Source organism: Candidatus Buchananbacteria bacterium, assembly GCA_013359225.1.
GTDB lineage: Bacteria > Patescibacteriota > Patescibacteriia > Buchananbacterales > UBA6539 > JABWCG01.
The window spans coordinates 229,633-460,318 of the sequence record JABWCG010000001.1 but is presented as its reverse complement, the minus strand read 5'-3'; the positions used below and the strand labels follow the sequence as shown (position 1 = coordinate 460,318).

Genomic DNA, 230,686 nt, shown 5'->3' with positions numbered 1-230,686 from the left:
CTTCATTTAAAAGATGAAGAGAGCGGTGAGCATTATACGCTGATTGGTAAAATCGACCGGGTTGATCAGATTAATAATGGTGTTGAGCTAATTGATTATAAGACTGGCGCTAGCAAGAAACAGGATCGCCTAGAGCCAGAAGATAAAAACCAGTTATTAATTTATCAATTAGCTGCAAGTCAGCATCTCGGAGAAACCGTTGAAAAATTGACGTACTATTATTTGGAAGACGGTACCAAGGCGTCTTTTATCGGTTCCCAAAAAGATTTGGATAACTTGTCGCGCAAAATGGTAAAAACTATTAAAGCCATCTTGGAATATCCGTGGCCGGCGAAAAAATCCGATTGTACCTGCCGCTTTAATAATTTAAACAATTTATAAATGGGTTTTACAAAAATCGAAAAATTACTTGATCGATCAGTCAAGAAGGCGGGTATTCAGCAGCAGGTCCAGGAGGCAAAAGTTTTGGAAGATTTTTCCAATGTTATGGAAGTAATGTTCGAACCAAAAGTATTCGCCAAAGTTAAGCCGCTTTATCTGAAAAATGGCGTATTGTCGGTAACGTGTCTTTCTTCAGTTTTAGCTGAGAAATTAAAGGCTCAGGAGCCCTATATTTTGAAAAATCTTAATAGTTTCTACCATAAGAGAGTTGTTTCGAGCTTACGGTTTTTGGCCTAGTTTTTTGATTATTTTTTTGATTGCCTGGCCAATCTTTTTTTGTTATAATAGAATAGTTAAGATATGAACTATCGACTATTTTTAACTTTAATTATTTTGGGGACTATCATCTCATGGGTTACTTGGGTGGCGGTTCTTTTTTATTTTGATCCGACTCAGATTAGTTTTATCGGATTTAGCTTGTTTTACCTTAGTTTTTTTATGGCTTTTGGCGGCACGGTGTTTGTTATCGGCGATTTAGTTAAAGCTAAATTGTTAAAAAAACAAATGCCATATCACCGTCTAAAAACTTCAATTCGCCATGCGATATTATTGACGTTGCTGGTGGTTGGTTGGACGGTTCTTAAAGGATATGGCTTGCTGTATTGGTGGAATTTGATTTTGTACATGATGGCTTTAACGGTTTTGGAATTTTTCTTTATCTCTTCTCAGAAACAGCGTCCGCATAGCAATTTATGAATGAACAACTAGCAAAAATACAACAAGAGTTTGAGCAAGATATCGCCGGGGTCACCAACCTTGATGATTTGGCGCGACTGGATATTAAGTATCTCGGTCGCAAGGCCGGTGTACTGACAGATGTTTTGCGTGGCTTGAAAGATTTGCAGGAAGAAGAAAGAAAGATTGTTGGACATTTGGCTAATCAGTTAAAAAATAAAATTACTGAAGAAATAAGTAAAACCAATCAACGGCTCAAAACTCAGGGTGGCCGGGCGGACAGTTTTGACGTCACAGTGCCTGGGTACCAGTTTCCAGAAGGCAGTTTGCATTTAGTGACTAAAGCGATTGAGGAAATTTCAGAAACATTTGAGCGCTTAGGTTTTATCCGGCGGCGATATCCGGAAGTCGAATGGGACTATTATGCGTTTGAAGCTTTAAATATGCCAACTGATCATCCGGCCCGTGATGAGTGGGAAACCTTTTTTATTGATCCAAAGCCAGTGGGCCCCAAAGGGCAGCGAGTGTTAACACCGCACACCTCATCGGGGCAAGTACGGGAGATGGAAAAGGGAAATCTGCCAATTAGAATGATGAACATATCAAAATGTTATCGGCGACAAATTGACGTTAGTCATGTTCCGATGTTTCATCAGTTTGAGGGGTTGTTAATTGATAAAGATGTTACCATCGCCGATCTGAAAGGAACGCTTGATTATTTTGTTAAGAATTTTTTTGGACCGGAACGCCAAGCGAGGATTAGGCCGTTTCATTTTCAATTCACCGAACCGAGTTTTGAAATTGATGTTTCTTGCGGGCTATGTCTTGGTAAGGGGTGTAAAATGTGTAAGAGCGGCTGGCTAGAGCTTGGCGGTGCTGGAATGGTGCATCCGAATGTCTTGAAAGCTGGCAAAATTGACGCAAAAAAATATTCCGGTTTTGCGTTTGGTTGGGGAGTTGAGCGCACTTATATGATGAAATCCGGCCTGCGTATCCCTGACATTAGGATGATGTACCAAAACGATTTACGGTTTTTAAAACAGTTTTAATTTATCCATGAATTTATCACTTTCTTACAACTGGATAAAAGAGTACCTCAAAACAAATAAATCTGTTGAGGAGTTTGTTAAGGAGTTTTCTTTGCGCAGTCAGACTATTGATCGGTTTCGTCCGATCCGGCCGCCGTTTAGAAATGTAATAACGGCAAAAATTTTAGAAATTAATCCTCATCCTAACGCCGACCGGTTACGTTTAGCGACTGTTGATACTGGCCAGGGTAAACAGACGGTAGTTTGCGGTGCACCTAATATAGCGGTTGGGCAGGTGGTGCCGCTAGCACGGGTCGGAGCGCAGGTAATTGATCAGGATGGTACGACTTTTGAAATCAAAAAAGCAAAAATTAGAGATATCGAGAGCGATGGCATGATTTGTTCTCCCCGGGAATTAGGATTAGGTGAAGACCATTCTGGCATTATGGTACTGCCGTCCGATACAAAAATTGGAAAAAAATTTGAAGAAGTTTTTGATTTTGACGACTATGTCTTGGATATTGAGGTAACTTCCAATCGGACTGACGCAATGTCGGTTGTCGGATTGGCACGGGATGCCGCGGCGGTGCTGGGGGGCACCTTTTTGACCAAACTGGCTGAACCAAAATTAAAATCAGTCCATGATTTGCCGCTTGGAATAAATGTAAAGGAATCAAAACTGTGTCCGAGATATAATGCAGTGGTAATGACGAATATTACTGTTGGTCCGTCACCGCTTTGGATGCAGCTACGCCTGATTGCTGCCGGCATGAGGCCGATTAATAATTTGGTTGATATTACGAATTATATTCTTTTAGAATACGGCCGGCCGATGCATGTTTTTGATTATGATAAAATTAGCGGCCAGGAGATTATTGTTCGCTTGGCTAAAAAAGGTGAAACAGTATTGGCCCTTGACGGACAAACATATCAGCTTCAGCCAAATCATCTGGTGATTGCCGACAGTCAGCGCGCCGTTGCTATTGCCGGTGTTATGGGTGGCGCCGATTCGGCGGCATATGAAAACACTAAGACAATTATTTTTGAATCGGCGACATTTGATCCGCTAGCAACCAGAAAAACGGCCCGGGAGCTGAATTTACATTCAGCATCCTCAGACCTATTTGAAAAAAATCTCCATCCGGAATCAACCTTTGTTGGAATCTTGCGAGCAATTGAATTAACTCAGGCGTTGGCGGGCGGCCAGGTGGCCTCGCCGATTGTTGATATTTATGATCAGCCATATAAACCTAAAAAAATTGAATTAGACCTTACTGATGTCAAACGATATTTAGGGGTGGAATTAAAACCAAGCGAAATAAAAAATATTTTGACCAATTTAGGATTTGAAGTTTCAGGAAGCGCCAGGTTTAAGGTGATAGTTCCTTGGTATCGGGCATATGATGTTACCGCCAGTCACGATTTGATTGAAGAGATTGCCCGTGTATATGGCTATCATAAGCTGCCGGTTTCATTGCCGAGCGGCCAGGTGCCAGTTGAAGTAAAAGACCCAATTTTTTATTGGGAGAAAAAGGTTAAGAATTGTTTATCCGGCTTAGGGTTTAGTGAAGTCTATAATTATTCAATGGTATCGGAAAAATTATTGGCAACAATGGGGTATTCGTCTGCGCCGGCAGTTAAAATTGATAATCCGCTTAACGAAGATATGGTGTATATGAGAAATACCTTGTTGCCTCAAATGCTACAGAATGTTTCAGACAACCTGAATAACTATCAAACACAAAAAATCTTTGAATTAAGCAATATTTATATCCCGGCTAAGACTAACGATTTGCCAAAAGAACTTTTAAAATTAACTGCCGCGGTAGTTGACGAGCAGTCAGCCGTGTTTTCTCTGGCTAAAGGGACAACCGAGTTTCTGCTTAAAAAAATGGGGATTACTAATTACACGTTTAAGTCGACGGATGACAATTGTCCGATCTGGGAAGCGGGCAGATGTCTTGATGTTTATTTGGGCGAAGAATTTTTAGGCCAGTTTGGTATTCCCAAAGCTGAAATCCGAGAACGATTTGGGATTAATCGCGGCGTAGCATTAGTTGATTTTAATTTCCAGCTGTTAACCGCTCATGCCAAAGCGGAAAATATTTTTGAGCCTTTGCCGGAATTTCCAAGTGCCACGCGTGATATGGCAATTATTGTGGATCAAGGGGTTGCCTGGGGCGACGTTTTTGCTAAAGTGTCAGGAATCGATAATTTAATTGTTTCAGTTAACTATCTGAGTACGTTTGTGAATCAAAATATTGGCGATGGCAAAAAGAGTTTAGCGTTTCGGTTGACATTCAGGTCTCCGGAACGAACGTTAAAATCAGAAGAAATTGATCGGGTTTTATTAGCGGTTGAAAAGAAGTTAGTTCAGCTATTTGGCGCGCAAATTAGAAAATAAATTAGGATAAATCTTAAAACAAAAATTATATGATTATTGAATCATCAAAAGACATACTTTTTTTGACCATTGCGTTGTCAATCTTTCTTTTTACCGTTTTTGCTTGCTGGGCGGTTTATTATGTGATTGTCATGCTTAAAAATATTAGCAAGATGACTATCAGCGCCCGCGAAAAGTTGGAGCTAGTTGATAAAATTTTAAAATTGATTAAGGATAAATTAGAGAAAGGCTCGAATCATGCGGCGATGATTTCTGATTCAGTAATCAAACTGGTTGGGTTTTTAATGGAAAAACAGAAAAATTCCGGTCCGGCAAACAAGAAACGCCGAAAGTAGGTTTAATAAAATCAAGTTTGAGGGAAAGCGCTGCTTTCCTTGGGGGTCATTTAATCATTTAAGACTTCCAGAAATATTTAATTATGTCTTTTGTCCATCTCCATACCCATTCTCATTTTTCATTACTCGACGGCTTGTCAAAAATTGATCAGCTGGTTGCAAAAGCCAAGCAATACAACATGCCAGCTTTGGCATTGACTGACCACGGCGTTATGTATGGTTTGGTCGAGTTTTATCAAAAAGCAAAAAAGGCCGGAATTAAGCCGATTCTGGGGGTTGAGGCATACGTTGCTCGAAATGGTCACCTTAATAAGCGGCCGAATATTGATACGAGTCCGTATCATTTGATCTTATTAGCGAAAAATCTCGAAGGCTATCAAAATTTGATTAAATTAACAAGCATTGCCCATCTTGATGGGTTTTATTATAAACCAAGAATTGATTTTGAATTGCTAGAAAAATATCACGAGGGTTTGATCTGTACTTCGGCTTGTTTGGCGGGAGAAGTTTCTAAGCATATTGTGAATGGTGATGATATTGCTGCCGAAGAAACGGCCAAGCGATATCTTAAACTTTTTGGGGAGGGGAATTACTATTTAGAGGTTCAACATCACCCCAATATTAACCACCAGGCACAGGTAAATAAAAAAATTTTTGCGCTGGGAGAAAAATTAGGCATACCGATTGTAGCAACAAACGATATCCACTATCTGAATTCTGACGATGATTATGCTCAGGATGTCTTGTTGTGTATTCAAACCAAAAGAACTTTAGCTGATACGGACCGGATGAGCTATATGGGGGAAGATTTTTCCATGAAAACTCCGGCGGAAATGCAGGCAATTTGGAAAGACCACCCGGAGGTTATCGCTAATACTTTGAAAATTGCTGAGAGCTGCAATGTTGAACTTGAACTTGGCAAAACGTTGCTGCCTCATTTTGAGGTGCCTAGCGGCAAAACAGATATTGAATTTTTAAAGGAGCTTTGTGAACAAGGCTTAAAAATACGATACGGCACAACTGATGTCGCATCAAATATTAGACAACGACTTACGTATGAGCTTGATATTATCAAGAAGACTGGTTTTGCTTCTTACTTTTTGATTGTTTCTGACTTTATTAATTGGGCAAAAAATAACGATATTGTTGTCGGCCCGGGCCGTGGGTCAGCGGCCGGCAGTTTAGTTGCTTATTTAACCAATATTACCAATATTGATCCCTTGCAGTATAATTTGATTTTTGAAAGATTTTTGAACCCCGAAAGAATATCAATGCCTGATATTGACTCTGACTTTGCGGATACGAGACGTGACGAAGTTATTAGTTATGTTTCCCAAAAATACGGCAATGATCATGTGGCACAAATTATCACTTTTGGAACGATGGCTGCCCGGGCGGCGATTAGAGACGTTGGCCGGGTAATGGGGCTGCCGTATGCTTATTGTGATAAAGTGGCAAAAATGATTCCTATGTTTACGTCGCTTGACGATGCCATCAAAACAGTACCTGATTTGCAGGCAGTGATGGTTGAGCCGGACGGCCGACGATTGCTTGAAATTGCTAAAAAGTTAGAGGGATGTGCTCGCCATGCCTCAACCCACGCTTGCGGTGTTGTAGTTACACCGGATTCAATGGATGCTTATATCCCTCGCCAACGCTCAAGCCAGGATGAAAATGAAATTGTAACCCAGTATGAGATGCATGCAATTGAAGAGTTGGGCTTGTTGAAAATTGACTTATTGGGCTTGAAAAATTTAACCATTATTGAAAATACTTTAGAAATTTTAACCAAGGCACTGGGGATTGAGATTAAAATTGACCGTTTACCGCTTGATGACAAGAAGACGTTTGGAGTGTTTCAACGGGCTGAGACTACGGGAGTATTTCAGCTAGAAAGTTCCGGGATGAAACGCTATCTAAAGCAGTTGGCACCAACAGAGTTAGAAGATATTATCGCAATGGTTTCTTTATATCGTCCCGGTCCAATGGAGTTTATTCCTGATTATATTGGCGCCAAACATGGTCGCAGGGAAGTGGAGTATCTAGATGAACGGATGCGGCCAATTTTAGAAAAGACTAACGGTATTATCGTTTATCAGGAACAACTGATGGAGATCGCCCGAGTATTGGCCGGATTTTCTTATAGCGAAGCTGACGTCTTACGTAAAGCGGTCGGCAAAAAAATTGCCGCATTGTTGAATAAACAGGAGGAAAAAATGATCGCAGGTATGGTTAAAAATGGTATTAAACCAAAGATTGCAAAACAGATTTGGGATTATGTTTTACCGTTCGCCCGTTATGGGTTTAATCGTTCTCATGCTGCGTGTTATGCAATGATTGCTTATCAGACAGCTTATCTTAAGGCCCACTACCCTTCAGAATTTATGGCTTCACTATTGACGGCTGATCACGGAAACGTTGACCGTATTGCCATTGAAGTTGAGGAGTGTCGCCAAATGGGAATTGAAGTGTTGCCGCCGGATATCAACGAAAGTTTTTCAACTTTTACCGTGGTGTATGACACTCCTGAGCGTCGGGCTGACAAGAAAAGCAATAAAATTAGGTTTGGCCTGAGTGCTGTAAAAAATTTGGGGGAGAATATTATCAGGGAAGTCATTAAGGAGCGAAAAGGGAATGGACCATTTTTGACGCTAGAAGATTTTTTGAGTCGAGTTAAGACTAAAGATTTGAATAAAAAATCGTTAGAGGCCATGATCAAATCTGGAGTGCTTGATACGCTAGGCGAGCGCAATCGACTGCTTTACAATATTGATAAGCTTCTTATTTTTATAAAAAATATCAATCAGGAAGCGGATAGCATGCAGTCTAGTTTGTTTGGTATGATGGCAACAACCGTGTCATTACCAAAGCTGTATCTTGATCCGATTGATCCTGCTGACGATAAACAACGGCTCAACTGGGAAAAGGAATTTTTAGGCCTGTATGTTTCAGCCCACCCGCTATCAGAGTTTCATGATCATATCCGGCACGAAGTCACGCCGGTTAAAGACTTGCTGAATGAGGATAATGGTTATGGGGAGCAAGCCTTAAAGGTTGCCGGAGTTATTACTAAGGTAAAAAAGATAATTACTAAAAAAGGCGAGCCGATGCTTTTTGTTAGGATAGAAGACATGACTAACGGCATTGAGGTTTTGGTGTTTCCGACAATTTTGCGGTCAAATCCAGAAATTTGGCAGGAGGATAAAGTAATTATTATGAATTGCCGCTTATCTGATAAGGACGGCGATGCTAAACTGATCTGCAATCATGCCAAGGAAATGAGGGCTGAAAATATTTCATCAATCCTTCAGGAGCTTGATTCCGCCGGAAATGGGAGTGATGGCAACCGATTTTACCGAAAAAATTTCGCCAAGCCGGTTGCTAATGACCGGGAAACGGTAATTGGCGGGACAGCTTTTGTCCTTTTACCTTCGACTGCTGACCAGAATTTAACTGACCGCCTAAAGGAAGTCTTTGACCGGCATCCGGGGCATAACAAGGTTTGTTTAGTTATGAGAAATGGACAGGGATTTAATAAAATTGTTACTAATTATTTAGTTGATTCATCAGAAACCCTTGTAGAATCGGTTGAATCATTGGTTGGAAAAAATTGTTTTAAGATTGAAACCACACGCTAACGTTGCCAGCTTAGTATTTTTTCTGTATTATATTAATATGAGGGATGCGTCGTACATATTGCCAAAGTCATACCGAAAAATCGGTCTCGGCTTTTTTATTTTGTCTATTTTGGTCTCGGCTTTAGTTTTTTATTTGGCCTTGGCTAAGGTGGTTATTGTTGTGACACCAAGCGCTCAGACTGTCAACCAGGAGTTTGTTTTTAATGTTAAAGATCGTTCAAACCTAGGATCGCTTACTGACACTAATATTGTACCGGGCCGGATCAAGGTGCTTACCGTTTCGGGTGAGGAAATTTTTCCATCCACCGGTGCTAAATCAGTTGAATCAGATATCTTGGGAGAGGTGACGATTGTTAACAATTATACAAAAGAACAGTCATTAGTCAGAACGACCCGGTTAGCTGCTGCGGAAAATCCGTCGGTAATTTTGCTGCGTCTGGATCGAACGGTTAGTGTTGGGCCTGGCCAAAAAATAAAAGTACCAGTCTACCCCGAGGATCCGGAAAATTTTAAGGAAATAAAACCGACCAAATTGATTATGCCGGGACTTTGGGGGCCGCTTCAGGAGCAAATTTATGCGGAAGTTGAAAATACTCTTCGTCCGGGAGGGTATCAAGTTTCCGTTGTGACTGATCAGGATTTGACGGACGCCGAAAAGAAACTCAGAGATAGCTTATTCCAAAAAGCCTTAAATGATGTTAACGACCAGCTTGAAGCAGAAGAACGGCTTTGGCCAAAACTAGTTTCTTCTAAGGTTGGTCAGACAACCTTTGATTCAAAGGTTGGTGATGAAATTTCAGAGTTCAAAACATCAATGAATCTTGAAACCGTAGTGGTGGTTTTTGATGAAAGCCGGGTAATGAGCTTAGCCCGCGAAAAATTAAAATCGGAATTGCCGTCGGAAAAACAATTACTTGATCTTGACCCGAAAAGTTTTAATTATCAGGTGGAGCAGTATAATGTTGAATCAGGAGAGGCGAGTGTTAAAGTTTCTTTATCAGGCAGTTCAATTATCTCGGAACTTAATGACACAATTGATAAATCGGAACTTGGTGGTATGACTTCGGAAGAAGTCCAGGCCTATTTCTCTCAGTTTTCAGAAATCCAATCAGTGACTGTAGAGTTCCATCCTGCCTGGTTAAAAAAAATTCCCCGGATTAAAGACAAGATTGAAATTATAGTCGGGCAGTAAATTATTGGTTACTTAAAAAATTCAGTCGCCTCCAAGCGACTGAATTTTATTTTGGCCCACGCGCGTTTATTATCGCAGAAATAAATACCTTAGAGAAAGAGGGGAAGCCAATCCTTCCCCAGCTGGTATCACGCTTCGGCTAGCTCAGAGAGTAGTTTCCCGTCCCTGGTTTCTTGTGTCGCCTGTAGAGCTAATTCGACAGCTCTGGTTGCGTTACTAGACTTGCCATAGCAGGGATACCCATCGTCGTAGATCGTACAAATGAACCGTGGAGTCATGCGTTGATAGTTTAGTTCGACGTGATGGAACTCAGTCGTTGCCTGCTTTAATGCTGAAGCCAGTCTTGCGGACTGGTCATCGATTTTGGTACCGGCGCATATTCGGCTGATTACTGTTCCCAGACCAATTCCCAGTGCCACCAATGCAGCTGAAACTAACAAGTTAAACATCTGTGATCCTCCTTTGCTTTTGACTCCTTCTCCAAAATATCTTGTAAAATGAACAAAACATTACTTAACTTTGCTATTTTAGATGAAATTGTTAACTATATAATACTAATTTTGCCAAGTGCCGTCAAAAAGGTGAGGTTGACATTACGTCGTCAATAATCTATAATAAAAATACCTAGAATGATTGATGAAGCTACCAACTTCATGTTTTGTAAACTCCCGTTGTTGGGGACTAAATTTTAGGCCAATTCATAGAAAAGTGCCCGCTTTAAGCTTAAGGCGAGGAACTTGGGTGGAACCACCCGCTTAAGGGTCCCAAGCAGAAAATAAATCTGGCTTGGGTTTTTTGTTTAAAATATGGCAAAAAAATTTATTCTCAAAGGTAAAAAAGTCGTTTTACGTCCGCTGTCATTGGATGATGCGCCGCGTTTTTGCCAATGGTTGAAGGACCGTGAAGTTACTAAATATTTAAGTATTTATGATCAGGCGCCACCCACGCTTAAAGAAGAACGGGAATGGATTAGGGAAACTAATCGTAATAAGCGAAATTTAGTTTTGGCAATTGATACAATTGAAGGGGTCCATGTCGGAGTTGTTAGTTTACGGGTGCCTAAAAATACGGTTGGTATAGCAGAATATGGCATCAGTATTGGTGATAAAAAATATTGGGGTCAGGGTTGTGGTACGGAAGCTGGCAAGCTTATTGTTGATTATGGGTTTAAGAAGTTAAAATTGCATCGAATTCATTTAAATTTTATTGCCTATAATTTTCGCGGACAAAAGTCGTATGAAAAAATTGGTTTTAAGCAAGAAGGAATTTTTCGGCAGCACATTTACCGCGAAGGATATTGGCATGATCAAATTCATATGGGTTTATTGCGGGAAGAATATTTAAATAAAATTAACCATAAAAAATATGGACGAAAAATTACTAAAAATTAGACACACCGCTTCACACGTCATGGCTCAGGCAGTTTTAGAACTTTTTCCTGATGCTAAAATCGCGATTGGTCCGGCAATCGAAGACGGTTTTTATTATGATTTTGATTTTGGTAAAAAAATGCCGACTGATGATGATCTAAAAGAAATCGAAAAGGTGATGAAACATATTATTAAACAAAATCAGAAAATGGAGCAGTACGACGTGGAAACTGATGAGGCAATTAAGTATCTTAAAAAGAAAAAACAGCCGTATAAGGTGGAACTGGCTGAGGATCTAAAAAAGGAGGGCGAAAAGAAGTTGAGTTTTTATGTTATGGTCGCGCAGGACGGTAAGCGTAAATTTAATGATATGTGCGCCGGACCCCATGTTAAATCAACCAAAGAAATTGGTGCTGTCAAGTTAATGAAATTGGCCGGAGCTTATTGGCGCGGAAACGAGAAAAACAAAATGTTGACTCGTATTTACGGAACTGCCTTTGCTTCGGAAAATGATTTGAAACAGTACCTTGATATGTTGGCGGAAGCGGAAAAACGCGATCATCGAAAACTCGGTAAAGAGCTTGGCTTGTTTGTATTTTCCGAATTAATTGGTCCCGGTATGCCGATGTATACACCAAAGGGGGCTTTGATTAGAAAGCTGATTATTAACTATTCGAATGAATTACAGGGTAAAATTGGTTACCAAGAAGTCCATACTCCCAACATCAACAAGGCTGAATTGTTTAAAATTTCAGGGCATTATGACAAGTATAAGGATGATATGCTTGAAGTTAAATCTCATTACACAGATGAACAATATTATCTTAAACCGATGAATTGTCCACAGCATACTCAAATTTATGCATCGCAACTTCGTAGTTACAAGGACTTGCCAATTCGGTTTGCTGATTTTTCCAATTTGTATCGGGATGAGAAACCGGGCGAACTTAATGGTTTGGCACGCTTGCGATGTTTTGCTCAGGATGACGGCCACTGTTTTTGCCGCGAAGATCAAATTCAACAGGAGTTTAATGCTGTGCTGGAAGCGATTAAGGAAGTAATGAAGACTTATAAAATGGATTACTGGATCCGGCTTTCATTACGCGATAAGAATCATAAAGAAAAATATATTGGCGAAGATCAGGTTTGGGATAAGGCCGAAGGTATATTGGAATCAATTTTGAAAGACAATAAAATTGAGTATAAAATTGGTGAAGGTGAGGCCGCGTTTTACGGCCCTAAAATGGATTTAATGGCTAAAGATGCAATTGGCCGCGAGTGGCAACTTTCAACAATTCAAATTGATTTTAGTATGCCGAATCGGTTTGGCTTACGGTATATTGATAAGGACGGTTCGGAAAAGACTCCGGTAATGATCCACCGTGCTTTAATTGGTTCGCCGGAACGATTTTTGGGAATATTAATTGAGCATTATGCCGGAGCGTTTCCTGTCTGGTTGGCACCAATTCAGGTTCAAATCATTCCGGTCGGGGCCGACTTTGTCAGTAATTGTCAGAAGTTAGCTGAGGAATTAAAAAGTAAAGGTATTAGAGTTGAAGTTGACCAAGCTGACGAAACTGTTGGCAATAAGATTCGTAAGGCCGAAAAATCAAAAGTTCCGTATATGTTAGTAATTGGTGAGAAAGAAGCTAAGAGTAAAGATCTTCAGGTAAGAATCAGAGGCAAAAAGGAAGTTGAACTGATTGGTCGAGATGAGTTTTTTGACCGATTAGTTGAAGAAATTCATGGAAGAAAATAATAAAGTTATCATTATCCTTGGCACGACGGCTGCTGGAAAAACAAAGATTGCCGTTCGTCTTGCAAAGCGATTTAACGGTGAAATAATTTCGGCTGATTCACGTCAAGTCTATCGGGGGATGGATGTTGGTAGCGGTAAAGATTTAAAAGAATATGCCGGCGTACGATACCACCTGATTGATTGCGCCTCTCCCAAAAGGGATTTTAGTGTTGCTCGGTGGCAAATGATGGCTAATCAAGAAATAAAAAATATCTTGAAGCGGGGAAAAGTTCCAGTTATTTGCGGCGGCACTGGCCTTTATATTTCGGCAATTACGGAAGGGTATTTACTGCCGCCGGCCGGTAATAATAAAATTATTCGATCTAGGTTATCCAAAAAAACATTAGATGAGTTGCTGCGGGAGCTAAAAAGGGTTGATTTTAAAACGTATGCTCATATTGACCGCCATAATCGTCGTCGGGTTCAGCGTGCTTTGGAAATTTATTATCAGACCGGTAAGCCAAAGTCAGCATTAGTTGGAAAATCAAAACCAAATTTTGATTTTTTGAAGATCGGTGTCGCTTTCCCGCAGGAAGTTTTGGTTAAGCGAATTAGTAAACGGTTGCGAACTAGGCTTGAAAAAGAGGCAATGATTCAAGAGGTTAAAAAACTGCGTCAGTCCGGTGTTAGTTGGAAAAGGTTAGAGGCCTTTGGTTTGGAATATCGCTTTATTGCCCGTTATCTGCAAGGAAAGACGACTTATCAAGAAATGTATGAATCTTTGGAAAAGGCAATTAAAGATTTTTCAAAGCGGCAGATGACTTGGTTTAAACGTGATAAGAGTGTAATTTGGGAAAATGATTATTCAAAAATCGTTATATTGGTGAATAATTTTTTAAAATAAAAAAAGAGCCCCGATAGTTTTATCCGAGGCTGTTTTTTTATTTTAGGCAACTTCTTTACTCATTGTCGTTGAGACGGTCCTGATTTCTTCAGCTAAGCGCTTTAGTTGTTTATTATCAAGTGCAGCTTTGTCTTCTCTATTGAAAGCGCTGATGAAAGTTTCGGCGGCATCAGCATATGGTCTAAACAAATCGCCGGTTGGCAGTTCGTAGACGTTTGGGTTAGGCCCAAGCTGTTCCAAAAGACTAATTGCATCTAAAACTTTATTTGGATTTTCTTCTTCAGCGAAAATTGGTTCACCTTGTCTTTCGAGACGGTCTAATCCTGGCATATTATTTTAGTTTATTTGTTAGTAAATCTTTAGTTTCATTTGGGTCAGCCTGACCCTTGGTTTCTTTCATCACCTGGCCAACAAAAAACTGAATAAGTGTTTCCTTGCCATTTTTATATTGTTCAACCTGTTTTGGGTTATTAATGATTATTTGGTCAATAATCTTTTCTAAAGCTCCACTGTCTTGGGTACTGCCTAAATCATCTTCTTCTATGATAACCGAAGGATCTTTGCCGGTTTGGTGCATTTTTTCAAGAATTTTTTGAGCAACGGTTGAGTTGATTTTATTTTGATAAACAAGCGATATAAATTCAGCAAAATTTTCAGCGGTGATTTCCTGACAGCTTTGCAGATCTTTATTTTCTTTGTAAATCAAAGCCATTAGTTTATTGATTAGCCAGTTGGCGCATAGCTTAGCAAGCTTGGCCTTGTTAGTATCCCAAATTTCTTCTTTGGTACCTTCGGTTTCATCCAGCGAAATTAGCCAGGCGCGAAGCTCAGACATTGCCTGTTCAAAGAAGTTGGCTAAACCTTTATCATCAGTGATGATTTTGGCATTGTCGGGGCTTAATTCAAATTCTTGAATAAAGCGAAGGCGTTTGTTTTGAGGTAACTCTGGCAAACTATTTTTGATTTTTGCTACATCGATTGCATTTGGCGCTCCGGGGGTGAAATTAATTGGTGGCAAATCCGGTTCTGGGAAATATCGATAGTCTGATGCTTCCTCCTTAGTGCGCTGTTCTTCGGTAACGCCTTTGTCTTCATTCCAGCCGCGAGTTGTTTGTGTATCAGGAATTTTTCCTTCCTCCCATAGCTTTGTTTGTCGTTTAATCTCATACTCCAAAGCTTTTTCGACAGCTCGAAATGAGTTAATGTTTTTAACTTCAGTTTTTGGTTTAAGTTTTTTAATGTTGATATTTTCCGGGTCTTGGTCAGTAAGAGAAATATTTGCATCACAACGCAAATGACCTTTCTCCATGTCCGCGTCAGATACTCCGAGATAGCGCATAATCATGCGTAGCTCTTGCATGAAAGTTTTAGCTTCAGCGGGGGTGCGCATGTCAGGTTCGGTAACAATTTCCATCAGCGGTGTGCCGGCGCGGTTGTAATCTACCAGTGTATATTTACCATCGGCTGAGTGGAAATTTTTAGCGGCATCTTCTTCGAGGTGGAGGCGGGTGATGCCAATTCGTCGCTGACCGTCTTTTGTTTCGATATCTAAATAGCCTTTCAGGCCGATAGGCTGATCATATTGTGAAATTTGGTAACCCTTGGGCAGGTCGGGATAAAAATAACTTTTGCGGTCAAATTTGGAAATTTCGGGGATGGTGCAGTTAATGGCCATTGCTGACATGACTGACCATTCAACCGCTTGGCGGTTTGTTACTGGCAGGGTGCCAGGATGGGCCAGATCAATCGGATTAATGGTGGTGTTAGCGGGCTTGTCTTCGCCAGTATTATCGGCCGGGGAAAACATTTTTGATTTAGTCTTTAATTGAACATGGATTTCCAGCCCAATTACCGGGGTTAATTTCATAGGATATTTTGATAAAAATGATTGTTTTACTGTACTAGCTTATCATAAACTGCCTGAAAAATAAAGCCTAAAATCAGGCTTAATTTTAGCTATAAAATTTTATTTTTCTCAAGTATTGGTTGTAGTGCGTGCCAGATGATGTTGGCGATTTCCTCAATTGGTAAGAGCCCGGTAGTATCGCAACACTCAATGGTTTGCCAGTTAAGTTTTGCGGCAAGATATTGACATCGGGTTTCGGCGGTTTGCATATGTTCAAGCGTATCATGTCCGTCGTGGCCTTGGCCGCGCTTGGTAATCAGATCATAGGCCATAGCCGCCGGTAAATGAAGATAGAGTATTAGGTCGGGTCTGGGGATTTGAAAAGTATCAAACTCCATTGCTTCATTCCAGGAAATAAATTTCTCTAACTCATCTTGAGAAAATTTAGTACCCTGGTGGATAAGGTTGCTTGTATAATATCGGTCCAGCAAGACAATCTTTCCTTGATCAAGCCACTGCTTGATTTTATCGCTTGATTCCCAGCGGTCGGCAGCGTAAAGAATTGAAGCCAGATAAGGATTAACTTTTGTTGGATCGCCAAATTCACCATTTAGATAGCGCCTCACCTGCCGGCCGAAAAAATTGTTAGTGTACTGAGGAAAATCAATTGTCTCAACATCCAGGTGCGAAGCTTTAAGTTTTTCAAAAAGAATTCTGGTTTGAGTGGCTTTACCAGAACCATCAATTCCTTCAATGACGATAAGTTTTCCGATGTGGTTTGACATTTATTTGGTAATTAGTTAGAGTAGCATTGTTTGCGGTTTGGCCCCAACCATCTTGGAGGACGCAATATGATCGGTATCGTGCTGTTAGCTGTTTTGGCGGCCTGGCTGGTTTTGGCCGTCGGATTATCAATGTTTGCCGCTCTTCGCAATGGACGAGAGTGTGGTAGAACAGTTCTGCTGATCAGCGGGTGTTTTATGCCCTGCATGTATGCGTTGTATCTGGCGAGCCCGCTTACGCTCGGCGCCCGATTGCTGACGTCGCTTTACCAGATACCAGATGTGTCCTGGTTGACGACAGCAGTGCTGGTTTTGTTCTTTGTTTGTTTTACTTTTGTTTTGCGGAAAGTCGGTCTGGCATTTTGCCAGTCCTGACACGCTTAAGAGGTTTTACCTCTTTTTTATTTTATTATTTTGTAATGAAGCTGAACGGCCTGGTCTCCAATTTCTTTTGCCGCCAGAAGCTGTAAATTAAGGTCGAGGTCTTCACCTTCGGTAAAGTTCATACCCATTCCAAAAATTTTTGGTTCAACCGTAATTAAAATCTCATCTACTAAATTTGCTTTTAAAAAGAAAGAGTTTGTTCTGGCGCCACCACCAAGTACCGCTGACGTAAAGCCTCGTTGCTCCAGGGTTTGTACCACTGTTTCAGCTGGGGCGTTCATAAATTCCAACAAACCTGGTTGAACTTGCTCCTGATATTTTTCCGGCGTTAGCGTTAAAATTAAATTCAGTCGTCCAGGCAAGGGGCGGCCAATGGTGTTAAATGTGGTTTCGCCCATAATGATGACCCCATGTTTTTTAGTTTCGGCGATAAATGCTTTTTTATCGGCTTTGGTGGTCCAGTCAGCAGTATGGTCTTTGTGTTTAGCAATAATGCCATCGGCAGTCATTGCCATCATGAGAATTATTTTCATAGTTAAACAGCGATTTCAAGCTTAATGGTCGGATAGCTTTGGTAATTAATTAATTCGGTGTCGGTATATTGCCACTCAAAGATTGATTGGAAATTTTTAGTTTCAACTGTGGGGAGTTTATATTTATTCGGATCGCGAGAGAGTTGTTCTTTAGCACCTTTAATATGATTTTCATAAATATGAACATCACCTAAAAAACCAACCAGGCGGCCTTCCTGGTAGCCGGTTTCTTTGGCTAACAGGTGAAGTAGCAGGGAATAGCTGGCGATGTTAAATGGCAGGCCTAACATGACGTCAACGGAACGCTGATTCCACATTAAATTTAATTTGTTGCCTGTTATAACTACTTGAAATAAGTAGTGGCATGGAGGCAACGCCATTTCGTTCATTTGTAATGGGTTCCAGGCTGAAACAATCATTCGGCGATCGTTGGGATTAGTTTTAATCGTTTCAACCAGTTTTTTGAGTTGATCAACGCCTTGGCCGGAGTAATTTGAATCAAAATTATCATAAGCGGCATTGAAATGCCGCCACTGAAAGCCATAAATCGCGCCCAAGTCGCGTTCAGCAGCCATTTTGTTTTTGGCCGCTTCGTCGTGGCCGTATGGCGCTTTTTTAGGGTTGGCCCATTCATCCCAAATGTGGTTATTGCGGTCAATTAGCCACTGTTTGTCGGTTAAGCCTTTGATAAAGAATTCAAGTTCGCTAGCGACTAGGCGAAATGGTACTTTTTTAGTGGTGAGCAACGGGTAGCCTTCGGCCATATCATGTTCAAACATCATGCCGGCGATTGAAATGGTATCAATACCGGTACGATTTTCTTTTTTAGTTCCGTCGGTTAGAACTTTTTTAACAATGTCTAGGTATGCTTTCATAATTTACTTTATTTTATAGTCGGTTTGCCAATTAGTTGAGGCGGCTCCGCCATTTTTTTCCTCGGTGAAACTATACACCGGACCAATGGCGAAAAACAACTGCCCCGTAGAATTCGGATAAGCGACGATCAAATAATCAAGCCCTTTATTTTTTTGATCAAGGAGCCGATTATTTTCTAGCGGGAATCTGAGAGTATGAGTATTTTGGATGCTTTCTTTGCGGACGTCACCAATAAAGGTTCGGATATGTTTGTTGAAATTATTAATAAATTCGTAATCAGTCTGTTCAAGCGAAGTATTTTCTAATTCTTTTTTTGAAATGTCGGCTAACTTTTCAAGCGTAATTTTTAAGTTATTAAGCCGTTCGTATGAGCGGCTGACGGGTGAGATTATTTGCAAGGTATTAAAACCCTCAATAATCATTTTTACGTTGCTAAGCAATTCACCATAAAACGCCACCTGCGGTTCGACATAGCCGTATGGAAAGTAAGAACCCAAGCCGCCACTTTCTTTTGTTTCTGACCGCTCAAAGTTTATTTCTTTGTGAAAATCAACCCAGGCTCCGAGACTGGTAGTTAAAGTTTTTTTCCGCCAAGCGTCAGTTGTCATAAAAACCGGGTAACCAGCAGTGTTATCATGATTGATTTTTTGTAATGCCGACAACAGGCTTAAGTATGCATTATCATGCCAGGTATTTTGATCAAATTTTGTCAGCTCCTCTTTAAGCTGGTTAAGGTTGGGCTGGTAATTTTGGTAAAGATTATTTTTATTCTCGCTTAAGATATTAGCAGCTGTTTGATTGCCAAGCAGGTTGAATAAATCAAGGCTGGTCGGCCAGCATCGTAGGAATAATTTTTCAACATTACAACCGGTGAATGGCAAGACAACATTTTTAGTTTCGCCAAGATATTCTCCGGTAGCCTGATAGGTTAATCGGTTAAAGAGTTTATTTTCTAATAGATGGTAGTTTCTAAGCAGGCGCAGGCCAGTATTTGGTTTGGACTGGTTATCGCCACCAAGTGCACTCAAAAATGTGACGGAGCCAAGTGCTTCTTGGATAAGACTGATTCGTTCTTTAACGGTGGCATTGTCAGCGCTAAATAATTGTTCAATATCGTAGTCATCCCCAAAAATATTTTTTAGTGATTGGGCATAGTCAATGTAAGTTAAGTTTGATTCCAAGCCTCTGAAAAAGGAAATTGATTTATAAATATTAGCCCAACTGTTTTTAAGATTTTGATCACTGGCTAGATCGGTGCTGAGCAACAGTGCTGCCACCAAGTTGATCTGATGATCTTGTTCGTCAAGTAGACAATCAGCACAGTCATTATCCTGATGCCAGAGCGGGAAAAATCCTTCGTTGAGCCAGGTGATCGCCAGGTAATAATTTTTGAGTTTTTCTGAAGTACGATATTGTTCAGGAACGTCAAAAACTTGATAATTTTTTGGATAAAGAAAAACCTTTGATTCAGCACCCTTGATTTTTTTGGTAATTAATTCAATTTCGCCAGTCACTTCTTTATCAAGATAATCGGGGATGTTAAAAGCATATTGACCTGCTTCTTGGGGCGTAAAAAATTTATTGTCATCAGTTGAGAGCGGCTCTCTAATTTGAGCCACATCCGGCTGGAGGAGTTTGAGAGCCACGGCTAGGTAGGACAATTCAAGGCGGTTAGCTTCAGTCAGTAAGTCAGTTTGAATACCAAATTGTTTGAGCTTTTGGTCATAGCGTGCTTTATTTTTCTGGTAAAGTTGGTTTAGTAATTTCCAAAGCGACGGATAAAAAATATCTTGTTCAATTTCTTTATAGATAACATGCAAAGTGGTTTGATATACTCCGGCTACAGAATCGGTGCTGATAAATATGGGCAACTCGTTTTCCCTGATTAATTTATAACTTGTTTCCCAGTCAGATGACTGCGATTTGAACGGATCTGCGATGACGACGAAACTATTTGCTGCTAATTTTTCGAGACTAGATTCAACATCAATTTTTCTTGAAAAGTCTCGATAATTAACAATTTGATTTTTGATTTCAGTAATGGGAGTCTGGTAAGTTGGCAGGCTTGGGTTAAAGCTGATTTCGCTCGGACGCCAGAATGATGAAATAAATTGTTTTTCTTTGGCTAAAGAGGCGGCAGCGGCGTTATTGGGGTCATTTGGATCGCCAACTGTTTGGTTATTTGGCAGGGTTCCGGCAGTTTGATTCTGATTGACGTTTGCGACTGCATTGGGATCAGGGGTGGTACTGGTTTTTTGAAAATAAAAAAATAGCAGGATTACCCCGGTTACAATTAAAGCCAGTATAATTACTATGGCAATAATATAAAATACTTTTTTGTCCTCCATATTTTTTTATTTTCCGGTTGATCCGAACCGACCCTCGCCGCGACTAGTTTCGCTTAACTGGTCAACAGTTTCCAGTTCGGCTAAGACAACCGGCATAATTAGTAATTGAGCAATTTTATTTCCTTTTTCAATTAAGTATGGTTTATCACCTAGATTAATTAGGTTGACATTGTATTCTCCCCGATACCCGGCGTCATAGACGCCGCCCATGGTGTGAATTTTGCCGTTCTTTGGCAGACTGCTTTTATCCTTAACAATCGCCGCGTAGCCTTCAGGAAACTCCAGGGCAAAGCCCAAGAAAAAGATCTTGTTTTCCCCAGGTAACAGCTGATAATTTTCCAGTGCATATAGATCAAGCCCGACATCTCCGGGATGGGCATATGAGGGGAGTTGAGCTTCTGGGTTTAATCTTTTGACTTTAATTTTCATTTATTTTTTTAATGGTATCTTCAATTTGCTGATATAGCTGTTCTAGCGAACCGTCGTTGTTTATTTTATAGTTGGCTGATTTGGCGACTTCAGGAATCTGTCGGTCGGCTTCGGCCTGTTCTTTGATTTGAAAATCGGCAAAAGTCATTTTATCGTCGCCAACATTCTCGTTTCGTTTGACATAGCGATCGTGCCGAATTTTTTGATCGGCAGTGATATATACGAGATTAAAACCCGGTACGTCGCTTAAATTTTCTAGATCGGTGTGGCGCCTGACGCCGTCAATTACAATGAAGTTATCATCTCCTTCGCGAACCTTTTTCGCAATGGCTTTAGCCAGAATATTTTCGCCGAAGTTTGTTCGTAGCATCGTTGAGATGTTCTGCATGTTTTCGCGCGAGACATCAAGATCAAAAATATTTAAGGTTTCGCGCAGGGGATCGGAAAAGCGAAAGCTAACAGCCTGATGATTTTCTTTTAAGTAGCGGGTAATAGTGCCTTTGCCAGCGGCCAATTCACCAATGAGGCCGATAATTATTTTAGGCTTCATTTTTTTCCTCCAATTTAACTTCGCCCTCATTAATGCGAGTTGGTGTTTCTTCGGAAAATATTTTGAGGATTTCTTCCTGCCAGGCCGGATTTGATTTGTATTCTTCAACAACAACGCCTGCCTGTTTGAACATTTCGGTAACTTTTTGATTGCGATAAATTTTTTCAAACACAACCCTTTTTATGCCGGCTGAGATAATATATTTAGTGCAGTGAATGCATGGGCTGTATTTCATGTAGATGGTTGAGCCGATGGTACTGGTACCACCCTGGGCGGCCGCTTGTAAAATTGCATTATGTTCGGCATGAATTGTGCGGACACAGTGGCCCTCTTCCATTAAATGGCCAACATCATTACAGTGGGGCAAACCTGGCGGCGAACCATTATAACCGGTTGAGATTATTCTGTTGTCTTTCACCAAAACCGCTGAGGCGTAGAGTCGGTCGCAGGTTCCTCTAGCCGCCACTATTTTGGCAATTGCCATGAAATAGTCATCCCAATTTGGACGATAATGCTTGCGTTCTTCAGCCATAATTTTTGACAAGAATGTTACTAATAACGAGTATATTTTAACAGATTTTAGTTGCTTTTGGCAAATAAAAATTTTTTAGTTTTTTACCATTAAAAGAGCCAGAATTCCCAATCAAAAACTCCGCCAAGCTGAAGGCGGAGTTTTTCAAGATTTCAAGGGATTTTTAGAGTTGAACTTTAATGCCAGGACCCATTGTTGAGCTAATACTGACATTTTGGATGAAAGTTCCTTTTGCTGAAGACGGCTTTGATTTTTTTAAGACGTCAATGAAAGCGGTATAATTTTCTAACAGCTGTTTATCGTCAAATGAAACTTTGCCAATAATCTGGTGAACGTTTGAGGTGTCATCATTTTTGAAGCTAACTTTGCCTTTTTTCAGTTCGCCAATGGTTTTTTTAAGATTTGTCGTAATTGTTTCATTTTTCGGCGACGGCATTAATCCTCGTGGTCCAAGGGTTTTGGCGACAACAGCCATTTTTGGCATGATGTCTGGAGTGGCAACGGCAACGTCAAAGTCGCACTTGCCGGTTTTTTTGATTTCTTCAATCAACTCTTGACCGCCAACAACGTCAGCGCCGGCTTCTTTGGCCTCTTTTTCTTTGTCAGGCATGACGAAAGCGGCGATTCTTTTGGTTTTGCCGGTGCCATGGGGAAGACTGACCGCGCCGCGGACCTGCTGATCACTTTTTTTGGGATCAATCCCGAGCCGGGCGTGGACTTCAACGGAACTATCAAACTTAGTTTTTCCCGTTTCTTTGATCAATTTAATTGCTTCTTCGATTGAATAGACTTTTGTCTTATCAACCTTTTTGATTAATTCCTGATAACGCTTTGAACGTTTCATATGATGTTTCCTTTCGCGGTACAAACCCCTGATTAATTTTCAGGGTCCCGCAAATTAATTAGTAATTTAGTCAACAACTTCCAAGCCCATCTGTCGGGCAGTGCCTTCAATAATCTTCATTGCGCCTTCGATATCTTTGGCGTTTAAATCGGGCATTTTCTTTTGAGCGATATCTTTAATCTGAGCCCGGGTGATTTTGCCGATTTTTTTCTTAAGCGGCTCGCCTGAACCCTTGGGCACGCCGGCCACTTTCTTTAGTAGTTCAGCGGCAGGAGGGGTTTTAGTGATAAAACTATAAGTTCGATCTTCATAGACAGTGATTTCAACCGGTGTCACTTCGCCCTGACGATCGCGGGTTGCCTCATTAAAACGCTGACAGAATTCAGCAATGTTTAAACCATGCTGACCGAGCGCCGGACCAACTGGTGGTGCTGGATTAGCTTGCCCCCCGGTGATTTGCAGTTTAATAACTGTTTTTACTTTCTTAGCCATAAGGTTAGATAATTATAATTTTGCATTAGATTTTTTTAACTTGTAGGAAATCGAGCTCAACTGGCGTTTCGCGGCCAAACATCGAAACCAAGACTTTAATTTTACCGCGATCCTCATCAATTTTATTGACTTTACCTTCATAACCTTTGAACGGGCCGTCGGTGATTCGAACTGGCGCGCCGACAGTGACATCAATTTTGAAGGTTGGTTCTTCAACACCCATTCGTTTCTGTAAGTTTTTAATTTCACTTTCAGAAATGGGGGTTGGGGTAGTGCCAGAACCGATGAAACCGGTAACGTTCGGGGTGTTTCGCACGACGTACCAGGAGTTATCATCAACAACCATTTCAACCAGGACGTAGCCAGGAAAGATTTTCTCAGTTACTACTTTACGTTTGCCGTTTTTAATCTTGATCTTTTTTTCGGTAGGGATCAAAACATTAAAAATTTTATCTTCCATATCCATTGATTCAATACGCTGTTCGAGGTTTCGTTTGACGTTTTCCTCGTAACCGGAGTAGGTATGGATGACGTACCAGCGACGACCTTGTTGTAGTGTTTGTTTTGGCATAGTTTTAAAATTAAAGCAGGATGTCCAATAGCAGCGTTAAGACGTAGTCGGTAACGCCCAAAAATAAAGCCACGCCGACACTAATGCCGATTACCAGCATGGTGTGGGTAATAACTTCCTTTTTGGAAGGCCATACTACTTTTTTAAGCTCCAGTTGTGAAGCTTTTAGATAGTTCACTAAGCGGTTAATAATATTCATATTTGCTAAAATTAGTCAAAATTTGCAAGGATTTTAAAACCCCCTTTTGGGGGTTATTGATTGTAGTACTATTATAGCAATTTTATTTTTGTTTTGTCAAGCATCTTTATTTTTAATTAGTTGACTTATTTTTTCGACCGTATCTACAATAATAATACTTGCACCAATGGAGGGTGGCACTATGAAAACAACGGCGATGATGCGTTGTTCTCATTGCGGCGTTCCGCTGCAAATTGAAATTGTCTCAGGAGTCATGACTATTACCTGTAGTAAGTGCGGCAAGCCATCGCTAGTGATTGTGATGTCTGGCGGCATTTGCGGATCGGTCAGACTTAATCCCGATATTATGATTGGCTCGTCGGCAATTCGCCAGACGGAACACATCCGAGACCAGTTGGTCTGGTTCATGAGAAATCATCCGGAAGTTTTAGGTCTTGAGGATTTGGTTGATACGTTGACCAAAAAAATTACGGAAAGTTTACAGTTTTCCAGCCAGGCCGAACAGGTCCATTTCAAAACCATGCGTCCGATCAACGACGCTGATTACAAAGGGTTTCATCGGGCACTGCTGCCTGATGACTTGACCTTTGGGGAACTTCAGCGGCTTTAGCCGCTAAAAGCAAAAGGGCTTTATTCGCGTAACTTCGAATCAAGCCCTTTTTTATTTTTTTGTTAAATTTTTTTAGATATCCAGGTTTTTGACGTTTTTGGCGTGAGCGTGGATAAACTGTTTGCGTGGCGCGACTTCAGAGCCCATCAAAATATCAAAGACTTCATCAGCCTTGGCAGCATCCATAATAGTCACTTGCTTCATAATTCTGGTCTGTGGATCCATTGTTGTTTCCCAAAGCTGATCAGGATTCATTTCACCCAAACCTTTATAACGCTGAATGTTGAATTTGGCCGGGCTTAGAGATTTAGCCTTGGCGGCAACCTCTTCTTCGGTTTCTGGATTATCTTCTCCTGTTTCAATCGGTGCCGCTAAGTCCTCGTCACTGATTTTGTGTTGTTTGCGGAAATTTTCTAAGTCCTCATCGGAATAAAGCCAGGTAACCTCTTTGCCTTTTCGCACGCTATAAAGCGGCGGCTGGGCAATATAGAGATGGCCTTGTTTTATTAACTCCGGGAAATAGCGGTAGAACAAAGTTAAAAGCAGGGTTCGGATGTGAGAACCATCAACATCAGCATCGGTCATCATGATGATTCGGTCATAGCGAAGTTTAGTGATATCAAATTGCTCGCCGATGTTGGTTCCAAGAGCAATAACTAATGATTTAATTTCGTTGTTAGCAAGCAGTTTATCAAGTCGCGCCTTTTCAACGTTTAGAATTTTTCCGCGCAATGGCAAAATTGCCTGGAACTCTCGGTTGCGGCCTTGTTTGGCCGAACCGCCGGCGGAGTCTCCCTCAACGATATAGAGCTCTGATCTAGAGGCGTCGCGCGAAGAGCAGTCAGCGAGTTTACCGGGCAAGGTTAAGCCTTCTAAAGCGCCTTTACGTAACACAGTTTCGCGCGCGGCCCGGGCGGCAACTCGGGCGCGTTGAGCCAGAATACATTTGCCGACAATGCTTTCGGCGTCGCGGGGATGTTCTTCAAGCCAGGTGTTAAAGGCGTCATACATCACGGCATCAACCACCGGCCTGACTTCGGCGTTGCCGAGTTTAGCCTTGGTTTGGCCTTCAAATTGCGGATTTTTAATTTTAATTGAAATAATCGCCGTCAAGCCTTCGCGTGAGTCTTCACCGCTTAAGTTTTCATCTTTTTCTTTAAGCAGTCCTTGTTTGCGGGCGTAGTTATTAATACTGCGGGTGAGCGCGGTTCGAAATCCCGCCATATGTGAGCCACCTTCCGGGTTGGTGATATTGTTGGCAAAAGCGGAAATATTTTCGTTATATTGATCGCTATACTGCAGGGCAATTTCCACTTTGATTTCATCTTGTTCTTTTTCAATGTAAAAAACATTTTCATGTTTTGGCTCAACATGATGATTGAGGAATTTGATATATGAGGCGATACCACCCTCAAAATAGAATGAATATGAATCCGATTGTTTGGGTTGGCGCTGATCAATTACTGTAATTTTAATCCCTTTGGTGAGATACGCTTGCTGACGGAAATGATCAAGGATAGTGTTTAAGTTAAAATCTAAAACAGTGAATATTTCAGCATCCGGCTTAAAGGTGATTGTCGTACCGGTACTCTTGGTCTTGCCGATTGGTTTAACTTTAGCAACCGGCTTGCCGCGGCGGTACTCCTGCATCCAGACTTTGTCGTCGCGCTGCACTTCCGCTCGAGTATATTCCGACAGGGCGTTAACCACCGAAACACCAACACCATGAAGGCCGCCGGAAACTTTATATCCACCGTCGCCAAATTTACCGCCAGCGTGGAGTTTGGTCAAAACAACCTCCAGGGCGGACACTTTGGCAGTTTTATGGATATCAACCGGAATACCGCGGCCGTTGTCAAAGACCGAGACCATGCGGTCGGGCAGGAGAGTAACAATGATTTCATTGGCAAAACCAGCCATGGCTTCGTCAATGGAGTTGTCAACGACTTCCCAAATAAGGTGATGTAACCCTTCAGAGGCAGTGTTACCGATATACATGCCTGGTCGTTTGCGCACCGGCTCAAGGCCCTCAAGGACAGTAATTTGTTTGGAAGTATATGATCCTTCGCCAGCGGTGAGATTTTTTTTGCTTGATTTTGCGACAGCTTGATTTTTTGGAGACATAAAGTGGAGTAAAAATAAAAAAATTCAATACAATGATGACTAAAAAATGGCTTAAATTTGTTTATTTTTAGTCATTTTTTTCTGTATTAAGTATAGCATAACCGTCGAAATTTTCAAGAGCTGATGAAAAAAAATCAAATGAAAATTAAGGTTACCCACGAAAGATTATTTTGTGTTATAATATAAATAACCTATTTTTATTTTTATGGTTTTAGCGACAGGAAACCCTCATCAAGTTAGTGGCTGGAAAATCAAACTAAGCTATTGGTATGTTAGCCACAAGATTCGACTGCGCCAAGCGCTGATTGTCTTATTAATGTTGCTTAGCGTTTTGCTGTATGGATATAGTTTATATAAGGTGCTTATGATCTTGGTTGTTGAGGACAAGAATTTTAAACAGGATTTGAGCGTTTTGAGCCTTAATCTGATTGACTATTCCTATTTTCGCCAGGCGAATAAGCCGCTTGATATTCAAATTTTAAGTTTTGATGCTTTAGGAGGAAGGGAAGGGCGGTATGATTTTGTGGCGCAAGTCCAAAATCCTAATGAGGACTGGGTTGCGGCTGAAGTTGATTTTCAATTGCTTTCTGGAACAAACGTTGTTGCCGAAAAAAGTTCGTTTATTTATCCTCAGGAAATAAAGTATCTAGCTTTTTTTGGTGAAGAAGTCAGCACCGGGTTTACGCCGGTAATTAAGATTAATCGGATTAAGTGGCGACGCTTTAATAATTTTGCTGCGTATGGCGAGCCACGCCTGCGTTTTACCATAAGCGACATTAATTTTAAGCCAGCAAGTTCTTCCGGCATTCGCGGTGAACTGCCGGTCAGCACGCTGAGTTTTCAAATCAAAAATGACACGGCCTTTAGCTACTGGAATGTAGGTTTATACATGGCACTGGTAAACGGTAACCGGCCAATTGCGGCTAATTTTATTAAACTGGATCAGTTTTATTCCGGTGAGAGCCGCACCGTAGACATTCGCTGGTATGAGTCGCTTGGCTCGGCAGGTAAAGTCGAGGTGAAACCGGAAGTTGATATTTTGAATTCCGATAGCTACATGCCGGTTGAATAGTGCTATTTTCTTATTTAGATAAAAAAATAAGAGGCTTTTGAAGAATACATTCTTTAGCCTCTTTTTGGTTGGACGTTACTCCAATCAAGGATTACGCCGCAATGCCGGCAGTAGATATTTTCGGTAGCGCCACCTTCAGGTAGGCACGTGCCACATCCGCCGCAACGAAAGGTTGTGACCAGCTCCGTGATTCGGTTTTTGACGAATGTGGAGCCACACGTCGGACAATGGTCGGGAATACTGGCTTTACCAGCTTTGATGTCGGCAATAATGCCTGTCAAGTCAGCTTGGCAACAGGTGCACCTACCTTTGGCGATTCTGGCAACCGTCGTGATCGTCGACGGCTTAGCGTTAAGATCGGACGGTTTTTCGCCAGTCGTCTGATTGCTGCTATTCAATTTTACACCCTCCCAAATACAGCGCTATTGCGGGCAAGTTGCGATTTAGTTTCCAAAAAATAAGGTACCACAGAAATGGTAGTATTTTTGCTTAATACTGTCAATAATTTATTAATTAACTTGACTTTTATAGGCATATATGCTATTGTAGAAAGTCCATTATGGATTTCGTTCTAGCCGGTGTAGGTTAGGGCGAACATGTTCGTTTCACCAGTCGCTTCGCGCCATTTGTGGCCGAGGCAAAATCAAGAAGGAAGGTTTGCCATGAGCAACCAAAGCAACCAAGGACAGGACAGGCAGGACAAGAATCGGCAGCAGCGCGGAATTTTCACGCTCGCCGGCATCGGGGTGGCCGTTCATCCCGATGAACTCAGCAACGTCGTCGTGGTGCGGCGCGATGGTCAGGACCCGTTTGTGAAGGGTTTGACAATCGCCAACGGTACCGTGCCGATGCTTGACTACCGCAAGGCGACCGTCAAGGTCGTCGAGCAGATCGTGGCCAAGCGCGCCGAGCTCGCGGGCTTCACCGAGGACCCGCGCCTCAAGACCCTTCGCGAGGCGAAGCAGAAGCTGGATGATCTTAATGCCAGCGGCATCACGGTATCCAGCGCCGATGTGGAAGACCAGATCGCTGCGATCCAGGAAGGCATGGCCGAAGCCGTCCGCAACCTGGAGCAGGCTATCGCCGCGCTGGAGAAGGAACTGGTGGAAGTGTGGTACAATCACGCATCCATCAATGTCGTTCCCGGCGACCGCAACAGCTTCGTCATTCAGTTCGGCGACACGGACTTCAACCGGCCCAACATGGTCCTGAAGTCCGACTGCATCAGCCTGCCGCAGGGAGAAATCCGCTACGACTTGGTTTCCGCGAGCAAGAAGGAGGTCCAGGGCGGCGGCAAGGCGCACGGCTTTGTCCGTGAGCTTATCGACCGCGACGGCAACGTCCAGGTGATCTTCTGCAGCTCGCAGGACATGACCATCGGCCACGCCTTCCAGGCGTCGGCCGGGGAATTCGCCGGTGGCTTCCATGTCACCATCGAGATCACGAACAACAAGCTGGCGTTCTACGCCATTCCTTACGTGATGGATCTCGCGAATGCCTTCGGTACGCTGAAGCGTCAGGGTGCGATGGCCGAGCAGTTCATGGCCGCCGCCAAGCGCCAGGCCGCCAAGGTCGTGGCCGAGGAGACGGAAGTTCCCGTCGAGCCGCCCGCGACGGCAACGACTACCAGTCGCCGCGGCAAGAAGTCCGACGGCAAAAAGGAGGCCGCGAGCTCCTAATCAACTCGCCAATGCACACTGTGTTTAATACGGGGTGCGGAAAGTCACAAAGACTTTTTCCGCACCCCTCTTTATTTTCCTTAAAAAATTTAATTTTGTTTTGAAAAATGGTATAATTATTATATTAAAACATATGACCAAGCCATTAATTGAAGTCAAAAATTTAATTAAGAATTATTACACGGACGAAATTGAAACGAAAGTTTTGAGGGGTGTTGATTTTGTCATTAATGAAGGTGAATTTGTGGCGATTATGGGGCCATCGGGTTCGGGCAAATCAACCTTGATGCACATTTTAGGATTTTTAGATCACTTAACCGAAGGCAGTTATTTTTTTGACGGCGAGGATGTCTCTAAATTTAACGACAACAAGCTGGCTGACTTGCGCAATAAAAAAGCCGGCTTTGTGTTCCAGACGTTTAACCTGTTGCCGCGAACGACCGTGTTGGAGAATGTCGCTTTGCCTTTGGTATATTCCGGTTACTCAGCGCGCCTGATGAGTAAGAAAGCAGCAGAAGCAATTAAAGCGGTTGGGCTGGAGCACCGGGCGAATTATTTTTCTAACCAACTGTCAGGCGGCGAAAAACAGCGTGTAGCAATCGCCCGGGCGCTGATTAATAACCCAAAAATTATTTTCGCGGACGAGCCAACCGGTAATCTCGATTCTAAAAATGGCACCCAAATTATGGGTATTCTGGAAGATTTAAATGAACAAGGCAGGACGATCATTTTGGTTACTCATGAACAGGACACGGCGGAACACGCCAGGCGGATTATTAAATTAAAAGATGGTGAAATTGTTTCTGATCACCAGGTGTCTGAACGCCGTTCGGCTAAGGATGGCGAGCTCCGTAAATAGGCTATGAATTTTGTTCAAGCCACTAAAGGGTCAATTCATAATTTAGCCTCTCGTAAAATGAGGTCTTTTTTGACAATGCTTGGAATGATTATTGGGATTTCTTCGGTGATTGTGATTATGTCGATTGGCGCTTCGGCGCAGGGGTTAATTTTAAATCAGATTAAAGGCATTGGTTCCAACTTGATTGGTATTTTGCCGGGCGCTGCCGATGAGAACGGACCGCCGGCGACAGCCCTTGGTATTACAGTGACAACGTTAAAATATGATGACGCGTTGGCGATTGCTAAGAAGGAAAATGCTCATCATGTCGTTGCGGCAGCTGCCTATGTGAAAGGAGTTGGCACTATTAGCTGGGAAAATCGTAGCGTTGACACTAATATTACCGGAACGACCGCTAATTATGTTGACGTCGAAGATGCAAAAGTTAGTGCTGGCCATTTTTTTACCGAAGAAGAGGAGCGTTCGATTTCGCGGTCGGTAGTGCTGGGCAGCGAGATTGCTGAGAGCCTGTTTGAAGATACTGACCCTGTTGGTCAGAGCGTAAAAATTAAACGGGAACTTTTTAGAGTGGTGGGAGTGATGGAAGAACGCGGTTCAGCATTTTTTCAAAATCAGGATGATCAGGTGTTTATACCGCTTTACACTGCCCAAAAGTTACTGTTGGGCGTAAACCATCTTGGTTTTATCAGAGCTAAAGTTGATGATGAAAAAAATTTAGACCAGTCATTGGAAGACATTAAAGCAACTTTACGCGAACGTCATGAAATAACTGATCCGTCCCAAGATGATTTTTCCGTCCGTAGCGTCGCCCAAGCACTAGAAGTTTTGACTGGGGTAACTAACGCCCTCAAGTTTTTTTTGGCGGCGATTGCTGCTATCGCGCTCGTGGTCGGGGGTATTGGGATTATGAATATTATGTTAGTTTCCGTCAATGAACGAATTAGAGAAATTGGTTTGCGTAAGGCAGTGGGCGCCAAAAACGCCAGTATTTTAATTCAATTTTTGGTTGAAACAATAGTGATTGCTTTCGGCGGTGGGTTAATTGGTATTATCTTTGGTGCTGGAATCGCCGGAGTTGTGGCACTGGTTGCCAACTATTTGGGGTATAAATGGGATTTTATTGTGACGCTTAATTCGATATTTTTAGCCAGCGGTGTTTCGGTTTTAATTGGTTTGACATTTGGTATTTACCCGGCGTACCGCGCGGCCAAGCTGGATCCGATTGTGGCGCTGCGCCATGAGTAGCTTATATGGATATTATTAAAAAAATTAAACTTAATTTTTGGATTATCATGGTAACTCCGTTTCGAGTTGCGTTGAGATCTTTGCGGACTAATAAAGTGCGGACATTGTTGACGGTTTTAGGTATCGTTATCGGCATCACGGCGGTCATTACCGTAATGTCGGCCGGTGAGGGACTGAAGTCGTATGTGGTTGGTCAGGTAGAGACATTCGGTACGGATGCAATTCAGGTTGAAATTAAGGTGCCTAACACCGGCAAAACTTCAAGCGAAAATTCGGCTGGGATTGCCCAGGGTATTCAAATCACCACCCTGACCATTGACGACGCCAAGGCGATAAAAAAGTTGCCTAATGTTTTGAATAATTATACTTCAATCATCGGTCAGGAGATTGTGTCTTATGAGAATGAAAATAAACAGGCATTGCTGTGGGGTGCGTCGGCATCATTCGTTGATATTGATGCTTCCAAGGTTGAAACCGGAAGATTTTTTACTGAAGAGGAAGATACTAGTTTGGCTAATGTAGTGGTGCTAGGGAATTCTATTAAAGAGAAATTATTTGGCGACGCTGATCCGCTGGATAAGTTTATTAAAGTTGGTAAACAAAAATTTCGGGTTATTGGAGTAATGGAGAAACGCGGTGCCATTGCTTTTTTTGATATGGATAGTTTTATCTATGTTCCGGTTCAGACACTGCAAAAAAAGGTAATGGGCATTGATCACGTGATCATGATTTTTAATAAGGTAGCCGATCAAAGTCGGGCCGATGAAACCGCCGAGGAAATCATAGCGCTGTTGCGTGAACGTCACGACATTACTGATCCGGACAAGGATGATTTTTCAGTAACGACTATGGCCGAAGCCTTAAGTATTTATGAAACAATTTTTGGTGCCATTAATTTGCTGCTGGTGGCAATTGCTGGCATTTCGTTGCTGGTTGGTGGTATTGGAATTATGAATATCATGTATGTTTCAGTAACTGAACGTACTTACGAGATTGGTTTACGTAAGGCGGTGGGTGCGACGGCTAGTAATATTTTATGGCAGTTTTTGTGGGAAGCGGTTGTGATTACGTTATTCGGCGCATTAATCGGGGTGATATTGGGCATTGGACTTTCATTTTTAGTTTCATTAATCGCCAGTTCTCAGGGCGTGACATTAAAGTTTATTGTTTCACCGGAATCAATGATTATTGCAGCATCGGTCTCTTTGGCAATTGGTTTAGTATTTGGAGTATTTCCAGCCCGGGCGGCCGCTGGACTTGATCCGGTTGACGCTTTACGAAAATCAAACTAGTCTGAAATCAGTTCTTTGGTGAGTATGGAGGATTTGATTGATGCGAAATCTCGCTTTGGTAATTTTAGGATTTTTGGTTTTTGGTGCCACCGCGCTGGCCCAAGAAGATTTCGACGGGTTTGTTGACACGCGAGACGTTTTTCGGCAAGCGGTCAGCGACGTGATGTTTCCGGCTAAGGCCATGATGCTTGGGCTTTTGATTTTAGCGCTCGTGGTGCTGTTGGCGATGCGCAAACCAATGGTTGAAGATTTGACCCGGAAAAGCTGGGAAACCTTTCGGGAATTGGCCGAGCGCCAAACCCAGCGGCTGTCGCAATTAACTATTGGCGAGCGGCTTGGCCGGCTTGTTGGAGACGGTAAGAAATACCTTGCAGCAATCAGGCGCGTTCGTTCAAATTTGCAAATGCCTAGTTCTGACGATGACTCAAAATAGAATTTTTGGGTCTTTTTATTTATAAAAAAAGCGCATCAGTATACTGGTGCACATCGGCATCGCATAAAGCGATGGTTTAGTAGTTAATTTTTAGGAGTAGTGCGGGTAGTTCCGTTAAGGAATTAACAAGAGGAAACGGTTGCTTTTCATTTTGCCATAATTTATTTTTAGCGGTGTAGATTCCAGCAAAAATACAGCCAACAGTTTGAGCGGCGTCCCAACCGCCAGGCTGATCGTCAATAAAAAGAACCTGCATTGGGTTAACTGATTCGGCAGCAATAATTTTTTGAAGGTTATCAACTTTAGTTCCTGGTCGACCAAATACTTCTTTGAAGAATGATATAAGGTTTAAGATTTTTAAACTTTCGAGCGCGGCATCGCGGGGGGTGGCGGTATTGATGTAAAGCGGATATTGACTGGCGAGTTCGGATAACGTTTTTCGTGTAGCTGGGGTAATTATTACTTCACCGATTCTTTTTTGTACGTATTGATTGAATAAGTCACACTTTTTTATCGCCGACGCCGCAAGAGTGGCTTCTGGATGGTTAAAATGTCGCAAAATTTGTTGGGCGATATCGTTGCGGTCGCCAGCCCCGCCGACCACTATTTTTTTGGCTTGATCTAAGACAGCCTCTAGTTCTTTACGGTCGTATTCAGAAAAAATTTCAAACCAGGCCTGATCTTTAATTTCTTCTGAACCGGTTTTGGTTTTTTCGTCTAAAACGAGGCAGTTGTCAAAATCAAAAACAATTACTTTGATCGAGCTAGGCGGTTTTAATTGATCGTTTATGTTTGACATAAAGTGATGTAGGCCGGTAGTGACTAATATATAACAAAATATTGGATAAAAATCAACTTTAGGCTACTAGGCGGTTTTAAACCTTGACATTTTTAAAATAATTTTTTATACTACAACCACTAATTAATCACACATACTGCATTATCAAAGCTTAGTCCTGCCCCAAAACTATGTTACGGGGTCCTAAAGTTTTAAAGGTGCAGTAGACGTTTTCGCGCTTAGCGCGAATAAAAAGGAAAAAACTTATGCCGAATATCCCGGATTTGATGACGATGCTCAAGTCTGGCGTTCATTTTGGACACCAGTTGGCACGACGTCACCCAAAAATGAAGCCGTATATTTTCACTTCGAAAAGTGGCTTCCATATTATTAACCTTGAACAGACTCAGGAGAAGCTGAAAGAGGCTTTGGAGTTTGTCACGAAAATAGTGGCTAATGGTGGCACTATTTTATTTTTGGCTACTAAAAAACAGGCTCAGCCGATTATAAAAAAGTACGCGACCGAATGCGAGATGCCTTTTATCGCTGAACGATGGCTTGGCGGTACCTTTACCAATTTTGGTGAAATTTCGCGAGTGGCCAAAAAATACACTGAACTAAAGAAGAAACAGGCCACTGGCGAACTGGATAAATATACCAAAAAAGAAAAGTTGGATTTTGAACGAGAAATTGAAAAATTGGAAAAGATTGTCGGCGGTATTGAAGATATGCGCCGAGTACCTGATGCGATTTTTGTTGTTGATGTTAAGAAAGAAAAAACCGCGGTGGCAGAAGCCAATCGCCGAAACATTCCGGTTATCGCGATGTGTGACACAAACGTTAATCCGGAGAAAGTAACCTATGTTATTCCGGCCAATGATGATGCGGTAAAATCGATTGAATTAATAACTTCTTTAGTTGCTGCGGCTGTTAAAGAAGGTCAAGCTCAAAAGAAAACTGCTCCTGTAGTTGCCAAGTCTGGCAAATAAAATAAAAAATAATTTATACTTGTTTATGGCTATTGATACAAAACTAATTTCTCAATTGCGAGAAATGACTGGCGCTGGCGTCGGTGACTGTAAGGCGGCCTTGGAAGAGGCGGCAGGTGATTTGAATAAGGCGATTGAAGTGCTGCGCAAAAAAGGCGCCGTTAAGGCGGCAAAAAAATCGGACCGGGTGACCAACGAGGGTGTAATTGCACAGGTGATTAATGGAGGTAAAATTGCGACGGTCGGTTTGGCTTGTGAAACTGATTTTGTCGCTTTAACTGAAGGCTTTATTAAGACAGTTGAAGACTATGCCAAAAAATTGATGGAAGTTGGAGAAACAGCATTCAAGGCTTGGGCGGAAGATAACATTAAGAATGAATTGATTGCTAAGGTTGGCGAGAATATTCAGTTAACCGTCAGTCAGATTGTTGAAGGCGAAGTAATCGGGACTTATATCCATTCAAATAAAAAAATTGCTGCTGCTGTTGCCTTAAAAGGCGGTACGTCGGCGATTGGAAACGAGCTAGCAATGCAGATTGCGGCGATGTCACCACTATATGTGAAGCCGGAAGACGTGAAGCCGGAAGAAATTGAGCGTGAGAAGGAAATTTATCGTGAACAATTAAAAACTGAAGGCAAGCCGGAAGCAATGTGGGATAAGATTATTCCTGGTAAACTTAATAAATTTTATCAGGAAGTTTGTCTGCTGAATCAGCCTTTTATAAAAGAAGATAAATTGTCAGTCCAGCAGTGGCTTACGCAGCAGGGCAGCGGTATTGAAGTAGTTACTTTCTCTCGCTACTCAATTTAAACTCTTAAAAACATGCTAATGTCTCAACAAAGCAAACTAAAAATTACTGTTTTGCTGTTGCTTATTTTGACTATGGCTTCAACGGGCTGTTGGTTTAAGAAACCAAGTGAATCCAAAGTCGGTCAGGAGGAGTTTGAAACCGGAACAGTGATTGATGTTAGTGACAAATCCGGTCAAGAAGTTACCGTTAAGATTGGTGACGTGATTTACCTTAAACTTGAAGGTGAATCAAAAAGCGGTTTTCAGTGGCAGGTTATCAGCCCAACCTCTGAGAGCAGCCTGATTCTAAAAGACCACAAAGTTGTTGGTATTGACGACCCGAATGTTTTGGGCGGAAAGTTCACTGATGAGTGGTGGCTTAAGGTTCAAGAGGCAGGAGAAACTCAACTGCAATTCAGCTATGTTATGCCAACTAAGCCACTTGAAGCAAAAAAGAGTTTTGAACTCAAAGTCATTAGTCAATAATTTATTGATATATGCTTCATCATAAAAGGATTTTTTTCTTAGGCCTGATTTTGTTTAGTTCGTTTTTTGTTTCCGGTTGTTTTCGCCAATCGAAAACAGACATAAATCAAAATAATGCAGCGGTCACCAATTCAAGCGTGCAGCCGGGTGAAGTTGCGGTTTTAGACAGTAATATTATAGTTAACAAGCCGTTAAGCTTTGATCAGGTTACTAGCCCGTTGATGATTCAAGGCCGGGCAGTAGCCAGTCTGGGGGAGATTCAAGTAAGGCTATTAAATGCGCTTAATAATCCAATGGCCACCACCACTATTACGGTTAATAACAGTGAGGTGTCGTTTGGTTCTTTCTCCGCTGAATTGGCATTTGGCACCCCGACATCTCCTCGGGGTTGGCTGGAAGTTTTTAGTGTTAATAAGGATGACGGATCGGTACAAAATGTGATTAAGCTGCCGATTGTATTTGCCGATTATAAAAATCCGACAGTGAAAGTTTTTTTTACTAATATTAAAGAGGACCCGGAAGTAAAAGATTGTTCAAAGGTATATCCGACTGTTCGGGAAATTCAATTTGACGTTAATCCGATTGCCGGAGCCCTTGACCAGCTTTTAGCCGGTACAACCGAAGAAGAAATGAAAAATGGATTTGTAGACAGCCTGCCCGAAGACGTTAAAGTCCAAAAGATTGAACTAAAAGACGGCGTCCTGAATGTTGATTTTGATCAGGCATTGCAGGCAGGTGTCGGCGGATCGTGCCGGGTGACGGCGATTAGATCGCAGATTACTGAGACTCTAAAGCAGTTTGATACGGTTAAACAGGTGGTGATATCTATTGATGGTGAAACAGAAACGATTTTGCAACCCTAAGCGAATTTAAAAGGCCGCCCGCCTTGGGCGGTTTTTTTGTTTGTGATATACTGTAACTAATTACTACTAATTTTTTTCCATATGCCAACACGAATAGCTATTAATGGTTTTGGCCGAATTGGCCGGGCTGCATTTAAAATCGCATTGACGCGAAAGGACATTGAGGTTGTCGCCATCAATGATCTAATGGACAATAAGACTTTAGCTCATTTATTGAAATATGATACTGTCTACGGCGAGCAGCCGGGAGTAATTCAGGGCACTAAAGAAGGTATTAAGGTTGATGGTAGATTGTACCCGGTGTTTAATCAGAAAGACCCTTCACAGTTACCATGGGCAGCCCATCGGGTTGATGTCGTTTTAGAGTGTACCGGTATATTTAAAACCACTGAAGCTGCATCGGCTCATTTGCGTGCCGGAGCCAAGCGAGTGGTAATTTCTGCGCCAGCTAAAGATGAAACCCAAACAATGGTTTTGGGAACCAAAGATTCAAATGAGCGGGTTAAAACCGGCAAGCACGAAAAAATTGTTTCCATGGCATCTTGCACTACCAACTGTATTTCGCCAGTGATGCAGGTTTTAGAATCAAAGTTTGGTATTGAAAAGGCCATGATGACTACTGTGCATGCATATACTTCAACCCAGAATTTAGTTGATGGCCCCAGTAAAGATTTGCGTCGAGCGCGCGCAGCGGCACAAAACATTATCCCTACTTCAACCGGCGCGGCGATTGCGACCACGAAGGTAGTCAAGAGCTTAAATAATTTGTTTGACGGTATTGCGTTGCGGGTGCCGGTGATTACCGGATCAGTGTCTGATATTACGGCAGTATTAAAGAAAAAGACAGTTACTGTTGAGGAAATTAATGACGAGTTTAAACAAGCTGTCAAAAATCCGGCCTTCAAAAATGTTTTGGCGGTTTCCGACAAACCTTTAGTTTCTTCAGACTTTGTAAAAAGTCCGTATTCTTCAATTGTGGACTTGGAATTTACGAGGGTGGTTGGCGGTAATATGGTAAAAATTTTAGCGTGGTATGATAATGAATGGGGATATAGCACCAGACTTATTGACATCGCCGGACAAATTGGTAAACTAATAAAATAATTAAATAAAAAATAAAAAAGTAAAGTATGGAGTGTCAACATTGCGGTGAGGAAATCACCAATGATATCCGTTGCAGCTGTCAGAGCGACGTTTGCAAAAATTGCTGTGATCACGAACCGGGCTGTACTTGCGACTGTAATTAAAAAATATCATAAAACCCGAAACATGTTTCGGGTTTTATGATTATTAAATAAGGCGCCCGCTTGACAGTTTTTTTGTCTTATGCTACTGTATTAATATATTAATACAGTAATACAGAACTAATCACCACTAATATGAAAGGAACTCACCAGGGGCACCATAGTCAGATTGACGCGCTATATCGTGCTATTTTAAGTCTGAAAACCACTCAAGATTGCCGACGGTTTTTTCGCGATTTATTGACGATTGAAGAAATCACTGAATTTTCAAAACGGTGGCAGGCAGTACGGTTACTTAATCAAAACAAGTCATACCGCGAAGTAGCGCGACAAACCGGTTTAAGCACTACGACAGTAGCGCGCGTGGCCCATTGGCTGTACCGCGGCGAGGGAGGCTATAATCTTGCCCTAAAAAGGATTGATAAATAAATGGTTGCAGTAATAAATCAAAAATTTAATCATCATCAAATAAACTCGCCGGAGTCGAGGTAATTTGATATTTTTTGATAATGTCAGCTTACCCCGCCTTCGGCGGGGCTTTTCTTATGGGTAAGAAAAGTTTTTTTGATCTTTTAACACAAGAAGCGAGGGAACGAACATGGAAAAAGAAGAGCTTGCTCCTGATTTTTCAGCACGACTGGATTTGTCGCTGAATCAGCGCGGCGGTTTGGTACTGGCGATTGTCCAGGACTACCGGACAAAGGAGGTACTGATGCACGGCTTTATTGATCAGGAAGCCTGGTCAAACACTAAAGCGACTGGCGAGGTTTGGCTGTGGTCAACTTCGCGCCATTTGCTTTGGTATAAGGGTGGTGAATCCGGTAACACAATGAAAATCCGGGACGCTTATCTTGACTGCGACAAAGACTGTGTGCTACTTTTGGTTGAAGTGTCAGGCGACGGGTATGCCTGCCATTTTGGTAAACCAAGCTGTTTTTTCACTAAGCTTGATGGTGTAGTGCAGGAAGGAGGATACGTATTTGAACGAGGGTCGTGAGGGATGTCGCTTGGTAGTTCCGGACGGATCACTAAAGGAAGTGATTCACCGGTTACTTGCCGATGCCCATTGTGCGGTTAGTTATCCGGGGGGTGATCGATCGTATCGTGGTATTATCGCCAACAAGCGTTTGTTTGCGCCACCGTTTGATGTTGTTCGCCGAATGCGGCCGTGGGATTCGCCTAAAGTAGTGGCCCGCGGTTTGGCGGAACTGGCGTTTACCGCTCAGGATTTGATTGCGGAGGCCGGCGTTGAAGACCAGGTAGTGGTCTTAGACAGGTATCCGTTGTCGCGTGGCGGGTACGGGTCAACTAAGTTGGTGTTGGCGGTGCCGGAAAATTCGCCGATCCAGTCGGTGACTGATTTGATGCCAGAGCATGAGGTGGCGACCGAATATCCATCATTTGCCAGGCGCTGGCTTGATGGCAAGAGAGTCAGTCCCGATATCATTCATGTTCATGGTTCGCTTGAGGCGTTTCATGGCTTGGCCGACGCGATTTTTGAGAACACCGAAACGGGGCTTTCGCTGAAAGTCGGCGGCTGGCGCATTGTTGAACAGGCGCTGGAATCGCAGACGTGTCTGATTACTTATCCGGCGGCGCTGGAAAATAAGGTTCAGGCAAACATCATCGCCGAATTTCGGCTGCTGTTAAATGCCGTGATTGCTGCGCGAACCAAAGTCCTTGTCAAGTGCAATGTGGCGGCTAGAAACTGCAGTGATGTCTGCCGAATTCTGCCGTCGGCGGACGAGCCGACGAGGTCGGATCTTTCGAAGTCGGGAGGCTTTGCCTTGGAGGCGGTTGTTGAGGAGTCGGCAGTAGAGCGCCTGATCCCCGAATTGAAGGCGGCTGGCGCAACCGCTATCGTGGTTGTGCCAATCAGTCTGTTTGTTCGTTAAGGGTTTTTGACGAGTCTTGTGGTTGCAAGGCTCGTTTTTTCTTGACGCAACGGCATTTTTTGTCTAAGGTGTTTTGAGGCTTGAATAATGTCTCAAACCTTATTTTTGTCCCTTTCACAACCAACCTAACCGGACCGGGAGGACATATGAACGAATTAGAAACGTCTTTTCTGTCATGTATCGGCTGCGGCCGAAAAGCCGACGTGCTCACTGAACGGGCCTTTTCATGCCCGGATTGTGGCAATCTGTACGATATGATCGTGCCGGTACCACTACATCACCGCCCGGCCGATTGGAAGGCGTTATTCGCCAGGAAGTCAGACTTTAACTCCGGGGTGTGGGATTTCAAACCCTGGGTAGCGCCTGATTTATCGGCGGACAACATCGTTTCGATTGGTGAAGGCTTGGTGCCGCTGGTTGAGGCCGGACGGCATCTTAAGGAATATATCGGCATGCCGTTGAAGCTGTGGCTTTCGCTTCGCGGTAAAAATCCGACCGGCAGTTTCAAGGACGATGGCATGACCGTCTTGGTTTCCATCGCCAAAGCCGGCGGTGTCGAATTTATTGCCTGTGTTTCAACGGGTGACACCTCAGCTTCGCTGGCGGCATTTTGCGCCCACGCCGGAATTAAGTGCACAGTCATCTTGCCGGCTGGCAAGATTACGCCCGAGCAACTGATGCAAGTCAGGCTGTTTGGCGCGCAAGTGATCCTGCTGCCCGGAACGTTTGATGATTGTATGCGAGTATTTCGTGAGTTAGTCAAGCGCGGGGTTTACCCTGGCAACAGTCTGAATCCGGCGCGGATTCAAGGACATCAGACAACGGTCTTTCAAGCGATTCGCCAGTTCGGCTGGAAATCTCTTGATGTCGTTTTCGTGCCGATTGGTAATGGCAGTAATGCCAGTTCGGTGGGTAAGGCCTTACGGTTGCTGACCAGCCTTGGGTTTGAACATCAGACCCGGATTATTGGCTGCCAGTCAAATGCTGCAAACCCTCTGGCAATATCATGGCCGAACATTGCCATCAGGCCGGATTTATCGGCCGATGAACAGGCGGCACTGGTCCGGCAGTGGCTTGAAATTTACCAACCGGTTAAGGTTGGCGAAACAATGGCAACGGCGATGAGAATCGGCGACCCGGTGTCTAAGCGCAAGGTGATGCGGGAAATCATCGCCTCTAACGGCGCGATTCTGGACGCTTCTGACCAGGAAGCTTACCCGGCAGTGCTGGCCTGCGCTAAAGACGGCCATTTCGTTTGTCCGCAAAGCGGCGTCGCGTTGGCCGGTCTGAAAAAAGCGGTCAGTCGAGGGTTGGTGCATGAAGGCGAAACCGTTGTGGTCATTTGCACTGCCGACGGACTCAAATTCAGTCAGCCCTTCCTGGAACCAAAGGGTACTCAGCCGGTTTTGGCCGACGATTGCCAGCCGGACACAGTGGCCCGGCTGATGAAGCTTTAGTTCATTAAGGGTTAGATGCGGGAAAATCCGTCAGGTTTTTCCCGCTTTTTATTTTTATGCTATACTTTTATATATGAAACCAAGAATTTACTTTTTTATTACCCTGCTATTTGGAACACTGTTTTTCAGCGCTTGCCATCTGAAAGAAGAATACGCTGTTCAGTACAGTTTTATTAATGAGCTTTCAACGGTAACTAAAGTTGAGCCGACTGGTACTGGACTTAAATTGGAAATTCCATTTGCTGACTTTAGCTGTGACGTGGCAAACGTAAAGGGGGTACTAAAGCGGGAGATGAATACCTTTATCCTGACTTTGCAGGGCAATGAAACCGACCAGCGCTGCAGCCAAAAATTTGCCGCTGAAATTACCGGTATTAAACCCGGTGATTATGAAATTAAGGTGGTTTATTTAAAGGGTGATCAGGAACAGCAGGTAATGTACGAGAAGTTTACCGTCAGTAAGTAAGTCGGGCAGGTTGCGCCCTAGTTAAAAATTGATTACTGTGGTATAATTTTAGATGAAGAGCTAGTTATCTTTATCTAAAATTTTTTAATTAATGAAGCTAAAATCAATTACCAGCGTCAAAGACCTTAGCGGAAAAAAGGTTTTACTGCGAGTGGCCTATGATTTGCCGCTGACAAAAAAAGGTGCGAATTATGTTGTAGCCGATGACCGACGGATCACCGAAACTTTACCAACGATAAAATATTTACTGAAGAACAATTGCAAAATTGTTCTTTTATCTTGGCTTAAAAGACCAGAAGGCAAAGTGGTTGATAAGTATAAAATGGATCCGGTGGCAAAACGTTTGGCAACATTGATAAAGAAACCGGTTAAAAAACTTGATGACTGCGTCGGACCAAAAGTATATGAGGCCGTAAGCCGGATGAAAAATGGCGAACTTATTATGCTGGAAAATGTCCGGTTTTATGCGGAAGAAGAAAAAAATAATAAATTATTTTCCGCACTTTTGGCTCACGGCTTTGATTTAGTTGTATTTGACGCCTTTGCACAGTCGCACCGAGTCCACTCTTCAACGGTAGGGATCACGAAACTATTACCCACCTATGCTGGGCTGTTATTGGAAAAAGAAATTACGCAACTAAGTAAAATTAATAAAAAACCTAAAAAGCCGTTGGTAATTGTTTTGGGTGGCGCCAAAATTTCTGATAAGGTAGACGTTTTGCAGGAGTTAGTAAAAATCGCCGACAAAATTTTAATCGGCGGCGGTTTGGCTAATATTTTTTTGAAAGCTGATGGTACGCCAATCGGAGATTCTTTTGTGGAAGATGTGTTTGTCGACAAAGCCAAACGAAAAAAAGTTAATTTTGTATCTTTGGCCCGGACGATTTACCGTAAGAACAAAGATAAAATTATTTTACCGACAGATTTAATCGCCGGAAATAAAATGGATCAGCAGGCGTTGATTGAGATTGTTGACGTATCACAAAAACAAACTATCAATAAGCGTTGGAAATTTTTGGATATTGGTCCGGCCACTATTGCCCGATATCTAGCAGAAATTAAAAAAGCTAAAACTATTTTTTTCAATGGTCCGATGGGTGTCTTTGAAATTGACAAATTTGCGTTTGGCACTAAGAAAATTGCCGAAGCAATCAGTCGTAATCGTCAGGCGATTACAGTGGTTGGCGGCGGCGATACTGAAATGGTTTTGCAGAAGTATCATCTGGAAGGAAAATTTACCCATGTCTCAACCGGCGGCGGCGCCAGTTTAGTCTTTTTATCCGGCAAGGAGTTGCCAGCATTAAAATCAATTATTAAAAAATAATAATTAAATAAAAAACGTATGGATACAAATATCGAAAAAAAGGTTTTAAAAATCAAACCGCCGGTTTGGGGCTTGGTACTAGCCACAATTATCGTGGTACTGTTGGTAATTTTCCTAGGGGCTTTAACCAGGAATGAATTAAAGAAATATGATTACATCGGCCGCAGTGATGAAAAGACTTATACAATTACTATTGACGGTGAAGGAAAAGTAACAGCGATTCCTGATATTGCTCAAGTGTCTTTAGGAATTCAGACTGACAATGCTAAGGTTGAAATCGCTCAAAAAGAGAATTCTGAAAAAATGAATAACTTGATCAAAGAGGTAAAGGCATTGGGAGTTGAGGATAAAGACATTAAAACGGTTGGTTACAATATTTATCCGCGATATGACTATACTGACGGCCGCAGCATTTTGCGTGGGTATCAGGTGAGCCAGTCGGTAGTAGTAAAAATCAGAGATTTGGAAAAAATTGGTGATATGTTGGATATGGCCGGCCGCGTTGGCGCCAACCAGGTCAGCGGCGTTAATTTTGATATTGATGAACCGGAAGTTCTAAGACAGGAAGCTCGGGAGAAAGCCTTGGCCAATGCTAAAGAAAAGGCTGAGAGTTTGGCTAAAGTTGCGGGGGTTAAACTTGGTAAGCTGGTTTCTTTTAATGAGTCGGCTAATGGGTACCCGGTTTACGCCAGGAGTTATGCGATGCTTGATGAGGCGGCCGGATTGGCCAAAGAAGCGGCGGCTCCAGCGATTGAAGCTGGTAGCCAGGAAATTATTGTTAACGTGACAGTAACATACGAAGTCTTGTAACACTATGAGTAAGCTGATAATTAAATCTGTTCAGGCGCTAGAGATTCTCGATTCACGCGGTAACCCAACGGTGCAGGTCACGGTGCGTTTGAGTGACGGCAGTGTTGGTACAGCATCAGTTCCTTCAGGAGCATCAACCGGCGTTCATGAAGCCTTAGAGTTACGCGACGGTGATATGAGGCGATATGGTGGTAAGGGTGTTATGAAGGCGGTGAATAATGTAAATAAAAAAATTGCCCCAAAATTAATCGGTAAAGATCCGACAACGCAGCGCGAACTTGATCAATTAATGATTAAGCTTGACGGAACGGCGAACAAATCAAACCTTGGCGCTAATGCTATTTTGGGTGTTTCGCTGGCAGTGGCCCGGGCCGCGGCGCTCTCGCAGCGGTTGCCGCTATATCGGTACATCCGAAAAGCTTTTCGGTTACCCTATAAAACCTGGCAGCTACCAATACCGACCATGAATATCCTTAACGGTGGCGCGCACGCTGACTGGGCGCTTGATATTCAGGAATTTATGATCGTACCTTTGCAAAAGACGATGAGCGAACGCTTGCGGTGCGGTGCGGAAGTTTTTCACGCCTTGGGTAAGATTATCAAAGCTCAAGGGTTTGATACTTTGAAGGGGGACGAAGGCGGCTATGCGCCGCGCCTGAAAGGCAATGAAGAAGCGTTTGGTGTTATTATGAAGGCTATTACTCAGGCGGGGTATGTGCCTGGTAAAAATGTTAAGCTGGCGATTGATGCTGCCGCTTCAGAGTTTTTTGATAACCAAACCGGCAATTATAATTTACGAGCTGATAAAAAAATCTTAAGTGCAGCCAAATTAATTGAACTGGAGCAGTCATGGGTAAATAAATATCCAATTATGTCAATTGAAGACGGGCTTAGTGAAGACGATTGGGATAACTGGATTACGCTCACTAACGTTTTGGGTAAAAAGATTAGTTTGGTGGGAGACGATTTGTTTGTGACTAATGTCGACCGACTTAAGAGGGGAATTCAGCTTGGGGTTGGTAATGCAATTTTGGTTAAATTAAATCAAATTGGCAGCTTGTCCGAAACGGTTGATGCGATTGAGTTAGCGCATAAGCATAAATACCAAACTTCAATTTCACACCGATCGGGCGAAACTTCTGACACCACGATTGCTGACTTGGCGGTGGCGGTTAGTTCAGAATTTATTAAGACAGGCTCGCTGTCACGAAGTGAACGGGTAGCAAAGTATAACCGACTCTTGGAAATTGAACAGGAAATCAAAAGCTAGCAATGAATAAGAATCTTTCCAAAACAAAAAAACCGTTAGTGCTGTTGGTTTTAGACGGCTTTGGTATCGCGCCCAAGTCGGACGCAAACGCGATTGAATTAGCAAAGAAACCAAATTATGACGCGTTGCTGAAAAAATATTCTCATACCGAGTTGGTTGCTCACGGCAGGGAGGTCGGTTTACCGGCCGACCAACCTGGAAATTCAGAAGCTGGACACATGAATATCGGCGCTGGCCGGGTTGTTGATCAGGATTCGGTTTATATTTCTAAGGCAATTAGTACTGGTAAATTCTTTAAGAATCCAGCCTTTGAGGCGGCGTATGTTCATACGCAAAAAAATAATTCTGACCTGCATTTGATGGGAATGTTGTCTGACGGCGGCAGCGCTCATAGCGACCCGGATCATTTGTTGGCGCTGTTAAGTTGGACCAGGAAAAAAAAGATTAAAAATGTATATTTGCATATCTTTACCGATGGTCGAGATTCGGTGCCGCACGGTGCGTTAAAAATGGTTGAGGCACTGATGCGGTCACTAAAGAATAAAGAAACTAAAAATGGTGTCAGGACGGGTGAGTGGATTGCAACGATTATGGGGCGATTTTATGCTATGGATCGAAAGAAAGAATGGTCAAGAACTGAAGCCGCGTATGACGCGATGGTGATGGCGAAAGGAATAAAAATAAAAAGTCCGCAGGCGGCAATAACTCAGTCGTATAACCGCGGTGAAACAGATGAATTTATTAGGCCCTATGTGATTTGTCGCCAGGATAAACCAATTGCTAAAATCAAAGATAAGGATGCAATAATCTTTTTTAATTTACGGTCTGATCGGGCAAGGCAACTGGCAAAATCGTTTGTTCAAGACGGGTTTAATGAATTAAATCCTGGTTCGTTCAAAAGAAAAAAAGTTTTGAAAGATATTTTGTTTACCGCTATGACTGATTTTGGTCCTGACCTGGGAGCCATTTTAACTGCTTTTCCTTCTGAAGATATTACTGGAACGTTACCGATGGTATTAAAAGACAGGAAGCAGCTTTATATTGCCGAGAAGGAAAAGTATGCTCACGTAACATACTTCTTTAATGGCGGTTATGCCGACCCGGTTAATGGGGAAGATCGAGTAGTGCTTGACTCGCCGCCGGTTGATTCTTATGATCAGGTTCCGGAAATGTCAACTCGTAAAATCACCAGCAGGGTTTTAAAATCGCTTGATAGTTATGATTTTATTGTCATTAATTTTGCCGCCGCCGATATGATTGCTCATACCGGAAACATTCAGGCTTGCATTAAGGCAGTTGAGGCAATTGATGAATCAATCGGTAAAATCGCTGCGGCAGTGCTTAAACGAAACGGGATATTTATTATTACGGCGGACCACGGTAATGCTGAGAAAATGCTGGACTTAGAGACGCGAGAGATGTATACTGAGCACACGACCAATCCGGTTCCCTTTATATTAATTGAGAAGTCTGACAAGAAAAGAAAATTGAAAAAAGGAAAGTTGGGAGACATCGCCCCAACTATTTTAAAGTTATTGAATGCTAAAAAACCGAAAGAAATGACGGGTAAAAGTTTAATTTAATATGGCCCAAACCAGACCAAAACCAGTAATGCTTTTAATTTTAGACGGTTTTGGCATTGCCGCTCCCGGTAATGGCAATGCTGTAGCTTTAGCAAAAAAACCGGTATTAAACAGTTTTATTAGTGACTATCCAACTTTGACTCTGCAGGCATCGGGCGAAGCCGTTGGTTTGTCGTGGGGTGAAATGGGAAATTCTGAAGTCTGTCACCTTAACTTGGGCTCTGGTCAAATTATCTATCAGACGTTGCCGAAAATTAACAAATCAATTGAAGACGGCACTTTTTTGACTAATGAAAAACTGGTGGCTTCGGTTAAATATGCAAAGAAGAATAAAACTAAGCTACATCTAATGGGGCTAGTCTCCAATGGCGGAGTGCATTCCCACCAAGATCATTTGTATGCTTTGCTTGATTTGTGCAAGAAGCATGATTTTAAAGATGTATATATTCATGCTTTTTTGGACGGCCGGGATACAGCAAAAGACGGGGCGATTGGTTTTATTAAACTACTGCAGAATAAAATTAAAGAAGTGGGCATTGGTAAAATTGCCAGTTTGAGCGGACGATTTTACGCCATGGATCGAGACAACCATTGGGATCGCGAGGAGCGGGCATATCGTGCTATTGCGGAAGGTGCCGCTGAAGTCGCTTTCGATGATCCAATTAAAGCTATTGAGGCGTCATACGCCAAGAATGTTTTTGATGAAGAATTTGTCCCGACGGCAATTATATCCAGCGGTAAACCAGTAGCACCGGTTGATGATAAAGATGCAATGATATTTTTTAATTTTCGAGCGGACCGTGCCCGACAAATGACAGCAATTTTTTCATTGCCGGGTTTTGATAAATTTAAACGCAAGCCAGTTAAAGATTTGCAGTTCACGGCTTTTACGGAATATGAAAAAGATTTACCGGTTGATATTGCATTCCCGGACGAGAACATCCAAACGCCGATTGCTAAAATTATTTCCGACAAGAATTTAAAGCAGATGCATGCGGCTGAAACTGAGAAGTATGCACATGTCACCTTCTTTTTTAACGGCCGGCGCGAAGATCCTTTTCCAGGAGAAAGCCGAATTTTAGTGCCATCACCAGCTGTTCCAAGCTATGACCAAAAGCCGGAAATGAGTGTGGTTGAGCTGACTGAAAAGCTAGTTAAAAGTATTAAGGAAGGTCAGAATGATTTTTATGTCGTTAATTTTGCCAACCCCGACATGGTGGGGCATACTGGTGTAATTCCGGCGGCAGTAAAAGCGGTTGAAACCTGTGACCGTTGCTTAGGGCAGATTGCGGATGCCGTGATGGCCAGCGGAGGTTCAATTATTATTACAGCGGATCATGGTAATTGCGACGAAATGATTAACTTGCAAACGGGCGAGGTCTCTAAAGAACATAGTACTAATCCCGTGCCGTTTATTGTTGTTGGCGACCGCTGGAAGGGAAAAACGTTAGTATCCGGACTAGACAGTGCTAACGGCGATTTAAGTGTGTTGACGCCTGCCGGCATCCTGGCCGATATCTCACCGACCCTGCTTAAGCTGCTGGAAATTGATCAGCCGGAAGATATGACAGGCAGTCCATTGATATAGCCATTAAACCGGTTAAGTGTTGCCGGTTTTTTAATTTGCCAAATCAAGTCTTTTTTGGTTAAATTAGAGTATGACAGATAAAGCTAAATACAGAATTCTGGAGATTATTCCAGGTTTTTTAGTCTGGCTGACTTTCATTTTTACAATCAGCCTTTCTTTATTTAAGCCACTTTGGGCGATTTATTTCATTATCGCTTTTGACGTCTATTGGCTGCTGCGGATTTCGTATATGTTAATTCATTTACTGGCTTCCTGGAAAAGATTTAGACATGACAGCAAGGTTGATTGGTTTGATAAAGTAAAACAACTAGACAAAAATTACTTGGATTATTACCATCTAATTTTTTTACCAACCTATAAAGAACCATATCAGATTGTTGAAAAGCCTTTTAAGGCCTTGATTCAATCTAACTATGATTTAAAAAAGTTTATTGTGGTGTTAGCTGGTGAAGAGCGCGATCAGGAAAATTTTTTATTGATTGCTGAGGAAATCAAAAAACAGTATGCTGATAAATTTTTTAATCTCTTAATAACTGTTCATCCAAAAAATCTCCCTGATGAATTGCCGGGCAAAGGATCAAATACCCATTATGCCGGTCGGCAAGCCCAACAGTATATTGATCAATTGGGAGTTGACTATGACAAAGTCATCGTTTCAAATTTTGACATTGATACCTGTGTTCATACGCAGTATTTTGCTTGCCTGACATACAAATATTTAACTCATCCGAAACCGACTCGGGCAAGCTATCAGCCAGTGGCAATCTACAATAATAATATTTGGGAATCAAACCCGGTGGTGCGAGTGGTTGCTTCTTCAACAACGTTTTGGCTATTCACTGATTTGTCACGATCAGAACGGTTGTTTACTTTCTCTTCCCATTCAATGAGTTTTCGAGCGTTGGTCGATGTTGGTTTTTGGGATAAGACAATTGTGACTGAAGATTCTCGGATTTTTCTTCAGGGGTTAGTTCGGTATAATGGTGATTATGAAACAGTCCCGATGTATATTCCAGTCTATATGAACACGGTTGATATCGGTCAGTTTTGGCGTAGCTTGAAAAATCAGTATAAACAAATGAGGCGCTGGGCTTGGGGAGTGGAGCATTTTCCCTGGATGGTAAAACAGTTTTGGTTTAAGTCTGGCGAAGGCAGAAGCGTGCCGTTTTTAAAAAAGATATATTATTTATGGAACCAGACCGAGGGTGTGTATTCCTGGGCAACAGCGCCAATTATTATTTTGATTGCCGGACATCTTCCGCTGTGGTTGGCCGGAACACAGGATCGAACCACGGCGTTATTTCAGAATGCACCTCATATTCTATCTCTTTTAATGAGAGCGTCGATGGTTGGTTTGATTATCATTGCGGTACTGTATACAATTATGTTGCCCCGCCGGCCGCAGACCCATAGCCGGTATCATCAATTAGTTATGTTATTACAGTGGATTATGGTTCCGGTTACTCTAATTCTTTTTGGTTCGTTGCCTGCTACTGACGCTCAAACCAGACTGATGCTTGGTGGAAAGTTTCGGCTCGGTTTTTGGGTAACAGAAAAAAAATAATCTATGAATAAAATTTCCATTCAAATTGTCACCTGGAATTCAATGAGGTATATCTTTGATTGCCTTGAATCATTGATGCGCCAGAATTTTCGGGATTTTTCAGTAATGGTAATTGATAACGGCTCTGACGACGGCACGGTTGAGTTTGTTCGCTCTAATTATCCGACGGTTTCTATTTTACAAAACTTTAAAAATTTTGGTTTTTCTAAGGCCAATAACCAGGGAATCCAGCTGTCTAAGTCGGAGTATGTGTTAGTGATGAATCCGGATGTGGTTTTAGCCGACAATTTTTTGCAAACAATAATCAACTTCGCCGAGGCGCATCCGGAGGCGGGCAGCTTTGGCGGTAAGATTTTAAAAATGAGCACGGAAGCGTATGACGAAAATGATCAGGAAGGCTTACGGGAAACGGTTAAATCAAACGTTATTGATTCAACCGGACTGCTGGTGTTTAAAAGCCGTAAAGTAATTAATCGCGGCGAAGGCCAGAAAGATCAGGGGCAATTTGACCGGACAGAGGAAGTGTTTGGCTTGACCGGTGCTTGCGTGTTATATCGTCGGACGGCATTAGATGAGGTGATGGTAAAAAATGAATATTTTGATAATGATTTTTTCGCCTATAAAGAAGATATTGATTTAGCCTGGAGGCTTCGACTATATGGTTTTAGTTCTTGGTATGTTCCAAGTGCGATTTGTTATCATCATCGTCGGCTGTCAGTTACGACTGAACATGCAATCAAGAAAGTGATGCAGTCACGTAAGGCGGTTTCAAAAATGTTACGCCAATATTCTTTTAGAAATCATCATTTGATGATCCTAAAAAATGACCAGTGGTTGAATATATTTTTGGCATTGCCGTGGTTTGTCGGACGGGAAATGCGAATTGTTTTTTATGCGCTATTTTTTGAACATTTTCAGTTGAAAAGTTTTGTTGAATTTTTCCGGTTGGCACCAAAAATGTTTCTAAAGCGCCGGATTACAATGTCACACAAGAAAGTTCAACCGCGAGAAATTAGAAGATGGTTCATCTAAACGTATGGATTTATCAATTGTCATTTTAAATTACAAACAAAAGGGGCTGGTTAAACAATGTGTTAAAGGTATTGTGACAGCGCAGCCCCAGTTGTCATATGAAATTATCGTGGTAGATAATAATTCCGGCGACGGTGTTTTAGAGATGGTCCAAAATATGTTTCTAGCGCAAAGTTCTGCCCGAAATCAGCAGCAAACGCTACCGTTGGGAAATAATTTAGTTATTCCGCCAATTAAAACTATTGCCGCTAAGACCAATGGGGGCTTTGCGGTTGGCAATAATTTGGGCATTAAAGCGGCTGCGGGGGAGTATATCATGGTCCTTAATCCCGATATCGCCGTAGTCCCTGGTGCTTTGGAAAAAATGGTTGATTATATGAGGTCACACCCGGCTACCGGTATTATCGGGCCGAAATTGATTAATCCTGATGGTTCAGTCCAATATTCCGCCAGGCGGTTTCCTAATTTTTTGACGCCATTGTATCGCCGGACATTAGTGGGTCGGTTACCGTGGGCCAGACGATCGGTTGACAGCTATTTGATGAAAGACCTGACACACCAGTTAAACCAAGAAGTTGATTGGCTGTTTGGTGCTTGTCTGCTGATTAGCCGGCCAGTACTTGATAAGATTGGTCTGCTTGATGAAAGATTTTTTATGTATTTTGAAGATTTGGATTTGTGCCGGCGATGTTGGACAGCGGGCTATCAAGTCATTTATTTTACTGAAGTGGAAATGGTACATTACCACCAGCGCCTTTCCGCCGAGCGCAGTGGGGTGTTGGGTGTATTCAGCAGAGGGGGGCGGATTCACATTATTTCAGGTATTAAATATTTTGTTAAATATTTGGGAGCCAGGTTGCCGAATCGTTAACTGGCTGGACAAAAAAAGGCTTTTCTACTACTATTAAGGAACAAAATTAACTATTTTTTCAATGTTGATAAAGAAGATCGGAATTGATCTGGGAACTACGAATTCGCTAGTATATGTACCAAAGCGAGGAATCGTTATTAATGAACCGTCCGTGGTGGCAGTTTCTGTTGTTGATAAGAAAATTTTGGCCGTTGGAGCAGAGGCAAAAGAAATGTTGGGACGCACTCCTGACACGATCATTGCCGTGCGGCCGATGAAAGATGGTGTAATTGCTGATTATAAAACAACCGCTGCGATGTTGAGATATTTCGTCAATAAGGCATTGGGTGGTGTACGATTATTTCGTCCTGAAGTGATGGTTGCCGTACCGGCTGGTATCACTTCAACTGAGCGTCGTGCGGTGATTGACGCAACTATTGCTGCTGGTGCGAAGGCGGCGTATATCATTAAGGAGCCGATTGTAGCGGCAATTGGCGCTGATATTCCGATTGGTTCGCCGTCTGGCCATATGATTATTGATATTGGTGGCGGCACTTCAGAAATGGCAGTTATTTCTTTGGGCGGTATCGTGGCCTCAACATCGGTACGAATTGGTGGTAACCGTTTTGACAGTGCAATTGCTGAACATATTCGTCGTCGCTACAATTTGGCGATTGGTGAGCGCAGCGCTGAACGAATCAAAATTGATATCGGTTCAGCGATGTATTTAGAAGAACGTTTGACTGAAGAAGTTCGCGGTCGTGATGTGGTAAGTGGTTTGCCGCGAACGATTACAGTAACTTCCGATGACATTACCGATGCTATTCAGGCTGAGCTTGAAGGCATTATTCAGGCAGTAAAAGATGTATTGCATAAAACCCCGCCAGAGCTTTCGGCAGACGTGATCGATAAGGGAATTATTATGTCTGGTGGTTCAAGTTTGCTTCGTAATATCGACCAACTGATTACCCAAGTAACAGGCGTTCCGGCTTATGTTGCCGATGAAGCTTTGTTTTGTGTGGCAAAAGGTACCGGCATCGCGCTGGAAAATCTTGAGTCGTACAAACGAAGCATCTTGGCAATTAAGTAGTTCCTTTCACCACCCGACAGGAGGTTGGGGTATGTCTGATAATGGCAAGCCGTCATCGGACGGCTATCTTCGTCCAGAGTTGGCGCATGCGTGCCGAAAAGACTTTTTGTATTCTTGGGCGCTTCTGCAGAAAGTGCCATTTCGGATTTTGATGAAGTTGTGGAATGCTTCATCACGAGCTGAGGAGGATTCAATTGTTGCCGAAATTAAAGCCGGCAAGCATACGTGGGATAGCGATATCCTTTGACTGTCGTTTTTTAACGAGAGTCTTTTTATTTAAAAAAAGAGACGAGGAGCAAAACAACCTTGTAGGGTTGAGTTGCGCCTCGTCGGGGACGGATTAAGCAGGATTAACGGGCAAATGCCAGGTGCTGGGCAACAGCGCGGTATGCTTCACTCAGGGTCATACCCTGTTGTGAGGTCATTTCGCGTTGATCGCCAGAAGCATCGTCGGGGACGATGAGGTGACGTTGTACGCCCACACCGGCATGAAAACCGCCATCATTCTGCTTGTCGGAACACTGCTTCAATGTCCTGCCTCCACTTCCTCTTCTTTTAGAGGGTTATGAGACCTGATGGTCTCGCCGAATGAACAATAAAATCCCCCGGAAAAAGGAGAAATTATGTATAACACTATAAATGATTTTAGTTTCTTTGTCAAGGCTGTTTTAAATTGTTATAATTAAAATATGTATAAATCTTATAAAATCGTTAAAAGATTGGTTATTTTTTTGACAGTTGCGGCAATTTTGGCCATTGGCTGGCTTTTTTTATTTAGTCTTGATTTTGGACAGCAGGAAGTGAATTTTGGGGTTACATTCAGCGATAAATATGCTAGTGATTTAGAATTAAACTGGCAAGAAAGCTATTTGGCAATCTTAGACGATTTAGGGGTCGATAAAATTCGATTAATTGCCTATTGGGACGACATTGAGGCAATTCAGGATCAATTTGATTTTTCGAAGCTTGATTGGCAATTAGCCGAGGCCGAGCGGCGCGATGTTGAGGTTATACTGACAGTTGGCCGTCGCGCACCGCGCTGGCCGGAGTGTCATGATCCGGCCTGGATCAATGATTTAGCGAAGCTGGCAGTCCAGCAGCATCAATTGGAATTTGTTAAGGAGACAATTAATCGGTATCGTGATCGTCAGGTAGTTAAAAGCTGGCAGATAGAAAACGAACCTTTATTCTCCTGGTTTGGGAAGTGTCCGAAACCGGATAAGCAGTTTTTGCGGCAGGAAGTTGATGCTGTTCGGGCGCTTGATAGCCGCGACATTATTATTACTGATAGTGGTGAGCTCAACCACTGGCAAACAGCGGCTGGTCTGGCGGACAAACTTGGTATTACGTTGTATCGCATCGTTTGGAATAAATATTTGGGTTTTTGGGATTATTTTTTCGTGCCGCCGGCAGCATATCGCTTTAAGGCAGACATCACCGGATTTTTGAACGGCAATTTAAAAGGAGTTTTGGTCACAGAATTACAAATGGAGCCGTGGACGCTTGACAAAAGGATGATTGAGTTGACTGAGGCACAGCAGGCTCGGTCGTTTGATTTGAATCGTTTTAAAAACAATATTTCATATGTCCGGCAGGCAGGGTTTAATGAAGTGTATCTTTGGGGTGTTGAATACTGGTACTGGGCAAAACAGCAGGGTCGGCCGGAGATTTGGAATGAGGCAAAAAAGCTTTGGCAGGACTAAATATAGGATTAAAAATTTAGGCAAATTTAATCCTTTTTATTTTTGCTATTTTGTGGTCTAATTAATACTTGCCAAAAGCTAATTTTGTGTTAAAATGTAACCATGTCAAAAGAGGCAAGTAATCATCTAAGGTGGCCTATAATCGGCCACTCTAATATTGTTACTTATCTACAAAATAGTTTAGCCAATAAGAATTTAGCCCACGCGTATTTATTTGTGGGACCGGATCATCTTGGTAAGGCAACAGTTGCAAAATTGTTTACTCACGCCTTGGTCTGCCATAATTTTGATCAGCATAAAGGCAGTTTGCCGTGCGGCGAGTGTCCGGGGTGCCGGCAGGCGATTCAGGAAATTCATCCCGACATTTATTGGCTTAAACGAGAAATAAACGAAAAAACCGGCAAGTTAAAAAAGAATATCAGTATTGAACAGATCAGGGAACTACAGTCAAAATTGAATTTGCGATCCTTTTTAAACTCTTATAAAGTTGCCGTTATCAGTGATGCTCAGACATTAAGCCTCGAAGCGGCAAATGCTTTATTGAAAGGCTTGGAAGAGCCTTCGGCAAAAACAGTTTTGATTCTTTTGAGTAATACGTCAAGCCGATTGCCAAAAACGATTGTTTCCCGCTGTCAGGTCATTAAATTTCGTCCAGTTTCCGACAAAGAAATTATTGATTATCTGACTTCTATAAAAGTTGAACGCAAGAAAGCTAAAACATTAACAGCAGTATCTTTTGGTCTGCCGGGCCTTGCTTTGCGGTATTATGAAGACCATGATGGCTACCTTGATTTTCAGGAAACGGTTCGGATGTTTCTCGCCCTTATAAATCAAGACATTTCAAGTCGGTTTAAGTTTATTAGTGAACTGGTCAGCAATGACGTTGATGAAACAAAAGAAGTGTTATTAACCTGGCGCAAAATTTTGCGTGATGTGCTGTTAATAAAAAATAGTGTGCCTAATTTGATCAGTAATGGTTTGGTAGCAAATGATCTGGAGCGTCTAGCCGCTCGCTTTGAAGCCGGTGATATTACTGCAATGATTAATGAAATTGATTTAGCAAAAAGATATTTGGACAGCAATGTTGGCCCCAAATTAACTTTAGAAAATCTAGTTTTAAAATTTTAATTTAAAACTTTATGAAAAAAATTTTATGTTCTCTGTTATTAGTGTCAGTTTTTGTCAGTGGTTGTGTTATTAAATTTGGTAATACGGCACCGCAAGGCGTGGCCGGCGTTTTTAAATCTTTTAACAAGGGTGACGACTGGACAGAGAAAAATTTGTTTCTATATTCCGGGGGTGTCGGTAACATTGCGGGAGTTAATGTCATTGATTTGACATTTGATCCTCAGGACCGAGGCGCAATTTATATGACCACTGAAGCCGACGGTTTGTTTTATACATATGACGGCGGTGAAAGCTGGATGAAAGTTAATCAGATCGGGAATGGCAAAATTGAGTCGGTGGCAATTGATCCTAAAAATAAGTGCGTTATTTACGCTACATATGCCAATACGCTTTTAAAGACCACTGATTGCAGTCGTACTTGGTCAGAAGTTTATATTGATACCAGAACTGATAAGTCGTTGACGGCGTTGGCGGTAGATTGGTTTGATAACTTAGTAGTTTATGCTGGTAATTCGGCAGGTGATATTTTAAAGAGTGTTGATGGTGGTGGTAACTGGCGGGTGATTGGACGATTAAACAGCCCGATTCGTAAAATTCTGATAGATCCTAACGATTCACGGGTTGCATATGCGGCAACTCAGGGTAAGGGAATTTTTAAGACAATTAGTAGTGGTTCTGATTGGTTGGAGATAAACGAAGGGCTAAAACAGTATTCCGGATCATTTGAATACCGAGATTTAATTTTTGATCCGACCAAGGCTAATTCGTTACTATTGGTTGCTAAATATGGTTTGTTAAAGACTGAGGACGGCGGTGGATCCTGGCAGCCTATCACATTAATTACTCCGCCGGCGACAACTGATATTTTTGCTGTCGCCATTGGATCGCAAAATAACCAGGAAATCTATTATGCAACCGCTTCTACATTTTATAAAACTACCGATGGCGGACAGAACTGGATTACGCGGCGCCTACCTTCATCGGCAGTGGCAAGTGAATTAAAAATTGATCCGGTTGATCCAAATGTTATTTATTTAAGTTTTGCTAATCCCAAAAGATAAAATTATGGAACCACTATTAGATATTCATAAAAAAGAACTTGATAAATCATTAGAGAATTTGAATAATGATTTGGCAACCATGCGTGTCGGTCGAGCTAATCCGATGATTGTTGAGAACATATTGATTGAAGCCTATGGCGCCAAAACGCCGCTTAAACAGCTTGCCTCAATTTCAGTGCCAGAGGCCCGGACTATTTTAATTCAGCCCTGGGACAAAACTATTTCAAAAGACATTGAAAAGGGAATTGTGCTGGCGAATATTGGTATTAACCCGGTTAATGAGGGCGCTCAGATTCGTTTAAGCGTTCCGCCGTTGACTGAAGAAAGCCGCAAGGAGTTGGTGAAAGCGGTTGGTGAAAAAATGGAAAAAGCTAAGATCGCTATCCGTCAGATCCGCGATAAGGTTCGTGATGATATTGCCAAGCAGGAAAAGAACAAAGAAATTACCGAGGATGATAAGTATGCCTTACAAAAGAAGCTTGATGATCTAGTTAAGGAGTATAACGAAAAAATAAAATTGGTCGGAGAAAAAAAAGAAAAAGAAATAATGACGATTTAAACTTTTATGCTTATAACACTTATAGCTTTTTTTGCGGTTTTAGGGATTTTGGTTTTAGTCCATGAGCTCGGACATTTTATTACTGCTCGACGAGCCGGAATCAAAGTTGAAGAGTTCGGACTTGGGTTGCCCCCAAGAATGTTTGGGTTTTATAAATCAGCTGAAGGTAACTGGCGCGCCGTTGGTTTGCGAGCCAAAGAAGCCCCGGGGACAATTTGGTCGTTGAACTGGATCCCGCTAGGTGGCTTTGTCAAAATTAAAGGCGAAGATGGTAGCGAAGTAGTTGAGCCGGATAGTTTTGGTAGTAAGAGTATTTGGCAGCGAATTATGGTGCTTTCTGCCGGGGTGACGATGAATGTCATTTTAGCGGCTGTGATCTTGAGTATTAGTTTGGCAATCGGGTCGCCGCAGGTTATTGACGATGGTAAGCTTTCTGGATTTGCCAAAGTAAGTAACGTTGAAATCAAAATTTTTCAGGTGCTTGAAGGTTCCCCAGCGGCTCAGTCGGGGATTGAAGTAGCTGATACAATTTTAGCAGTTGATGACCAGACATTTACCAAAATCGCAGAATTTCAGGAATATTTTGATCAGAAAGTTGGTCAGACAGTCAATTTGAAAATTGAACGCAAGTCCGAAGTTTTGGAAAAGCAAGTGGTTCCTCAAATTTTAGCTGAAACTCAACGTGCTGGGATGGGTGTTGCATTGTTAGAAACCGGTCTGGTTTCGTATCCGTGGTATTTGGCGCCGGTTTTTGGTGTTTGGGAAACCTTAAAAATGATTGGTGGTGTTATCTTTGGTTTTTTCTTGATCATTAAGAGTCTGGTAGTATCGCAAGAGTTGATCGGTGATGTCTATGGTCCGGTCGGTATCGCCGGATTAGTTGGTGACGCTGCACGGCTTGGTTTCTTGTACTTAATGCAGTTTACTGCAGCTTTGTCAGTTATTATTGCAGTAATTAACTTTCTGCCGTTTCCGGCGCTTGATGGCGGTCGAGTTGCTTTTTTGCTACTTGAAGCTGTTCGTAAAAAGCCGGTTAATCCAAAATTGGAGGCATTGATGCACAATATTGGTTTTGCTTTGTTGATGATTTTGGTGGTAATTGTGACTTTTCGTGATATTGCCAGAGTGTCGGCGGGATTTTTGAACTGGTGGAACAGTTTAGGCGGAATGTTCTAGGATATGAAGATATATTTCCCGTTTAACTTTCCGGAGTCGCCCAGAAATTTTATGCGCCGCTCGGGGTATGCGGAGTTTAATGATCCAAACACCGGTATTACCAGTTACACTAAGCGATTCAGCAGAGATTTTTACCCCCGGTTTCACGCTTATCTAAATGAAGATTCTGATTTAAAGACGTATATTAATCTTCACTTGGATCAAAAGAAACCTTCTTATGCGGGGTCGTCGGCTCATAACGGAGAATATGACGGCGAGGTGGTTGAAAAAGAAGCAAATCGGTTAGAGGGATTAATGAAAAATCAACTTGATAATCGGGCGCAGGTTGCGGAAAAACCAAAAAGTTGGCTGACAAAATTATTTGGTAAATAAACTATCATGAGACAATCTAAACTATTTGGAAAAACAAGAAAAGAAACCCCAAAAGACGAAGTGAGTCTTAATGCGACATTGCTTACCCGCGCCGGCTTTATTGATAAGTTAACGGCTGGAGTGTATACTTATTTGCCGCTGGGGTTGCGGGTGCTGGACAAAATTAAAAAAATTGTTCGCGAAGAAATGGATGGTATTGATGGACAAGAAATTTTAATGCCGGCACTTCACCCTAAAGAAGTTTGGGAAAAGACCGGTCGTTGGACGGATCCTGGCACTGAGGTGATGTTTCAATTTGAGGGGCGTGGCAAGAAAGAATTCGGTTTAGGCTGGACTCATGAAGAGGTAGTCACGCCGCTAGTTAAAAAGTTTGTCAATTCGTATAAAGATTTACCATTATATTTGTATCAAATTCAGGATAAATTTCGTAATGAACCGCGGGCAAAATCGGGTCTGATGCGCGGCATTGAGTTTTCAATGAAAGATTTGTATAGTTTTCATAAAGACGAAGCCGATTTGGTTGCCTACTATGAAAAAGCGTTAGCGGCCTATCAGCGGGTGTTTAGCCGCTGCGGGCTAGATGCGCTGGTTACGGAGGCTTCGGGAGGCAGTTTTTCAAAATATTCCCACGAGTTTCAGGTTTTAACTCCATATGGCGAAGATACGGTTTATTATTGCAACCAGTGCCGCTATTGCCAAAATAAAGAAGTTGCTGAAGTAGCTCAAGGAAACGTTTGTCCTAAGTGTGCGACAGGAAAAATTCAAGAAGGAAAAGCGATTGAAGTCGGAAATATTTTTCAACTCAAGACCAAATATTCAGAACCGTTTAAATTAGAGTATGTCGACGAAACCGGTAAAAAGCGTCCGGTTATAATGGGCTGCTATGGTATTGGTCCGAGCCGGGTCATGGGTTCGATCGTTGAAGTATATAATGACGATAAAGGCATTGTGTGGCCGGGAAATGTAGCTCCGTTTAAAGCTCATTTGATCAGATTAGGGGAAGACGCCGAAGTAATGGCCGCCGCCGAAGCGGTATATAAACAGTTATTGGATCGTGGCGTTGAGGTATTGTTTGATGACCGGGCCGAAGTGACTGCCGGGCAAAAGTTTGCCGATTCCGATTTGATCGGAGTGCCATACCGACTAGTGGTTTCTAATAAAACGAAAAATAAAATTGAAGTCAAAAAACGATCAGAAACGCAGAGCCAGATAGTTGATTTGCCAGCCTTGATTAAGATTTTAGAGTAGGGGCAGTAAAAAAACAAAAACCGTAAAAATCCACCGGCACACGTTGCGGTTTGATGAGCCGGTTTTATGTCATCTACACCTAATTATGATTAATAAATTATTTAAAAAATTTTCACGAGATGTCGGTATTGATTTAGGTACGGCCAATACTTTGATTTACGTTAAGGATCGTGGAATTGTGGTGAACGAAGCGTCAATTGTTGCCATCAACAATCGGAATGATCAGATTTTGGCAGTAGGGGAAGAGGCTCAAAAAATGTTGGGCCGAACGCCACCTCATATCACCATTTCCCGACCGTTGGTTGACGGTATTATTTCCGATTTTGAAGTAACGGAAAAAATGTTGAAATATTTTATTGATCGGATTTATCAAGAACGGTTTGGTTTGGCGCCGCGACCGCGAGTTGTTATTGGCGTGCCGCTTGATGTTACTGAAGTTGAAAAAAAAGCAGTTGAAGATGTGGTCTTGTCTGCCGGCGCGCGGGAAGTTTACCTGGTTGAAAATGTCATTGCTACAGCTGTTGGCGCCCGACTACCGATTCAAGATCCTTCCGGCAATATGGTGGTGGACTTGGGCGGCGGCGTAACGGAAATTGCCGTTATTTCATTATCCGGGGTTGTTGCTTGGAAATCTTTACGAACTGCTGGTGCTCGTTTGAATCAGGATATTATCAATTTTGCTCGCCAAGAATTTAATCTATTGATTGGTGAACGAGTGGCTGAAGATGCCAAGAATCGGGCCGGAAAAATTATTGATACTGATGAAACGATTGAGCTTAAAATGAGAGGCCGAGATTTAATCACCGGACTACCTAAAGAGATAACCGTTTCGGCGGATCAAATTAAATTCGCACTACAGCGGTCAGTAGCCTTAATTATTGACGGTATTAAAAGTACCATTGAAATTACTCCGCCGGAATTGGTCGCCGATATTTACCAGCGCGGCATTGTGTTGGCAGGCGGTGGCGCATTACTGGCGGGACTAGAACGGATTATTTCCCAGGCTACTAAAATTCCAGTCAAAGTGATTGAAGACCCTTTGACTTGTGCTGTTCGCGGAATGGGCTTAATTCTTGAAGATGATAATTTGTTGCGGGAAGTGGCGATTCCTTCTTCAACTCGTGAAGAAAAAGCCTCACGGTAATCGTGTATGTTTAGATTTCTTAGAACCAAACCATTATCTTTCATTTTATTAGTAGTTATTGTACTGCTAATTTTTTTGCATTATCTTGGTGTCTTAGGTTTTTTTGAAAATGTATTTTTCAGAGTCTTTTCGCCGATTCAACACCGAATCTATTCTTTCGGTTCCGGTTTTAATAATATTTATTCCGGGTTAACCTCGCGTGATACTTTGGTAAAAGACAATGAGAAATTAAAACAAGAGGTTGCATCGCTCGCAACAGAGAATGCTCAGTTAAAAGTTTTAATCCAAGAAAGCCAGGAACTGGCAGAACAAAGGACTTTTATTGATTATCTTGGTCTTGAATCAGTAACGGCCCGGGTAATCGGGAAAAACCCCGAGGCTAATTTTCAGTCCATTGTCCTCAATAAAGGCGCCAAAGACGGAATTCGCCTCGATGCGCCGCTAATTACCGGTCAGGGTATTTTAGTCGGAAAAATTTTTAGCGTTACTGATAATAGTTCGCAGGCTATTTTGATTAATGATTCCCGTAGTCGAATTGCGGCAGTGATTCAAAATCAAACCGCTTCGCAGGGAGTGGTGGTTGGCGAACATGGTTTGAGCTTACGAATGGAACTTATACCGCAAAATGAGAGTGTGGTGCAAGGAGATTTGGTGGTAACATCCGGTTTAGAGCCGGGCATTACCAGGGGGTTGGTAATTGGTAAAATAAGTCGAATCGAATCAGAACCAAATGGCCTCTTTCAAACGGCGTATATCCAGCCATTCGTCAGGATTGATAATATAACCATCGTTTCAGTGTTAATTAATCGTACCGATGAACCGAATACTGATTAATATATTCGTGGTAATTTTGGTTGGCATGGTACAGGTAAGTTTTTTGACGACTTGGCCGCGACCAATCAGCAGTCTTAACCTAATGTTAAGCTTAATTACTTTTTTGGCAGTAATTGTTTCGTACCGCCAAGCATTGATCTGGGCATTTGTTTCCGGACTTTTCTTTGAATTATATACGGCGCTACCATTCGGGGTAACTAGCTTAAGCCTCATTTTTTCAGTTATTGCAATTAATTTTTTATTTAGTAATTTTTTTACGAACCGTTCTCTTTATTCCCTGATCTTGTTGGGATTTGTGGTATCGGTTATCTATAATTTGTTAATTTTTTTATTCAGTCTTGTCGGCGTTGTGGCTTTCAACGCGGTATATTTGTTTAATTTTGATTTTGTTTCAACATTCTTTTGGCAGCCAATCTTGAACGTCCTTATTTTAGGCATTATCTTTTTTACTTTTAATTTTTCTACTGGGCGGTTGCGCAATGTTTTATTTTTTCAGTCCTAGTGTTTTATCATAATGATATACCATAACCGTAATCCGTTTGTCATTAGTGTAGATAGCGGCTCAAAAGACTATCGAGTGAGCCGCCGGGCCAACGGCAAATGGCTTGAGGTAGACTCGTTTGCCTCAAGAAAATCAAATCCGAACAATACCACTTCACTGGGTTCTTTGGTTAATGTACAAGCGATAAACTTGTGGCTAGTTTTAATCATGTTTGGATTGTTAATTTTGCTTGGGCGGGCCGCTTATTTGCAAATTTCTCAGGGTAATCATTTTAGTACCGTTGCTGAGGGGAATCGAATTCGAATTAGAGACATTAAAGCCAGTCGTGGAGTGATTTACGACCGCCACCGCAATCTACTTGTTGAAAATATTTCAGCCTTTTCTTTGGCGGTTATTCCGGTTGACTTGCCGCACGATGAAGATGAGCGTCGAAGGCTGGCTGAAGAGTTGTCGCCGATTGCCGAGAAATCAGGCGAGGAAATCTACAATTTAATGAAGGAGCAGTCGCCGTATTCGTATCAACCGTTGGTATTACGCGAGAATTTAACCGATGATCAGGCAATTGTTACAGAAATTATCAGCAGCCGTTACCCTGGAGTAACATTATATTCAAATAGTTATCGTCATTATCTGACAACGCCAAACCAGCCTAGTCTGTCTCATATTTTGGGGTATACTGGAAAAATTGAAGAAAGCAAGCTTCAAGAATACTTGGCCAACGGGTATCTTATTGATGATTATATTGGAAAAGCCGGTTTAGAAATGTCGTATGAGAAAAAGTTAAAGGGAGTAAACGGCAAGGAGCAGGTTGAGGTTGACGCCTTGGGTGAAACAAAAGAAATTTTAGCCTATCAAAAAGCTTTGCCCGGAAATAATTTGGTTTTGACGATTGATTCAGAGCTGCAGAAAGTGGCTGAAGAAAGTTTACGTAAGAATTTAAAGGCTAACAATAAAAATCGGGGAGCAGTCATCGGCTTAGATCCAAAATCAGGCGAAGTTTTGATTATGGTGAGTTTACCGGCATATGATAATAATTTATTCACGCGCGGCATTAAACAGGAAGATTTCTCGAATCTGATTAATGATCCTGATAAACCTTTATTCCCGCGGGCGATCAGCGGCGAGTATCCGTCCGGATCAACGTTTAAGCTGGTGGTCGGCGCCGCGGCCTTAGAAGAAGGGGTTGCAAACGTCAATACCGGATTTAACAGCGTCGGCGGCGTGGCGGTGGGCAAGTGGTTTTTTCCCGATTGGAAAGCCGGTGGTCATGGCTGGACCACAATTTATAAAGCAATTGCCGAATCGGTTAATACCTATTTTTATATGGTTGGTGGCGGCTATAACGATTTTGAGGGACTTGGTGTTAATAGGATTAAAAAGTATGCGCAAGCTTTTGGTTTAACCAAGCCGCTTGGCATTGATTTACCAAATGAAGCAGACGGTTTTTTCCCTGACCCGGAATGGAAAGAAAAAACCAAAAATGAAATTTGGTATATTGGTGATACATATAACATATCAATTGGCCAAGGAGATATTCTAGTTACACCTCTGCAGGTAGCGGCCTGGACCTCGGTATTTGCCAATAGTGGCATTTTGTATCAGCCGTATCTTGTTAAAGAGATCCTTGACTCAGAAAATAACTTAATTGAAACGGCAAAGCCAAGAGTGATTAATCAAAACTTCATCAGTCAAAAAAATATTGCAGCCATTAGCGCCGGCTTGCGCCAAGGGGTGACCAGTGGTAGTGCTCGTTATTTATCGGGGTTGCCTATCGCTGCTGCAGCTAAAACCGGTACGGCGCAATGGTCAAGCAACAAAGAGAATCATGCTTGGGCAACGGCATTTGCACCATATGAAAACCCCCAAATTGTTTTAACAGTGTTGGCTGAAGAAAGTGGCGAGGGTAGTCGAGTAGCAATCCCGGTAGTGTATGATATACTAAAATGGTGGTCAGAAAATAGATAATCATATATAATTAGATATAACTATTAAATAAATAATATACGTATGAATCAAAAAATAAAAAAGAAGTTGCCATGGATTGGCGTGATTGTTTTGGTTATTATTTTGTTTGTAGTATTAATTATCAACAATAACCGTCCGGGCGAGCTTGACTCGTTTGCTCGATGCATTAGCGATAGTGGCGCAAAATTTTACGGCGCGTTTTGGTGTAGCGCTTGCAATAGTCAAAAAGACCTGTTTGGCCGCTCAGAACGATTATTGCCGTATGTTGAGTGTTCAAGTTCAAATGGCCAGAGTCAAACCATTGTTTGTCAGCAGGCTAAAATTGAATCATATCCAACCTGGGAATTTAACGGTCAGCGACAGGTTGGGGTGATGTCGTTGCAGGCATTATCAGAAAAGACCGGTTGCCAATTGTAGCATTTAGGTTGACTTGTTTTTGGCCATCTTGTATAGTAAGGAATACCGTCTTTCTTTTTGTATTGTGGATAAGTATTTTTATAACGCTTGACAATGAGAGTTAATCAGAATACAATTCTTCTAAATACCGAGACTAATTAAATAAGAGTTGTCGGTTAAATACAGGAAATTGACTGTATTTTTTATATAAATTCAATTTAAAATTATGGGTCAGAACTATATTACTAAAAACGGTTTGGAGAAGCTAAAAGAAGAGCTAGAGCTTCTTAAAAAAACCAAGATGCCTGAAGTAATTGAGAGGATTGCGCGGGCTAAAGAACTTGGTGATTTATCAGAGAACGCCGAATATCAAGATGCTAAAGATGAACAGGGCTTTATTGCCGGACGGATCGCGGAGCTTGAGCATTTGATTAATAAATCTCATGTGATTGAACAAAAGAATAATCGAGATTACGTTGATATCGGCAGTACTATTAAAGTCACCTGCGATGGCAATAAGTTTACATACACAATCGTCGGTTCGAATGAAGCTGATCCGGCCCAGGGTTTGATTTCGAATGAATCGCCGATTGGCCGTAGTTTTCTTGGCAGAAAGAAAGGCGATAAGGTCAAAGTGCGGGTGCCTCGGGGTGAAATGGAATGTGAAGTTTTAGAAATTGAATAATAGCTAATTTTTAGCTTAAAATGCCGCTTTAAAGCGGCATTTTTGTTTTTGACTAAAATTGGTTTTTTTAGTAAAATTACTCTATAAAATATCATTATATCTATGCCTGAAATGCTAAATGACGAGTATCAGACTCGTCTTCAAAAATTAAAAAAAATTGCCGAACAGGGCATAAACCCCTTTCCGGATAAGTTTGATAAAACCCACTCCATTTCGGATGCCCTGACATCAAGGCTTGGGGCAAAGGTTAAAACAGCGGGGCGTATTTTAACCCTGCGCGATATGGGTAAAATATCTTTTGGGCATATTCAGGACGCCTCGGGAAAAATTCAAATTGTTTTAAAACAGGATGAAATTGGCAAAGAAGAATTTAAAAGTTTTTTGAAGATTTTTGACCCGGGAGATTTTATCGGTGTTGAGGGTGAAATTTTTAAGACCCAAAAAGGTGAAATTTCCATTTTGGTTAAAACTTTTGTGATGTTGGCTAAGGCTTTACGGCCCTTGCCAGAAAAGTGGCACGGTATAAAAGATCAGGAATTAAAATATCGCCAACGCTATTTGGATTTGATTTCAGATAAAACGACGTATGATCGATTTGTTTTTCGTAGTAACTTTATCAGAGCTTTGCGGGAGTTTTATTGGCAGGAAGGTTTTATTGAACTAGAAACGCCAATCTTGACCAATACTGCTTCCGGCGCCCTGGCCAAGCCATTCAAAACTCATCATAACGCTCTTGATATTGACGTTTACCTGCGCATCGCACCCGAAACCTATTTAAAGGAAGCGGTTGTTGGCGGATTTGAAAAGGTGTTTGAGCTCGGCCGTTTGTTTCGAAACGAAGGCATTGATCCGTCGCATCTTCAGGATTACACCTCGGTTGAGCATTATGTTGCCTATTGGAACTATGAAGATAACATGCGTTTCACCGAAAAATTGTTTGGCACTCTGCTTAAAAAATTGTTTGGCACTACCACTGTTACTATTAAAGACCGGACCGGCCAAGCAGTTAAGGTTGATTTTAAACCGCCGTTTAAGACTGTGTCATTTCGTGATCTGATTTTGAAAGATTCGGGTATTGATATTGACGCCTGTAAAACCGTTACGGAATTACGCACCCAAATCAAAAAGAAAAAGATTGCTTTGGAAAACGTTGAGAATCTCGGCCGCGGCAATTTGATTGATGCGCTTTATAAAGAGGTATCGCGGCCAAAGATTATTCAGCCAACGTTCGTTATTAATCATCCGGTGGACGTTTCGCCTCTGGCGCGGCGTAACGATCAAAACCCTGCTATCGTCGACCGCTTCCAGCTGGTGATCAATACCTGGGAAGTGGTTAATGCTTATTCTGAATTGGTTGATCCGGTTGATCAGAAAAACCGCTTTGAAACTCAAGCCAAGGCCAAAGCTCAGGGAGACGACGAGGCTCACGGCAAGGATGATGACTTTGTGCGGGCTTTGGAACACGGCGCACCGCCGATGTCCGGCTGGGGAATGGGCGTCGATCGCCTAATCACGCTTTTAAGTCAACAAGATAATTTACGAGATGTAGTATTATTCCCATTACTACGTCCGGAAAAATAAATATATGATTGAAACAAACGATATTATTATCCGCCTGCTGCTGGCAGCATTTTTGTCGGCTTTGCTGGGTATTGAACGAGAATTTAAGGACAAACCAGCCGGATTGAGAACAAATATTCTTGTTGGAACGGGTTCAGCTTTGGTGATGATAATTTCTCTTATGTTTGATTTTGATTCGGCGCGAATCGCTGCCGGAGTGGTGACGGGTATTGGTTTTATCGGCGGTGGATTGATTATTCATGGTCGCAGTGAAGTTCATGGAATTACTACCGCGGCGATGGTTTGGGTTGTTTCAGCTATTGGCTTAGCTGTAGGTGCTGGATACTATTTACCGGCGGTAGTAACTGTGGCAATCTCATTGATGACATTATATTTCTTCAGCGACGAATTTTTAAGAAAATTTTTCAAATTAGATAAGTAATTTAATCGCTATGAAGCGTGTAATGGTTTTTGGAACTTTTGATATCTTGCACGATGGCCATCTTGATTTTTTTCGGCAAGCCAGAGCCTATGGTGATTATTTAATTGTGGTTGTTGCTCGGGACAGAAATGTTGAAACGATTAAGGGTAAAAAGCCAGACTTTTCAGAAGATGAACGTTTGGTGGCGGTGCAGGAAGCCGGTGTCGCCGATGAGGTGATTTTGGGTGGTGAGGGTGACCCGCATGAAATTATCAGGACAAAACGGCCGCAGGTTATTTGTCTGGGGTATGATCAAGAGGTATTTACTGGAAATTTAGCGGCTAAATTTCCAGAAATCAATATTGTTCGATTGGAAGCATATCAACCAGAGATCTATAAATCTTCGAAACTTAAAGCTAAAAAATAATCACGTATGTTAGACATTAATAAAATTAGGGAGTCGCGAGCGGAAGTAGAAGCAGCTTTGCTGAAGCGCCTGGATAAAAAAGATTTGCAACTTGATGAAATTTTGGCCATTGACGATCAGCGTCGAAAATTATTACAAGAATCCGAAAACCTTAAGGCTGAACGAAATAAATTTTCTAAGACTAAACCAAGTCCGGAAGTCATTGCAAAAATGAAATCGGTCGGCGATCAGATTAAAAAATTAGATGATAAAGTTAGGGAAGTAGAGGCTGAATTTAAAGAGAAACTTTCTGCCCTGCCAAATCTACCGGCTGATGATGTTTTGGCTGGTGGGAAGGAGAATAATAAAGTTTTAAAAAGTTTTGGTAAAAAACCCGACTTTAAATTTACGCCAAAAGATCACTACCAGCTGGCAACCGATTTAGGCATTATTGATTATGAGCGAGCGGTCAAAATGTCTGGTACTGGTTTTTGGGTGTATCGTGGCCAGGGGGCAATTTTAGAATGGGCATTACTTAATTATTTTATTGGATTTCACCAGAAGAATGGCTATATTTTTATGATTCCGCCGTTTTTATTAACTGAAGAATCGGCCTATACTTCTGGCCATTTGCCTAAATTCCGCGATGACTTGTTTTGGACTCAGGACAAAACTTGCCTTAATGCCACTAGTGAAATGATGCTTGGTAATTATCACCGTGATGAAATTTTGGCCATTGACGACTTGCCGATAAAATACGCGGCATATTCAACTTGTTTTCGGCGTGAAGCCGGGGGGTACCGCAAGGAAGAGCGGGGGATGATTCGTGGTCATCAATTTAATAAAATTGAAATGTTTCATTATGCTAAGCCAGAACAATCATGGGAATCTTTTGATGAATTGATTGAGAATGCCTCCAGCTTAGTTGAAGGATTGGGTTTGCATTATCAAACGGTGCAACTGGCAGCTGGTGACGCTTCATCGGCAATGGCTAAAACAATTGATGTTGAAGTTTGGATACCAAGTATGGAGATTTATAAAGAAGTTAGCAGCGTTTCTAACGCCCTTGATTATCAGGCTCGAAGAGGAAACATTCGGTTCAAAAATCCAGAGACCGGTAAGAATGAGTTCGTTCATACTTTAAACGCTTCGGGGTTAGCAACCAGTCGATTGTTCCCGGCAATTTTAGAACAGTTTCAAAATGAAGATGGCAGCGTGAATATTCCTAAACCGCTGCAAAAATATTGTGGGTTTAAGAAAATTGAGAAAAAGTAATTAGTATAGTAAAAAAATGGCTAAAATTAGTAAAAAAATAAAGGTTGGGGTAATTTTTGGCGGTCGTTCCGGCGAACACGAAGTTTCTATTGTTTCAGCCGTTTCCGTAATGAAGGCTTTGGACAAAAAAAAGTACCAAGTTATTCCTATTGGTATCACCAAAGAAGGCCGCTGGATTAGTGGTAACCAAGCAGTTTATTTTTTAAAAGAGGGGATGAGGCAGCTCCCTTTTAAATCAATTTTTGCGCCTGACCCAACCGAAAAAAGTTTGATGAATATTAAAACAAGCAGTTTGAAATCAACTTCAAATTTCAAGCCAACAATGACCGAAATTGATGTTGTTTTTCCGTTGGTTCATGGTACTTACGGCGAAGACGGTAAGTTGCAAGGCTTATTGGAAATGGCAAATATTGCCTACGTTGGTTCAGAGGTTTTGGGGTCGGCTTTGGCAATGGATAAGGTTGTCCAAAAACAATTAACTGATCTAGCGGGATTGCCGAGCGTTAGGTATGATTGGTTTTTTAAAAAGGAATTCAAAAATAATCGATCAAAAATAATTAGTCGTTTGGAAAAAAAGTTGGGGTACCCGATGTTTACAAAACCGGCCAATCTTGGTTCAAGCGTTGGTATCGGTAAATGCCATAATCGAAAAGAGTTGATCAATGGAATTATTGATGCATTAAAATATGACCGAAAAATTATTGTTGAGCAGGGGATAGAAGATATTAGAGAAATTGAAGTTTCGGTTTTGGGCAATGATAAACCAAAAGCGTCGGTGCCTGGTGAGATTATTTCTTCCAACGAATTTTATGATTACGATGCTAAATATGTTGACGGCAAATCTCAAGCAGTAATACCGGCTCGGTTGCCGAAAAAGACCATTAAAGAAATCAGATTAATCGCCGAAATGGCGTTTAGAGCCTTGAACCTTTCCGGACTAGCCAGGGTTGATTTTTTGGTAAAAAAGAAAAATCATAAAGTCTACCTAAATGAAGTCAATACAATTCCAGGTTTCACCTCTATCTCAATGTATCCAAAACTTTGGGAGGCTTCCGGACTTAGCTATTCTAAATTACTTGATCAACTGATTGATTTAGCGCTTGAACGACATCGCGAAAAGAATAGTCTTGCCACTTCTTATCAGCCAAAAGAAGACTGGTATAAATAATTTATGGCTAGAAGAATAGATTATCAGAGAAAAAAACTTAATAACCCTTTTTTTTCTAAAAAAGACGGTCAAACTGCATTAAAAAAGAAAAAGCGCTTGGTGTTCGTGGGAGTTTTATTGGCAGTGGTATTGAGTGCTTATTTTTTTGATACGTTGAAATACTTCAAGATTACGTCCGTTACGGTTAAAGGGGTTGAGTTTATAAATGATCAAGAAATAAAAAATCTGATTGCTGACCAGTTAGATGAACGCCGTTGGTTATTGTTTCATCAATCAAATATTTTTTTCTTTAACAAGAAACAGGCTGAAGAAAGAATCCAACAAACTTATTTATTGAACGATTTTAAAATTAAGAAAAAATATTTTAATCAGATTGAAGTTGATTTGCAAAGAAATAATTCGGGCGTGATTTGGGCTAACGCCAATAATCAATACTACCTTGATTTAGAAGGAAGGGCGACCAAGCTGATTGACCCCCAATCATTGGTAATGAACACAGAAAGCGGTAGCAATGTGATACGTTCTGGCGTTAATGCAAGTCAATACCCTTTAATAAAAGATTTGAGCAATAGAGAAGTGAACGTTGGTGAATCGATATTGTCGCCCGAAACGGTTGCTTTCATTCTTGAGTTGACAAGTCGCCTGAGGACCGAGGCGGATTTTGAAATTGCACATTATGAGATTAATCGACCGGCCGCACAAGATATTACGCTCGTTACCCAAGAAGGCTGGCTGGTAAAATTTAGCCTTCAAAATTCTGTTACATCTCAAATTAATTCATTAGCCATTGTTTTAAAACAGCGCGCTAATGACCGGTCAAAACTTGATTATATTGATTTGCGGTTTGGCGAGAAGGTGTTTTGGAAGTAATATTTTATATATGGCAAAAAAAATTTTAATTAAAAAAGCAAGTGGAGAAAAAGAAATTTTTTCAATTATAAAATTAAAGAAATCAATGATGTCTTCTGGTGTGGCTAGCGGGGTAGCAAAAAGAGTAATCAGCCAGATAAGACCAAAAATAAAGCCAGGCACTACAACGGCCCAGATTCATCGGTTGGCTTTTGATCTTTTAAAATCAGAGGACAAGAGTTATGCGGCTCGTTATAATCTTAAAAAGGCAATTATGCGTCTTGGCCCCGATGGTTTTCCGTTTGAAAAGTATTTTGCGGCTTTATTGGAGGAACAAGGGTATGAAACAAAAACCAATGTTATTGTTAGAGGTAAATGTATTTCTCATGAGGTGGACGTGATTGCTGAAAAGTATGAAAAAAATATTCACGCTATCATTGAGGCTAAATTTCATTCTCATGGCGGTGGTAAAACCGGCAGTAAGGATGCGTTGTACACGTACGCTCGGTTTTTAGATATTAAAGAGGCTTGGAATATTAAAAAAAATAAGGGCGCCAAACCGCGTGAAGCCACGCTACAAAGTTGGCTGGTAACAAACACCAAAGTGACTGGTGAAGTAAAAATTTATTGCGGCTGTGTTGGGATTAAAGCAATTGGCTGGGATTACGCCAGTGAGGGTGATAATCTTCAGGAACTTATTGAAAATAGGGGGTTATACCCAATTACTGTTTTGATTAGCCTGAATCATCAGCAGGTTCGGGATTTACTTCATCATAATATCGTTTTATGTAAACAGTTGATCAACCAAGATACTTTACTGAGTCGCCTTGGTTTTCACGGTCGGCAAATACAGCAGCTATATCAGGAAATCAATAAATTATTTGGTAGTTAGTGTATGCGTCGCACAATATAAATCTTTTTTTAATGGCAAATAGGGAAGAGGGGTTAGAGAAAAATATATCAAATTAAATCATTTAAAAAGAAGGTTAGGCGTCTAGCTTTCTTTTTAAATGATTTAATCTCTCATTAGCATCCGCGCTAATAAATTCATATCTTGATTGATTAAACAAAATTTATCAGTACGTAATATGTAAGTTGCTTGATTTTAAAAGTTTTATTTACCTAAGGGCCTTGTTGTCCATTAATGTCTAAAACTATATTTAAATGCTTATCTTATAGCTTTAGCAGCTATTTGTATTAGTTGTTTGCTTGTGGATAAATATATCCCTATAGTGTCGCATAAGATATATTGTGCGACGCTATATATTTCAAAAAGATTAATAAATAAAGTAATTTTTAACCCCTCCTCTCGTGTGTGGAGGCGGGGTTAAAAGATAGTAAAACTTTATTTAGCGTTAATTTTTATTAATCTTTTTGAATATCCAGTACGAATACCCCATCATGCCGACTACCGATGCTAAAAGGCTTACTATAAAACCCTGCCAGTAGATCTTGTCTGGCAAAAATATCCCAATAATCATAAAGGCACCTAGGGCGATAAAGATTTTTCCGCCAACCCGATGAGTTTTGTTCCAAACTTCTTCATTGGATAATGTCCATGGAGTCCTAATACCAATAAACCAGTTGCTTTTTATTTTAGACATGTAGTTACCCATCACTATGAATAATAATCCAATTGTTGCTGGAACAGCAATGTTGATTGACACAGGATACCCTAAAGCCGCCAAACCGCTGTAGAAATATATCAACCCCATCACAACTATGATCATAGTTTTGAAGACGTGGTATGTCTTTTTGAATTGTTGGTAACGGTCTTTTTTTGGGTCTAGCAATGGGAACAGTAAAAACATTACATACATTACGACGATGATTACCGGAATTCCAAAAGCTCCAAAGGCTTTGCCTGAATATCCATCTACTTCTCCTCGATAATTCCAATGAGTCGGTACTTGATTAGGAAAATTATTATAAAAATAGACGCTGATAACTGCCAGGAGAATTAGAGTGATAACTGGCATAATTTCAGTTTTAATGTTTGGGGTTAATGGATGTTTCATATTATTTATTGTAAGTTTATTTTTTATTAAAAAAGCCGTATAATTGTTTGGCAATTTCTTCAAATACGCTTAGATTTAAAGAATAAATCATTTGTTGTCCCCGGCGCTGTGACGTGACTAATTGAGCGTTTTTTAAGATTGTAAGGTGATGAGATAAGGACGGTAATGATATTGAAAAATTAAGCGCAATATCATTTACCGATAGATCTTTCTTTTTGAGTAATTCTAAAATTTTACGTCTTGTTGGATCAGAAAGGGCGCTAAAGGTTTTGTTTAAGCTCATAATCTAGTATCCCCTTTTTGGCGGTTATTTAAGGCTAAAATATTTAGATATTTAGACAACTATCTAAATAGTAAGATAAAAAAATATCTTTGTCAAATTTTATAATTCGCCCCAGTATATCAACTTTAAGTACGCGAGCACGAGAAAAGCAGTTCCTGCCTGAATGACGGTAGTAACGTTTGGGATTTGATCAAATAAAAAAGGCGTTGCTAAGATTATTACCGGTACTAAATAGGTTAATAAATCGTGTTTTAAAGCCTGTTCAAGGGTGGTGGTTAGAGAAATTTGTGTTGAATCTTTTTTTCTGGCTTGTGTAATGCGATCTTGATCTCGTCGGGAAATAAAAATACCAATGGTAAAAAAGATAATCGACGGTAAGGCTGAAATTACAATTTCCCCAATCGTTTTAAGGTGTGGAAAGAATCGAATATATAAAAAAACCAGCCCGGCAAACAGAGTCCAAATAACAAGCGAGCTGATTTTACTGTTAAGATTATCACTCATTTTTTATGGCAGGTATTCTAACGGGTTTACTGGGATACCATCCAAACGCACTTCGAAATGAAGATGGGCGCCGGTACTTAAATTGCCGGAACCGATACCGCCCGGCATTCCGCCGGACAGAGCAATAACTTGCCCCTTACTGACATATTCATCTTCTTTTACCAGCGGTTTCGAGATATGACCAAAGACTGTTGAAAGACCATCGTTATGAATCAACATCACGTATGCATAACTAGTATCGCCGGCAAATTTTACTCTGGCAACATAGCCAGCCTCAGGGGCCTTAATGGCAGTACCTTGAGAAGCTCGAACATCAATAGCTGGATGTTCAAAGATATAGCGGAAAGGATAATCAGGATCATGAAAATAAGCGCTAATCCCCCGTGATGGATCAACTGGCCAAGCTAATCGGGCCGGCCCAAAATTTTTGAATTTTTCTTCAGCCGCCTGATCTTCAAGTTTTTTTCGGACAGTTTTTTCAAGTCCCAGAATATCGGAGTTGATTTGCTGCTGTTCAAGCTGCAGCTGATATTGTTGGTTTTGGTATTGTCGTTGAGTTAAGTTTGTCTGTACTAATAAAATACCCTTAGCTGCATTGCGTTCTTCTAGCTCTGACTTTTGCTCCTGGAGTTTTTGTTTTAATTCTTCTTCAAGCGTAACTTTTGCCTCAAGATTTAGTTTTTGAGTTTCAAAATCCGTTTTATCGGTTTTTAACTCGTCCAGACTTTCTTTGAGGTCAGTATTAATCTGTTCGGAATATTTGATTTGGTCAAAAAAATCAGAGAATGAATTGTTTACCAGTAAGATTTCAAAATAACTAACCTGATCCGCTTTGTAAATTAATCTTAAATATTCAACAATCTTTTCTTTTTGTTTATCAATTTTAACTTCAAGTTCCTGAATTTGGATATTAGTCGCTTGAATTTCTAAATTAGTTTGTTCAATAAGTTTTTGAGTTGCCTCAACATCCAGGTTAACCTTGGCAATTTGGTTGTCTAAAATAGCAATCTGATTTTGCAGTCCCCTCGCCTCCTGTTTTTTTGCTTTGATTTGCTGGGCGTATTCATCAATTTGTTTTTGAATAGCATCGATTTCTCGGCGCTTGCTTTCAATTGAGCGGTTTAATTCGCCGATATCTTCCTCAGCCTTACCTGGTCCTGGGTTAATAAAAATAAGAGCCAGCACAAAGGTGATAATCAGGCTCTTTGCTAAAATATTTTTTGATGTGGAATTTTTCTTTTTATTTTCTTTCATTATCTATCATTATAGCATAAAATTTTGATAAAATCAAGTTTACGCTAAAATTTTAATGGCCTGGTCAATTCTTTTAAGGCTTTCGGTTTTACCAAGCGCCTGGGCTACTTCAAAATTTCCCGGACTTGATTTGCGTCCAGTTAACGCCACGCGCATTGGCCAGAGCATATCGCCGGTAGCATAATCATTTTCTTTCAAAAATGTCATAATCTCTTCCTCCAGATTTTTTTGGTTCCAATTTTTTTCGTCAATTTGAGCCAGTCTGGCTAAAATAGTTTTGAGGTTGGCAATGGTTTGCTGTCTGGTTGATTTTTTCCAAATCAGTAATTCCGGATCGTACGGTTCTGAGGTAAAGAAAAATTTAGTCGCCTCAACGATTTCATCAAGGTGTTTAATTCTTTCTTGCTCGGTTGCAACAATTTTTTCTAATTGTTTTAATTCAGTTTTAATCCCGGCTTGTTCGAAAAACGGCTGGCAAAGTTTGGCAAATTCAGCGCTGGATTTTTTTCGCAGGTAATAACCATTAAGCCAGTCCAATTTTTGAGTGTTGAACACTGCTCCTGATTTGTTAACTTTTTCAAGCTGAAAATGTTTAATCATCTCATCTAGGTTGAATATCTCTTGATCGGTACCAGGGTTCCAGCCGAGCAGTAAAACAAAGTTGACCAAGGCTTCGGGCAGGTAGCCTTTTTTGAGGTAATCTTCCACGGCGACATCACCTTGTCGTTTTGATAATTTTGATTTGTCCGGATTTAATAAAAGCGGCAAGTGAGCAAATGCCGGTGCCTGCCAGTCAAACGCTTTATAAAGCAGTAAATGTTTTGGTGTTGAGGGCAACCACTCCTCTCCTCTGATAACATGGCTAATCTCCATTTCATGATCGTCAACAACCGATGCTAAATGGTAGGTTGGAAATCCGTCGGATTTCAGGATAATCGGGTCATCTAAAATTTTATTGTCAAAACTGATTTTGCCCCGAATTAAATCATGAAATTCTGTTTGGCCGGTTTTCGGAACTTTAAATCTGATTACAAACGGTTTTTCTTTCAGGCTAGCCGCAATCTCGGCTTGGTCCAAATTGGCGCAGTTTCCGTCATACATTGTCGGCAAGCCTTTTTTGGATTGAATCTGGCGCAGGTTTTCCAGCCGTTCTTTAGAACAAAAACAATAATAAGCGTGTCCTGATTTAACAAGTTGATCCGCTGCCTGTTTATACATTTCCAGCCGTTCAGACTGAACCATAATTTTTTTGTTGTCCCAAAGCAAATCAAAAATTTTTAGCGTTGACAGTAGGTTTTCAACGGCTCCATCGACTTTTCGTTCCTGGTCGGTGTCTTCAATTCGTAAATAAAATTTACCCTTGTTAGCTCGGGTAAATAGATAGTTATATAAAGCGGTGCGCAAACTGCCAACGTGGACAAATCCGGTCGGACTGGGTGCGAATCTGGTTATTATCTTTTTAGTCATAGGGTTATCTTACTAGGTTTATGTTTTTTTTACAAATAGGCCAAATAGCTTAAAACAGGCCTAATTTTAAGGCTTATCGGGAGTTGAGATATCGTTATTTTCTTTTCGAAAAAAGTCTAAAAATTTTTTTTTGATCAGCAAAAAGGTAAAAACTATTGTGGCGTTAAAAATTCTTTTAAAGCGCTGCGGTTGAGTGACCAGACGAAAGAGCCATTCCAGTCCAAGGCGCCTTAAAAATAGCGGCGCTCGTACGACTTCGCCGGAGATATAATCAAAGGCGCCGCCAACGCCAATTGCCACTTTAACATTTTTTAATCTATCTAAATGGTAAAAGATCCATTTTTCTTGTTTGACGTGGCCCAGCGCCACAAATAAAATTTTTGCTTGGCTGGCGTTAATTTTATTAACAATGTCAAAATTAATTTCTTTGGGGTCGTTAATCTCTCCCCCGCTTTCGGCGCCGGCAATGGTTAAATTTTTAAAATTTTCTTGTAGGACAGTTCCGGCGCGACGTGCAACAGTTCCTTTAGCGCCAAGTAAATAAACTGAACAATTAATTTGTTCAGCTAATTCGCACACCGCCCAGACCAAATCAACACCGGTGACCCGCTGAAGTCTTTTGCCTGAAAATTTTGCCGCCTTTACCAAACCGATGCCGTCAGCAACGGCGATGTCGGCATAGTTTAAAATTTCTTTAAAATGTCCATCGGTTTGACTGGCAACAATAAACTCGGGATTTGGTGTGACAACATAGTGCTGTTGATCTGAATCTAAAAAGCGTTTTATTTTTTCTAAAACTTCTTGCAGTGATAAATTATCAATTTTGATTCCCAGAATTTCAATTTTGTCCATGATTAGAAAAACTAAATGATTCAAGCACGGTATACTGCGCACCGTATGACGTTAAGTTACTTTCCATTAAGGTAATGTGAGTAGCTGGAATTTCAATTATTGGCGGAAAAGCATTTTGTGTTTTAAAAACAGTCGGACTGTTAATTCGTGCAAGTGTTAGATGAGGCTGCCAAGCGCGATGGTCGACATCAATACCCGCTTGTTCAAGCGTAAATCCTAATTTTTTTTGTAGGCTGGAGATACTTGATTTAGGCTTTTCCATAATTGACAAATAAACAACTTTTGGTGATTGCAAATTAGGAAATGCATCAATATCGCCAGTGATAATAGTTGATGGTGAATGACTGCTGGCAATGTCGCGCATAACTTTTTTTATAGTTGAAATTTCCTCGGCGCCACGATCACCTAAAAAATGTAAGGTCAGGTGTAGGCTATCTGCCTTCACGTAACGAATTTGTTGCTGAGGGTTTATTTTTTTTAGTTTTTTTAATAACTGACCAAGCTCATCTTTCGTTTCGGTCGGTAGATTGATAGCAATAAAAACTCGTTTTTTCATAGTTATATTTTAGCAAAATTTTGGCTTTCAAGCCAGTTTTTCACTATGAGAATGATCATGATTTATGCTATAATAAAAAGATGAAAAGAGCAGTATTGCTACTCATAATTTTAGAGTTAATTATTTTCCCAATCGCCGCCCAGGCCGAGATTTTTTTTAATCCCAGTTTTGTTATTAGTGATGAGGAAATGACTGACCACTTATCTTTAAATCTCGCTGAAATTCAGCAATTTCTTGAGGAAAAAGGCAGTTCTCTTGCCTGGCGTTCTTTTCCCGATTATTTAGGGGTGAATCGTCCTGCTGCCGAGATCATCTGGCAGGCGGCGATTGAAAGTAAAATTAGCCCTAAGGTTTTGTTGGTGACATTGCAAAAAGAGCAAAGTTTGATTGGCGATTCATCGCCGAGCCAAAATCAACTTGATAAGGCGATGGGATATCGTTGTCCGGATAGCGGTTCGTGCAGTCCAAAAGCTTTAGGTTTTGGCAAGCAGGTTGACGGTGCTGCCTGGCAGTTTAGACAATATATGGATAATCCCGGTGACTGGCATTATCAAGCTGGCAACGACTACGCCATCGACGGTTGGTTGGTGACGCCGCTGACGAAAGCAACCGCGGGATTGTACAACTATACCCCGCACTATTCCGGCAACAATCGGTTTTGGCAATTATGGCAAAATTATTGGGGCCGCGATTTTCCGGATGGCTCACTGGTTAAAACTAATGACAGTCCGGCAGTGTGGCTGATTCAGTACGGTACCAGGCGTTTAATTACTTCCTGGGGAGCCTTGCTTTCGCGGTTTGATCCCAAAAAAATATTAACCATTAGCAAGCTTGATCTTGAAAAGTACGAAATTGGCCCGAGTATTCAATTTCATAACTATTCCCTACTCCAGGATCCGGACGGTAAAGTGTATTTATTAGTTGACGATGAACTTCGGCACATCACCTCGCCGGAAGTTTTTCGGGTAATTGGTTTTAATCCAGAAGAAATTGAAGTGGTAGAATTTTCTGACTTAGCCGGGTATAAATACGGAAAAGATATTACGGTAGAAACAGCCTATCCGACCGGAGCACTGCTTCAGGATAATAAAACAGGGGGCGTTTATTTTGTTGAGGCTGGATTAAAACATCCGATTTACGCTCGTGAAATTATGGAATCACGGTTTCCAAAAAAAGTTTTAACACAGGTGGCGCCAGAAATTCTTGATCAATATCAAACTGGCGACCCGGTTAAATTCCGTGATGGCGAGTTGATTCAGGCCCAGGGAGATTCGAAAGTGTATGTTGTCGCCGGAGGTTATCGGCGGTGGGTTAAAACTGAGGCGGCATTTGCCAAATTTAGCTATAAATGGGATAATATTATTACTACCTCTGCTCAAGCCTTGACTGTTCATCCGTTAGGCGAAGATGTAGAATAAATTTATATATATGCCAATCGTTTTTGCGGCGATTACTCCTCATCCGCCGGTATTAATACCAAAAATCGGCAAGGATAATCTCAAAAAATTAAAGAAAACTGAAGAAGCAATGAAAAGCTTGGAGCAGCAGTTGTATGCGGCAAAACCGGAAAGTATTTTGATTGTTTCTCCGCACGGCCAGGTTTTTGACGAGTCTTTTAATATTAATTTTAGCGCTGAGTATAAGTCTAATTTTAAAGATTTTGGTGATTTTGAGCTGGAGCTTTCCTTTAAAAGCGACTATATGTCAATTCAGGAAATTCGCGCCGCCGATGAAAGTAATCAGGAAGCGCCGGTAGTCATGACTAGCCCCGAGGAGCTTGATTACGGTTTTTCAGTGCCGCTTTATTTTTTAACTCAGCATTTGAAGAACATTCCGATTATCCCTATCACCCACTCCGGGCTTGACTATCAGCAGCATTTTAAATTTGGCAATTTTTTGTATCGCGAACTTTCACGAATTAATAAGCGATTTGCAGTGATTGCTTCTGCCGACCTTGCCCACACGCTGACTAAAGACGCTCCGGGCGGTTATTCGGAAAAAGCCAAGGAGTTTGATCAAAAGGTGGTGACGGCTATTAAGAAAAAAGATTTTGCTGCTCTGCAAAAAATCAGTCCGGCTGAAGCCGCCGAAGTTAAAGAGGATGGTTTACGGTCTTTGATTATTTTGAGCGGAGTTTTGGAGTCTCTCAATATTGAGCCAGAAATTCTGTCGTATGAAGGGCCTTTTGGCGTTGGATATTTGGTGAGCAATTTTAAACTGCTTTAAAAATTATTTATTTTTTGGTGAATTTTTCGGCTCAAAGGCCGTTTTTTTGTTTTGAATAGTACCAATAATTTTGAAGAAGTATTTCCAGTTTTCGCCATCTTTAACTAATTCTTTGGTGTCATTTAAAGCCTTTTCAACCATCGGTCGCGGCAGCTCCTTACAGACTTTAAAAACGGAGTTACGCTTAAAACTGGGAATGCCTAGTTCGTCAATAATGCGTAATGCTAAATCTTGCCAGGGGTGTGCCGGCGGTTTAAGAGCCTGTTTATTTTTTAGAATGTCTTTAAAATTGACTGGTCCGTCGTTAATCATATTGTTATTATTGTATCAAAAAATTGTTAAATAAAAAATCCGCCCACGAGCAATTGCGCGGCGGACAGACAAAGATCATAGTTCGTGGCCGTCCAGGCTGGTTTCAGGTCGGTTGGGAAATTCATCTTCCTCAATTTGAGTGAAGACAAGAAGTAGTTCAAGTAGGATTTCGCCGGTAAACCGGATTAATTTGATTGCCAAGGCAATCAAGAGTAGTCCGCCGACTACCGCGATTAGGATGATTAAAGTCCAATGCATGGTTTGTTCCTAATCCCAGCCTTCGGGGCGGGGTTTTTCCTCGGTTAACTCAGAATAAAAGATCAACGTGATGATAAAAGGCATAAGGTGAACGTTCTTGCAATATGCCCAAATCCCCGATTCACACGGCGGAATGTAGCCAGAGATGACAACTCCGGCGAAAAGATAGAGCAGATAAACTGCCGCTAATCCAACGATCGCTTCGTGATACCATTCCATGGTGGCTTTCCTCCGGGTAAATGTCTGTGTCCAGCTAGATTATAGGGTAGATGATTTATTTTTTTAAGTCAATTTATCCACACCATGGCAGAAAATTAATAAAATTGTTGGTTTGACAGCATTATTACTTAGCTGTATAATATAGTTTTCCTGTTGATACTTTCTCCCAGTTGCTTGGGGGATTTTCATTTCTTGAACAAAAATTAATAAATCAAAATCAAAAAATCATGCAGAAGGATTTCGACTCAGTAGTCGAAGAATTAAAATTTTATTTAACACTGCAACTTGAGGCCTATCATCAAAGCGATATGGACCGCTATAGTTCGCTGGAGAAAAAAATACTTGATTTAGAGAAAAAAATATGATAATGTGCTATACTGTTAGATAGTAGTATGGCGAAAGTTTTACCCATAAAAATTTACCCTTGCCCGGTTTTACGCCAAAAGGCGCGGGAATTGAAAACCGAAGAGCTGCAATCTCAGGAGATTAAGCAGCTTATTTTGAATATGGAAGCAACAATGAAAGCCCGTGACGGCATTGGCTTAGCTGCACCGCAGGTTGGCCAAAGCTTGCGAATAATTGTTATTAGTACTCAGGACGGTACGATCGCTTTAGTTAATCCAAAAATTTTACGCAAAAGCTGGAAAAAAGAAATTTTGGAAGAAGGCTGCCTAAGTTTGCCGAATATCTTTGGAATGGTAAAGCGCCCGCAAACAATAAAATTGATCGCTTTCAATAAGGATGGCAAAAAAGTAAAGTTTGAGGCCGTTGGCTATTTCGCCCGGGTGATCCAGCATGAGATTGACCATCTTGATGGTGTTTTATTTATTGACAAGACTAACGATATTACTCAGGGACAAAAAGAGTTAGATCGTCTGAAATCGTTGCCACTTGGTGACTATGAATACTAAGAAGCCAGATCTTATTTTTTTAGGGACGCCGGAATTTGCTTTGCCGGCTCTTAAGGCATTGGTTGAAAACGATTTTAAGCCGAAGCTGGTTATCACTCAGCCAGATCAGCCTCTCGGCCGCCATCAGAAGTTATCCAGCTCGCCGGTTAAGGTAGTGGCAGAAAAATATGGCATCAGGGTTATCCAGCCAAAGAATAAAAAAGAACTTGCACAGATTTTTGCGAAAGAAAGTTGCCAAGTAGCAGTAGTTGTTGCTTACGGTATGATTATTCCCGATGAAATTTTAAAAAAGCCAGCATATGGTTTTTTGAATATTCATCCTTCTTTATTGCCAAAATATCGTGGATCCTCGCCGATTCAGGCTGCACTGTTGCATGGTGATCTGCAAACAGGAGTGACAATTATTAAACTAACTCAGAGGGTTGACGCCGGACCGATTATTGGCCGTCAGACATTTGACATCGGTTCTAGAAACGCCGCCAAACTTCATGACGCATTGGCACAGCTTGGCGGTGAGCTGCTGGTTTCGGTTTTGCCAAATTATTTGGCCGGGAAAGCCGAGCTGATTGATCAAGACGATTCCCAGGCAACCTATACCAGCTTAATTCGGCGCGAAGATGGGCTGGTTGACTGGAACAAGACTCCCCTTGAAATATTTAACCAATTTCGGGCTTTTACTCCTTGGCCGGGGGTATTTACCTATTTTGATAATAAACGCCTTAAAATCTTAAATTTAAGCGTTTTAGAGGGTGATTTAAGCAAAGATTTGTCTAATGGCACTGTTTTTTTAACGCCTAAAAAGAAACTCGCGGTTAAATGTGACAACGGGGCTATTACTCTAATAACGGTTCAACTGGAGGGGAAAAAAGGCGTTTTGGCTCCGGAGTTTTTGAAAGGGTATCCCGAAATTGTTGGTAAGAGGTTGGGCTAGATTTTTTCTAAAATTTTGATAATTTTTTCATACTGCGGCCGGGCAATTTCCCGGGCTTTTTTAGAAGTGATGCGCTGGTACATCCAATCAATCTTTCCTTTAACTTTTTCTTTGCCCAGTTTATTAATCATCTTTAGGTGAAGCGCCGCGTTATTCTCCAAATAGCTGATGCTATCAGCATCTTTCAGTAGGTCGGCTTCAGGTGTACCACCAATTTCGTGAAGTCTGATCAGTTCGTTAATTTTGGTGATGGCGGTTGGCTCATATTTTCCTTCCAAAAATTTACTGATAATACCCGCTCCTGTTTCGGCATGATGTTTAAGAAACTCAGGGTTGTTAAAAGCAATGTTTTTAAAAGTCTCTTCGCTGTTTTTATTCCGAAAGGCCCTTTCGATATCATGAGCATAGGCAGCAATCTGGCCAGCTTCGTCATAGTTGGGATTTAATTTTTTAAACCAATATTCAGTTCTTTTGAAATGGGTATTTTGTTTTTGGTAATGGCTTTGGGCAAATGATTGATGGACAAACTGTTTGATTTTTTCCAGCATTGAGACCTGATTAAAGATTGCTGATAATAATAATAAGTAGCCAATACCGAGCGGATGGTTAAGATAAGGCGAAAAAATATTAGTGGCAAGCACGGCAACTAAACCCGTTAATAAACCAATATTCGTTGGACTCGGGTTTTTGAGACCAGAAACGATAATGGTATAGACTAAAAAGAAATAGACAAGTAATCCTAAAATTCCTAGTTTTAAGACAGTGTCTAAGTATCCCCACTCAAAGGCATAGGTGGTGTAGATGCCGCCCGGATTTGATGCGACAATCCGCGGGTCAGTACTTTGATAGGTTAATTCCTTACCGAAACCATAACCAACAATGGATTGCTGAGAAATATTGTATAAAAGAGGTTCAAGTTGGTTGAGGCGGCTGTTGCCGGCCGCATCGGTTGACAGGTGCCTAAAACGATCGGAAATCGGATTACTGGAAAAATTGTTGGTCAGGACTTGAATTAATAGTATCTGTGACGCAACAGTGGCGATGATGGCGATAATCAAAATAGTAATTTTTTTAAACGACTTTTCCGACCGCCACCAAAGGTATCCGATTAGAACTATGATTGCTGACGCTGCTCCTATCCAAAAACTGCGCGATTGGCTGATAATTAAAGTTAGTGACATTAGGTAAATATAGATTAGTAAAAGAATGTCTTCTTTTGACCGACTGATTTTCTTTTGCAGCACCAGCGTTAATGCAATGAACAGGCCGATTAAAACGTAGAGCTGTGATTGAAAAAAGACTCTAAATAATGTTCCGGAAATATAGGTAATCTCCCCTACGCCGGTGTCGCGAATCCATTTATAGAACGGGTCGCCAAGTTCCGTTAAGCCGTGTGAAAAAAACACTAGTGTCAGTATCGTTTTTACGGCCAGCAGGCTGGTGGCGGCAAAAATAATTCTGATGGCACCCCTGGTGGTATCGGGCCTGTTGAGAGCGTCGATAAAAATGAAAAGTAACGCAAAAAATATCCAGGCGTTGAAATCAAAAATAACACTGCTGGTTTGGTTATGCAAAAAACCGTTTATGATGCCGTAGCAGATAGTTAGGGCCAGCAGGCTATATGGTATGAGAAATTTTTTGTTAAGGGTAAACCCAATTTTTTTATTTTTTATTTTTATGGCAGTCCAGACTGAAAATAATATCAGGAATAACGCCATGCGAATGGATATGGCGCTGCTGTTCAGGCCGAAACTAAAAAGGTAACCCTTGCCGCCAATACAGAGTTCGGCGAGTATGAGATAAATTCCATATTCCAATTTTTTGAAGCTAACAACGGCCGCGGCGATGATAATGATAAAAAATCCAACCAGGTTGAGTGGTTGGTATAGTTGGCCAAGAAATGACATTATTTCGGTAGCTAACAGTAAACCGACGATAACAATAAAAGTTTTTTCAAAAAGATTTTCGTTCATATTGGCAATTTTATTCTAGCCCAGCAGGCTTAAAAAGACAAATAAAAATGGGCCCTGCGTCAAGTGACACAGGAGCCCGTACAAACTGCAATGTGAACCGATGTTCACCTCCTTTCCTGGGGATTAGATCGGATCACCTCCTTCCCGTACATGCCCAACAAGTTGTCGGACGCATGAGCCTACCCTCCTTGGCTGGTTGACGATCGGCCTGATCGTCGGTTAGGGTAACTCACGGGGTAAAGTTACAGTTTGATTTTATCCTCTTTTTGTTGATATTGTCAAAAAACGCCCCATCTGCGGGGCGTTTTTGGTTGTTAGCGTAGACCGTGTTTGCGGAAGTAATAAATGGCGCTTTGAAAGAATATTTTTTGTTTTTTCCAGGTTCCGACCTGGCGAAAACTTTGTCCGCCGTAATGAATCAGTTCAGCGTCTGGTGTGTACCAGACTTCCCAGCCGGCATCTTTAGAGCGTTTGCAGAGATCAACTTCTTCAAACCAGATAAAAAATCTCTCATCAAGCAAACCGATTTCTTCAATGGTCTGCCGACGAATCATCATGCATGAGCCCGCAACCTGATCAATTGGTTGGGAAATTTTATAATTAAAGTCCTCGGCAAAATAGTAGTAGATTGGAGGAATGTTTGGAAAAATTTTGTACAATTTAGTCAGAATAAAAAATATTGCCCAGAATGCCGGAAAACGCCTGACTGACGGCTGGAGCGTCCAGTCAGGGTTGAGATGCTTGCAACCCAGAATGCCAATCTGTGGTCTGATTTTTATAAAATTAAGCATTTTGTTGAGTGTGTCTTTAATGACTTCAGTATCGGGATTCAGCAATAAGATATAATCTCCTTGGCTACGCAAGATGCCTTGGTTATTGGCGGCGGCAAAACCGAGATTATTACTGTTAGTTATCAGTCGAACATCCGGAAATTCTGTTTTGAGCATTTCAACAGTCCCGTCTTTGGAGGCGTTATCAACAACAATAATTTCAACCGCCAGCTTGTTTCGGTATTTTTCAATTGACTGGAGACATTTCTTGAGCAAATCTTTAACGTTCCAGCTGACAATAATGATTGATAATTCCGGGTTGTTCATAATGGTACTTTTTTAGCCGACATCTTCTTTGTGGATATTTTTACTTTGGCCGATTTTTAAATCCCCCAGCTCCAAATTGCCGATCCTGACTCTTTTTAATTTTATAACAGTATATCCAAGTTTTCCAAGCATCCGTCTGATTTGCCGGTTAATGCCTTCCTGTAGGATAAATTTGGCACTTTTATTACGAATATCGTTAACTTTAACTGAACGTAAGCGTTTGCCGTCAATTACCATTCCCCGCTGGATTTTCTTAACGTCTTCTTCCTTTAGATCTCGGTCGAGGGTGACAAAATATTCTTTTTCACTGCCGTAGCGCGGATGGGTAAGGCGATTTGCAAATTCACCGTCGTTGGTTAGGATGATTAAACCGCTGGAATCTTTATCGAGTCGACCGACCGGAAAAATTCGTTGTTTTGATTTAACTAAGCTAAGTACGGTTTCGCCCTGTTCGTCGCTGGTGCTGCAAATGTAGCCAACCGGCTTATGAAGCGCAATATAAATTTTATCCTGCGGCAGAGTGATTTTTTTGTTTTGAAATTCTACAACATCAAGATTTTCGTCAATACTTGTTCCTAATTTAGTAATAACTTTGCCGTTAATTTTAATTTTACCTTCACTAATTAATTCTTCGGCGGCCCGTCTGGAAGCCACTCCCGCGCTCGCCAAGAATTTTTGTAATCTCATCATATGTTAGTGTTCCAATCAAAATAATTTTTTAGCACATCCCATAGTAATGGGGTAAATAATTGTTCAATGTGATTTGGCTGCAAGTCGGTCCATTGGTAGTCTGAATGTTCATCCGATATTTCTATTTCTCCCGAAAGATATTCTGCCTCAAACAGAACAAAGAATCGGCTTCTGGTTTCTCCTGGCTTAATTTCAATGAAATCGGGTATGATCGCCTGGCCGAGAGAAACGGGGTCTGGCCTTAGTTTGTAAGTGATTAATGGCCCCAACTCTTCTTTGACTTCCCGGTCAACAAGCTGATGAAAAGGAAGGTTGAGTTCGTCTCGATTGATCCGTCCTCCGGGTAAATCAAATTTTTCCATTCCGGCAACCCGATCGGTTTTAGCAACATTTAAAAGTAGGTACTGATTATTTTTTTTAAGTAAAATTTTTAATGATACTTGAAAATTTTCCGGATCTTGGCTCTTTTCTTTTTCAATCATAGGTTATGTTTTTTCTGGATTATTTTTTTCGCGGCTTGATAGGCGTTAACCTTTTTTAAGAATGGAAAACGGTATATGAATTTCGGCAGCCAGGAGCTCATTGTCCCGCCGGAAGCAACCTCAAATAAAACTTGAGGAATAAAGTGTCCGACGTACCCCCGTTTGTACATGGTTAACCATAAATCCCAGTCCTGGAATCGTTTTAGTTTTTCGTCAAAGCCGGGAAAATGTTCGCGACGAATAAGCGACGTGGTGTGGATGTACGGCATTTGTCGTAATTTTTCGCCGTCAAAAGGAAACAGTTTAAAATTTTTGAAGCCAAATTTAAATGAGCTATATGCGTACGAAGCGTTTTGGTTGACCTTGAGCGTTTTAATCATTGTTTCAAGCATTTTTGGATACATAATAATATCGGCGTCGCAAAAAATGATAAATGGTGAACGGCTAATTTTTGCACCTTGGTTTCGGGCGTGAGCCGCACCTTTATTTTGTTGATTAATGATAGTTATTTTGTTCCGATATTGTTCTAATTCAGCCAGACTGCCGTCAGTTGAACCATCGTTAACGGCAATAATCTCAAAATTTTTAAATGTTTGATTTAAAATACTTTTCAGACAATTTGGTAGAGTTTTTTGGGCATTATATACCGGGATAACAATGCTGATTTCAGCCATAGTGTTTAGCTTAATAAATCTTTTATTTTTTTAGTCTGAGTTTGCCAATCAAAATCCCGCAATGCGCGTTCCATACCCTGGAGCCCTAGCCGTTCGGCTAGGGCCGGATCGGTGAGTAATTTTATTACCGAGCGGCTTACTTCTTCTTCACTTGTTGGGTTGACAAGTATGCCGGTTTGACCGTCAACAATTGCTTCGCCAACTCCCCCGCTACGTCCGCCGATGACCGGTTTGCCAAACAGATTGGCTTCAATGAAAACAATGCCAAAGCCTTCAACGTCATAGCCGTTGATCCGGCGCGATGGCATGATAAAGACGTCAGCCAGCTGATAGTAAGCGGGCAAGATGCTGTTTGCCACGCGATCAACAAACTGGACATAGTGGCCCAGTCGAAGCTGATGTACTAAGTTGACCAGTTGAGTTTTTCGTGGACCGTCGCCCACGATAAGATAGGTAATATTTGGGATTTTTTTTATGATTGCCGGCAATGATTTAATAACAACGTCATGCCCTTTTCGTTCGACTAGCCGGCCAACCGTTAAAAGAATTTTTTTGTTTTCCAGTTGGTGTTTTTTGATTAGTGCTGCAATTTCGGAGTCGGCGACATGATGATTTTTAATGTTTGCTCCCGGATAAACGACGGTAACTTGGCCATTGTTAGCTCCTAATTTTAACAGTTCATCTTTGGTGAAGTGACTGTTGGCGACAATACCTGACGATTCTTTAATAATATTTTTTAATATTGTCTTTTTGCGCATGAATTTTTGCGGCAATAAAATATCAAGACCGTGAGCATAAAAGATATAAGGGATTTTTAGTCTTTTTTTGAGCACCAACGCCAAGGTTCCGATCGGTAATACTTGACCGACTTGAATAAGCTTGATTTGGTGGGTTTTCACAATTTCATTAAGATTTTTTATCAGTGAAAGCCAACGGACAGTCGCGGCGATTTTTATTATCCCTCCGAGCCCGGCTGGCATTTTTTGCGGAAATTGGTTTAGCAATTTTTTTCTGATAATGGTGAAATGTTGCTTCTGGTCAAAGTTGTTAGCGTCTGGATGGTCGGGGGCTAAGACAACAATTTTATCGGGGGGCAAATTTTTGCAAACATTATAATAAAAAGTAGCAACGCCGCCGACATTGTTTGGCGGGAAATCCAAAGTTACTAGTAAGCTTTTTTTGATTTCATTAGCCATTGCGAAAACCTTTGTTAAAAATTTCATTTAGTTCTTTGATTTGTATCCCCCTTAGCATCAGTAGTACGCCAAAGTATGTCAGCGCACCCAGCGGAATAATAACCAGCAGATTAAAATATGATTTGATAGCGATAACCAAAATAATCATCAGAGCGGCGGCTAATGATGATTTGAAAATGGTCTTTAGTAATTTTTTTGTTTCCAAAACGATGGTTTGTTTTACCCAAATTAAGTCAAGAAATAGTAAAATAAAGTTGGTAATTAAAAAAGTTACTCCGGCGCCAAAATAACTGAGCTTGGGAATTAAGATGAGATTAAGAGTAACGGCCAAAAAGGTAATAATGCCCCGGTTGATGGTGGTGTTTTTTTGTCGATCGCAGGCGTTTAATAAATAACCAGTGGGAAACGCCAGAAATATAAAAGGAATGGCTAACGTCATAACATAAAAAGTCGGAACCACGGCAGTATATTCCGGCCAAACTGTTTGGGTAACTTCCGGAATGGTTGCCATTAATCCGGCAGTAAGCGGCAAACTAATGATTGTTAGGTAGTTAAAGGCCTTAGTAAAAGTTTTTTCAAGTAATGGTTTAGAGTTTTTGTGATAATAACTAAACGCTGGAAAGATTACGGCTGCAAAGGCAGCCGGGATAATTTGTTGTAAGGCATATACCACCTTGGCCGGGACGGCAAAGAATCCAACCGCTTCATCTGAGTCAAGGTAACTAAGCAAAACTGAATCTGAGGTGTTGTAAATTTTGACAAAAATTCCGGCAATGGCAAAAGCCGGGACAATTTTAAGAAAGTGAATAGCGATAGTCTTGTCAAACCGTGGTCGAATTGAAAATTTAAGTTTGAATTTAAGTAATGCTAGAGAAACTAAAAAGTTAAAAATACTGGCAACCAGTAAGGCAATAATTAAATCTTTGACTTGGCCGGAGGTTTTAAGGGCAATGACGCCAAGAGTAAAGATAATTATTTGTACGGCAACGGTTGTGAGGCTTTCATATTTTAAGACCTGGCGGGCACGAAAGATAACCCAAAAACTCAAAGAGAACGAGTCAAGCGTCATAATGAAACTGGCCAGGTAGACCAAAAGTCGGACGTCGTCTGGTTTGTTTGAAATATTGATGACAAGCCATGCTGCGGCTAGGGTGATGATTGTTAGCGGCAGCTTAATACCTAAGACATTTTGGAGATATTGATTGGCTGACTGCTTATCCTTTGAGGCTTCTCGAGTTAAGATTGGCGATAGGCCAAGGTCAATGAAAATTGAAAACAAGGTGGTAAAAGACAGGGCAAAGACATATTGGCCTAACTGTTCAGCGAATAAAGCATTTGAAATAAGCCAAAAATAAACAAAAGCCAGAATTTTCTGGATAGTTAAGGCAATGGTATAGTACGTAGTGTTCTTGGTTAAACTGGCGTTTGACATGAATATATTATACTGAAAAATTAGCAATAAAAAAAGGCTGCCAGCCCTTGATTTATATTTTTTGCGCTTAGAAGATATTTAAAATTGCAAACAAGAAGACCGTTATAACGCAGGTTCCGATAATATAACTGTCTTGGTATTTTTTTTGATTGACAAAATAAAATTGTAGCAATCCGAGTGGTATGAATAAAAAATTCCAAAAATTTCCTAAATTATAATACGGTAGTAATACATATAATATGGTGTAGAAAAATACGAAGGAGAATCCAATGATTATTTTTGTTAATTTTAATCCTAGGACGGTTGGTAGGGTTTTAATGTTATTCTTTCTATCCCCTTCGTAATCTTTGATATCAATAAAATTAGCTAATATGGTTATACCAATAAGCAATGTCGGAAATAAGATGCCCGGGAAACTCTTGATAGTTTTGGTGATAGTGAAAAAACCTAATAAAACCAGCACTAAGGAATTTAACGCAATTATCAGCTTTGATAAAACTATAACCCGCTTCAGCCTAATTGGTGGCATGGAATAAATAAAATAACTAGAAATAAATAAAATAACTAGAAATAGGGTGTCCGGTCCAACGGCAGTTGAACATATTATTGCCCAGACTAAAAGTAGGGTGGAAATTTTTTTGTAATCTTCAATAGCGATTGTGCGGCGAACTAGCGGTCGATTTTTGTTTGAAATTTTGTCAATATGATAATCAGCGATATTATTAGTGGTTACTGAAAACAACCAGGCGGCGGTTATTGCCATGGCAGTGAATAAAAAGTCAAATAAATTCTGCGCCGTTATGGGAAGTGTTGCCGTTGATTTTGCCACAATTATTCCGCAGAAAAACATTCCTAAATAGTATGAGAGTCGCAAATATCTGGCATCTTTTGCAATAGTGATAAAGTTTTTTTTGTCTATTAAATATAAAATAATTATTCCGCAGAAAAACATCATCAGGAATAAGAAAGATAATATTTCCCATGCATCGACGGAGTAGTCATAGTTGATGCCTAGCAATAGAAAAATTCCTTTTAAGATGAAAGGAATCGCAAAAAAACCAAAAATTATGATATAAACTATGAAGGCGTTGGCGATACTTCTAAAGACGCCATGTTTTTTTGCCAAAAAGTACAAAAAAGTTAACACCAGAATAATAAAGATTTCAGTTTTAATACCTAAGGACACTCCCCGTTCTTCAAAATGTCCAAAAAATGTAAAAAATCGCAATATGATATGATCATGAAATTCTGGTAACAGATAGGTCATGGCGAATCCCCTCCCTCCGGTAGCAATTAAATCTATTATTGGTGGTAGTGGCAGGATCGAAAAACCAATCAAAACTATTTTAATACTTTTAACAATTGATTCTCTTGTTAAAATATAAAAAGTTAAAATTAATAGTGTGGCAAGTGAAATAAATCCTATATAGAAATGAAAAAAAACTACAGCCGTATTAAGCTCTATTTTGGTAGAGAAGAGCTCTAAAAAATTTCTTATAGTGATGATTGATAAAAAGGTAAAAATAAAATACCCTAGATGGATATTGGAGTTCTCAATCAAGTCAACTATTCTTCTAAATTTATTGAATAATTTTTCAATCATAGGGCAGTTATTTCATTATACCAAAAAATTAAATAAAAATAATCCGCGACAATACCGGCGCGGATTATTTGGCAAATTTTTAGCTTAAGGCTTTAAGGTCGTCAATTACCTCTTTGGCATGAAGTGGCGGTTTGACATTTTCATAAATTTTGACGATTGTGCCTTTAGGATCAATAAGAAATGAAGTTCTTTTAATGCCCATAAAGGTTTTTCCCATAAAACTTTTTTTGCCGTAGACGCCATAAGCTGTAATAATTTTTTTCTCTTCATCAGATAGAATGGTAAACGGTAGTTTATATTTAACGGCAAATTTTTTATGGCTGGCGACTGAATCGGCGCTGATGCCAACCACATTTGCTTTTAACTCACCAAATGCCGGAAAATTATCTTTAATGGTGCAGGCTTCTTTAGTACAGCCGGGAGTGTCGTCTTTGGGATAAAAATAGATCAGTAGCCAGCCGCCGGCGTATTGGCTAAGTTTATGAAGTGTGCCATTTTGATCCGGCAATAAGAAAGCTGGAGCCTTTTGGCCAATTTTTAGTTTCATATTTTTTGGCTGTTTTATTATTTAATCCAGACCGATTTTATATTAACAAATTCTTTGATGCCGTGGTGTGATAATTCACGACCAAAACCAGAACGCTTTTCACCGCCAAATGGCAAGCGTGGATCGGATTTTACCAGACCGTTAACAAAGACAGCGCCGGCGTCAATTTGCGGAATAAGCTGTTTGGCACGGCTGATGTTACTTGTCCAGATTGAGGCACCTAAACCAAAATGGGTATCGTTTGCAACCTGAACGGCTTCAGCCTCGTCTTTAACGACAATAACTGATGCAACCGGTCCAAAAAATTCTTCGTGGTAGGCTGGCATGCCCGGTGCGACCTCAGTCAGAATGGTTGGCTGTAAGAAGTAGCCGGTGTTTCCTACCCGCTTTCCGCCAGTTAGAATTTTGGCGCCGGCGGCAACTGATTTTTTGATTTGATTTTCTAGTTCTTCCAGAGCCTGCTTGTTGACAACCGGGCCGATATCGGTTGTTTCAGCCATTGGGTCGCCAATTTTTAACGCTTCGAACTTTTCTTTAAATAATTTTTTGAATTCTTCAGCAACGCTTGAAACCACAATGAACCGTTTAGCGGCGATGCAGCTTTGTCCGTTATTGATATTGCGGGCGGTAACGGCGACTGAACAGGCATTTGCTATGTCCGCATCTTCCAGGACGATAAAGGGATCGCTGCCCCCAAGTTCTAAGACAGACTTTTTAATTTCTGAAGCGGCCAAAGCTGCAACTTTAGCGCCAGCATGTTCACTGCCGGTTAAAGTGACCGCCTTAACCCTTGGATCGCGAATGATTGTTTCAACCTTTCCGGAACTAATGGCAAGATTTTGAAATACCCCAACCGGAATGCCGGCACGCAAAAAAATTTCTTCAATTTTTTTAGCCGCCAGCTGAACATTGGAGGCATGCTTGAGCAGTCCGACATTTCCGGCCATAAGAGCCGGGGCGGCAAAACGAATAACCTGCCAAAACGGGAAATTCCATGGCATAATTGCAAGCACAATACCGATCGGATCGTATCGAACCAGACTTTCGCTGGCATCGGTGGTAATTTTTTCCGGAGTTAAAAATTTAGGTGCTTCTTTAGCATAATATTCGCAAACCCAAGCACACTTTTCGACTTCGGCTATGGCTTGTTTGATAGGTTTGCCCATTTCTTTGGTCATAATTTCGCCAATCGTCTGGGCTTCGGATCTTAAAATTTTAGCTACCTCATTAATTAATTTTGCCCGGTCTTCAAATGTTGTGGTCCTCCATTTGGCAAAAGTATGATCCGCCAAAGTAATTTTTTCTTTAATCTGTTCATTGGTTAATTCTTCGGTTTTGGAAAAAATTTCTTCTGTAGCCGGGTTAATTGATTGTAGAGCCATATAATTATAGATTACAGGTTTTTTTAGCTAATTCTTCGGTTAGAATTTTGTGGTTATACGAGTAATCAACCGGCACTTCAATAACGTGAACGCCTGGAGTATTAAGGCATTGATCAATGGTATTTTTTAATGAGTGGTTGTTTTCAATTCGGTGACCGCTGGCACCGTAGCTTTGAGCATAGGCAACAAAATCGGGATTATGGTAGCTCAAGCCAAAATCTTGAAATTTCATCGCCTGTTGTTTCCATTTTATCATTCCAAACCCGTTGTCGTTAATAATAACAATCGTTATATTAAGTCCCAGCCGGACAGCTGTTTCTAATTCTTGAGAATTCATCATAAAACCACCGTCGCCAACAACGGCTAACACCTTTTTTCTTGGATGTACAATTTTTGCGGCGATTGCCGATGGCAGTCCAGCCCCCATTGTGGCAAGGGCGTTATCAAGCAGTAAGGTATTTGGTTGATATGTTTGGTACTGCCGGGCAAACCACACTTTATACATTCCGTTATCAAGCGCCACGATACCATCGTCGGGCATAGCCTGACGGATTTGTTCGACGATCGATTGAGGACTTAACGGAAAATTCTTCTGTTCTGATGCAATTTTCATTTGTTCGGCGCACAGAGTTTTGACTTTTTGGTAGTAATCAAAATTCCAATTAATCGACGGGAGCTGCTCTTTTATTTGCCAAACGGCGTTGGCAATATCTCCAACCACCTCAAGTTGCGGGAAATAAATTTGATCGATTTCCGCCGGAAAAAAATTGATATGTATGACTTTTTGTTTTTTATCCGGGGCCATAATAAACGGCGGCTTTTCAATGATATCGTGGCCGACGTTGATAATCAGATCGGCCCGATCAAGCGCACAGTGAACATAATCGTTGGCCGATAGTGCGGCTGTGCCCAGATATTTTTCGTGGCGTTCATCGATTACTCCTTTGCCCATTTGGGTGTCAATAAAGTAAATGCCGGTTTTGTCTATGAATTCTTGGAGCATTTTAGCAGTCTGTTTACGGTTGGCAGCGGCGCCAATAACCAACAGTGGTAGTTTTGCTGACTTGATCATTTCAACAGCGAGGCTGATTGCCTTGCTGTCGGCGACGGGCCGTCGGACTTGGGTGACTGCGAAAAGTTTTTCGGTCACCTTTTCAGCGGCAACATCTTCGGGCAATTCCAGGTGGACCGCACCCGGTCGCTCGCTCTCGGCTTTTTTGAATGCTTCGCGAACCAGCGCAGGGATGCTTTCACTATAGACGATCTGTTTGGAAAATTTGGTAACCGGTTTCATAATTTGTACCGTATCAATCATTTGAAATTTTCCCTGCTTACTACGTTTAACCGGTTTTTGTCCAGTCAATAGAAACAACGGCATGCCGCCAAGATTGGCGTACGCTGCCGCAGTAATTAAATTTGTGGCACCCGGTCCAAGCGTTGAAAGTGCAACGCCGGGTACGCCAGTCAGCCGGCCGACGGTGGCGGCCATAAAACCGGCGGCTTGTTCGTGGCGAGTGACAATCAATTTGATTTTTGAATCTCTCAGGGAATCAATCAAATCCAAATTTTCTTCACCTGGAACGCCAAAAATATGGGTTACTCCCTCATTTTCGAGCGCTTGAACGAGTAGGTCAGAAGCTTTCATAGAAGTTATTTATTTCTTGGCGGCGCGATAGTTATTATTGACTTCGTCCCAGTTGATAATATTAAAGAAGGCTTCAATATAATCCGGACGCTTGTTTTGATATTTGAGATAATAGGCATGTTCCCAGATATCAAGTGCCAGAATTGGCATTTTGCCATCTGACAGTGGCGAGTTTTGGTTGGCAGTAGCAGTTATTTCAAGTGCTCCGGCCTGATTAACAACAAGCCAGGCCCAGCCGCTACCGAATTGGTTGAGGGCAGCTTTACTGAATTGTTCTTTAAAAGCATCAAAACTGCCGAATTGGGTAGTGATGGCTTCTTTAATTTCGCCGGTGATAGCAGTATCTTTTTTAAGAATATTCCAAAACAGCGAATGGTTAATGTGTCCCCCGCCATGATTTTGAACAGCGGTTTTGATTTCAGCTGGTAGTGATTCCAAATTACTGATTAACTCTTCGGGAGATTTCATTTTAAGTTCTTCATGTCCGGTTAGCGCCGCGTTGAGCTTGTCAACATACGTTTGGTGATGTTTGTCGTGATGCAGCTGCATTGTTTGCTGGTCGATAAATGGTTCCAACGCATCATAACTGTATGGTAATGCAGGCAGTTTGTATCCGCTATTGTTCATAATGTACTCCTTTCATTGATTATTTTTTATTTGATGTCCAACAACTGGGAGAGTCGTGGCCGGTCAAATCCAATAATAATTTCCTCTTTGCCATCTTTTTCTACGGTAATAACCGGAACGCCGAGCTGGCCGGATTTTTGAACCATGGTCCGGGCTGCCGCCTGATCAGCAGCAACATTGATTTCCTGATAGTTGATGTTATTACTGGTAAAAAACTCCTTTGCCATTTTGCAGTAGACGCAAGTCGGAGTGGTGTAAATTGTTAGGTTGATCATATTTATTCACTAATTTATGAACAGCAGGCACAGTTTTCATGTTGCTGCTTGGTAGTCTCAGCCTGATTTTCGGCTTTGGTAGTTTTTTTGTGGTCATGATTATGGCCGCAAGAGCAATGATCGCACATATGTTTTTCCTTTCTTTAAAATTATTTTTATTCAATAATGAGTTCAAGGTTTTTGTCTGTCAGACAGTAGCAGACTGTCTTTCCCGTTTTTGATCCTTTGACAATGCCGCAATTTTCCAGCAATTTTAACTGATGTGAAACCGCACTGACAGTAACATTAATTATTTTTGCCAAATCGCTAACACAAAGCTCTTCGTGTTTTTTTAGCAATAACAGGATTTTCAGGCGAGTCGGGTCTGACGACAAATAATGCAGATTACATCGGTTTTTAATCTGTCGATCATTTTTGGCTAGAATATTCTTGTTTTTTTGAATCTCCTGATTATTAAGCATTGTAATTGATTTATTATTTGAGCAAGTATTCAAATGATATCACTACCCTAGTAGTCGTGTCAAATCATACCAAAAAGGCCCGAAAAACGGGCTTTTTGGCTGAAAGGAGGTTTTGGAGAACTAAAGTTGTGGAAAGAACAAATGTTACCTTTCACTAATTAATACGCAAGAACTAGTAGAAAAGTTACAGCCCGAAAACAAGTGGGCATTTTCGGGCTGTAAGAGTTTAATTTTTATTTTAGTTCTTGGATTCCGGGATTAGCCGCTGGTTCGTCAGCTTTGATTTGAGCAGGTTCGCCGGCCGGCATAATTCTGATTGGCCCGCCGCCGTTATCCTGGTTGAGCAGCTCGCTAACCAATGGTACGACAACGCTCTGGGCGTAGAAGTATTCGCTGTTGTCCGGACGTTTAGTAACCGGGAAAATGAGGGCCGGAATCAGCAGTTCTTCAGTTTGATTATTCTGGTAGCGGTAATATCTGATAAGTTCTTTGGTTGGGGTGCCAAGAGTGACCTCTACAACCTTGCTGTCTTCTGGAGCCCACCAGCCGGCATTAATGCCGCCGCGTTCGGCGAATGCTAGAATTTTTTCAGCGGAAGTTTCGGACTGATAGGAAGAGCTTTGGTAATTTTGGTTGGTAAGGTTGCTTAGACCGGCAACTTTCTTCTCGCGAACGTCGATACTGACGATCAAGCCGACTTTATCGGTACCATACTGTTCATACGCTTGCTGACCGTTGATCTCAAGAGGATAAATGACATTAACAGTATCTGGGAACCAATATTCTGACTTGTTTTGAGTTTGCTCGTAAGCAAGCCGCCAATTGGTCTGAACCTCTGGACTGCCATAACCTTCAAGACTGATGTTATGTTTGGCAATAAAATCATTAGCCAGTTTGATGAGCACGTCGTCAGCCGGAATATCACTTTCGCGAATCCGCAAGTTTTCACAGTTTGGATCGGTACAGGTAACCTGCGGCCAGGTTAACCAGTTTTTGTTGATGCTGATAAAACCTTCATTAGCCTGGATATTAATCATGTAACCATAACGTCCGCTTTCAGTCACGGTAATGTTATCAATGGTTGACTGGCCAAATGAACCGAGGTTGAGTAAGCCAAGATTAAAACCGGACAGTAAGCTATTCAATGAAGATTGGTTGTTTAAGCCTTTTACCCTTTTAAAGACGTCAACAGTTGATTCGTCTAGTGTCAGTTCATCACCGGCATAGACATATTTATAGGTGACAAACCCTTCTGCTGGCGCAATCATTTTGGCGTCAATACTTACTCCAGTAACGCCCGCACCGCCACCAAATCCCATCGGTACCGGCGCAGCGGGGGTGCCGCCACCAGACTGCGACCGTTCATTAGTCGCCTCGGTGCCGTCGGCCATCGCCTGCGGAGCGGCGGCAAGCTGATCAACGGTCTGGTTAACAAGCGAGCCAAATGCTTCGTTGCCAAGGCGGCTGATTTTTAATGACATGTCCAAAACTTCCGGGGTTGGAGCGTTAAGGTTTAACATTTGCCCGGTTTGAGGGTTTTTTAGTAGCGGAATCATTACTAATGCCGCTAATACCGCCCCACCGAGCGCGTAAGCTAGTTTTTTCATATTAAATAAATCGCGTAATGAATTAGATTGAGAGGTTTTTGTTTCGCTTAGCAGCTGACTACGTAGCTGCGCTGCGAATTTTTTGTCAAATTTAGTGTTTGGCTTTACCTTGATAATCTCACTGACAATTCTAATCAAATCCGGCTCGTACTTTTTAAGTTCCGGATCAAGCTGGTAGAGTTCGGCCAAAATAGTTTTTATCTCGTTAGCCATAGTAATTTTTCGCTTAGAATTATTAAATAAAGGACGATTAAGGCTTTGTCTTCCCGTAGTTTCGACATCACGCGGGAAAAAGTGACTTTGCAGTTTGTTAGGCTTAATCCGGTAATTTCGCTGATTTCTTGATATGTTTTATTTTCCCACAACCGCAAGATAATAATATCTCGTTGCTGTGGTTTTAATTTTTGCAAATATTGTTCAACCTGGGCTAGCTTGGCGGCAGTATCAACATCGCGTTCAATATCGGACTCGTCCGATAATCCCCAGACATCCTCAATTGCCAATTCGGCCTTGCTGGAACGGTAGTGATCAATAACAGTATTTCGGGCAATCTGGTAAATCCAGGCTTGAAAGGTGCCTTTATTCACATTAAAATCTTTAATTTTATTTAAGGCCTTAAAAAAGGTTTGGCTGGTTAAATCTTCTGCCGTTTCTTTGTGCCAGGTTTTATAATAAATAAAATCGTAGATTTTTTTGACGTATCGGTCGTAGAGCAGGCCAAAGGCTTGGGAATCGCCCGCCTGGCAACGACCAATAATCTCAGACTCTTGGTTCTCCATAGTTAATCCTTTCAATTTGTTTAATACCTCTCAGTGAATATAACGTCGTAATGGGATGAAAAGTTACAAAATAGTATTCATATTTTCCCATGTTTAGGCTTTTTGGTCAAAAAAAATACCGCCCGGTTGGGCAGCATGGGGGGGCTTATTTGGTCTTTTTGAATGTTAGAGAAAGCGAGTTGACGCAGTAGCGCTTGCCGGTAGCAGTCGGTCCGTCGTCAAAAACGTGGCCGAGGTGGCTTTCACAACGGCCGCACATAATTTCAAGCCGGTGCATACCGTGACTAGTGTCGGGTGCGGTTTTTAAGTTTTCATTTTTTAAGACATCGGAAAATGAGGGCCAACCGGAACCCGAATCAAATTTAGTATCTGATGAAAACAATTCTGCGCCGCAGGCAGCGCAGGCGTAGATGCCAGTTTCTTTATAGTGGAGCAGTTTCCCGCTAAACGGCGCTTCAGTCCCCTTTTGGCGCAGCACGCGATACTGTTCGGGACTAAGCTCTTGTTCCCATTCAGCTTCCGTTTTTTTGATGGGTGCAGTCATAGAAAAGCTATTTTTGGGTAAAAGAAAAGATTGAGAGTGTTGGGTTGGTTGGGGTTGGAAGTTGTTGGGGGAGTTTGTTGTTTTTTGGTTGGTTGGTTTTTTAGAGAAGAGATTGGGGGTGATGGTTTTGAACCCTTAGCTGTCTAAAGATGCAAAACTATCACCCATAACCTCATGTCTCTATCCCCTTGTAAACTTCTATCTACTCTCAATCTATGTCTTAATTATATCGTGGGTAAAAAGGGCTGTCAAGAGCATTTTTATTAAGCTATTTGGTGGTTTTTGAAAAGTTATCAACACTATTGTTCGGCACAGCTGTTAAACGCAGCTACTTGGGCATTATACTGCTCAACTAATTTTTTGGTTTGGTCTGTTAGGGTGTTATAATTTTTGGCCAGCTCATTATATTGTTTGACCAGGCTGTTATAGTAATCAATTTCTTCTTGATTAGACCGGCCTTTGGGACGGTTTTGTTCCATGGTGACTTGCAATTCAAGAATTTGTTCATCCCAACTGGCCAGTTGTGTTTTATTTTGTTCAATTTTCGTATGCAGAGTCTGATCAACCTGCGGACAACTGGAAAGCGGTTTGGCAAAAACTTGGACGGCAAGCCAGGTTTCTGCGCCCTGATAGATCCCCTTTTTAGCTGCGATGCCGATTTCTTGGAAGCTTTGATTTAAGATGTTTTCTCGGTGTCCCGGGCTGTTCATCCAGGCAGCCACCAGATCTTGATCACCGTCGTAGCTGCCTAAGGCCAGGTTTTCGCCGATACTGATATATTCATAGCCGCTTTGGTCAACCCAGTGATCGGGACCGAGTCCCTCTGGTGAAATGTGCTCAAAATATTGGTTGGCAAACATATCTTCAAGTTTGGCGGTGGCTGCTTGATTTAAAGTGACGTTGAGCTTAAGTGGTAAGACTCCTTGTTCCTGGCGATGAGTATTCGTCCATTTCAGGATGCCGGTAGTGGTGAGGTTTGAACCATCGGTTGAAGGTTGGTTGTTGATCAGTGGCGCAGGAGCATGAATGATTTTATCGGTTTGGGCAACGGCGGTATTGATTGCCGCAGCAACATTGGTTTGAAGTTCAGAAACCGGACCAAAATTCTTTGATAAATCTTCTAAAAATAAAAACGGCACTGCCCCGGCGATGGCAGTGGCAAACAAAATAATTAATAAATGAGTGATACTGGAGCGTTTCATTGTTTTAATTTTCTCAAATTTTTCAGCTTTTGCCAAATAAAAGAGGGAGAAAGAGTTCCTCAAAGTTTGCTGTCGGGGTTTGCAGCTCGCTTTATTGAAAGACTCTTTCTCCCCTTGGGGCCAGGGCGGCTGGCGGGGTGCACAAAGGGCAAAAATGGGGGTGAAAGCGTGGGTGGGTAGTTTGGGAGGATGTGTGTGTTGGTGTCAGGTGCGCGCCGGCCCCACGCTTTCGAAAAAAAGGTTCAAGTTAGTGTAGGTAAATAGTAAAAGCTTTTTTCTAATAAGTCAAACCAAAAATCGAGTTAAGGGAGAAACTCGATTTTTGGTCTTAAGATCCTAAGTTGTTTTATTGTTAGATTCCGCTGCGTCGGGCGCTTAATACTAGTTGCTGCTCCCGGTAGTATTTCCAGGCTAATCCCTTTTTCATGAAAACCAGATAGTCTCCCCGATTCTTTTTTTCCAGGCGGCGGATAACTTGTGATAATTTTTTCATATTTTTTTCTATTATTTTTTATTTAAATGGATTATTTAAGCGAATGTCGGAGTGAATGATTTAAAGACGTCTACGACTCGGCCATTAATGATGAAGTTATCTTCTGGCGTCAGATAAATTGGTTGGTGATGCTTGTCAGTTGATTCAGGAAATAGCCCAATGGTTTGGTTGTCAATTTTTTTGAAGGTTTTAATGGTGGCAACTCCGTCGATGACGACTAAGACTTTGTCGTTATCGTGATAATCGTTGTAATCTGGGTCAACTAGGATATAATCGCCGTTATTAACGTTTTTACCATTGATCCAGGATTTGTTCATAGAGGTTCCCGAAACTTTAATGGCAAAGATGCGATCGTCGCGGATTAAGCGTTTCGAAACTTTTAAAGTTCCTTCAACGTTTTCTTCGGCAAAGAATGTCGGGCTGCCGGCGTTGGCCGTTCCCAGGATTGGGATGTTGATGAAACTTTGTTCGTTTTTATCAACTAGGCTGATTTCTTTGTCGTTATTTCGTTTGATATAGCCTTTGGTGGTGAGTGATTTTAAATAGGTGAAAATGCTGCCGACACTTTTAACATTGAGTCCAGCTTGATTAACCAAGTCTAGGATTTGGCGGACTGACGGCGCAGTGGCGTTATTGGCAATATAGTCTTTAATCGCCTGGAGCACTACCTGTTCTTTTTTAGTTAAGAGGTTAATTTTTGGCATATGGTTTTAAATAAGTGTTCAGCTGTTCAGTTATACTTATACTTTATCTAAACACCATTACCCTGTCAATAGGTTTTCTGTGGATAAGTTTGAATTAGAAGAAGGATTGACTTTTTTTGTTTATTATGGTATTATTTAAGGTTCCGTTTTTTTGGTCCAATAACAGGAGATTTTGCCCATGGGCAGCGAGGAAAAGAAACGGTTTGATAAGTGGTCACCCTTGATTCCGAAAGTCGGCCAAGTAGTCCAGCTTTATTTTGGCGAAGGGTCGTCGTATATTGAAACGACCGTCGTTAGCCGTGAAGCCCGGGCGCTTTCCCACGACCGGACCAACTTCATTATTTGGGTGACCTGGCCGCGCAACGGCGGTGTTTTGGCGCTGGATATCACGCCGGAGGCTTTGGATCGAGGCATGGTAGACCAGACCAATAACCTGAAACCGTGGTGGCGCGTTGTCCCCTGCGGTCCCGACCAGAAACGTGACTATGTGAAGATTTACTTTCTCGACTAAGGGAGGAGGATTCTGGGATGTTAGTTTGCGATTGCGGCTGGCAGGGTGTAAATCTTCGGCCAAGTCCGGATGATGATACGGCTCGTTGTCCCGTCTGTGACGCGGTATTTCAAGGCATTAAGGCCGAGAAAGCCGTCGTGACGTCGGCTGAGGAAGAACAGAGAGTTCTCCGTGACGCTTCTGGTTTGGTTGCATTCGCGGAGGCGATGCATCAAGTCATACGAAAAGATCATTAATCATCAATGCCTTTGACCCGGGCTTAATAACAGGGTCTTTTTTTTAAATTAAAAAAACAGCGCCGAGAAGTTGGCGCTGTTTTTTGTAATAAATTATTTTTTCTTTTTAGTGGGAGCCTTTTTTGTAGTTACCTTAGACTTTTTAGCTGAAGCTTCTTTCTTTGGTTGAGTAGTTGTTTTTTTGACTTTAGCTGGTTTTTCTTCCCCGACTTTTGAGGTAGCTGAAGTTCTGGTTAGCGCGTCTAAGATTTTATCAAGCTTGACGTTTAGAGCTGAGATTTGCTGACTTAACTGATCAGAACCGCCGCCACGGTTACCTCGGTCGCCGCCCCGACCGCGATCAGATCCTCTACCTCGGTCAGAACCGCCACCCATTTGGTCAAAACATTTGCTGCAATATACCGGCTTACCGCTGGTTGGACGGAAAGGGACTTCGCATTTGTCGCCGCAGTTGTCGCAAACGGCAACGTACATGGTTTTTTCACGATTGAAATCACGTGGACCGCGATCATTGCGATCAGATCGGTTGCCCCGGCTTTTGGCAAAACAGTCATCACACAGCACCGGGCGGTCGCCACTTGGTTTAAACGGGACTTCACAATTTTTACCACATTCACTACAAGTTGCCTGAAACATTGCAGACCGCTCAGGTCTTCGTCCGCCGCCGCCAAAATCTCTTCTGCCCCCTGACGACCGGTCACCTCGATTAAATTTTCCCATACGTTTGTTATTTTAAAGACTAAATTGCACCTATATCTTAGCAGAGTTTTTGATTAATAGATAGGGCATTACCTTGACTTTATGTCTATAATATGGTAATTTTTGAAGTCCAAGATGGAAAGGAGGTGTTGACGATGAAGGACGAGCCGATCGTTGAAGCAGTTCTTGCGCCCAAGCGCGAGTGTCCAAGATGCCACGCGCCTGAAGGCAATGATGATTTCAATTGCCCAAAGTGCGGCGCCGCATTTTGCGGCCAGTGTTTTGAGCTGGTCCTTGAGGACCAAAGTGGGAGCACGATGAAGTGCCCGGAGTGCAAGACGCTCCTGACGTTTCCCCAACAAACCTTTGGCCGGACATAGTCCCAAGCCACTGCCCTAGTAGAGTAAATCGAACGGGCTTTTTATTTTTTAACCACCACGCCAAAATCTTTAAGAACAGATAATAAGTCGTTCATGGGCAGCCCAACAATGTTCAAACGGTCGCCTTCAATTTTTTCAATTAAAGCGCTGCCATGACCTTGGACGGCGTAGGCGCCGGCTTTGTCCAGCGGTTCGCCAGTCGCAACATATTCAGCAATTTGTTTAGGCGTAAGCTGTTTAAAATAGACTGTTGAGGTAACGGCTTTGGAAACAATCCGGTTAGTTTTAGTATCAATCACGGTGAAACCAGTGATAACTAAATTTTTCCTGCCGTTAAGCATGCTAAGCATCGCTTTGGCGGTGGTGGCAGTGTGCGGCTTGCCAAGGATTTGGTTTTCGTAAACCACCATGGTGTCGGCGGCAATGATAATGGCGTCAGGGTATAATTTAGCAACGGCCTGGGCCTTGCCGCGTGAAAGTTCAAGTGCTAGGTCTTCTGGTTTGAGCGGTAAGGTTAAGTCTTCTTCATAATTACTTTCGGCAATTTCAAAAACCAAACCAGCTTCGGTGAGAAGCTGTTTACGTCGCGGTGAGGTTGAAGCGAGAATTATTGATCGGTTCATAATTAAAATCTTGCTGTTTTCTATTTGAGGTTTTTAAATTGGTCGGGCATTTTTTTAATCATGAAATTTGCCAAAAATAAAATGCTGATCAGAAGGGTTGGGCCAGAAATCGTGGCGTACCAGGACCAGGGTTTGTCAAACCCCGCCATTAAAACATAAGCAACCGCAAAACCAAAAAAGATAATTGCGCCGAATAAATCATACTTCCAGGCTATAATCACGGCAACTAACACCACTAACGACGGCAATGAATGGATTAAAAACGCAAGCAAAGTTTGCCAGCCTTGATATTCATTAAAAACGTCAAGCGAGAATAAAGACAAAAACAGCACAAAGCCGAGGCTGAGAAGCCTTGGCAGCCAGTGCAGGACCGGATTTATTTTTTTCATATGGTTCTTTTTTAAGAATTATGCTTTTTAGTATTTTGACTTACCCTGAACCTGACAATTTTTTTGATTAGGCTAAGCGGCAGTGGTTTATCCAGCGGAAAACGGACTGTGCCTTTGGCAACCTCGTATTTTGCCAGATCGGCGGCGAACTTCTTAATCGCAAATGAGCCGGGGTAAAAACCGATATGAGTTTTATAGGCGGCAAAATGGACTAAATTGCCGTTGAGTTTAAACGTTGGAATGCCGTAGTTGATCGTTTCTTCGGCTTTTGGCGCGATAAGTTTAATTTCACTTTTGAGTTTTTTTAAAGTTGCTTGAACATTTTTTGGAAAAGTTTTGATATACGCGTCAATCGTTTTGGTTGGTTTGCCTTTCATCATATTTTTATTTTAGTTTTTTACCGACAAATTGAATGAGGGTTTGGGCACCGTTTTGGTAACTTTCGCCTTGGTTATCAAGCAGTACCGTTTCAAACAGGCCGGCAGTCAACCCTTGCATATACTCTAGCGAAAAGTAACGCTTGGTTAAGCCGTCGGGAGCGCGGTAGAAGTTATCTTCCAGTTTGATCCAGCCCGGTTCGTGGTATTCCGGATCATCAACGGTGTTGGTGACGGTAGCAAAAATGCCGCCCGGTTTTAGGACGCGATGAATTTCCGTAAAAATAGCTTTGGTAGTTTCGTGGTCAAAATAATGAAGTGCAAGATAAGAATAGACAACATCAAAACTGGCGTCTTCAAACGGCAGGCCTTCGGCGGTGTCTAGTTGGATGAACTTAACTTTATCGGAAAGCTCTTTGGCGTATTTGATTGCTTGGTCGGAAATGTCTGTTGCCGTAACAGTATAGCCCAGGCCCGCAAAAAAGGCGGCGTCTCTGCCCTGTCCGCAGCCGATTTCAAGTAGTTTGCCGGTTTTTGGGAAATAGTTTTTGGCGCACAATTCGGCAAAGATTGGTTTTTCTTTAGCCCAGTTATGTTCTTTGCGATAGCCTTCGTGTTTACGATTCCAAAATTTTCTAATCATATATCTATTCTACCATATATTTTCAGTCAGTTGGTAAATAAAAAGATCTTGTAAATTTATTACAAGATCAGTCACAGCTGGAGCAACAACCAGCATAAAGAACGACAGAGCAACCACAACTACCACAACAAGAACATTCGTCAACGCAGTTTTTGCAGCAACCACAGCTGCGACGTTCTGGTTCGATAGTCTGACAGTCCCAGCAGACATCTCGGCCCTCTTGTTCAGCCTCTCTTAGTTCGTTTTCTCTTTCTTCTTTCTCTTTTTGTCTCCTTTCATTTTCAAGACGTCTGGCTTCTTGCAGTCTTGCCTGTTTTGCGAGTCTCGCCTGTTCTTGTTCCCGTTTAGGGCCATTGACGATATCGTCTATCATCGCTGCTCCAATAATTACTGGGGCAGCAATAATGGTGCCAAGCACTAAGATGCCATCAATGATGTCAGGTTCTCTTTGAGGCTTGTCGGATTTTGTCAGTTGAGTCCCCTCAATGATTTCGATGCTTGGTGGTTTGTCATTGCCGGCGTGCTGATTGTAAGGGTAGATAACCATCATTCCCTCAGGAGGATCTTGCTTAGGGTTATTGATGCAGTACGGGTCTGAGCAGGCCGAAACTGACGTAGGTGTATTTGGTCTGCATGTGCAGCGACTAATAATACAACTCTCGTCCTTTTCGTCGTCGTCATCATCATCGTCGTCATCATCGTCGTCATCATCGTCGTCGTCATCATCGTCGTCGTCGTCATCATCGTCGTCGTCATCATCGTCGTCGTCATCATCGTCGTGACAAAGCGGGCAATCTTCATCAAACTCATGGGCTCGATGAAAACACCATTCACCATCACAACAATCGCAGTCATCGATTTCGTAGGGATCGAGAAAGTCGTTGAACTCGTAGGAACCGAGATGGCACTCACACAGGCAAATGTCATCTTCGGCAAAAATATCGTCCCATTCTTCATTGATGAGAGCAAAAAATCGTTCAGTGTCACAGTCTGTAATGGTAGCACTTAAAGCGCGACAGCTTTTTGCCTGAGCCTCACTCCAGCCCAAGGCAATAGCAGCTCGATATGCTGTCCGATTAGAATTGCTATAGAAAGCAATGCCAATCAGATCAGAGTATTCGAGCGCTAATGAATACTTGTTTCGGTCTGACATGGCCTTACTCCTTTGGTTGAGTCAAAGATCTAAGTTAACATAAAACGCCCTATCTTGGGCGCTACGTTGTTATGACAATATGCTATTTTTTCAATTTTGTCAATACTTTAAAACATATTTCCAGCCGGGTTGCCAAGTTTTAGTATGACGCCAGTCCTGGTCGATTGCCTGCGGCCAAGTTTTACCGCCGAGTAAAACTTCGAGCGCGAGTTGCGGCGCTTGGTGAGCGACAATCGCAATGTGTTTACCATCGTAATCTTTTTTGAGAAAGTCGAGGAAATTTTTAACACGCGTTTCAACATCGGTGTAACTTTCGCCGTTTGGGAAAGCTTGTTCGATAAATTGTTTTGGGTCTGATTTAAATGAATCCGGTTTGCCGTTGAAGTCACCGTAGTTACATTCGCGCAAACGTTCGTCAGTAATGATTTGATAATCGTCGCCAAAAGTGAGGCGGGCGGAATCAACCGCGCGTTTAAGGTCGGAACAAAAAACCGCATCAAATTGCTGGTTGCCAATTTGTGCGGTTAAATCTTTTGATTGTTGGATTCCAAGCTCGGACAACTCCCCTGCTTCCCAGCCAGTCGCAATGTCGTTTTCGTTATCGGTTGTCGTCCCATGAACGAAGTATGTGATTTTAATCATATTCAAATTATATCAAAATACTTATTAGTTAGATAAATCTTCTTTGGCAGCCCTAATTAGAAATTATTGGAATCAGCTTATTATAGAGGTTAAACAATGGCAATATTTAGCGAAGGCTAGCAAGTACACAACCTAATATCCCTTATTAGAATAGAATATTATAACTTATATCTTTTTATCTGTCGGTACTATTTCACTTTAACAAAATATATATATTCTGTAACCTTATCATCTGGGACTTTATACTTTCTTTTTTCATGGTCTCTTTCTGTTCTGAATCTTTTATAGTCATACTTATATACCTTAACAGCACCTCGACTTCTTAAAACTTTTTTAATAAAATCTTCCGGAATAATACCCTCATTATTGTAGCTCATTAAAATATAGTTAACATCAGAATTCTCAATAAGATCCGCTAAAGCTTCTTCACAGTTATTTTTCTGAGAATATCTTGATTTTTGATGATCATATGGTCTCAACCCTGTCTTACCTCGTAATGATGCTTTATCCCAAACTGCCAAGCTTTCTAAAACATGGAAATTAGGAGCATATTGTCTAGAATTATAAGGCGGATCAATATATAATATGTCACCTTTAATTTTTCTTATTAAAAGATTTGAATCTTCTTGATATACTTTATGATTAAGTTTACTTTCTATTAAATTTGGCACTTTTAATGTGAGCTTCTTAAGGGCCATTGATCTCCAAATCTTTAAGTAAGCTCCATACGTCCCGGACATATTGGCAACAAAATCAGTTGCATCAATTAGAGAAGAAAGCAATATGTAATATTCAGAATCTTGTAATAACTTTTTTTTATGCCAAACATCAATAGTATCACGAATACTGTCAACTCTTTTAGCATTTTCGTCAGAAAAAAAACGTCTGCCGTGTTTACCACCAGGTGCATAGTTTTCAAAAAAATATCCCTCACTACCATCCAAACCATTAAGATAATCAATAACGGCCTCCAAAGATCCATCTTTAGTGGCTAATAATTTTTTCACAGGCTTTATACCTAACTCTTTTAGTAGCTTATTAAAATCTGGGTATGAATTATTTTCTATGTAAGTTTTTTGAAAAGCATAAGAGTAGGTCATAAAATCATTACTTATGATTTTATATCCCTTTTTTTTATAAAACTGAGCCACATTAGTAGTACCTGTAAATATATCAATAAAGGTTCCTTTTTTAGGGACCTTTTCTTTCTGAATAACACTATCGATAAAATTAAGTAATCTATTTTTATTACCTATATACTTCATAAAAATACTCCCCTAAAAATATCAGCTACTTTCTTTGAAAAATCATTTGAAAAAATTAAAGAATAAGTGGTCTTATTATCTTTCCAATAAACTAACATGCAAACTCTACCACCTTCAATAGTTGGCAACTTCTCGATTGATTTTTTTATATAATTTATTTCAGCATCAACAGCATCATCTAAATATTCTCCCTTAAGACCAGTAGTGTCAATACCAATAATATAAGAATACACAGGAACTGATTTTTTAGGTGATAATTTATTAATTCTTGAATATATCGACTTAAGACTTAAATCAATTTTCTCCCGCTCCTGCATTATTAATCTAAAAAATTCTTTTGCTTCAGCAAGATAAAAAACTGATTCATCAGAATCTTTTTGCATTACAAGGTCTGGTCTTTTTTGAATCTTACCCATGTAAAATCTTTTTTCAATGTCATCTTTCAAGATTTTCAACTCTTGCCAAGCACCTCCTGGTGCATTTATGTAATTCAAAAACCAGTCCCCCTTAATTCTATTCATAGTAAAATAAACAGAGATAAGGGCGCACTCTTCGGTAAACTTATTTGGACTTAACTTAGCAATATCTTCAAATTTCATAAACTTTATCATTAATAATCAAACAATCAGCATACCTTCTAAAAGCCTTAAACAACTTAGTTTTGTCGCTAAATTTTTCTGGACCAGGAACATGAACATAAACTAAAATATTCATCTGTTTTTTATCTTCAGAACTATAGGCAAATAATTCGGAAAAAGCGGTCAATTCTCCAGTCCCTGGGTCAACCTTATAGATAAAGCTATTCCCCTTTTTCTGAAACATTAAAGTAGGAATAATCAGGGTTGGTAAATTTGCATTTAGTTTACTTTGAATTTTCTTAGCATCACTTTTATAAAACTTACTTAATAGTTCTATTAATTTTTTAGTATCTTGAGCAATCCCAACTTTAGTCGCAGTAGGCAAATAAGAGAGCATTGGCAAAGAATTATCAGATAAAAACTTTAATAAAGGCGTATTTTTGTATCTATGGCTCCAAGGCAAAAAAGAATCTAATTTCCAATCCACTAGATTATACTTACTATCAAGATTTTTATCACGATTAATATAGTCAACCAAAAATTTAATAAATTCTTGCCCTTTTTCTTTCAAAATTCCATGCATGGGTTCCACTGGGAAGTCCTTATCAATTCTTGATATAGTTTTTGAACGAGACTTAACACTTTCTAAGATATAACTAAGCATGTGTTCATAAATTCTCAACTCTAACTCTTTTCTTTTTACTTTATATGAATCAGATATTTCACATAGCAAGCAAGAAGTAATATAGTGATTAAATAATATTCTGCCCTCATTATCCCTATCAAACCCGATCTTAGAATCATACTCAGAATTTGGAAAATAAATTACAAAGGAAGGGCATCTATACCTTAAAGAATAAACCAAGTGATTAATAACTTGCAAAGAAGACGCCTCTCTAACCTGCCCCAAACCATCTTTAGAATCCAATAAATCCTGACTGACTTTTGATCTATCGGTACCTGAATAGTAAGTTTGATACACCATAGGAATTTTTTTCACTGCTGCTGATATTTTCCTTCCTTCTCGTTGCCATTGCGAATTACCAACGTTAGCAGTTCCTGTTGTCTCACCCACGAAAACTTCTTTATCCGTTTCAGCATTTACTATAATAAAATCTGGCTTATCAATAAAACTAATAACTGATTTTACTTTATCTGGTAAATCCCAATTCTCATATCTCCCTGCGACTTTAATGCAGAAATTAATTTTTTTATCTTTTGAAGAATACAAATAGATCGGCTGATCATTAGGTTCAAAGCTAACCCCAACTAAATCAATCAACTCGTTTTTTGTCGCTAAAGTATCTAAAACATTTGTACTTTCAAGAATATTATCTGAATATATAACAAAACAACTAGGATTGTATTTGCTGATTTCTTTGTTGGATAAAACAGTAAGACTCATATCTAACTTGGTTCTTTACGAAATATTAAAATATTTTGATGAATCATGGACGGTATAAATGCATGCGGATAACCATATACATGTAATGATTTACTATTATCTTGCCAAATTAAATTTGCTTTCAAGATAAAACCTAATTCCGAAATTTTATTTGCTAGTTCAGCTGATAAAATATGGTACTGTTTCTCTCTATATATATCACCTATAAAAACGGCCATATAACCTTTATCTTTTAGGGGCCCTAAACATTTCTCAAATATTAAGCCCATATCCTCTAGCCACTCTTCCTTGGATTGATCTGACTCTTTATTAAACTTTGATAATTTTGAACTTCTTGCATTTTTACTTCTAGTTTTAGCAAGTTTATCCATATTCCAGTATGGCACGTCTGTTAAAATAAAATCTATACTTTCATTTTTGATCTTAGACAGCTCCTTTTTTGCATCGCCTACAATCATTTCTTGAACTGGTAAATTTTCTAACTTACAAACTTTTTCGTATATTTTTTTCCATTTAGAATTTATCTCAATTCCTTTAGCCTTTCTTTGACAAAGAGATGCCCCCAAGAGAGTACCACCTACTCCAGCAAGAGGGTCCAATACAGTCTGACCCTTCTTGGTAAAAGTCTTAATCAAGTCGGCACAAAGCTCAGGTGGTTTTTGTCCACCATGCTGTGATCTTAATTTATGCTGCATGTTTACCGGGAAAGGTTTATTGATGACTGATTTTGTAGCAAAGGTCCACTCAGAACCAGTTAAATCATTAACACTATTTTTAGGGTTATAAATACCCTTTTTCTCTTTACTTTTTTCTACTTTTTTATTACTCTCGCTTACCATAATTAATTTTTTTTAACTTTAACACTAGATAACACAATAATTACTATTTTACCTTTTTTGACAGCAGTTTACAATTTAATTAATTTAATACTAGCAAAACTCAGACCTCAATTAATAACTGAATAAAAGCTAGGTAAAGCTAAAATTTTACCATTAAGAAAAAATAAATCCTATAGTTTATGGAGTATTTTCTGCCAAAAGATCAGCTCTTTTATTATAGATTAAACAAAAACCCCGACAAATCGTCGGGGTTTGGAAGTTTAACGTTTAGCCCATTGTGGAGCACGTCGTGCTCGCTTAAGACCCGGTTTCTTTCGTTCTTTGCGGCGTGGATCTCGCTTTAAGTAACCGTGGGGTTTAATGATTTTTCGTAAATCCGCTTCAAAAACAGTCAGGACCCGGGCAATACCGTGGCGAACGGCAACGGCTTGGCCGACTGGGCCACCACCGGCAACTTTAATGGTGATGTCAAATTCGGTTAGTTTGCCAACAGCCTGTAATGGATCAGTAACAATTTTTTGTAGTTCAGTGGTTGGGAAATAGTTTTTAAAATCGCGTTCGTTGACAGTAATTTTGCCTTCGCCTTTCTTGTAGAGCCGAACGCGGGCAATCGCCTTTTTGCGGCGGCCAGTGGCATACAAATAGGTGTGGCGAACGCGCTTGGTCGCGACTTCCTTTTCAATTTTTTCTTCTTTTTTGGCTTTAGTAGTCATACACTAATTAGAAATTTTCAAACGTTTAATCATTTTCTCGCGGGTGCGGTTTTTTGGCAACATGTGGTAAACAGTATCGCGCAACATTTTGGAAGCGTTGTTGGCCAATAGATCACTCAATTTAGTAGTTTTAATACCGCCCGGGTAGCCAGAATAGCGGTGGTACACTTTAGTCTGGATTTTTTTGCCGGAGGTTTTGATTTTGGAAGCATTGGTAACCACCACAAATTCGCCGCCGTCAATATGTGGCAAGTAGGTGGCTTTGTTTTTACCGCGCAATAAAACGGCAATTCTGGTGGCAAGGCGGCCCAAGATTTGGTCGGTGGCGTCAATTTCGTGAATATTTCTGACAACGCCCGGTTTGACGGCCTTTTTAGTCACTTTTTTCGTTGTGGTAGTCTTTTTAGTTTCCATAAATTTAGACAAATTCAATTTGAACCATTTCAGCACCGTCCCCTTTGCGTGGACCGATTTTAATAATGCGAGTGTAGCCGCCTTTGCGGTCTTTGTAGCGCGGGCCTAAAACTTCCAGAGCCTTACTGACTGCTTTTTTGTGGTACAGTACTTCCAAAAGCTGGCGGCGACTGGCAAGGGTGTTTTTCTTTGAGGTGGTAATCAATTTTTCAACCATTGGTTTTAACACCTTAGCTTTGGCGCTGGTGGTGCGGATTTTTTCATACAAAATCATGCTGGTTGCCAGACTACGCATCATCGCTTCGCGCGGCGCTTTTTTGCGGTCTAAAATTTTACCTTTTTTAGCGTGTCTCATAATTACTTATCTTCTTTTTTCTTGGATTCTTTCTTAGCTTTCTTTTCTTTTTTTTCTTCAACTTCAGCTTCATCATCTTCAGACTTTTCGGCTTTGACTTTTTTGACTTTGACTTCGCCAAGCTTGGTGTTGTCAGCAATAAAATTGAAGTGAGAAAGTAAAACTTGGGTTGACTGAGCAACGGCTTCTTCCGGACTGATTGAGCCGTCAGTTTCAATTTCTAAAATTAAATTTTCGTAGTTAGTCATTTGTCCGACGCGGATGTTTTCTACGCGAATGCCGACATTTCGGATCGGCGTGAAAATTGAATCAATGACGATCATGTCGGTTTCGGTGTTTTCCTTTTCGCGAGTTTCACTTGGCACGTAGCCACGACCCTGGGAAACAACAATTTCCATATCAATTTCAGCGGTCTTGCTGGTTAAGGTGGCAATTAATAAATCAGTGTTAATTACGTCAACATCAGCATTTGGTTCAATGTCTTTGGCAGTGACTTTCTTTTCGCCTTTGGCGTGCAAGTGTAGTCTGACCGGTTCGGTTGAGTTAACTCGCAAGCGCAACTGTTTTAGGTTGAGGGAAATTTCAACAACATCTTCTAAGACATTGTCAATTGCGGAAAACTCATGGCTGACGCCTTTAATTTTAAAAGCGGTCACGGCGCCACCAGGCAATGATGACAATAAAACGCGGCGTAAGGCATTGCCGATCGTGGTGCCAAAGCCCGGGTGACATGGCTGAATACTAACCGTAGCGGTGTTCTTTTCATCACCGGGGGTAATCTCTACTTTTGATGGTAAGGGGATGTTTTCCATAGTGTTTCCCTCCCAAAATGGGATTAATTATCTTGAATAATACTCAATGATTAGTCGTGGGTTAAAGGTATGCTCAATTTCCTGACTGGTTGGAGCGCTAACCACTTTGATTAAACGTTTTTTTAGATCCAAGTGCAGCCAAGCTGGGGTTTGATATTTTTCAAGTTTCTTTTCTAAATCGGTAAATAGTTTTGAATCAGCTTTGCTGTCTTTAATGGTGATTTCATCTTTGGCTTTAACCTGGAATGACGGAATATTTACTTTTTTACCGTTGACAAAGAAAAAGCCGTGATTGACCATCTGCCGGGCCTGACGGCGGGTTTTGGCAAAACCAGAGCGGTAGACCACGTTATCAAGCCGCTGTTCCAGTAGGCGTTGCAAGTTTTCACCGCTGTCGCCTTTGAGACGCATTGCCTCTTTATAATATTTGGCGAACTGGCGTTCCATAATGCCGTAGGTAATACGGGCAATCTGCTTTTCGCGCAGCTGATTGGAATATTCAGAAGGTCGGTTGCGGCGTTTTGGACCGTGGATACCCGGTGCATAGTTACGCTTAACTAAGACTGATTTTTCAGACTGGCTTAAATTGACGCCATAGCGTCGGGAAGCCTTATTAACTTTAAGTTTAGGAATTTTAGCCATATATTAAACGCGTCGTGGTTTCTTTGGCCGACAACCGTTATGAGGAATCGGTGTGACGTCCTTAATACTTAAAACGTTGATACCGTTGGCATTTAAAGCGCGGATCGCTGCTTCGCGGCCGCCGCCAACGCCTTTAACAAAAACGGAAACTTCTTTCAAACCGTAAGCCTGCAATTTTTCGGAAGCCTTTTGGATGATGATACCGGCAGCATAAGGGGTGGATTTTTTTGGTCCACGAAAACCAGCCTGACCGGCGGAATACTGAGTTAAAGCATTGCCGTTGGCATCGGTAAAAGTCACAACGGTGTTGTTGTAGGTCGCCTGAATGTAAACGCGGCCGGAAACAACCTGGGCTTTAGCTTTCTTTTTGCCCTTAACGGCTTTAGCAGCTGATTCTTTGGCCAAACTTTCCGGTTCGGCAACAGTTTCGGCTGATTCAGCTTTTGGAGCAGTAGTTTTTTTGATATCTTCCATCATAAAAATATATTAAGTCTTCTGGGCCGGCGGTTTCTTACCTGATCCCATCGTTCTTCGGACATTACCGCGAACAGTTCGGTTATTAGTCTTAGTCCGCTGACCGCGCGCTGGCAAATGCTTGGAATGGCGTGAACCGCGGTAGCTGTCAATTTCTTTTAATCGTTTAATATTCATTAAGACTTCGCGCTTTAATTCGCCTTCAACTTTAAGCTGTTTTTCAATCAGGTCGCGGAGTTTACCAACTTCGGCGTCGGTTAGATCTTTGACGCGAGTATCTGGGTTGACTTTGGTTTCAGCGAGAATTCTTTTACTGGTGGTTTCGCCAATGCCAAAAATGTAGGTTAGGCCTACTTCAACGCGTTTGTTATTTGGTAATGTAATTCCTGCAATACGAGCTGCCATAAATTTAACCTTGACGCTGTCGGTGTCGTGGATTTTTACAGACAATCTGGACTTTTCGGCTACGTCGAATAACCTTGCAGTCCTTACACATTTTTTTTACCGAAGCTCTTACTTTCATAATAATTATTAATAGCGATAAGTGATACGACCTTTGGTGAGGTCATATGGGGTTAACTGAACTTTAACTTTATCTCCAGGCAGGATGCGGATTTTAAACATGCGCATTTTTCCGGAAAGATGGGCTAAAACTTCGTGGCCGTTATCAAGGACAACCTTGAAACTAGCGGCCGGTAGCAATTCGATTACTTCTCCATCAACTTCGATGAACTCTTTTGATGGAATAGAATTGTCGTTTTTTGGCATAAATTAGAAAAAATAAAATTCTTGGCGGCCTTCAAAGGGTGGACTAGCCTAGAATTTTATCTAAAATATCGTAAATTTTAGCTTTTTTCACCTTTTATATTGTAGCAATTTATCGATATTTGTCAAACAATAGCCTTATATTACACAAAAAAATTGATAATGTCAAGGATTATTTACTGGCTATTTTTTATTTAAATTTAGCAAAAAAATAAAGCTACGAAATGGTTTTTCCGCAGCTTATAAACTTATTGCTTGCTTGGCGTGTTGAGGCTATTCCTTTTCCCGGTTTTCCCGATCAATCCGTTCGTTTTCCTCGCAACGGTTGTAGGCAATGTAAAGGACGGTTCCAATCCCAACCGCTACAATAATCGCAAAGGCTTCACGAGCAATCGGTGCCAATGTTGCTATGAGCATAGCAGTAACCCTCCTTAAGTTTGGATGGTTGGTGTGTATAAGCTTAGCAAAACAAGGCTTGTTAGCCAACAGTGGCTTTGATCCGGCGAACGCCGGAGCTTGAAGCTTCTTCCTTGGTGATTTTGAAAGCAATTAGTTCAGAAACGTTGTTGACGTGGGGACCGCCGCAGATTTCTTTGCTGAAGTCGCCAATGGTGTAGACTTTTACCCGATCGGCATATTTATGTTCAAATACTCCCATTGCTCCCTGATTCTTAGCTTCATCAATGCTGACTTCCTGCCAGGTGACTGGCGTTTGTTTGCGGATTTGCTCGTTGACGAGGTCTTCAACTTGTTTGATTTGTTCAGGAGTCATTTTGTCGGGGTGTGAAAAATCAAGCCGCAGGCGTTCAGCAGTGATGTTTGAACCTTTTTGATAAACGTGATTGCCAAGCACCTGGCGCAAAGCGGCCAGCAGTAAATGGGTGGCGGTATGAAGTTTGGTGGTTTCAGCCGAGTGATCCGCCAGACCACCTTTGAATTTTCCAGCCGAAGCGGTGCGGGACAGTTCTTGATGTTTATCAAATTCTTCGTCAAAACCTTTAGTGTCAACTTTAATCCCCTTTTCTTTGGCTAGTTCCAAAGTCATTTCCAGTGGGAAACCGTAAGAAGCAAATAGAATAAACGCATCGCGCCCGGAAATGTCTTTGCCGGAAAGTTTGGCAAATTCTTTCAAGCCCTTTTCCAGCGTTTGGGTGAAGCGATCTTCTTCGGCTGCCAATTCTTTTTCGATAAAGCTTTTGTTTTCGTCGAGTTCCGGGTAATATTTGGCGTAGTGTTTGATGACGATTTTAGCGATTTCAACAGTGAAGTTGTTGCTAATGCCAATCATTTTGCCATGTCTGATGGCGCGCCGGATTAGGCGGCGCAGCACGTAGCCTTGTTCAATGTTAGACGGCGTAACGCCCTTTTGGTCGCCCAAGATAAAAGTGGCGGTGCGCAAGTGGTCGGCGATAATTCTGATTGATTGGACGTTGTCGGTGTTGGATAATTCTTTAATTTTTTTAATAATCGGGGTAAACAATTCCGTTTCATACACTGACTGCAGGCTGTTTAAGATGGCGGTGGTGCGTTCCAGACCCATACCGGTGTCCACATTTTTTTGCGCCAGTTCAACGTAAGAGCCGTCAGCAGTTTTATTATATTGCATAAAAACGTCATTCCAGATTTCCACCCAGTGCTTGTCGGACGAATCAAATTTTTCCGGCGCGTCTGCCTCGCCCGTCCAATAAAACATTTCAGTGTCCGGACCGCATGGACCGGTCTGTCCGGCCGGGCCCCACCAGTTGTCTTCACGTCCTAAAAAGGCAATACGGGCTTTGGGGATGCCAAGCGCCTGCCAGATCGCGGCTGACTCTTCGTCTTTAGAAATATTATTTTCGGTCTCGCCGGCAAAACAGCTAACCGCGAGTTTATTGACAGGCAGTTTTAATTTTTTTGTTAAAAATTCAAAACTAAATTCAATTGCTTCTTTTTTAAAATAGTCTCCCAGCGACCAGTTGCCCAGCATTTCAAAAAAAGTCAGATGCCAGCCGTCGCCGATTTCATCAATGTCGCCAGTGCGAATACATTTTTGAACATCAGTCAGGCGTGTGCCGGCCGGATGTTTTTGGCCAAGCAGATATGGAACTAATGGGTGCATGCCGGCGGTGGTGAACAAAACAGTCGGGTCATTTTCGGGAATCAAAGAAGCTGAAGGGATAATCGTGTGGCCCTTCGTTTCAAAAAATTGTAGATATGTTTCGCGTAGTTTTTCGGCGGTCATAATACAGGGATTGTAGTATAAATAGTGTTTTTTTTCAAGAAAAAACTCCCCATGGGGAGTATGAGAACAAAAAGGTGCGGCCCGCGTCAGGCGACGTTGCTGTTTGAGGGTTTTACCGTGCCCTCTTCTTCGGGTTCGGTGTCTTCGTTTTCCTGAGCGGAAATGTCTTCTTCGTCGATGTGAATGATATTGTATTTTTCAACCAGCATTTGGAACATGAGCTGGTTGATACGGTAATAGTCCACAATGGTGACAGTCATTTCTTGCTCGGCAGCGTCGAGCTTGACGGTTGCCGCAAAGGCGATGTTCTTGAATCCGGGGGTCTCAGTGCTGTCGCTGAAAATGATCATGGTGTGGACCTTCGGGGAAAATTCCTCGACGTTTTCTTCAGGTGTGATCACCGTCAAAAACATTTCCCCTTCGGGATCGGTTACCAAAAATTCGCATTGTTGGTCATTTTTGAAGATGACCATTCGCTTGATTTGTCGCTCGGTTAAGACCGACGGTTTACCAGTGGTGGCACAGCCTCCACTGCAACCGACTGCTAAAACCAGCAAAGTTGGGACCATCAGCGCCGAAATGACTTTGTTCATTGTCGACACCCTCCTTACCTAGGAGGTATTAAAGCCTAAAATTTAGGAAATGTCAATTTTGGAAATAACTCCGCCGCCCAGCACTTGTTTGTCTTGGTAGAACACTGCGGACTGTCCGGTCATTACGGCACGGGCCGGTTCTTTGAGCGTAACGATATTATTTTCATCAATAGTTGCCGGGATGATTGAAGCCTGGTGGCGAATTTTAATTCCATAGTTTTCGTTTGCGCCCGGGCGCTTGCCGCTGATCCAAGTAGGATCTTTGATGGCGAATTTAGTGGTCATGATCAGCGGATCATTGGCATTGTTGGAAACGTAAAGCGTGTTAGTTTTATGGTCCAGTTTGACAACATAATATGGTCCGCCTGGTCCGCCGATTTTAATACCCTGGCGCTGGCCAAGGGTATACAGCGGCAAGCCATCGTGGCGACCAAGCTCTTTGCCGTCCAGATTTTTAATCGGACCAGGTTTAAGGTTGAGGTGTCGTTGTAAAAATGAGTAGTGAGTTTTTTCAGAAATAAAACAGATTTCCTGACTCTCGGGTTTTTTATGGACTTCCAGGTTGAATTTTTTGGCGATTTCGCGTACTACCGGTTTGGTCAAATGACCGACCGGGAACATTAATTTTTTTAATCGTTCCTGGGTCATGGTGTATAAGAAATATGATTGGTCTTTATTTTTATCGTCGCCGGCAATCAGTTTAATGGTGCCGTCTTTGCCGGTTTCCAGTTTGACGTAATGTCCGGTTGCCAGATAATCGCATCCAAGCTGTTCGGCGCGTTTTAGCATTACGTTAAATCTAATGAGGCGATTGCAATTAATACACGGGTTGGGAGTTTTTCCTTCGCGGTAGCTTTCCAGCCATTGATCAACAACCATCTGCTTGAATGATTCGCGAACGTTGATAGTATAAATCGGAAAGCCGAGTTGATGAGCGATGCGTCGGGCGTCGTTGAAAGAATCAACTGAACAGCATTTATTTTCAATGCCAAGCTTTCTGGTGTTTTCTTCAGCTTCGCTCCAGAGTTTCAAAAAAACACCAACGCATTCATAGCCTTGTTCTTTAAGTAGCGCCGCGGCAACCGAAGAATCAACGCCGCCGGACATTGCAATACAAACTTTTTTGCCGTTTGATTTGTTTAGTTTCATAAATTGATACTGTACTATACCTTATATTTTAGCAAATTTCAATACCTAAAATAATCCCCAATTACTATTGACAATATACCCCTGTTTTGATAGACTTATTTAAGAAGTTGATAACTAATAATTAATGTTTCTGGTTATCTTTTTTTTACGCTCGTATGAGCCAAAGACTCCGGAAACTTTTAAGGAGAAAATCCTAATGATTTTCGACGAACCAATGACCACTCCAGAAGAAGAAATGGATGAAGAAATGGATGGCGATATGGACGAAGACATGGATGGCGACGATGATGAATCTTCAGATGAAGATGCTGAAGAAATGTAATCTCTAAGAAAGAAATTCTTTCTAGTAAAAACCCCCGACGTCGGGGGTTTTTACTTTGAACCAACTGTTTATAGTGGAAACAAATTCAGCACGACACCAATCAGAAATAAGCCGATTAGAAAATACAATGCAGTTTTGGGAACCAGCGCCTGATATTCCGGTTTGCGATCGCCGAGTTTCTGAGCCTTGAGGTAGACCAGTGCAATTAAAACCACATCAATACCCATAGTCACCGCGCCGGTGAATGCGACGATGGTCAAGAAATTTTGTAGTCCCAGTAAGTAGAGTGCCAGCGGTACAAAGATTGCAAGTCCGGAAGAGATGAGGTGCGATAATTTTAGATCATACCACAAGATTTTTTTAATAGTGGTGCCGATAGTTAAATACGAAGTGAAGGTGGCAATAATTCCAGAGATAAACCCGGCGGCAAGGAATTTTTTATCAAAAAATGGTACTAGGCCGCTGAGCGCATCGGTGCTGGTGTTGGCGCCCGTCACACCCAAAACAGTGATAATAAAGATGAGGTACGTTATGATTGGAATCAGGGTGCCTAAAATGATGACGTTTTTTAAACGCTCAAATTTGGTTTTTAAGATTTCTCTGGTTTCCGGAATAACAGACATACCAGACAGTGAAAAAAGAATGACTCCATACGGCAGAATCAGGTTTTTGAAACTTAAGTCGCTTTCTAATAGGTTGTAAATATCAATCTGTGGTAAACTTTTGACCGCCAAGAACAGCAGTACCAAAAAGAATACGGCCATGCTAACGAACTCCGATTTGGCAATGGTACCGCTGCCCGAATAAATAAGCAGCGCTCCCACGGCAAAAAAGATCATGTGATAGGTAAACAATCCCCCGCCAAAAATCGGTATTAACAGATTCGCCAAAAAAGTGCCGCCAACCAGGATGTAGGCCAGGTTTGCTCCGTATAAACCGACTGAGTTGCTGAGAATCGGCAAGAATTTATATTTTTTACCTAGGTAAATTTCCACGTAGCCGGGTAGGCGGTGTTCTTCTCTAGTTCGTAGGCAAATTTCGCCATACATTAGCTGTATTACCATCATAACTAAGCCAATGACGCCAAAGTAAATCAGGACCGGCATGAAGCCGACTTTAGCTGCGACGTATGGCAGACCAAACATCCCGACGCCAATGACGGTGCCACAAAACATTGATACGGCAAGAATGAAATTCTTCATAATAGATGAATTATACCAAAAAAACGGGACAAAGTCCCGTTTTTGTTAGTTATTGGATTTAACGGCCGATGCCAAAGTATTGAAAGCCGGCCGACTGAGCAGTTTTTGGGTCAAAGATATTTCGGCCGTCAAAGATAATCGGAGTGGTCATTAGACTTTTAATTTTTTCTAAGTCAAGCTTTTTAAATTCATCCCATTCAGTACAAATCACCAACGCTTCGCTTTGCGCGGCGACATCATAAGGATTTTGGCAGTATTCAATGTCAGTCAGCACCTTTTTAGTGTTCTCCTGAGCTTCAGGATCGTAAGCTTTGATATGGGCGCCGTCTTGTTTTAGTTTTTGAATAATTTTTAAAGCGGGGGCATTACGAATATCATCAGTGTCTGGTTTAAACGCCAGGCCTAGAACGCCAATGGTTTTTCCGTCTAACACCCAAAGTTGCTTTTCAATTTTATGGATAAAACGCTGCCAGGCGTGATCATTAATTTTTTCGATTGCTTCCACAAAAATCGGATCAATACCCAAAATTTCTAAAGTTTTTTTGTAGGCAGCGATGTCTTTAGGAAAACAGCTGCCCCCAAAACCGATGCCTGGCTTGAGAAATTGCCGACCGATACGTTCATCAAGGCCAATTGCTTCAAGGACTTCCAAGGCGTCAGCGCCGGCTTCTTCGCACGTTTGAGCGATCAGATTGGCAAAAGAGATTTTTGCCGCCAAAAAAGTGTTAGCTCCGTGTTTAATCAATTCCGCACTGCGAACAGAAACAATTTTGACCGGGCAGTTTGTTTTATCGATCAGCGGTTTATAGAGTTCAAGCATTTTAGTTTTTGCCGGTTCGCTGTCAACGCCGATAACCAAGCGATCTGGTTCCAATGTGTCTTTAACGGCAGTACCCTCACGTAAAAATTCAGGATTGGAGACAACATCAAATTTAGCTTTTGAACTGCTGTAGCGATCAATGATTTCTTTGACTTTTTCGGCGGTGCGAACCGGGACAGTGCTTTTATCAACAATAACCTTGTAGTCACCGTTGACGGTTTGCGCAATTTCTCTGGCAACGGCTTCAACATATTTCAGGTCGGCTTGGCCGTCGGCTTTTGGCGGCGTGTTGACGCAAATAAAAATTATTTCTGAATTTAAAATCGCCGGTTTGATGTCGCTAGTAAATGTCAGGCGTCCGGCGGTTTTATTTTTAACGATTAATTCTTCTAGGCCCGGCTCAAAGATTGGCGATTCGCCGCGGTTCAATTTTTCAACTTTTTCCAAATTATTATCAACACAGATAATATCGTGGCCAAAATCCGCCAAACAAACGCCGGTGGTTAATCCGACATAACCGGTACCAATAATTGTTGCTTTCATAAAATAAAAAAGATTAAGCCTTATTCTTAATCAAGAATCATCATCAATTAAGACGAAAATTTAATTGAGATGTTACAGTAGCTCCATCTTAGTAGATGAGCCTAAAAAAGTCAATTTAGTACCAGTCGGACTAACTAAAATTTTATCACTTCACCGGGTTTGATTTGCTGCAGTTCGTTGATTTCCTGATTAGTATTTGGATTGGCATTTTCTTCAATTTTTTTCTTGATCAGCTGGTGAATGGTCATTGGTTTTGCCGGAGTTGCCGCCGGTGGTTGCTCTGAACGTTTTTTTTCGAACGCTTGTGGCGGTTTAGTGAGCGCTTCGGAAAGTGAAATTTCCGGCTGCGGTTCAGGCAGCGCCTCAGCGGCAGTCTCGACGCTTTCCTCGCCCTTCATCAACCGTTCGCGAATTTCTTTAAAACAAGTTGGACAGTAAACCGGGCGCAGACCATCTGGCTTAAAAGTAATTTCGGTTGGTTTACCGCACTCGTAACAGTTAACCGTGTAAGTTTCTTTTTCTTTTGATTTTTTGCCTTTTCGGTCATCGTCACGTTTCTTTTTACCGTCGTTTGGGCGGTGGTTTTTTTCATCTTGCGAGGGGGTGCTAGTAGTTGTTTTTTGGTTGCCGTCAGATTCCTCTTCTCCGCCTCCATCTACGCCGGTCCAGCGGCTGATTTTGTCTTCAACCACTTCGCGAGGTTTGGCATAGCGTTCACGCGAGACGTTGATAACTTTTTCGCGATTATGAGCGTGAAGGTGTGTGTCAAGCGGCGGCAAGGTGGTCGCCGAAAACGGAGTTGAAGCAACACCGTCAATCATCAGTTTTAAGTAGACGTCATACTTGGTGAGATTAACCAGATCTTCTTCAACAAAATATGGCGCAAATTCAGTTGCCAGCGCTTCAGCATCAGCCGCACCGACGCGAAAACACATTAATGTTCCTACGTTGCCAAACACGGCGGCCCGAACCATTTCATCAAGCTGTTCAATGTATTGATGTCCGATGATTAAGTCGAGGCGGTATTTCCGGGCCTCAGATAAAATACTGGCGAATGATTCGGTGGCAAAGTTCTGAAATTCGTCGACGTATAGATAAAAATCTTTTCGTTCGTTTTCTTTAATATCAATTCGGCTCATGGCGGCCAATTGAATTTTGGTAATCATCATGGCTCCGAGTAAGGCTGATGAGTCTTCGCCAATTCGGCCTTTGGACAGGTTCATAATCAGGATTTTTTGATTATCCATGATTTCGCGCAAATCAAAAGAAGATTTCACCTGGCCGACGATATTTCTGATCATTGCCGTGGATAGAAACTGTCCGACTTTGTTTTGAATTGGGGCAACAGCCTCAACCTGGAACTGCTGCGGATATTTTGAAAATTCCTCAACCCAAAAGGCCTTGACTACCGGGTCTTGGATCTTGGTGATTACTTTTTTGCGATAGTTTTTGTCCACCAAAATCCTCATTACTCCAAGCAGCGTGCTACCGGGGTAATCCAAGAGTGCTAAAATGGCGTTACGAAGCAGGTATTCCAAGCGAGGTCCCCAGGAGTCGGCCCACAGTTTTTTGAAGACGCCAACAAGCCCTGAAGCGATCAAGTGCTTGTGTTCTTCAGAGACAGATTCCATGACGTTAAAAGCAACCGGATGCTGGATATCAGCCGGATTAAGGTACACCACGTCGTTAATGCGGTGGCTGGGAATAAAGTCAAGAATTTTTTCGGCGAAGTCACCATGCGGATCAACCAAGGCAACGCCGGAGCCGTTTTGGATATCCTGGATGATCATGTTTTCCATAACGGTTGACTTGCCCATACCGGTTTTTCCGATGATGTACATGTGCCGCCGCCGGTCATCTTTTTTGATGCCAAACCGTACTCGTTGATTGCGAAAGTTCGTTTCGCCGAGCAGCACCATTTCGTCTGATTTTTTTTGATTTTTGTCTTCAGGCATATTGGTTAAGCAGTTGGAAGATTCCTGGGTGGTTCAGATTTAAGACTTGGGTCATCAGGACGCACGTGTGGGATGCGTGTTTCAACCGGCAACCCAATTGGCGCTTCGGATCGCTTGGCTTCGGTTTTCTTAACTAACGGTGCTTTGACGGTTAACAATGGGAAGTGCCATAAGCTGGCTAATTCTTCAGTATTAAGAATTTTACCGTAGTCCCCGGGGCTTAGCCAGTGACCGCGGCTTTTATAGCGATACAAAATACGGTTACGTCGGCTGATTAAGCGACGCTGTTTGAAAAAAACAATACCGCCGGTGTAGGTTTTAGCATCCGGTTTGAGCGAATTTAAGCCAAGATCGTTGAATTGTTTAAATGCTCCATACAGCCCGCTTGAACCGCGAGCTGGCGTGTAAAGCCTTTTTTCGGCGATATAAATAAATCTGATCCGGGCATGAAAACCGATTTTACCGGTTTTGTGTTCAATGGCGCCGATAGTATCTTTTTCTCCCTGGGTTAGATAGATTATCTGGTTTGGCGGAGCCGCCGCGCCGCCGGAATCACTTGCTGGAGCGGGGTTAAGTCCTTCCAAAATAAAATTGGGAATATCAAAAAGATAATCAAGAATGGTTTTTTTGTGTTCAACCTTGGCGCCTTTTAATTTTTCCATTAAGGAATTAGCGCCTTCGCCCCAGTCATTATCGGCTGGCGTAATTACGTACTGCAGCCACATTTCTTCACCAGGTCCGATCCTGGTCATGGCCTCAAGGATTGAAGCCATCGGGTCTTTAATGTCACCGGCGACCGAATCCTCAAACTCTTTGTAAGTAATAATCGGGTAATATTGATTTTTTGCTAAGACAATTTCAGAACCAAGGAGATTATATTTGTCATTAGGGAATTTAATGTTCCAATGTTTGGTGTAATCTTCAATCTCGGTGATTTCAGCGTCGGGGTATTGGGCATAAATTACCGCTTCCACTAAATCGCGGTATTTGTCGACTAAGTGAACGATAAATTGAATATAGCCGCCGATACTGACAATTTCAAAACTAAAGCTGTCTTTGATTTCGCCAGTCCACCAGTTCTGGTACCATTTTAAAGGCTGATGAGCTCCAGACAAGTGGGAAAAAATGTTTTCAACCGCCCGGGGTGTTTGTTCATTATTTTTTGGGATGTCAATTGCCAGCAGAATGTATTTTCGTTGTTTGCGGTAGTTATTGCGAAGCCAATTTTGGTAGGCCAAAATTAAACCATAACAAAACAAAAAAACCGGGTATATCCAACCAACAGCCCTAAAAAACCACCAGGCAAAAGCAATTGGGTTATTAATTGGAACCCCAGTTAAGTCAATTTCCATAAACTTAATTATTTTTTTCTTTTGGTTTTATTTTACCAGAAATTTAGTTGATGGTATAGCGACCATCAGGGAGTTTTTTGATCTTGTCTTTATTGGTTAAAGCAAGATAGATGGTGCTTTTTCGAACCATTCTTTGGTCTAAGACGGCTTTGACGATTTCTTCTTTGGTCATTGGTTTACCGGCTTTGGTCAAAATTTCAATAATCGTATCAATAACGGTGCCCGGTTTGTAGCCCCATTCTTGTAGTGCATAAATACCGCGGCCGACTAGAACATAACGGTCGTCCAGGATTAATTCATTGTGAATAGTGGCTGGGTATGCAATTTTTTTGTCAAATTTTTCCTGGTTAATCAGGTTGGTAATGTCAGTGAAATGGAGCGGTTTACCGTGCTTCTTCAAAACAAGATACACCTTGTCGCTCATGCGCTTTGGTTTGACGGTATTCCAGTTGTTCAATCCCCACTCGCCCAAAATATTTTGGTCAACTCGTTTGGCAATTCTCAAGAACGAGTGAATAATGTTGTCGATATCCTCATTTTCTTCAAGAGTGCCAAGTTTAAGGGCGGTAATTTGGTCTTTGTTTGACAAATAAAAGTTGGAGTTGCGGAAACTGTCTAAAATTTCTTCGCTAGTAAGAAGCTTTTTTTGCTGATCAATCATTTCTACCAGCTCTTTAATGGCGGCCTTAACAACATCCAAAGAAACAACCGGGAGCTTATAGCCCGGCAAAACATCAGCGTCTGGCTTGACACCTTCAATTTTATCCCGCAATAAATGATTTAAGATAAACTGGCTTGAGCGCTGGTGCTGTTCGTCGGCAGCTGACTGGCTGATTTTATCAAGCAGGAATTTTTCTTCCATAACACCGCCATGATTTTCTAATAGATGAGTAACATACTGTGAGGCGCTGTCTACTTCCCCCTTTAGTTCTTTTAGTTCAGCTAATTTTTTAATAGTAGCAGTCTCAATTTGACGAATTCGTTCCCGAGTAATGTTGTAATATTTTCCAATTTGCTCTAAAGTTTCTTTTTCTCGCCCCATTAAGCCAAAACGGCGGCTTAAAATGTCGCTTTCTTTGCTTGATAAGTTCTTAAGTAGGCTGTTTACCAATTCGCTTAAATTAAATGAAGCGGCTTGCTGTTTTTCCTGACTTTCGATGATTTTATCTAGAATTGAGTTTTGACCTGTCATAGGGTTAGTTAGTGAAATCTGTTTTAAATTTTGCTAAATTAAGCTAAAATTATTGGTTTATCAGTTAATGTAATAAATCACTTTTTTTAAATTGTTTTTAGTATATCATAAAACATAAATATCGTCAAGTCTTGACTGATAAATTATTTTTCTATTTTAATTTTAGTTATTTAAAAATCCGGGATTTGCCCGGATTTTTTATAATACTACAAAATTAACAGTTTACTTTTTGGACATCCATTTTTCCCAGACTACCAGTAACGGGCTGGCTAAGAAAATTGAAGAATATGATCCAACGGCTACGCCAATAATCAAGGCTAGGGTGAAATCTCGCAGTGTTGAGCCACCAATTAACAAAATGGCGAATAATACTATCAACACGGTAAAGGAGGCGTTGATTGATCGGACAATGACTTCGTTAAGGCTTTCCTGAACAATTTGGGCAAAATTTTCGCCAATGCGTCTGACTAAGTTTTCTCTGGTTCGGTCAAACACCACAATGGTGTCGTTAACTGAATAACCAAGAATGGTAAGTAAGGCGGCGACAAACGGCGCGTTGACTTCTAGGCCGTAGAATTTTCCCAATAAAGTGAAAACGCCGATGGTAATAATAATATCGTGAAACAAGGCAAGGATGGCGATGAGGCCATATTTCCAGGAAGCAATCGGCTTTGAGACTTTACGGAAAGCCCAGGCAACGTAACTGATGATGGCAATAAGCGCAATAATAATCGCCCAAACGGTTTTTTCTTTAAGTTCTTGTCCGAGACTTGGTCCGATAGAATCAAATCTAGTTTCCTGAACGGCATTTTTAGTATCAACCACAATCCCCGCCTCGGCAGCACCTTCAAGATTTAATTCAGGTTTGAATTTATCTTCTAGGGCCGTCAGCAATTTTTGGTGGGTGGCTTCATCGATTTCTTTAAATCGCATAACCATTTTGGTGTCTTCAACCGGCTGGATGGTGGCATTATCAATACCTACAGATGTCAGGACTTGGTTGACTGCGTCGTTTGATGGGCGGGTAACGGAAAATTCTACTTCAACTAAGCTGCCGCCAGTAAAGTCAATTCCCCACTTTAAGCCGACGATGGCAAAGGCAAGAATGCTGGCAAGTACCGCCGTGCCAGAGAGGAAAAACCAGATTTTTCGATATTTGATAATCATAAAATTATTTCTTGACGCCATACAGCCACAGTGAGCCAAACGGCTTTAGGCGGGCAACTGATTTTAAGATCAGTTTAGTAACTACTGTTGCCGAAAAAAGATTGATGGCAATTCCGATAGCTAAAGTGATGGCAAAACCCTTGACGACGCTGGTGGTAAATGCAATTAGGATAAAACAAGTAATTAGCGTTGATGTGTTACCGTCAAAAATGGACGGCCATGATCGTTTAAAGCCTTCATCAATGGCAATCGGTAAGATTTTTTTATCTTTAAGTTCTTCGCGTAGTCGCTCAAACGTCAAAATGTTTGCGTCCACTGCCATGCCAAGCGAGAGAATAAATCCGGCAATTCCTGACAGCGTTAAAGTGACAGGCACTAATTTGAAAACTGCCAAGATGATTACTGCATAAAACAGTAAGCTTAAAACTGCAGTTATACCCGGCAACCGATAATAAACAATCATGAATAAAGCAACAGCAATCAAACCAATGATTCCGGCGTTAAGGCTTTTTTGGACAGACTGGTTTCCTAAAGAAGCGCCGATGGTTTGCTGAGAAATAAGCTGAATTGGTACCGGTAACGCGCCGGCGTTAAGGCGCTGAGCCAATAATTTTGCCTCGTTGATTTTAAAATTGCCGCTAATAACAGCTCGGCCGTCGGTAATGGCATTTTGAACAGTCGGAACGCTGATTGCTTCACCGTCTAAGAAAATAGCAACCGGCTTGCCGATATTCTTTTTGGTGATTTCGGCAAAAAGGTTTTTACCCTCATCGTTGAATTCAAGCAACACCTGAGGGATCTGGGTATTTGGATCAAATTCAACGCTGGCTCGTTTAAGCTGAGTTCCGGTGAGGCCGGTGTAGAGCCACTCATCGTCACCAGCAGCAAAGTCTTTTTCGGTTCGGGTCGTAATCATAATGTGGCGGCAGTTGGCGGTATAATCTTCACCCGCACCGTTTTCCCCCTCTTTTCTGATGATGTGGTAACCGAAAGGACTTTTTACCAATTCTTTCGATGTTTCGCCAACTTTGAGTTTGTCAAAACAAACTGATTCAAATTCAGGCACGAACAAGCCACGAGGAACAAAGCCCAGGTCTCCACCGTTTGATGCACTGCCCGGATCTTCGCTGTTGGTTTTGGCAATTTCTGCAAAATCAGCTCCCGGTTCAAGGACTTTGGCTAACAACCCCTCAGCCTTGGTTTTTGCTTCCTGATTGAACGTATCAAGCTGCTGTTGCTGTTCGGGTGTTAAGGTAATAGTTGGATTTGGATTTGCTTCTTTAAATTCTAATAATGGGGTTTCGCCAATCATGCTGATAGCCTGGTTAACATCGGTAACTCCGGCCAAGTCTACAATGACTCGCCAAGTATCGCCGGCTTTGGTAGTTTGAATACTTGGTTCGGCAACACCAAAAGCATTGACTCGGCGTTCAATAACGTCGCGTACTCCTTCAACGGCGCTTGCCCGCTCTGATTCCGGTAAATTTGAAACGTCTGCTTGGTAAATCAAGTGAGTGCCACCCTGCAGATCAAGTCCAAGTCGGAATGGAACATCTAAAAAACCAGGCAGTGGAATACCAATCTTTTTAAATGTTCCAGGGAAATCTAAAAAGATGGCTGTGACTGCCATAATGAGAATAGCTAGAGCGATAAGCCGATTTTTATTTTTTTGACTAACCATATAAGTGATAAGTAAGAATAGTTTAGCAAATGGAAATTAAATTGACAAGTGCTTCCCGGCTGGTTTTTGTTGGTTTTATCTAGTACTAAATAATACACAGTTTTTTCACAAAAAAACTTGACAAGGTTTTCGGAAATTACCTCCTAAAAAGTATAGTTAAAAAAACGGTGGATAACTTAGATTGAATAAAAAAATAAGTGAATACAAAATGTATTCGGTTTTACTTAATTGACAAAAAGGGCCGATTTTTATTAAGATAATCCTACTATTTGTTTGTCCTTTTTTGCAACCCTAGGGAGCATGATCATTATGCAAATCGGAAAAACAGTCGTGGTTGGCGGATCAGGAATGGTCGGCCGAGTATTGTTGGAAACCATGGGGCGGCATGAAATTAAGCCGCTTAACCTGGTTGTCGCCGGCCGCAGCTCGGTTGGCGAAACAATCAAGACGCCGGTTGGTGACACAGTTATCACCGGTCTGGAACTTGATTTGTTCCGCGACGCGGAACTGGTGTTTATGGCTGCTGGCGCTGGTGTCAGCCGCGAGTGGATTCCTCAAATCTTGGGAGCCAACAACTGTTCGGTCATAATCGATCTTAGTTCGGCTTTCCGGTATGATGACAACGTGCCGTTGGTTATTCCCTCAATCAACAAGAGGGACATGATCGGCAAGCGTCTTATCGCATGCCCAAACTGTACGACGTCAATTGCCTTGATGCCCTTGGCGCCGATTCACCACGCGTGGTCGATTCAGCGAGTTGACCTCGCGTCATATCAGGCGGCCTCGGGTGCGGGCAAGCAAGCGCTTGACGATCTTGATGCCCAGACCTCTTACTGGGCTCAAAACGGTCTGCCGCCGTCTAGCGGTTCCACCGGTTCCACGCCGTATCCTTTGGCCGGCAATCTCTTGGCACGCATTGACGTTGCTCAAGCTGAATGGGACGGTTTCACCAAAGAGGAAATGAAAACCGCTTGGGAGAGCCGTAAAATCCTGTTCAAGGACACTGTGCCGTTTTACGCAACCTGCATCCGCGTTCCGGTTCGCCGGTGCCACAGCGAAGTGCTGACCGTTCAAGTCGACGCCAGCCCTTCTGTTGGAGAAGTACGCCAACTGCTGAGCGAAAGTTTCGGTGTTGTTGTCTTGGACGATGTGGCTTCGCACATCTACCCCATGCCATTAAACATGGAGGGACGAGAAGAAGTTGGATGCGGCCGGATTCGAGTGACTCCGAATGGCGACATTCTGCTGTGGGTTTGCGGCGACCAGTTGTTGCGTGGTGCGGCGCTAACGGCAGTGGAGATCGCCGAAGTTCTTTATAGCTAGTGTTACCTTAAGCCACACCCTCGTGGCTTTTTTCTTTGAGGAATTCTTTGAGTTTTCTAAAAGCGATACTGCGGTGGCTGACAGAATTTTTTTCTTCATCAGTCATTTCAGAAAAAGTCTTAGTGAATCCATCGGGAATAAAAATCATGCTATAGGGTAGTTTTGGCCGCAGTTTACCTTTTGCTTCAAAAGCAATCTGTCCAGGTAATTTACCCGAGAACAGCCAGTGCTCCCCCGTTGGGCTTACTAGGGCAACTACTGTTTCAAAATATGCTTGGCGCTTACCGGCTGGTACGTCGGCTAGTTTATTTAAAGCAAAATCAATCATCGTTTTTTCGTCAGCACCTTCACCCGCCCAACGAGCGCTATAAACACCGGGTGCGCCATTCAAAGCTTCAATACAAAGGCCAGTATCGTCAGCGGCCGCCCATGTGCCCAGGCGTTTCGCGACGAAATGAGCTTTCTTAAGAGCATTTTCTTCAAGAGTGGTCCCGTCTTCCAGCGCTTCTTCAGTGAGGCCGGCTTCTCGAACAGTTTTAATGGTAATATTCAAGCCTTTTAAAACATTGTTGATTTCTTCAATCTTGCCCGGATTATTAGATGCAATAATTAACTCTTTCATATTTATTTAAGTTTAAGATAAAACCCCGGGCTTGGAGCCCGGGGTTTTTGAAACTGTTAGTGTTAATAGACTTCTTTAAGTAAAACATTTTCAACAAAGATTCCGCGCGGGTATAAAATCCGTTCAAGCTCTTGGCGGGAATCAACTTCGACATCGCCGCGCTTACTGGTGGAAATCTCGTGGAGGTCGTATTTGGCGGCGATCATTCTCATTCGGCTTTGAATAGTCGGACGAATAATTTTTTCAACAAATTTTTCGCCAATCCCCTGCCAAATTTCCGGGATTTGTTCCGGATCAAGCCGCATCAGAATTGTGCCTTCAATTGAAATTTTTTTGCCGTCTTTGCTGGTGGCAGTTATCGGCAGGTCGCCGAGCAGCTCCGGTTTATCAGCATCAAATTTTTTATTGATATCGTACTCAAGCGTCTGGGTATTAAACAGTTTGGCTTTTTGCCAAAACGGGATTTTGAGATGGAGGCCCGGTTTATAGATTTTTTTCAAGACCCCCCGGCCCAAATCGTATACTGCCGCGACATATCCTGGTGGGACGTGAATAAAAAATCCTTTCAGGACGTCTTCGACAACAAATGAGTACATTAGCTTATCCAAACCTTCGTCAGACATATGGTTTTATGAGCTTTGAGGCTTTTTCTTAGCCTGCGTTATCATTATTTTAATAATAGCCGTAAACATTGATATTATAGAGGAAAAAATGAATGATGTCAAAACGAAAATTGATTTAACCGACGGCAGCACCGCCAGAATTAAAAAGATAAATGCCGGGAAAAAAATCAGAAAGATTTGCTCTTTTTTTGACAGCTTACCTTTGCGGTTATAGGCGCCAATCAGGCTTTGAGCAAAAATGTAGCCAGCAACTAGCGCTGAAGCAACTAAGTCCTGCTGAGCGATATCAAACCATAAAAATTTGGTGTTGATAAAATCCGGTCGCGGAATGTCGGGGTATAAAAGATGCAGTTTGGCTTCGGTATTAATACCGCCCAAAAAAACCTGATACAGCAAGAGCAAGACAAGACCTTGCACTCCTAAAACAATGGCTTTGGCCCACGGCCGAATCTTTTTCTTCTTTAACAGATTCCTGATCATCTGCTTTTGTTTAACCGGGTCATTGGCAAAATCTTTTTTGATCTCGGCTACTTCCTTGCCCAAGTTCATGCTGACTAGTTTCCCCTTCTCGGTCAAGATGCTAAATGGCAAAAGGGCAAACCGAAGAAGGATGGTAAGAATAATGACTGAAATACCAAGATTAAACCAAGAATAGGTCAGGTATAGCCAGACTAAGAAGTTGAATAGCGGTATATAGAGATAGAATTCCCAAATATAATTTAGGATTTCCATATAGTATGTAAGTTTAAAAATAAACTTGTTATGTGCCCCGCACCACTGCTCGGGGGCCAGGATTCGAACCTAGATTGACGGGACCAAAACCCGCTGTCCTACCATTAGACGACCCCCGAGCACTAGTGCGGGGTGCGCCTTGCTAAGACTTTACCCCTAAACTGACTTTTGTAGTTTTCCAAAACTGATTTTACAATTCTATACCTTAAGTGAATTTTTTTCCACTGTCAATAGTCAATTAAGTGTCTAAATTAGACTTTTAAATACCTCCTCATGGCGATGCTGCTACTGACAATATTGAGGAAAATAATCACCAAAATTTCCAGTCCAAATATCAGGAAAAAGTTTTCGTTGAAATATCCAGTGATGTTAAACTCTTCAGTTAAAAAGAAATTATTAACATAAGGTTGAATTAACCCAATCGCCGGATACACAACAGCAATACTGATAATACAGGAAATAACGCCATAAAAAATTGCCTCAACTAGAAACGGCGCTTTAATAAACCAATTAGTGGCGCCGACCAGCTTCATGATGGCAATTTCTTGACGATGAGTATAGATTGCAACTCGGATGGTGTTAAAAACAATCAGCAGTGCTATCAGAGCGAAGGTTCCTGAAGTAAACAAGCCGATAGTTTTGATATTGTCGGAAAAGTTTTTGATTTTTTCAATATATACTTTGTGGTCATCGTAGTTTTTATCCAGGATCAAATTGTTATATTTTGAATTATTCAAAACGTCAATAATTTCTGGATAATCTTGAATGTTTTTTGCTTTTACCTGTAAGGTCGCACCGATTGGATTTTCCTCCAGTTCGGCAAGTGATTCAATGATGTTGGTGTCCTGGCGATGCTGTTGGCGGAAATTTTCCAGCGCTTGTTGCTGTGAAACATACCCAATTTCTCGCACCTGGGTTAATGATGATAAATAAGTTTTGACTTCTAAAACTTGCGGTTCAGTTACATCAGGACGAAAGTAAAGGCTGACGTCAACTTTGTTTTTGACAATTTCAATTGCCGAATCAGTAATGATGTTGACCACGATTAAAAAGTTTATTGATACAAATGTCAGGACGATGATGGTAATAGTAACCAGCGAAAGCCAGATGTTGCGCCAAAAGCTTTGCCAGGCAAAAATGATAACTCGGTAGAGTGATGATAGCGTCATAGATTATAATAAATATTTACCAACTTTTTGATCGGAAACAACTTCGCCGTTATCAATAGTGATAACTCTCTTGTTGATTGAATTAACTACTTCTCGGTTATGGGTAACCATAACCACCGTGGTTCCAAACTCATTAATTTTGAGCAGTAAATCAACAATTTCCCGGGTGTTGATTGAATCCAGATTTCCGGTTGGTTCATCGGCAATAAGAATTTTTGGCCGATGAACTAAGGCGCGGGCAATGGCAACGCGCTGCTGTTCGCCGCCGGACAATTGGATCGGATAGCGGTCTTCTTTGCCGTTGAGGCCGACAATTTTTAAGACTTGTGGGATAATTTCGTCGATCTTTCTTCGGTCCGCGCCGGAAACTTGGAGCGCAAAAGCAATATTTTCAAAAACGGTTTTTTTATGTAATAATTTGAAATCTTGAAAAACCACCCCGATTTGACGGCGCAAGACAGGAACTTCAGACGGCCTAATATTAGTAATATCCCAACCGCCGACGATGATATTGCCTTTTGTCGGCTTTTCTTCGGCAGTTAAGATTTTCATCATGGTGGTCTTTCCGGTACCGCTGCGGCCGACGATTGAAACAAACTCTTTTGGCTTGATGTGCAGATTGACATTTTTTAAAGCGGCCACATCGGGCGGATAAATTTTGCTTAGATTTCGGAAAATGATCATTTTGTTTTGGTCTTTTCTTATTTAAAAAAATGAATTATAATCTAAAATACTTTGAAGTGTTACTGCTTAAGCGGGTGTCGTATAACGGCTATTATGTCAGCTTCCCAAGCTGAAGACGGCGGTTCGACTCCGCTCACCCGCTTGGGTGGTGACATTTCAAACTAATAAATCGTATTTTTTTGTTGGCCGACCTAGCTCAATTGGTAGAGCGACGGTATCGTAAACCGTAGGTTGTGGGTTCGATTCCCACGGTCGGCTCCAAAACGATACGATTTTTAGTTACGCTATATTTTAACGAAACGCCAGACTTTTGCCTGATTGCGGAAATTCTCAAAAAACTGATTGAAATCAACGCCCCTGATCAGAATATGTTTTGCCCGGACCTGCACTACGGTTTCGTTTTCGTCCAATAATTGTTCTTCAACTTTAATCAGATGGTAGCCAAACTGGGTTTTTACAATATCGCTAACTTCACCCGGCTTAAGATTGAAGGCGGCATCTTCAAACTCCTTAACCATTTGTCCCCGACTGAAGTAACCTAAATCCCCTCCCTGTAAAGCAGTGACGTCCTCACTGTATATTTCAGCTAACTCTTCAAAAGTTTTTTCGCCGCTGCGAAGCGTTTCCAGAATTTCTTGCATTTTGGCGTGAGCCTCTTTGTTAATTCGGTCGTCTAAAACAATGGCAATAGCTAATTTATTTTTTAGCAGGACTGGTTCAATAATCTCATGCTGAAAGTCGTCCAAACTCCAGTGGTATAAATCTTTAAGTTGGTTTTCCAAAGCCTCTTGGCTGCCAATTTCTTTAATTAATGAATCAACATATTCTTTGACTTCTGCCGCGCTGACGCTCACGCCATAAGAGTCGGCCAACTGGTTCATGAGTGATAGTTCAATCATTCTATCAATAATATGCTTTTGTGTTTCGGAATATGATGGAATAAGAAGCGACGAATCGTTAGCCCCTTCACGTTGGTAAAAATTCCACAGGGTATCAACCTGGTCTTGCCAGGTATAGTAGAATAACGGCTGCCAGTTAACCAGCGCGACCGGATATGGGATGAATTTTGTTACCGCTTTAGTGAATTGGTTTTGCCACTTAAAGTAGTATAGCCCGACACCAAAAATGACCAAGCTAAAGATAAACAAAGCAATTAAAGCCGCTATTATTTTTTTAAGCCGTTTTTTCGGTCGTGGACTTGGCAGGCTGATTTTTTTGTCCGGTTCAGGCAAGGCAATTTTGGGCGGTTGATTTGAGACTGCTGGTTTTACCAAAACCTTTGGTGCCGGCTTTAGTACCGCTGAACTTGGCTTCGGACTGACCGGTTTTTTGACGCTGGGCTTTGGTTGGCTTACAGGAACCTGTTTTTTTGCTTCCACCCATTTTAAGACAGCATCCCGCAAGCGGCTGATTTCGGTTTCGTCCAGATCGGGCGTTTTTTCTTTAATTGGGTTAGCCATAGGTTAGTTGAAAAAATAATCCCACCATTTTTGCGGGTTAGTTAAATTCGAGCGGTTTTTTGTTTGGGTTTCCTGCGATCTGGTGTCGGCCGTTTCATTGCCCTTAGGGATAACGGCTACTTTTTCACCGTCTTTTTTCAGTCCCAAATCAAGTCGGGCGCGCTCTTCAATATAGGCATCAGAATTAAAATATTCAATCAGCTCCTGGAATTCTTTGTTGTTTTTTTCAAGATTTTTGATTTCTTCCTGCAATTGGGAGATTTCGTTGTTTACTTCCTTAGTGCGAGACCAGCTTTGATAAAAATTCAAGCCGCCAATCAATAAAAGCACTACCAAAACAGCAAAAATTAAAAAGTTTCGCCACTTTTTATGAGTTTTCTTAAAATCTTCCACTTTATTTTTCTTTTTTAGATACGATTATATTATAACAGATTTTTACCTTTTAAGTAAACTATTATTCAAAATCTTTTAGAATAGCTTTCGCGAATTGCTGTTCTCCTAAAGTGTTTCGGATGTTTTTAAGCAACATAATCAACTGCTCGGTTGTCAGATTGTCCAGTGACGGCACTAAACCGTGGAATTCCGCCTTGAGGCGAAGAATCAACTGCTGAATAACTCGGGGTTTTGAAACTCCTTGAACTTCAATAGTGGTTTGATCTGCTAGTTTGATTTTGATTGTGCCAATTTTAGCTAGAATTTGAACTAATCCCCGACTTTTGTATACAACATCTTGAACGTTAGTTAAGTCGGTTTCGGAAACAATTTTTTGAAACAATCCCGGACGATCAACATCAATTACTCTTTGGTTGGTAATTACCAAGATTTGCCAGTACCATATCAGGATTAACCGCATCAGGCCGATTATGCCAACAACAATTAAGGCAAAAAATATAACCATCCCCTGGTCGCCCCAGCTAAAAAGCGGATACAAAAGAAAGAATGCGCCAATGATCATGATGATCGGGATAATCAGTTTTTTGCCAAGCAGCAGCATTGACTGCCTAATGGTCGCCACAACCAATTCATCGTCATTTAAAATTAAATTTTGGTAAACAATTTTATCCGTCATAATTTTAGGCTAGACGTGGCTTAACAATAAAGCGATATTTTCCAATTTCAATAAAAATTATCTTAATGGTAGCCAAAGCCAAGACGATCAGCCATTCGTGGCTGCTTAGTGGCACCGTGTTAAGAATTTTTTGCAAGGTTGGCTGGTAGATTGCTAGAATTTGAACCAAAACGCCAATAATAACCGCCAAGTTTAAAAATTTGTTATCAAAAGGATTCTTTAAGAAGACCGAATGGCGCAGATTGCGGCATGAGAATACGTACATCAGGGATGCCAGGGCAATTGAAGAAAAGATAATTGTTCTGATTTGATCAATGTCTAAAGTTGTGAGATTGACTAAAATGAAGAAAAGACCCAGCAAAACCAGATCGGTTGAAATACCAATAATGAATATTAATGATTTCATGTTGGCATCCAGGATTTTGGCGGTCTTTTTGCGCGGTTTATCTTTCATCACCTCTTTTTCGCCATTTTCAAAAGTCAGCGCTAAGTTTGGCAGACTATCCGTAATCAGGTTAATCCAGATAATTTGTGCCGGCAAAATTGGCAGCGGCAAAACCAGTATTAATGATCCGATAATCAACACCATTTCGGCGAAGGTGTTGGCCAAAAGGTAAATTAATATTTTTTTGATGTTTTCATAAACCACCCGGCCGCGTTCAACGGCGGCGACAATTGTTTTAAAATTGTTATCAAGTAAAATTAGGTCGGAAGTTTCTTTAGCAATGTCAGTGCCTGAACCAAGCGCAATACCAATGTCAGCGGCTTTCAATGCCGGTGCGTCGTTAACTCCGTCACCAGTCATGGCAACGGTTTCTCCCCGGTCTTGCCAAGCCTTGATGATGCGAAGTTTATGCCGCGGCTCAACGCGCGCATAAATATCAATGTCTTTAACCATTTTTTCAAGTTGCTCGTCGGTGATGTCGTCAAGCTGTGGTCCTTCAATAATATTTTTTTCCGAAACTTTAAGCCCTAATTCAGAGACAATTGCCTGGGCCGTTAAGCGGTGATCACCGGTAACGATAATCGGCCTGATGCCAGCTTGGATTGCCAGCTGAAAAGTTTCTTTTGTTTCTTTGCGCAAGGGGTCTTTAAGGGCAATAAACCCTAAAAAGACTAGTTGTTTAAGTTCTTTGGTTAAGTCATCTTTTTCCGGCGCGGTTTTTTTATAAGCAAAGGCCAATAGGCGTAATCCTTGCCCGGTAAGTTTTTCGTATTTAGTTTTTAATGATCGCAATTGTTTTTCGGTCAGTTTAACTTTTTTGCCGTCGGTTCTGACCTGAGAGCACATGGCCATCACTTTTTCCGGCGCGCCTTTTACGTAGACGACATTTTTTTTGCTGTCCAGACGATTAAGTGTCGCCATATATTTCCGGTCGGAACTAAACGGTATTTCCGCCAATCGGGGCTGTTCTTTGGTAATTTTTTGGTATGGGATGCCGGCCTGGATTGCGCCCAGCAACAATCCGGTTTCGGTCGGTGCTCCCAGCATTTCCCAATTTTCAAGTTGGTCGCGCGGATTAGTGATAACGGCGTTATTACATAAGACTGAAATTTTCATCATTAAATCATGGTCTTTGAGGTTGGCGGAGCTTTGGTAGCGAAGATCTTGCGTTGTTGAAATTTCATCACTGGCGGTGATGATCATTGAAACTTGCATATTGCCTTCGGTGAGCGTTCCGGTTTTATCGGTGCAAATAATTGAAACACCACCCAGAGTTTCGGCGGCAATCAGTTTGCGAACCAACGCCTTGCGCCGCAAAATCGCCTGCATGCCAATAGCCAATACGGCCGTAACTGAAACTAATAGGCCTTCGGGGATGGCCGCGACGGCAATAGCCGCGGCGGTGGTAAGCATTCCTTCTCTGGCTTCAGCCGCCACGCCAAAAAGTGGCCGTCCCTGAACCAGGCCGATGACAATAATCACTAAGCATAAAAAGATTACTAGATAGGTAAGATTTTGACTGAATTTTGCCAGCTGTAGCTGGAGCGGCGTTTTGTCTTCCTTGGTATCTTTAACCATCTGGCTGATTTTTCCGATTTCCGTATTGATGCCGGTTTCACAAACAATACCCTGACCCCGTCCGGCGGCAATGATGGTACCGCTGTAAACCATATTTTCACGTTCGGCCAAGCCAATTCCTTTGTCTAAAACAGTTAAATTTTTATCTGAGGCAACCGACTCGCCGGTTAGTGCTGATTCAATTACTTGAAGTCCTTCGGTATTAATTAGTCGCGCATCAGCAGGAATCTTGTCTCCGGCTTCAATAAAAATAATGTCTCCAGGAACCAATAACTTACTGTCGATTTCAATCTTTTGTCCGTCGCGTAATACTTTGGCTTTATGATCTACTAATTTTTTTAGGAAAGTAATTGATTTGTTTGCTTTATTTTCCTGATAAAACCCAAGAATTGTATTAATAAAAACAGCCACCATAATAACGGCGGCATCAAGAAAATCTTTTAGTAGTAGAGAAATAACGGCGGCACCGAACAAAACATAAACCAGCGGACTCTTAAACTGGTTAAGAAAAATTTTTAATCCAGAGAGTTTTTTTTCTTCGGCCAGCTTGTTGTATCCGAATTTTTTGAGGCGTTTTTCCGCCTCTGGAGAGTTGATCCCATCCTTGGAACTATTTAGCTCCTCAAATATTTTTTTGATCGCCAAAGTGTGCCAGAGTGTTTTTTCCATTTTTTGTTTATTTTAGTGGCAATTACTTAATTTATTATAACAAAAAAATGTAATTATCGCTAGATAAAAAATAGACTAAAAACAAAAAACCGCCTCTAAGCGGTATCTGGTGGGTCCAGGAGGATTCGAACCTCCGACCATCTCCTTAAAAGGGAGCTGCTCTACCAACTGAGCTATGGACCCAATATATCAATCAACTAAAATATGCTAACAAACTTCTTTGGAAAAATCAAGACCAAGCTTGTTGCCAAAAAATAAATTAAGTAAACCTCCGTGCATATTGGCAAAAATTATGCCTTGCTCTTGCTAAGAGGTGTTGATCTAATTTTTAGAGCTCGCCTCGCAGGCACTTTTCGATTAGTTGATCTTGCTCAATCGGAGTTCCGTTTTCATCAATTAAGCCAAGGTTAAGTGCCAATGAAAAGAGAAGCTGTTTATTCTCATCAGTCTGTTCAAGTCCGTTAGCTGATGCATTATATTGGCTGTACAAACCTTGAATGTCTTGTTTGCATTCATACCGCTTGGCTTCTCGGCGATTGTAATCTCGTTCTTCTGGCAAGAAGAAGAAAAAGTATTGCACCACAGCTACGGTCGCGATAATGATACAGATTGAAATTAAAATTTTAAACCATTCTTTGAAAATAAGTTTCATATTTTAAATTTAATATTTTAGACAGATGTATCATACCAAAAAACAGTTAACTAGGCAATAATTCTGCCCTTAAAGCAGTGGATAATCTGGGGGAAATATCTGCCTTGAACCATGCCGCGGTATCGTGTAAGATTAAGTTGCTCATAAACTCAAAAATCAACTCTATTAATTTATGGCTCAAATAGGAGAAATAATCGGTAAAATTCCGCCGCAAAATACTGAAATGGAACAGTCGCTTTTAGGCTGTTTATTGATTGATAAAGAATCAATCGTGAAAATTGCCGACATTATCAGTCCGGATGATTTTTATAAAGATTCTCACCGAATTATTTTTGAAAATATCAGAGAGCTTTATGATCGTCGGGAGCCAATTGATTTATTAAGCCTTGCCAGCCGGCTTGAGGAAAAAAAGAAGCTTGATTTGATTGGTGGCCAGGGGTATTTGACCAGTCTAGCTAATAGCGTTCCTACTTCCAGTCATGTTGTTCACTACGCTTCAGTTGTCCAAAACAAAGCAACCTTGCGTCGATTAATTCGAGCCGCTTCCGAAATTACTGAATTAGGCTATGTGGAAACTGAAGCGGTTGATAAACTACTGGATCAGGCAGAACAAAAACTTTTTAGTGTTTCGCAAAAATTTATTAAACGCAGTTTTGTTGGAATTGATCAAGTTTTGGTTGAAACGTTTGACCGGATTGACGATCTGCACAAAGAATCTGGAAAATTACGCGGCGTACCGACTCATTTTCCCGACCTCGACAATATTTTGGCTGGGTTGCAAAAATCCGACCTGGTTATTTTAGCCGCGCGGCCGTCAGTCGGAAAAACGACGCTGGCTTTGGACATTGCCCGAAATGTGGCAATTAAATCAAAAGAAACAGTCGGTATCTTTAGCTTGGAAATGTCAAAAGAACAATTGGTTGATAGAATGCTTTGTTCAGAAGCCGGCGTGGACTTGTGGAAAATGAGAACCGGTAAATTGACCGACCAGGGTGAAAATGATGATTTTTCCAAAATTAACAAGGCAATGGCTTTGTTGTCGGAAGCAAAAATTTTCATTGATGACTCTGCTAATTCAAACGTGATGGAAATCAGAACTAAAGCACGGCGTTTGCAATCCGAGCATGGTTTAGGGTTGATTGTTATTGACTATTTACAGTTAATGGAGGGCAGCTCGCGTGGCAAAGAAAACCGCGTTCAGGAAGTTTCAGAAATTTCCCGTAACCTTAAGGCAATCGCTCGCGAATTAAACGTTCCGGTATTGGCACTGTCGCAGCTGTCTCGGTCGGTTGAATCCCGAGATAGCCACGTTCCTCGCTTGGCCGATTTGCGCGAATCAGGATCTATTGAGCAAGACGCTGATGTGGTATTATTTATCTACCGGGAAAAAATGTACCAGCAGGATTTACCGCCTGACAAAGCCAATTTGGCTGAAGTTTTGGTGGCTAAACACCGTAACGGTCCAACCGGAAAACTAAGACTTTTCTTTGACGAAAAACACGTCAGTTTTAAGAGCGTTGCCAGCAAAATTAGCGACAGCGATATTCCATTCTAATTTTATGCCCTTACCACCACTACCGCACGAGCATGCCGACAGGCATGCTCATCCTCACCTACCCCCTCAGCCAATTTCACCGGTCTTGCCATCATTGGCACATAATCGTCCAGTTAATAAAAAGAAATCATTACTAACCGCTGTTTTAATTGGTACGATTATTACTGGACTATGTGCCGGGGCGCTTAGTTTTTTTAATATTTCAATTGAGGTAATTTTACCGGTTTTAGCGCCGATCTGGGTCGGTTCAATCACCTTAATTTATTCAGTTAATAGTAAATCATAAATGACTCCATATCCACGAGTGATCAGGGAGCTTATTTCTCAGCTTTCCCGCCTGCCTGGCATCGGCCCCAAAACAGCAGAGCGGTTGATTTTTCATTTGCTCAAACAGCCCAAAGAATATTTGAATACATTAGCAACTAATATCAGCCAGCTTAAGGATGCGGTCACAGTTTGCCGTAAATGTTATAATTTTTCTTCAGAAGACCCCTGTTTTATCTGTGCTGACACTAAAAGAAACAATAAGGTTGTCTGTGTGGTTTCCAAGCCACAGGATTTGGTGGCTCTAGAAAGCACTAATCAGTACCAGGGAACGTATCACGTATTAGGAGGCGTTGTTGACCCCATTAATGGTATTACGCCGGAACAATTAAAAATTCGTGAGTTGGTTGGTCGGATTAAGCAAGATAATGTTTTAGAGGTTATCTTGGCACTAAATTCAGATATGTCAGGAGAAACAACGATCATGTATTTGACAAAACTACTTAAACAGTTTAAAACAATTAAGATCACTCGTCTGGCGCAAGGCTTGCCAATCGGCAGTGATCTGGAGTATATCGACGAGATTACTTTGACTAATGCTCTCAAAGGACGCCGAGAGCTTTAAGGAGCATTTAACCTGAAACCAGGGAGGTGTTACTATGCAAATCACTCCTTTGCCGGGCCTGCTTTTAGACAAAAGCACTGGGCATCAGACCGTCGCGGCCGCCCAGTTGGGGGTAGGGTTGCAGCGACTGACAGTCGTCATTAAGGATCAGGATGATCCTGGCAAAACAGCCGAACGACATCGTCAGGATGCCGAAACCAATTTTGAATCTGTTTTAAGACAGACAATGGTTAACCCGACGGCTGTTACTGAACACCAAACCGAAACTGAACTTCGTCGTCGAAATCCCTATGTTGGTCGCCGTCGACGTCGCGCTGAAGACGGGGCGACCGGAACAATAATTGATCTTTTGGCATAACAAAAGCGCCCGAGCTATTTGCTTCGAGCGCTTGTTTTTATAGTTGAAAGTTAAATTTTTTCAATCTGGATTTCTGAATACTGCTGACGATGGCCGACATTGCGGCGGTAGCGAGTCTTTGACTTATATTTAACTACGCTGATTTTTTTATCAGTACTGTGTTTAATGATTTTAGCTTCAACAGTTGTTTTTAATAGTGGTTTACCGATTTCAACATTATCCCCTTTTTCATCTGTAATAATAAGGGTGTCTAATTTGATCATTTCACCCGGTTTTTTGCCGTTGATTTTATCAACTTTAATTTTATCCCCAGTTTTAACGAGGTATTGTTTTCCGCCGGTTTTGATAACAGCTAGTGACATAATTTAGCAAAAAATTTCTAAAATTTAGTAACTCCTACAGTGTATAAGTTTGGGTGAAAAAAGTCAAGGGTATTAAAAGAGGACTTTTAATGGAGTTAATTTTTTAGCCTCAGCCGTTGATTGGGGCTGGTTTCAATTGGAACAAAAAAGCAGCCTTTGCTGCCGCCAGCGTACCGGGAGTTTTGAGTTTTTGTAAAACCTAGAGAAATTTTGAAATATAGTAGTCAACGGGTGCGAAATCGTCAGTTAGAATCCGGTCAGTCGGTTTGATATTTGGTTGCTGTTCCCAAAGATTATTAACATATGGGACTTGATTAGCATTTGCCAGATTCAACATCTCTTCTTTTGAAAGCCGATTGGAATTTTTTGTCGCAATCAAAACAATATTTTGGATTTTATCAAAATTAGCCTCGTCACGAAAATCAACGGGGAACAAATAGATCTGTGGGAAGTACTGTTTAATAGTTAAATATTCAGCATTTAAAAATTTTGCGCGGTCGCCATCCAGGCCGGAAATAACATTTAAAATTAAAATGCCGTCGTCAGTCAGTGCATCATGCATTTTTTTTACTGCCTCTGCTGTTGTCAGTTGAAACGGGATTGAATAGTACGAAGCAAAGGCGTCACCATAAATGACATCAAACTTTTCTTGATTATTATTTAGAAAAATTCGGCCATCTTCGTGGCGGATAGTTAGCCGCGGATTGGACTTTAACCCAAAAAAATCACGGGCAACGGCGGTAACTTCAGGATCAATTTCTACCACAGTCATTTTGGCGTCGGGGAAACGGCGCAAAAAATCTTGAGGTGCAACGTATGCCCCGCCGCCTAAACTCAACGCCGTAGCGATGTCTGGTTTAAATAAAGTATCTAAAGCATAATTTTGATGGTATTTTGAGGCGAGCTCAGTTGAATCTTTGTAGATAATTGAATGCAATTCAGTTGCCAAATATAGGGCTCTAACCTGGCGGCCCGATTTATCAACGCCGTCTTTTACAATGATATGGTTATACGCACTTTCTGATTCATAGACAAATTTTGAATCAGTTAACGAAGAAAAACCAAGCAGGTTAAATGCTAATAATAAAATCAAGAAACTAAAGATATTTTTATTAGCCAAAAGAGAAACTAGAATGAGAGTAATACTGAGCCCAAAAAGGATTTGCTGACTGCCAAACGTTGGTATTAAATAAAACCCGGCTAAAAAAGTTCCGGCAATGCTGCCAATAGTTGAGAGAGCATATAAATTCCCGGCGACACCTCCGGCGTGTTCAACGGTGTCGGTTTTTAGACGAATGGCATACGGCGACACAATACCCATGATGATACTGGGAATGGTAAACAGGCCGAGCGTTGCCACCACCGAACCCGTCTTTACGCCAAGCTGCATGGCAAGAGTGAGAACCGGTTTTTGGATCAGGGTAATTAGCAGAATTGATAAACCGGCCAAAAGTAAAGTGCGACCAAGAAATTGGAGATTCGGATTAGTTTTGGAAAACCGCCCGCCAAGATAGTAGCCTAAGCTTAAAGCGCCTAAAATAATACCAATCAATGATGCCCAAACAAAAATTGAAGTTCCAAGATACGGCGCAACGATTCTTGAACCGATAAGTTCAAGCACCATTACCACTGAACCGGAAACAAAAATAATGATTTCTAACTTCCCTATTTTTTTCAAGATTACTTTCATAGGTTAAATATTACTGGATCGCCGATTTGCAGATGGTGCTGGTCGGCATACCCGGCGGTTACTTCTAAAACGTAATTGACTGGTTTTGGGGACCGATAGGTTGGAATTGGGACAGTTGTTGGTAGTGGCACATTTTTTTCAATGCCGACAATTTTATTTTCCGCAATCCAGATAATGTCTATTTCAAATTTCATATCTTTCATCCAAAAATTGCGGTAGAGATAGTCCGGGTAGACAAACAATAAACCATTATTTTGCTTTAAACCGTCACGATTTGAAAGGCCTTGGGCCCATTGTTGCGGGGTGCTGGCAATTTCTACTTTAACGCGGTTGCCATTAAGGGCGACAGTGCCTTTATCAAAATGTTGGTTAGCAAGGTAGATAATCAATAGCCCAACAATTAAGCCGAAAAACAGCAGGAGGGATTTAATTTTTTGTTGCTTGGTCATTTTTAATTTTTTGTTGATATGTCCAGACTAAGCTGGTAATTAATAGTACCATAAAGATTCCTAAAATTCCTAAAGCGATAATTTTTCCTTTAGAGTGAAGCCATAGCGAGGTTGTACCAAATGCAATCGTAATCAGATATAATACTATAACTGACTGGCGGTGATTTAGGCCAATATCTAAAAGACGAAAATGCAAGTGTTTGCGGTCTGCTGAAACCGGTGAACGGCCTTCCCAAATTCGGCGAACAATAACCCAGGCAACGTCGAGAATTGGCACACCCATAATCAACAGCGCTGTGGCAATTTTTGAGCCGGAAATAATAGCCAAGGTCCCCAACATGAAGCCGCAAAAAATACTGCCCCCTTCTCCAAGAAATATTTTTGCCGGATGCCAGTTGAAAACTAAAAAACCCAGACAACTGCCAGCCAGGATAAGAGACAAGATTGAGGTGCCAGATAATGGTACGTCCCAGTATAAGCTGACAATAAAAATAATAGTGGCTCCAATGGTGGTAATACCGGCCACCAAGCCGTCTAAACCGTCTAAAAATTTAGTGGTATAAATCATTCCTAAAATCCACAGGCTGGCAGTAATAACTCCTAATAAAGACGAGAATTCCAGCACGCCGCCAAGCGGGTTGGTAACAAATTGAATTTTGACGCCGGCAGTAATCATTAAAGCGATGGCAATAAGAGGCCAGATGATTTGTTGTGCTGGCTTGAGATTAAATTTGTCGTCTAGTACCCCGCCAATCATTAATGCTGCGCCGGCGCACAAGATAGCTAAAACTTGTGTTTGTGTTATTCGGCTGTCTTCAATATAGCCGGCAAACCAAAAAATTAAGGTGCTGAAAAAAAACGCGAAAAAAATCGCCAAACCGCCGAGTAGTGGCGTTGGTGTAGAATGAATTTTTCTCGGGTTTGGCAAATCAACAATCTGATGATGAAGAGCAAGTTTTCTGATAAACGGGGTTAAAATGAGGGAAAACGCAGTGCCCGTTAAAACGGCTAGTAAGTAGATCATTGTGAAAGACGGTTATATTTCTTTGGCCTTAATAACATTAATACGACCACCGACGCCAAAAATAATTGTATCGCGGCGGCCAATTTTTCCCGCTAAAAGCTCGTTAGCAATCGGATCTTGAACTTTTTCCTGAATAATTCTTCGTAACGGTCTGGCGCCAAATTCCGGATCATAGCCTTGCTGTGCTAATTCCGCTAACGCTTGCGGCTCGACTTCCAGCGTAATACCCTTTTCTTCAAGATTTTTGGCGACTTTTTTGGTCATCAGCTTGGCGATTTCTTCAACGTTTTGAATTGATAGGGGCTTGAAAACAATAATACCGTCAAACCGGTTTAAAAATTCCGGCCGGAAATACTGGTGCAATTCAACATCCATTAGCTGTTGTTTAATTTGTTCAACACTTTGACCTTCTTTAACTTTATCTTGGATGAATCTGGTGCCGGCGTTTGATGTGGCGATGATAATTGAGTTAGTAAAATCAATAGTCCGGCCGATATTATCGGTCAAGCGACCATCGTCCATAATTTGCAAAAAGATGTTGAGAATATCGGGGTGTGCTTTTTCTAACTCATCAAGCAAGATCAGTGAAAACGGATTTTTTCTGATTGCTTCGGATAAATAACCGCCTTCACTGCTCCCCATACCGGGCGGCGCGCCAATCAAGCGCGAAATGCTGGACTTTTCCTGATACTCTGACATATCAAGCCGGATCATGTTTTTTTCGTCACCAAAATAAACTTCAGCGACGGTTTTGGCCAATTCAGTTTTTCCAACACCAGTTGGTCCTAAAAATAGCAGGTTTACAATCGGCCGCGAAATGTCTCTCATTTCGGCCCGGGCGCGGCGCAAAGCAGCTGAAACCATTTTAACGGCTTCGGTTTGATCAATGACTCTTTGATGGATTTTATCTTCCAGGCCCAGTAGTTTTGCCGACTCTTCTTGGGTAATTTCGGTTAAAGGAATATTGGTTTTTCTGGAAACAACCAAAGCGACGTCATTGGCGGTGACAATGGCATTTTTTCCCTTTTGTTGTCTGACGACAGCGGAAACCTCCTCAATAATTTCAATGGCTTTTTCTGGCAAATAGCGGTCATGAAGGTAGCGTTCGGACAATTTTACAGTCTGGGCAATGGCATCATAAGAAAAGAAAACTTCATTTTTATATTCAAATGATCCGACTTTTGATTCCAAAATTTGAATTGCTTCATTGCCGGACACTTCTTTAATCTCAACTTTTTGAAAAACGTTATCGATTGAACTTTTTCCTTCAAGGTAGCGTCGGTAATCATTTGGGGTGGTGCTGGCGATTGCTAAAACCGTATTAGTGTTAAGTGCCTGTGATAAAACATCGGCAAGATCAATACTCCCCTGCTGTCCGGCACTGATACCAACCATATTATGAATATCATTGATATATAAAACAATATTGCCCGACCGTCTGATTTCATTAATGATCATCATTAGTCGCTCCTGGGCTTGGGTTGGTGTTGTACCACTAACGAGCTTGGCAATACTTAAACTGACCAGTCGTTTATCCTGTAAAAATTCCGGCACTGCCTCTTCGGCCATCAAATTGGCAATTCCTTCAACAATGGTGTTTCTGCCAACTCCCGGATTACCGACCAGTAAAGCGCTGCGGCGGTTAGCGCCCTGCATAATATTAAAAATATCTTCAATTTGCTGCTCCCGGCCAACACACGGCATTAAATACCCGCTGCGCGCCAAATAAGTCATATCGTTACTAAAAGCGTCAATTACCGGCGTGGCAATGGCCGTCATTGCCCGGTCCATATTGCCTTTTGGCTTAAGCGACGCGCGACGACGAAAACGATTCCAGTTTTCGGTTAGTTGTTTTCTGATTCGGAGCCAAGCGACAACGTTTTGAATTTTATCACTTGTGACATTAAGATCGTATAATAATTCTTTAACTTCATTATCCTGATTGGCTAATTCTTCAAGCAATTCGGTAACATCAACTTTTTTCTGCCGGAGTTGATATGCTCGAAAATAAGCGTTGTAGATGATTTGCCAGACTGACTGAGAAAAAGCAACCGGATCTTGAGTTTTTGGCGATTGAAATGTTAAATTATTCCTGATTTTACTTTTCAAATTATTGAATGGTATCCCTAGACGACTGAAAATAATCTGCGTTTGCTGGAATGTTAACAGAGAAATTAACAAATGAATTGGATTGACATAAGCGTCGTCATATTTATTCGCCAATTCCCAAGCTTTGGAAATCGCCGTTTGGGCTTCAAAATTAAAATATTTTGAAATCTCTTCTTTTTTGGCTTTGCCGATATTTTTTGCCTGCGGCCAGGTAACGGCCGGTAACTGAACAGGGGCTTGATCAAATTTTTTCTTCGGAATATAACTGATTTTTTCCACTTCTCGTTGAAATCGGTAGTATAAATAGCCGTCAGTCAAGACTGAAAGCCAAAATAATAATAAGCGCCAGTCATGCGCCGACAATATTTGGTTGAGAGTAAATTTAGTTTGAGTGAAATCATAAATAAACCACCCCAGAAAAGCAACACCAACCAGCCCAACCAATAACAGTAAAAAATTGATGGTGTTTTTGACCGTTAATTCCAGTTTTTCCTGGGCAATGTGCAAAAAATCTATTTTTTTACCCCACTGCAACACCCGGCTGCCGTCCCAGGCGATTACACTAACCGTCTCGCAATCAAGGCAGTGTTTGCCGTTTTGGTATCCCTGGCCGCCGCACGTCGGACAACTAAGAAATGTCAGACTAATTTTTTGGACTTCTTTTTCGGCCATAGTTAGGCGAATAATCCTAAAATATTATAGTAGATTTCGTAGACGACAATTACCGGCAGAATTAGCCAAAACAGATAGAAAAGCAGTACAACAACCGCCCAGACGAACAGAATAATGCTTCGGACGATAATTTGAATCAGTCGGGCAAAAAAACTAATAATTCTGCCTTCAATATCATACTGGCCAAACATCGGAGTAAAAATATTTTTTACCCAAATCCCCAGACCAAGCGAACGCTCCTGGTTGATTATGGCGTTGATCGATGCCTTTGTCGCTTTTAAGAGTCCTTTTGAATACCACCAAATCGGCCAATATAAAATATCGCCGATTAAATCAATAATAATGTATTTAAAGGCAGAGGCTGCAAGATTATTAACCATAAATTTGTTTAAATTATACCACAAAAGTAGTTTAAATAAAAAACCGAGGTCGGAAAGTTGACGCTCGGTTTTAGGAACCACTGATGTGGTTGGTTGTTTGGCGCCGTTTCTTTTTGGCGTGTTTTTTATGGTAATGGCGTTTTTTCAGCCATTTGCGAATTGCGGACAAGAACGGCACTCGAGTCTCGTCTGGTAACAAGCGGTAGAGCCTCATAGTGAAACCCTCCTTGAAGGTGCTTTAGAGGTGTCACTACGATAACACACAAAGACGGCAGCAGTCAACGTTTAGTGCTTATTTTTTTGGTAATGAAGCAAAATAGTTCCCTCTTTATTTAAAGATTTTATTGATTTTAAAATAAAACGCCTGGTGGTACCGACAAAATCAAAAATTCCTTGCCCGCTTCCAAACACCATTGGCTCAATAGTGATAAATAAGTCGTCAATTAAATTCATTCTCAGCATTAGGCCGTAGGTTTTAGTACCACCCAGGATGCAGACTTTAGTACACCCAAGATCAATAATCATTTGATTAATATCAACTTTCGAAGGGTTTACTAATAGTGTCTGTCCATCCAGTCGCCTACTGTTTTTTACTGACCGGGTAAGAACAATGTAGTTTCTGGTTATAAATTCTTTTTTTGTTAAAGCCTTTTTGGCAACTTCAAAAGTCTTTCGGCCTATAATAATAACGTCGCTTTCTTTAATTTTTTGGTGTAGGAATCTTTTATCTTCCGGGCTGGACCAATTGACGTTATGGTTGGCATGTTTGGCGATTTTGCCGTCAATGGTGACAACAACCACTGCTTGATATCTTGGTTTGTTCATCAATCAATTTGAAACAATTCATTAACTTTTTCTTGAACGATAGCATCAACCTTTTCTTTGGTAACAAACACCGTAATAATCTCCGGAAAATCCAGCCCGAGTTTGACTTCGTTATTCGTAACGACCACCTGGCCTTTAATCTGGGCGCTGATGAACAATTTCTTAATAGTAAAAGAAAAACTAAGAACATTACCGGACCACGAAGATTGCTTATTGCTTAATTCAACACCGGAAAAATTTTGGTTGATTAATTCATCAAGATATGCGTCTATTTTAGTAATTGCTTCAGCCTGAGTGGTTTGATGGGGTCCTACCCATTGATATGCGCCGGCTGGATTCACCGTTGGCTCATTATTAGATTGCGGCGACTCAGTAACCGGTACTGGTGCGGGTGTTGGTGTATCAATAGTAAAATTCAAAACGCCGGTTGGGATTTGTTCCAGATTTTTATTGGTAATTCCCAAGCTTAAAAATCTCATAATTTCGTATGCTGCTAAACCGTCTTTCAGGTAGTAGCGTTTACTGTCAGCAGGGTTTATATACCAGGCTTGTCCTTTTGATTGAACCTGAAGTAAAATTTGGCCTTTGAGCCGGCTAGCCAGGCTTAGATCAATAGTTTGTTTACCCGGCCCTAGGGGTTGATACGAGTTTTTAACTTCCACGCCGTCGGTATAGCCGTCGCCATCGGAATCAGGGCTAAGCGGATTAGTGCCAAGCGCTTCTTCTAATCTATCGGCCAAAGAATCATTGTCGCTATCAACTTGATCGTCGAGCTCTTTAATACCAACCGGGATTTTTTCTAAATCATCATTGGTTATTCCAAGACCGAATTCCCGCAGCACCACATAGGCAATTTGACCGTTTTGAAGGTAGTAGCGTCGAAAATCATTCATGTTGACATACCAGGCTTCACCCTTTTCTTCAACTTGCAACAAAATATACCCGCGTAAACTTTCAGCCAGAGTGGTTGCTCGTGCGACATTTGTTACTGGAAAAAAAGACATTAGCACCATGCTGGAGATAAAAAAAATAATTTTTTTCCTATAATTTTCCATCGCTGATCCCTTTTCGAATTTTTGCCATTAATGAAAGATAAAATTCAAGGTTATTAATCGTTGCTAGCCGTAGCGCAAGAGATTCTTGAGTTTTGAATAAATGGTTGAGATAGGCACGCGAATATCCCTTGAGTGAAGTATCGTTTACCGGCTTAAAATCCTTGATAAATTTAGCATTAGTAATATTAATGGTGGTGTAAAAGTTCTTTTTTGTTATGTCAGCCTTACCGTGCCATAAATATAGCCGACCGTGTCGGGCCTCCCTGGTTGGAATGACACAATCAAACATATCAATTCCCTGTTTGACGGCCGCGACAATTTCTTCGGGTTTACCCAAACCCATTAAATAGCGGGGCTTATTTTTGGGCAAGTGTGGCACGGTCCAATTCAAAATATCTTTCATTTTGTTTCTGGGTTCTCCGACAGCAACGCCGCCAATTGCGTATCCGTCAAAATCAAGTGGCAGTAGATCCGCAAGAGACTGCTGACGCAAATCTTTATGAACCCCGCCTTGAACGATACCAAAAAGCAACTGGGTTTTATTTTGATGGGCAGTCTTGCATCGCTTCGCCCAGCGACTAGTTCGTTGCATCGATTCTTTAACTTGTTTTTTTGTTGCTGGATAACCGATAACGTCATCAAAGGCCATCATAATATCAACCCCCAAATCCTGCTGGATACTAATTGATTTTTCGGGAGTTAAAAAATGTTTAGCACCACTTTTAGGGTCGGAAAACATCACGCCGTCTTCTTTAACTTGTCGAAGTCGCGAAAGCGAAAATACCTGAAACCCTCCGGAATCAGTTAAAATTGGTCCGGGCCAGGACATAAATTGATGCAAACCGCCGGCTTTTTTAATTAGCGCTGAACCAGGGGCAAGCATCAGGTGGTAAGTGTTTGACAGAATAATTTCAGCTTTTAAATTTTTCAATTCAGGGGTGGAAAGATTTTTGACGGCCGCTTTAGTGGCAATTGGCATAAAAAAAGGGCCCATGATATCACCATGGGCAGTTTTAAGCTTAGTAAGTCGGGCGGCTGATTTTTTGGATTCCTTCAAAATTTTAAGCATGAAGTTTGGCTGCTTATTGCGTCAAGTCAATCACTAAACCGCGCCCGCCACCGATTGGATCATCTTCCAAATTAGAAGTAATGGCTTTGGCGTTTTTGATGATAATTGAATCGGTTGCCTGATCAGTCGCCTGCAAAACGGTTTGATCGGTCAAAATAATTAATTTTTTAGCCTGCTGTTTGGTTGGAGTTACAGAAACATCAAACCAAAAGTTAACATCTTCAAAACCTTTGTTGGGTGGGATTCGATCAATCGACCAGGTAACAGTGTTTCCGGATTGGGTAAAATCCACTTCACCGGCACGGGCTAAAAATTTGTTTTCCCAGATAACGCCGTCAGGTAAGCTGGTGGTAACAGTCACATCTTTTACCTCATGAAGGCTGTTGGCAATTGACCAGTAAATTCTAAAAGTGGTTTTTTGACCAACGGCCGGGGGTAATGGCCCAGTGCCAACAGCAATGTTGTCTTCGTCAAAGTATCGTCCGGCGACATTGAGTTGAATATCAGTGTTAATATTATTGTTGATTTCCGGCGCAACAACTTCAAAGTCAGGCACTTCCACTTCGCCAATTTTCACCATAGTCGCTTTAGCGGTGCTGGTAATTTGTAGGTCGGCGTTTTTAATATTGACACTGTCGGCAGCTTTGATGTCTATTGAAAAATCAATTGTTCCTTCGTCCAGTGGTCTAATTAAATCAAATTGCGATATTTGATCTTTGTTCCAAGTGATGGTGTTACCCTCAATTAATCCATTATTAAGATCACTTAAACTTTCCCAATCGAGAATATCAGAGTCCAACGTAACGCTAAAGGAAACATCGTCCAAATCTTCCTGGCCCAAGTTCTTGTAGACAAGAGAATATGTTAATGTTTGCCCAAAATTAATCGGTTGAGACTGGTTTGAACCGTTAATAATCAGGTTTAGGCTAAGGCCGGAATCAATAATCTGAGTAGTGATAATTTGTTCTTGCTGAAGTGAAAAGGCTTCGGTTTCAGGGTCTAAAAAGCCAATTTGCGCTTTAAATTCGGCATTAGTAATTGTTTGGTCTTTGAGATAACCGCCGGAAATTTCAATTTCTCCTTCCTGATTTTTTTCTAATTTTTCAATTACCCATTGATTATTCAGGTTGCGGGCATCTTCTTCCCGGTGAAATGCTGCTGGAGTTGCTTCCTGGAACAAGAAATTGCTAGGGTAAGTCACTAAAATTTTAATGTTTTCCAGATCCTGGTCGGAGTCGTTGCGGTATTTTATTTTATAAGTAGTCTTTTTTTCGGGTAAAATTTTATCCGGACCCTCAAGCGTGATATTTAAAATTGAAGAAGTTATCTGACTACTAAAACTTGCCGATTCTTTAAATGTTGAGCTGAAATTTTCCGGGTTAAATGAAGCAGTGACGCTGATATTTTTTATTGAACCGACCTCTCCGATCATTTTACCTTTAATTTCAATTTTGCCGCTTTGATTTTTGGCCAAATCACCCAGCGCCCAAGAGGTGTTAAATTCATTGGCGGCTTTTGGTTCACTTGAGATAAATTCAAATCCTTCGGGATAGCGGAATATCAATTCAACATTATGCAAAGTGACGTCTTCAATATTTTTGTATTCCAAAACGTACGTCAGTTCGTCTCCCGAAGAAATATTTTGCTCGCCTTTTATCTCCAATTTGATACTTTGAGTTCCAACGCCGGTAGTCGGATTAAACACTAAAAATCCCAGCCAGGAAATGGCTGCTAGCAATAAAGTAATTCCCAAAAAACTTAAAAATAACATTCGCCAGCGCCCCTTGCGTCTGACTTCAAGATGAGAAATGTCCGGCAGGCTACCGTCGGAATTGCTGTAAATTTTCATCAGTCCTTTTTGGACATTTAAATCTTCAGCGCCGGATTCTTTTTTCATTTTTTTAAGTCGTTGGTTTTCCATAAATTACTTGTTTACCAAAACCACGCCGTAGAATTTGTCGGTGGTCAGGATGGAGTTAAAGCTAACGCCAGTTTCGTCGCTTGGCAAATCATTTGGGAATTTTGCCAAAGGAATTAGATTGTTATTGGTTTTCAGATAACTTTTCAATTCGCTACCAAGGCTACCGGCTTGTTTTTGGGCTAAGAGACTGTAGTAGTATTTACTTTCAGGTTCGGCTTTTAGACTAAACGGCAAGCGGTATTTGATAGTTACTTCCTGGACCTCCCCGGCCTTAAGCTGTAGCCAGTTGCCAAAAACGGTTTTGCCAAATGATTTATAAACGTCAGTGCCGGTTTTTTCATCCTGAAAGCGATCAGTTTCAATACTTAATAAATCAGCATCCGGAATCAGCTCGCTTGTTACTTCATCAAAAAATTTTTCCGGCGGTTTTTTAAATCCGGACGCTTCCAGTAGCGTGCTGCCAAGCGGCACATAAAACCTAACATAACTATTATTTTGCACGCCTGTGAAAACGCTTTCGCCGGGTTTACCGGTATGACGGCGAATCAGTTTTACTGTATCAATGATTGAACCATCGGGTTGGATTTCAGCCGCATGTTCAATAGTTTCCTTGATAACGCCGTCGGTTTTGCCGCCGGCCAAATTGGTGTGGACAACGCTCAGATAGTCTCCTTCGGTGGATTTTAAGGCTCCCGACCAGCCAAATTGGGTGATGACATCTTCAAGTTCTGGATCGTTAAAATATACCATTAATTGTTTTTCATTGAGACCGGAGATAATTAGATTAAATAATTGCTTTACTTGGTCGTTATTAGCCTTAAAAATCCTTTCAAGCAGTTTTGGGGCCAAGTCGGCAATAAATTGTTTTGGTCGATTCTCTTCCCGATCGTATTCAATTTCAACTATTTTTTGGGTTTCCGTGACAAAATTTTCACTGCTGATTGTTCGGCCATATTCCGGCATTTCAATCGGGCCAAAAATTGCCAGCAACCGTTCCATCATTGTTGAGGTGATAGTAATTACGCCGTCAACGCTCGGATTTGAGGCATTTTGGTAAAACCATTGCATTTTTTTCGCCGCAGTCGGAAAATCAGGCCACCAGTTTGAATCCTGAAATTCCCAACGGGAGTTAATTAAATGAAGCGGCTCTGGAGAAATAACTTTTTTGGTCAACTGACCCTGAATATCATACGTACCGCCGCCAGGGATATCAAGCTTTTTTATTTCTCCCCGATCAATATCCAGCAACCCAAAACTGCCCATGAAGCCTCCCGTTGCCCGCAATTCGTTATTATTCAAAAAGACCAGCATATACCGAGACCACTGTTCGTGCCCCAAGAGTTTTAAGCCGGCATCGTTGAGTTGATACAGATTAATAATTCCCTGCTCGATTGTCGGCAAATTATTAACCACTTTTTCAAAATCTTGCCGGTGTTGTTCGGGTAAATCCGACAGTTTGACAGACTCAATTTTTGTTTTCGCTTCCCTAAAATTTTTCAGCGCTTGACGCAAGGTTTTTTCAAAACTAACCAGTGATTGGTAATACTCTTGAAGCGATTTACTGGTTAAAAGCTTACTAGCATCGGCAATCATGATTTGCCCGGTTTCAGCAACTAGCTGACCGGCAGCCAGTAAATTGAGTCCGGCGTTCATTGATTCACCTTTTTCCGGCAAAAATTTAATGAGTTCCGTCGTCAAACTATTTAAGGCATTAATCTCATTTTGAGCCAGGGTAAAGTTAGATTTAGCCTCGTTAAACTGATTAGTCGCCCCTGTCAAATCAAAATTAGCGATCGCCTGCTCACCAAGCTTTAAGTTTTCAATGGCTTCATTGGTTGCATAAAGCACCCGGTCCTGAGTTTTTTGCAAACTCTGGTAATACGTTAAAGCCTGCAATGGCAAAACAAAAACCAAAGAAAAAATAACAAACGCCACCAGGCGCTTATGCCAATCTTTGGGAATATTTAAAGACAGTACCCGATATTCAGATGGCGGCGCAAAGATATCTTCAATTTCCTCCTCAATTTTTTCAAATGTTCCCGGCTCGGGAAGTTTTTTTGTTTCCAATTGCGGACTGGCGGCTACCGAGGGTATCGAGGGTAATAAATTTTGTCCAATCTTAAGAATGGAGGTTTTATTCGTCATAAAATTGACCCCCATTTTTTTGGTCTTTTTGGTCGCCGGACGAATGTTGGGCGGAGGCGGCGGAATGGGAACCTGAGTTTTCAGGGCTGCTTTGCCGGAGATAATTTTTTCAAATTTTTCACTATAGGGATTTTTTAAATTGACCACATGACCAGATTTCTTGGTTGGGATACTAGAAATAGTAACTTCAGATTCGATTGGTTCTGAGTTTAAGGGTAGATTTTTCGCCTTGACGCTGGTTTTTTTAGCTGTTGAAGCTAGTTTTTTGGCGCGAACTTTTCGGACTGAAGCCGATTTTTTTGTTTTTTCCTGTTTATTTTCTTCGGTCATAATAATAACCGCTAAGTTTCTAAAACTAAGACGGTTTTATTATAACACAAATTAACTTGCTTGGTAAACTGCTAAAGTTTGCTTGGCAGTTTCAACCCAGCTGTATTTTTTAGCTTGTTCATAGCCAAGAGTGACAAGATTTTGATGAAGGTTTTCATTAGTTGCAACTTCACTAACAACCCGCGCCATTTCTTCGGGGTCATGCGGATTAAAATACTTTCCGGCCGGTCCCAAGACTTCCGGAACACTGGTGGTGTTTGAAGCTGCTACCGGCACACCCCAAGTTGCCGACTCAAGGGCAACAAGACCAAACCCTTCACAAAATGACGGCAAGACAAATACTTTGGCATGCTGATAAAAGTTTGGCAATTCATCTTCAGGAATGTAACCGGGAACAATAATATCTTGCCGATATTTAGCCTTGTTAATCGCCAGCGGTATTTCCGGATAGCTAGGGTCAGCTTTGCCTCCCAAGACTAACTGATAATCTAAGCCAAATTTTTCTTTAATAATATCAAAAGCAGTAATCAGTCCCGGTAAATTCTTATGATCACGCCAGACACCAATATATAAAATAAACGGTTTGGTGATTTTATATTTTTCGACCAATTGCTGAGGTGAAGCTAAATATTGTTTTGCGGCGGCAAAATCATAGCCCAAAGGAATGACTTTGATTTTACTTTCATCGACTTTAAAATGCTTGGTGATTTCGTTTTTAGTGTGCTGTGAGCCGACCAGAATGCTTTTTGATTTGTAAACCGCCGAGCGTAAAACGGCGTTATAACCAAGTTTTCGGATTATTGATTTACTCACCACCGGGCCCGGAAAAAATTTCGGGGTGATATCATGAATGCTAGTAACCATTTTGCCCGGATAAAATATCGGCACGTTAAAATGAGGCACATGTAATATGTCAAGATTGTAATGTCGATAGACAAAAGGTAATTTTAACTGTTCTGACCAGCTGTACCACGGACTGTCAACTTTAATTTTTTTAACCCGCTCATTGGGCGGGGTGAACGCTGAAAATTGCGGTTCAATCATGAATAAAAAATATTCGTTGGTTTGGTCAACGGCAAAAAGATTTTGGGTGAGATTTTTGATATAGTTCCCGATGCCAGTCGCGGCTTGCGGACCGTACATTCGGGCATCGATTCCGATTCTCATTTTTTTTCTCGATTTAAAACAGCTAAAACAGCCTTAGCGGTATTGGCCCAGTTAAACTGTTTGGCATACTCTAATCCTTTTGTTTTTAATATTTCCTGCAATCTGCTGTCAGCCAAATATTGATCAATGGTTTTAGCCAATTCGTTATAATTCTGCGGGTCAATTAACAGCCCGGCGTCATTAACTGATTCAACCAACGAGGAAGTAAAACTGCTAATAACGGGTGTGCCGCAGGCCATAGCCTCGATCGGCGGCAGGCCAAACCCTTCATAAATGGAGGGATAAACAAACACTTTTGCCAAGTGGTACAGCGCCGCGCGGTCTTTGGCATCAACATAGCCGATAAACTTAATCTGATTTTTTTTAGCTGATTTTTGCCAAATCTGGTAGATTTTTTGATATTTCCAGGCCTGACCGCCGGCAATGACTAGTTGAATTGATTTATTTTCCAATAGATTGAAAGCTTTAAGGAGTGACTCGACATTTTTTCGCGGTTCGAGGTTGCCTAGCGAAAAAATGTATTCGTCCGGCAAATCATATTTTTTCTTGACGCGCGAAATATCGTTGTCGGTGATTGGTTCAAAAAACATGTCGCTGATGCCGTTATAAATTACGTCAATTTTTTCCGGCGGCGTCTGATAAATTTTTACCACATCTTGTTTAGTATTTTCCGATATGGCAATGATACTATCAGCAGTGTTAGTAATCCGGCGCGGTTCAATTAAATGGTGCCACAGTTGTTTTTTAAAAGTAAAAAATTCAGGATAGAGTTCAAATGATAAATCGTGAACGATTAAAATCTTACGGCAATCTTTTGAAAGGTTAGAAAATAAAAAGCTGGGAATCAAAAAGACATCCACGCCGCCGACTAATTTGTCAATTTCGGCAATTTTTAGGAATCGTAACGATAAGTTAAAAAGCTTGTTTGGATAATTAAATGCTTTATAAAAAACTCTTGGACTGTCAAATTCCGGCATTTTGACCGGCTTTGAAGAATTATAAAACAAAAAATATTGATTTTCCTGATCAATTTTGAATAAGGCTTTGAGCAGATTGTAGGTGTATTCGCTGATGCCGGAATACTGTTTTTCCATCAAACAGCGAACGTCAACTCCTATTTTCATACGTTATTAAAATCCGCAACGAATTTGGGAGCTGTTCATCTTCTCCAGCTCGGCTTGGATCAAATCGTTGATTTCTTTTTTAAATCTTTCAGTGCCAAATTGTTCAGCATATGCTCGAATAACTTTTGGATCGTATTCCTCCGGTTTAAACCTAACAATAGTGTCGGCTAAGGCTTCCCAGGTTTGTTCATCAAAAAATTTGCCGGTCTTTTTTTCCACCACGGTTTCACAGGCCCCACCGGCCGAATAGGCAATTACCGGTCGGCCCGATGCCATTGATTCAACAATAGTAATGCCAAAGTCCTCAATTTGCGGATGAATAAACGCAATTGCCTCACTGTATAGCTTTGCCAGCTGCTTGGAATCAACTTTGCCGACAAACTCAATATTAGATTTAGCCATTGCACGCAATTTGCTTTCTTCCGGCCCGATGCCAAAAATTTTTAGCGGAATTCCTAAGCGGTTAAATGCCTGAATGGTTAAGTCAAACTTTTTGTATGTTACCAGGCGCCCACCGGTGAGAAAATATTTGCCGACTGCTTCGCTGATCTGAAATTGTTTGGTGTCAACCGGCGGATGGATTACTACCGAACTACGGCGGTAATATTTTTCAATTCGGGCCGCGACATTCTTTGAATTAGCAATAAAATAGTCAACCCGCTGGGCGGCTTGCTGATCCCAAAGCCGCAACTGGGTTAGCATTAGGGGAATAATTTTTTTAACTACTCGGTTGTATTTCAATTCGTCGATGTAGCGGTGAGTGTCAGACCACAGGTACCTAGTTGGTGTGTGACAATAGCAAAAATGCAGGGTATTTGATCTGGTCACCACCCCTTTAGCCATCGCTGATGAACTGGAAAGTACCACATCATAATCAGCCAGATTATAGCTTTCGGTAGCAGTCGGCATAACCGGTAAAAACCACTGATAGTGCTTTAAAGCTCCCGGCCAGTTTTGCAAAAACGAGGTGCGTATGTCTTTACCTTTAAAAAGCGAGCCCAGTTTTTCCTGATCATACAACAGAGTGTAGGTTGGAGCGTCGGGGTATAAGTCTTGCAAAACCTGCAACACCCGTTCGGCGCCGCCTTCTTGAATTAGATGATCATGTACTAACGCGAGCTTCATTCGGTTTGTCTCCTTTTTAAAACGGCTAATGGGGTTTTTAATAAAATCATAAAGTCTAAGCCCAGCGACCAGTTTTCAATGTAGTAGGTGTCAAGTTTGACTTCTTTTTCAAAATCAAGATCAGACCGTCCGGAAACCTGGGCCATTCCGGTTATGCCCGGCTTGATAGTTAAAACTTTTTTATGGTGCCGCTGATATTTTTCAACTTCTTCAACTTCGTGCGGCCGCGGCCCGACTAAACTCATTTTACCAATCAGCGATAAAAACAATTCCGGCAGTTCATCAATGCTAAAACGCCTAATAACTCGTCCAACCCGAGTAATTCGGGGATCTTTTTGAAATTTAATCATGGGACTACCTTCGCGGACATTCTGCTGGCTCGCCAAAAATTCAGAATCAAACCGTAGCTTGTGGCTGCCTTTAAACATTGAGCGAAATTTAAAATAAGTAAATGGTTTTCCAAACTGTCCGATGCGTTTATATTTAAACAATACCGGCCCTTTACTGTCCAGTTTAATCAGAATAGCAGTTATAACCATAACCGGTGAAGTGACAATGATTAACAGGACTGAGCCGATAATATCAAACGTCCTTTTATAGATTCGCCCCCAGCCGTCCAGCCTGGTTTTTTTCACTTCTACCACCGGCATACCGGCGTAAGTTGTCATTTCCAAATTAACCAGCTGCGTTCCTAATAAATCGGCCGTGTAGCGAAAATCGAGATGGTGTTCGGTAATAAAATCAAGCAGCTGATTAGTTTCTTCAATGTTGGCGTTAGGGTTGATTTGAATAATTTCATCAAGTTGATCGTTATCAACCATCTGACTGATTTGCAGTTTGGCATTTTCGTTAAAATTTCTAAACTGGCCAACAACCAAATACCCCAGGCCTGGCTTGGTTGAAAATTCCTTTTTAAGTTCATCGGCCACATTACCATTGCCAATGATTACAATCCGGTGAACACCAAAGCCAAAGCGGTAGGCAAATTTTTGAATCAAGTTGATTAGTCCCCTCTCTATGCTGACAAAAACAAATGCTAATACCCAGCCAGCCAAAATAATAAAACGAGAGTCAAACAAAAATCGGTTAAAGACCATCACGCCCAAAACAAATGCAAGCCCGGCCGAACAGGCAATAAAAATTTTAGTCACTTCACCTCTGATTTTTTTTGGGCCGCTGACGCTATACAGCCCAGTTAAGGCGAAAATCAATACCCACCCAACGCAGATTCCCAAGCTGATTTGAAAATATTCTTTAAATGGCAAATCAAAAACTACCGGTCTAATCTTTTGGATTTCCGGTAAATAACGAATGGAGTACGCCCCCAATGCCGCAAAAACTAACGCCAAATAGTCCAACGGCGGTTTAACAGCGGTTAATATCAATTCCGACTTTTTCATAAGTCTAGTTTCTAGCGTTTAGCATAGCAAAAATGGGGTTGAAAATCAACTAAACTTGACAAGTCAGTAAATTTGTGCTAGTCTATTTTAGTCTAAGTAAATTAGATGGTCGCCCTCCACCTGAAAGCGCATTGGCAAATTTACTGGTAAAAGATGCAGGTACGGTTTATTTCGAAGAAATAGAACAGTAATACCAAAAGTTATACAGATTTTTTACGGCAAATAACAAGACGGTGCGTTTTCATGTGGAGGGAGGAAAGTCCGAACACCATTACAAAAGGTAGCTCCTAACGGGAGCCGGGAATAAGTAAAAGAGTAGAAGTTCTTAAGGCTTCTATTCTGTTGCGAAGCCTAGGGCAAGTGCAACAGAAAATATACCGCCCAAGTCGCACTCGTTGCGACCGGTAAGGTTGAAATCGTGGGGTAAGAGCCCACGCACGTCTGACTGGTAACAGTCGGTGTGGTAAACACCTACCAGGTGCAATGCCAAATTAGGTAGGCAGCTTGAGTCATTTGGCGACAAATGGCCTAGATAGATGACCATCACCACGCTTTCAAGCGCGGTACAAAATTCGGCTTATCGATTTGCTTAGACAATAAAAAATACCTCGAGTTGATGCGAGGTGTTTTTTTATTTCTAAATATTACTGGCCGGAAACCAAAAAACTGTAGCCATTGGCGCGCCAGGCCAGCAGTCCACTGGTCATATTTTTGACGTTGGTATATCCCAAGTTGGCTAAAATTTTAGCGGCGTCAAATCCACGCGGACCGCTCAAACAATAAACGATTATTTCCTGGTTTTTCTCCAGACCTAATTTAGTCAAAGAGAGTTGAGAAATTTCATCAAGTGGTAAAAACAGCGCACCCTGAATGTGGGCGCGATCAAACTCTTCTTTAGTTCTAACATCAAGCAGCGTGCAGGGCTGTTGATTTTTTAGTCGGCTGTGCACCTCATGTGAACTGATTTCTGGCTGCATACAAAAGTTATTTTTTTAGCTGTTCGTCCAAGACCTCATTAACTAAGCGGTCAGCGGCTTTGTTGTCGGCCCGACGAACGTGCGTGTATCTGACTTTTTTAAACCCCATTGCCAGATTCCAAACTTTTACAAACAATGGCGCTAAATCAACATTTTTAACTTTATATTTCTGGACCAATTGCTGCTGCACCAGTTCGCTATCTAAAAACAGATCGATTTCTTCGACGCCAAGTTCTTTGGCTTTTTCCAACGCTAAAATAACAGCTTGGTATTCGGCTTGGTTATTAGTGGTCTCGCCGATAAATTTTTTAAAGTGGTGGGTTTGGCCATTAATTTCAATCACCACACCAATACCGGCCGGGCCGGGGTTTCCCCTAGCACCGCCATCGGTATGAATTATTGCTTTACTCATTTTGATTTTAAATCAATAATTTTTAGCTGCAATTCACGATTACCATTCCATTCGTTGACATCAACCTCAAACACCATGTCAATTTTATCTCCGGGTTTAAGTTTATCCCGCCATTCACCAAATGTAAACCCGATTGTTTTGCGGATGATTTGAGTTTTATGCTGGACCATCAGACGCAAATGCCGACCGTCTTTGCCAACGGTTTGAATTTCTTTGATGTTTAAATCGTGCGCCACAAACCGGGGCTTATAGTTGCCGACACCATGCGGAAAAAACTTTTCTAATTGTTCAAACAAGTGCCAATCAACATTTTCAAGTTCAACTTGGGCATCAATAAAAAGCGACTTGGCAATGTCTTTTCCGGCCAGCTGGGTTTCGGCCAGTGTTTTGATTTTTTCAATAAACAGCTTTAGATTAGCTTCGTCTTTAACAGTGAAACCGCAGGCCTGGGCATGGCCGCCATAACGGGCCAGATATTCCCGGCATTCATCCAAAGCCTCAATAATGTTAAATTCCGCAATACTGCGGCCTGAGCCGATAATTTCGCCATTATAGTGACTAATTACCAGCGCCGGACGGTGCCATTGATCGGTAATGCGCCCAGCAACGAGCCCAACCACACCGGTCGGCCAATTTTTACCGACGGCAATCAAAATTTTCTCGCCGTTAAATTGTCCTAAGACTTCACGAGCTTCCGTTTTTACTTTTTCGGTCAGCTGCTGGCGTTCCTGATTAGTCTGGTTTAATTCCTGGGTAAGTTTTAACGCTTCTTCCGGGCTTTGCGTGATTAACAACTGATATGCCGAACTGGCATGATTAAGCCGGCCGGCCGCATTCAGGCGCGGTGAAATTTGCCAGCCAATGACTTGCTCGTCCACGCTTGCTAAATCAGCATTGGTAGATTTAAGCAACTCACGCAGACCAAGCCGATTGGTTTTTCGCAGTACCACTAAACCATAATTGACTAACGTGCGGTTTTCACCAAGCAGCAACTGCAAGTCAGCAATGGTGCCAATAGCCACCAAATCCAAAAGCCATTTTTCCCACCCCTCGGGAATGGGCGTGACTTTAAAATTTTTGTGTCTTAACACTAAACCCTGAGCGACTTTAAATGCCACACCAACACCAGCCAAACTGCGAAACGGGTAGGTTTCAGCCGCCACGTTTGGATTGATGATTGCAAACGCTTCCGGCAATGTTGGCGGTTCATGATGATGATCAGTAATAATAATATCAATATGGTTTTCGTTTAAGAGCCTGACTTCTTCAACATTAGAAATGCCGCAATCAACCGTAATCACCAGGCTCACTCCTCGCTTTGAAAGTTCTAATACGGCTTCTTTATTTAAACCGTAGCCTTCCGTTTCACGGTACGGGATATAGACGTCCACGTCCGCACCAAGCTTGGCGAGGGTTTCTACCATCACCGCCGAAGATGAGACACCGTCGGCGTCGTAATCGCCATAGACAACGATTTTTTCCTTTTCCTCAACAGCCTGTAAAATTCTAGTCACCGCTTTTTCCATATCCCGAAATAAAAAAGGACTATGGATATCAGCACCATAATCAGGGTTTAAAAACTCGTCAACCGCTTCTTGCGTTTTAATGCCGCGGTTATAGAGCAGCTGTAAAACAATCGGGTTAATTTCCGGGAATTTATCGCTAAACTCTTTAGGGACGGCGGCAGCAACCTGCCAATTCATTTCAGACATAGGATATTATTTTAACATTTTACTTGGTAAAAATAAAGTGCTAAAATAATATCAAATATATGGCAAAAAGACACGAAAAACTTAAAAAAATCATCTGGTTTGTTTTGGTGTTGATGATTACTATTTCAATGATTATTTGGACCATCGGCCCGGCTTTTTACTAAAAAAGTTGGTAACTCTTGAGCTTTACACTCATACGCAATGCATGATTTTGATTAATGATTTAAAATAATCTTAAAAACTATGGACAAAAAGATTTTACGGCTAGCTTTCGGTGCCGGTGGAACTCTAAAAATGGAAAATGGTTTTTTAAACTATCAACATCCTTATGGTCGAACTTTTCGTGTGCCGATTAATGATATTGAAACAGTGACAATTGATGTTAAAGGTTGGGGCGAGAGTAATCTAAAAATTATCGGACGAGGTGTCGAGCTTGCTTCTGAGAAGATGCCGATCAGTTGGGCTAAAAAATGTCAGAGTTGGATTTTAGAGAATAAGTAATATAACCATCTAAAATTTATTTATTAATTTTTAAAAACCGGAATTAATCCCGGTTTTTTTGATTTTCATTACTAGACCATTGGATGTCTAGTTTAAACACCTACTTATGCTAAATAAGTAGAATAAATCCCTCGCATTTCTTTTATTCCTAGGTTAACACCTCCGGGAGTTGTGTCTGCGACACTCCATGCATGAGAGTTAGCATGCGAGGTATCTAGAAAACTTTTCATCTTACTAATCTCACTAGAAGGAAGACCATTACTTTCCGAGACTGAAAATAAAGTTTTAAGCCCCTCTTCTTGTTTTTTCTTAGCTGTATTAAATCCTACTCCTTTTGATATAAGAAATTCAAAACATAGAGATTCTATAGACTTTCTTAAATTTTGAGAAGCTTCTTCTAGTGACTTCGGATCTCCCTTTTTAGCTTGATCTTCTGCCCTATCTAAATATGTAAGTGTTTCTGCATTGTTTATTTCTACCTTAGGACCCTTTTTATCATTGTAATAAAATGAATACCCTAAAGGATTTTTATGAGAAAATAATGCTGAGGCTTTCCTAGCAAAAGATTTTGAGTGAGTTAAAATTATAATTTGTTTTTTTTCCGAGATATCTGATAATATTTTTAATAAAGCGTGTGAATGATTCTCGTCCATTGATTGAACAGGGTCGTCTAAAACAACCGTATTCCAAGTAGTATTTCTGTCAACTCTTTGTGGAAAGTAAATACTTAAAGCAAGACTGTTAGTGTGCGCTTCACTGAAAAATGTTACAGGATTAATATCCTGGCCATAAGCCTCTCCTTTTAGTTTTGCTTGTCTTCTTACGCCATCACCAACTTCTATCTTTGAAAATTTTACATCATCATTAGGATTCAAAGAGTCATAGTAACTTTTGATTTCTTCAGAATGTTCCTGCAGAAGTCTGTCAACCTCTGATTTTTCATAATTTTCTAAGTCTAATCTTAACTTTTCTACTACGTCCAGTAACTTTGTTTTTTTAATAAATTTTTTATTGTTGTAAAAAAACTTTACAATTTTTTCTAAAACAAACCATTTTTTTATCTCTGCAGTGTCATCTTCTCCAAAATTTGGCAGTTTTTCAGTAATTTTAATTTTTATTTCGTTCCATCTTTGATTAGCATGAATGAATTTATCCTCAACAAAGCCTACGACCTTATCAAGATCTTCCGGGTACACATCATCAGTTGATCCTGAAACAAAATATTTATTTCGTAAATATGAATACAAAGCACCCTTCTGTGTAATAACAAACTTTTTAATTTCTAACTTATAGCTATCAATATCTTTTTCTAGTCCCTGAACTAATGCCGCCAAATCAATCTCTTGCAAACTCATTAAATTTTGTGAGATTAATTTAAGTTCTCGTCGATCTGGAAAAATTTTCTCTACTTCTGACGCTAATCCAGACTCCCAAATTTCTAAAAGTTTTTTATTTTCGTCTATGCTTTCCATCGCTTTACTAGCATCTTTAGCTTTATGGATAGTGTCTTCTATATTTTTAATCTTTTGTTCTGTGATTGTCTTTTCAGTACAATAAGGACATTCTGGTGGATTACAAAACTCTAACCCTGTTTTTAAAAAGTTAATGTGTCTATGATTTACCCCATCTTTTGTTGATTGATGAGAAAATTCTTCCAATTTTTCAGCGTAGTACTTAAGTTCTCCTAAATATGGCTCAATTGTTTTAATTTCTTGATAATTCACTTGGGCCACTCTTTTACCTACCTCTGTATTTAAAGAAGCCTTTTGTTTTATTTTAATCTTCTCAGCTAGCGCCTCTAAAGAGGCCAACTCTTTTGTACCAAAAACTTCATTAACTTTTTCTAAAACAGATTTTTCATCTAATTTCTTTAAAGGATCTACTAATAATTTCAATTCAGCAAGTGATTCTGTTTCAACTACAACAGATTGCCAAATTCTTTCAGTGCTTTTGTAAGAATCATCTCGTTTTTGACTTTTTAGCTGCATTAAACTTTCACGCAGTTTCGTCAGACTATCTTGACCTAAGATACTAGATAGTTGTTCCCATCGATCTTTTTGCTCAGAATCTACCAAAGATTTAATTTCTGTTTGAGCTAGCATTGGTCTAAAATAATCATCCAATTTTAAATTTAGTGATTTAAAATTTTCTTTTTCTATGTCATCAATATAATGTTTATTCCCTCCGGATGCCATCTCTTTTCTTAATTTAATGTTTTTTCCATCTAAAATTCCCTCTACCTCAACGAAAGGATGCTCACTTCCTGTATAAAATACATTTTTTAAATATTCTTCATATCTGTAGTCAGATTTACATCTTGATAACCTTTGCCGACTAATTGCGTCAAAAAATAACCATTCTAATGCCTCCGTAAAACTGCTTTTTCCAGAACCATTTAAACCATAAATAATAACTATATTATTATTTACATCAATAACTTCTTTCTCATTAAAGCCTCGAAACCCGTTAATTGTCAGTTTAGTTATTTTCATCTGTTGTAATAATTTTATCAAAATTTTCTGAAAGTTTTTCTAAACTTTGATTATCTGCATACCCATTAAGCAACGCTGCTCTTTGTTCTTTGAGATCTTTGATAAATTTTTGTAGAGAATTTTCTTCAGTCATAGTTTTATTGTTGATTATAGTACCTAAAATTTTACTCTCAGCTAAGCCAAAAAGCAAGTTTATAAAATATCCATGAACTAGCGTAAAACGTTCAGCTACGGCTCGTTTTAAGCGAAAAAACAAGGTCCTAGAACTGAATCTAAGACCTCTTTTTGACGATAGCAGTCATACTATTTCTTCAAAACTGCCAAAAATGCTTCAGTTGGAATATCAACCTTCCCAGTACCATGCGCCAACATCTTTTTCTTACCCTTCTTTTGTTTTTCAAGAAGTTTACGTTTGCGGGTGTAATCACCACCATAGAGTTTAGCAGTTACATCCTTGCGTAGAGCGCTTAATCGATCCGCGGCAATCACTTTACTACCAACCGACGCTTGAATTTTCAAAACGAACTGCTGGCGCGGTAAGGTTTCTTTGAGCGAATTAACAATCTTTTTACCGATGGTAAACGCTTCATCCTTATAGACAATTGAGGCTAGTGATTCCACAATTTCTTCAGCCACTAAAATATCAAGTTTAACGACTTCCGTAGTTTGGTAATTTAAAAATTCATAGTTAAGCGAAGCATAGCCGGCAGAAATGCTTTTTAGCTTGTCATAAAAATCAACCAGCAAGGCGGTTAAAGGAATGTGATAATGAAGCACAACAATCTTGTCGTCTAAATATTCAGTGTTTAGATAAATCCCCCGCTTTTGGGCCACCAGCTGCATAATTCCGCCCAGGTATTCTTTGGGTGAAAAAATATCCACATTCATAATCGGCTCTTCGACTTTATTGATTTTGTCCGGTGATGGCAGCTCCTGCGGACTGTGAATAGTGATGACGGTACCATCAGTTTTGGTAATTTTATACGCAACGCTTGGTACAGTAACCACCAAATCAAGTCCAAATTCACGTTTGAGCCGCTCTTGAATAACTTCCAAATGGAGCAGCCCTAAAAAACCACAACGAAAACCAAAGCCGAGGGCTTGCGAATTTTCCGGTTCGTACATCAAGGCCGCGTCATTAAGCTTTAATTTTTCAATGCCTTCGCGCAAACGCGGATATTCGTTTCCTTCTTTGCAAAACAGTCCGGCAAATACCATTGGCTTAACTTCTTTGTAGCCTTTCAACATTTCAACGTTGGTATCAAACAATGTCACCGTGTCGCCAACCCGGCAGTCTTCAATGCTTTTTAAGCCGGTAACCACATAGCCAATTTCACCCGACTTTAAGGAAGCAGATTTTTTCATCTTTGGCGTATAGTAACCGACTTCCAGCACTTCTGTTTCTTTTTTGGTGGAAGTTAATTTAATTTTATCGCCTTGCTTGATTTCACCATCCATCACCCGAATTTGCGCCACAATCCCGCGATATTCGTCGTAGTTGGAATCAAACACCAAAGCTCGTAAGGGGTTGGTGTTAGTTTTGGGTGCGCTCACCCGGTCCACAATCGCCTGTAACAATAAGTCAACTCCTTGCCCGGTCTTGCCGGAAACCTTCAAAACATCTTCTGGCTTGCAGCCAGTTAGTTTGCAAATTTCGTCAGTTGTTCGGGGAACGTCCGCGTTTGGTAAATCAATTTTATTTAAGACGGGAATAATTTCTAAACCCTGTTCAAGCGCTAAATATAAATTGGCTACGGTTTGCGCCTGCACACCCTGAGACGCGTCTACTAATAAAATCGCACCTTCAACTGCGGCTAAACTGCGCGAAACTTCATAACTAAAGTCCACGTGACCAGGAGTGTCAATTAAATTTAATTCATAATCGTGCCATTTCATTCGCGCCGGTTGAAGCTTAATGGTAATTCCCCGCTCGCGTTCAATGTCCATTTGATCAAGCAGCTGCTCTTTCATTTCCCGCTTGGAAATGGTATTGGTCAATTCTAAAAAGCGGTCCGCCAGTGTGGACTTGCCGTGATCAATATGTGCGATGATACAAAAATTTCTTATTTTTTGGTCCATAACAGAAACTAGCATACCAAGAAATTGGCCTAAAATCAATAGTGATCGTTTTGATACTTTGGCAAAAATCTTAGCCACCTTTGTAAAAAGGTGGCTCCAAAATCGCCGGCAGATAGCCAAACTGTAAGAATTTTTCAACGTTCACAATACTATCCTTTTGCAAACTCGTCACTATGTTCCTCAAACAAGCAAAAGGATGGTCATATTGTTCACTAAAATTCTCTACGTTTGCTAGTGCCGGCATTATTTAATTATCTAGGCAAGCCTTGAAAAACGTTTCATAATTTTAGTGACCAACGCGCCTTTAAGGTGTCGTATGTCTGAGGAGCAACAAGCAACGAGTTTACGACACCTAGCGTTGGGAGCGTAAAAATTATGTCAGTTTTGTCACCAGGCTTACGATTTTTGGACACTTTTTCTAAAAAAGTGTCAGACAAAATAATATTATAAAAAGGTGGCTGAAATAGTAGAAACTAAGTTAACTTTTCTTTCTCAATAATTTCTTCGGCGATGGCCGGACGCCGCAATAATTTCTTGCGTAAGCTAGAAATTAAGATATCAAGCTCTTCGCTTTTGAGTAGCCAGGAAATGGCAAAATAAACCAGCAGGCCACCAGTGGTTGCCGCTATGGTTTGTAAACCAATACCAACAAGCGTTTGAGTGCCAAAACTTTGTTCCAACGGGTATTTGATCGCCTGAGCAGTAATTGCCAGCATAAAAGTAGCGACTAAAATTTTAACTGACGACAGCGCAATTTTATCGCCGTCTAATTTACCAAGTCGGTAATGGAGGATTAACAGCAATAATACTAAATTTAAAATGGTTGAAAGAGAAAACGCAATCGCCAAACCAGCCACGCCAAAGGGCTCAACTAACATCACCGCCAAAATGATATTCGCCAAGGCGTTAACTAAGCCGGTATAAAATGGTGTCTTACTGTCTTCCAGCGCGAAAAAGGCGCGAACTAAAACCATTACTAGTGCCTGAGCAAAAAGACTGAATGAAAATAACGACAATGTTTCAAGTGTTAAAACAGTGTCTTCCCAGTCAAACCGACCGCTACCAAGCACTACACGAACTACTTGGGCGCGCAAAACTATCAATAAGGCGGACGCCGGGACAATAAAAAATAGAATTTGACGCATGGTGATTGATAATGTTTCAATAAACTGTTTTTTCTTTTTCACCAATTCCGACAGCGCCGGAAACGCCGCGATAGCAAAGGAAACACCAAAGATTCCCAACGGAAAACTTTGGATGTTGTTTGCCAAGTTAAAAATGGCAATGCTACCAACGGCTAGAGTTGAACCAATAATGGTCACAATCAATAAATTAATCTGCGCAATAATCAAACTGAGCGTTCGCGGCACCATCATGGTTAAAATTTTGATCAACCCTTTATCGGTAATTTGAAACTGCCACTGGTAGCGATAGCCCAAAGTAAACGCCGCAATGATCTGAATAATCATATGCATCAAGGCGCCAAAGACTACGCCCCAGGCCAAACCATAAATTCCCCAATAGCGCGAAAATACCAAGGCGCCGACAATAATACCGACGTTATAAAGAATTGGCGCTACGGAGTAGATAAAAAACCGCTTCATTGATTGCAACACGCTGCCAAAGATGCCGGAAATTCCTAGTAGAATTGGCGACAAAAACATAATCCTAGTCAGCAGCGTAGTGATTTTTAACTGTTCCGGACCAAAACCAGGGGTGATTATTTTAACCAGCCAGGGCGCGAAGATTGCTAAAAAGATAGTCAACAGCATCAAAGCGACGATCAAAACATTCAAAATATTATTAACCAGCTCCCAAGCTTTTTTCTTGTTGCTTAAATACCCGGTAAAAACCGGGATAAATCCGGCGGACAATGCCCCCAAAACTAACAAATTAAAAACTAAATCCGGAATCCGAAACGCCGAATAATACATATCAAGTTCAACGCCGGCGCCAAACTCTCCAGCCAAAACGCGATCCCGCAGCACTCCTAACAGGCGGGAAACCAAAGATGCCACCCCTAAAACAATCGCGGCGGACGTTAAACTTTTTGATTCCTGATTAAGAATTTTTTTTAACATTACTAAATGACAAAATGACTATTTAAAATATAGATGAGAAAAAAATCTAAGCTAAGTGGTTAACTTAGCTTAGATTTAACAATTAAGGCGACTACTACTCCGACAAAGACGAGAGCAAGCACCTTCCAAGTGATTGATGGATCCATAATTTTTTAATTATAATTTTTCTAAAAGTTTTTTTTCAGTCAGCAAGCCGTTTTGCGCGCCAATTTCTTTAGTGACTGCCGAACTATTTATGGCCCCTCGCCGCAGCGCTTTACTGATATTAAAATGGTGTTTAATTAATCCCGAAACAAAACTTGAACCAAACGCATCACCAACGCCGGTAGTGTCAATAATTTTTGCCTTTACCACTTTTTGGTGATAAATCTTTTTGCCATCGTACGCCCAGGCACCCTTAGCGCCATCGGTAATCACCACAATCTTAGGGCCCCACTCCTGCAAAATGTTAAGCAAATAGACATGGCGATTTAAATAGTTTGGACTTTTCTTGCCAAGTTTTATACCGGATAACACTAACTCAATCGCTTCGTCCTTATTCAAAACCAAAACTGTTGTCTGTTTGATAAATTCACCAATAATCCTTTTTCCCGCCTGCAGCTGTTGCGTTCCCGGGTTCCAGGCGACTTTAATATTGTTGTCCCGGGCGAATTTAAAAACTGCTTTAAGATTAGTCTGCCAATTTTTACCGTATAATGACGTGATATAAAACCAATCCGTCTTTACTTTGGCTAAACTCGCCGGCGTGATTTTGAGATATTCGTCGGAATTGCGGCAGGAAAACGCCACATGTTCGCGCTCTTTTTTATCAACGGCAATAATAAAAGAAAATCCGGTCGGGTTAAGCCGGTCAAAGGTAATCAAATCAGTTGAAACTTTATGCTGTTTTAAGTTGGCTGAGACTTCTCTGCTGATTTCGTCGTTACCCAGGTGAGTAATGATTGCTGTTTTTAAATTTAATTTAGCCAATGCCACTGCGGCATTGGAAGCGCCGCCCCCAAAATTAAGACTGACATCCTTGATTAAAAACTTTGCGCCATATTCAAAAGCAAGCATTTTTTGCGCAGTTAGATTTTGGGGGGTGTTAAAAACTTTTCCCTGATTAGTATACAGCGTAAAATCTTTAATTGCCCCGCCGATAGTGATAATGTCAAATTTAGCCATATGGTTAAATCCAATCCTTTTTTCGTAAATAAAACAAAACGCCGAGAATCAACGCCGCCAAACCAATAAATAATCCCCAGATGAAAAACGGATGATTGCCCAGCGGCAAATCGATATTCATTCCGTAAATGCCAGACAGTAGGGTTAACGGCATTAACGCCACAGACATAACGGTCAGGATTTTCATTACCGAGTTAGTCCGGTGGGACATTAACGCTTCGTTGATTTCGTATAGGCTCAAAACGCGGTCGCGATAACTTTCTAAAATATAAATATTTTTTTCAATAAAGTCGTCCAAGTCGTCAAAATACACCAACATTTCGCTGTCAATAAATTTGGCGTCTAAACGGCTCAAGGTGTTGGTGACGATTTTTTGCGGGTCGATAATCGCTTTAAGTTGCAGCATTAGCCGGCGCAAAGTGGCAATTTCAAAAACAATTTTTCGGGTGTGGCCCTCTTCAATATCAGCCTCCACTCGTCTGATATCCTGGTCCAAATAATTGGGCAAAAGCCAGCTGCTGCGAAGCAACAAATCAAGAATTTTATACAGCAAGTAACCGGCATCCTGGGAAAAAGCCTCTTCTTTGACTTTTGGATTATTAACAATCCGGTAGAAAAAATTGTTAAAAATTTTCATCCGCGACTTAGTAATCGTCACCAAAAATCCTTTACCCAAGAAAAAATAAACCTGGCTAACAGAAACTTTTTTTCCAACTTTATCCAAATATGGAATTTGAAAAACTAAAAATATGTAGTTTCGGTAAATGTCAATTTTAGTGGGCCGAATTTCTCCGGCACAGTCTTTGAGATCTAAGGGGTGAAACTTGAAATTGGTTTTTAAGAAGTTTAACTCCTCGTTTGAAAAATCGGTTAGGTAGTACCAGTCAAAATTTTGAGATTTTACCGTTTTGATAGCCATAAAAAATATCCCTTAATTTTTCTTTAAATATTTTAATATTTTTTTGATAATTTCATCAATTGAGAAATTGGCTTTCACCAAATAATCAACTGCCCCCAGTTCAAGGCCTTTTTTAATCTCTTCGGCCTGGCCTAAATTCGACAGGATAATCGCCGGAATGTTTTTAGTTTCTTTACTGTTTTTTAGCTGCTGCAGACAGGTAAAGCCGCTTTTACCGGGCAACATAACATCCAAAATGATAATGTTTGGTTTTTCTAAACGGGCTTTTTTGATCGCCTGACTGGCGTCCATTGTTAAGATGACCTCAAATTTTTCTTTATCCAAAGCCTCCTCAAGGATTTTGACCAAGGATTTATCATCCTCAACAATTAAAATTTTTGGTCGGACCATAAAAATTTTATGCAATCGGCAAACTGATATAAAACGTTGAACCGCTTCCAAGCTTGCTGGTAAACCAAATGTCGCCGCGATGCAGGTTAACAATTGATTTAGTGATATATAACCCCAAACCAGTACCTTCTGTTTTGGAGGTTAAAACTTTCTTACTTCTAAAAAATCTGGTAAAAAGCTTGTTTTGATCTTCATCAGAAATACCAATACCGCTGTCTTTAATGCTCAGCACTAAATATCCGTTCTTGTTTGAAGTAAATGACAAATTAGCAGTCGGCAAATCTTGGGAAATTTTTTTTAAATCCGCACCAGACACCTTCTCAAGCGCCAAAATCACTTTACCATTCGCCGGTGTATACTTAATGGCGTTTGACACTATATTTGTAACTACCTGTGCGACTCGGTTTGGATCGGCCTTAATCGTCCCAAAGGGTTTGGCCGGGCGTTTCCAGATTAATTTTACCTTGCTTTTATTAGCCTGAATGCTAAAACCTTTTACCACATCATCAATGACTGACTCAAAAAGTATTTCTTTAGGTTCAATTTCAAATTTACCTTCCTGAAGTTTGGACAAATTAAGCAGATCCCGAACCAGCACCAACAGCCGTTCATTGCCCCGATATACCTGGTCAATTAATTCCAATTGATTTTTGTTAAGTTTGCCCTGCTTTTGATTTTTAAGCATCTCCAAACTCCACTTGGTGATACCTAGCGGTGCCTTTAACTCATGAACAGTAATGGAAACGAATTCGCGTTCTTTCTTTAAAACATCATTAATATTTTTTGCTTCGGCTTCCATTGTCGGCTTGCCGTCAACATCAACCTTAATGTACGGCAAATAAATGTTAAACGTCGTGCCCCGATCTTCACGGCTCTGAAAACTAATTTTACCGCCGGACTGTTCAATAATTTCTTTGGCTAAATATAAGTCCAGCCCGATGCCTTCGGTTTGTGCCTTCATGGCGTTACTGCCACGAAAAAATTTTGAAAAAACCAATTCCTGTTCGTTGGCCGGAATGCCGATACCGTTATCTTCAATTTTTAAAAAGACAAAATCAGTAACTTTTTTTAAAGAAATTTTTACCTTACCTTTAGCTTTACTGTATAAGATAGAGTTATCAATGAAGGAAAACACAACCGGTTTAAGCTGGAGCGGGTCCACATAGACATTAGGGATATTTTTGCCGGCGTCAAAAAATATCTCACAGTTGTTAGCAGTTGCTAACGGCCTTAGTTCTTCGATAGCCTCGGTAATAATTTTTTTAAGACTAATGAATTTTGGTTGTAAATTCAGTCCTTTCTCCTCAAAACGCGAAACCCGTAATAAGTCGTTTACCACCTTTACCATAAACTTATTGTTGCGGTAGGCTTCCTGGACTATTTCAATTTGCTTTTCTGTTAACAGCCCGGCACGTCCGCTTAAAAGGGTGTCTAACGACCAGCGGATACCGGAGATTGGCGTACGCAGCTGATGGGAAGCTACGGTGATAAAATCACTCTTAATATTCTCCACTTTGTTGCTTTTCTTGAAAGTTGGCATGGGCTAATTATACCACAAATCAACCAAAAATAAAAAATCCCCGCAAAGCTTACGAAGGATTAGTTTAACGGCTAACTTTATAGAATAAGAATCTGCGGCGCTACCTGCTCAATGAAATGGAATTTCACCAAGATGAGGGAAACCAGCAGGGCAATTACTGCCAAACTTTGCAAAATAACTGAAGCATGCTGCACCCTGATTTTTATAAAAATATTAAGCATTAAAGATAAAAACATGAAAATCAGGAAAGCGATAAAGAAAATATTTGAATATTCAACAATCATATTCACTAGCGGTTTTGTCGCCTGCTGTTGAGTAGTCACGACAATCAGGCCTTCATTTGCCGTTCCTGCCGCCAGGACATCGGGGTTTGTTTCGGTTTCAACCACCTCGGCAACCGGTACCTGATCCGCATTGGGTGGTTGTGACGGTATTTCATTAGCCTGAGCCACCGACGTTGCGGCATCAGAACGTTTAGTGCCAAAAAATTGAACCAATAGAATGGTCTGATGCCCATTCAGTTCACCGTTAATAACGGCAATACCGACATCTTTATATTTTGGATTTAAAATATTGCGGCGATGGCTTGGGCTTTTCATGAACGCGTCATGAACAACTTCGGCATTGGTAAAATCCATGGCCAGGTTCTCGCCCGCATAGACGTAGTCATAATCACCACGGTTGATCCATTGCCATGGCCGCTTGCCGTCGGGAGTGTCGTGGGCAAAATAATCATTGGTAATCATATCCTGCCCTTTCTCGTACGCGTATTTGGTCAGATATTCATTTTCAGCCAAGGCTTCAACGCCAGCATCAGTCCGAGACTGATTAATCAACGAAATAATATTGCTGGAGATAATTGCCGACAATTGCGCCGGACTTGGGTAGGTTAAAAATAAGAATCCTGTCACTATCAGTTTAATAGCAACGGCTGTTACGGCTAAGCTCAACAAATTTTTGGGACGTAAAACTATCGGCCGGTGATCGTTAGAAACATCCGGAATAAACAAATCCTTCAGCAGTCTGGAAGAATCTTTAGTAAATCTGACAAAATCCTCTTTGCCGCTGGACAATTCAGAAAATTCTTTTTTTTGGCCTTTAATAAATTGCCGCCAGCGCTTTGGACGAAACAAAACAAAAAAGACGCCGAAAGCGTTAATGACAACACTTAAAGCGCCAATTAAAGTCAGATATTTTTTAGTTTTCCCGCCGTCTTGTTTCTTAAACATTTTCTTTGCAGTTAACTACTATATATAGTATGACATAAGTAATACGATTTGTCAAACAGCCCCTGGATTGGGGCTGTTTGACTGCTTTTTAGCTTTTATTCATTCAAGAATTATGAATGCTGTTGTTTTCTAGCAATAACTGAGAAGTACAGAATGATTGCAATTACTAAAGTGATTAGCAACCAGACGACAAGCCAACATTGAGCATAACCAAGGATGACAGGTACAGCCACCAAAATTGCCAGCATCCACCACAACTGTTTGGCAAAGTTATTAGCGGCGTTCATACCAAAGTACGCCAGGTCGGCGATCGTAATTATATTAATCACTAATAGCAACCAGATATACATTACACAGTCAGTTGCACCCACTTGAGCGGTTTGTTCAGGGGCAGTTTCCTGAGGTTGATTTCTGTCGGGCTGCTGAGTCGGTACAGCATCACCACCCTGAGCTAACAAGGTTGGCTCTTCAAATTCCGCACCGGCAACAATACCGGTATTACCCGCGCCACCGGCAGCAGACGTTTCCTCACCCTGAGGGGTTTGGGCCGAGGGCCCTGGATTTGGCTCTTCATTGGCCGGAGGTGTAGTTTCTTCAACAATAACTTCCCCGTTTTCCAGAATCTGATAGGAAACTTCCGTTCCCAAAACTTCCGGGGAAGCCGAAGAAATTGGTCGGAAGTAATAGATCGTGTTTGGATCCAAACCACTAATCAAAACTTCGTGATAAGTGACTTTTGGATCAGTATCGGTCTGCGGGGTTGACCACTGGTAACCATAGTTTGGCGCTTCACCCGGTTCCGGATGGGAAACAGTGTCATAAACCACGCGGCTCGTAGCTGGTTTATTAGTAAACCAAGTGATCAAAACCGTTAAGCTTTCTGGACCATTGCCAGTGTTTTCAGTATGAATTACTAGATTGCTGAAGCTTCCGCCTCCGCCCCCGCCTCCGCCACCTGGGTTGTTAGGGCCTGGATCATTTGGTTCTTCTTCACTACAGTCAGTAGTTTTTTCTGAATCATTGTCATCACAGTCCTGTTCGCCACAGATGGCACCACCATTGGCGGCAAAACCGTCTTCATCGGCATCGGTACAAAGAATGTTTCCAAAGTTAATGCCGATAACACCTTCACTGCTTAGCTCAATTGTTCTGGTTGCAACAGTTGTGGTAGCCCAGTTACCCGGCAGGGTGAAGAGTTCTTCAAAAACATTCCAGGTTCCTTCCTCAAGCGCATTCAAACAATACTCACCATTTTCATTAGTGTAAGTACTGGTTAAGCTGCCGCCAAGGCCAAAGATTTTCCAACCGTCAATGCCGTAATCGTTGTTGTTAAAGACACCATCTTGATCAGCATCGTAGAATTTATACCCACAGATGCTGCCCTGAGGCGCTTGTTCTTCAACTGCGTTAAAGAAATCAACATTCAGGCTGTTTTCGCCGTTAAAGTCTACATCTGTAAACCAGTCAGAAGTATTATGCCAATTTGACTGGAGCTCTTCCTGAACTCGGTAGTCACCGGGTGTAGCAGTCTCAAAACAGTAGTGACCAGTTTCATCAGTCATCTGCGTTTCAACAACCGTTACTGCAGAAGCACAATTCAAGGCCTTAACGCCGTCAACATCATATCCGTCAGCTTCCGGCACGTTGGTAAAGTCTGCTAAACTAGTCGCATCAACAAACTTAATGTATTGAGCCCATGACAAAGTTCCTAAATCAAAACTACTGTCTAGGCAGGCGTTACCTAAATAGATCCAATCAAGTCCGTTCTGCGAAGCATAGACATCGGCTTTCTCTGGATAGGTATTACACACTTGATTGCCGTAAGTGGTTTCAACAACCTGAACGTCGTTTCCGGCAGCATTCACAATTAAATTGTTGAAGCCTAAGATTAACTCACCGCCAAATCCAAGCGAAACAAAATTGATTGAGTCATTATTCTGAGCTGCTCCCAATGCTTTCGTCGTTACCGTTCGTTCGGCAAGAATGGGAGTGCCATTTCGGCGAGTACCCTGAGTATAGTCAACTACAGAATCTGCCCATTCATCACCCTCTTCACAAGCGGTAAATTGCAGCAATTTAATGGTCCAGTTTTCCAAACCTTCATCACCTTCGCTCAAAGAACCATTTTCGTCTTTGTCGTTATATTTATAGCCGCAAATCTGACCGACGCAATCCTCAACAATCTGCCAGTCGGAATAGAAACCATCATCAGCAGTGGTGGTGGTTAACCAGAAGTTTGAATGAGTTGCATCAGAAATCCAAACCTCATCGTTGCTGGCGTTATACTGGCCAGTGCCAGTGCCGTTAAAGCCATCTTCTAGTCCGTTGGCGCCCGGCAAAGCGTTTGACGGATCGTTATCCTGATCAGTTACTGTGGCGTTGTAGAATTCAATATTACCGTGAATATGTTCTTTATCATTATTGGTACCGGTACCATGTACTACGGCGCGAACTGTTCCGGCCAAACGCTGTACGGCTAAGCCTTCAACATTTTCATAGCCGGAAAGATCAGCATCAGTGATTCCAGCGCCGCTGTAGTATAAGGCAAACCACGTACCAGCCGGAATCTTATTGCCGGCGCTACCAAGATAGACGTCTGAACTCATATCACCAGCGCCCCAGTTTTTAACTTCATCAACATTTACTCGGGCCAAAACTAAATCGCTGCATTCATTTTGTTCTTCCCACTGACAGTATTGGGTACAACCCTCATCACCGTCACACTGTTCCCATTCTTGATTAACTTCGCCGTCACCACAGTAATCGGCGTAAATTTCTTCGGGCTGACATTGGGCATCGCAACCGTCACCATTTTCAGTGTTACCGTCGTCGCAGACTTCGCCGTCGTTATTAACTTCGCCGTCACCACAGACTGGAATTACCGGCGGAATACAACGAACGCTGACATTGTCCAAGAATGTTCCAAGTGAATTGGAAGTGCCGGCATCAGCGAACATCAGTTCGGTGCTAAATCCAGTTGCTGTTAAATCATAAGTATGACTTGACCAGTTGGTATTGCCAGCACCAGCACCATTTAATGTATCAATCAAACCACCGTCCCAGTTAAATTGAAGGATGTTATCACCACTACCGGTGCTTGGTCTTGGTGAGAAATCAAAACTAACTTCATAATTGTACCCCGGCCAGGTGATCAAATTTTGTTTGATCTTGGTTGAGGCCGGTTCACCAGAACCCGCATTGCTTGGTCCATACCAGTCGCCGTCAAGTTCCGCGTATTGTTCGCCTTCCGAAGGCAACCAGCCGGAAACCTTGCGATGCAATTCAAGCCAGGCCTCTTCCGGTCTGGTCTGGGCGCCAAAAGTGCCTGGACTTAGCGACATCCAGTCAGTCAACCAATTAGTAAGGGTGCTTGGGAAAATATCCCATTTGTTTGAGTTGGTTACAATCGGCTCTTCAAAGCCACCATTAACTACTAATTCAATCTCCGGATTACATTCAGGCGCGGTTGTACACTGCGGTGAACATTCATTTGAACCGGCCGGACCGTCATCACAAGCTTCTTGCCCTTCAACAATGCCATTGCCGCAGCCAACCGCGACGTTAAATGCCACACAATAGTGGGTTTCGCCACTTTCTAAACCGTCAACCCATTCCCAGTTATCAAAATTCAAAACATCATTACCGCAATAAAATTCAGCGCTAATTGGGTTTTGATTGTCCCCTGGAGGATTCACAAACGGAATGTAACCTGGCTGTAAAACTTCTCTAAACCAAATTAAATTATTATTGTCATCCCAGTCTTCAATTTCCACTTGAGCCGGAGTTGAGGTGCCGGTAACACTGTCAAAATCAAACCAGCCGTTTTCTGTTGGCGCTGAGCCAGTGTAATCGCCGCTCATTAATTGGCCGTAAGGACCATACTGGAAATTCCAGCCTTCTTGAAGCCAACAATGACCCTCGCTTGATGCAACATAGTCGGCTGCAGTGGTTGGTCCAACCACATCCGGTTCGTCTGGTTCAACACCGCCGTTTAATCCCCAATCTGGAAGAGCTGCTTCAGTATCGCACACCACTTTCCAGGCTAGAATAGTCACCGGAGCGTCTGGTTCTGGAACAATAGTTTCACAAGCAGTGCTACAGGTTTGCGAACCACTGATACCATCGTCGCAGTCTTCTTCGCCATTGATTTGGCCGTCACCACAGTACAAGCCAGGAATAGTATAACTTTCACAACTTACTGAACAATAGGTTCGGTCGCCTTCACCCTGGTTCTGGCTCCAAACAGCCTGAGCGTCGTCAACATTTTCTGCGCCATCGTCACACTCTTCACCAAATTCTAAAACATCATTGCCGCAAACTGCCGGAATTTGGCAACCGTTATTCCAAATTGCCTGACCTTCAGTGCCCCAGTTTTTGCCTGGATAATCGTGTGCGACATCTCCATACACCGGCGTGCATTCTTCATGAGTCACGGCCGCAACAGCATCGCGATAGATTGTGACTTTGGCATTTTCAATAGTATCATTACCACTTGGACCATCTGGATCATAAGTTCCACCAGAACTTGGGAAATCAGAGGTATGATCAACATAACCACCAATGAAATCACCATTAATATCTAGTTCTACTTTAGTAATATAATAACCATTCTTAGGGGTAATAGTAATTTTTTTGTCACTAGATTGATAGTTAATATCAATATTAGCATTGCTAAAATCCGAACTCTTTGTATAAGTAATTGGTCCGCTGGCCGGAACGGCTGGGGTGTCAATCACTGTCACGCAATTTTCGCCAGTCTGTTCGTTGACATAATAGGTATATGGCGGGATGATGTCGCCCCAATTTTCTTCGGGATAAACACCACCATCGTTACCATTATGACTATCATGACCACCAATGATAGAACTTTGGTCTACCAAAATTTTGTTAGGACCATAAGGGTTACCCTCAGCACTAGTGGCGTGACAAATTTCAACCTTAGGCTCCACCGTAGCTTGAGCCGGTGATATATCCACCGCAAAGATTTGAACTGGGACGCTTATAAAAAAAATAAGAGCCCAGCTCATCACGCGCCAGGCGCGCAACAAGTTACTCTTGTTCATATGTTTTTTAATTAAATTTTTCAGCTGATTTATTTATTAATATTTTAAATAGTTTAATAGTTGAAATTTTCAAAATAAAAAACCAATCGCTCGCATCTTTAAGGGTTTCCACTTAAAATCAATAGCTTTACAACGTTCAAACGGGCTATATTGGTTTGTTTTTATCTGTGTTTTCTCCGCTCCTCACTTTAAGAGGTGCTTCAATTTTACATTTATGCCGCAAGGATAGCAAGAGGACCTATCCACAGCCATTTTTATAACATTACAAACGGCATTTGTCAAGGCTAATTTGAAGCTTCCACCTCGTAACCAGCCTCCGTATAGTTATTTGAAGCGTTCCACATCAGCCAGCCATTAGCACCGGCGTCGTAAGCCGCCTGCTTTTGCAGGCGTAACATTTCCGGGGTGTATTCAGCGCCCAGATCAAAATCCTGCAACCAGGGTCGAAGCTTAGAACCTGATTGCTCCATCACGTCTTTGCCTCGAATTAAGCTGCGATAGACAATCTCATAGGGGTGTTCAGCTGGGTTAGCAAACTTTTCAAAGCCGGCCGGATAGTGCGACGGGTACACCATCGGACAAATAAAATCAAAATTTAGTGCGGCGTCAGCCAGGCGCTGGCCAATATTTAAGCCATCGTTACGCCACAGCACCATCCCGAATAAATCAGCCGAAAGCAGGGCCGGTTCATACTTTAACTGTTCGCCCAGGTACGTATAAAACTCCTTCATCACTTCGGATTTACCCTCTAAAGTCGGATTATCAAGATTGGCAAACGCCATTTGTTTGATATTCCCATCAGTAGGAAACCGAACATAATCAAAATTAATCTCGTCAAACCCAAGCTTAATCGCCTCTTTGGCTAAATCAATATTATAATCCCAAACCAGCTTTTGGGTGGGATCCACCCAGGCTAAACCTTTAAAATCGCGCCATAAACCGCCGGCTTTTGATTTTAGAGCAATATCGGAACGTTTTTCCGCCAAATAAGGATCCTGAAAAACGGTAATGCGGGCAATCGTGTAAATTCCTTTTTGTTTTAATTCGGCCAGCCAGTCTTGAAGGTCCGGAATCCGGATGTCTTCAGCGTCAATTTCATTTACCAGCGGGATATTAGTATCAAAAAAAATAAGACCGCTATAGTCTTTAACATCAATCACCACTGAGTTTAATTCCGTGCGCTCTATAAGCTGAACTAGTTTAGCGCGCCTGACTTTGTTGCCGGCGGTGTAAGCGGTGAGGTAAATCCCCTTGTTTTCAATTTTGGGCGGCTTGACGATTGTCTGATAAGTTGGTTCGCCGGCCGTTACAGTAAAAGAAAAAATAATAATTAAAGCGGTTACAAATAAGTTGATAATAGCTACAATCATTTTAGACGATCCGGTAAATATTTTATATTGCTAAACTCAAAAGCAGCAAGTCGCGGCAAATCATTAACTCCTATTTTACCAAAATAAAGCGATTTTATCCCAGCCCGGCCTTTTTGCTTAACCAAATCAGCAATCAATTGCAAACCATTAAAATAGATCAGGTCGCGACTAAAAACAGTATGTTTTTCCGTGTTACTTAGACCACGTTTAACTTTGACGCAAATCTTAAAAGCTTCCTGATCTTTCACTTCATAGGTTTTTACTAAGTGGTCAAATAACTCAGCAAAAGATAATTTCCGTCCTAAATAGACACCAACGACGTTTAGTGCTAGCCAAATGGCTTTATCTCCAAGTGGCAAACCTAGGGTATTTTGATTATAAATTGCCAAACCCTCCTCCGTAGTTAAATAATTTGCCGTTCCGACTTCAAAAATCTTATAACTCTGAAGCCTGGCATTTTCTAAACGAAAAATATGAGTTTCAATTTCGTGAGCAATTAAAGCCTTTAGGCGGTTTTCAGAAATTTTTGCGCCATCTTTCAGAAAAATTTGGTTGCGACGGCTGACACTGATATCGGCCGCAGCGTCCTTGACTACAACAACATTCCAGTGAATCAATTTTTGCAATTTCAGATAGTCTTCAAGAATTTTTTGAATCTTTTTTATTGGTAGTTCTTCACTTATATCTGTTTCAATTTTTTGTTTAGTAATATAATCAACTGCCTGCCGATACATTTCCCGACTCACTCGGCCGTAAAGTTTTTCTGAATGATATTGAATTTTTTCGCTGCCCCGTGCTTCCAACAACAAAATTTTTCGGTTCATTTCTCTGATTTTATCGTGATAAAACGGCATTAACGGATGATCGACTTTGGTTGGTATCTTTTTTAACTCTTTTTTAATTGCTTCCAAGTCAGTCGTAATTTTTTTATAGATAAACTGCGGCGAATAAGTTTTATTCTGAAAAAATAATTCCTGCTCTTGAAGTAAGTTAATCGGCTTAAAGCGAGGAATAATTCCCAGACTTTTATCAAGCAGGTAAATTTTTCGGTCAATATTTTTAATAATTTTTTCTTCTTTGCGATCGCCTTTGCCAATTGCCAGTTCCGGTTTAATATTTTTTGGTGAAGGAGTAATGGAGGTATCAATTAAAAAATCACTTAAAAATTTTCCAGCTAAAATGGCTTTATAATTATGCTTCTGCAAATCACCGAACTCTGTTGGCAAATTAATGCGCTTGCCGGCCAATTTGATGCTGACAAAACCATCTTCAAATTCGGATTTGAAACTTGAATCCAAAATATTTCTGCCGGCGTGAGGGTCAATTTTAGCCTTAACTAAACCTTGAATAGAGTTTAAAACTTCAATTGGCTCATAAAGCCCAATAATTGGCTTATCAACTTTAAACTCAACGATTTTTTTCGGATTGGACGTAAATAAAGTTTTAGCAATTTTAACCCCCTCTTGAGGCGAACCAACTTTTAAATCGGAAACTTTGCGCAGTCGGACTTTAAGCGGCGCACGGTTGGCAATCTGAATATCAAGTCCGGCCCTGGCGTTGATTTCCAAAACTTTTAACCCGGTTTTGGTAACCGTCAAATCAACTCCCAAAAAACCGACTTGGCTAATTTGCTGAATTCGGGCAGCGGTCAAAAGCAATTCATCCCAAAACGGAATTTTTATTCCTTTAACCGGCTTGCCGTTGGGCAAATGAGTAACAAATTTATGATGCTGAACGCCGTAGGTGGTTAAGCCGGTGCCGATATCAATTCCCAGGCCGACTGCTCCTAAATGTAAATTAGCTTTGCCTTCCGATTCAGTTGTCGGCAAACGCAGCATACCAACAATCGGTACTAGATTGAATACAATGATACGAATATCCGGCAAGCCTGATTCAACATAGTCAACCAAGGATTCGTGTGTTATTAGTAATTCTTCAAAAATGACCTGGTCACGAAAACCGGAAATGGCATATTTCCCGTCAAGAATAGCCGAACATTCATTAAACAAATCTTGCCAGTCATATTTTTTATTACCGGTCCCAAAAAAGGTTTTGCCTTTTTTGTCGCGAATAATGGTAATACCGGTACCACCAAAACCACGATTAGGCTTAACGACAAAATTATCTGGCAGCACTTCCGGATTAAAACTAACCAATTCTTTATAATTTCGGATTGCAGCGTATAGTCTGGCAACCCCGATTCCCCGAGACTGTAGATAATTTTTCGTATGAAGCTTGTCGTCGGCAAAATTCTTGTTTAATTTTGTATTGTAACGGTTGACATACAACAGATTGCGAGCATTAACACCAAGAATGTCGTGCCTTTTTTCCCACCAAGACATAGTTATTATTCCTCAATATTATCTTTAAATAAGGTACGGAAACGAAAATACTCAATCAACCGTAAACCAGTGAATTTGCCAGTAATTAAATTACCGATAAGCGGCAATAAAACAATTTCCGGCAAGGCAATAATTCTGACCGCCAGCCAAGGCCAACTGACAAAATAATAGGCAACCAAAGCAACTAAAATTGTCTGGATTGTTCCGCGCAAAGCACCACTAACACCCTCTTCGCTTTGAGTTGAAGAAATTCTCTCAGAGATGGTGGAAATCATCAGCATCGGAAAAATCGCCGCGCCGATCGTCACTGGACTGCCGAAATTCAAACTAAACCAAATAATGATAAAAAACGACAGCGACAAAACTGAAAATAAAAAACTGACTCGCGGGATATACAGTAAATTAAGCTTGCCGACAATTTCTCTTAAGACATAGCTAACCAAAATAACCAACAATAACACCGCCATACCGAACAATACTCCTAAAAGCATAAACGACAAAGCAATTAACAAGGGCATGTACAGACCGAAAGTTGAAATGCCGATAATCTGTCGGAAAAAAGCAATAACGAAAGTAATAAAAGGCACTGCTAAAATCATATAGATAATATCCGGTCTAACCCCTTCACTCAAAAAATAATCAATCATCTTGGACATTGGCCAAAACCAAGAGTTTACATGATATGTTTTAACATGATAATTAGTAATTCCAGCAAACGATAAATCAACCGGACCGGCGGCCAAGACTACTGACCCAAATAAAAAGGACAAAAAAATGAATAAAATAGTAATTAATAATTTAGATTGAAACATCATAAATAAAAATAAGGCTTTTATAAAATTACCTTATAATTTTAACATTTTTATCAGTTATTTTCTAGTCAGATAATATTTTCGTTTTTGATCGCTGAATTTCTCAATGGCGTAGCGCAACATTGTGCGCGGCATTTTGGCCGCATAGCGGTTTAAAAAGGCTTCTTCAACTTTTAGCTCACGCTTGCCAACTTCACGCAACATCCAACCAACGGCCTTGTGGATCAAATCGTGAGGGTCAGCTATAAGCGTTTTGGCAATTTTTAAAGTGTCATTGAAGTCATTATTACGAATAAACGCAAAAGTGGCAATAATGCTGATCCGACGACCCCACAAGTCTTTTGACCCTGCCAGACGGTATAAAACTTGGCGGTCACGATCCAACAAATAATCGCCGACAATATTTGGCGCCGACAGGTCCACTAAATCCCAGTTATTTATGCGGCGGGTGTTTTTTAGATAAAAATTAAAAATCTTTTTCTTTAAGGCATCATCCGCAACTTTATACTGAGCAATTAAAATAAAAAGAGCACCAAGTCGGTACTCATGAATGCTACTATTCAGCAATGATTGAATTTCGGACAAACTAAGCTGAAGATATTTTTTGGCGATTAAACGCGTCCGCGGAACCTTAATACCTAAAAAAATATCACCTTCGCCATATTGGCCGGGGCCGGTCTTAAAAAATCCTTGCAAAACTTGTGCCTGTTTTTTATCAGCCAAGGCCGAAAGTTCTTTTGTAAAGCCAGCCAGGCCGGACATAGTCTTACAGGCCAATATTTAGACTCTGCAATTTTTGGGCCATGCCCATTTGAGCGTTGCGGATGGCGTCGTTAAAACACTCCTTGACCACTTGGGCCTGACGCTGAGTATCAAGCTCGGGGTTTAAAACAAGTTCTTCAATCTGCATATTGCCGTTAATGACAATCTTAACGCCGTCTTTTGAAGCTTCAAATCGTTCTGACTTCGCGGCGTCGTGCAGTGATTTTAACTGTTTAAGCTGTTTTAACTTGTCTAGCATATTATTTATTGTTGGTTATTATATTCTTTAAGAATCTCATCACTTAATGGTTGGCGGTTGGAAACATCTTGCTGGCCGGGAAACTCATTAGTTAATTTGCGAATATCAGTTTCCGACATCTCCCAAGTAAGGGCACCAAGATTATCTTCCAAATGGCTGATGTTGGTACTTTTGGAAAGCGTGACAACATTAGGCTGGCTAACCAGCCAATTAATGGCAATCTGCGCCGCCGATTTTTGGTACTTTTGCATCATTTCTTTCATAATGGGCGGTAAATCCGTAGTAAGCATCCCCCGTTCAATCGGCCGCCAAGCACCCAGAATGACATCATTTTGCTGGCAGTAATCAAGCAAGCCCTTACGTTGTGGCTCCCGAAAAACCAAATTATAATGAACCTGATTAAAAACAATTTTATTTTCCGTATACCTCTGAGCTTCTTTCAGATGGTCAGCACAGAAATTAGAAACTCCGATATGCTTTATTAATCCCCGCCTAACTAATTCATCAAAGGCTTTGAGCGTGTCTGATAATGGAATGGCCGGGTTGAATTTATGAATTAAATATAGATCAAGGTAATCAGTACCAAGACGTTTCAGGCTTTCTTCGCACGACTTTAAAACATTATCATACGCCAAATTATCCTGGTACACCTTTGAAACAATAAACAGTCTTTGGCGGTCGTAACCCTTAATCGCCTCGCCAAGGAGCTGTTCAGCTTTGCCCTGGGCATAAAGCTCGGCGGTGTCAATATGGGTCACGCCGCGCTGGATCGCCGCTTTAATTGCCGCGATGTCAGCATTGTCATCGTTAGCCGGGTCAATCGTGCTAAGGCCGCCCATGCCGTAGGTGCCAATCCCAAATACCGGCATACTAAAACCGGAAGCTAAAGTTTTAACTGGAATATTCATTATGATTGCTTATGGTTAATCATTTTTAAAACGGTATCACTTACTTCCGGCAAATTACGGCAGCTAGTTTCATTGTCAACCTCGCCTGAAAAATGCCCGGCCTGGTGCTTAACAATTATTTCAGCATTCAACTCCGCCTTAAAAACATCGGCGTGCTTTAAATCAACATAGGGGTCGTTATCGGAATGAATGGCCACAAATTTTGGACAATGGCTTTTAATTTTTTGGAAATCAATATTGGTTTGAAAAAAATTCTTTAGTTCATCATAGCCTAAGTCATCTGTAAAGCCAGCTACCAATACCACGCCGCCAATCTTTTGTCCAGGAGCTAACGATTCTAAATACCGTAGAATGGTAATACATCCAACGCTGTGACCGATTAAAAATAAATTTTCATCTGGCGTGCCAACAACGGTTTGTAGCATAGGTAGCCACTTTGCCAAATTTGGCGCTTCGGTTTCGGGAAATGCCGGCACCGTGACTGAAAATTGATTTTGTTCCAGCTGGGTTTTAGTGGCCGGATACCAACAATAATCCGGAGAGCCGTCCCAACAGTGAACAATAACTGCTCGCTTGGACATAAAATTAACGCTCCAACTCTTGGTTATATTGGCCCAAAGCCGCCAAGCTGTTCATTTTTGCCCGATGAATCAATTTGGTTTGGGCGGCAACCACATTTTTAGCCTCACCATTCCAAGTTGCTAAAGCACTATCCTGAAGCGCCCGGCCATAAGAAAAACTTAACGGCCAGGGAAAAGGCCCGTGACTGTTGATGGCGTTAAGATTAACCGTTGCTTCAACCTCGGTTTGACCGCCAGACAAAAAGACTTGGCCCGGAAGATTGGCCGGCAAGACATCCTTAAAAAGTTTAATGGTGGCTTCGGCGATTTGGTTTGAGCTTGCTTTTTGCCCAGAATTTTTACCGGGAACAACCATATTAGTTTTAAGTAAAACACCCTCAATCGCAACTTCCAAATTATTTAATTCTTCAAACAACATTGTTAAAATTTGTTTTGAAACTTCAGCACATCTTTCCATCGTATGAGAGCCGTCCATTAAAACTTCCGGCTCAACGATCGGAACCAACCCGGCATCCTGACAATCCTTGGCATATTGTGCTAAGTCCAAAGCATTTTGTCTTAAATTATTTTCCGTTGGTGTTGTGTCACTAATGGTAATAACCGCCCGCCATTTAGCGAATTTGGCGCCCAAGGCAGCATATTCCTTTAGACGTTCGGGTAGCCCAATTAAACCTTTCGTTAATTTTTCGGTCGGTGATTCAGGCATCTCGGTTGTACTCTGATCAACCTTAATACCAGGCAAGATACCGGCTTTAGTTAAAACCTCAACAAACAAAACACCATCAGCCGTTGACTGACGAATCGTTTCATCAAACATAATAACGCCTGAAATATATTTGTTAAGTTCAGGCGCGGTTAGTAACATTTCCCGATAGGCGCGACGATTTTCTTCGGTTGAAGCTAAACCAATTTTATCAAAACGTTTACCGATTGTGCCAAAACTCTCATCGGCCGCTAAAATGCCTTTACCTGGCGTCAGTAAAGTTTTGGCAATTTGATTAAGTCCGTTAATTTTTACTTGATCAATCATTTTAGTTTTTATTATGAACAAATTTTAAGTTCGATGATGAGTAGTAATATATCTAACCGTTCCCGAAACTCCCCTGATGACAATTGAATTAGTGATAATTTTATCCTCTTCAAATAAAACGCCATTGAGAATTGGGCCGTCAATAACTCCCGTTGCGGTAAAAGTCAGTTGATCGCCTTGAGCCAAATCTTTGGCGTGAAAAATATGATTAATATTTTTAATATTAATTTTACTTAAATATTTTTTTACTTCGTCCTCGTCGTTTCTGAGATCTGGTCTAAATCGACAAACAATTCCCCCACCAAATATTTTGACTGCTACTGCCGCCAAAACCGCTTCCGTGCTGCCGCCACTACCCATTAATAAATCAATACCACTTTTAGGCAAACAAGTTGCTACTGCTCCAGCGACATCGCCATCCGTAATTAATCTTACCCTTGAGCCAACGTTTCTAATTTCTTTAATTAAATTTTCATTTCGAGGACGATCTAAGACGACGACCGTAACCTCGTTAATATCTTTTTTTAAAATTTTTGCCACTTTAGTTAAGTTATCTTTAACCGAAGCGTCAAGGTCAATAACTGCTGCCGCCTTAGGACCGGAGGCAATTTTATCCATGTAAGTGTCAGGGGCATGAAGTAGGCTGCCCCTAGGACCGGAGGCAATGACCGTGATAGCATTATAGCGCCCCCAAGCCACACTGTTAGTACATTCCAAAGGATCAATTGCTAAATCCATTTCTGGTTTATCTCCTTTGCCAACTTTTTCGCCGGTATATAGTTTTGGCGCTTCATCTTTTTCGCCTTCACCAATGACAACCGTTCCGGAAAAATTAATTTGGTTAAACCGATCACGCATTTCGTCAACGGCGGCCTGATCGGCTGCTATTTTATCGCCACGACCAACCCATTTCGCCGCGGCGATTGCCGCGGCTTCAGTTACCCTGACAAATTCTAAAGCTAAGTTACGATCCATTTATTTTTGATTAAAAGCTTTTTCTAATTTAGCAATATCAAATTTTTTCATTTGTAAAAAAGCTTTGGTTAAGTTAGCAACTTGCTCTGGGCTGCCGCTTTTCATCATTTGGTTCATCACACTAGGAACAATCTGCCAGGACACTCCGTATTTATCTTTAAGCCAGCCGCACTGCTCTGATTCAGGAACCGCTGAAAGTTTTTCCCAGTAATAATCAATCTCAGCCTGGTCTTCGCAATTGACTACCAACGAAAGTGCTTCATTAAAATTAAATTTATGCACCTGACTACTTGCATCCATAGCCGCAAACCATTGACCTTCCAACATGAAATCGGTAAACATGATTGCGCCTTCTTTATTCGGCTGCATGCCTGCCGGATAGCGAGCAATCATACCGCGCTTGGCGTTTTTAAAAATAGATAGATAAAAATCAGTGGCCGCTTCGGCCGCCTCACAAGTAGGCGTGACAAAAAGCATTGCCGGAATAATTTGTGGCCGCTTTTCTCCTTTGGGATTTGTTAAAATCAACTGCCAGGAAAAACCGTATTTGTCCTGAACCCAGCCATAGCGTTCACTAAACGGATATTTATCTAAAGGCATTAAGGCCTGCCCACCTTCCAAAAGCTTTTCCCAAACTTCATCAATTCGCTTTCGGGCATTCTGGTCTTGGGCCGGGTCAAAATTAACCATCATTGAAATTGACGGGTTAAATTTAAAAAATGGCCCAGCGCTTATAGCCATCAAGCGGTAGCCCATTATCTCAAAATCAACAATATCGCAGTCGCCGGAAGGCGTGTCTTTAATTTTTGATTGAGAAATTATCTTAGAATCAAAAAATACTTTAGTATAAAATTCAGCAGCCTCAACTGCCTGTTTATCAAACCATAAATGTGGCGTAATTTTTTGCATAAAATTTGTTTTACCCTGTGGCGGCAGGAATTCAAATTTCAATCACTATTAGTGCAAACCCCCTCACTCGTCCCACTTCACTGGAAGTTAAATAATTATGGATTCATTTACAAACCTCGGGGGCAGGGACTCGAACCCCAATTACCAGAGCCAGAATCTGGCGTCCTACCATTAGACGACCCCCGAGGTTTATAAACGATTTTTAAATACCAAATTATTTAACGAAGATTAAGTTGAACAAACAGTCTAACCATTATTCAATTAATCGTCCACCAAACGACTGCAGCACCACATTGACAGCTTCGTCATTTTTAGGCTGGTTGATTTCTTCCTGCACCATTGCGTTTACCACAACAGTTTTTAAGATCAACGGCGTACCGAATATCTGATGCAATACGTCTTCAACTGTTTTTTTGTTTTTCAAATCATTCACGCGCTGCTGGTGAAACTTATGCTCAAAGCACACTTCCAGCGTACCGTCGTCTGACAATGCTGACGGGTTTGCAATTTTCAGGGTTGAAGCCAGGCTATAATTTAAATCTTTAATATGATTTAAAACATCTTGCCATCGGCTTTTAATCTGATTGAGTGTAATCCCAACCTTTGTCGGTTGAGTTAACGGCGCTTCAGCCACTTTTGCCAGCATTGGCGCGGTTTTTGGCTTTGCTACCGTTTTTTTCGTTTCAGTAGTTTTAGTCTTACTGTCAGGCGCCAAGCCAGCGCTATCGTCATGCGTGTCAGTCGGGTTTGCTTGAATGATTTCTAAAACAGCTAACTCAAGGGGTAGCTGTAGGATTTCAGCATAGCGTAATTCAAGCTTTTTTGCAAGCAATACATCAATTGCTTTCATTAAAAAGTTAAGGCTGGTTTGCTGGCTTAATTCATTAATTTTCTTTTCCAGGTCCTTGTTAAAACTGCCACTGAATTTGGTCAGCTGGCTATTGATTTTAAGCAACAAAATTTTTCGCAGCAGTTCAATTGTTTCTTCGGTAAATTTTTCCAAGTCCAACCCTTCCTGAACCAATTCATTAACCAAGGTAATGGCTCCGGCAGCGTCTGATTTGTTTAACAAACTGATAAATTCAAGCGCCAAGTCAAAACGTGATCTAGGCAATACCAATTCCGCCTGTTCAGCCGTTATTTTTTTACCGCCGAGTGAAAGAATTTGACCCAGCAAACTTTCCGCATCCCGCAAACAGCCACCGGCGTAATATGCCACGCTTTCCAAAACTGACGCCTCAACGGCAATGCCTTCCTGGCGGGCAATATGGTTTAACCGTTCCAGCACTTCGCTATCGGCAACCTTGCGAAACTCAAAATGTTGGCAACGAGAAATGATGGTTTGTGGAACCTTGTGAATTTCAGTAGTGGCTAAAACAAAAATTGCATGAGCTGGCGGTTCTTCCAAGGTTTTTAACAACGCGTTAAACGCCGAAATCGACAGCATGTGAACTTCATCAATAATAAACACCTTAAACTTTCGACTCGTTGGCGTGAATCTAGCGCTACCGATGATATTTTCACGGACATTATCAACACCAGTATGGGAGGCGGCATCAATTTCAATGACATCCAAACTCTTATTCTCCATTAATTCTAAACAAGCGGCACATGTGTTACAGGGTTCACTTTGAGAATCTTTACGATTCAAACAATTAACCGCTTTTGCCAAAAGTCGAGCCATGGTAGTTTTTCCCAGCCCACGCGGACCGGAAAACAAATACGCATGAGCGACCTTGCCGGTTTCCAGCTCATTTTGAATTGTGGTTTTGATATGGTTTTGACCAACTAAATCTTTGAAAGATTGCGGCCGATATTTTCGATACAAGGCAAGTGCCATACTGGATACATAAGGTTACGAGTAGCACCTAAAATTGTACCCCATTTAGTCAATCTTATCAAGCAAAAAACCCCCTACTTTTTTGGGGGTTTTTGTAAAAAATACGATACCGGCAAATTGTCTAAAAATCCCTAGTTGAAAACAATCTCAACCCAGGTGGTGCCGCGGTTTAAGCTTACCTGGTTTTCAAATTTATCATAAAAGTAGGTTCGGCCGTTAATTCTTTGCCAGGAACCCTGAACAACATTGCCGTCAAAATACATTTCTGCCGGACCAGAGCCATCCAAATCAACCGCCAAGCGGCCATAGTCATCAACGATATCATAGTCAACGTGCTGAACAATGACATTTTTAGCTTTCAGAATAATCCCACTCTCCGTCTTGTGAAGCTTACCCCCCAGATATCTGGTGTAATTGTTGTTATCCGGATCGTACTCATAACGGACCTGATAAAACCCATTACTGCTGAAATTAACTTCGATATCGGTCACACCGGTAGCCGAAGTGTTTGGCACATCATCATTTTTAAATTGCCAAGGACTAAACTCGGCGGCCGGATCAATCTCTTTAGCTTGGATCGCCCGCCTGATTTGATCTGCCGACGTAAACAGATTATGTGGTGCTGCGCGCGAAGTGTCACGCCAAAAATAGATGCCATCGGCAGAAATTTCATTGATGTTATACATTTCGCTTTTTTTTAACATTGCTAACGCTTCAGCACTGCCGCCAGCATGGAAATAAACCGGATTCCATTCTTGAGCGAGTTCCACAAAAAATGGCCGGGCAGAACGAACCGGACCGATTTTTTTGACCTCAACATTCTGATCGAAGACCGCTAAAAATCTCGTGATGTCTCCTTCAACAATACTTTCATAAACAATACTCGCCTGCTCTAATCCGGCCACCGGACGGCTTTCAACATGATTTTCCAGCATCACCGCAAACGGTTTAAGGCGGGCCTTGGTGCTGTCAACAATCACTCCATCAAGCCAGCGAGCGGTTTGCGGACTAATTTGATGATTAATCGTTGAATCCCAATCAAGCCAATTTTCAGTCGTGATTGAATAATAAAATAAAAAACCAGCCGCCAAGACGGCTAAAAAAATAACAATACCAAGGTATTGCCACTGTTGAATAAACTTTTTGATTTCTTGGTTCATTGCTTTAACCATAAAATCCCCCCGAAGATTTATCGGGGGGACCTTAAAAATTATTTTTCCTCAGCAGGTTCAGTGGTCTGAGCTGGTGCAGCTGTTTCTTCAACAACCGCCGGCTTCTCTTCTTCCACTCGTTGTGGCTGAACTAGCGCCACCACGTCTGTTGGATGATTGAGAATTTTGATGCCAGCCGGAGCCTTGATGTCAGAAATATGGATTGGAACGTCAATCTCTTTAAGCACTGACAGATCAACTTCAATTTCGTGGACCAGGTCAGCAGGCAAACATTCAACTTCCACTTCCGACAAAGCAGTTACCAAAATGCCGGAATGTTCTTTAATGGCCGGTGCTTCACCGACAAACTTCAACACGATATCGGTATGGAGTTTTTCATCCATTCGAACTTGGTAAAAATCAACGTGGGTATACCGGCTAGTCGTCGGATCAAGCTGATAGTCTTGGACTAGAACTTTGACTGGTGACTTTTCGTCAACCGCCAAATCAACCAAGGTACTATCGCCGGCTTGGCGGTAGACTTTTTCAAATTGACTATAGTCTACTTCCAAGTTAACTGGATCAACGCCGTGGCCATATAACACTGCTGGAATTTTACCCGACTTTCTCAACGCGGCGACGGCTTTGCCGACGGCGGTACGAGTTTTAGTCTTGAGGTTTAAATTAGCATTAGTCATTACTTCCTCGCGCTTTCTTATTAATAATTAAATTTTATCAATCAAAACTTTTTGACTGTGTAAAAACTCATGGGCTTCAATCACATCATCAACACTTACCGGTAGCACCGATTTAAACTTCATGACATCGTCACTGCTTAAATCAGTCACCAAACCGATTGAACTGATTCCCAGCTGATTGGTCAATAATACCGCCAATACTGCCGACTGACAGTGGTGGCATTTAACATGGACCAAATGGCTGTTTTCAGCTTCATCCAAAATCCGCGCCTCAAGCGGATCATAGCGCATCTGACAAACCGGGCAATGCGTTATCGGCGTGTTATTGTCGTTGAATAAATTGAAATATTTATCCTCCATAAGGTCTCTATAAAATAACCTAAAATTATGGTTTAGTCAAGTCCAACTAAAAATATCTTTACTATTATTTAAAAGTGTCAATTTTCAAAGGTCCTTTATCATGAGTCTGGCCGCCAAGGAAACTTCGCAAAATTGATTGCTTGCTTTTATTAAGAGTTAGAAGAATTAAAGAGCTAATCGTTCCAAATAAAAATATTAAGCCAAACAACACGTTAAAACCAAAACGATCAGCCACAATAGCGCCAATGGCGGCGCTTGATGCCGTGGCAATCCCAACCCCGACATCCTCTAATGACCACTCAAAACCAACAATGCTTTTATCAACATTATTGGTAAAAACTATGCGCCAAGCCGGTACTGCCATTGAATGGGCAAACCCATTTATAATTTGCAACACATAAATATGCCAGGGCGCGGAAGCAATAATATAAAACAGCGGAATTGCTGAAATCAAAAACGTACCGATAATCATAAAAAAATATTCATCAAATTCTCCCTTAATGTTGTCCATCACCCGACTTAACGGAATCACCATGATTACCCTGGTAATCCAGTAGCATGATACGGCGTACCCGATAACTTCTAATCTGTTTTCAATATTCTCAAGAATATACACCGCGAATATGGGAGCCAATAAACCAACTGCAAAAAATAAAAAGAAATCGGAGATAATCAAAGTACGAATAATCTTACCAACTGTTTTTTTGTCGAACATATACGATTAATTATTTCTCTAAAATATCAGTTTTGATGTTCCACTGCTTCAATTTTTATCCGCGCGATACCTGAGGGCACTTCCCATTCAACAATATCCCCCACGCCATACCCAATTAAAGCAGTACCAATCGGCGAAAGGATTGATATTTTTCCGCTGTTGATATCGGCCTCGTCAGGAAACACCAACGAATAAGTCATCTCCGAATTATCATCCAATATTCTAAAAGAAACCCGGGAATTCATTATTACCACATCCCTAGAGATATCTGACGGTTCTACTATTTCACACTTGGCTAACTCAGCCGCTAAGGCTGAAATATATTTTTCATTACCAAGCTTAAGCTTTTCGTCAAGCATTTTATTTAATTTTTCGTAATCTTGGCGGGTGATATAAATTTTTCGATTCATATAATTATAAATTAATATAAATTAAAACTGGCCGCTTTATCAGCGAGCCAGTTCTTGTTTAAAACGATTTAACTACTAAACTAAGAATCCTGGCTCGGACAAGCCAGTTAGTTCTAAGATGATTGCGTGGTTAAATAAAACTTTATTTATTATCTGCATACTCTTACTGTAGCGCTGTTCTATAATAATCTAAAATTATGGTTTAGTCAAGTCTAATGCCGTTTTAAGAAACAGTGAATCCCGCTTATTAACGTTTTGTCCGTGGTAATCCATTATTCGGTCGGCCGCCAATATGCTTAACGCCGAGGTCGGACTGCACCACAAAACGGCAAAACCGTCACGGCGTTCCTTAGCGGTAAATGCGGGCTGGCGCTTTGGTCCATCCACCTTAGCCAAATAGCAGATTGATTCCTGCTTTAATTTAAACTTTTTACGGATTTCAACAATGCGGCCGACGTCCGAAATCACCTTAATATCACAGCCAATTTCTTCCCGGCATTCTCGGGCCAAAGCCTCCAGATCAGTTTCATCTTTTTCAACGCCACCGCCAGGCAGTTTGTGATAGTGCAGTTTCGTTACGTCTAATAATGCTAAATTTCCCTGCTCGTCAAAAACGATGGCGCGGACAGCTCGGCGCGTTTGGTAATTAGCAAAAACTTTTTCCGAAACCTGGTCAAGATTTAATGTTGCCAATAGCTTCATTAGATTTCGTTTCTAACAATCATACTTTCAACCATGCCAATCAACACTAGACTGATAACTAGAAAACTGCCGCCGTAGCTTAAAAACGGCAGCGAAATACCAGTTACCGGAACCAGACCGATATTCATGCCGATGTTAATCATGATTTGGACAAAAAATAGCGCGGAAACCCCCAGAATAAAAAAGGCACCAAAGTCATCTTTAGCGGAAATTAATTTCGCAGCCCGAATCAACCGATAAAAAATAATTGACCAAAAAAATAAAATTAACCCCACTCCTAAAAATCCAAGCTCTTCGGCGATCACCGCAAAAATAAAGTCTGTTTCGCTGGCCGGAATAAACTTTAACTGGCTTTGTGAACCAAACCCCAAACCCCGGCCAAAAAACTGCCCGGCGCCAACGGCGGTGACGGCCTGGCGCACGTGGTACCCTCGGCCATATGGATCAGCCTGAGGATCAAAAAACGAAAGAATACGATCTTTCTGATAAGGCTGGAAAACAAAAAACCAAGCGACCACTGCCATCACGCCAAATAATACTCCGGTTGTAATCAGATGCTTTTTATTCACTTTTGAAAAAAACAGCATAAACATCCAGATAAAAATCAAAATTATTCCAGATCCAAAATCCGGCTGCAACATCACCAGCATAAAAAATAATCCAGTCGCTCCGGCGCTGATCAAAAAATTTTTAAACTGCCGGACATCCGAACCGCGCGTGGAAAAAAACCAGGCCAAAAAAATGATTAATACGACTTTAGCCAACTCAACCGGCTGGAAATTAACACCCAGCACCGAAAACCACCCCGTGGTACCGCTGACCGTGACACCAAAAAATAACACCAGCAGCAACAGAATAATCACGCCAGCGTATAAAAAATAACTAAAATCGCGCCAAAGACGATAATCAAAAAAACTGATTACAAAAATCAGTGAAATGCCAATAACAGCGAACACAATTTGTTTTTGAAAATTAACCCAGTTTGGTTCGTCCGAACTGATCGCGATACTGTAAATAGCCGCCAAGCCGAAACAAATCAGCAACACGCAAGCACCAAACAATACCCAATCGAAATTCTTTAAAATTCCTGAGAATCTTTTTAAGACCATACCGGCTTATTTGTTACTTGCCGTTGCGAACAAACGTGATAACCTGTTGACCAGGCATCAACCCGCTAATAACTTCGATCAGGCCGTCATCGCCGCGAACGCCGAGTGTTACCTCAACACGCTTTGGCACGCCGGCCTCTAAAATTTCAGCATATTTAACGCCGGCGTCATCCTTAATAGCACGCTGCGGTGCAATAACAACATCTTGTCGTCGGTCGGTGTTAATATCAATGTTAGCGGTCATACCAGGCTTAATCTTTTCCATTAAAGCAGCAACGTTTTCTGGCTGGCTATCGGTAAATGTTACAGTTACCCGGTAATAAATTACATCCTGGATTTCTGTTTGGGCTGGGTTGATTGTAGTGACCGTGCCGTTAAAAATTTCTTCAAAACTAAAAGCATCTAACGTAATATTAGCATCGTCGCCGACATTAATCTTCACGATATCTGATTCAGGAATATCAACTTCAATCTGATAATTCTCCGCCGCTAACATCATGATCACCGGTTCACTCAGGCTGGTCTGCTCACCGATACTATAGTTCACATCGGTAACTACGCCGTCAATCGGAGCCTTGATAATTGTTTCATCATATCGCTCCTGAGCCAATTGGAGATCGGCTCGGGCGCGGTTAACCTGTGCCTGATACAGCGCCACGTCTTCCGGACGGGCCGGCGCTTTGCGCAAAGCTAAGTCAGCCTCAGCCTTCGCTAATGTTTTTTGAGTGGTGCTGACGTTATTTTCCGCCGTCTGAACCTTAGTCTGGTAATTAAGGCTGGCATCAATCAAATCCTGATTGGCGCTTTGAATAGTGCTCAGGCTGGCGTTGGTAGTTGTCCGCTCGGTATTAATGGTTGTTTTTAAGGCATCAAGTTCTGTTTGAGTCAAATTACTGTTGGTAATTACATCATCAAGCAAACTTGATAAATCGCTAACAGTGGCCAATGTGTCGGTTAGCGCCGCCAATACTTTCTGAACAGCTTCGTTCACTTTTTCGGGTGTAGCATCAAGTTTTGCGGTTCCATATGCTAGTTCCGCCTCATCAACCGCCGAAACTGAATTGGTGTATTCGTTTTGGACCTGCTGATGGAACGTGAAATTTGAAGTGTTAAAATTGTTCGCGTTACCTTTGTAGTTCAAGGTGTCATAAACCTTTTGCAGCGAAATATTAGCCTTGGTCAGCGCACCACTAATATCCACTAAAGCGCTCTGACGTTCATTTTCTGAAGCCTGACTATAGGTTTCCTTAGTACTCTCAAGCTCAGTCTGGGCATTATAATAATCAGTTTCCGCTTTTTTTACCGCCGCTTCATAAACGGCAATGTCTTCAGTAGTAGCGCCGGCTTTAACGCGATTTAAGTTTGCGACCGCCTCGTCAAGACTGGCACGCGCCTTGCTGACATTAATCGCCAAATCCGTTGAACGCAGCTGAGCCAAGACCTGATCTTTGGTGACTTTATCTCCGGTTTTAACATTTAAAACACTCAGCCGGCCGGTATTTTTAAAGTTAAGTTCAATATCTTGTGCCGACTTAACCTGTCCGGTCGCAGAAACGGTCTGTACCAAAAGACCCTGTTTAACTTCTTCAGTCTGGTATTCCACAGTTGGCTTTTGACTGCCAAGTTTTACAAAAACAAAACCGCCGACGGCGATAACGACAACAAGAGCTAACCAAAATAGCTTTGATTTGAGTATTTTCATCTGATAATTAGGTTAATTTTTCTAGTTTAAGTATGGCACTTTTTTTCTAATTTGTAAATAAAACCAAAAGAAAGAAGCGCTCGATCTCTGGGAGTGAGACGAGCGCTTCGTGGGGCTTGCCGCCGTGCCTAGATTAGGCGGCGGCCGATTCACCAGGCTCAAGGTTCGCGAGCTTGGGCGGGGTGGGCCGGAAGGTGTGGCCGATGTACTCGCGCAGGTGCGGCGTGTAGCCGATTTCCTGCTTCAGGAACTGCTCGATGGCGTCGATCGCCATCAAGAGATGCCACTGACCCGACGGCCAGTGATACTGGAAGGAGTGGTCGTTGGCGAAGTCCAATTCGCAGCCATGAGTGTACATCTGCATGTCCACCCCGTAGGCACCGTCGTGCCGCTGCGGCCGATAGGTCACGTCGATGTGACCGCTGCTGGACTGGGTTTCCGGATGAAACAGCAGCATCTCGCAGCTTGGGGTTCGCACCTCAACGAGGGCGAAACCTTCGAGCTGGTAGTGCTGGCCGTTGCTCTTAACCCCCGGAACTTCCGAGAGGTTACGAACATTCAACCGTTCCACCTCCAACGTTGCCAGATTGACCCTGAAAAACATGTCCTGCCTCCATAAGTTGGAACACGAGCGTAAAGTCTGTGAAATTACCCCGAAATATCAGGGCCAAAAGGGATTTTTCCCTTCTGCAGACTTCATAACTATTATTATACCATAAAAATAAAATATAGTCAATTTTAATGACTATATTTTAGCTTAATTTAGATAAAAAATGATGTTTTTTGAGATTTCACCAAAAGTTACTGGCAGAAATTTATTCAAGACTAGATTTATGAGAAAAATAGTTAATTAAAAATATCACACAAAATCTTTTGTTTCACGTGAAGCAAAATTTGGCTCAAATTAGATAAAATAAAAAGAAAACGCAAACAATTGAGAAGGCGTTTTCTCATTAACTAAATTATAACAAAATTTTTAAGTTAGATAAACCCCCCGGCCTGAAGTTGCCACAATTTTTGATAAAGCCCGTCTTTTTTGGCGGTTAATTCATCGTGAGTTCCCTCTTCCACAATACCTTTACGGTCCATAACAATCACGCGATCCATTTTGCGAATCGTTGAAAGCCGGTGTGCAATTACAATGACCGTCTTGTCTTTCATCAGCTTATCAAGTGCTTCTTGAATCAAGCGTTCTGATGCTGAATCCAGACTTGAAGTTGCCTCATCTAAGACTAAAATTGGCGCATTACGCAAAATCGCCCGGGCGATTGCTACGCGCTGGCGTTCGCCGCCGGAAAGCTTTACTCCCCGCTCGCCAACATACGTATTGTAACCATCCGGAAACCGGGTGATAAAATCATGACAGTTGGCCGCTTTGGCTGAAGCCATAACTTCTTTATCCGTGGCGTTTGGTTTGCCATATCGGATATTTTCCATTAACGTCCGATGAAATAACACGGGTTCTTGCGGCACCAAACTAACATTTGCCCATAAACTTTCCTGGGTAACCTTGGAAATGTCCTGGCCATCAATCGTGATAACACCGCCGGTTAAGTCATGCATCCGCAACAATAATTTGGTGATAGTTGTTTTGCCCGCACCAGACGGCCCAACTAACGCCAGACGCTCGCCGGGTGCAACAGTAAGGTTTAATTTCACCAGCAATTTTCGGGTTTCGTGGTAATTGAAACTGACATTCTGAAACTTAATTTCACCGCGATTAATCTTGATTTTTTTAGCGCCGGGCACGTCTATAATTTCGTGCGGCGTTTCTAGCACCACCGTCATTTCTTCGGCGTCTGCCAAGTTTTCATAGATCGTTCGCACTACCCGGCCAAACTCCCAGGTTCGCATGAAAATTGAAATCAAATAGGTCTGGATTAAGATAAAGTCGCCAATCGTAATCTTGCCCTGCTGCCACAACCACACCGCCAAAAACATAATGCCAACTTCCAATATGGTCATCAAAAAGCCCTGCACCGCCTCAATAATATTACCCAGCGTCCACGCCCAGAGGCGTTTATCGGTGAAATCCTTAAGCACCTGCGAGAAAAGCTTGACCTCGCGCTGGTAACCATTAAACAGTTTCACGTTGGCGCTATTAGTAATCGTATCGGCTAACACCCTGGTTGTTACTGTTTCCGCCTCGCTTCGGGCAATGTCGTATTTCAATTTATATTTAGTAAACGCCCAGTTGATGGCCAAAAAAAGCACCGTCCAGGCAAAAACCCCGAAACCAAGCCAAAAATTGGTATAAAACAACACGCCGGAAATCACTGCAATATCAACAAACAGCGGGAATAGGCTCCAGGCGAACCGGTCGGTAATTGTTTCAAAAGCTTTGACAAACCACTTGACGCGCTTCACCATTGAGCCGACAAAATTATTATTGAAATACGCAAAAGAGTGCTTATGCAAATAGGCAAAACACATGTTACCTAAATCAAACGCTACCCGTGAAGTAAAGGTACTGTCGGCATGATTGGCAACACGCCAAATCAGCCATTCCACAAACTTCAAAACCGAAATAATAATCAAAATATCAATCAGAGTTTTAACCACGGCCTCAGTCGGACTACTGCCCGACAAGACGTTAAAAAAGTCCCGCAAATAAAGCGGCGTAATCAGATCAATCACCCGGGCAGCGATAATTGAACCAAACATAACCAGCCCGAGCGCGACATGGTTTCGGGCGGCTTTAAAATAGTATCTAAAAGTTTTTTTCGTGTTTGTTTTAATCATAAAAAATAAAAGAAGCAAAAACCTACACCAATCGGTGCGGTCATTAATGAATTCAAGAGTTTTTTATTCAATTGATATTATTTGATAACAATTGCCAAAAACACGACGGCGGCGATGAAAACCAAGCCTAGTAACAGCAACGTTATCTTCATCAGCCTGAGCGGAATATCGCCTTTTTTGTCTAAAACAGTCTCCGTTTTGGCTTTACTGAGGAAAAAAATAAAGAGAATAAGGATGGCAGTAATATAAAAAGCTTCAGAGGTGAAATCAGCGGTGAAAAAACCGGCAACCATGAAAAAAATAGCAACGCCAAGAACAATGGTGTTGGTGAAAACCTGATCTTGTTTTAAACCTCCCTGCTTCATATTTTGATTATACCACAAAACCAGGTATTTGCACATTTTTAGCCAAGATTGATGATCCAGCCGCTTTCGACTAGGGCAACATACGCCGCCCAAACCTCTTTGGGAATTTCTTGTTCAATCTGAAAGCCAAGTTCGGCATAGGTTTTGATTTTTTCCAAATCACGGACCATTACGCTGATAGTTTCCTGCCGGCTTCGGGCGTGATCTAAGTAGTTTTCAAAGCTAATATCTGGTGATGACACGATGATTTCTTGGTCGGGCCAGACCTTTTTGAAAGTGGCATATGTCCGGCGCTCCATATACGGTTTATGAACGACAATGATTTTTTTAAATTTTAAATTTTTATTTTCCAACAACTGTTTAGTAAATAGAATATTTTCGCCGGTGTTGCTTGATTTTGTTTCCAATAACACCTCTTTAGCTGGTACCCCTTTTTGAATGGCAACGTCAGAAAAAATTTCCGCTTCGGTTTTGGTCCAATCTTTTGTCAACTTTCCCAACCCACCGCTAAAAATCATAGTTGGCGCATAATTTTTCAAAAATAAATCAGCCGCATATTCAGCAACACGGATGTCATGGCTGCCCAAAGCCAAAATGGCGTCGGCTTTTGCCAACGGCTGGTGCAGGTGATGATAATCCCAAATAATTTTGGCTAATTTTTCAATTTCGTTCATAAATTTATTTGATCAGCATACCGTCACCAAAAGAAAACAGCCGATAGCGTTTCTTAATAGCGTGCTGATATAGCTTTAAGATTTCTGATCTTTTACCAAAGGCACAGACCAACATTAACAAGCTAGACTTAGGCACATGAAAATTGGTAATCAAAGCATTAACGACCTTAAATTTGTAGCCCTCGCGGATAAACAGGGCCGTAGAACCCTTAGGTTTAGTAATTTTACCACGTTGATTAAAAGCTGATTCAAGGGTGCGAACCACGGTGGTTCCAACCGCGATAATCGGCCGATTTTGAGCTTTGGCTTTTGCTAAAATGTTAGCAGTCTGATGATCGATTGAATACCACTCCTCGTGGAGTTTGTTTCGCTTGAAATTTTCGTCCGTTAACAAGGCAAAAGTTCCCAAACCGACATGCAATGTGACATACTGCAACGTAACGCCTTTTGCTTTCAACTTCCGCAGAAGGGATTTAGTAAAATGAAGCGACGCTGTCGGCGCCGCAATGGAACCGGGTGTTTTGGCAAAAACCGTTTGGTATTCTGCCCGTGCCTGTTTGACGCTCAGTGGTGACGCGTCAATATACGGCGGCAACGGCGCTCGGCCATATTTTTCAAAAATATCATTCAGCCCAGACAGCACAAACGAACAACTGAGCCAGAAAAATTTATCATCAACTTTTTTAACAGTAAAATAAGTTTTCCTAGTCAAAAAAAGCTTGTCGCCAACCTTAACATTTTTATTCAACATCACTTTAATTAATTTTCCCTTGCGTTCAACATACGAAACAATAACCTTTACGCCGTTAGCTTTCACAGTTTCAACTCGCGCTGGAATTACTTTAGTTTCATTAAAAACAAGCACTGCATTGGTGGGAATAAAATCAGCTAAATTTTTAAAAGTTGAGTCAACAATCTTTTTGGTTAATTTTTCATACACCAAAAGCCGCGCGGCATCGCGTGGCGTAACAGGTTTTTGAGCAATCAAATCTTTAGGGATTTGATAATCGTATTTTTTGAGGATGGTTTCAAACATATCCTCATTATCACATTAAAGCTTGCCTAAATCCAAATAATCGTCAACATGGACATCTTTAACAAATTCGGCCATGTGCGAAATCAAAATCAATGCGCCCTCGTATTCATTAATCGCTTTGGCGATCACCGGAATATGGCGGAAGTTGATATGGTTGGTCGGCTCGTCTAAAACCAAAAGCCCTGGTTGCATCAATACCAACTTGGCAAACGATAATAAGCCTTTTTGGCCTTCAGACAGTTGGCCGATTTTACGCGGCATCAGTTCACCGGTAATCAAAAACCCGGCGGCAATTGATCGCATTTTTTGTTCATCAATATCGTCGCGGCCTCGGGCTTGCCACAAACAATCAAATACCGTCTGGTTAAAATCCAGCGTCGCAAAGTCTTGGCTATAGTAGCCAACGCGCACGCCGTCTAAAATTTTTACACCCTCGTGCTGATTGGAAATTAACGACCGCAACAAGGTACTTTTACCAATGCCGTTTGGACCAGAAATCAACAACCGCGAACGCTTGCCCAAGACTCTTGTTACTTCCCGTGTAACCGGCTCATGATTTTTAATAATTTTGACTGAAGAAATAGTCACAAGGTCGCCAAAAATATCCTGCGCCGGAATTTCAAATTCGCGAATGGTTTTATCGTCTCGGCGAACGTCAACTTTTTCTTCTTCCATTTCTTCAGTTTCATCGCGCATCTTTTTGGCAAGTTTTCGCATTTTGCCACCCTTATGAGAAAAAAAGTTAGCCTTGTCTTTGCGGTCTTGAATTTGTTTTTCCAGTTGCGCATTTTTCTTTTGTTCGCGCTCAATTCGGTTTTTGATTTCTTCTACCACCGAATAGTAGTCACCAACGTAGGTTTCAAGTTTTCTGGTAAAAACGTCTAAATAAATAACACCATCGGTAAAACAGTTCAAAAAGTCCGCGTCGTGGGAAATTACAATCACGGTTTTAGGATACATAATCAAAAATTGAATCAAGTGATCAATCCCCGCCTGGTCCAAATTATTGGTCGGCTCATCAAGCAACAAGATATCTGGGTTTTGAATCAAGGCCGATGCCAATAACAGCCGGGCCTGCTGACCGCCAGACAAATCTCCGACTTTGCGATCAGTTGGAATCTGCAGATTGACAACTTCCAAAACCTTACTGATATTGCTTTTCAGGCCAGGCGGCACAATCTCAAAACCTTTGGCAAAATATTGTTCAACCGTTAAATCCAGATCTTCTCTGGCAACAACTTGCAACGCCGAACCGATTGTCGCGCCGCCTGCGATTGAAACTTTGCCGCTTTTTGGTTTAAGGTTGCCCTTGATCAAATTAAAAATTGTTGACTTGCCGGCACCGTTTTGACCCATCAGGGTAATTTTTGATCCGGTGCGCACGCTAAAACTAGCCTCGTCAAGCAGAGGCTTTTTGTGTTCATATTCAAACGTGACGTCTTCAAATCGGACAATTACTTCCTGAGCCATTTTGATTAAAAAATTGATTAATAACAATAATAGATTCTACACGAAAGAGCATTGATTGTCAATGATACTTATTGACTAAAAGCCAAAAATTAGTTATTATAGAATTCGTTTTATGGCGCCATCGTCTAGCGGCTAGGACGCATGGTTCTCATCCATGTAACCGGGGTTCGATTCCCCGTGGCGCTACCAAAGAAAAATTTTATCGGAAGACCCTGAAAGGTTAAAAGTCAAAAAATCGCCCTGTAGGCGATTTTTTGGTATTCTTACTATATATTAATACCATAGGCTATGAGACTTATTTCCATAGAGATAAAAAATTATAGAAGTATATGCGGTTCAGCTGCTTTCAATATAGGAGATTTTCTTCTTCTCGTAGGGCCAAATAATTCTGGCAAATCTACCGTACTAAATGCACTTGATCTATTTTTTAATGATGCGCCATACGATTCTGATTTAGATTATCCTCAACAGTTACAGAAAGGCGGGCGTGGCTACAGGGCTTCCACTAAGATTAAGCTCAGATTCGAAAAAGATAAAACAAAAAAATTACTCACTAGAAAATTAGGCTATCATTTTCGGAAAGTACGAGGGCACGACAATTTGGTATTGGATGTTGAGATTGAATATCCTAGAAATTTTAATGAAATTCAAAAAAGAAAAATTTGCATAACATCTAAACGCGGAAAGCTGACGTCCTTTGTCGGGGAAAAGTCAAAAGCCAATGAATTATTTGAGGCCGTTAGAAATAACGTTAAATTTGCAAAGATATCAGCAATAAGACTTAAAGATACTGAAATTGAAAAAACCATTCTTTTAGAATTTTTGAAACTAAGCCTTCAAGGAGCTCGGAAATATATCAAAGCATACAATAATTTTTGGTCAATACTTCATAAAAAATTTAAAGACTCAGAAGATTTAATAGGGTCTGTCTTGCATGAATTTAATTTTGATAACAATGAAAAAGTTGAATTTATTTTTAACCAAGAGCATTTTATTGAACTCATGGGCCAAACCATTAATCTTCATCTTATAAACAAAGATGATATAAAAACTAATTTTAAATATCAAGGAACCGGACTACAAAGTATTATTTTAATAACGCTGATCAAATTTGTTGCCAATCAGCTTGGCACTAAGCCAATTGTTATATTGGGGATTGAGGAGCCGGAAATATTTTTGCACCCCGGTGCTCAACGCGCAATTTTTAACTACATTAAAAATGACGAAACCCAATCAATAATCAGCACACATTCATCGGTAGTGGTGAACGAGCTTGGACCTGAAGACTATAAGAATGTAGTAAAGATGTGGAAAGAAGGAAGTGATTGTAAAAGCACTCAAATATCTGTTACATCACGCCTATTGTACGATATTTATGATAAAACTGACGTAGTTGGGTCAGAGTTGTTTTTTTCAGATAAGGCAATTTTAGTTGAGGGGCTTACGGACTATAGAATTATTAAAAAAACCCTGAGAGGGAGAAAACACTTTTCTACGGTTATCATTCCCTATGGTGGCTACTCAAGGATTTTTGATTATTACAAAGTCATAAGCCAATTTAACATCCCACTCATTATCAGTTTTGATGGAGATGTTATGTCACGGAAAGATTCTTGTGAATCCCTGGAAAATCAGTTAATACAAATGAAACAGTTAAACAAGGTGGGGTTTAATAAATTTATTAAATACTATAAAAAAAATTTTAAGTCTCAAGGTGATTCATCAAAAATATTCAAATATTCCAAAAAACATTTCAAGACCAACGGTTTTTTAATATTTAAAGATTCTATCGAACAAGCCCTAGTTTCTCAGGAAAATGTTGATGAAATAATAAAATGGTTTTTGCAGGAAGGAGTAAAATTTTTCAATCTTGATCAGAAAAATAAACAAGATTTAAACAATTTTAAACTTCTTGACAGAATAACAAAAGTGGAAAAAATGAAAGGGTTTGTAAAAAGAAGTGATATAAAAAAGACTTTTATATTGGAGCGACTTTATGATATGTTAGCGAGTAAAAAAATTTTGCCGGCGACATTTTTGCAATCTATTGATTTAATAATTCAATCAAGCATTGAACCGTAAGTAAAGTCGCGTGTAAGAATTTTGCTTAACTGCTTCAAAAAAGTTCGAGTCGCGTCCCGATAAGGGCTACCACAAAAAACTCCTCTACCAAAAGAGGAGTTTTTTGTTTAAAGTTTTATCTTTAGAGTTTTATTTGATTTCCGAAAGCTCCTTTAACTTTTGTAAAGCATCAGGCCACATTTTCTCAAACTCTTCCGCTAATTCATCCGTAACATTCAAGTCTACCACAAGTTCGGTTGCACCATTCTTTTCATTAAAAGTATAATTTTCAAACGCCGAGGTCCATTTTTTGGCTTCTTCACTAACGGTGTCTTCTTTTCCGTTTTGCACAAAACCAATGTGCCCAAGAGAAATAAATTCATGTGGCCTATTTTCTAAAACTTCACTCACCATGCCACCCTCTTCCCCTGTTTGTGGGTTTGGCCCAAGGAAATGCATCTTAGACCCCTTACTCCAATCTCCTTTATAGTAGGAGCCTGGACTAAATGTGGCTGCCCACTGCCGATAGGTTTTATCCTCAAGCATAGTGCTCCACACTTTTTCTTTAGAAGCTTTTATTTCAATTGTAAATTGAAGTTTTTTCATAATTTGATTATATCATAAATAATCTAATATGCACCAACATAATGAGGCCGGCCGAACAGGCCGGTTTTATGGTATACTATATTTATTATGAACAAAATCAAAATACTATATTACCTACTCGCCATCGCCTTCGGGGTTTTTATGATTATCTTCGGCGGCTTTGACGATAGTCCGGGCGCACAATTAATTGGACTGATAGTAATTATCACCGTTATTGCTGTCGCAATAAAAAACCGAAAAAAGACTCACAAGTAATCTATGACTAAGCAAGAAATCTCTTCGGGCACAATTCATAAACTGCCAACTGATTTTAAAAAAGCGATTACTTCCGACCCAAAAGTGTTTTTAATCTGGCAAGACATCACACCACTCGCACGCAACGAATGGATTTGTTGGGTTACTTCCGGCAAAAAAGCGGAAACCAGAAACATTCGAATAGACAAGGCCCTTTCCAAGATGCGGGGTGGTATGCGACGACCTTGCTGTTGGGCTGGCTGTCCTCATCGCTAAAATTAAAATAACTTTTACTACTATGTCAAACATCACCAAAAGACTAAGCATCTGGGTCGTGATCGTCATACTCGTACTGCTAATCCCCTTGGTAGCGATGCAATTTACCAAAGAAGTAAACTGGAGTTTGTTTGATTTTATACTTATGGGCGGTCTGATGTTTGGCGCCGCTTTGGCATATGAGTTAATTACTAAACAAGCCAACACTCCCACATTCAAAACCGCTGTGGCAATCGCCCTAGCAACTGCTTTTCTGCTTGTCTGGATCAATGGTGCAGTCGGGATTATCGGCAGCGAAAACAACCCCGCTAATTTATTATACTTTGGCGTCCTTGCTGTCGGCTTTATCGGCACCATTATCGCCCGCCTCAAACCTCGCAAAATGTCGTTCGTCTTATTCGCAACCGCGCTAACCCAGGCCTTAGTTCCCGTGATTGCATTAACGATTTGGCAACCGGCGTTTAGTCCCGGTGTTATTGCCGTCTTTGTATTAAACGCATTTTTCGTTTTGCTGTTTATTGTTTCGGGTTTGTTATTTAAGCACGCAGCTGACCAACACTAGAAAATTAACTAAAATGAATCAGATTATTTGGCTCACTGGCCTGCCGTGTAGCGGCAAAACCACCATTGCCCGGGAATTGGCCAAGCACATCAATGCAGAAATTCTTGACGGCGACGAAATTCGCTTGATTATTGATAACCAGGATTTTTCAACTGAGGGTCGGCGCAAACACATGTTAATGGTGGCTGAAATGGCCGAACGGTTTAGTCGCTACACCCCGGTGATTGTGGCGCTGGTCAGCCCGATCAAATCAGTCCGCGATGAAATAAAAAAGCAATACCCAAACGTCGTTGAAGTTTTTGTTAATTGCAACCTTAAAGAATGCATTCGCCGTGACGTCAAAGGGTTATACAAAAAAGCTTTAGCTGGTGCCATTACCAACTTCACGGGAATTTCCGACCCCTACGAACCGCCAACTGACGCACTGGAAATTCATTCTGACACTTTGAATGTTGCTGAATCAGTCCAGTTGATTTTAGATAACTATTTTGCTCCCAAAAAATATTCAATGTTTATCGGGCGGTTCCAGCCGCTGCACGATGGTCATATTAGTTTAATCCGCAAAGTGCTGGACGAAGGCAAACAGGTGTGCGTCGCTTTGCGGCACACCCCGATTGACGAAAAAAATCCATACTCGGTAACTGAACGAAAAGAAATGTTTAGAAAAATCTTTGGTGATACCGTTAAAATTATTGTCATCCCCGACATTGAGGATATTTGCTATGGCCGCGAAGTCGGCTGGGGCATCCGCGAAATCAGACTTGATTCGCACATTGAAGCAATTAGCGCGACCGCAATTCGCGCCGCCCAAAACAACCCCGACCAAACTTCATAACAAAAAACCTCTGGCTTAATCAGAGGTTTTTTCTTTTTGGTCGCAAAAGTAACATATGGCATCGCGGACAAACTTTGCCAGCCCCGGACGAAACTTTTCGTAATAAGCAGTAAAGCGGCTATCATCAACATACATCTGAGCCAAATGACGATACATTGGAATTGAACAGTCATAGAAAAAATTGATTCCTTGATAATGCTCTTTGATTAGATTTTGTACTTCGGGACTTTCAATTTTTTTATCCATTGCGTCGGCCAACTTCTGAGTAAAAATTTTTGCGTCCTGTTTTAATTTTTCCATTTCCCCCTTAGTCATCTTGCTAACTTCTGCCATACTCTGTTGATAAGCAGACGTATCGCCCCAGCGCCGCTTAACTTCTTGCTGATATTGCTTAACGTCGTTATCTTTAAAAACATCGTAAAGTTCTTCGTCTTTAATGATTGATTGTTTAGTCATATGATTAATTGTTTTATCAATTGTCTTAATAAGATTATCCAATCTTTTTTGTTTTAGTTTAATCAAACGCTTATGATCACGCAGGGCTTGGCTCACTGCAAAATCCGGTCGGTCAATTATTTTTTTAATATCGGCCAAGGCAAAATCCAACTCGCGGAAAAAAAGTATTTGCTGCAAACGAAGCAAGTCCTTTTCTTCGTATAAACGATAATTATTTTTACTATTTTTACCAGGAGAAAGCAGGCCGATTTCATCATAATGATGAAGCGTCCTAATTGTTACCCCTGACAATTTTGCCAACTGACCAATAGTGTATGCCATACTGTAATCAGTATAAACCATACCGTAACGTTAGAGTCAAGACCGATTCGGACAGAAGGCTTGACAGCAATGTTAGAATAATGTAACATAAAAATATGTTAATTAATTCTAACTTTAACGATTTATGACAATCAAACAATACCGCACCGTCAGAATCATCACGACGGTTATGATCGCCATGGTTTTTTCCCAAGCCATTATCCTAAAAAGTTTTATTATCCCCATCATCGTTTTAACGCTTTCGGCCGTGGTGCTGTTTTATCTGCGCCGTAAAGTCGATGGAGTTATTGCTGACGAACGTGACTACCTCGCCGGTGGCAAGGCAGCACTGCTGGCAATCCAGGTGTATTCTTGGTTGGCGGTGATAGTAATGTTTGTGGCCTATGCCAAACGCGATTTAAACCCGGCCTATGAACCGATTGCTATGACTTTAGCGTTTTCCACTTGTATTTTAATGCTGCTTTACGCCCTGCTTTTTCGCTATCATGACAAGATTAAATTCTCAAATAAAAAAATCCTCTACGCTATTATCGCTTGTTTAGTATTTGCCGCCGCAGTTATGTTTGGCGTCAGACTGCTTTCCGGCGAAGATGACTGGATTTGCCAGAATGGCCAGTGGGTCCAGCACGGCAACCCCTCATTTCCGGCGCCGGATGTTGAGTGCCGATAATCTAAACATATGCAAAACCGAATCAAAGAATTACGAACCGCTTTGAATATTACCCAAGAAGAGCTGGCAAAAAAAGCCGGCGTCCGGCGCGAAACGATTGTTTTTTTGGAGCAGGGCAAATATAATCCATCGTTAAAACTTGCTCATGATGTCGCCGTCGCGCTAAAAACAACAATTGATGACTTGTTTACTTTTAAGAAATAATTTTTCCCCATATTAAAACCGCTTCCTTGAAGCGGTTTTAATATGAAACTAAAAAATCTTTATTTCAAAAGTGCGGCGCGAGTTTTGGGGCCAACCATTCCATAGCCAGTTGTTTCTTGGGTTCCACTGCAAACAATACCCTTAGCACACTGGAAGCGCTTTACTGCTTCACGAGTCAACAAACCAAAATATTGCGTTTCATTGCCAGGTGAACCGACGCCGGATTTAGCAACAGTATAACCGATTTTATTCAAAATTTGTTGCAGTGTTTTTACCTCTTTATTTTCATCCCCCATTTTCAAATTTCCCGTCAATGAATAGCTGGAAACCGGAGCTTTAACACACCCAGCCCACGGCCTGGTGCCGGATTGATCATACAAATGTTTGGCATACCCGAGATTACCTTCAACGGTATAAATGTCTAGCCCCAATTGTTTTGCCCAATCGGCATGAATTTTTTCGTCAATCTGAAAAATTCCAACATATAAATTACTACCCTTTAAAACGGTGCCGTCATCATTAAATTGACGAAATCCCGATTCACATTCAGCAATTGAAATCATTGATGGAATATCAGCAAAAAATTCACGGACTTTTTTTTCGGTTTCGGCCACCGTCCAAACGGTCGGAGTTGGAGCAATCGCCGGAAGCGACTCACCAATAGAATGTTTAAGCAATTCTTCGTCGTCTAAAGTTATAACTGCTTCCCACAAAAATTTATTAGCAACAAACGTTGCTTCATCCGGAATCCAATGCAAATATCCGTCAGCTTGATAAACAAATATTTCCGGATTACTACCCTTTACCAGCATACCAACCGTAAGCTCCAACGGTATTGTTGAACTTGCAGCGGCAAAAACCGTTTGCGGGGAAATCACCACTGACAACAAAAATAAACTCAGATACATTCGTCGAGAAAAAATTATAAGTTTTGAAGAAATATTTCGCATGGTAAAATTTTAGCACAGATTAATCTCAAAACAAAATAATGTTTCATTATCGCTTTAAAAACGTTTTCTTGTTATAATTAAATATAGCAAAGCATTCGTAACCGCTTGAAACCATTAATTCAGCCAGACAATGTATTACTTATATATAGTAAGATGTGCCGATGGCACCTTATATAGCGGTATCACTGTCAACATCATTCGTCGGATCACTGAACATAATACCTCAAAGCTTGGTGCTAAATACACTCAAAGCCGCCGGCCGGTTAAATTGGTTTATACTAAAAGATATCGTACTCGTTCAAGCGCCAGTCGGGCGGAAGCAAAGCTTAAAAAATTGCCGCGAGCAGAAAAAATAAAATTAATTTCCAAAAGCATTAAATAATAACAAACTAAACATATGAAAGGCTACGTCACTAATATTGAAAAACTGAGCCTGGAAAATAAAAATTTCAGACAAGTGCTGTACACCAGCAAAAACAGCCAGCTGGTTGTGATGAGCTTAAATCCCAATGAAGATATCGGCGAAGAAATTCACCAGCTAGACCAGTTCATTCGCTGTGAGTCCGGCCAGGGTAAAGCCGTTTTAGACGGAGTTGAACATGAGCTTAGCGATGGATTTATTATTGTGGTCCCATCCGGCGCCAAACATAACATTATCAACACCTCTTCAAACCAACCGCTCAAACTTTACACCCTATATTCGCCGCCCAACCATCGTGATGGCGTTATCCACAAAACTAAGCAAGATGCCCAAGCCGACGAACAGGAACATTTTGACGGTAAAACCACTGAATAATACTTAATTAGTTTTTGATTTAAAAAATAAAAACCGCCTTTCGTGGCGGTTTTTTAATAAAATAAGCGAAAAAATGTCAAAATGTATTGACATTTTTTATATTATATGTTATAATATATTTATCTTTGAAAATGCTGGATTATTGGAAGGGTGGTCCTTCCAACTTGGGAAATCTCAAGTTTGAGCAATCCGGCGAAATCAGGAGCAAAATCAGATGAGAAAGCTTATCGCGGCAGCGCTGTTCGACGTGTTCATGCTCGCCTACCTCACGGCATTCGTCGCCGTCGGCGTCGGGCTCACGAGCGAGCAGTTCTGGGGGAAGGAAATCTTCGCCCCGGAAATGATGGGCCTGGGTATGCTCATCATCCTCGTTTCGCAGGTTGGCTGGGGCATCATCGCTGGTGCCATCACCCACCGCCGCGGTTGGCTCGCGGGTAACAGCCACAACCTGGGCAACCTCGTTGCCCTTACGTTCCTTCACTTCGCGTTTGCGGCGCCGACGATTATCATCGCCTGGTGCCAACAGTGGAGACACGGCAAGTTCTTGCCGGCTCCCCACGAGTGCTAGAGAGTAAGACTCCCTAGCGTCTCAACCCCCACGACCCCGGATGTCTGCTTAAGACTTCGGGGTCGTTTCACGTCCAAAATCGCCGGATGAATATTTTTTTGCTATACTAGATTAATATGATTAACACCCTATTTATTTTTATCGTTTCTCTGTTCTTAGTTATCCGGGGCTCAACCTTAGCCACAAAATATGCGGCAATGGTGGCAAGTAATTTTCATCTTTCAAAATATACAGTTGGTTTTATTGTCGTGGCGATTATTTCAATTCTTCCGGAAACCTTTATTTCAATCAATGCCGCGCTGGCGGGTATACCCTCTTTCGGACTCGGCATGTTGTTTGGTTCAAATATTGCCGACCTGACTTTAATCTTTGCCATTATTATTTGGGTCGCCGGCCGCGGCCTTAAGGTTGAAAGTAAAATCTTAAAAAATCATTCAACCTATCCGTTCTTGTTGCTTTTGCCGTTAATTCTTGGTTTTGACGGACACTTTTCCCGGCTAGAAGGTCTAGCACTAGTTATTGCCGGTGGCATATTTTATTACATTTCATTTAAAAGAGGCGCTGAAAGCAAAGCAGCCTCTAATAGCCAGGCCAACAAAAAAAGTATTATCATGCTGGTGTTTAGTATGATAATACTGCTAGTTGGTTCTCACTTTACCGTAGACTCCGCTAGCCAACTGGCGCGCTACTTAGGTGTCAGTCCGATCCTGGTCGGCATGTTGGTTGTTGGAATCGGCACAACAATGCCAGAACTGTTTTTTTCTCTCAAATCAGTCCGCAAACGCGACGACTCTTTAGCAATCGGTGACATCCTGGGCACCGTACTGGCTGACGCCACGATCGTCGTGGGCATTCTAGCACTGATCAATCCGTTTTCATTTCCAGTAAAAATCATCTACATCACCGGCATATTTATGGTTATTTCGTCGTTTGCGCTGTTTCGGTTCATGAGGTCTGGAAGAACGATTTCCAAAAAAGAAGCGTATACTCTTTTTGTGTTTTGGCTGATATTCATCATTGTTGAATTTTTTGCCAATCAGTAGATATTCGAATGGGCGTCACACTTGATTTTTCAGATAAAATTTGGTAGAATAGGAGCGTTAAGGTAATCTAAAACATATGGGAAAAAACAAGGTGACGAAGCGACGAACTGGCGTAAGAAAATTTGTTACCGGAGAGTCTCGGTATTGTCAAAACTGTGGCAAAGAATCATATGAATTGTTTGAAGTTGTGCAGGAAGGAAAAGTAAAAAATAAATTACAATATTGCAAAAAATGCGTTGGCTAAATTTCCATCGCCACACTTAACGCTAAAAAATCGCTTTCTAAGCGATTTTTTGGTAAAATAATTCTACCCTATAAACACCCACTATGCGAGTTCCTATCAGAAAACCGGGGAAATTTACCCATCAAAAGCCAGACCCCCATCTTACGGCGGATAAATTTGCTGAACTCAAAAACAAACTTGATTCCCTTAAAAAGGCTCGGCCGAAGCTTGCTGATGAGGTCCGACGACTGGCTGAATTGGGTGACCTATCGGAAAATGCCGCCTACCAAATCGCAAAAGGCAAGCTTCGTAGTGTTAACCAAAAAATTATTGATTTGGAAAATCATTTGCACTTGGCAATCATTATCCAGCCCGGGAACGATTCAACGAGCGTGCAAATTGGCCATACAGTCACCGTCAAAATAAACGGTGAACAAGTAACCTACTTGATTTTGGGTTCTGCCGAAACAAACCCTGCACAGGGCGTTATTTCCCATAATTCCCCGATCGGCTCGGCAATTATGGGCCACCGAGTTGGTGATACTGTTACCATTAAAGCTAAGGACAAATTAATTACTTGTACGATTGTTAACATAGGTTAACAACTACATCAAAGGAGGAATTTATGAAAAAAGCGCCAACGTCACCGAAAGAAAACCAGCGCCTGGAAGTCCTAAAAAAAATGGGCATCCTTAATACTGCCCCAGAAGAACAGTTTGACCGAATTACTCAAACAGCCGTCAAAGAACTTAAGGTACCAATTTCCACCATTTCCATTATTGATGAAAACCGGGAATGGTTCAAGTCGTGCCAAGGTTTAAATGTTTCAGAAGACAAACGGGAAACATCATTTTGCGGCCACGCTCTTTTCAACAAAGGTATTTTAGTAGTTGAAGATACTCAACGTGACGAGCGTTTTAAAGACAACCCGCATGTTACCAAAGAAGGAATCCGCTTCTATGCTGGGATTGCCCTTTATGATAAAGAAAGCCGACTTCCGATGGCTGTTTTCTGCGTCAAAGATTTCAAACCAAGAATTTTTTCTGTTCAAGAAACTGCAAAATTCATGGAATTAGCCAAACAAGCTGAAATGGAATTTAATAAAAAGTAATCATGGAAAAAATTCACCCTCATGTTACTATTGGTCACATCCACCTAACTGTTTCCGATCTTAAAAAATCGCTTGCCTTTTACCAAGATATTTTAGGATTTGAAATTACTACCAAATACGGCGACTCGGCGGTTTTTTTATCCGCGGGCGGATATCACCACCACATTGGCTTAAATACCTGGTCTGGTGTTGATGCACCGCGTCCACCAAAGGGCACCACCGGACTATACCACTTTGCCATTCTTTATCCCAACCGAAAGGAATTAGCCAGAGCGGTACAGCAATTAATCACGGCAAGATATCCGATTGAGGGCGCATCCGACCACGGTGTTTCTGAAGCGGTTTATCTGTCCGACCCTGATGGTAACGGCATTGAAATATATGCTGATCGCCCCAAAGAGCAATGGCCACGTAACACTGGCGGTGAGATTGAAATGGTTACTAAACCACTGGATTTAGACGATCTCTTGGCTGAATTAAATTAAAATAAACTAAATAAAAAACAGAGGGTTTACATCCCCTGTTTTTTATTTAGTTTATTTTTTTCGACTCGCTCTCACGCGATCAATTTCGGTTAAAATCTGTTTTCGCAGTCTGATGTTATTCGGAGTGATTTCAAGATATTCATCATCATGCATAATTTCCAAACCGCGTTCAATTGACAATGGCAATGGCGGCGTCAGATGAATTGCCTCATCAGCACCAGACGAACGCATGTTGGTCAATTGTTTTCCTTTAATCGGGTTAACGGCCATATCATCACCCTTAGCAACATTACCGACAACCATGCCTTCATACACTTCAACATTTGGTCCAACATACATTTGCCCCCGAGTCTGTAAATTAGCTAATGAGTAGCCAGAGGTTTTGCCGGTGATCATTGAAATCATTGAACCGGTTGAACGTTTTTTAATCTCTCCGGCGTATGGTTTAAAACCGATGACGCGGGAAGCCAAAATGCCCTCTCCCTTAGTGTCAACCACAAAATCGCCGCGATAACCAAGCAACCCACGAGTCGGGATTTCAAATAAAATTCTCACCTGGTCTTCATGCTGATGCATATTAACCATTTTACCGCCGCGCTTAGAAAGTTTTTCAATGACGGAGCCGGAAAAACTCGACGGCACATCAATTGTCACCTCTTCAAATGGCTCCATCAGAACGCCGTCGATTTGCTTAGTAATCACGCGCGGCTGAGATACCTGCATTTCATATCCCTCGCGCCGCATGTTTTCCAACAAAATCGCAATATGCATTTCGCCACGTCCGGAAACATGATAACGATCCTTTGCCGAAAAATCAATTTTTAAACCAATATTAACCTCCAGCTCTTTTTTTAATCGCTCGTTAAGCTGACTATTAGTAACAAACTGCCCGTCACGTCCGGCAAATGGAGAGTTGTTAACCAATAAATCAAGCGAGATGGTTGGCTGGTCAATGGAAATTGCCGGCAATGCTTCCTGATCGGCATTTTCACAAATAGTTTCACCAATATCAATATCGGGAATGCCGGCAATCATCACCAGGTCACCCGCGCCGGCGGTTTGGATATCCTGGCGTTCAAAACCATGAAAGGTGTAAATTTTAGTAATGGTCGCCGTCCGTGATTGGCCGGTTGTATTCTTAATAACCACTTTTTGACCCTTAGAAATTTTTCCTTCATAAATCCGGCCGATTGCCAGCCGTCCGAGATAATCGTCATACCCCAGATTAAACGGCTGCATCCGCAACGGCAAAGTCCGATCACTTGGAGCCGGATGAACCTTTTCTAAAATCACATCAAGCAACGGGTTAAGGCTGTCGGACTCATCAGTTAAGTTTCGTTTAGCAATACCTTTCACGCCGATTGCGTAAACCGTCACAAAATCAAGTTGCTCATCGTTAGCGCCCAAATCCATAAAAAGCTCCAAAACTTCATCATGAGCCCGGTGCGGGTTGGCGGCCGGCTTGTCAATTTTATTCAAAACCACAATCGGCTTTAAGCCAAGCTCTAAAGATTTTTTTAAAACAAATCGGGTCTGCGGCATCGGGCCTTCCTGAGCATCAACCACTAAAATTACCGAATCAATTGACCGTAGTACCCGCTCGACTTCCGAACTAAAATCAGCGTGACCGGGAGTGTCAACAATATTAATTTTAGTGCCATGGTAGATCAACGAGGCGTTTTTAGCGTAAATCGTAATGCCGCGTTCTTTCTCCAGATCATTTGAATCCATGCTAACACCCTCTTCAACCATCCCCGTTTGACGCATTAAACCGTCAACCAGGGTTGTTTTGCCGTGGTCAACGTGAGCGATGATGGCGATATTTCTGATTTCTTTATATTCCATGATTGTATATTAATACCGTTTTCGGTTGCTGGGTTTGTTAAATTTTTTATTCCGACTAAATTTTGAATTTCGCTGCCACTCACGACGCCGGGGACTTCGGCCCAAATTTGAAATCTGTTTACGCGAACTAAACGAATGCTTAGTTTGCACCCGACGAGGCGAATTGTAAACGCCGTATTCCGGCTCAGCCAACTTAGTTAATGGAATTGTTTTTTTAATAATCTGTTCAATTTTTTGAACTTCACGCATCTCAGTTGGTGAAACAAAACTAATCGCCTGGCCGGTACTGCCGGCGCGGCCGGTTCGGCCAATGCGGTGGACATAATCTTCGGCGTTTTCCGGCAGATCAAAATTCAAGACCAATTCAATACCTTTTACATCAATTCCGCGAGCGGCAATATCAGTAGCGACCAATACTCGCACCTTGCCGGTTTTAAACGCCTGCAAAGCGGCACTGCGCTGATTTAGAGAACGGCTGGAATGAATTTCAGCGGCCTGATGCCCCATTTGTCTGACTCGAACAGTCAACTTTTTGACGGCGTGTTTAGTGCGGCAAAAAACCAACACAGAACCGTGATACGAATTCAAGATTTTTTCCAACTGGCCAACTCGAGCTTCTTTTGTGATCACTACCATTTCCTGATTAACTTTTTCTGCCGGCGTGCCCGATGGTGCGACTTCAATGTTAACCGGCAACCTCATATGCTTTGCCACTAATACCATAATAGCCTGAGGCATTGTTGCCGAAAACAACATTGTCTGCCGTTGGGCCGGCACTGATTTTAAAATTTCGGCAATCTGAGGAGCAAAACCAATGTCAAACATCATGTCCGCCTCGTCTAACACTAAAATTTTAATATCGTTCAAATGGATTGAACCGCTCTTAATATGATCAATCAAACGTCCCGGCGTGGCCACAATAATATGCGGTTTTTGCCGTAACGTTTTTAGCTGGATATTTTTTGATTCGCCGCCGATCAGTACCGCTGTTCGCAACCCAAGCTTGGCACCAACCGTCTTTAAAGTGGCATTCACTTGACTTGCCAATTCGCGAGTCGGCAACAGCACCAGTCCGCGACCACCAGTTTGGCCCAATCGTTGAATCATCGGAATGCCAAACGCCAACGTTTTACCAGTACCAGTCTGAGCGATGCCAACAAGGTCTTTGCCGTTAATAGCTTCTGGAATTGACTTTGCCTGAATCGGAGTCGGTTCATGAAAATGCAACTCTTGCAGAATATCAAGAATCCTGGGACTAATTCCCAAGTTGTTAAAATTAAATGAATGTGAGTCTATTTTTGTCATAGATTTTTGGTCTCGAATTCAAATTCAGGTCAATCAACATGACAAAAATAGCAATCGAGGCAATTGACGGCAATAAAATAATTTCTTGCCGATATGTTAAGTATTTATCGATTTTCAAGGTAGTTATACAGTGAAAAATCTAATATAACATAAAAACATGGCAATGTCAATTACTAAATCTAAAACAAAAAATTATTTGCCTATTTGTGACAAAGCTAATTTAAAAGCCAAGTTCTTCGTAATAAATTTTTGATTTAGCGACGCCGATTGATTGAAGGATTTTTTCAACTGACTTAACGAATTTTGCGCTGCCACAAATAAAATAGTTTCGATTGGCAACATTTTGTTCACCAACAACTTGAATAATATGTTTCGCACTCATTTTACCGTTAATAATGTTAGCTGATAATTCACGATTATGCTGATTGATAACGTCGTAATAATTTTTACCAACTGCCCGAATTAATTCATCGCGACTGACAGCATCCTCCAACGACCGATTACAATAAAAAAAGACTGTGTTATCGCCGAATTTCTTAACCAACTGAACAAACGGCGTAATGCCAATCCCGCCAGCGATAATCACTTTCGGATCGTTATTTTGGGCTTCACGGGTAAAAACTCCATAAGGACCTTCCAGATAAAAAAGATGGCCGACTGGCAAATCCTTAAGCTGCTTGGTAAATTTGCCCGTCATTCGGATACCGAAAGTTAAATGGCCGGTAACGCCATCGTACTCCATAATCGTAAACGGATGGGCAACTCCCAAACGTTTTAATTTAATATAAAAATGTTGACCAATTGTTGAGCTTAACTTTTTACGAAGCGGCTGCAGGGTTAATAGCACAATATTTTCGCCAACCATTTTTTTATCAATCAGCTGATATTTTACCGAGCCAAACCCGGCAAAAATTGCCAACCGATTTATTACTACCCAAACAAACAGCGTGATCATCGAAAACCAAATCACTTTCAAATATAGGTACTCGGCCAGATAGCTGCCCAAATCCAAGGCGTGAATAAAAACAAAACCCATTAGCGGATATGCCAGATAGTGAATGTAAAGCCACGGCCGATATTTCATTTTGCTTCTTAAAATAGCGCTTGTCACCCAAATTAACAAAAACAAAAGCAAAGCAATCCGACCATAGGTAACATGTTCTTCCAGTTCGTTTGAAATATTAAACGTAAACAACCACCACCAACTGACAGTATAGTTATACGCTTCAAGCAATGGATGGATCAGAATAAAAATCGTACCGTAGGTTCCTAGCCAGCGATGGAGCAAATTCATGCCTACGGTGTCATCGGTTAACTTTGAAGTCACAAACCGTGAGCCTAAAATCATTTGCCAAAATAACAACACCGCACCAATAAATCCTGCAACATTAGCAAACACCAGCACGAAACTGTTCCAAAAGGTGGATTGATTTGAAAAGAATAAAGAAAAATTCACTTTAGAAAACAAAAACAAAAATGGCGTGGTGCTAACCAGGATTAGAACTGTAATCAATTTTTTATAATTTTTGAGGTGGTTCATGCTACCGTATAGTATAGCATTGAAATAAAAAATTCCAAAAAAAATAGCCCCGAACGTTCGGGGCTATTTGAAAATATACATTATTACTGGGCCTGTTCGTACTGGGCCAGTTCCTCGTAGGTTACCTGATTAATTTTTTTACCCTGATAGAAATCCTGAGATCCCGGAATAGTTGCAATATGATGAACTCGCCCATCTTTTACTTCATAAAGCTTCCAATCTGGCGTCTTCAGCAAGCTACCGTCACCATACTTTTTGACTCCTAATACCCGCCCGCCGGTGGTTACCTGAGAGGCACCATTAATCAAATTGTCTAGCTCAGCGGTGGTAATACTGATAATTTTGACACCGGGATAATTTTTGTTTAATTCATCAAGAGTGGCAATATGCTGCGGTTTGCCGTTTCGGACCACAAAAACCCGGCCGTCTGGGACTCGCAATAAAGTGCCGTCGGCATACTGCTTAACGCCCAACACCTGGCCGCCGGTTACAGCCGGGGCGGCAACGGTCGTATCTTCAACTTTCGTGTAGTACGCCAAAGTCGCATAGTCAACATCAATAACTTTTTGGCCGTTTAAAGTGTCGGCATTTGGTCCGACGACAACACCAACTTTGCGAATCTTGGTACCTTCAACGCGGTATACATTCCAATCACGGGTTCGTAGCAGAGCACCGTCGCCATAACTTTTAACACCGAGCACCCGAGCTTCAGAACCAGCCAATTCGGTTCGAAGTTCAACTAAATCATCAAACTCAATATCAATCACTCGAGCTCCAGTATATAGATTTGTTGACTTTGGCAATTCAACAACAAACCGGACCGTTGAATCTTCAACAACATAAACCTTGCTATCTGGAGTTCTTACAAACGTGCCTTTAGCATATGTTTTAGCGCCCAGCACCTGAGACTGCTGTCCTGGCGTTAAGCTGTCTGGGCTGTAATCCAAGTTGCGGTATTTGGCAATCTGCCAATAATCAACGTTATTGATAGTTTGTCCTTCCCAATATTTCTGAAGTTCCGTGTAGGTTTTAATGTGACGGAATCCATCACCCTCAATACGATAAATTTTCCAGTCACAAGTTCGCAATAATTCTCCATCAGAAAAATTCTTTTGACGACTAACTGGTTCAGTTCCTGGTTTGGTATAACGAACGATTACATCGTAGTCAACGTCATTAACCGGTTTACTTTCATAAGTTCGGTTGATTAAATCCAATCGGCCGATACTGACCGCTTGATTATTCTGAATTTCATACATCTGAGCATCACAAGTTCTTAAAATTGCACCCTCTTCAAAATCTTTAACACCAAGCACCACGCCCTGACAGCGGGTTTCTGACTCAATCAAGCGCGGCAAACCTGAAGCGTTGATAATGGCAAAAGTTCCCAGGTCCCGAATTTGGAAAGTGACTTCACTGTTTTCAACATTAAATACTGCCGGAGCGCCGTACACCCACTGATGGTTAGTGTTGAAATAATATACCCCAAGATTTGAGGAATTAACCGGCAAACCCGGCATAGTGATTGAAACAATAAGATTGTCTTCAAAGGTATTGATTGAACTGCCATTTTGATTTGTGGCCTTGACGGTAAAAGCCTTGTTACCAATAATTTCGCCACTACCGCTACAAACATTATCACCAGCACCAATAATAAGCTGATCAACATCAAACAAGGCATAACCAGCAACAGCTCGCGGCGGAACTTCAACTTTAACAGTAGCATCCGTAAAGTGTTTAAATAACTGTCCTTCACGACCAGCTTCGGGAATTAATAATGGCCGGTTAATTGAAATAATCGGTCTAATTAAATAACCCAAGCCGCCGCCATACCCATAGGCTGAACGGTTATTCAAAAATTCACCAATGCCAAGCTGACCGGTAACCGCTACGATGGCAGCAGCCGACAGCAAGGTTAAAACGATATGCTTACGCGCGATGTTGATTAATTCTTTCATGATATTTTTCCTTATATTAAATAACTACTTTCTTAAAATAGTTTATCATCTTATAACATAATTTCGTATATTGTCAAGTCACCAAAATCCTTAACCAAGCGCACCTTACTGGACGTTGCCGGATCAAAATCTATCGGCTGGCTGACTTCATCTAAATCATGGCTAAAAATAATATATTTTATGCTAAATTTAGCCAAATTTTCAATAATTTGATCGGTTGAATCAACGCCTGACATGGCCAAAACCTGCTGCACTCCCTCAACCTCTTGGTTGATATTCTTGCTATAAATTGATTCAAGCTCCATATTTTCACCCTGAATGATTTTCGGCCCAAAATAATCTTTTGCCGGATTTTGAATCAGCAGTTTTCGGTTAAAATCAAAAGACAAATACTGGTGCCAAGGTAAAAATAGCACTCTATATTCTGACGGATCAGCTTCTAAAATCTTAACGGTCTCCTGCCAACTAGCCGGATACCACACTGGTTGCAACTGCCGAGCAAGACCGCCAAATAACGTATAAGTATACAGCACCGGCAAAATCATCAACGCAAAAATCACCACGTCTGTTTTAGCAAAAAACTTTTTTGCCTTTTCGACTAAGACAAAAAATCCAACCCCGCCAAAATAAGCGTAGCCTGCCACTAATAAAGCGCTAAACTTTTGTGTATCGCGTAACCCCGACCAAAACCAAAAATGATTAAAAATCCACTGGTTGATATTTTTAAAAATACTCTCCCCCATTCCAACAGATAAAATAGCTGCAACAATTGTTAGCGCCAAAAAACTAATTCCCTGAATTTTATTTTGGCCGCGCAATGTTTTTACGATGCCGATTAGAATGACAATAGCCAATGCCGCTAATACCAGCAACCAAAAAATGAAGTTCGTCTTAGGCCACAAAAAGTAGCCAGACCAGGCCAAAGCTTCTGCCCAAAAACCGTAAAGTGAAAAAACATTAAACAGCGTTCCAAGCCTTGGATCACCAGCAGTGGCAAACGCTGAAAAATCACGCTGATCAATCGTTGTAATAATTGATTGAGATTGGTTCAATAAAAAGGGCACTAGCCAAAAACTACTAGCAATCAGCAATGCAGCACCCAAAACCGCTGTATTGATAAAAAAGTTTTTGAGGTATGATCGGTTTCCAGAATAAATTTCACGTGACAAATGAATTATTAAAATAATTGATCCGGCGATCAAACCAATAACCAAAAAATGCAGCGAACATAAACTAATAACAAATAGAATGGTTGCCAATTTTAGAGCATTCTGAAAATTTGGTTTGATTCCATAGCAAAAAATAAGATGAAGCAACAACGGTAAAAATATATATGCCAGCAAAACAAGCCACTGGCCGGCTAATAGCCTTTGATACACAAACGGGTTTGCCATATACATCAACCCCGCCCACAGTGAAGCCCCGTATGTTTTTGGCACCGGCAAAAATTTGTAAGCCAAATACCCAGAACAAAAGAAAATTGAAAGCAAAATAATTTTTTGAATTACCCACGATGGCAATAACGCATTGATAACGACTAAAATAAATTTAATTGGCATAAGGTTACTAAAACTTCCCGGCTCAAGATATGCTCGTAGTTGGGGCGTAAAAACCATATCAAGCGTCAAAATGTAGCCAGGCAATAGCAACTGCCACAAAATGATTACGGTAACAACCAGAAAAAAGCTAATTGCCAATCCGTCGGCCTTAATATTATCGGTAATATTCTTCATCATTTTTAGCATCAAGAATTAAAACACTGTTAATGATAAATAAAATAAATCCAAATGAGAGTAACTTTCCGTAATTAACCAGACTAAAGCCAAATAACATCAAAAACATCATTAAGACGCAAAAATTAACAATTAAAATCAAGACGTTGTTTCGTTTGGAAAAGTACTGCCTGAATATTTCATAGTTCTCGCGGCTAGTTGATTTTAAATAATTACCCACGCGCTTGGTAACAAAATTATTTGGATCTGCAAAATCATAGTAAAACAACAAAAAGTTTACAACAGTTAAAACAAGCACTAACGAAACCAAGCTCCAGAAATTTTTAAAAATTGAAGCAGTAACACCAAAAACCACAAAGAAAACCACCATAACCGCTAAATTAATAACCCGCTGCCAACGCCAGTAGCGTTTTTGATATGTGCTGCGGTATTCGCGCGATTTTAAAAGACTGATTCGTTCAACCAGAACTGACTTCTTATCGGACGGCGCACGATCAAAAATTTCCGGCTGCCACAGGTATTCAAAAATTTGCAATACCACTAACAATGACAAAAAAAGATAGATGAAAGCCGCAACAATATTGGCAAGATCATTATCGGCCATCACTAAAAATAGAAAACAAAAAGCCAATAATCCTAAAGTGGCGAAGGTTAAAACCCGGTAGTTACGCCGAAAATTTATCTTCAATTGTTTACTTTCTTTTGCCATAACTAAATAACAAGATAATAAACTCGATAAACAACAAAGCAAAAAATACCAATTGTAGTTTTTTAAATTTAGTATTTTCAATCACTAACGACATATTATAACTACCGTCAGCGTTCTGCTCGCATATCTTTTTATCAATACAAAGGTCAAAAACTGAAATCCACCAGCCGTTGCCATGGCCGTCAATTTCAAAATGAAGGTTGTCAGCAATGGTAAATGTATTTTGAGCAGTATGTAATTTCCAGGAATCATCATACTGTTCCGGGTACACAAGCAGAAAAGAACTGTTGATATTTTTTAAGTCAACCGCGTGGCGCCAAATGCTGTCGGAACTTATAATGATAGTAGATGAATTGTTGTTGCTGTTTTTCTCAGGCTGATTAAAATATAAAAAGTAAGAAAATATTTCTTTTGGCGCAAATTCCTCAAGCCGCAGATTATCATAAAGATTTGTAATTTTTACCGAACCGTCCGAAGGAGCATAAAAATAAAAATCAAAATTGTTAGCATCAACAATCTTTGGGTCAATAATTTCTTCAAACCGCTGCCAGGCCGGGTCTAAACCCTCAAACGAATCAAATTTTTCCTGCACCTGACCAAAATCATTTTTGATGGTGTAGTAATACTGAACCTTGTCGCCTTCAATTGATTTATAATCAAAGCTTAATTTATACAACATATCCGAAGTCAAAACAATGGGAAATGAACGAATCGTGCAGGCAAAATGATTGGCCGATGATAAGCGCAATGATTTTTCCCCGTCAGTA

The 230,686-nt window shown here is 41.3% G+C and carries 237 protein-coding genes, 6 tRNA genes and 1 other RNA gene (2 of these 244 running past the window's edge); 91 read left to right on the top strand and 153 right to left on the bottom strand.

The features are described 5' to 3' along the window. The 11 genes from HUU49_02475 to miaA all read left to right on the top strand — a co-directional run. A protein-coding gene (locus HUU49_02475; GenBank protein NUM25472.1) for a UvrD-helicase domain-containing protein crosses the window boundary here: on the top strand, window positions 1-381 show its 3' end. 2,661 nt of this gene lie to the left of the window's left edge; 381 of the gene's 3,042 nt are visible here — the last part of the coding sequence; the start codon falls outside the window, past its left edge; its stop codon occupies window positions 379-381. Next, complete coding sequence (locus HUU49_02470) at window positions 382-678, top strand: DUF721 domain-containing protein (protein NUM25471.1); 297 nt, start codon at window positions 382-384, stop codon at window positions 676-678. 63 nt (window positions 679-741) lie between these two features. Next, window positions 742-1,137, top strand: a complete 396-nt coding sequence (locus tag HUU49_02465; protein ID NUM25470.1) for a hypothetical protein — start codon at window positions 742-744, stop codon at window positions 1,135-1,137. Continuing rightward, on the top strand, window positions 1,134-2,165 hold the full coding sequence (gene pheS, locus HUU49_02460; GenBank protein NUM25469.1) for a phenylalanine--tRNA ligase subunit alpha: 1,032 nt from the start codon (window positions 1,134-1,136) through the stop codon (window positions 2,163-2,165). The genes HUU49_02465 and pheS overlap by 4 nt, the downstream gene beginning before the upstream one ends. A gap of 7 nt (window positions 2,166-2,172) precedes the next feature. Next, window positions 2,173-4,548, top strand: coding sequence for a phenylalanine--tRNA ligase subunit beta (locus HUU49_02455; GenBank protein NUM25468.1), 2,376 nt, complete (start codon window positions 2,173-2,175; stop codon window positions 4,546-4,548). Window positions 4,549-4,577: 29 nt separating this feature from the next. Further along, window positions 4,578-4,883 (top strand): hypothetical protein, encoded by a 306-nt coding sequence (locus HUU49_02450; GenBank protein NUM25467.1) that lies wholly within the window; start codon window positions 4,578-4,580, stop codon window positions 4,881-4,883. Between the two features lie 83 nt (window positions 4,884-4,966). Continuing rightward, a complete protein-coding gene (locus HUU49_02445; GenBank protein ID NUM25466.1) occupies window positions 4,967-8,521 on the top strand; it encodes a DNA polymerase III subunit alpha in 3,555 nt (1,184 codons plus the stop codon). Between the two features lie 100 nt (window positions 8,522-8,621). Further along, complete coding sequence (locus HUU49_02440) at window positions 8,622-9,713, top strand: hypothetical protein (protein NUM25465.1); 1,092 nt, start codon at window positions 8,622-8,624, stop codon at window positions 9,711-9,713. Between the two features lie 806 nt (window positions 9,714-10,519). Next, window positions 10,520-11,104: a GNAT family N-acetyltransferase gene (locus HUU49_02435; protein ID NUM25464.1), complete on the top strand. Its 585-nt coding sequence runs from the start codon at window positions 10,520-10,522 to the stop codon at window positions 11,102-11,104. Then, complete coding sequence (locus HUU49_02430; protein NUM25463.1) at window positions 11,079-12,842, top strand: threonine--tRNA ligase; 1,764 nt, start codon at window positions 11,079-11,081, stop codon at window positions 12,840-12,842. The genes HUU49_02435 and HUU49_02430 overlap by 26 nt, the downstream gene beginning before the upstream one ends. Next, a complete protein-coding gene (gene miaA, locus HUU49_02425) occupies window positions 12,829-13,725 on the top strand; it encodes a tRNA (adenosine(37)-N6)-dimethylallyltransferase MiaA (protein NUM25462.1) in 897 nt (298 codons plus the stop codon). Before HUU49_02430 ends, miaA begins: the two co-directional genes overlap by 14 nt. Before the next feature lie 42 nt (window positions 13,726-13,767). Here miaA and HUU49_02420 read toward each other — a convergent pair whose 3' ends face one another. From HUU49_02420 to tmk, 3 genes are all read right to left on the bottom strand, one after another. Continuing rightward, a complete protein-coding gene (locus tag HUU49_02420) occupies window positions 13,768-14,055 on the bottom strand; it encodes a hypothetical protein (GenBank protein NUM25461.1) in 288 nt (95 codons plus the stop codon). Window position 14,056: 1 nt separating this feature from the next. Further along, window positions 14,057-15,592 carry an Asp-tRNA(Asn)/Glu-tRNA(Gln) amidotransferase subunit GatB gene (gene gatB, locus HUU49_02415; GenBank protein ID NUM25460.1) on the bottom strand — a complete coding sequence of 512 codons (1,536 nt, stop codon included), beginning with the start codon at window positions 15,590-15,592 and terminating at the stop codon, window positions 14,057-14,059. 89 nt (window positions 15,593-15,681) lie between these two features. Further along, entirely contained in the window at window positions 15,682-16,356 is a 675-nt protein-coding gene (gene tmk / locus HUU49_02410; GenBank protein NUM25459.1) for a dTMP kinase, read from the bottom strand. Between the two features lie 66 nt (window positions 16,357-16,422). Between tmk and HUU49_02405 the strand changes: the two genes are divergently transcribed. Beyond that, on the top strand, window positions 16,423-16,728 hold the full coding sequence (locus HUU49_02405) for a hypothetical protein (protein ID NUM25458.1): 306 nt from the start codon (window positions 16,423-16,425) through the stop codon (window positions 16,726-16,728). Window positions 16,729-16,754: 26 nt separating this feature from the next. On the opposite strand, the gene HUU49_02400 is transcribed toward HUU49_02405, so the two are convergent. From HUU49_02400 to secE, 10 genes are all read right to left on the bottom strand, one after another. Beyond that, window positions 16,755-17,270, bottom strand: coding sequence for a dihydrofolate reductase (locus tag HUU49_02400; protein ID NUM25457.1), 516 nt, complete (start codon window positions 17,268-17,270; stop codon window positions 16,755-16,757). 2 nt (window positions 17,271-17,272) lie between these two features. After that, window positions 17,273-18,145, bottom strand: a complete 873-nt coding sequence (gene thyA / locus HUU49_02395) for a thymidylate synthase (protein ID NUM25456.1) — start codon at window positions 18,143-18,145, stop codon at window positions 17,273-17,275. 3 nt (window positions 18,146-18,148) lie between these two features. After that, complete coding sequence (locus tag HUU49_02390; protein NUM25455.1) at window positions 18,149-20,494, bottom strand: DUF3160 domain-containing protein; 2,346 nt, start codon at window positions 20,492-20,494, stop codon at window positions 18,149-18,151. 6 nt (window positions 20,495-20,500) lie between these two features. Further along, entirely contained in the window at window positions 20,501-20,923 is a 423-nt protein-coding gene (dut, locus tag HUU49_02385) for a dUTP diphosphatase (GenBank protein ID NUM25454.1), read from the bottom strand. Next, window positions 20,913-21,473 (bottom strand): AAA family ATPase, encoded by a 561-nt coding sequence (locus HUU49_02380; GenBank protein ID NUM25453.1) that lies wholly within the window; start codon window positions 21,471-21,473, stop codon window positions 20,913-20,915. Before HUU49_02380 ends, dut begins: the two co-directional genes overlap by 11 nt. Then, window positions 21,463-22,005 carry a dCMP deaminase gene (locus tag HUU49_02375; GenBank protein ID NUM25452.1) on the bottom strand — a complete coding sequence of 181 codons (543 nt, stop codon included), beginning with the start codon at window positions 22,003-22,005 and terminating at the stop codon, window positions 21,463-21,465. The genes HUU49_02380 and HUU49_02375 overlap by 11 nt, the downstream gene beginning before the upstream one ends. Before the next feature lie 163 nt (window positions 22,006-22,168). Next, complete coding sequence (gene rplA / locus HUU49_02370; GenBank protein ID NUM25451.1) at window positions 22,169-22,849, bottom strand: 50S ribosomal protein L1; 681 nt, start codon at window positions 22,847-22,849, stop codon at window positions 22,169-22,171. A 66-nt stretch (window positions 22,850-22,915) separates the two neighbouring features. Further along, window positions 22,916-23,341: a 50S ribosomal protein L11 gene (gene rplK / locus HUU49_02365; protein NUM25450.1), complete on the bottom strand. Its 426-nt coding sequence runs from the start codon at window positions 23,339-23,341 to the stop codon at window positions 22,916-22,918. Window positions 23,342-23,366: 25 nt separating this feature from the next. Next, a complete protein-coding gene (gene nusG, locus HUU49_02360; protein NUM25449.1) occupies window positions 23,367-23,912 on the bottom strand; it encodes a transcription termination/antitermination protein NusG in 546 nt (181 codons plus the stop codon). Window positions 23,913-23,922: 10 nt separating this feature from the next. Then, entirely contained in the window at window positions 23,923-24,102 is a 180-nt protein-coding gene (gene secE / locus HUU49_02355; GenBank protein NUM25448.1) for a preprotein translocase subunit SecE, read from the bottom strand. A 190-nt stretch (window positions 24,103-24,292) separates the two neighbouring features. Here secE and HUU49_02350 point away from each other — a divergent pair, with 190 nt between their 5' ends. Further along, a complete protein-coding gene (locus HUU49_02350; protein NUM25447.1) occupies window positions 24,293-24,721 on the top strand; it encodes a hypothetical protein in 429 nt (142 codons plus the stop codon). A gap of 72 nt (window positions 24,722-24,793) precedes the next feature. Here the strand turns inward: HUU49_02350 and gyrB are convergent, their stop codons facing one another. Then, window positions 24,794-26,845, bottom strand: a complete 2,052-nt coding sequence (gene gyrB, locus HUU49_02345; protein NUM25446.1) for a DNA topoisomerase (ATP-hydrolyzing) subunit B — start codon at window positions 26,843-26,845, stop codon at window positions 24,794-24,796. A gap of 205 nt (window positions 26,846-27,050) precedes the next feature. On the opposite strand from gyrB, the gene HUU49_02340 reads away from it, so the two are divergent. Continuing rightward, window positions 27,051-27,917, top strand: a complete 867-nt coding sequence (locus tag HUU49_02340) for a hypothetical protein (GenBank protein ID NUM25445.1) — start codon at window positions 27,051-27,053, stop codon at window positions 27,915-27,917. A 53-nt stretch (window positions 27,918-27,970) separates the two neighbouring features. On the opposite strand, the gene HUU49_02335 is transcribed toward HUU49_02340, so the two are convergent. Beyond that, a complete protein-coding gene (locus HUU49_02335; GenBank protein NUM25444.1) occupies window positions 27,971-28,315 on the bottom strand; it encodes a hypothetical protein in 345 nt (114 codons plus the stop codon). Between the two features lie 264 nt (window positions 28,316-28,579). On the opposite strand from HUU49_02335, the gene HUU49_02330 reads away from it, so the two are divergent. The 5 genes from HUU49_02330 to HUU49_02310 all read left to right on the top strand — a co-directional run bounded on the left by HUU49_02330 (window position 28,580) and on the right by HUU49_02310 (window position 33,425). Then, window positions 28,580-29,596, top strand: coding sequence for a hypothetical protein (locus HUU49_02330; protein NUM25443.1), 1,017 nt, complete (start codon window positions 28,580-28,582; stop codon window positions 29,594-29,596). Between the two features lie 133 nt (window positions 29,597-29,729). After that, complete coding sequence (locus tag HUU49_02325; protein NUM25442.1) at window positions 29,730-30,455, top strand: ABC transporter ATP-binding protein; 726 nt, start codon at window positions 29,730-29,732, stop codon at window positions 30,453-30,455. 3 nt (window positions 30,456-30,458) lie between these two features. After that, the gene (locus tag HUU49_02320) at window positions 30,459-31,700 is read left to right on the top strand and encodes an ABC transporter permease (GenBank protein ID NUM25441.1); all 1,242 of its coding nucleotides are present in this window, start codon (window positions 30,459-30,461) and stop codon (window positions 31,698-31,700) included. A 5-nt stretch (window positions 31,701-31,705) separates the two neighbouring features. Beyond that, window positions 31,706-32,992 carry an ABC transporter permease gene (locus HUU49_02315; GenBank protein ID NUM25440.1) on the top strand — a complete coding sequence of 429 codons (1,287 nt, stop codon included), beginning with the start codon at window positions 31,706-31,708 and terminating at the stop codon, window positions 32,990-32,992. 40 nt (window positions 32,993-33,032) lie between these two features. Further along, window positions 33,033-33,425: a hypothetical protein gene (locus HUU49_02310; GenBank protein ID NUM25439.1), complete on the top strand. Its 393-nt coding sequence runs from the start codon at window positions 33,033-33,035 to the stop codon at window positions 33,423-33,425. Window positions 33,426-33,501: 76 nt separating this feature from the next. Here HUU49_02310 and HUU49_02305 read toward each other — a convergent pair whose 3' ends face one another. Continuing rightward, entirely contained in the window at window positions 33,502-34,224 is a 723-nt protein-coding gene (locus HUU49_02305) for an HAD family hydrolase (protein ID NUM25438.1), read from the bottom strand. Window positions 34,225-34,469: 245 nt separating this feature from the next. On the opposite strand from HUU49_02305, the gene rpsB reads away from it, so the two are divergent. The 40 genes from rpsB to HUU49_02105 all read left to right on the top strand — a co-directional run bounded on the left by rpsB (window position 34,470) and on the right by HUU49_02105 (window position 72,848). Then, the gene (gene rpsB, locus HUU49_02300; GenBank protein NUM25437.1) at window positions 34,470-35,192 is read left to right on the top strand and encodes a 30S ribosomal protein S2; all 723 of its coding nucleotides are present in this window, start codon (window positions 34,470-34,472) and stop codon (window positions 35,190-35,192) included. A gap of 25 nt (window positions 35,193-35,217) precedes the next feature. Then, the gene (locus HUU49_02295) at window positions 35,218-36,003 is read left to right on the top strand and encodes an elongation factor Ts (GenBank protein ID NUM25436.1); all 786 of its coding nucleotides are present in this window, start codon (window positions 35,218-35,220) and stop codon (window positions 36,001-36,003) included. Between the two features lie 12 nt (window positions 36,004-36,015). Then, the gene (locus tag HUU49_02290; GenBank protein ID NUM25435.1) at window positions 36,016-36,468 is read left to right on the top strand and encodes a protease inhibitor I42 family protein; all 453 of its coding nucleotides are present in this window, start codon (window positions 36,016-36,018) and stop codon (window positions 36,466-36,468) included. A gap of 11 nt (window positions 36,469-36,479) precedes the next feature. Beyond that, window positions 36,480-37,331, top strand: coding sequence for a GerMN domain-containing protein (locus tag HUU49_02285; GenBank protein NUM25434.1), 852 nt, complete (start codon window positions 36,480-36,482; stop codon window positions 37,329-37,331). A gap of 81 nt (window positions 37,332-37,412) precedes the next feature. Then, window positions 37,413-38,435, top strand: coding sequence for a type I glyceraldehyde-3-phosphate dehydrogenase (gene gap / locus HUU49_02280; protein ID NUM25433.1), 1,023 nt, complete (start codon window positions 37,413-37,415; stop codon window positions 38,433-38,435). A gap of 275 nt (window positions 38,436-38,710) precedes the next feature. Continuing rightward, entirely contained in the window at window positions 38,711-39,004 is a 294-nt protein-coding gene (locus HUU49_02275; GenBank protein NUM25432.1) for a helix-turn-helix domain-containing protein, read from the top strand. A gap of 169 nt (window positions 39,005-39,173) precedes the next feature. Then, on the top strand, window positions 39,174-39,572 hold the full coding sequence (locus HUU49_02270) for a phosphoribosyl-AMP cyclohydrolase (protein ID NUM25431.1): 399 nt from the start codon (window positions 39,174-39,176) through the stop codon (window positions 39,570-39,572). Then, window positions 39,556-40,470, top strand: coding sequence for an ATP phosphoribosyltransferase (gene hisG / locus HUU49_02265; protein NUM25430.1), 915 nt, complete (start codon window positions 39,556-39,558; stop codon window positions 40,468-40,470). The genes HUU49_02270 and hisG overlap by 17 nt, the downstream gene beginning before the upstream one ends. Before the next feature lie 146 nt (window positions 40,471-40,616). After that, complete coding sequence (thrC, locus tag HUU49_02260; GenBank protein NUM25429.1) at window positions 40,617-41,927, top strand: threonine synthase; 1,311 nt, start codon at window positions 40,617-40,619, stop codon at window positions 41,925-41,927. A gap of 73 nt (window positions 41,928-42,000) precedes the next feature. Continuing rightward, complete coding sequence (locus tag HUU49_02255) at window positions 42,001-42,393, top strand: hypothetical protein (GenBank protein ID NUM25428.1); 393 nt, start codon at window positions 42,001-42,003, stop codon at window positions 42,391-42,393. Window positions 42,394-42,484: 91 nt separating this feature from the next. Continuing rightward, window positions 42,485-43,717, top strand: a complete 1,233-nt coding sequence (locus tag HUU49_02250; protein ID NUM25427.1) for a phosphoglycerate kinase — start codon at window positions 42,485-42,487, stop codon at window positions 43,715-43,717. An 18-nt stretch (window positions 43,718-43,735) separates the two neighbouring features. After that, a complete protein-coding gene (locus HUU49_02245) occupies window positions 43,736-44,527 on the top strand; it encodes an SIMPL domain-containing protein (GenBank protein NUM25426.1) in 792 nt (263 codons plus the stop codon). Window positions 44,528-44,531: 4 nt separating this feature from the next. Continuing rightward, window positions 44,532-45,797, top strand: coding sequence for a phosphopyruvate hydratase (gene eno / locus HUU49_02240; protein NUM25425.1), 1,266 nt, complete (start codon window positions 44,532-44,534; stop codon window positions 45,795-45,797). A gap of 2 nt (window positions 45,798-45,799) precedes the next feature. Then, entirely contained in the window at window positions 45,800-47,380 is a 1,581-nt protein-coding gene (locus HUU49_02235; GenBank protein ID NUM25424.1) for a 2,3-bisphosphoglycerate-independent phosphoglycerate mutase, read from the top strand. A 1-nt stretch (window position 47,381) separates the two neighbouring features. After that, window positions 47,382-48,968 (top strand): 2,3-bisphosphoglycerate-independent phosphoglycerate mutase, encoded by a 1,587-nt coding sequence (locus HUU49_02230; GenBank protein NUM25423.1) that lies wholly within the window; start codon window positions 47,382-47,384, stop codon window positions 48,966-48,968. A 70-nt stretch (window positions 48,969-49,038) separates the two neighbouring features. After that, window positions 49,039-50,532: a glycosyltransferase family 2 protein gene (locus tag HUU49_02225; GenBank protein ID NUM25422.1), complete on the top strand. Its 1,494-nt coding sequence runs from the start codon at window positions 49,039-49,041 to the stop codon at window positions 50,530-50,532. Between the two features lie 3 nt (window positions 50,533-50,535). Beyond that, the gene (locus tag HUU49_02220; protein ID NUM25421.1) at window positions 50,536-51,564 is read left to right on the top strand and encodes a glycosyltransferase family 2 protein; all 1,029 of its coding nucleotides are present in this window, start codon (window positions 50,536-50,538) and stop codon (window positions 51,562-51,564) included. 4 nt (window positions 51,565-51,568) lie between these two features. Further along, window positions 51,569-52,435, top strand: coding sequence for a glycosyltransferase family 2 protein (locus tag HUU49_02215; GenBank protein NUM25420.1), 867 nt, complete (start codon window positions 51,569-51,571; stop codon window positions 52,433-52,435). A 61-nt stretch (window positions 52,436-52,496) separates the two neighbouring features. Next, entirely contained in the window at window positions 52,497-53,504 is a 1,008-nt protein-coding gene (locus HUU49_02210; protein NUM25419.1) for a rod shape-determining protein, read from the top strand. 31 nt (window positions 53,505-53,535) lie between these two features. Next, window positions 53,536-53,751: a hypothetical protein gene (locus tag HUU49_02205; protein NUM25418.1), complete on the top strand. Its 216-nt coding sequence runs from the start codon at window positions 53,536-53,538 to the stop codon at window positions 53,749-53,751. Between the two features lie 442 nt (window positions 53,752-54,193). Further along, window positions 54,194-55,207 (top strand): hypothetical protein, encoded by a 1,014-nt coding sequence (locus HUU49_02200; protein ID NUM25417.1) that lies wholly within the window; start codon window positions 54,194-54,196, stop codon window positions 55,205-55,207. 102 nt (window positions 55,208-55,309) lie between these two features. Further along, a complete protein-coding gene (gene holB, locus HUU49_02195; protein ID NUM25416.1) occupies window positions 55,310-56,335 on the top strand; it encodes a DNA polymerase III subunit delta' in 1,026 nt (341 codons plus the stop codon). Window positions 56,336-56,346: 11 nt separating this feature from the next. Beyond that, complete coding sequence (locus tag HUU49_02190) at window positions 56,347-57,396, top strand: hypothetical protein (GenBank protein ID NUM25415.1); 1,050 nt, start codon at window positions 56,347-56,349, stop codon at window positions 57,394-57,396. Between the two features lie 4 nt (window positions 57,397-57,400). Beyond that, on the top strand, window positions 57,401-57,955 hold the full coding sequence (frr, locus tag HUU49_02185) for a ribosome recycling factor (protein NUM25414.1): 555 nt from the start codon (window positions 57,401-57,403) through the stop codon (window positions 57,953-57,955). 6 nt (window positions 57,956-57,961) lie between these two features. Then, window positions 57,962-59,131, top strand: a complete 1,170-nt coding sequence (locus HUU49_02180) for a site-2 protease family protein (GenBank protein NUM25413.1) — start codon at window positions 57,962-57,964, stop codon at window positions 59,129-59,131. A gap of 3 nt (window positions 59,132-59,134) precedes the next feature. After that, complete coding sequence (locus HUU49_02175) at window positions 59,135-59,503, top strand: hypothetical protein (protein ID NUM25412.1); 369 nt, start codon at window positions 59,135-59,137, stop codon at window positions 59,501-59,503. A 6-nt stretch (window positions 59,504-59,509) separates the two neighbouring features. After that, window positions 59,510-60,751: a hypothetical protein gene (locus HUU49_02170; GenBank protein ID NUM25411.1), complete on the top strand. Its 1,242-nt coding sequence runs from the start codon at window positions 59,510-59,512 to the stop codon at window positions 60,749-60,751. A gap of 85 nt (window positions 60,752-60,836) precedes the next feature. Continuing rightward, window positions 60,837-61,895, top strand: coding sequence for a rod shape-determining protein (locus HUU49_02165; GenBank protein NUM25410.1), 1,059 nt, complete (start codon window positions 60,837-60,839; stop codon window positions 61,893-61,895). Window positions 61,896-61,901: 6 nt separating this feature from the next. Beyond that, complete coding sequence (gene mreC / locus HUU49_02160) at window positions 61,902-62,729, top strand: rod shape-determining protein MreC (protein ID NUM25409.1); 828 nt, start codon at window positions 61,902-61,904, stop codon at window positions 62,727-62,729. Then, on the top strand, window positions 62,710-63,231 hold the full coding sequence (locus tag HUU49_02155) for a hypothetical protein (GenBank protein NUM25408.1): 522 nt from the start codon (window positions 62,710-62,712) through the stop codon (window positions 63,229-63,231). The genes mreC and HUU49_02155 overlap by 20 nt, the downstream gene beginning before the upstream one ends. A 12-nt stretch (window positions 63,232-63,243) precedes the next feature. Further along, window positions 63,244-65,196 carry a penicillin-binding protein 2 gene (gene mrdA, locus HUU49_02150; GenBank protein NUM25407.1) on the top strand — a complete coding sequence of 651 codons (1,953 nt, stop codon included), beginning with the start codon at window positions 63,244-63,246 and terminating at the stop codon, window positions 65,194-65,196. Window positions 65,197-65,238: 42 nt separating this feature from the next. Then, window positions 65,239-65,613: a hypothetical protein gene (locus HUU49_02145; GenBank protein NUM25406.1), complete on the top strand. Its 375-nt coding sequence runs from the start codon at window positions 65,239-65,241 to the stop codon at window positions 65,611-65,613. 205 nt (window positions 65,614-65,818) lie between these two features. Next, on the top strand, window positions 65,819-66,277 hold the full coding sequence (gene greA, locus HUU49_02140; protein NUM25405.1) for a transcription elongation factor GreA: 459 nt from the start codon (window positions 65,819-65,821) through the stop codon (window positions 66,275-66,277). A 111-nt stretch (window positions 66,278-66,388) separates the two neighbouring features. Continuing rightward, the gene (lysS, locus tag HUU49_02135) at window positions 66,389-67,858 is read left to right on the top strand and encodes a lysine--tRNA ligase (protein NUM25404.1); all 1,470 of its coding nucleotides are present in this window, start codon (window positions 66,389-66,391) and stop codon (window positions 67,856-67,858) included. A 4-nt stretch (window positions 67,859-67,862) separates the two neighbouring features. After that, complete coding sequence (locus HUU49_02130) at window positions 67,863-68,279, top strand: MgtC/SapB family protein (protein NUM25403.1); 417 nt, start codon at window positions 67,863-67,865, stop codon at window positions 68,277-68,279. 10 nt (window positions 68,280-68,289) lie between these two features. Further along, window positions 68,290-68,685 carry an adenylyltransferase/cytidyltransferase family protein gene (locus HUU49_02125; GenBank protein ID NUM25402.1) on the top strand — a complete coding sequence of 132 codons (396 nt, stop codon included), beginning with the start codon at window positions 68,290-68,292 and terminating at the stop codon, window positions 68,683-68,685. Window positions 68,686-68,691: 6 nt separating this feature from the next. Further along, window positions 68,692-69,939 carry a serine--tRNA ligase gene (gene serS, locus HUU49_02120; protein NUM25401.1) on the top strand — a complete coding sequence of 416 codons (1,248 nt, stop codon included), beginning with the start codon at window positions 68,692-68,694 and terminating at the stop codon, window positions 69,937-69,939. Between the two features lie 16 nt (window positions 69,940-69,955). Further along, complete coding sequence (locus HUU49_02115) at window positions 69,956-71,107, top strand: D-alanine--D-alanine ligase (GenBank protein ID NUM25400.1); 1,152 nt, start codon at window positions 69,956-69,958, stop codon at window positions 71,105-71,107. A 3-nt stretch (window positions 71,108-71,110) separates the two neighbouring features. Beyond that, a complete protein-coding gene (locus HUU49_02110; GenBank protein NUM25399.1) occupies window positions 71,111-71,977 on the top strand; it encodes an FtsQ-type POTRA domain-containing protein in 867 nt (288 codons plus the stop codon). Between the two features lie 10 nt (window positions 71,978-71,987). Then, window positions 71,988-72,848: an ATPase gene (locus tag HUU49_02105; protein NUM25398.1), complete on the top strand. Its 861-nt coding sequence runs from the start codon at window positions 71,988-71,990 to the stop codon at window positions 72,846-72,848. Between the two features lie 463 nt (window positions 72,849-73,311). On the opposite strand, the gene HUU49_02100 is transcribed toward HUU49_02105, so the two are convergent. From HUU49_02100 to thpR, 7 genes are all read right to left on the bottom strand, one after another. Next, window positions 73,312-73,974: an SdpI family protein gene (locus HUU49_02100; protein NUM25397.1), complete on the bottom strand. Its 663-nt coding sequence runs from the start codon at window positions 73,972-73,974 to the stop codon at window positions 73,312-73,314. Between the two features lie 16 nt (window positions 73,975-73,990). After that, window positions 73,991-74,257 carry a winged helix-turn-helix transcriptional regulator gene (locus tag HUU49_02095; protein ID NUM25396.1) on the bottom strand — a complete coding sequence of 89 codons (267 nt, stop codon included), beginning with the start codon at window positions 74,255-74,257 and terminating at the stop codon, window positions 73,991-73,993. A gap of 99 nt (window positions 74,258-74,356) precedes the next feature. After that, on the bottom strand, window positions 74,357-74,761 hold the full coding sequence (locus tag HUU49_02090; protein NUM25395.1) for a hypothetical protein: 405 nt from the start codon (window positions 74,759-74,761) through the stop codon (window positions 74,357-74,359). A gap of 3 nt (window positions 74,762-74,764) precedes the next feature. Beyond that, window positions 74,765-76,015, bottom strand: coding sequence for a peptidoglycan DD-metalloendopeptidase family protein (locus HUU49_02085; protein NUM25394.1), 1,251 nt, complete (start codon window positions 76,013-76,015; stop codon window positions 74,765-74,767). A gap of 39 nt (window positions 76,016-76,054) precedes the next feature. Continuing rightward, window positions 76,055-77,482, bottom strand: a complete 1,428-nt coding sequence (locus HUU49_02080) for a glutamate--tRNA ligase (GenBank protein ID NUM25393.1) — start codon at window positions 77,480-77,482, stop codon at window positions 76,055-76,057. 66 nt (window positions 77,483-77,548) lie between these two features. Next, window positions 77,549-78,334, bottom strand: a complete 786-nt coding sequence (locus tag HUU49_02075; protein ID NUM25392.1) for a WecB/TagA/CpsF family glycosyltransferase — start codon at window positions 78,332-78,334, stop codon at window positions 77,549-77,551. Further along, window positions 78,321-78,890, bottom strand: a complete 570-nt coding sequence (gene thpR, locus HUU49_02070; protein ID NUM25391.1) for an RNA 2',3'-cyclic phosphodiesterase — start codon at window positions 78,888-78,890, stop codon at window positions 78,321-78,323. Before thpR ends, HUU49_02075 begins: the two co-directional genes overlap by 14 nt. A gap of 80 nt (window positions 78,891-78,970) precedes the next feature. Here thpR and HUU49_02065 point away from each other — a divergent pair, with 80 nt between their 5' ends. Further along, the gene (locus tag HUU49_02065) at window positions 78,971-80,308 is read left to right on the top strand and encodes a hypothetical protein (protein ID NUM25390.1); all 1,338 of its coding nucleotides are present in this window, start codon (window positions 78,971-78,973) and stop codon (window positions 80,306-80,308) included. A 10-nt stretch (window positions 80,309-80,318) separates the two neighbouring features. After that, window positions 80,319-81,116 (top strand): AmmeMemoRadiSam system protein B, encoded by a 798-nt coding sequence (gene amrB / locus HUU49_02060; GenBank protein ID NUM25389.1) that lies wholly within the window; start codon window positions 80,319-80,321, stop codon window positions 81,114-81,116. Between the two features lie 3 nt (window positions 81,117-81,119). Here amrB and HUU49_02055 read toward each other — a convergent pair whose 3' ends face one another. From HUU49_02055 to HUU49_02045, 3 genes are all read right to left on the bottom strand, one after another. Beyond that, the gene (locus HUU49_02055; GenBank protein NUM25388.1) at window positions 81,120-81,428 is read right to left on the bottom strand and encodes a hypothetical protein; all 309 of its coding nucleotides are present in this window, start codon (window positions 81,426-81,428) and stop codon (window positions 81,120-81,122) included. A gap of 75 nt (window positions 81,429-81,503) precedes the next feature. Then, window positions 81,504-81,686: a hypothetical protein gene (locus HUU49_02050; GenBank protein ID NUM25387.1), complete on the bottom strand. Its 183-nt coding sequence runs from the start codon at window positions 81,684-81,686 to the stop codon at window positions 81,504-81,506. Between the two features lie 9 nt (window positions 81,687-81,695). Beyond that, window positions 81,696-81,905 carry a hypothetical protein gene (locus tag HUU49_02045; protein NUM25386.1) on the bottom strand — a complete coding sequence of 70 codons (210 nt, stop codon included), beginning with the start codon at window positions 81,903-81,905 and terminating at the stop codon, window positions 81,696-81,698. Window positions 81,906-82,132: 227 nt separating this feature from the next. Here HUU49_02045 and HUU49_02040 point away from each other — a divergent pair, with 227 nt between their 5' ends. Genes HUU49_02040 through HUU49_02030 form a run of 3 tightly spaced genes read left to right on the top strand, consistent with a single transcriptional unit; the run spans window position 82,133 to window position 83,747 of the window. Then, on the top strand, window positions 82,133-82,270 hold the full coding sequence (locus HUU49_02040; protein ID NUM25385.1) for a hypothetical protein: 138 nt from the start codon (window positions 82,133-82,135) through the stop codon (window positions 82,268-82,270). 27 nt (window positions 82,271-82,297) lie between these two features. After that, entirely contained in the window at window positions 82,298-82,816 is a 519-nt protein-coding gene (def, locus tag HUU49_02035) for a peptide deformylase (GenBank protein ID NUM25384.1), read from the top strand. Then, on the top strand, window positions 82,806-83,747 hold the full coding sequence (locus HUU49_02030) for a methionyl-tRNA formyltransferase (protein NUM25383.1): 942 nt from the start codon (window positions 82,806-82,808) through the stop codon (window positions 83,745-83,747). Before def ends, HUU49_02030 begins: the two co-directional genes overlap by 11 nt. Here the strand turns inward: HUU49_02030 and HUU49_02025 are convergent. The 20 genes from HUU49_02025 to HUU49_01930 form a co-directional block, all read right to left on the bottom strand. Next, window positions 83,744-85,720, bottom strand: a complete 1,977-nt coding sequence (locus tag HUU49_02025; GenBank protein ID NUM25382.1) for an O-antigen ligase family protein — start codon at window positions 85,718-85,720, stop codon at window positions 83,744-83,746. The two genes, HUU49_02030 and HUU49_02025, sit on opposite strands and share 4 nt — an antisense overlap. 314 nt (window positions 85,721-86,034) lie before the next feature. Next, window positions 86,035-86,817: a glycosyltransferase family 2 protein gene (locus tag HUU49_02020; GenBank protein NUM25381.1), complete on the bottom strand. Its 783-nt coding sequence runs from the start codon at window positions 86,815-86,817 to the stop codon at window positions 86,035-86,037. 12 nt (window positions 86,818-86,829) lie between these two features. Next, window positions 86,830-87,507, bottom strand: a complete 678-nt coding sequence (locus HUU49_02015; protein ID NUM25380.1) for an rRNA pseudouridine synthase — start codon at window positions 87,505-87,507, stop codon at window positions 86,830-86,832. Further along, window positions 87,504-87,989: an NUDIX domain-containing protein gene (locus HUU49_02010; protein NUM25379.1), complete on the bottom strand. Its 486-nt coding sequence runs from the start codon at window positions 87,987-87,989 to the stop codon at window positions 87,504-87,506. Before HUU49_02010 ends, HUU49_02015 begins: the two co-directional genes overlap by 4 nt. Further along, window positions 87,986-88,663: a glycosyltransferase family 2 protein gene (locus HUU49_02005; GenBank protein ID NUM25378.1), complete on the bottom strand. Its 678-nt coding sequence runs from the start codon at window positions 88,661-88,663 to the stop codon at window positions 87,986-87,988. The genes HUU49_02010 and HUU49_02005 overlap by 4 nt, the downstream gene beginning before the upstream one ends. A 5-nt stretch (window positions 88,664-88,668) precedes the next feature. Continuing rightward, window positions 88,669-89,859: a glycosyltransferase family 4 protein gene (locus HUU49_02000; GenBank protein NUM25377.1), complete on the bottom strand. Its 1,191-nt coding sequence runs from the start codon at window positions 89,857-89,859 to the stop codon at window positions 88,669-88,671. Further along, complete coding sequence (locus HUU49_01995; protein NUM25376.1) at window positions 89,852-91,291, bottom strand: flippase; 1,440 nt, start codon at window positions 91,289-91,291, stop codon at window positions 89,852-89,854. The genes HUU49_02000 and HUU49_01995 overlap by 8 nt, the downstream gene beginning before the upstream one ends. A 67-nt stretch (window positions 91,292-91,358) precedes the next feature. After that, a complete protein-coding gene (locus HUU49_01990; GenBank protein ID NUM25375.1) occupies window positions 91,359-92,894 on the bottom strand; it encodes a UbiA family prenyltransferase in 1,536 nt (511 codons plus the stop codon). Window positions 92,895-92,973: 79 nt separating this feature from the next. Continuing rightward, on the bottom strand, window positions 92,974-93,441 hold the full coding sequence (gene bcp, locus HUU49_01985) for a thioredoxin-dependent thiol peroxidase (GenBank protein NUM25374.1): 468 nt from the start codon (window positions 93,439-93,441) through the stop codon (window positions 92,974-92,976). A gap of 17 nt (window positions 93,442-93,458) precedes the next feature. After that, window positions 93,459-94,823 (bottom strand): NAD-dependent succinate-semialdehyde dehydrogenase, encoded by a 1,365-nt coding sequence (locus HUU49_01980; GenBank protein ID NUM25373.1) that lies wholly within the window; start codon window positions 94,821-94,823, stop codon window positions 93,459-93,461. Window positions 94,824-94,827: 4 nt separating this feature from the next. Continuing rightward, window positions 94,828-96,468: an acetolactate synthase large subunit gene (locus tag HUU49_01975; GenBank protein ID NUM25372.1), complete on the bottom strand. Its 1,641-nt coding sequence runs from the start codon at window positions 96,466-96,468 to the stop codon at window positions 94,828-94,830. 9 nt (window positions 96,469-96,477) lie between these two features. After that, window positions 96,478-97,095: a superoxide dismutase gene (locus tag HUU49_01970; GenBank protein NUM25371.1), complete on the bottom strand. Its 618-nt coding sequence runs from the start codon at window positions 97,093-97,095 to the stop codon at window positions 96,478-96,480. Window positions 97,096-97,121: 26 nt separating this feature from the next. Next, complete coding sequence (locus HUU49_01965; protein ID NUM25370.1) at window positions 97,122-97,367, bottom strand: glutaredoxin family protein; 246 nt, start codon at window positions 97,365-97,367, stop codon at window positions 97,122-97,124. 158 nt (window positions 97,368-97,525) lie between these two features. After that, a complete protein-coding gene (locus tag HUU49_01960) occupies window positions 97,526-97,831 on the bottom strand; it encodes a winged helix-turn-helix transcriptional regulator (protein ID NUM25369.1) in 306 nt (101 codons plus the stop codon). Window positions 97,832-98,064: 233 nt separating this feature from the next. Further along, on the bottom strand, window positions 98,065-99,651 hold the full coding sequence (locus tag HUU49_01955) for a hypothetical protein (GenBank protein ID NUM25368.1): 1,587 nt from the start codon (window positions 99,649-99,651) through the stop codon (window positions 98,065-98,067). After that, window positions 99,636-100,217, bottom strand: coding sequence for an RNA polymerase sigma factor (locus tag HUU49_01950; protein NUM25367.1), 582 nt, complete (start codon window positions 100,215-100,217; stop codon window positions 99,636-99,638). Before HUU49_01950 ends, HUU49_01955 begins: the two co-directional genes overlap by 16 nt. Window positions 100,218-100,362: 145 nt before the next feature. Further along, window positions 100,363-100,761 (bottom strand): peptide-methionine (R)-S-oxide reductase MsrB, encoded by a 399-nt coding sequence (gene msrB / locus HUU49_01945; GenBank protein NUM25366.1) that lies wholly within the window; start codon window positions 100,759-100,761, stop codon window positions 100,363-100,365. A 299-nt stretch (window positions 100,762-101,060) separates the two neighbouring features. Further along, window positions 101,061-101,963 carry a hypothetical protein gene (locus HUU49_01940; protein NUM25365.1) on the bottom strand — a complete coding sequence of 301 codons (903 nt, stop codon included), beginning with the start codon at window positions 101,961-101,963 and terminating at the stop codon, window positions 101,061-101,063. Between the two features lie 352 nt (window positions 101,964-102,315). Next, entirely contained in the window at window positions 102,316-102,456 is a 141-nt protein-coding gene (locus HUU49_01935) for a hypothetical protein (GenBank protein ID NUM25364.1), read from the bottom strand. A gap of 35 nt (window positions 102,457-102,491) precedes the next feature. Continuing rightward, a complete protein-coding gene (locus HUU49_01930) occupies window positions 102,492-103,160 on the bottom strand; it encodes a hypothetical protein (protein ID NUM25363.1) in 669 nt (222 codons plus the stop codon). Between the two features lie 178 nt (window positions 103,161-103,338). On the opposite strand from HUU49_01930, the gene HUU49_01925 reads away from it, so the two are divergent. Further along, window positions 103,339-103,671: a hypothetical protein gene (locus HUU49_01925; GenBank protein ID NUM25362.1), complete on the top strand. Its 333-nt coding sequence runs from the start codon at window positions 103,339-103,341 to the stop codon at window positions 103,669-103,671. Between the two features lie 329 nt (window positions 103,672-104,000). Here the strand turns inward: HUU49_01925 and HUU49_01920 are convergent, their stop codons facing one another. From HUU49_01920 to mnmA, 24 genes are all read right to left on the bottom strand, one after another. After that, window positions 104,001-104,543 (bottom strand): hypothetical protein, encoded by a 543-nt coding sequence (locus HUU49_01920; GenBank protein NUM25361.1) that lies wholly within the window; start codon window positions 104,541-104,543, stop codon window positions 104,001-104,003. A gap of 484 nt (window positions 104,544-105,027) precedes the next feature. Continuing rightward, a complete protein-coding gene (gene maf / locus HUU49_01915) occupies window positions 105,028-105,609 on the bottom strand; it encodes a septum formation inhibitor Maf (GenBank protein ID NUM25360.1) in 582 nt (193 codons plus the stop codon). Window positions 105,610-105,629: 20 nt separating this feature from the next. Beyond that, the gene (locus HUU49_01910) at window positions 105,630-105,998 is read right to left on the bottom strand and encodes a hypothetical protein (protein NUM25359.1); all 369 of its coding nucleotides are present in this window, start codon (window positions 105,996-105,998) and stop codon (window positions 105,630-105,632) included. Between the two features lie 11 nt (window positions 105,999-106,009). Further along, the gene (locus HUU49_01905) at window positions 106,010-106,375 is read right to left on the bottom strand and encodes a DUF1801 domain-containing protein (GenBank protein ID NUM25358.1); all 366 of its coding nucleotides are present in this window, start codon (window positions 106,373-106,375) and stop codon (window positions 106,010-106,012) included. Between the two features lie 7 nt (window positions 106,376-106,382). Further along, the gene (locus tag HUU49_01900; protein NUM25357.1) at window positions 106,383-107,018 is read right to left on the bottom strand and encodes a class I SAM-dependent methyltransferase; all 636 of its coding nucleotides are present in this window, start codon (window positions 107,016-107,018) and stop codon (window positions 106,383-106,385) included. A gap of 67 nt (window positions 107,019-107,085) precedes the next feature. Beyond that, the gene (locus HUU49_01895) at window positions 107,086-108,171 is read right to left on the bottom strand and encodes a hypothetical protein (protein NUM25356.1); all 1,086 of its coding nucleotides are present in this window, start codon (window positions 108,169-108,171) and stop codon (window positions 107,086-107,088) included. 99 nt (window positions 108,172-108,270) lie between these two features. Continuing rightward, entirely contained in the window at window positions 108,271-108,813 is a 543-nt protein-coding gene (locus HUU49_01890; GenBank protein ID NUM25355.1) for a histidine phosphatase family protein, read from the bottom strand. Between the two features lie 188 nt (window positions 108,814-109,001). Then, a complete protein-coding gene (locus tag HUU49_01885; GenBank protein NUM25354.1) occupies window positions 109,002-110,078 on the bottom strand; it encodes a DNA adenine methylase in 1,077 nt (358 codons plus the stop codon). Then, window positions 110,075-110,677, bottom strand: coding sequence for a hypothetical protein (locus tag HUU49_01880; protein NUM25353.1), 603 nt, complete (start codon window positions 110,675-110,677; stop codon window positions 110,075-110,077). Before HUU49_01880 ends, HUU49_01885 begins: the two co-directional genes overlap by 4 nt. Next, window positions 110,667-112,061, bottom strand: coding sequence for a hypothetical protein (locus tag HUU49_01875; protein NUM25352.1), 1,395 nt, complete (start codon window positions 112,059-112,061; stop codon window positions 110,667-110,669). Before HUU49_01875 ends, HUU49_01880 begins: the two co-directional genes overlap by 11 nt. A gap of 2 nt (window positions 112,062-112,063) precedes the next feature. Further along, window positions 112,064-112,900 (bottom strand): class I SAM-dependent methyltransferase, encoded by an 837-nt coding sequence (locus HUU49_01870; GenBank protein NUM25351.1) that lies wholly within the window; start codon window positions 112,898-112,900, stop codon window positions 112,064-112,066. Between the two features lie 260 nt (window positions 112,901-113,160). Next, complete coding sequence (gene rpsI, locus HUU49_01865) at window positions 113,161-113,613, bottom strand: 30S ribosomal protein S9 (GenBank protein ID NUM25350.1); 453 nt, start codon at window positions 113,611-113,613, stop codon at window positions 113,161-113,163. A 3-nt stretch (window positions 113,614-113,616) separates the two neighbouring features. Then, entirely contained in the window at window positions 113,617-114,027 is a 411-nt protein-coding gene (rplM, locus tag HUU49_01860) for a 50S ribosomal protein L13 (protein ID NUM25349.1), read from the bottom strand. Between the two features lie 4 nt (window positions 114,028-114,031). Continuing rightward, a complete protein-coding gene (gene rplQ, locus HUU49_01855) occupies window positions 114,032-114,382 on the bottom strand; it encodes a 50S ribosomal protein L17 (protein NUM25348.1) in 351 nt (116 codons plus the stop codon). A 2-nt stretch (window positions 114,383-114,384) separates the two neighbouring features. Next, window positions 114,385-115,194 (bottom strand): DNA-directed RNA polymerase subunit alpha, encoded by an 810-nt coding sequence (locus HUU49_01850; GenBank protein ID NUM25347.1) that lies wholly within the window; start codon window positions 115,192-115,194, stop codon window positions 114,385-114,387. Window positions 115,195-115,221: 27 nt separating this feature from the next. Continuing rightward, entirely contained in the window at window positions 115,222-115,836 is a 615-nt protein-coding gene (gene rpsD, locus HUU49_01845; GenBank protein ID NUM25346.1) for a 30S ribosomal protein S4, read from the bottom strand. Between the two features lie 3 nt (window positions 115,837-115,839). Next, window positions 115,840-116,310, bottom strand: a complete 471-nt coding sequence (rpsK, locus tag HUU49_01840; GenBank protein NUM25345.1) for a 30S ribosomal protein S11 — start codon at window positions 116,308-116,310, stop codon at window positions 115,840-115,842. A gap of 12 nt (window positions 116,311-116,322) precedes the next feature. Then, complete coding sequence (gene rpsM, locus HUU49_01835) at window positions 116,323-116,715, bottom strand: 30S ribosomal protein S13 (GenBank protein NUM25344.1); 393 nt, start codon at window positions 116,713-116,715, stop codon at window positions 116,323-116,325. Between the two features lie 4 nt (window positions 116,716-116,719). Further along, complete coding sequence (gene rpmJ, locus HUU49_01830; GenBank protein ID NUM25343.1) at window positions 116,720-116,833, bottom strand: 50S ribosomal protein L36; 114 nt, start codon at window positions 116,831-116,833, stop codon at window positions 116,720-116,722. An 8-nt stretch (window positions 116,834-116,841) separates the two neighbouring features. Continuing rightward, complete coding sequence (gene infA, locus HUU49_01825) at window positions 116,842-117,078, bottom strand: translation initiation factor IF-1 (protein NUM25342.1); 237 nt, start codon at window positions 117,076-117,078, stop codon at window positions 116,842-116,844. A 270-nt stretch (window positions 117,079-117,348) separates the two neighbouring features. After that, window positions 117,349-117,492: a hypothetical protein gene (locus HUU49_01820; protein NUM25341.1), complete on the bottom strand. Its 144-nt coding sequence runs from the start codon at window positions 117,490-117,492 to the stop codon at window positions 117,349-117,351. 61 nt (window positions 117,493-117,553) lie between these two features. Then, a complete protein-coding gene (locus tag HUU49_01815; protein NUM25340.1) occupies window positions 117,554-119,296 on the bottom strand; it encodes an alanine--tRNA ligase in 1,743 nt (580 codons plus the stop codon). Window positions 119,297-119,382: 86 nt separating this feature from the next. Next, window positions 119,383-119,898, bottom strand: a complete 516-nt coding sequence (locus HUU49_01810; protein ID NUM25339.1) for a hypothetical protein — start codon at window positions 119,896-119,898, stop codon at window positions 119,383-119,385. 33 nt (window positions 119,899-119,931) lie between these two features. Next, window positions 119,932-121,038, bottom strand: coding sequence for a tRNA 2-thiouridine(34) synthase MnmA (gene mnmA, locus HUU49_01805; GenBank protein ID NUM25338.1), 1,107 nt, complete (start codon window positions 121,036-121,038; stop codon window positions 119,932-119,934). A 124-nt stretch (window positions 121,039-121,162) separates the two neighbouring features. On the opposite strand from mnmA, the gene HUU49_01800 reads away from it, so the two are divergent. Next, a complete protein-coding gene (locus tag HUU49_01800; protein NUM25337.1) occupies window positions 121,163-121,360 on the top strand; it encodes a hypothetical protein in 198 nt (65 codons plus the stop codon). Between the two features lie 68 nt (window positions 121,361-121,428). Here the strand turns inward: HUU49_01800 and HUU49_01795 are convergent, their stop codons facing one another. The 7 genes from HUU49_01795 to secD form a co-directional block, all read right to left on the bottom strand. Further along, window positions 121,429-122,562: a hypothetical protein gene (locus tag HUU49_01795; protein NUM25336.1), complete on the bottom strand. Its 1,134-nt coding sequence runs from the start codon at window positions 122,560-122,562 to the stop codon at window positions 121,429-121,431. 58 nt (window positions 122,563-122,620) lie between these two features. Then, on the bottom strand, window positions 122,621-123,925 hold the full coding sequence (locus HUU49_01790; GenBank protein NUM25335.1) for a UDP-glucose/GDP-mannose dehydrogenase family protein: 1,305 nt from the start codon (window positions 123,923-123,925) through the stop codon (window positions 122,621-122,623). 134 nt (window positions 123,926-124,059) lie between these two features. Continuing rightward, window positions 124,060-125,880 (bottom strand): type IV secretion system DNA-binding domain-containing protein, encoded by a 1,821-nt coding sequence (locus tag HUU49_01785; GenBank protein NUM25334.1) that lies wholly within the window; start codon window positions 125,878-125,880, stop codon window positions 124,060-124,062. A gap of 5 nt (window positions 125,881-125,885) precedes the next feature. Next, window positions 125,886-127,232: a hypothetical protein gene (locus tag HUU49_01780; GenBank protein ID NUM25333.1), complete on the bottom strand. Its 1,347-nt coding sequence runs from the start codon at window positions 127,230-127,232 to the stop codon at window positions 125,886-125,888. Window positions 127,233-127,275: 43 nt separating this feature from the next. Further along, window positions 127,276-128,424 (bottom strand): hypothetical protein, encoded by a 1,149-nt coding sequence (locus HUU49_01775; protein NUM25332.1) that lies wholly within the window; start codon window positions 128,422-128,424, stop codon window positions 127,276-127,278. A 222-nt stretch (window positions 128,425-128,646) separates the two neighbouring features. Continuing rightward, window positions 128,647-129,612, bottom strand: coding sequence for a protein translocase subunit SecF (secF, locus tag HUU49_01770; protein ID NUM25331.1), 966 nt, complete (start codon window positions 129,610-129,612; stop codon window positions 128,647-128,649). Next, window positions 129,596-131,272 carry a protein translocase subunit SecD gene (gene secD / locus HUU49_01765; protein ID NUM25330.1) on the bottom strand — a complete coding sequence of 559 codons (1,677 nt, stop codon included), beginning with the start codon at window positions 131,270-131,272 and terminating at the stop codon, window positions 129,596-129,598. The genes secF and secD overlap by 17 nt, the downstream gene beginning before the upstream one ends. 309 nt (window positions 131,273-131,581) lie before the next feature. On the opposite strand from secD, the gene HUU49_01760 reads away from it, so the two are divergent. Beyond that, window positions 131,582-132,595, top strand: coding sequence for an aspartate-semialdehyde dehydrogenase (locus tag HUU49_01760; protein NUM25329.1), 1,014 nt, complete (start codon window positions 131,582-131,584; stop codon window positions 132,593-132,595). Window positions 132,596-132,602: 7 nt separating this feature from the next. Here HUU49_01760 and rdgB read toward each other — a convergent pair whose 3' ends face one another. From rdgB to ftsE, 6 genes are all read right to left on the bottom strand, one after another. Next, a complete protein-coding gene (rdgB, locus tag HUU49_01755; protein NUM25328.1) occupies window positions 132,603-133,217 on the bottom strand; it encodes an RdgB/HAM1 family non-canonical purine NTP pyrophosphatase in 615 nt (204 codons plus the stop codon). Window positions 133,218-133,279: 62 nt separating this feature from the next. Continuing rightward, window positions 133,280-133,840: a prohibitin family protein gene (locus HUU49_01750; GenBank protein NUM25327.1), complete on the bottom strand. Its 561-nt coding sequence runs from the start codon at window positions 133,838-133,840 to the stop codon at window positions 133,280-133,282. A 6-nt stretch (window positions 133,841-133,846) separates the two neighbouring features. Beyond that, a complete protein-coding gene (locus HUU49_01745) occupies window positions 133,847-134,572 on the bottom strand; it encodes a YidC/Oxa1 family membrane protein insertase (GenBank protein ID NUM25326.1) in 726 nt (241 codons plus the stop codon). Window positions 134,573-134,620: 48 nt separating this feature from the next. Continuing rightward, window positions 134,621-134,691, bottom strand: a tRNA-Gln gene (locus tag HUU49_01740). 132 nt (window positions 134,692-134,823) lie between these two features. Continuing rightward, complete coding sequence (locus tag HUU49_01735; GenBank protein NUM25325.1) at window positions 134,824-135,741, bottom strand: ABC transporter permease; 918 nt, start codon at window positions 135,739-135,741, stop codon at window positions 134,824-134,826. A 3-nt stretch (window positions 135,742-135,744) separates the two neighbouring features. Further along, entirely contained in the window at window positions 135,745-136,425 is a 681-nt protein-coding gene (gene ftsE / locus HUU49_01730; protein ID NUM25324.1) for a cell division ATP-binding protein FtsE, read from the bottom strand. 70 nt (window positions 136,426-136,495) lie between these two features. Here ftsE and HUU49_01725 point away from each other — a divergent pair. Then, window positions 136,496-136,567 (top strand) — tRNA-Gly (locus HUU49_01725). A 43-nt stretch (window positions 136,568-136,610) separates the two neighbouring features. Then, window positions 136,611-136,686 (top strand) — tRNA-Thr (locus tag HUU49_01720). 23 nt (window positions 136,687-136,709) lie between these two features. Here the strand turns inward: HUU49_01720 and HUU49_01715 are convergent. The 6 genes from HUU49_01715 to HUU49_01690 form a co-directional block, all read right to left on the bottom strand. After that, entirely contained in the window at window positions 136,710-137,885 is a 1,176-nt protein-coding gene (locus tag HUU49_01715) for a peptidylprolyl isomerase (protein NUM25323.1), read from the bottom strand. 3 nt (window positions 137,886-137,888) lie between these two features. Next, complete coding sequence (locus HUU49_01710) at window positions 137,889-138,278, bottom strand: septum formation initiator family protein (protein NUM25322.1); 390 nt, start codon at window positions 138,276-138,278, stop codon at window positions 137,889-137,891. 61 nt (window positions 138,279-138,339) lie between these two features. Then, a complete protein-coding gene (locus HUU49_01705) occupies window positions 138,340-138,954 on the bottom strand; it encodes a PH domain-containing protein (GenBank protein NUM25321.1) in 615 nt (204 codons plus the stop codon). A 4-nt stretch (window positions 138,955-138,958) separates the two neighbouring features. Beyond that, on the bottom strand, window positions 138,959-141,646 hold the full coding sequence (locus HUU49_01700; GenBank protein ID NUM25320.1) for an HAD-IC family P-type ATPase: 2,688 nt from the start codon (window positions 141,644-141,646) through the stop codon (window positions 138,959-138,961). Between the two features lie 107 nt (window positions 141,647-141,753). After that, window positions 141,754-141,829 (bottom strand) — tRNA-Lys (locus HUU49_01695). A gap of 145 nt (window positions 141,830-141,974) precedes the next feature. Continuing rightward, complete coding sequence (locus HUU49_01690) at window positions 141,975-142,298, bottom strand: hypothetical protein (GenBank protein NUM25319.1); 324 nt, start codon at window positions 142,296-142,298, stop codon at window positions 141,975-141,977. Window positions 142,299-142,470: 172 nt separating this feature from the next. On the opposite strand from HUU49_01690, the gene dnaB reads away from it, so the two are divergent. Genes dnaB through HUU49_01670 form a run of 4 tightly spaced genes read left to right on the top strand, consistent with a single transcriptional unit; the run spans window position 142,471 to window position 145,100 of the window. Beyond that, window positions 142,471-143,853, top strand: coding sequence for a replicative DNA helicase (gene dnaB, locus HUU49_01685; GenBank protein ID NUM25318.1), 1,383 nt, complete (start codon window positions 142,471-142,473; stop codon window positions 143,851-143,853). Window positions 143,854-143,857: 4 nt separating this feature from the next. Then, entirely contained in the window at window positions 143,858-144,139 is a 282-nt protein-coding gene (locus HUU49_01680) for a hypothetical protein (protein ID NUM25317.1), read from the top strand. Further along, the gene (recR, locus tag HUU49_01675) at window positions 144,140-144,742 is read left to right on the top strand and encodes a recombination protein RecR (protein ID NUM25316.1); all 603 of its coding nucleotides are present in this window, start codon (window positions 144,140-144,142) and stop codon (window positions 144,740-144,742) included. It abuts the gene before it with no gap. A gap of 34 nt (window positions 144,743-144,776) precedes the next feature. Next, window positions 144,777-145,100: a hypothetical protein gene (locus HUU49_01670; GenBank protein ID NUM25315.1), complete on the top strand. Its 324-nt coding sequence runs from the start codon at window positions 144,777-144,779 to the stop codon at window positions 145,098-145,100. A 50-nt stretch (window positions 145,101-145,150) separates the two neighbouring features. On the opposite strand, the gene rplU is transcribed toward HUU49_01670, so the two are convergent. The 15 genes from rplU to HUU49_01595 all read right to left on the bottom strand — a co-directional run bounded on the left by rplU (window position 145,151) and on the right by HUU49_01595 (window position 163,947). Continuing rightward, a complete protein-coding gene (rplU, locus tag HUU49_01665; GenBank protein ID NUM25314.1) occupies window positions 145,151-145,462 on the bottom strand; it encodes a 50S ribosomal protein L21 in 312 nt (103 codons plus the stop codon). A 199-nt stretch (window positions 145,463-145,661) separates the two neighbouring features. Further along, complete coding sequence (locus HUU49_01660) at window positions 145,662-147,152, bottom strand: fused MFS/spermidine synthase (protein NUM25313.1); 1,491 nt, start codon at window positions 147,150-147,152, stop codon at window positions 145,662-145,664. Further along, window positions 147,149-147,601 carry a DUF192 domain-containing protein gene (locus HUU49_01655; protein ID NUM25312.1) on the bottom strand — a complete coding sequence of 151 codons (453 nt, stop codon included), beginning with the start codon at window positions 147,599-147,601 and terminating at the stop codon, window positions 147,149-147,151. Before HUU49_01655 ends, HUU49_01660 begins: the two co-directional genes overlap by 4 nt. Beyond that, window positions 147,579-148,625 carry an undecaprenyl/decaprenyl-phosphate alpha-N-acetylglucosaminyl 1-phosphate transferase gene (locus HUU49_01650; protein ID NUM25311.1) on the bottom strand — a complete coding sequence of 349 codons (1,047 nt, stop codon included), beginning with the start codon at window positions 148,623-148,625 and terminating at the stop codon, window positions 147,579-147,581. Before HUU49_01650 ends, HUU49_01655 begins: the two co-directional genes overlap by 23 nt. A 12-nt stretch (window positions 148,626-148,637) precedes the next feature. After that, window positions 148,638-151,406 (bottom strand): ATP-dependent Clp protease ATP-binding subunit, encoded by a 2,769-nt coding sequence (locus HUU49_01645; GenBank protein ID NUM25310.1) that lies wholly within the window; start codon window positions 151,404-151,406, stop codon window positions 148,638-148,640. A 2-nt stretch (window positions 151,407-151,408) separates the two neighbouring features. Further along, window positions 151,409-151,786, bottom strand: a complete 378-nt coding sequence (locus tag HUU49_01640) for a hypothetical protein (protein ID NUM25309.1) — start codon at window positions 151,784-151,786, stop codon at window positions 151,409-151,411. Window positions 151,787-152,071: 285 nt separating this feature from the next. Further along, window positions 152,072-152,611, bottom strand: a complete 540-nt coding sequence (locus HUU49_01635; GenBank protein NUM25308.1) for a dihydrofolate reductase family protein — start codon at window positions 152,609-152,611, stop codon at window positions 152,072-152,074. Continuing rightward, complete coding sequence (locus tag HUU49_01630) at window positions 152,611-153,615, bottom strand: polyhydroxyalkanoic acid system family protein (GenBank protein NUM25307.1); 1,005 nt, start codon at window positions 153,613-153,615, stop codon at window positions 152,611-152,613. Before HUU49_01630 ends, HUU49_01635 begins: the two co-directional genes overlap by 1 nt. A gap of 37 nt (window positions 153,616-153,652) precedes the next feature. Further along, window positions 153,653-154,735 carry a tRNA guanosine(34) transglycosylase Tgt gene (gene tgt / locus HUU49_01625; protein NUM25306.1) on the bottom strand — a complete coding sequence of 361 codons (1,083 nt, stop codon included), beginning with the start codon at window positions 154,733-154,735 and terminating at the stop codon, window positions 153,653-153,655. A 13-nt stretch (window positions 154,736-154,748) separates the two neighbouring features. Then, entirely contained in the window at window positions 154,749-156,656 is a 1,908-nt protein-coding gene (locus HUU49_01620; GenBank protein NUM25305.1) for a hypothetical protein, read from the bottom strand. Between the two features lie 3 nt (window positions 156,657-156,659). Beyond that, entirely contained in the window at window positions 156,660-159,131 is a 2,472-nt protein-coding gene (locus HUU49_01615) for a DUF4012 domain-containing protein (GenBank protein ID NUM25304.1), read from the bottom strand. Window positions 159,132-159,182: 51 nt separating this feature from the next. Continuing rightward, window positions 159,183-160,298, bottom strand: coding sequence for a glycosyltransferase family 4 protein (locus HUU49_01610; protein ID NUM25303.1), 1,116 nt, complete (start codon window positions 160,296-160,298; stop codon window positions 159,183-159,185). Then, the gene (locus HUU49_01605) at window positions 160,295-161,422 is read right to left on the bottom strand and encodes a glycosyltransferase family 4 protein (protein ID NUM25302.1); all 1,128 of its coding nucleotides are present in this window, start codon (window positions 161,420-161,422) and stop codon (window positions 160,295-160,297) included. Before HUU49_01605 ends, HUU49_01610 begins: the two co-directional genes overlap by 4 nt. A gap of 6 nt (window positions 161,423-161,428) precedes the next feature. Next, complete coding sequence (locus HUU49_01600) at window positions 161,429-162,547, bottom strand: glycosyltransferase (GenBank protein ID NUM25301.1); 1,119 nt, start codon at window positions 162,545-162,547, stop codon at window positions 161,429-161,431. Further along, window positions 162,544-163,947 (bottom strand): sugar transferase, encoded by a 1,404-nt coding sequence (locus HUU49_01595; protein NUM25300.1) that lies wholly within the window; start codon window positions 163,945-163,947, stop codon window positions 162,544-162,546. The genes HUU49_01600 and HUU49_01595 overlap by 4 nt, the downstream gene beginning before the upstream one ends. Before the next feature lie 218 nt (window positions 163,948-164,165). On the opposite strand from HUU49_01595, the gene rnpB reads away from it, so the two are divergent. Next, window positions 164,166-164,540, top strand: an RNA gene (rnpB, locus tag HUU49_01590) — RNase P RNA component class A. 51 nt (window positions 164,541-164,591) lie between these two features. On the opposite strand, the gene HUU49_01585 is transcribed toward rnpB, so the two are convergent. From HUU49_01585 to recJ, 3 genes are read right to left on the bottom strand one after another with little or no spacing between them, the layout of a single operon-like run. Continuing rightward, complete coding sequence (locus HUU49_01585; GenBank protein ID NUM25299.1) at window positions 164,592-164,924, bottom strand: rhodanese-like domain-containing protein; 333 nt, start codon at window positions 164,922-164,924, stop codon at window positions 164,592-164,594. A 7-nt stretch (window positions 164,925-164,931) separates the two neighbouring features. Further along, window positions 164,932-165,336, bottom strand: coding sequence for a ribonuclease HI family protein (locus HUU49_01580; protein ID NUM25298.1), 405 nt, complete (start codon window positions 165,334-165,336; stop codon window positions 164,932-164,934). Beyond that, the gene (recJ, locus tag HUU49_01575; protein NUM25297.1) at window positions 165,333-167,048 is read right to left on the bottom strand and encodes a single-stranded-DNA-specific exonuclease RecJ; all 1,716 of its coding nucleotides are present in this window, start codon (window positions 167,046-167,048) and stop codon (window positions 165,333-165,335) included. The genes HUU49_01580 and recJ overlap by 4 nt, the downstream gene beginning before the upstream one ends. A gap of 243 nt (window positions 167,049-167,291) precedes the next feature. Between recJ and HUU49_01570 the strand changes: the two genes are divergently transcribed. Beyond that, window positions 167,292-167,549, top strand: a complete 258-nt coding sequence (locus tag HUU49_01570; GenBank protein NUM25296.1) for a hypothetical protein — start codon at window positions 167,292-167,294, stop codon at window positions 167,547-167,549. A gap of 104 nt (window positions 167,550-167,653) precedes the next feature. On the opposite strand, the gene HUU49_01565 is transcribed toward HUU49_01570, so the two are convergent. From HUU49_01565 to HUU49_01390, 36 genes are all read right to left on the bottom strand, one after another. Next, window positions 167,654-170,041 carry an AAA family ATPase gene (locus tag HUU49_01565; GenBank protein ID NUM25295.1) on the bottom strand — a complete coding sequence of 796 codons (2,388 nt, stop codon included), beginning with the start codon at window positions 170,039-170,041 and terminating at the stop codon, window positions 167,654-167,656. Next, entirely contained in the window at window positions 170,028-170,174 is a 147-nt protein-coding gene (locus HUU49_01560) for a hypothetical protein (protein NUM25294.1), read from the bottom strand. The genes HUU49_01565 and HUU49_01560 overlap by 14 nt, the downstream gene beginning before the upstream one ends. Window positions 170,175-170,344: 170 nt before the next feature. Next, window positions 170,345-172,120, bottom strand: a complete 1,776-nt coding sequence (lepA, locus tag HUU49_01555) for an elongation factor 4 (protein NUM25293.1) — start codon at window positions 172,118-172,120, stop codon at window positions 170,345-170,347. A gap of 473 nt (window positions 172,121-172,593) precedes the next feature. Beyond that, window positions 172,594-174,201: a murein biosynthesis integral membrane protein MurJ gene (gene murJ, locus HUU49_01550; protein NUM25292.1), complete on the bottom strand. Its 1,608-nt coding sequence runs from the start codon at window positions 174,199-174,201 to the stop codon at window positions 172,594-172,596. Between the two features lie 156 nt (window positions 174,202-174,357). Further along, on the bottom strand, window positions 174,358-175,365 hold the full coding sequence (locus HUU49_01545; protein NUM25291.1) for a carbohydrate kinase family protein: 1,008 nt from the start codon (window positions 175,363-175,365) through the stop codon (window positions 174,358-174,360). A 4-nt stretch (window positions 175,366-175,369) separates the two neighbouring features. Further along, on the bottom strand, window positions 175,370-176,284 hold the full coding sequence (locus HUU49_01540; GenBank protein NUM25290.1) for a magnesium transporter CorA family protein: 915 nt from the start codon (window positions 176,282-176,284) through the stop codon (window positions 175,370-175,372). 12 nt (window positions 176,285-176,296) lie between these two features. Beyond that, entirely contained in the window at window positions 176,297-176,674 is a 378-nt protein-coding gene (locus HUU49_01535) for a response regulator (protein ID NUM25289.1), read from the bottom strand. Window positions 176,675-176,681: 7 nt separating this feature from the next. Then, window positions 176,682-178,214 carry a HAMP domain-containing histidine kinase gene (locus HUU49_01530; protein NUM25288.1) on the bottom strand — a complete coding sequence of 511 codons (1,533 nt, stop codon included), beginning with the start codon at window positions 178,212-178,214 and terminating at the stop codon, window positions 176,682-176,684. A 77-nt stretch (window positions 178,215-178,291) separates the two neighbouring features. After that, complete coding sequence (locus tag HUU49_01525; protein ID NUM25287.1) at window positions 178,292-179,443, bottom strand: CAP domain-containing protein; 1,152 nt, start codon at window positions 179,441-179,443, stop codon at window positions 178,292-178,294. A gap of 110 nt (window positions 179,444-179,553) precedes the next feature. Then, window positions 179,554-182,784 carry a hypothetical protein gene (locus HUU49_01520; GenBank protein ID NUM25286.1) on the bottom strand — a complete coding sequence of 1,077 codons (3,231 nt, stop codon included), beginning with the start codon at window positions 182,782-182,784 and terminating at the stop codon, window positions 179,554-179,556. A gap of 2,006 nt (window positions 182,785-184,790) precedes the next feature. Beyond that, window positions 184,791-185,876 (bottom strand): putative glycoside hydrolase, encoded by a 1,086-nt coding sequence (locus HUU49_01515; GenBank protein ID NUM25285.1) that lies wholly within the window; start codon window positions 185,874-185,876, stop codon window positions 184,791-184,793. Then, entirely contained in the window at window positions 185,873-188,218 is a 2,346-nt protein-coding gene (locus HUU49_01510) for a DUF1704 domain-containing protein (GenBank protein NUM25284.1), read from the bottom strand. The genes HUU49_01515 and HUU49_01510 overlap by 4 nt, the downstream gene beginning before the upstream one ends. Window positions 188,219-188,223: 5 nt before the next feature. After that, the gene (locus HUU49_01505) at window positions 188,224-189,033 is read right to left on the bottom strand and encodes a hypothetical protein (protein NUM25283.1); all 810 of its coding nucleotides are present in this window, start codon (window positions 189,031-189,033) and stop codon (window positions 188,224-188,226) included. A gap of 54 nt (window positions 189,034-189,087) precedes the next feature. Then, window positions 189,088-189,792, bottom strand: a complete 705-nt coding sequence (locus tag HUU49_01500) for a DNA alkylation repair protein (GenBank protein ID NUM25282.1) — start codon at window positions 189,790-189,792, stop codon at window positions 189,088-189,090. 4 nt (window positions 189,793-189,796) lie between these two features. Further along, window positions 189,797-190,051, bottom strand: coding sequence for a YbaB/EbfC family nucleoid-associated protein (locus HUU49_01495; protein ID NUM25281.1), 255 nt, complete (start codon window positions 190,049-190,051; stop codon window positions 189,797-189,799). Window positions 190,052-190,056: 5 nt separating this feature from the next. Beyond that, the gene (locus tag HUU49_01490; GenBank protein ID NUM25280.1) at window positions 190,057-190,959 is read right to left on the bottom strand and encodes an aldo/keto reductase; all 903 of its coding nucleotides are present in this window, start codon (window positions 190,957-190,959) and stop codon (window positions 190,057-190,059) included. Then, a complete protein-coding gene (locus tag HUU49_01485; protein NUM25279.1) occupies window positions 190,959-191,540 on the bottom strand; it encodes a serine hydrolase family protein in 582 nt (193 codons plus the stop codon). The genes HUU49_01490 and HUU49_01485 overlap by 1 nt, the downstream gene beginning before the upstream one ends. Before the next feature lie 4 nt (window positions 191,541-191,544). Continuing rightward, entirely contained in the window at window positions 191,545-192,570 is a 1,026-nt protein-coding gene (locus HUU49_01480) for a fructose-bisphosphate aldolase class I (protein NUM25278.1), read from the bottom strand. A gap of 24 nt (window positions 192,571-192,594) precedes the next feature. Continuing rightward, window positions 192,595-193,545, bottom strand: a complete 951-nt coding sequence (glpX, locus tag HUU49_01475; protein ID NUM25277.1) for a class II fructose-bisphosphatase — start codon at window positions 193,543-193,545, stop codon at window positions 192,595-192,597. After that, complete coding sequence (locus HUU49_01470; protein ID NUM25276.1) at window positions 193,546-194,454, bottom strand: VOC family protein; 909 nt, start codon at window positions 194,452-194,454, stop codon at window positions 193,546-193,548. A 115-nt stretch (window positions 194,455-194,569) separates the two neighbouring features. Continuing rightward, window positions 194,570-194,640, bottom strand: a tRNA-Gln gene (locus HUU49_01465). Window positions 194,641-194,707: 67 nt separating this feature from the next. Then, window positions 194,708-196,294, bottom strand: coding sequence for a DNA polymerase III subunit gamma/tau (gene dnaX / locus HUU49_01460; protein NUM25275.1), 1,587 nt, complete (start codon window positions 196,292-196,294; stop codon window positions 194,708-194,710). A gap of 131 nt (window positions 196,295-196,425) precedes the next feature. Next, complete coding sequence (locus tag HUU49_01455; protein ID NUM25274.1) at window positions 196,426-197,454, bottom strand: DUF3048 domain-containing protein; 1,029 nt, start codon at window positions 197,452-197,454, stop codon at window positions 196,426-196,428. Between the two features lie 50 nt (window positions 197,455-197,504). Then, window positions 197,505-198,143: a 50S ribosomal protein L25 gene (locus tag HUU49_01450; GenBank protein ID NUM25273.1), complete on the bottom strand. Its 639-nt coding sequence runs from the start codon at window positions 198,141-198,143 to the stop codon at window positions 197,505-197,507. A 27-nt stretch (window positions 198,144-198,170) separates the two neighbouring features. Next, window positions 198,171-198,503, bottom strand: a complete 333-nt coding sequence (locus HUU49_01445; GenBank protein NUM25272.1) for a hypothetical protein — start codon at window positions 198,501-198,503, stop codon at window positions 198,171-198,173. A gap of 64 nt (window positions 198,504-198,567) precedes the next feature. Next, on the bottom strand, window positions 198,568-199,218 hold the full coding sequence (locus tag HUU49_01440; GenBank protein ID NUM25271.1) for an MFS transporter: 651 nt from the start codon (window positions 199,216-199,218) through the stop codon (window positions 198,568-198,570). Between the two features lie 26 nt (window positions 199,219-199,244). Next, window positions 199,245-199,628, bottom strand: a complete 384-nt coding sequence (gene rnk / locus HUU49_01435) for a nucleoside diphosphate kinase regulator (protein ID NUM25270.1) — start codon at window positions 199,626-199,628, stop codon at window positions 199,245-199,247. 195 nt (window positions 199,629-199,823) lie between these two features. Then, a complete protein-coding gene (locus HUU49_01430; protein NUM25269.1) occupies window positions 199,824-200,330 on the bottom strand; it encodes an NUDIX domain-containing protein in 507 nt (168 codons plus the stop codon). After that, the gene (gene rodA / locus HUU49_01425; GenBank protein NUM25268.1) at window positions 200,330-201,439 is read right to left on the bottom strand and encodes a rod shape-determining protein RodA; all 1,110 of its coding nucleotides are present in this window, start codon (window positions 201,437-201,439) and stop codon (window positions 200,330-200,332) included. Before rodA ends, HUU49_01430 begins: the two co-directional genes overlap by 1 nt. A gap of 13 nt (window positions 201,440-201,452) precedes the next feature. Further along, the gene (locus HUU49_01420; protein NUM25267.1) at window positions 201,453-203,141 is read right to left on the bottom strand and encodes an efflux RND transporter periplasmic adaptor subunit; all 1,689 of its coding nucleotides are present in this window, start codon (window positions 203,139-203,141) and stop codon (window positions 201,453-201,455) included. 133 nt (window positions 203,142-203,274) lie between these two features. Next, the gene (locus HUU49_01415) at window positions 203,275-203,745 is read right to left on the bottom strand and encodes a hypothetical protein (GenBank protein NUM25266.1); all 471 of its coding nucleotides are present in this window, start codon (window positions 203,743-203,745) and stop codon (window positions 203,275-203,277) included. Between the two features lie 377 nt (window positions 203,746-204,122). Continuing rightward, window positions 204,123-205,883, bottom strand: coding sequence for an ABC transporter ATP-binding protein (locus tag HUU49_01410; GenBank protein NUM25265.1), 1,761 nt, complete (start codon window positions 205,881-205,883; stop codon window positions 204,123-204,125). A 77-nt stretch (window positions 205,884-205,960) separates the two neighbouring features. Continuing rightward, entirely contained in the window at window positions 205,961-206,248 is a 288-nt protein-coding gene (locus HUU49_01405; protein NUM25264.1) for a hypothetical protein, read from the bottom strand. A gap of 38 nt (window positions 206,249-206,286) precedes the next feature. Beyond that, entirely contained in the window at window positions 206,287-206,922 is a 636-nt protein-coding gene (locus HUU49_01400) for a YdcF family protein (GenBank protein ID NUM25263.1), read from the bottom strand. 4 nt (window positions 206,923-206,926) lie between these two features. Beyond that, window positions 206,927-207,958 carry a tRNA preQ1(34) S-adenosylmethionine ribosyltransferase-isomerase QueA gene (gene queA, locus HUU49_01395; GenBank protein ID NUM25262.1) on the bottom strand — a complete coding sequence of 344 codons (1,032 nt, stop codon included), beginning with the start codon at window positions 207,956-207,958 and terminating at the stop codon, window positions 206,927-206,929. A 15-nt stretch (window positions 207,959-207,973) separates the two neighbouring features. After that, complete coding sequence (locus HUU49_01390; protein ID NUM25261.1) at window positions 207,974-209,428, bottom strand: ABC-F family ATP-binding cassette domain-containing protein; 1,455 nt, start codon at window positions 209,426-209,428, stop codon at window positions 207,974-207,976. A gap of 114 nt (window positions 209,429-209,542) precedes the next feature. On the opposite strand from HUU49_01390, the gene HUU49_01385 reads away from it, so the two are divergent. After that, window positions 209,543-209,617, top strand: a tRNA-Glu gene (locus HUU49_01385). Between the two features lie 99 nt (window positions 209,618-209,716). After that, complete coding sequence (locus HUU49_01380) at window positions 209,717-211,510, top strand: AAA family ATPase (GenBank protein NUM25260.1); 1,794 nt, start codon at window positions 209,717-209,719, stop codon at window positions 211,508-211,510. Window positions 211,511-211,639: 129 nt separating this feature from the next. Here the strand turns inward: HUU49_01380 and HUU49_01375 are convergent, their stop codons facing one another. Continuing rightward, window positions 211,640-212,095, bottom strand: a complete 456-nt coding sequence (locus tag HUU49_01375; protein ID NUM25259.1) for an SRPBCC domain-containing protein — start codon at window positions 212,093-212,095, stop codon at window positions 211,640-211,642. Window positions 212,096-212,182: 87 nt separating this feature from the next. Here HUU49_01375 and HUU49_01370 point away from each other — a divergent pair, with 87 nt between their 5' ends. The 4 genes from HUU49_01370 to cysC all read left to right on the top strand — a co-directional run bounded on the left by HUU49_01370 (window position 212,183) and on the right by cysC (window position 214,002). Then, window positions 212,183-212,350, top strand: a complete 168-nt coding sequence (locus tag HUU49_01370; protein ID NUM25258.1) for a hypothetical protein — start codon at window positions 212,183-212,185, stop codon at window positions 212,348-212,350. Between the two features lie 3 nt (window positions 212,351-212,353). Then, window positions 212,354-212,605 (top strand): YdeI/OmpD-associated family protein, encoded by a 252-nt coding sequence (locus tag HUU49_01365; protein ID NUM25257.1) that lies wholly within the window; start codon window positions 212,354-212,356, stop codon window positions 212,603-212,605. An 88-nt stretch (window positions 212,606-212,693) separates the two neighbouring features. Next, window positions 212,694-213,167, top strand: a complete 474-nt coding sequence (locus HUU49_01360; protein NUM25256.1) for a hypothetical protein — start codon at window positions 212,694-212,696, stop codon at window positions 213,165-213,167. 13 nt (window positions 213,168-213,180) lie between these two features. Continuing rightward, window positions 213,181-214,002 (top strand): adenylyl-sulfate kinase, encoded by an 822-nt coding sequence (cysC, locus tag HUU49_01355; GenBank protein ID NUM25255.1) that lies wholly within the window; start codon window positions 213,181-213,183, stop codon window positions 214,000-214,002. A gap of 15 nt (window positions 214,003-214,017) precedes the next feature. On the opposite strand, the gene HUU49_01350 is transcribed toward cysC, so the two are convergent. Then, window positions 214,018-214,779 carry a MerR family transcriptional regulator gene (locus HUU49_01350; protein ID NUM25254.1) on the bottom strand — a complete coding sequence of 254 codons (762 nt, stop codon included), beginning with the start codon at window positions 214,777-214,779 and terminating at the stop codon, window positions 214,018-214,020. Between the two features lie 124 nt (window positions 214,780-214,903). Here HUU49_01350 and HUU49_01345 point away from each other — a divergent pair, with 124 nt between their 5' ends. Together HUU49_01345 and HUU49_01340 are read left to right on the top strand one after the other, a co-directional pair. Next, on the top strand, window positions 214,904-215,449 hold the full coding sequence (locus HUU49_01345) for a DUF2178 domain-containing protein (protein ID NUM25253.1): 546 nt from the start codon (window positions 214,904-214,906) through the stop codon (window positions 215,447-215,449). 9 nt (window positions 215,450-215,458) lie between these two features. Further along, window positions 215,459-215,653 (top strand): helix-turn-helix transcriptional regulator, encoded by a 195-nt coding sequence (locus tag HUU49_01340; GenBank protein NUM25252.1) that lies wholly within the window; start codon window positions 215,459-215,461, stop codon window positions 215,651-215,653. 59 nt (window positions 215,654-215,712) lie between these two features. Here the strand turns inward: HUU49_01340 and HUU49_01335 are convergent, their stop codons facing one another. After that, complete coding sequence (locus tag HUU49_01335) at window positions 215,713-216,603, bottom strand: peptidoglycan-binding protein (protein NUM25251.1); 891 nt, start codon at window positions 216,601-216,603, stop codon at window positions 215,713-215,715. 130 nt (window positions 216,604-216,733) lie between these two features. Between HUU49_01335 and HUU49_01330 the strand changes: the two genes are divergently transcribed. The 8 genes from HUU49_01330 to HUU49_01295 all read left to right on the top strand — a co-directional run bounded on the left by HUU49_01330 (window position 216,734) and on the right by HUU49_01295 (window position 220,829). Then, window positions 216,734-216,985 (top strand): GIY-YIG nuclease family protein, encoded by a 252-nt coding sequence (locus HUU49_01330; GenBank protein NUM25250.1) that lies wholly within the window; start codon window positions 216,734-216,736, stop codon window positions 216,983-216,985. 15 nt (window positions 216,986-217,000) lie between these two features. Further along, window positions 217,001-217,399 (top strand): cupin domain-containing protein, encoded by a 399-nt coding sequence (locus HUU49_01325; GenBank protein ID NUM25249.1) that lies wholly within the window; start codon window positions 217,001-217,003, stop codon window positions 217,397-217,399. A 214-nt stretch (window positions 217,400-217,613) separates the two neighbouring features. Next, window positions 217,614-217,967, top strand: coding sequence for a hypothetical protein (locus HUU49_01320; protein NUM25248.1), 354 nt, complete (start codon window positions 217,614-217,616; stop codon window positions 217,965-217,967). A gap of 116 nt (window positions 217,968-218,083) precedes the next feature. Continuing rightward, window positions 218,084-219,010 carry a sodium:calcium antiporter gene (locus HUU49_01315; protein NUM25247.1) on the top strand — a complete coding sequence of 309 codons (927 nt, stop codon included), beginning with the start codon at window positions 218,084-218,086 and terminating at the stop codon, window positions 219,008-219,010. Window positions 219,011-219,086: 76 nt separating this feature from the next. After that, window positions 219,087-219,254 carry a hypothetical protein gene (locus HUU49_01310; protein ID NUM25246.1) on the top strand — a complete coding sequence of 56 codons (168 nt, stop codon included), beginning with the start codon at window positions 219,087-219,089 and terminating at the stop codon, window positions 219,252-219,254. An 83-nt stretch (window positions 219,255-219,337) separates the two neighbouring features. Continuing rightward, window positions 219,338-219,835 carry a GreA/GreB family elongation factor gene (locus HUU49_01305; GenBank protein NUM25245.1) on the top strand — a complete coding sequence of 166 codons (498 nt, stop codon included), beginning with the start codon at window positions 219,338-219,340 and terminating at the stop codon, window positions 219,833-219,835. Window positions 219,836-219,858: 23 nt separating this feature from the next. Further along, on the top strand, window positions 219,859-220,344 hold the full coding sequence (locus HUU49_01300) for a GAF domain-containing protein (protein ID NUM25244.1): 486 nt from the start codon (window positions 219,859-219,861) through the stop codon (window positions 220,342-220,344). A 2-nt stretch (window positions 220,345-220,346) separates the two neighbouring features. Further along, entirely contained in the window at window positions 220,347-220,829 is a 483-nt protein-coding gene (locus tag HUU49_01295) for a VOC family protein (GenBank protein ID NUM25243.1), read from the top strand. A gap of 51 nt (window positions 220,830-220,880) precedes the next feature. Here HUU49_01295 and typA read toward each other — a convergent pair whose 3' ends face one another. The 7 genes from typA to HUU49_01260 all read right to left on the bottom strand — a co-directional run. Next, window positions 220,881-222,674: a translational GTPase TypA gene (gene typA, locus HUU49_01290; protein NUM25242.1), complete on the bottom strand. Its 1,794-nt coding sequence runs from the start codon at window positions 222,672-222,674 to the stop codon at window positions 220,881-220,883. A gap of 9 nt (window positions 222,675-222,683) precedes the next feature. Then, the gene (locus HUU49_01285; protein NUM25241.1) at window positions 222,684-223,979 is read right to left on the bottom strand and encodes a DEAD/DEAH box helicase; all 1,296 of its coding nucleotides are present in this window, start codon (window positions 223,977-223,979) and stop codon (window positions 222,684-222,686) included. A gap of 220 nt (window positions 223,980-224,199) precedes the next feature. Continuing rightward, window positions 224,200-225,519, bottom strand: a complete 1,320-nt coding sequence (locus tag HUU49_01280) for a ferric reductase-like transmembrane domain-containing protein (protein ID NUM25240.1) — start codon at window positions 225,517-225,519, stop codon at window positions 224,200-224,202. A gap of 83 nt (window positions 225,520-225,602) precedes the next feature. After that, window positions 225,603-227,477: a hypothetical protein gene (locus HUU49_01275; protein NUM25239.1), complete on the bottom strand. Its 1,875-nt coding sequence runs from the start codon at window positions 227,475-227,477 to the stop codon at window positions 225,603-225,605. A gap of 50 nt (window positions 227,478-227,527) precedes the next feature. After that, window positions 227,528-229,213, bottom strand: a complete 1,686-nt coding sequence (locus HUU49_01270; protein NUM25238.1) for a hypothetical protein — start codon at window positions 229,211-229,213, stop codon at window positions 227,528-227,530. Beyond that, window positions 229,191-229,919, bottom strand: coding sequence for a hypothetical protein (locus HUU49_01265; protein NUM25237.1), 729 nt, complete (start codon window positions 229,917-229,919; stop codon window positions 229,191-229,193). Before HUU49_01265 ends, HUU49_01270 begins: the two co-directional genes overlap by 23 nt. After that, window positions 229,903-230,686, bottom strand: partial view of a hypothetical protein gene (locus tag HUU49_01260; GenBank protein NUM25236.1) — the final stretch only. 1,358 nt of this gene lie beyond the right edge of the window; only the last 784 of its 2,142 coding nucleotides appear in the window; the start codon falls outside the window, past its right edge; the stop codon is at window positions 229,903-229,905. Before HUU49_01260 ends, HUU49_01265 begins: the two co-directional genes overlap by 17 nt.

Bases quoted from the DNA above. Each gene is read 5' to 3' on its own strand.
- HUU49_02470 (NUM25471.1), top strand. From the start codon at position 382: ATGGGTTTTACAAAAATCGAAAAATTACTTGATCGATCAGTCAAGAAG.
- HUU49_02465 (NUM25470.1), top strand. From the start codon at position 742: ATGAACTATCGACTATTTTTAACTTTAATTATTTTGGGGACTATCATC.
- pheS (NUM25469.1), top strand. From the start codon at position 1,134: ATGAATGAACAACTAGCAAAAATACAACAAGAGTTTGAGCAAGATATC.
- HUU49_02455 (NUM25468.1), top strand. From the start codon at position 2,173: ATGAATTTATCACTTTCTTACAACTGGATAAAAGAGTACCTCAAAACA.
- HUU49_02450 (NUM25467.1), top strand. From the start codon at position 4,578: ATGATTATTGAATCATCAAAAGACATACTTTTTTTGACCATTGCGTTG.
- HUU49_02445 (NUM25466.1), top strand. From the start codon at position 4,967: ATGTCTTTTGTCCATCTCCATACCCATTCTCATTTTTCATTACTCGAC.
- HUU49_02435 (NUM25464.1), top strand. From the start codon at position 10,520: ATGGCAAAAAAATTTATTCTCAAAGGTAAAAAAGTCGTTTTACGTCCG.
- HUU49_02430 (NUM25463.1), top strand. From the start codon at position 11,079: ATGGACGAAAAATTACTAAAAATTAGACACACCGCTTCACACGTCATG.
- miaA (NUM25462.1), top strand. From the start codon at position 12,829: ATGGAAGAAAATAATAAAGTTATCATTATCCTTGGCACGACGGCTGCT.
- HUU49_02420 (NUM25461.1), bottom strand. From the start codon at position 14,055: ATGCCAGGATTAGACCGTCTCGAAAGACAAGGTGAACCAATTTTCGCT.
- gatB (NUM25460.1), bottom strand. From the start codon at position 15,592: ATGAAATTAACCCCGGTAATTGGGCTGGAAATCCATGTTCAATTAAAG.
- tmk (NUM25459.1), bottom strand. From the start codon at position 16,356: ATGTCAAACCACATCGGAAAACTTATCGTCATTGAAGGAATTGATGGT.
- HUU49_02405 (NUM25458.1), top strand. From the start codon at position 16,423: ATGATCGGTATCGTGCTGTTAGCTGTTTTGGCGGCCTGGCTGGTTTTG.
- HUU49_02400 (NUM25457.1), bottom strand. From the start codon at position 17,270: ATGAAAATAATTCTCATGATGGCAATGACTGCCGATGGCATTATTGCT.
- thyA (NUM25456.1), bottom strand. From the start codon at position 18,145: ATGAAAGCATACCTAGACATTGTTAAAAAAGTTCTAACCGACGGAACT.
- HUU49_02390 (NUM25455.1), bottom strand. From the start codon at position 20,494: ATGGAGGACAAAAAAGTATTTTATATTATTGCCATAGTAATTATACTG.
- dut (NUM25454.1), bottom strand. From the start codon at position 20,923: ATGAAAATTAAAGTCAAAAGATTAAACCCAGAAGCTCAACTCCCCTCA.
- HUU49_02380 (NUM25453.1), bottom strand. From the start codon at position 21,473: ATGAAGCCTAAAATAATTATCGGCCTCATTGGTGAATTGGCCGCTGGC.
- HUU49_02375 (NUM25452.1), bottom strand. From the start codon at position 22,005: ATGGCTGAAGAACGCAAGCATTATCGTCCAAATTGGGATGACTATTTC.
- rplA (NUM25451.1), bottom strand. From the start codon at position 22,849: ATGAAACGTTCAAAGCGTTATCAGGAATTAATCAAAAAGGTTGATAAG.
- rplK (NUM25450.1), bottom strand. From the start codon at position 23,341: ATGGCTAAGAAAGTAAAAACAGTTATTAAACTGCAAATCACCGGGGGG.
- nusG (NUM25449.1), bottom strand. From the start codon at position 23,912: ATGCCAAAACAAACACTACAACAAGGTCGTCGCTGGTACGTCATCCAT.
- HUU49_02350 (NUM25447.1), top strand. From the start codon at position 24,293: ATGAAAACAACGGCGATGATGCGTTGTTCTCATTGCGGCGTTCCGCTG.
- gyrB (NUM25446.1), bottom strand. From the start codon at position 26,845: ATGTCTCCAAAAAATCAAGCTGTCGCAAAATCAAGCAAAAAAAATCTC.
- HUU49_02340 (NUM25445.1), top strand. From the start codon at position 27,051: ATGGTTTTAGCGACAGGAAACCCTCATCAAGTTAGTGGCTGGAAAATC.
- HUU49_02330 (NUM25443.1), top strand. From the start codon at position 28,580: ATGAGCAACCAAAGCAACCAAGGACAGGACAGGCAGGACAAGAATCGG.
- HUU49_02325 (NUM25442.1), top strand. From the start codon at position 29,730: ATGACCAAGCCATTAATTGAAGTCAAAAATTTAATTAAGAATTATTAC.
- HUU49_02320 (NUM25441.1), top strand. From the start codon at position 30,459: ATGAATTTTGTTCAAGCCACTAAAGGGTCAATTCATAATTTAGCCTCT.
- HUU49_02315 (NUM25440.1), top strand. From the start codon at position 31,706: ATGGATATTATTAAAAAAATTAAACTTAATTTTTGGATTATCATGGTA.
- HUU49_02310 (NUM25439.1), top strand. From the start codon at position 33,033: ATGCGAAATCTCGCTTTGGTAATTTTAGGATTTTTGGTTTTTGGTGCC.
- HUU49_02305 (NUM25438.1), bottom strand. From the start codon at position 34,224: ATGTCAAACATAAACGATCAATTAAAACCGCCTAGCTCGATCAAAGTA.
- rpsB (NUM25437.1), top strand. From the start codon at position 34,470: ATGCCGAATATCCCGGATTTGATGACGATGCTCAAGTCTGGCGTTCAT.
- HUU49_02295 (NUM25436.1), top strand. From the start codon at position 35,218: ATGGCTATTGATACAAAACTAATTTCTCAATTGCGAGAAATGACTGGC.
- HUU49_02290 (NUM25435.1), top strand. From the start codon at position 36,016: ATGCTAATGTCTCAACAAAGCAAACTAAAAATTACTGTTTTGCTGTTG.
- HUU49_02285 (NUM25434.1), top strand. From the start codon at position 36,480: ATGCTTCATCATAAAAGGATTTTTTTCTTAGGCCTGATTTTGTTTAGT.
- gap (NUM25433.1), top strand. From the start codon at position 37,413: ATGCCAACACGAATAGCTATTAATGGTTTTGGCCGAATTGGCCGGGCT.
- HUU49_02275 (NUM25432.1), top strand. From the start codon at position 38,711: ATGAAAGGAACTCACCAGGGGCACCATAGTCAGATTGACGCGCTATAT.
- HUU49_02270 (NUM25431.1), top strand. From the start codon at position 39,174: ATGGAAAAAGAAGAGCTTGCTCCTGATTTTTCAGCACGACTGGATTTG.
- thrC (NUM25429.1), top strand. From the start codon at position 40,617: ATGAACGAATTAGAAACGTCTTTTCTGTCATGTATCGGCTGCGGCCGA.
- HUU49_02255 (NUM25428.1), top strand. From the start codon at position 42,001: ATGAAACCAAGAATTTACTTTTTTATTACCCTGCTATTTGGAACACTG.
- HUU49_02250 (NUM25427.1), top strand. From the start codon at position 42,485: ATGAAGCTAAAATCAATTACCAGCGTCAAAGACCTTAGCGGAAAAAAG.
- HUU49_02245 (NUM25426.1), top strand. From the start codon at position 43,736: ATGGATACAAATATCGAAAAAAAGGTTTTAAAAATCAAACCGCCGGTT.
- eno (NUM25425.1), top strand. From the start codon at position 44,532: ATGAGTAAGCTGATAATTAAATCTGTTCAGGCGCTAGAGATTCTCGAT.
- HUU49_02235 (NUM25424.1), top strand. From the start codon at position 45,800: ATGAATAAGAATCTTTCCAAAACAAAAAAACCGTTAGTGCTGTTGGTT.
- HUU49_02230 (NUM25423.1), top strand. From the start codon at position 47,382: ATGGCCCAAACCAGACCAAAACCAGTAATGCTTTTAATTTTAGACGGT.
- HUU49_02225 (NUM25422.1), top strand. From the start codon at position 49,039: ATGACAGATAAAGCTAAATACAGAATTCTGGAGATTATTCCAGGTTTT.
- HUU49_02220 (NUM25421.1), top strand. From the start codon at position 50,536: ATGAATAAAATTTCCATTCAAATTGTCACCTGGAATTCAATGAGGTAT.
- HUU49_02215 (NUM25420.1), top strand. From the start codon at position 51,569: ATGGATTTATCAATTGTCATTTTAAATTACAAACAAAAGGGGCTGGTT.
- HUU49_02210 (NUM25419.1), top strand. From the start codon at position 52,497: ATGTTGATAAAGAAGATCGGAATTGATCTGGGAACTACGAATTCGCTA.
- HUU49_02205 (NUM25418.1), top strand. From the start codon at position 53,536: ATGTCTGATAATGGCAAGCCGTCATCGGACGGCTATCTTCGTCCAGAG.
- HUU49_02200 (NUM25417.1), top strand. From the start codon at position 54,194: ATGTATAAATCTTATAAAATCGTTAAAAGATTGGTTATTTTTTTGACA.
- holB (NUM25416.1), top strand. From the start codon at position 55,310: ATGTCAAAAGAGGCAAGTAATCATCTAAGGTGGCCTATAATCGGCCAC.
- HUU49_02190 (NUM25415.1), top strand. From the start codon at position 56,347: ATGAAAAAAATTTTATGTTCTCTGTTATTAGTGTCAGTTTTTGTCAGT.
- frr (NUM25414.1), top strand. From the start codon at position 57,401: ATGGAACCACTATTAGATATTCATAAAAAAGAACTTGATAAATCATTA.
- HUU49_02180 (NUM25413.1), top strand. From the start codon at position 57,962: ATGCTTATAACACTTATAGCTTTTTTTGCGGTTTTAGGGATTTTGGTT.
- HUU49_02175 (NUM25412.1), top strand. From the start codon at position 59,135: ATGAAGATATATTTCCCGTTTAACTTTCCGGAGTCGCCCAGAAATTTT.
- HUU49_02170 (NUM25411.1), top strand. From the start codon at position 59,510: ATGAGACAATCTAAACTATTTGGAAAAACAAGAAAAGAAACCCCAAAA.
- HUU49_02165 (NUM25410.1), top strand. From the start codon at position 60,837: ATGATTAATAAATTATTTAAAAAATTTTCACGAGATGTCGGTATTGAT.
- mreC (NUM25409.1), top strand. From the start codon at position 61,902: ATGTTTAGATTTCTTAGAACCAAACCATTATCTTTCATTTTATTAGTA.
- HUU49_02155 (NUM25408.1), top strand. From the start codon at position 62,710: ATGAACCGAATACTGATTAATATATTCGTGGTAATTTTGGTTGGCATG.
- mrdA (NUM25407.1), top strand. From the start codon at position 63,244: ATGATATACCATAACCGTAATCCGTTTGTCATTAGTGTAGATAGCGGC.
- HUU49_02145 (NUM25406.1), top strand. From the start codon at position 65,239: ATGAATCAAAAAATAAAAAAGAAGTTGCCATGGATTGGCGTGATTGTT.
- greA (NUM25405.1), top strand. From the start codon at position 65,819: ATGGGTCAGAACTATATTACTAAAAACGGTTTGGAGAAGCTAAAAGAA.
- lysS (NUM25404.1), top strand. From the start codon at position 66,389: ATGCTAAATGACGAGTATCAGACTCGTCTTCAAAAATTAAAAAAAATT.
- HUU49_02130 (NUM25403.1), top strand. From the start codon at position 67,863: ATGATTGAAACAAACGATATTATTATCCGCCTGCTGCTGGCAGCATTT.
- HUU49_02125 (NUM25402.1), top strand. From the start codon at position 68,290: ATGAAGCGTGTAATGGTTTTTGGAACTTTTGATATCTTGCACGATGGC.
- serS (NUM25401.1), top strand. From the start codon at position 68,692: ATGTTAGACATTAATAAAATTAGGGAGTCGCGAGCGGAAGTAGAAGCA.
- HUU49_02115 (NUM25400.1), top strand. From the start codon at position 69,956: ATGGCTAAAATTAGTAAAAAAATAAAGGTTGGGGTAATTTTTGGCGGT.
- HUU49_02110 (NUM25399.1), top strand. From the start codon at position 71,111: ATGGCTAGAAGAATAGATTATCAGAGAAAAAAACTTAATAACCCTTTT.
- HUU49_02105 (NUM25398.1), top strand. From the start codon at position 71,988: ATGGCAAAAAAAATTTTAATTAAAAAAGCAAGTGGAGAAAAAGAAATT.
- HUU49_02100 (NUM25397.1), bottom strand. From the start codon at position 73,974: ATGAAACATCCATTAACCCCAAACATTAAAACTGAAATTATGCCAGTT.
- HUU49_02095 (NUM25396.1), bottom strand. From the start codon at position 74,257: ATGAGCTTAAACAAAACCTTTAGCGCCCTTTCTGATCCAACAAGACGT.
- HUU49_02090 (NUM25395.1), bottom strand. From the start codon at position 74,761: ATGAGTGATAATCTTAACAGTAAAATCAGCTCGCTTGTTATTTGGACT.
- HUU49_02085 (NUM25394.1), bottom strand. From the start codon at position 76,015: ATGAAAGAAAATAAAAAGAAAAATTCCACATCAAAAAATATTTTAGCA.
- HUU49_02080 (NUM25393.1), bottom strand. From the start codon at position 77,482: ATGACTAAAAAGATAATAACCAGATTCGCACCCAGTCCGACCGGATTT.
- HUU49_02075 (NUM25392.1), bottom strand. From the start codon at position 78,334: ATGGACAAAATTGAAATTCTGGGAATCAAAATTGATAATTTATCACTG.
- thpR (NUM25391.1), bottom strand. From the start codon at position 78,890: ATGAAAAAACGAGTTTTTATTGCTATCAATCTACCGACCGAAACGAAA.
- HUU49_02065 (NUM25390.1), top strand. From the start codon at position 78,971: ATGAAAAGAGCAGTATTGCTACTCATAATTTTAGAGTTAATTATTTTC.
- amrB (NUM25389.1), top strand. From the start codon at position 80,319: ATGCCAATCGTTTTTGCGGCGATTACTCCTCATCCGCCGGTATTAATA.
- HUU49_02055 (NUM25388.1), bottom strand. From the start codon at position 81,428: ATGATTAACGACGGACCAGTCAATTTTAAAGACATTCTAAAAAATAAA.
- HUU49_02050 (NUM25387.1), bottom strand. From the start codon at position 81,686: ATGCATTGGACTTTAATCATCCTAATCGCGGTAGTCGGCGGACTACTC.
- HUU49_02045 (NUM25386.1), bottom strand. From the start codon at position 81,905: ATGGAATGGTATCACGAAGCGATCGTTGGATTAGCGGCAGTTTATCTG.
- HUU49_02040 (NUM25385.1), top strand. From the start codon at position 82,133: ATGCAGAAGGATTTCGACTCAGTAGTCGAAGAATTAAAATTTTATTTA.
- def (NUM25384.1), top strand. From the start codon at position 82,298: ATGGCGAAAGTTTTACCCATAAAAATTTACCCTTGCCCGGTTTTACGC.
- HUU49_02030 (NUM25383.1), top strand. From the start codon at position 82,806: ATGAATACTAAGAAGCCAGATCTTATTTTTTTAGGGACGCCGGAATTT.
- HUU49_02025 (NUM25382.1), bottom strand. From the start codon at position 85,720: ATGAACGAAAATCTTTTTGAAAAAACTTTTATTGTTATCGTCGGTTTA.
- HUU49_02020 (NUM25381.1), bottom strand. From the start codon at position 86,817: ATGAACAACCCGGAATTATCAATCATTATTGTCAGCTGGAACGTTAAA.
- HUU49_02015 (NUM25380.1), bottom strand. From the start codon at position 87,507: ATGATGAGATTACAAAAATTCTTGGCGAGCGCGGGAGTGGCTTCCAGA.
- HUU49_02010 (NUM25379.1), bottom strand. From the start codon at position 87,989: ATGATTGAAAAAGAAAAGAGCCAAGATCCGGAAAATTTTCAAGTATCA.
- HUU49_02005 (NUM25378.1), bottom strand. From the start codon at position 88,663: ATGGCTGAAATCAGCATTGTTATCCCGGTATATAATGCCCAAAAAACT.
- HUU49_02000 (NUM25377.1), bottom strand. From the start codon at position 89,859: ATGGCTAATGAAATCAAAAAAAGCTTACTAGTAACTTTGGATTTCCCG.
- HUU49_01995 (NUM25376.1), bottom strand. From the start codon at position 91,291: ATGTCAAACGCCAGTTTAACCAAGAACACTACGTACTATACCATTGCC.
- HUU49_01990 (NUM25375.1), bottom strand. From the start codon at position 92,894: ATGATTGAAAAATTATTCAATAAATTTAGAAGAATAGTTGACTTGATT.
- bcp (NUM25374.1), bottom strand. From the start codon at position 93,441: ATGAAACTAAAAATTGGCCAAAAGGCTCCAGCTTTCTTATTGCCGGAT.
- HUU49_01980 (NUM25373.1), bottom strand. From the start codon at position 94,823: ATGGCTCTACAATCAATTAACCCGGCTACAGAAGAAATTTTTTCCAAA.
- HUU49_01975 (NUM25372.1), bottom strand. From the start codon at position 96,468: ATGAAAGCTTCTGACCTACTCGTTCAAGCGCTCGAAAATGAGGGAGTA.
- HUU49_01970 (NUM25371.1), bottom strand. From the start codon at position 97,095: ATGAACAATAGCGGATACAAACTGCCTGCATTACCATACAGTTATGAT.
- HUU49_01960 (NUM25369.1), bottom strand. From the start codon at position 97,831: ATGCTTAATAATCAGGAGATTCAAAAAAACAAGAATATTCTAGCCAAA.
- HUU49_01955 (NUM25368.1), bottom strand. From the start codon at position 99,651: ATGGCTAACGAGATAAAAACTATTTTGGCCGAACTCTACCAGCTTGAT.
- HUU49_01950 (NUM25367.1), bottom strand. From the start codon at position 100,217: ATGGAGAACCAAGAGTCTGAGATTATTGGTCGTTGCCAGGCGGGCGAT.
- msrB (NUM25366.1), bottom strand. From the start codon at position 100,761: ATGACTGCACCCATCAAAAAAACGGAAGCTGAATGGGAACAAGAGCTT.
- HUU49_01940 (NUM25365.1), bottom strand. From the start codon at position 101,963: ATGAAACGCTCCAGTATCACTCATTTATTAATTATTTTGTTTGCCACT.
- HUU49_01935 (NUM25364.1), bottom strand. From the start codon at position 102,456: ATGAAAAAATTATCACAAGTTATCCGCCGCCTGGAAAAAAAGAATCGG.
- HUU49_01930 (NUM25363.1), bottom strand. From the start codon at position 103,160: ATGCCAAAAATTAACCTCTTAACTAAAAAAGAACAGGTAGTGCTCCAG.
- HUU49_01925 (NUM25362.1), top strand. From the start codon at position 103,339: ATGGGCAGCGAGGAAAAGAAACGGTTTGATAAGTGGTCACCCTTGATT.
- HUU49_01920 (NUM25361.1), bottom strand. From the start codon at position 104,543: ATGTTTCAGGCAACTTGTAGTGAATGTGGTAAAAATTGTGAAGTCCCG.
- maf (NUM25360.1), bottom strand. From the start codon at position 105,609: ATGAACCGATCAATAATTCTCGCTTCAACCTCACCGCGACGTAAACAG.
- HUU49_01910 (NUM25359.1), bottom strand. From the start codon at position 105,998: ATGAAAAAAATAAATCCGGTCCTGCACTGGCTGCCAAGGCTTCTCAGC.
- HUU49_01905 (NUM25358.1), bottom strand. From the start codon at position 106,375: ATGAAAGGCAAACCAACCAAAACGATTGACGCGTATATCAAAACTTTT.
- HUU49_01900 (NUM25357.1), bottom strand. From the start codon at position 107,018: ATGATTAGAAAATTTTGGAATCGTAAACACGAAGGCTATCGCAAAGAA.
- HUU49_01895 (NUM25356.1), bottom strand. From the start codon at position 108,171: ATGTCAGACCGAAACAAGTATTCATTAGCGCTCGAATACTCTGATCTG.
- HUU49_01890 (NUM25355.1), bottom strand. From the start codon at position 108,813: ATGATTAAAATCACATACTTCGTTCATGGGACGACAACCGATAACGAA.
- HUU49_01885 (NUM25354.1), bottom strand. From the start codon at position 110,078: ATGAAGTATATAGGTAATAAAAATAGATTACTTAATTTTATCGATAGT.
- HUU49_01880 (NUM25353.1), bottom strand. From the start codon at position 110,677: ATGAAATTTGAAGATATTGCTAAGTTAAGTCCAAATAAGTTTACCGAA.
- HUU49_01875 (NUM25352.1), bottom strand. From the start codon at position 112,061: ATGAGTCTTACTGTTTTATCCAACAAAGAAATCAGCAAATACAATCCT.
- HUU49_01870 (NUM25351.1), bottom strand. From the start codon at position 112,900: ATGGTAAGCGAGAGTAATAAAAAAGTAGAAAAAAGTAAAGAGAAAAAG.
- rpsI (NUM25350.1), bottom strand. From the start codon at position 113,613: ATGACTACTAAAGCCAAAAAAGAAGAAAAAATTGAAAAGGAAGTCGCG.
- rplM (NUM25349.1), bottom strand. From the start codon at position 114,027: ATGGAAACTAAAAAGACTACCACAACGAAAAAAGTGACTAAAAAGGCC.
- rplQ (NUM25348.1), bottom strand. From the start codon at position 114,382: ATGAGACACGCTAAAAAAGGTAAAATTTTAGACCGCAAAAAAGCGCCG.
- HUU49_01850 (NUM25347.1), bottom strand. From the start codon at position 115,194: ATGGAAAACATCCCCTTACCATCAAAAGTAGAGATTACCCCCGGTGAT.
- rpsD (NUM25346.1), bottom strand. From the start codon at position 115,836: ATGGCTAAAATTCCTAAACTTAAAGTTAATAAGGCTTCCCGACGCTAT.
- rpsK (NUM25345.1), bottom strand. From the start codon at position 116,310: ATGGAAGATATCAAAAAAACTACTGCTCCAAAAGCTGAATCAGCCGAA.
- rpsM (NUM25344.1), bottom strand. From the start codon at position 116,715: ATGGCAGCTCGTATTGCAGGAATTACATTACCAAATAACAAACGCGTT.
- rpmJ (NUM25343.1), bottom strand. From the start codon at position 116,833: ATGAAAGTAAGAGCTTCGGTAAAAAAAATGTGTAAGGACTGCAAGGTT.
- infA (NUM25342.1), bottom strand. From the start codon at position 117,078: ATGCCAAAAAACGACAATTCTATTCCATCAAAAGAGTTCATCGAAGTT.
- HUU49_01820 (NUM25341.1), bottom strand. From the start codon at position 117,492: ATGCTCATAGCAACATTGGCACCGATTGCTCGTGAAGCCTTTGCGATT.
- HUU49_01815 (NUM25340.1), bottom strand. From the start codon at position 119,296: ATGACCGCCGAAAAACTACGCGAAACATATCTACAATTTTTTGAAACG.
- mnmA (NUM25338.1), bottom strand. From the start codon at position 121,038: ATGAAACTAAACAAATCAAACGGCAAAAAAGTTTGTATTGCAATGTCC.
- HUU49_01800 (NUM25337.1), top strand. From the start codon at position 121,163: ATGTTTCTGGTTATCTTTTTTTTACGCTCGTATGAGCCAAAGACTCCG.
- HUU49_01795 (NUM25336.1), bottom strand. From the start codon at position 122,562: ATGAAGAATTTCATTCTTGCCGTATCAATGTTTTGTGGCACCGTCATT.
- HUU49_01790 (NUM25335.1), bottom strand. From the start codon at position 123,925: ATGAAAGCAACAATTATTGGTACCGGTTATGTCGGATTAACCACCGGC.
- HUU49_01785 (NUM25334.1), bottom strand. From the start codon at position 125,880: ATGCCTGAAGACAAAAATCAAAAAAAATCAGACGAAATGGTGCTGCTC.
- HUU49_01780 (NUM25333.1), bottom strand. From the start codon at position 127,232: ATGGAAATTGACTTAACTGGGGTTCCAATTAATAACCCAATTGCTTTT.
- HUU49_01775 (NUM25332.1), bottom strand. From the start codon at position 128,424: ATGACAGGTCAAAACTCAATTCTAGATAAAATCATCGAAAGTCAGGAA.
- secF (NUM25331.1), bottom strand. From the start codon at position 129,612: ATGGCGTCAAGAAATAATTTTATGATTATCAAATATCGAAAAATCTGG.
- secD (NUM25330.1), bottom strand. From the start codon at position 131,272: ATGGTTAGTCAAAAAAATAAAAATCGGCTTATCGCTCTAGCTATTCTC.
- HUU49_01760 (NUM25329.1), top strand. From the start codon at position 131,582: ATGCAAATCGGAAAAACAGTCGTGGTTGGCGGATCAGGAATGGTCGGC.
- rdgB (NUM25328.1), bottom strand. From the start codon at position 133,217: ATGAAAGAGTTAATTATTGCATCTAATAATCCGGGCAAGATTGAAGAA.
- HUU49_01750 (NUM25327.1), bottom strand. From the start codon at position 133,840: ATGTCTGACGAAGGTTTGGATAAGCTAATGTACTCATTTGTTGTCGAA.
- HUU49_01745 (NUM25326.1), bottom strand. From the start codon at position 134,572: ATGGAAATCCTAAATTATATTTGGGAATTCTATCTCTATATACCGCTA.
- HUU49_01735 (NUM25325.1), bottom strand. From the start codon at position 135,741: ATGACGCTATCATCACTCTACCGAGTTATCATTTTTGCCTGGCAAAGC.
- ftsE (NUM25324.1), bottom strand. From the start codon at position 136,425: ATGATCATTTTCCGAAATCTAAGCAAAATTTATCCGCCCGATGTGGCC.
- HUU49_01715 (NUM25323.1), bottom strand. From the start codon at position 137,885: ATGGCTAACCCAATTAAAGAAAAAACGCCCGATCTGGACGAAACCGAA.
- HUU49_01705 (NUM25321.1), bottom strand. From the start codon at position 138,954: ATGACGGATAAAATTGTTTACCAAAATTTAATTTTAAATGACGATGAA.
- HUU49_01700 (NUM25320.1), bottom strand. From the start codon at position 141,646: ATGGAAAAAACACTCTGGCACACTTTGGCGATCAAAAAAATATTTGAG.
- HUU49_01690 (NUM25319.1), bottom strand. From the start codon at position 142,298: ATGAAACTTATTTTCAAAGAATGGTTTAAAATTTTAATTTCAATCTGT.
- dnaB (NUM25318.1), top strand. From the start codon at position 142,471: ATGGCTCAAATAGGAGAAATAATCGGTAAAATTCCGCCGCAAAATACT.
- HUU49_01680 (NUM25317.1), top strand. From the start codon at position 143,858: ATGCCCTTACCACCACTACCGCACGAGCATGCCGACAGGCATGCTCAT.
- recR (NUM25316.1), top strand. From the start codon at position 144,140: ATGACTCCATATCCACGAGTGATCAGGGAGCTTATTTCTCAGCTTTCC.
- HUU49_01670 (NUM25315.1), top strand. From the start codon at position 144,777: ATGCAAATCACTCCTTTGCCGGGCCTGCTTTTAGACAAAAGCACTGGG.
- rplU (NUM25314.1), bottom strand. From the start codon at position 145,462: ATGTCACTAGCTGTTATCAAAACCGGCGGAAAACAATACCTCGTTAAA.
- HUU49_01660 (NUM25313.1), bottom strand. From the start codon at position 147,152: ATGAAAGTAATCTTGAAAAAAATAGGGAAGTTAGAAATCATTATTTTT.
- HUU49_01655 (NUM25312.1), bottom strand. From the start codon at position 147,601: ATGACCAAGCAACAAAAAATTAAATCCCTCCTGCTGTTTTTCGGCTTA.
- HUU49_01650 (NUM25311.1), bottom strand. From the start codon at position 148,625: ATGATCTACTTACTAGCCGTTTTAACGGGCACTGCGTTTTCCCTCATT.
- HUU49_01645 (NUM25310.1), bottom strand. From the start codon at position 151,406: ATGGCCGAAAAAGAAGTCCAAAAAATTAGTCTGACATTTCTTAGTTGT.
- HUU49_01640 (NUM25309.1), bottom strand. From the start codon at position 151,786: ATGGTTAATAATCTTGCAGCCTCTGCCTTTAAATACATTATTATTGAT.
- HUU49_01635 (NUM25308.1), bottom strand. From the start codon at position 152,611: ATGAACAAACCAAGATATCAAGCAGTGGTTGTTGTCACCATTGACGGC.
- HUU49_01630 (NUM25307.1), bottom strand. From the start codon at position 153,615: ATGTCTTTTTTTCCAGTAACAAATGTCGCACGAGCAACCACTCTGGCT.
- tgt (NUM25306.1), bottom strand. From the start codon at position 154,735: ATGCTTAAAATTTTGAAGGAATCCAAAAAATCAGCCGCCCGACTTACT.
- HUU49_01620 (NUM25305.1), bottom strand. From the start codon at position 156,656: ATGGAAAACCAACGACTTAAAAAAATGAAAAAAGAATCCGGCGCTGAA.
- HUU49_01615 (NUM25304.1), bottom strand. From the start codon at position 159,131: ATGACCGAAGAAAATAAACAGGAAAAAACAAAAAAATCGGCTTCAGTC.
- HUU49_01610 (NUM25303.1), bottom strand. From the start codon at position 160,298: ATGAGAATCGGAATCGATGCCCGAATGTACGGTCCGCAAGCCGCGACT.
- HUU49_01605 (NUM25302.1), bottom strand. From the start codon at position 161,422: ATGAAAATAGGAGTTGACGTTCGCTGTTTGATGGAAAAACAGTATTCC.
- HUU49_01600 (NUM25301.1), bottom strand. From the start codon at position 162,547: ATGAAGCTCGCGTTAGTACATGATCATCTAATTCAAGAAGGCGGCGCC.
- HUU49_01595 (NUM25300.1), bottom strand. From the start codon at position 163,947: ATGAAAAAGTCGGAATTGATATTAACCGCTGTTAAACCGCCGTTGGAC.
- HUU49_01585 (NUM25299.1), bottom strand. From the start codon at position 164,924: ATGCAGCCAGAAATCAGTTCACATGAGGTGCACAGCCGACTAAAAAAT.
- HUU49_01580 (NUM25298.1), bottom strand. From the start codon at position 165,336: ATGAGTAAAGCAATAATTCATACCGATGGCGGTGCTAGGGGAAACCCC.
- recJ (NUM25297.1), bottom strand. From the start codon at position 167,048: ATGTCTGAAATGAATTGGCAGGTTGCTGCCGCCGTCCCTAAAGAGTTT.
- HUU49_01570 (NUM25296.1), top strand. From the start codon at position 167,292: ATGGACAAAAAGATTTTACGGCTAGCTTTCGGTGCCGGTGGAACTCTA.
- HUU49_01565 (NUM25295.1), bottom strand. From the start codon at position 170,041: ATGAAAATAACTAAACTGACAATTAACGGGTTTCGAGGCTTTAATGAG.
- HUU49_01560 (NUM25294.1), bottom strand. From the start codon at position 170,174: ATGACTGAAGAAAATTCTCTACAAAAATTTATCAAAGATCTCAAAGAA.
- lepA (NUM25293.1), bottom strand. From the start codon at position 172,120: ATGGACCAAAAAATAAGAAATTTTTGTATCATCGCACATATTGATCAC.
- murJ (NUM25292.1), bottom strand. From the start codon at position 174,201: ATGTTAAAAAAAATTCTTAATCAGGAATCAAAAAGTTTAACGTCCGCC.
- HUU49_01545 (NUM25291.1), bottom strand. From the start codon at position 175,365: ATGGCTAAATTTGACATTATCACTATCGGCGGGGCAATTAAAGATTTT.
- HUU49_01540 (NUM25290.1), bottom strand. From the start codon at position 176,284: ATGGCTATCAAAACGGTAAAATCTCAAAATTTTGACTGGTACTACCTA.
- HUU49_01535 (NUM25289.1), bottom strand. From the start codon at position 176,674: ATGGTCCGACCAAAAATTTTAATTGTTGAGGATGATAAATCCTTGGTC.
- HUU49_01530 (NUM25288.1), bottom strand. From the start codon at position 178,214: ATGCCAACTTTCAAGAAAAGCAACAAAGTGGAGAATATTAAGAGTGAT.
- HUU49_01525 (NUM25287.1), bottom strand. From the start codon at position 179,443: ATGTTTAAGAAACAAGACGGCGGGAAAACTAAAAAATATCTGACTTTA.
- HUU49_01520 (NUM25286.1), bottom strand. From the start codon at position 182,784: ATGTCGCTAAGTCCAGGCACTTTTGGCGCCCAGACCAGACCGGAAGAG.
- HUU49_01515 (NUM25285.1), bottom strand. From the start codon at position 185,876: ATGATTGTAGCTATTATCAACTTATTTGTAACCGCTTTAATTATTATT.
- HUU49_01510 (NUM25284.1), bottom strand. From the start codon at position 188,218: ATGTCTTGGTGGGAAAAAAGGCACGACATTCTTGGTGTTAATGCTCGC.
- HUU49_01505 (NUM25283.1), bottom strand. From the start codon at position 189,033: ATGATGTTTCAATCTAAATTATTAATTACTATTTTATTCATTTTTTTG.
- HUU49_01500 (NUM25282.1), bottom strand. From the start codon at position 189,792: ATGTCCGGCCTGGCTGGCTTTACAAAAGAACTTTCGGCCTTGGCTGAT.
- HUU49_01495 (NUM25281.1), bottom strand. From the start codon at position 190,051: ATGCTAGACAAGTTAAAACAGCTTAAACAGTTAAAATCACTGCACGAC.
- HUU49_01490 (NUM25280.1), bottom strand. From the start codon at position 190,959: ATGAATATTCCAGTTAAAACTTTAGCTTCCGGTTTTAGTATGCCGGTA.
- HUU49_01485 (NUM25279.1), bottom strand. From the start codon at position 191,540: ATGTCCAAGCGAGCAGTTATTGTTCACTGTTGGGACGGCTCTCCGGAT.
- HUU49_01480 (NUM25278.1), bottom strand. From the start codon at position 192,570: ATGATTGATCAAGTAAAAATTAACGGACTTAATCAAATTGCCAAAACT.
- glpX (NUM25277.1), bottom strand. From the start codon at position 193,545: ATGGATCGTAACTTAGCTTTAGAATTTGTCAGGGTAACTGAAGCCGCG.
- HUU49_01470 (NUM25276.1), bottom strand. From the start codon at position 194,454: ATGCAAAAAATTACGCCACATTTATGGTTTGATAAACAGGCAGTTGAG.
- dnaX (NUM25275.1), bottom strand. From the start codon at position 196,294: ATGGCACTTGCCTTGTATCGAAAATATCGGCCGCAATCTTTCAAAGAT.
- HUU49_01455 (NUM25274.1), bottom strand. From the start codon at position 197,454: ATGAACCAAGAAATCAAAAAGTTTATTCAACAGTGGCAATACCTTGGT.
- HUU49_01450 (NUM25273.1), bottom strand. From the start codon at position 198,143: ATGACTAATGCTAATTTAAACCTCAAGACTAAAACTCGTACCGCCGTC.
- HUU49_01445 (NUM25272.1), bottom strand. From the start codon at position 198,503: ATGGAGGATAAATATTTCAATTTATTCAACGACAATAACACGCCGATA.
- HUU49_01440 (NUM25271.1), bottom strand. From the start codon at position 199,218: ATGTTCGACAAAAAAACAGTTGGTAAGATTATTCGTACTTTGATTATC.
- rnk (NUM25270.1), bottom strand. From the start codon at position 199,628: ATGAATCGAAAAATTTATATCACCCGCCAAGATTACGAAAAATTAAAT.
- HUU49_01430 (NUM25269.1), bottom strand. From the start codon at position 200,330: ATGAAGCTATTGGCAACATTAAATCTTGACCAGGTTTCGGAAAAAGTT.
- rodA (NUM25268.1), bottom strand. From the start codon at position 201,439: ATGGTCTTAAAAAGATTCTCAGGAATTTTAAAGAATTTCGATTGGGTA.
- HUU49_01420 (NUM25267.1), bottom strand. From the start codon at position 203,141: ATGAAAATACTCAAATCAAAGCTATTTTGGTTAGCTCTTGTTGTCGTT.
- HUU49_01415 (NUM25266.1), bottom strand. From the start codon at position 203,745: ATGTTTTTCAGGGTCAATCTGGCAACGTTGGAGGTGGAACGGTTGAAT.
- HUU49_01410 (NUM25265.1), bottom strand. From the start codon at position 205,883: ATGATTAAAACAAACACGAAAAAAACTTTTAGATACTATTTTAAAGCC.
- HUU49_01405 (NUM25264.1), bottom strand. From the start codon at position 206,248: ATGAAGCAGGGAGGTTTAAAACAAGATCAGGTTTTCACCAACACCATT.
- HUU49_01400 (NUM25263.1), bottom strand. From the start codon at position 206,922: ATGAACGAAATTGAAAAATTAGCCAAAATTATTTGGGATTATCATCAC.
- queA (NUM25262.1), bottom strand. From the start codon at position 207,958: ATGTTTGAAACCATCCTCAAAAAATACGATTATCAAATCCCTAAAGAT.
- HUU49_01390 (NUM25261.1), bottom strand. From the start codon at position 209,428: ATGGCTCAGGAAGTAATTGTCCGATTTGAAGACGTCACGTTTGAATAT.
- HUU49_01380 (NUM25260.1), top strand. From the start codon at position 209,717: ATGAGACTTATTTCCATAGAGATAAAAAATTATAGAAGTATATGCGGT.
- HUU49_01375 (NUM25259.1), bottom strand. From the start codon at position 212,095: ATGAAAAAACTTCAATTTACAATTGAAATAAAAGCTTCTAAAGAAAAA.
- HUU49_01370 (NUM25258.1), top strand. From the start codon at position 212,183: ATGAACAAAATCAAAATACTATATTACCTACTCGCCATCGCCTTCGGG.
- HUU49_01365 (NUM25257.1), top strand. From the start codon at position 212,354: ATGACTAAGCAAGAAATCTCTTCGGGCACAATTCATAAACTGCCAACT.
- cysC (NUM25255.1), top strand. From the start codon at position 213,181: ATGAATCAGATTATTTGGCTCACTGGCCTGCCGTGTAGCGGCAAAACC.
- HUU49_01350 (NUM25254.1), bottom strand. From the start codon at position 214,779: ATGGCATACACTATTGGTCAGTTGGCAAAATTGTCAGGGGTAACAATT.
- HUU49_01345 (NUM25253.1), top strand. From the start codon at position 214,904: ATGACAATCAAACAATACCGCACCGTCAGAATCATCACGACGGTTATG.
- HUU49_01340 (NUM25252.1), top strand. From the start codon at position 215,459: ATGCAAAACCGAATCAAAGAATTACGAACCGCTTTGAATATTACCCAA.
- HUU49_01335 (NUM25251.1), bottom strand. From the start codon at position 216,603: ATGCGAAATATTTCTTCAAAACTTATAATTTTTTCTCGACGAATGTAT.
- HUU49_01330 (NUM25250.1), top strand. From the start codon at position 216,734: ATGTATTACTTATATATAGTAAGATGTGCCGATGGCACCTTATATAGC.
- HUU49_01325 (NUM25249.1), top strand. From the start codon at position 217,001: ATGAAAGGCTACGTCACTAATATTGAAAAACTGAGCCTGGAAAATAAA.
- HUU49_01320 (NUM25248.1), top strand. From the start codon at position 217,614: ATGAGAAAGCTTATCGCGGCAGCGCTGTTCGACGTGTTCATGCTCGCC.
- HUU49_01315 (NUM25247.1), top strand. From the start codon at position 218,084: ATGATTAACACCCTATTTATTTTTATCGTTTCTCTGTTCTTAGTTATC.
- HUU49_01310 (NUM25246.1), top strand. From the start codon at position 219,087: ATGGGAAAAAACAAGGTGACGAAGCGACGAACTGGCGTAAGAAAATTT.
- HUU49_01305 (NUM25245.1), top strand. From the start codon at position 219,338: ATGCGAGTTCCTATCAGAAAACCGGGGAAATTTACCCATCAAAAGCCA.
- HUU49_01300 (NUM25244.1), top strand. From the start codon at position 219,859: ATGAAAAAAGCGCCAACGTCACCGAAAGAAAACCAGCGCCTGGAAGTC.
- HUU49_01295 (NUM25243.1), top strand. From the start codon at position 220,347: ATGGAAAAAATTCACCCTCATGTTACTATTGGTCACATCCACCTAACT.
- typA (NUM25242.1), bottom strand. From the start codon at position 222,674: ATGGAATATAAAGAAATCAGAAATATCGCCATCATCGCTCACGTTGAC.
- HUU49_01285 (NUM25241.1), bottom strand. From the start codon at position 223,979: ATGACAAAAATAGACTCACATTCATTTAATTTTAACAACTTGGGAATT.
- HUU49_01280 (NUM25240.1), bottom strand. From the start codon at position 225,519: ATGAACCACCTCAAAAATTATAAAAAATTGATTACAGTTCTAATCCTG.
- HUU49_01275 (NUM25239.1), bottom strand. From the start codon at position 227,477: ATGAAAGAATTAATCAACATCGCGCGTAAGCATATCGTTTTAACCTTG.
- HUU49_01270 (NUM25238.1), bottom strand. From the start codon at position 229,213: ATGATGAAGAATATTACCGATAATATTAAGGCCGACGGATTGGCAATT.
- HUU49_01265 (NUM25237.1), bottom strand. From the start codon at position 229,919: ATGGCAAAAGAAAGTAAACAATTGAAGATAAATTTTCGGCGTAACTAC.